At 65.1% G+C, this 230,686-nt stretch carries 193 protein-coding genes and 1 riboswitch (2 of these 194 only partly in view); of the genes, 75 read left to right on the top strand and 118 right to left on the bottom strand.

Annotation, left to right across the window (positions count from 1 at the left end; all coding sequences use genetic code 11):
* The 12 genes from PVE73_RS06160 to PVE73_RS06105 form a co-directional block, all read right to left on the bottom strand.
* A protein-coding gene (locus PVE73_RS06160) for a 4-oxalomesaconate tautomerase (protein WP_277366106.1) crosses the window boundary here: on the bottom strand, positions 1-891 show its 5' portion. Its footprint begins 165 nt before the window's first position; the window shows 891 of its 1,056 coding nt (coding positions 1-891); its start codon is at positions 889-891; the stop codon falls past the left edge of the window.
* Positions 884-1,555 (bottom strand): 4-carboxy-4-hydroxy-2-oxoadipate aldolase/oxaloacetate decarboxylase, encoded by a 672-nt coding sequence (locus PVE73_RS06155; RefSeq protein ID WP_277366105.1) that lies wholly within the window; start codon positions 1,553-1,555, stop codon positions 884-886. The genes PVE73_RS06160 and PVE73_RS06155 overlap by 8 nt, the downstream gene beginning before the upstream one ends.
* The gene (locus tag PVE73_RS06150) at positions 1,555-2,286 is read right to left on the bottom strand and encodes a PIG-L deacetylase family protein (protein WP_277366104.1); all 732 of its coding nucleotides are present in this window, start codon (positions 2,284-2,286) and stop codon (positions 1,555-1,557) included. Before PVE73_RS06150 ends, PVE73_RS06155 begins: the two co-directional genes overlap by 1 nt.
* A gap of 10 nt (positions 2,287-2,296) precedes the next feature.
* The gene (locus PVE73_RS06145; RefSeq protein ID WP_277366103.1) at positions 2,297-3,262 is read right to left on the bottom strand and encodes a catechol 2,3-dioxygenase; all 966 of its coding nucleotides are present in this window, start codon (positions 3,260-3,262) and stop codon (positions 2,297-2,299) included.
* 10 nt (positions 3,263-3,272) lie between these two features.
* Positions 3,273-4,577, bottom strand: a complete 1,305-nt coding sequence (locus tag PVE73_RS06140; RefSeq protein ID WP_277366102.1) for a TRAP transporter large permease — start codon at positions 4,575-4,577, stop codon at positions 3,273-3,275.
* Positions 4,574-5,083: a TRAP transporter small permease gene (locus tag PVE73_RS06135; RefSeq protein WP_277366101.1), complete on the bottom strand. Its 510-nt coding sequence runs from the start codon at positions 5,081-5,083 to the stop codon at positions 4,574-4,576. The genes PVE73_RS06140 and PVE73_RS06135 overlap by 4 nt, the downstream gene beginning before the upstream one ends.
* A gap of 25 nt (positions 5,084-5,108) precedes the next feature.
* Positions 5,109-6,095: a TRAP transporter substrate-binding protein gene (locus PVE73_RS06130; RefSeq protein WP_277366100.1), complete on the bottom strand. Its 987-nt coding sequence runs from the start codon at positions 6,093-6,095 to the stop codon at positions 5,109-5,111.
* A 192-nt stretch (positions 6,096-6,287) separates the two neighbouring features.
* Positions 6,288-7,172, bottom strand: a complete 885-nt coding sequence (locus PVE73_RS06125; protein ID WP_277366099.1) for an NAD(P)-dependent oxidoreductase — start codon at positions 7,170-7,172, stop codon at positions 6,288-6,290.
* 54 nt (positions 7,173-7,226) lie between these two features.
* The gene (locus PVE73_RS06120) at positions 7,227-8,636 is read right to left on the bottom strand and encodes an aminomethyltransferase family protein (protein WP_277366098.1); all 1,410 of its coding nucleotides are present in this window, start codon (positions 8,634-8,636) and stop codon (positions 7,227-7,229) included.
* Between the two features lie 112 nt (positions 8,637-8,748).
* A complete protein-coding gene (locus PVE73_RS06115; protein WP_277366097.1) occupies positions 8,749-9,492 on the bottom strand; it encodes an IclR family transcriptional regulator in 744 nt (247 codons plus the stop codon).
* A gap of 184 nt (positions 9,493-9,676) precedes the next feature.
* Complete coding sequence (locus tag PVE73_RS06110) at positions 9,677-10,429, bottom strand: SDR family oxidoreductase (RefSeq protein ID WP_277366096.1); 753 nt, start codon at positions 10,427-10,429, stop codon at positions 9,677-9,679.
* On the bottom strand, positions 10,416-11,120 hold the full coding sequence (locus PVE73_RS06105; protein ID WP_277367597.1) for a hypothetical protein: 705 nt from the start codon (positions 11,118-11,120) through the stop codon (positions 10,416-10,418). Before PVE73_RS06105 ends, PVE73_RS06110 begins: the two co-directional genes overlap by 14 nt.
* Between PVE73_RS06105 and PVE73_RS06100 the strand changes: the two genes are divergently transcribed.
* Positions 11,005-11,670 carry a L,D-transpeptidase gene (locus tag PVE73_RS06100; RefSeq protein ID WP_277367361.1) on the top strand — a complete coding sequence of 222 codons (666 nt, stop codon included), beginning with the start codon at positions 11,005-11,007 and terminating at the stop codon, positions 11,668-11,670. The genes PVE73_RS06105 and PVE73_RS06100 overlap by 116 nt on opposite strands.
* Positions 11,671-11,679: 9 nt before the next feature.
* Here PVE73_RS06100 and PVE73_RS06095 read toward each other — a convergent pair whose 3' ends face one another.
* The 13 genes from PVE73_RS06095 to doeA form a co-directional block, all read right to left on the bottom strand.
* Positions 11,680-13,263: an FGGY-family carbohydrate kinase gene (locus PVE73_RS06095; protein ID WP_277366095.1), complete on the bottom strand. Its 1,584-nt coding sequence runs from the start codon at positions 13,261-13,263 to the stop codon at positions 11,680-11,682.
* Positions 13,260-13,964, bottom strand: coding sequence for an HAD family hydrolase (locus PVE73_RS06090; RefSeq protein WP_277366094.1), 705 nt, complete (start codon positions 13,962-13,964; stop codon positions 13,260-13,262). Before PVE73_RS06090 ends, PVE73_RS06095 begins: the two co-directional genes overlap by 4 nt.
* 20 nt (positions 13,965-13,984) lie before the next feature.
* A complete protein-coding gene (locus tag PVE73_RS06085; RefSeq protein ID WP_277366093.1) occupies positions 13,985-14,761 on the bottom strand; it encodes a glucose 1-dehydrogenase in 777 nt (258 codons plus the stop codon).
* Positions 14,762-14,775: 14 nt separating this feature from the next.
* Positions 14,776-15,549, bottom strand: coding sequence for an L-iditol 2-dehydrogenase (locus PVE73_RS06080; protein ID WP_277366092.1), 774 nt, complete (start codon positions 15,547-15,549; stop codon positions 14,776-14,778).
* On the bottom strand, positions 15,549-16,547 hold the full coding sequence (locus PVE73_RS06075) for an ABC transporter ATP-binding protein (protein WP_277366091.1): 999 nt from the start codon (positions 16,545-16,547) through the stop codon (positions 15,549-15,551). Before PVE73_RS06075 ends, PVE73_RS06080 begins: the two co-directional genes overlap by 1 nt.
* A 255-nt stretch (positions 16,548-16,802) precedes the next feature.
* Positions 16,803-17,627, bottom strand: coding sequence for a carbohydrate ABC transporter permease (locus tag PVE73_RS06070; RefSeq protein WP_277366090.1), 825 nt, complete (start codon positions 17,625-17,627; stop codon positions 16,803-16,805).
* 10 nt (positions 17,628-17,637) lie between these two features.
* Positions 17,638-18,510: a sugar ABC transporter permease gene (locus PVE73_RS06065; RefSeq protein WP_277366089.1), complete on the bottom strand. Its 873-nt coding sequence runs from the start codon at positions 18,508-18,510 to the stop codon at positions 17,638-17,640.
* A 101-nt stretch (positions 18,511-18,611) separates the two neighbouring features.
* Positions 18,612-19,922 carry a sugar ABC transporter substrate-binding protein gene (locus PVE73_RS06060; RefSeq protein WP_277366088.1) on the bottom strand — a complete coding sequence of 437 codons (1,311 nt, stop codon included), beginning with the start codon at positions 19,920-19,922 and terminating at the stop codon, positions 18,612-18,614.
* Positions 19,923-20,065: 143 nt separating this feature from the next.
* Complete coding sequence (locus PVE73_RS06055) at positions 20,066-21,016, bottom strand: sugar-binding transcriptional regulator (protein ID WP_277366087.1); 951 nt, start codon at positions 21,014-21,016, stop codon at positions 20,066-20,068.
* A gap of 114 nt (positions 21,017-21,130) precedes the next feature.
* Positions 21,131-21,781, bottom strand: a complete 651-nt coding sequence (locus PVE73_RS06050; protein ID WP_277366086.1) for a hypothetical protein — start codon at positions 21,779-21,781, stop codon at positions 21,131-21,133.
* 190 nt (positions 21,782-21,971) lie between these two features.
* Complete coding sequence (locus PVE73_RS06045; RefSeq protein WP_277366085.1) at positions 21,972-22,694, bottom strand: GntR family transcriptional regulator; 723 nt, start codon at positions 22,692-22,694, stop codon at positions 21,972-21,974.
* On the bottom strand, positions 22,691-23,848 hold the full coding sequence (gene argE / locus PVE73_RS06040) for an acetylornithine deacetylase (protein WP_277366084.1): 1,158 nt from the start codon (positions 23,846-23,848) through the stop codon (positions 22,691-22,693). Before argE ends, PVE73_RS06045 begins: the two co-directional genes overlap by 4 nt.
* The gene (doeA, locus tag PVE73_RS06035) at positions 23,841-25,037 is read right to left on the bottom strand and encodes an ectoine hydrolase DoeA (RefSeq protein ID WP_277366083.1); all 1,197 of its coding nucleotides are present in this window, start codon (positions 25,035-25,037) and stop codon (positions 23,841-23,843) included. Before doeA ends, argE begins: the two co-directional genes overlap by 8 nt.
* A gap of 517 nt (positions 25,038-25,554) precedes the next feature.
* On the opposite strand from doeA, the gene ehuB reads away from it, so the two are divergent.
* From ehuB to PVE73_RS05985, 10 genes are all read left to right on the top strand, one after another.
* Entirely contained in the window at positions 25,555-26,427 is an 873-nt protein-coding gene (ehuB, locus tag PVE73_RS06030; RefSeq protein WP_277366082.1) for an ectoine/hydroxyectoine ABC transporter substrate-binding protein EhuB, read from the top strand.
* A 96-nt stretch (positions 26,428-26,523) separates the two neighbouring features.
* On the top strand, positions 26,524-27,195 hold the full coding sequence (gene ehuC / locus PVE73_RS06025; RefSeq protein WP_277366081.1) for an ectoine/hydroxyectoine ABC transporter permease subunit EhuC: 672 nt from the start codon (positions 26,524-26,526) through the stop codon (positions 27,193-27,195).
* Between the two features lie 4 nt (positions 27,196-27,199).
* The gene (gene ehuD, locus PVE73_RS06020) at positions 27,200-27,895 is read left to right on the top strand and encodes an ectoine/hydroxyectoine ABC transporter permease subunit EhuD (RefSeq protein WP_277366080.1); all 696 of its coding nucleotides are present in this window, start codon (positions 27,200-27,202) and stop codon (positions 27,893-27,895) included.
* Complete coding sequence (gene ehuA, locus PVE73_RS06015) at positions 27,892-28,668, top strand: ectoine/hydroxyectoine ABC transporter ATP-binding protein EhuA (RefSeq protein ID WP_277366079.1); 777 nt, start codon at positions 27,892-27,894, stop codon at positions 28,666-28,668. Before ehuD ends, ehuA begins: the two co-directional genes overlap by 4 nt.
* Positions 28,668-29,681: a hydroxyectoine utilization dehydratase EutB gene (eutB, locus tag PVE73_RS06010; protein WP_277366078.1), complete on the top strand. Its 1,014-nt coding sequence runs from the start codon at positions 28,668-28,670 to the stop codon at positions 29,679-29,681. Before ehuA ends, eutB begins: the two co-directional genes overlap by 1 nt.
* The gene (locus PVE73_RS06005) at positions 29,671-30,660 is read left to right on the top strand and encodes a cyclodeaminase (protein ID WP_277366077.1); all 990 of its coding nucleotides are present in this window, start codon (positions 29,671-29,673) and stop codon (positions 30,658-30,660) included. Before eutB ends, PVE73_RS06005 begins: the two co-directional genes overlap by 11 nt.
* Before the next feature lie 49 nt (positions 30,661-30,709).
* On the top strand, positions 30,710-31,210 hold the full coding sequence (locus tag PVE73_RS06000) for an Lrp/AsnC family transcriptional regulator (protein ID WP_277367360.1): 501 nt from the start codon (positions 30,710-30,712) through the stop codon (positions 31,208-31,210).
* A 125-nt stretch (positions 31,211-31,335) separates the two neighbouring features.
* Entirely contained in the window at positions 31,336-32,820 is a 1,485-nt protein-coding gene (locus PVE73_RS05995; RefSeq protein ID WP_277366076.1) for an NAD-dependent succinate-semialdehyde dehydrogenase, read from the top strand.
* An 11-nt stretch (positions 32,821-32,831) separates the two neighbouring features.
* The gene (locus PVE73_RS05990) at positions 32,832-34,046 is read left to right on the top strand and encodes a Xaa-Pro peptidase family protein (RefSeq protein WP_277366075.1); all 1,215 of its coding nucleotides are present in this window, start codon (positions 32,832-32,834) and stop codon (positions 34,044-34,046) included.
* Positions 34,047-34,056: 10 nt separating this feature from the next.
* Positions 34,057-35,427, top strand: coding sequence for an aspartate aminotransferase family protein (locus tag PVE73_RS05985; RefSeq protein ID WP_277366074.1), 1,371 nt, complete (start codon positions 34,057-34,059; stop codon positions 35,425-35,427).
* 55 nt (positions 35,428-35,482) lie between these two features.
* Here the strand turns inward: PVE73_RS05985 and maiA are convergent, their stop codons facing one another.
* From maiA to hmgA, 3 genes are read right to left on the bottom strand one after another with little or no spacing between them, the layout of a single operon-like run.
* Complete coding sequence (gene maiA / locus PVE73_RS05980) at positions 35,483-36,124, bottom strand: maleylacetoacetate isomerase (protein ID WP_277366073.1); 642 nt, start codon at positions 36,122-36,124, stop codon at positions 35,483-35,485.
* Positions 36,124-37,428, bottom strand: a complete 1,305-nt coding sequence (fahA, locus tag PVE73_RS05975; protein WP_277366072.1) for a fumarylacetoacetase — start codon at positions 37,426-37,428, stop codon at positions 36,124-36,126. The genes maiA and fahA overlap by 1 nt, the downstream gene beginning before the upstream one ends.
* 3 nt (positions 37,429-37,431) lie before the next feature.
* The gene (gene hmgA, locus PVE73_RS05970; protein WP_277366071.1) at positions 37,432-38,796 is read right to left on the bottom strand and encodes a homogentisate 1,2-dioxygenase; all 1,365 of its coding nucleotides are present in this window, start codon (positions 38,794-38,796) and stop codon (positions 37,432-37,434) included.
* Between the two features lie 82 nt (positions 38,797-38,878).
* Here hmgA and PVE73_RS05965 point away from each other — a divergent pair, with 82 nt between their 5' ends.
* Together PVE73_RS05965 and PVE73_RS05960 are read left to right on the top strand one after the other, a co-directional pair.
* Positions 38,879-39,364 (top strand): MarR family winged helix-turn-helix transcriptional regulator, encoded by a 486-nt coding sequence (locus PVE73_RS05965; RefSeq protein ID WP_277366070.1) that lies wholly within the window; start codon positions 38,879-38,881, stop codon positions 39,362-39,364.
* 129 nt (positions 39,365-39,493) lie between these two features.
* The gene (locus PVE73_RS05960) at positions 39,494-40,270 is read left to right on the top strand and encodes an MBL fold metallo-hydrolase (RefSeq protein ID WP_277366069.1); all 777 of its coding nucleotides are present in this window, start codon (positions 39,494-39,496) and stop codon (positions 40,268-40,270) included.
* 27 nt (positions 40,271-40,297) lie between these two features.
* Here the strand turns inward: PVE73_RS05960 and PVE73_RS05955 are convergent, their stop codons facing one another.
* From PVE73_RS05955 to PVE73_RS05930, 6 genes are all read right to left on the bottom strand, one after another.
* On the bottom strand, positions 40,298-40,798 hold the full coding sequence (locus PVE73_RS05955; protein WP_277366068.1) for a cupin domain-containing protein: 501 nt from the start codon (positions 40,796-40,798) through the stop codon (positions 40,298-40,300).
* A gap of 48 nt (positions 40,799-40,846) precedes the next feature.
* Positions 40,847-42,049, bottom strand: a complete 1,203-nt coding sequence (locus PVE73_RS05950) for an aminotransferase class V-fold PLP-dependent enzyme (protein WP_277366067.1) — start codon at positions 42,047-42,049, stop codon at positions 40,847-40,849.
* A 183-nt stretch (positions 42,050-42,232) separates the two neighbouring features.
* Positions 42,233-43,678 carry an NAD-dependent succinate-semialdehyde dehydrogenase gene (locus tag PVE73_RS05945; protein WP_277366066.1) on the bottom strand — a complete coding sequence of 482 codons (1,446 nt, stop codon included), beginning with the start codon at positions 43,676-43,678 and terminating at the stop codon, positions 42,233-42,235.
* A gap of 41 nt (positions 43,679-43,719) precedes the next feature.
* Complete coding sequence (locus tag PVE73_RS05940; RefSeq protein WP_277366065.1) at positions 43,720-44,916, bottom strand: acyl-CoA dehydrogenase; 1,197 nt, start codon at positions 44,914-44,916, stop codon at positions 43,720-43,722.
* A gap of 2 nt (positions 44,917-44,918) precedes the next feature.
* Positions 44,919-45,059 (bottom strand): hypothetical protein, encoded by a 141-nt coding sequence (locus PVE73_RS05935; RefSeq protein WP_277366064.1) that lies wholly within the window; start codon positions 45,057-45,059, stop codon positions 44,919-44,921.
* A gap of 148 nt (positions 45,060-45,207) precedes the next feature.
* On the bottom strand, positions 45,208-46,080 hold the full coding sequence (locus tag PVE73_RS05930; RefSeq protein WP_277366063.1) for a helix-turn-helix domain-containing protein: 873 nt from the start codon (positions 46,078-46,080) through the stop codon (positions 45,208-45,210).
* Between the two features lie 92 nt (positions 46,081-46,172).
* Between PVE73_RS05930 and pobA the strand changes: the two genes are divergently transcribed.
* Positions 46,173-47,345 carry a 4-hydroxybenzoate 3-monooxygenase gene (gene pobA / locus PVE73_RS05925; RefSeq protein ID WP_277366062.1) on the top strand — a complete coding sequence of 391 codons (1,173 nt, stop codon included), beginning with the start codon at positions 46,173-46,175 and terminating at the stop codon, positions 47,343-47,345.
* A 211-nt stretch (positions 47,346-47,556) separates the two neighbouring features.
* Here pobA and PVE73_RS05920 read toward each other — a convergent pair whose 3' ends face one another.
* From PVE73_RS05920 to PVE73_RS05905, 4 genes are all read right to left on the bottom strand, one after another.
* Positions 47,557-48,312, bottom strand: coding sequence for a response regulator transcription factor (locus tag PVE73_RS05920; RefSeq protein WP_277366061.1), 756 nt, complete (start codon positions 48,310-48,312; stop codon positions 47,557-47,559).
* Between the two features lie 257 nt (positions 48,313-48,569).
* Positions 48,570-49,244 (bottom strand): Crp/Fnr family transcriptional regulator, encoded by a 675-nt coding sequence (locus PVE73_RS05915; protein WP_277366060.1) that lies wholly within the window; start codon positions 49,242-49,244, stop codon positions 48,570-48,572.
* A gap of 265 nt (positions 49,245-49,509) precedes the next feature.
* On the bottom strand, positions 49,510-50,730 hold the full coding sequence (locus tag PVE73_RS05910) for a polysaccharide pyruvyl transferase family protein (protein ID WP_277366059.1): 1,221 nt from the start codon (positions 50,728-50,730) through the stop codon (positions 49,510-49,512).
* Entirely contained in the window at positions 50,727-52,178 is a 1,452-nt protein-coding gene (locus PVE73_RS05905) for a hypothetical protein (RefSeq protein ID WP_277366058.1), read from the bottom strand. The genes PVE73_RS05910 and PVE73_RS05905 overlap by 4 nt, the downstream gene beginning before the upstream one ends.
* Before the next feature lie 174 nt (positions 52,179-52,352).
* Between PVE73_RS05905 and PVE73_RS05900 the strand changes: the two genes are divergently transcribed.
* From PVE73_RS05900 to PVE73_RS05880, 5 genes are all read left to right on the top strand, one after another.
* Positions 52,353-53,162, top strand: coding sequence for a glycoside hydrolase family 16 protein (locus tag PVE73_RS05900; RefSeq protein WP_277366057.1), 810 nt, complete (start codon positions 52,353-52,355; stop codon positions 53,160-53,162).
* Positions 53,163-53,470: 308 nt separating this feature from the next.
* Entirely contained in the window at positions 53,471-55,402 is a 1,932-nt protein-coding gene (locus tag PVE73_RS05895) for a non-ribosomal peptide synthetase (protein WP_277366056.1), read from the top strand.
* On the top strand, positions 55,399-63,393 hold the full coding sequence (locus PVE73_RS05890; protein WP_277366055.1) for a non-ribosomal peptide synthetase/type I polyketide synthase: 7,995 nt from the start codon (positions 55,399-55,401) through the stop codon (positions 63,391-63,393). The genes PVE73_RS05895 and PVE73_RS05890 overlap by 4 nt, the downstream gene beginning before the upstream one ends.
* Positions 63,390-66,200 carry a condensation domain-containing protein gene (locus PVE73_RS05885; protein ID WP_277366054.1) on the top strand — a complete coding sequence of 937 codons (2,811 nt, stop codon included), beginning with the start codon at positions 63,390-63,392 and terminating at the stop codon, positions 66,198-66,200. The genes PVE73_RS05890 and PVE73_RS05885 overlap by 4 nt, the downstream gene beginning before the upstream one ends.
* 1 nt (position 66,201) lies before the next feature.
* On the top strand, positions 66,202-67,845 hold the full coding sequence (locus tag PVE73_RS05880; protein ID WP_277366053.1) for a hypothetical protein: 1,644 nt from the start codon (positions 66,202-66,204) through the stop codon (positions 67,843-67,845).
* Here the strand turns inward: PVE73_RS05880 and PVE73_RS05875 are convergent.
* The gene (locus tag PVE73_RS05875; protein WP_277366052.1) at positions 67,815-68,624 is read right to left on the bottom strand and encodes a 4'-phosphopantetheinyl transferase superfamily protein; all 810 of its coding nucleotides are present in this window, start codon (positions 68,622-68,624) and stop codon (positions 67,815-67,817) included. The two genes, PVE73_RS05880 and PVE73_RS05875, sit on opposite strands and share 31 nt — an antisense overlap.
* Positions 68,614-69,792 carry a DegT/DnrJ/EryC1/StrS family aminotransferase gene (locus tag PVE73_RS05870; protein ID WP_277366051.1) on the bottom strand — a complete coding sequence of 393 codons (1,179 nt, stop codon included), beginning with the start codon at positions 69,790-69,792 and terminating at the stop codon, positions 68,614-68,616. Before PVE73_RS05870 ends, PVE73_RS05875 begins: the two co-directional genes overlap by 11 nt.
* A 291-nt stretch (positions 69,793-70,083) precedes the next feature.
* Here PVE73_RS05870 and PVE73_RS05865 point away from each other — a divergent pair, with 291 nt between their 5' ends.
* Positions 70,084-71,736, top strand: coding sequence for a GMC family oxidoreductase (locus tag PVE73_RS05865; protein ID WP_277366050.1), 1,653 nt, complete (start codon positions 70,084-70,086; stop codon positions 71,734-71,736).
* 721 nt (positions 71,737-72,457) lie between these two features.
* On the opposite strand, the gene PVE73_RS05860 is transcribed toward PVE73_RS05865, so the two are convergent.
* Both PVE73_RS05860 and PVE73_RS05855 read right to left on the bottom strand, forming a co-directional pair.
* Positions 72,458-73,285, bottom strand: a complete 828-nt coding sequence (locus tag PVE73_RS05860; protein ID WP_277366049.1) for a methyltransferase, TIGR04325 family — start codon at positions 73,283-73,285, stop codon at positions 72,458-72,460.
* Positions 73,272-74,798 carry an oligosaccharide flippase family protein gene (locus PVE73_RS05855; RefSeq protein WP_277366048.1) on the bottom strand — a complete coding sequence of 509 codons (1,527 nt, stop codon included), beginning with the start codon at positions 74,796-74,798 and terminating at the stop codon, positions 73,272-73,274. Before PVE73_RS05855 ends, PVE73_RS05860 begins: the two co-directional genes overlap by 14 nt.
* A gap of 250 nt (positions 74,799-75,048) precedes the next feature.
* On the opposite strand from PVE73_RS05855, the gene PVE73_RS05850 reads away from it, so the two are divergent.
* Positions 75,049-75,201: a hypothetical protein gene (locus PVE73_RS05850; protein WP_277366047.1), complete on the top strand. Its 153-nt coding sequence runs from the start codon at positions 75,049-75,051 to the stop codon at positions 75,199-75,201.
* Between the two features lie 6 nt (positions 75,202-75,207).
* Here PVE73_RS05850 and PVE73_RS05845 read toward each other — a convergent pair whose 3' ends face one another.
* The 5 genes from PVE73_RS05845 to PVE73_RS05825 form a co-directional block, all read right to left on the bottom strand.
* A complete protein-coding gene (locus PVE73_RS05845; RefSeq protein WP_277366046.1) occupies positions 75,208-75,885 on the bottom strand; it encodes a sugar transferase in 678 nt (225 codons plus the stop codon).
* 235 nt (positions 75,886-76,120) lie between these two features.
* On the bottom strand, positions 76,121-77,362 hold the full coding sequence (locus PVE73_RS05840; RefSeq protein WP_277366045.1) for a glycosyltransferase family 4 protein: 1,242 nt from the start codon (positions 77,360-77,362) through the stop codon (positions 76,121-76,123).
* Between the two features lie 2 nt (positions 77,363-77,364).
* Complete coding sequence (locus tag PVE73_RS05835; RefSeq protein ID WP_277366044.1) at positions 77,365-78,294, bottom strand: glycosyltransferase family 2 protein; 930 nt, start codon at positions 78,292-78,294, stop codon at positions 77,365-77,367.
* Complete coding sequence (locus PVE73_RS05830; protein ID WP_277366043.1) at positions 78,260-80,623, bottom strand: exopolysaccharide transport family protein; 2,364 nt, start codon at positions 80,621-80,623, stop codon at positions 78,260-78,262. The genes PVE73_RS05835 and PVE73_RS05830 overlap by 35 nt, the downstream gene beginning before the upstream one ends.
* Positions 80,624-80,663: 40 nt before the next feature.
* Complete coding sequence (locus PVE73_RS05825) at positions 80,664-82,010, bottom strand: polysaccharide biosynthesis/export family protein (RefSeq protein ID WP_277366042.1); 1,347 nt, start codon at positions 82,008-82,010, stop codon at positions 80,664-80,666.
* 317 nt (positions 82,011-82,327) lie between these two features.
* On the opposite strand from PVE73_RS05825, the gene PVE73_RS05820 reads away from it, so the two are divergent.
* From PVE73_RS05820 to PVE73_RS05810, 3 genes are all read left to right on the top strand, one after another.
* Positions 82,328-83,458 carry a glycosyltransferase gene (locus PVE73_RS05820; RefSeq protein ID WP_277366041.1) on the top strand — a complete coding sequence of 377 codons (1,131 nt, stop codon included), beginning with the start codon at positions 82,328-82,330 and terminating at the stop codon, positions 83,456-83,458.
* A gap of 16 nt (positions 83,459-83,474) precedes the next feature.
* Complete coding sequence (locus PVE73_RS05815) at positions 83,475-83,774, top strand: hypothetical protein (protein ID WP_277366040.1); 300 nt, start codon at positions 83,475-83,477, stop codon at positions 83,772-83,774.
* A gap of 387 nt (positions 83,775-84,161) precedes the next feature.
* On the top strand, positions 84,162-85,160 hold the full coding sequence (locus tag PVE73_RS05810) for a hypothetical protein (RefSeq protein WP_277366039.1): 999 nt from the start codon (positions 84,162-84,164) through the stop codon (positions 85,158-85,160).
* A gap of 28 nt (positions 85,161-85,188) precedes the next feature.
* On the opposite strand, the gene PVE73_RS05805 is transcribed toward PVE73_RS05810, so the two are convergent.
* Positions 85,189-85,674, bottom strand: a complete 486-nt coding sequence (locus PVE73_RS05805; protein ID WP_277366038.1) for a hypothetical protein — start codon at positions 85,672-85,674, stop codon at positions 85,189-85,191.
* Positions 85,675-86,186: 512 nt separating this feature from the next.
* Between PVE73_RS05805 and PVE73_RS05800 the strand changes: the two genes are divergently transcribed.
* The 4 genes from PVE73_RS05800 to PVE73_RS05785 all read left to right on the top strand — a co-directional run bounded on the left by PVE73_RS05800 (position 86,187) and on the right by PVE73_RS05785 (position 93,728).
* Positions 86,187-87,959, top strand: coding sequence for a hypothetical protein (locus PVE73_RS05800; protein ID WP_277366037.1), 1,773 nt, complete (start codon positions 86,187-86,189; stop codon positions 87,957-87,959).
* Between the two features lie 143 nt (positions 87,960-88,102).
* Entirely contained in the window at positions 88,103-90,076 is a 1,974-nt protein-coding gene (locus PVE73_RS05795; protein WP_277366036.1) for a hypothetical protein, read from the top strand.
* A 14-nt stretch (positions 90,077-90,090) separates the two neighbouring features.
* Positions 90,091-92,385 (top strand): type I secretion system permease/ATPase, encoded by a 2,295-nt coding sequence (locus PVE73_RS05790; RefSeq protein ID WP_277366035.1) that lies wholly within the window; start codon positions 90,091-90,093, stop codon positions 92,383-92,385.
* 8 nt (positions 92,386-92,393) lie between these two features.
* Complete coding sequence (locus PVE73_RS05785) at positions 92,394-93,728, top strand: HlyD family type I secretion periplasmic adaptor subunit (RefSeq protein ID WP_277366034.1); 1,335 nt, start codon at positions 92,394-92,396, stop codon at positions 93,726-93,728.
* Positions 93,729-93,786: 58 nt separating this feature from the next.
* Here the strand turns inward: PVE73_RS05785 and PVE73_RS05780 are convergent, their stop codons facing one another.
* Both PVE73_RS05780 and PVE73_RS05775 read right to left on the bottom strand, forming a co-directional pair.
* On the bottom strand, positions 93,787-96,861 hold the full coding sequence (locus tag PVE73_RS05780) for an efflux RND transporter permease subunit (protein ID WP_277366033.1): 3,075 nt from the start codon (positions 96,859-96,861) through the stop codon (positions 93,787-93,789).
* Positions 96,858-98,063 (bottom strand): efflux RND transporter periplasmic adaptor subunit, encoded by a 1,206-nt coding sequence (locus PVE73_RS05775; RefSeq protein WP_277366032.1) that lies wholly within the window; start codon positions 98,061-98,063, stop codon positions 96,858-96,860. Before PVE73_RS05775 ends, PVE73_RS05780 begins: the two co-directional genes overlap by 4 nt.
* 134 nt (positions 98,064-98,197) lie before the next feature.
* On the opposite strand from PVE73_RS05775, the gene PVE73_RS05770 reads away from it, so the two are divergent.
* A complete protein-coding gene (locus PVE73_RS05770) occupies positions 98,198-98,737 on the top strand; it encodes a TetR/AcrR family transcriptional regulator (RefSeq protein ID WP_277366031.1) in 540 nt (179 codons plus the stop codon).
* A gap of 30 nt (positions 98,738-98,767) precedes the next feature.
* Here the strand turns inward: PVE73_RS05770 and PVE73_RS05765 are convergent, their stop codons facing one another.
* From PVE73_RS05765 to PVE73_RS05740, 6 genes are all read right to left on the bottom strand, one after another.
* On the bottom strand, positions 98,768-99,886 hold the full coding sequence (locus PVE73_RS05765) for a glycoside hydrolase family 88 protein (RefSeq protein ID WP_277367359.1): 1,119 nt from the start codon (positions 99,884-99,886) through the stop codon (positions 98,768-98,770).
* 108 nt (positions 99,887-99,994) lie between these two features.
* Complete coding sequence (locus tag PVE73_RS05760) at positions 99,995-101,254, bottom strand: ABC transporter substrate-binding protein (RefSeq protein ID WP_277367358.1); 1,260 nt, start codon at positions 101,252-101,254, stop codon at positions 99,995-99,997.
* 37 nt (positions 101,255-101,291) lie between these two features.
* Positions 101,292-102,419: a sn-glycerol-3-phosphate ABC transporter ATP-binding protein UgpC gene (gene ugpC / locus PVE73_RS05755; protein ID WP_277366030.1), complete on the bottom strand. Its 1,128-nt coding sequence runs from the start codon at positions 102,417-102,419 to the stop codon at positions 101,292-101,294.
* Between the two features lie 4 nt (positions 102,420-102,423).
* Positions 102,424-103,293: a carbohydrate ABC transporter permease gene (locus PVE73_RS05750; protein WP_277367357.1), complete on the bottom strand. Its 870-nt coding sequence runs from the start codon at positions 103,291-103,293 to the stop codon at positions 102,424-102,426.
* A 25-nt stretch (positions 103,294-103,318) separates the two neighbouring features.
* The gene (locus PVE73_RS05745; protein ID WP_277366029.1) at positions 103,319-103,561 is read right to left on the bottom strand and encodes a hypothetical protein; all 243 of its coding nucleotides are present in this window, start codon (positions 103,559-103,561) and stop codon (positions 103,319-103,321) included.
* Positions 103,561-104,445, bottom strand: coding sequence for a sugar ABC transporter permease (locus PVE73_RS05740; protein ID WP_277366028.1), 885 nt, complete (start codon positions 104,443-104,445; stop codon positions 103,561-103,563). The genes PVE73_RS05745 and PVE73_RS05740 overlap by 1 nt, the downstream gene beginning before the upstream one ends.
* A 240-nt stretch (positions 104,446-104,685) precedes the next feature.
* Between PVE73_RS05740 and PVE73_RS05735 the strand changes: the two genes are divergently transcribed.
* The 4 genes from PVE73_RS05735 (at position 104,686) to PVE73_RS05720 (ending at position 107,822) form a co-directional block, all read left to right on the top strand.
* The gene (locus tag PVE73_RS05735) at positions 104,686-105,603 is read left to right on the top strand and encodes an AraC family transcriptional regulator (protein WP_277366027.1); all 918 of its coding nucleotides are present in this window, start codon (positions 104,686-104,688) and stop codon (positions 105,601-105,603) included.
* A 93-nt stretch (positions 105,604-105,696) separates the two neighbouring features.
* Positions 105,697-106,464: a GntR family transcriptional regulator gene (locus tag PVE73_RS05730; protein WP_277366026.1), complete on the top strand. Its 768-nt coding sequence runs from the start codon at positions 105,697-105,699 to the stop codon at positions 106,462-106,464.
* A gap of 294 nt (positions 106,465-106,758) precedes the next feature.
* Positions 106,759-107,268: a hypothetical protein gene (locus tag PVE73_RS05725; RefSeq protein WP_277366025.1), complete on the top strand. Its 510-nt coding sequence runs from the start codon at positions 106,759-106,761 to the stop codon at positions 107,266-107,268.
* Between the two features lie 86 nt (positions 107,269-107,354).
* Positions 107,355-107,822 (top strand): YidB family protein, encoded by a 468-nt coding sequence (locus PVE73_RS05720; protein WP_277366024.1) that lies wholly within the window; start codon positions 107,355-107,357, stop codon positions 107,820-107,822.
* An 83-nt stretch (positions 107,823-107,905) separates the two neighbouring features.
* Here the strand turns inward: PVE73_RS05720 and PVE73_RS05715 are convergent, their stop codons facing one another.
* From PVE73_RS05715 to hydA, 7 genes are all read right to left on the bottom strand, one after another.
* Positions 107,906-109,027, bottom strand: coding sequence for an aminotransferase class V-fold PLP-dependent enzyme (locus PVE73_RS05715; RefSeq protein ID WP_277366023.1), 1,122 nt, complete (start codon positions 109,025-109,027; stop codon positions 107,906-107,908).
* Entirely contained in the window at positions 109,014-109,805 is a 792-nt protein-coding gene (locus PVE73_RS05710) for an ATP-binding cassette domain-containing protein (protein WP_277366022.1), read from the bottom strand. The genes PVE73_RS05715 and PVE73_RS05710 overlap by 14 nt, the downstream gene beginning before the upstream one ends.
* Entirely contained in the window at positions 109,802-110,587 is a 786-nt protein-coding gene (locus PVE73_RS05705) for an ABC transporter ATP-binding protein (RefSeq protein ID WP_277366021.1), read from the bottom strand. Before PVE73_RS05705 ends, PVE73_RS05710 begins: the two co-directional genes overlap by 4 nt.
* Complete coding sequence (locus tag PVE73_RS05700; protein WP_277366020.1) at positions 110,584-111,414, bottom strand: ABC transporter permease; 831 nt, start codon at positions 111,412-111,414, stop codon at positions 110,584-110,586. Before PVE73_RS05700 ends, PVE73_RS05705 begins: the two co-directional genes overlap by 4 nt.
* Positions 111,411-112,400: an ABC transporter permease gene (locus PVE73_RS05695; protein WP_277366019.1), complete on the bottom strand. Its 990-nt coding sequence runs from the start codon at positions 112,398-112,400 to the stop codon at positions 111,411-111,413. The genes PVE73_RS05700 and PVE73_RS05695 overlap by 4 nt, the downstream gene beginning before the upstream one ends.
* A 215-nt stretch (positions 112,401-112,615) precedes the next feature.
* The gene (locus tag PVE73_RS05690) at positions 112,616-114,223 is read right to left on the bottom strand and encodes an ABC transporter substrate-binding protein (RefSeq protein ID WP_277366018.1); all 1,608 of its coding nucleotides are present in this window, start codon (positions 114,221-114,223) and stop codon (positions 112,616-112,618) included.
* 198 nt (positions 114,224-114,421) lie between these two features.
* Positions 114,422-115,879 carry a dihydropyrimidinase gene (gene hydA, locus PVE73_RS05685; RefSeq protein ID WP_277366017.1) on the bottom strand — a complete coding sequence of 486 codons (1,458 nt, stop codon included), beginning with the start codon at positions 115,877-115,879 and terminating at the stop codon, positions 114,422-114,424.
* 280 nt (positions 115,880-116,159) lie between these two features.
* Here hydA and PVE73_RS05680 point away from each other — a divergent pair, with 280 nt between their 5' ends.
* Positions 116,160-116,348 carry a hypothetical protein gene (locus PVE73_RS05680; protein WP_277366016.1) on the top strand — a complete coding sequence of 63 codons (189 nt, stop codon included), beginning with the start codon at positions 116,160-116,162 and terminating at the stop codon, positions 116,346-116,348.
* Between the two features lie 40 nt (positions 116,349-116,388).
* Here the strand turns inward: PVE73_RS05680 and PVE73_RS05675 are convergent, their stop codons facing one another.
* Complete coding sequence (locus PVE73_RS05675; RefSeq protein ID WP_277366015.1) at positions 116,389-117,633, bottom strand: Gfo/Idh/MocA family oxidoreductase; 1,245 nt, start codon at positions 117,631-117,633, stop codon at positions 116,389-116,391.
* A gap of 285 nt (positions 117,634-117,918) precedes the next feature.
* On the opposite strand from PVE73_RS05675, the gene PVE73_RS05670 reads away from it, so the two are divergent.
* Positions 117,919-118,935, top strand: coding sequence for a beta-propeller fold lactonase family protein (locus PVE73_RS05670; protein ID WP_277366014.1), 1,017 nt, complete (start codon positions 117,919-117,921; stop codon positions 118,933-118,935).
* A 6-nt stretch (positions 118,936-118,941) separates the two neighbouring features.
* Here the strand turns inward: PVE73_RS05670 and PVE73_RS05665 are convergent, their stop codons facing one another.
* The 4 genes from PVE73_RS05665 to PVE73_RS05650 all read right to left on the bottom strand — a co-directional run bounded on the left by PVE73_RS05665 (position 118,942) and on the right by PVE73_RS05650 (position 125,703).
* Positions 118,942-120,024: an ABC transporter ATP-binding protein gene (locus PVE73_RS05665; RefSeq protein WP_277366013.1), complete on the bottom strand. Its 1,083-nt coding sequence runs from the start codon at positions 120,022-120,024 to the stop codon at positions 118,942-118,944.
* Between the two features lie 207 nt (positions 120,025-120,231).
* Complete coding sequence (locus tag PVE73_RS05660; protein ID WP_277366012.1) at positions 120,232-121,038, bottom strand: NAD(P)-dependent oxidoreductase; 807 nt, start codon at positions 121,036-121,038, stop codon at positions 120,232-120,234.
* Between the two features lie 74 nt (positions 121,039-121,112).
* A complete protein-coding gene (gene ilvD, locus PVE73_RS05655) occupies positions 121,113-122,948 on the bottom strand; it encodes a dihydroxy-acid dehydratase (RefSeq protein WP_277366011.1) in 1,836 nt (611 codons plus the stop codon).
* 247 nt (positions 122,949-123,195) lie between these two features.
* Positions 123,196-125,703: a heavy metal translocating P-type ATPase gene (locus PVE73_RS05650; protein ID WP_277366010.1), complete on the bottom strand. Its 2,508-nt coding sequence runs from the start codon at positions 125,701-125,703 to the stop codon at positions 123,196-123,198.
* 233 nt (positions 125,704-125,936) lie between these two features.
* On the opposite strand from PVE73_RS05650, the gene PVE73_RS05645 reads away from it, so the two are divergent.
* Complete coding sequence (locus PVE73_RS05645; RefSeq protein WP_277366009.1) at positions 125,937-127,562, top strand: MFS transporter; 1,626 nt, start codon at positions 125,937-125,939, stop codon at positions 127,560-127,562.
* Between the two features lie 63 nt (positions 127,563-127,625).
* Here PVE73_RS05645 and PVE73_RS05640 read toward each other — a convergent pair whose 3' ends face one another.
* From PVE73_RS05640 to PVE73_RS05630, 3 genes are all read right to left on the bottom strand, one after another.
* The gene (locus PVE73_RS05640; RefSeq protein WP_277366008.1) at positions 127,626-129,539 is read right to left on the bottom strand and encodes an ABC transporter ATP-binding protein; all 1,914 of its coding nucleotides are present in this window, start codon (positions 129,537-129,539) and stop codon (positions 127,626-127,628) included.
* Positions 129,539-131,407, bottom strand: coding sequence for an ABC transporter ATP-binding protein (locus tag PVE73_RS05635; protein ID WP_277366007.1), 1,869 nt, complete (start codon positions 131,405-131,407; stop codon positions 129,539-129,541). The genes PVE73_RS05640 and PVE73_RS05635 overlap by 1 nt, the downstream gene beginning before the upstream one ends.
* A 71-nt stretch (positions 131,408-131,478) precedes the next feature.
* Positions 131,479-131,703 carry a hypothetical protein gene (locus tag PVE73_RS05630; protein WP_277366006.1) on the bottom strand — a complete coding sequence of 75 codons (225 nt, stop codon included), beginning with the start codon at positions 131,701-131,703 and terminating at the stop codon, positions 131,479-131,481.
* A gap of 217 nt (positions 131,704-131,920) precedes the next feature.
* Between PVE73_RS05630 and PVE73_RS05625 the strand changes: the two genes are divergently transcribed.
* The 3 genes from PVE73_RS05625 (at position 131,921) to PVE73_RS05615 (ending at position 135,419) form a co-directional block, all read left to right on the top strand.
* Positions 131,921-133,723, top strand: a complete 1,803-nt coding sequence (locus tag PVE73_RS05625; protein ID WP_277366005.1) for an ABC transporter ATP-binding protein — start codon at positions 131,921-131,923, stop codon at positions 133,721-133,723.
* Between the two features lie 124 nt (positions 133,724-133,847).
* Positions 133,848-134,975: an S-(hydroxymethyl)glutathione dehydrogenase/class III alcohol dehydrogenase gene (locus tag PVE73_RS05620; RefSeq protein ID WP_277366004.1), complete on the top strand. Its 1,128-nt coding sequence runs from the start codon at positions 133,848-133,850 to the stop codon at positions 134,973-134,975.
* Positions 134,976-135,089: 114 nt separating this feature from the next.
* Positions 135,090-135,419, top strand: a complete 330-nt coding sequence (locus PVE73_RS05615) for a DUF2934 domain-containing protein (protein WP_277366003.1) — start codon at positions 135,090-135,092, stop codon at positions 135,417-135,419.
* A gap of 27 nt (positions 135,420-135,446) precedes the next feature.
* Here the strand turns inward: PVE73_RS05615 and treY are convergent, their stop codons facing one another.
* The 7 genes from treY to PVE73_RS05580 form a co-directional block, all read right to left on the bottom strand.
* Positions 135,447-138,008 carry a malto-oligosyltrehalose synthase gene (gene treY, locus PVE73_RS05610; RefSeq protein ID WP_277366002.1) on the bottom strand — a complete coding sequence of 854 codons (2,562 nt, stop codon included), beginning with the start codon at positions 138,006-138,008 and terminating at the stop codon, positions 135,447-135,449.
* A 195-nt stretch (positions 138,009-138,203) separates the two neighbouring features.
* The gene (gene malQ / locus PVE73_RS05605) at positions 138,204-140,042 is read right to left on the bottom strand and encodes a 4-alpha-glucanotransferase (RefSeq protein ID WP_277366001.1); all 1,839 of its coding nucleotides are present in this window, start codon (positions 140,040-140,042) and stop codon (positions 138,204-138,206) included.
* A complete protein-coding gene (treZ, locus tag PVE73_RS05600) occupies positions 140,039-141,853 on the bottom strand; it encodes a malto-oligosyltrehalose trehalohydrolase (protein WP_277366000.1) in 1,815 nt (604 codons plus the stop codon). Before treZ ends, malQ begins: the two co-directional genes overlap by 4 nt.
* 8 nt (positions 141,854-141,861) lie before the next feature.
* Complete coding sequence (gene glgX / locus PVE73_RS05595; RefSeq protein WP_277365999.1) at positions 141,862-143,937, bottom strand: glycogen debranching protein GlgX; 2,076 nt, start codon at positions 143,935-143,937, stop codon at positions 141,862-141,864.
* A 12-nt stretch (positions 143,938-143,949) separates the two neighbouring features.
* The gene (gene glgB / locus PVE73_RS05590) at positions 143,950-146,163 is read right to left on the bottom strand and encodes a 1,4-alpha-glucan branching protein GlgB (RefSeq protein ID WP_277365998.1); all 2,214 of its coding nucleotides are present in this window, start codon (positions 146,161-146,163) and stop codon (positions 143,950-143,952) included.
* Positions 146,160-149,504: a maltose alpha-D-glucosyltransferase gene (gene treS / locus PVE73_RS05585; RefSeq protein WP_277365997.1), complete on the bottom strand. Its 3,345-nt coding sequence runs from the start codon at positions 149,502-149,504 to the stop codon at positions 146,160-146,162. The genes glgB and treS overlap by 4 nt, the downstream gene beginning before the upstream one ends.
* Positions 149,501-151,498: an alpha-1,4-glucan--maltose-1-phosphate maltosyltransferase gene (locus PVE73_RS05580; RefSeq protein WP_277365996.1), complete on the bottom strand. Its 1,998-nt coding sequence runs from the start codon at positions 151,496-151,498 to the stop codon at positions 149,501-149,503. The genes treS and PVE73_RS05580 overlap by 4 nt, the downstream gene beginning before the upstream one ends.
* A 197-nt stretch (positions 151,499-151,695) precedes the next feature.
* Here PVE73_RS05580 and PVE73_RS05575 point away from each other — a divergent pair, with 197 nt between their 5' ends.
* From PVE73_RS05575 to ureG, 10 genes are all read left to right on the top strand, one after another.
* Positions 151,696-152,490, top strand: a complete 795-nt coding sequence (locus PVE73_RS05575) for an urease accessory protein UreD (protein WP_346772400.1) — start codon at positions 151,696-151,698, stop codon at positions 152,488-152,490.
* A 16-nt stretch (positions 152,491-152,506) separates the two neighbouring features.
* Positions 152,507-152,809, top strand: a complete 303-nt coding sequence (locus PVE73_RS05570; protein ID WP_277365994.1) for an urease subunit gamma — start codon at positions 152,507-152,509, stop codon at positions 152,807-152,809.
* Positions 152,810-152,830: 21 nt separating this feature from the next.
* Complete coding sequence (locus PVE73_RS05565; protein ID WP_277365993.1) at positions 152,831-153,415, top strand: HupE/UreJ family protein; 585 nt, start codon at positions 152,831-152,833, stop codon at positions 153,413-153,415.
* 13 nt (positions 153,416-153,428) lie between these two features.
* Positions 153,429-153,734 (top strand): urease subunit beta, encoded by a 306-nt coding sequence (locus PVE73_RS05560; RefSeq protein ID WP_277365992.1) that lies wholly within the window; start codon positions 153,429-153,431, stop codon positions 153,732-153,734.
* On the top strand, positions 153,734-155,446 hold the full coding sequence (gene ureC, locus PVE73_RS05555; RefSeq protein ID WP_277365991.1) for an urease subunit alpha: 1,713 nt from the start codon (positions 153,734-153,736) through the stop codon (positions 155,444-155,446). Before PVE73_RS05560 ends, ureC begins: the two co-directional genes overlap by 1 nt.
* A gap of 280 nt (positions 155,447-155,726) precedes the next feature.
* A complete protein-coding gene (locus PVE73_RS05550; protein WP_277365990.1) occupies positions 155,727-156,335 on the top strand; it encodes a LysE family translocator in 609 nt (202 codons plus the stop codon).
* Positions 156,336-156,409: 74 nt separating this feature from the next.
* Positions 156,410-156,949 (top strand): hypothetical protein, encoded by a 540-nt coding sequence (locus PVE73_RS05545; protein ID WP_277365989.1) that lies wholly within the window; start codon positions 156,410-156,412, stop codon positions 156,947-156,949.
* A 23-nt stretch (positions 156,950-156,972) separates the two neighbouring features.
* Entirely contained in the window at positions 156,973-157,455 is a 483-nt protein-coding gene (locus tag PVE73_RS05540; protein WP_277365988.1) for an urease accessory protein UreE, read from the top strand.
* Positions 157,448-158,110, top strand: coding sequence for an urease accessory UreF family protein (locus PVE73_RS05535; protein ID WP_346772418.1), 663 nt, complete (start codon positions 157,448-157,450; stop codon positions 158,108-158,110). The genes PVE73_RS05540 and PVE73_RS05535 overlap by 8 nt, the downstream gene beginning before the upstream one ends.
* 34 nt (positions 158,111-158,144) lie before the next feature.
* Positions 158,145-158,768 (top strand): urease accessory protein UreG, encoded by a 624-nt coding sequence (gene ureG, locus PVE73_RS05530; protein WP_277365986.1) that lies wholly within the window; start codon positions 158,145-158,147, stop codon positions 158,766-158,768.
* On the opposite strand, the gene PVE73_RS05525 is transcribed toward ureG, so the two are convergent.
* The 13 genes from PVE73_RS05525 to PVE73_RS05465 all read right to left on the bottom strand — a co-directional run bounded on the left by PVE73_RS05525 (position 158,765) and on the right by PVE73_RS05465 (position 170,900).
* Positions 158,765-159,811 carry a glycosyltransferase gene (locus PVE73_RS05525; RefSeq protein WP_277365985.1) on the bottom strand — a complete coding sequence of 349 codons (1,047 nt, stop codon included), beginning with the start codon at positions 159,809-159,811 and terminating at the stop codon, positions 158,765-158,767. The genes ureG and PVE73_RS05525 overlap by 4 nt on opposite strands.
* A complete protein-coding gene (locus PVE73_RS05520) occupies positions 159,802-160,668 on the bottom strand; it encodes a PIG-L family deacetylase (RefSeq protein ID WP_277365984.1) in 867 nt (288 codons plus the stop codon). The genes PVE73_RS05525 and PVE73_RS05520 overlap by 10 nt, the downstream gene beginning before the upstream one ends.
* Entirely contained in the window at positions 160,665-161,582 is a 918-nt protein-coding gene (locus PVE73_RS05515) for a beta-xylosidase (protein ID WP_277365983.1), read from the bottom strand. The genes PVE73_RS05520 and PVE73_RS05515 overlap by 4 nt, the downstream gene beginning before the upstream one ends.
* Positions 161,583-161,585: 3 nt before the next feature.
* The gene (locus tag PVE73_RS05510) at positions 161,586-162,431 is read right to left on the bottom strand and encodes a nucleotidyltransferase family protein (protein WP_277365982.1); all 846 of its coding nucleotides are present in this window, start codon (positions 162,429-162,431) and stop codon (positions 161,586-161,588) included.
* A gap of 11 nt (positions 162,432-162,442) precedes the next feature.
* The gene (locus tag PVE73_RS05505) at positions 162,443-163,540 is read right to left on the bottom strand and encodes a glycosyltransferase (protein WP_277365981.1); all 1,098 of its coding nucleotides are present in this window, start codon (positions 163,538-163,540) and stop codon (positions 162,443-162,445) included.
* Positions 163,537-164,148 carry a histidine phosphatase family protein gene (locus PVE73_RS05500; protein WP_277365980.1) on the bottom strand — a complete coding sequence of 204 codons (612 nt, stop codon included), beginning with the start codon at positions 164,146-164,148 and terminating at the stop codon, positions 163,537-163,539. The genes PVE73_RS05505 and PVE73_RS05500 overlap by 4 nt, the downstream gene beginning before the upstream one ends.
* A 5-nt stretch (positions 164,149-164,153) precedes the next feature.
* Positions 164,154-165,257, bottom strand: a complete 1,104-nt coding sequence (locus tag PVE73_RS05495) for an inositol-3-phosphate synthase (protein ID WP_277365979.1) — start codon at positions 165,255-165,257, stop codon at positions 164,154-164,156.
* Between the two features lie 165 nt (positions 165,258-165,422).
* Complete coding sequence (locus PVE73_RS05490) at positions 165,423-165,881, bottom strand: GNAT family N-acetyltransferase (protein WP_277365978.1); 459 nt, start codon at positions 165,879-165,881, stop codon at positions 165,423-165,425.
* Complete coding sequence (locus PVE73_RS05485; RefSeq protein ID WP_277365977.1) at positions 165,881-166,693, bottom strand: hypothetical protein; 813 nt, start codon at positions 166,691-166,693, stop codon at positions 165,881-165,883. The genes PVE73_RS05490 and PVE73_RS05485 overlap by 1 nt, the downstream gene beginning before the upstream one ends.
* Positions 166,690-167,625 carry a GNAT family N-acetyltransferase gene (locus PVE73_RS05480; protein WP_277365976.1) on the bottom strand — a complete coding sequence of 312 codons (936 nt, stop codon included), beginning with the start codon at positions 167,623-167,625 and terminating at the stop codon, positions 166,690-166,692. The genes PVE73_RS05485 and PVE73_RS05480 overlap by 4 nt, the downstream gene beginning before the upstream one ends.
* Before the next feature lie 85 nt (positions 167,626-167,710).
* Positions 167,711-168,457: a TIGR04290 family methyltransferase gene (locus PVE73_RS05475; RefSeq protein ID WP_277365975.1), complete on the bottom strand. Its 747-nt coding sequence runs from the start codon at positions 168,455-168,457 to the stop codon at positions 167,711-167,713.
* Between the two features lie 272 nt (positions 168,458-168,729).
* Positions 168,730-169,671: an OmpA family protein gene (locus PVE73_RS05470; protein WP_277365974.1), complete on the bottom strand. Its 942-nt coding sequence runs from the start codon at positions 169,669-169,671 to the stop codon at positions 168,730-168,732.
* Positions 169,672-169,751: 80 nt separating this feature from the next.
* Positions 169,752-170,900, bottom strand: a complete 1,149-nt coding sequence (locus PVE73_RS05465) for a fumarylacetoacetate hydrolase family protein (protein WP_277367356.1) — start codon at positions 170,898-170,900, stop codon at positions 169,752-169,754.
* 216 nt (positions 170,901-171,116) lie between these two features.
* On the opposite strand from PVE73_RS05465, the gene PVE73_RS05460 reads away from it, so the two are divergent.
* Positions 171,117-172,238: a 5-methyltetrahydropteroyltriglutamate--homocysteine S-methyltransferase gene (locus PVE73_RS05460; RefSeq protein WP_277365973.1), complete on the top strand. Its 1,122-nt coding sequence runs from the start codon at positions 171,117-171,119 to the stop codon at positions 172,236-172,238.
* Positions 172,239-172,408: 170 nt separating this feature from the next.
* On the opposite strand, the gene PVE73_RS05455 is transcribed toward PVE73_RS05460, so the two are convergent.
* The 8 genes from PVE73_RS05455 to PVE73_RS05420 form a co-directional block, all read right to left on the bottom strand.
* Positions 172,409-173,134 carry an ABC transporter ATP-binding protein gene (locus tag PVE73_RS05455; protein WP_277365972.1) on the bottom strand — a complete coding sequence of 242 codons (726 nt, stop codon included), beginning with the start codon at positions 173,132-173,134 and terminating at the stop codon, positions 172,409-172,411.
* Positions 173,134-173,880 carry an ABC transporter ATP-binding protein gene (locus PVE73_RS05450; RefSeq protein ID WP_277365971.1) on the bottom strand — a complete coding sequence of 249 codons (747 nt, stop codon included), beginning with the start codon at positions 173,878-173,880 and terminating at the stop codon, positions 173,134-173,136. Before PVE73_RS05450 ends, PVE73_RS05455 begins: the two co-directional genes overlap by 1 nt.
* Positions 173,877-174,947 carry a branched-chain amino acid ABC transporter permease gene (locus PVE73_RS05445; RefSeq protein ID WP_277365970.1) on the bottom strand — a complete coding sequence of 357 codons (1,071 nt, stop codon included), beginning with the start codon at positions 174,945-174,947 and terminating at the stop codon, positions 173,877-173,879. Before PVE73_RS05445 ends, PVE73_RS05450 begins: the two co-directional genes overlap by 4 nt.
* Entirely contained in the window at positions 174,944-175,804 is an 861-nt protein-coding gene (locus PVE73_RS05440) for a branched-chain amino acid ABC transporter permease (protein ID WP_277365969.1), read from the bottom strand. The genes PVE73_RS05445 and PVE73_RS05440 overlap by 4 nt, the downstream gene beginning before the upstream one ends.
* Positions 175,805-175,874: 70 nt before the next feature.
* Entirely contained in the window at positions 175,875-177,059 is a 1,185-nt protein-coding gene (locus PVE73_RS05435; protein ID WP_277365968.1) for an ABC transporter substrate-binding protein, read from the bottom strand.
* An 88-nt stretch (positions 177,060-177,147) separates the two neighbouring features.
* A complete protein-coding gene (locus PVE73_RS05430; protein WP_277365967.1) occupies positions 177,148-177,891 on the bottom strand; it encodes a GntR family transcriptional regulator in 744 nt (247 codons plus the stop codon).
* 245 nt (positions 177,892-178,136) lie between these two features.
* Positions 178,137-179,540: an aminomethyltransferase family protein gene (locus tag PVE73_RS05425; protein ID WP_277365966.1), complete on the bottom strand. Its 1,404-nt coding sequence runs from the start codon at positions 179,538-179,540 to the stop codon at positions 178,137-178,139.
* A 66-nt stretch (positions 179,541-179,606) separates the two neighbouring features.
* Positions 179,607-180,488 (bottom strand): methylenetetrahydrofolate reductase, encoded by an 882-nt coding sequence (locus tag PVE73_RS05420; protein WP_277365965.1) that lies wholly within the window; start codon positions 180,486-180,488, stop codon positions 179,607-179,609.
* A 439-nt stretch (positions 180,489-180,927) separates the two neighbouring features.
* Here PVE73_RS05420 and PVE73_RS05415 point away from each other — a divergent pair, with 439 nt between their 5' ends.
* On the top strand, positions 180,928-181,677 hold the full coding sequence (locus PVE73_RS05415; RefSeq protein WP_277365964.1) for a sulfite exporter TauE/SafE family protein: 750 nt from the start codon (positions 180,928-180,930) through the stop codon (positions 181,675-181,677).
* Between the two features lie 15 nt (positions 181,678-181,692).
* Here PVE73_RS05415 and PVE73_RS05410 read toward each other — a convergent pair whose 3' ends face one another.
* From PVE73_RS05410 to PVE73_RS05395, 4 genes are all read right to left on the bottom strand, one after another.
* Positions 181,693-182,766, bottom strand: a complete 1,074-nt coding sequence (locus tag PVE73_RS05410; protein ID WP_277365963.1) for an ATP-dependent DNA ligase — start codon at positions 182,764-182,766, stop codon at positions 181,693-181,695.
* 103 nt (positions 182,767-182,869) lie between these two features.
* A complete protein-coding gene (locus PVE73_RS05405) occupies positions 182,870-183,979 on the bottom strand; it encodes a ribonucleotide-diphosphate reductase subunit beta (RefSeq protein ID WP_277365962.1) in 1,110 nt (369 codons plus the stop codon).
* 236 nt (positions 183,980-184,215) lie between these two features.
* Positions 184,216-187,032, bottom strand: a complete 2,817-nt coding sequence (locus PVE73_RS05400; RefSeq protein WP_277365961.1) for a ribonucleoside-diphosphate reductase subunit alpha — start codon at positions 187,030-187,032, stop codon at positions 184,216-184,218.
* A gap of 153 nt (positions 187,033-187,185) precedes the next feature.
* Positions 187,186-187,388: riboswitch (cobalamin riboswitch) on the bottom strand.
* A 100-nt stretch (positions 187,389-187,488) separates the two neighbouring features.
* The gene (locus PVE73_RS05395) at positions 187,489-188,349 is read right to left on the bottom strand and encodes a BadF/BadG/BcrA/BcrD ATPase family protein (protein ID WP_277365960.1); all 861 of its coding nucleotides are present in this window, start codon (positions 188,347-188,349) and stop codon (positions 187,489-187,491) included.
* 312 nt (positions 188,350-188,661) lie between these two features.
* Between PVE73_RS05395 and PVE73_RS05390 the strand changes: the two genes are divergently transcribed.
* From PVE73_RS05390 to PVE73_RS05365, 6 genes are all read left to right on the top strand, one after another.
* Positions 188,662-189,927: an ABC transporter substrate-binding protein gene (locus PVE73_RS05390; protein ID WP_277365959.1), complete on the top strand. Its 1,266-nt coding sequence runs from the start codon at positions 188,662-188,664 to the stop codon at positions 189,925-189,927.
* Positions 189,928-189,986: 59 nt separating this feature from the next.
* The gene (locus PVE73_RS05385) at positions 189,987-190,907 is read left to right on the top strand and encodes a sugar ABC transporter permease (RefSeq protein WP_277365958.1); all 921 of its coding nucleotides are present in this window, start codon (positions 189,987-189,989) and stop codon (positions 190,905-190,907) included.
* A gap of 245 nt (positions 190,908-191,152) precedes the next feature.
* Positions 191,153-191,992, top strand: a complete 840-nt coding sequence (locus PVE73_RS05380) for a carbohydrate ABC transporter permease (RefSeq protein ID WP_277365957.1) — start codon at positions 191,153-191,155, stop codon at positions 191,990-191,992.
* On the top strand, positions 191,989-193,047 hold the full coding sequence (locus tag PVE73_RS05375; protein WP_277365956.1) for a Gfo/Idh/MocA family oxidoreductase: 1,059 nt from the start codon (positions 191,989-191,991) through the stop codon (positions 193,045-193,047). Before PVE73_RS05380 ends, PVE73_RS05375 begins: the two co-directional genes overlap by 4 nt.
* A 7-nt stretch (positions 193,048-193,054) precedes the next feature.
* On the top strand, positions 193,055-194,056 hold the full coding sequence (locus PVE73_RS05370) for an ABC transporter ATP-binding protein (RefSeq protein ID WP_277365955.1): 1,002 nt from the start codon (positions 193,055-193,057) through the stop codon (positions 194,054-194,056).
* Positions 194,057-194,235: 179 nt separating this feature from the next.
* The gene (locus PVE73_RS05365; protein ID WP_277365954.1) at positions 194,236-194,517 is read left to right on the top strand and encodes an SCP2 sterol-binding domain-containing protein; all 282 of its coding nucleotides are present in this window, start codon (positions 194,236-194,238) and stop codon (positions 194,515-194,517) included.
* Positions 194,518-194,521: 4 nt separating this feature from the next.
* Here the strand turns inward: PVE73_RS05365 and PVE73_RS05360 are convergent, their stop codons facing one another.
* The 4 genes from PVE73_RS05360 to PVE73_RS05345 are packed head-to-tail and all read right to left on the bottom strand — an operon-like array spanning position 194,522 to position 198,436.
* Positions 194,522-195,589: a nickel/cobalt transporter gene (locus tag PVE73_RS05360; protein WP_277365953.1), complete on the bottom strand. Its 1,068-nt coding sequence runs from the start codon at positions 195,587-195,589 to the stop codon at positions 194,522-194,524.
* Positions 195,590-195,593: 4 nt separating this feature from the next.
* Complete coding sequence (locus PVE73_RS05355) at positions 195,594-196,325, bottom strand: DUF1007 family protein (RefSeq protein ID WP_277365952.1); 732 nt, start codon at positions 196,323-196,325, stop codon at positions 195,594-195,596.
* Positions 196,322-197,230, bottom strand: coding sequence for a LysR family transcriptional regulator (locus tag PVE73_RS05350; RefSeq protein WP_277365951.1), 909 nt, complete (start codon positions 197,228-197,230; stop codon positions 196,322-196,324). The genes PVE73_RS05355 and PVE73_RS05350 overlap by 4 nt, the downstream gene beginning before the upstream one ends.
* An 18-nt stretch (positions 197,231-197,248) precedes the next feature.
* Positions 197,249-198,436 (bottom strand): amidase, encoded by a 1,188-nt coding sequence (locus PVE73_RS05345; RefSeq protein ID WP_277365950.1) that lies wholly within the window; start codon positions 198,434-198,436, stop codon positions 197,249-197,251.
* A 586-nt stretch (positions 198,437-199,022) separates the two neighbouring features.
* On the opposite strand from PVE73_RS05345, the gene odc2 reads away from it, so the two are divergent.
* Positions 199,023-200,156: an ornithine/lysine decarboxylase gene (gene odc2, locus PVE73_RS05340; protein ID WP_277365949.1), complete on the top strand. Its 1,134-nt coding sequence runs from the start codon at positions 199,023-199,025 to the stop codon at positions 200,154-200,156.
* A gap of 145 nt (positions 200,157-200,301) precedes the next feature.
* Positions 200,302-200,919: an N-acetyltransferase gene (locus PVE73_RS05335; RefSeq protein ID WP_277365948.1), complete on the top strand. Its 618-nt coding sequence runs from the start codon at positions 200,302-200,304 to the stop codon at positions 200,917-200,919.
* Here PVE73_RS05335 and PVE73_RS05330 read toward each other — a convergent pair.
* Positions 200,885-201,085 carry a hypothetical protein gene (locus PVE73_RS05330; RefSeq protein ID WP_346772399.1) on the bottom strand — a complete coding sequence of 67 codons (201 nt, stop codon included), beginning with the start codon at positions 201,083-201,085 and terminating at the stop codon, positions 200,885-200,887. The genes PVE73_RS05335 and PVE73_RS05330 overlap by 35 nt on opposite strands.
* A 57-nt stretch (positions 201,086-201,142) precedes the next feature.
* Positions 201,143-201,835 carry a GNAT family protein gene (locus PVE73_RS05325; RefSeq protein ID WP_277365946.1) on the bottom strand — a complete coding sequence of 231 codons (693 nt, stop codon included), beginning with the start codon at positions 201,833-201,835 and terminating at the stop codon, positions 201,143-201,145.
* Positions 201,836-201,916: 81 nt separating this feature from the next.
* Here PVE73_RS05325 and PVE73_RS05320 point away from each other — a divergent pair, with 81 nt between their 5' ends.
* Positions 201,917-203,095, top strand: coding sequence for a pyridoxal phosphate-dependent aminotransferase (locus tag PVE73_RS05320; protein WP_277365945.1), 1,179 nt, complete (start codon positions 201,917-201,919; stop codon positions 203,093-203,095).
* Positions 203,096-203,199: 104 nt separating this feature from the next.
* Complete coding sequence (locus PVE73_RS05315; protein WP_277365944.1) at positions 203,200-203,535, top strand: antibiotic biosynthesis monooxygenase; 336 nt, start codon at positions 203,200-203,202, stop codon at positions 203,533-203,535.
* A 165-nt stretch (positions 203,536-203,700) separates the two neighbouring features.
* On the opposite strand, the gene modC is transcribed toward PVE73_RS05315, so the two are convergent.
* From modC to PVE73_RS05295, 4 genes are all read right to left on the bottom strand, one after another.
* Positions 203,701-204,783 (bottom strand): molybdenum ABC transporter ATP-binding protein, encoded by a 1,083-nt coding sequence (modC, locus tag PVE73_RS05310; protein ID WP_277365943.1) that lies wholly within the window; start codon positions 204,781-204,783, stop codon positions 203,701-203,703.
* Positions 204,770-205,462: a molybdate ABC transporter permease subunit gene (gene modB / locus PVE73_RS05305; RefSeq protein ID WP_277365942.1), complete on the bottom strand. Its 693-nt coding sequence runs from the start codon at positions 205,460-205,462 to the stop codon at positions 204,770-204,772. Before modB ends, modC begins: the two co-directional genes overlap by 14 nt.
* Before the next feature lie 128 nt (positions 205,463-205,590).
* On the bottom strand, positions 205,591-206,292 hold the full coding sequence (gene modA / locus PVE73_RS05300) for a molybdate ABC transporter substrate-binding protein (RefSeq protein WP_277367355.1): 702 nt from the start codon (positions 206,290-206,292) through the stop codon (positions 205,591-205,593).
* Between the two features lie 243 nt (positions 206,293-206,535).
* Positions 206,536-207,243 carry a tellurite resistance TerB family protein gene (locus PVE73_RS05295; RefSeq protein ID WP_277365941.1) on the bottom strand — a complete coding sequence of 236 codons (708 nt, stop codon included), beginning with the start codon at positions 207,241-207,243 and terminating at the stop codon, positions 206,536-206,538.
* A 292-nt stretch (positions 207,244-207,535) separates the two neighbouring features.
* Here PVE73_RS05295 and PVE73_RS05290 point away from each other — a divergent pair, with 292 nt between their 5' ends.
* A complete protein-coding gene (locus PVE73_RS05290) occupies positions 207,536-208,435 on the top strand; it encodes an N-acetylmuramidase domain-containing protein (protein WP_277365940.1) in 900 nt (299 codons plus the stop codon).
* Positions 208,436-208,445: 10 nt separating this feature from the next.
* On the opposite strand, the gene PVE73_RS05285 is transcribed toward PVE73_RS05290, so the two are convergent.
* Positions 208,446-209,336: a DMT family transporter gene (locus PVE73_RS05285; protein ID WP_277365939.1), complete on the bottom strand. Its 891-nt coding sequence runs from the start codon at positions 209,334-209,336 to the stop codon at positions 208,446-208,448.
* A gap of 160 nt (positions 209,337-209,496) precedes the next feature.
* Here PVE73_RS05285 and PVE73_RS05280 point away from each other — a divergent pair, with 160 nt between their 5' ends.
* The gene (locus tag PVE73_RS05280) at positions 209,497-210,135 is read left to right on the top strand and encodes a 2-dehydro-3-deoxy-phosphogluconate aldolase (RefSeq protein ID WP_277365938.1); all 639 of its coding nucleotides are present in this window, start codon (positions 209,497-209,499) and stop codon (positions 210,133-210,135) included.
* A gap of 53 nt (positions 210,136-210,188) precedes the next feature.
* Here the strand turns inward: PVE73_RS05280 and PVE73_RS05275 are convergent, their stop codons facing one another.
* Together PVE73_RS05275 and PVE73_RS05270 are read right to left on the bottom strand one after the other, a co-directional pair.
* Entirely contained in the window at positions 210,189-212,030 is a 1,842-nt protein-coding gene (locus PVE73_RS05275) for a DUF882 domain-containing protein (protein ID WP_277365937.1), read from the bottom strand.
* A gap of 249 nt (positions 212,031-212,279) precedes the next feature.
* The gene (locus PVE73_RS05270) at positions 212,280-213,782 is read right to left on the bottom strand and encodes a sigma-54 dependent transcriptional regulator (RefSeq protein WP_277365936.1); all 1,503 of its coding nucleotides are present in this window, start codon (positions 213,780-213,782) and stop codon (positions 212,280-212,282) included.
* Between the two features lie 196 nt (positions 213,783-213,978).
* Between PVE73_RS05270 and PVE73_RS05265 the strand changes: the two genes are divergently transcribed.
* The 9 genes from PVE73_RS05265 to PVE73_RS05225 all read left to right on the top strand — a co-directional run bounded on the left by PVE73_RS05265 (position 213,979) and on the right by PVE73_RS05225 (position 224,775).
* Positions 213,979-215,787: a M3 family oligoendopeptidase gene (locus PVE73_RS05265; RefSeq protein WP_277367354.1), complete on the top strand. Its 1,809-nt coding sequence runs from the start codon at positions 213,979-213,981 to the stop codon at positions 215,785-215,787.
* Positions 215,788-215,805: 18 nt separating this feature from the next.
* Positions 215,806-216,936 (top strand): aminodeoxychorismate synthase component I, encoded by a 1,131-nt coding sequence (locus PVE73_RS05260; protein WP_277365935.1) that lies wholly within the window; start codon positions 215,806-215,808, stop codon positions 216,934-216,936.
* A gap of 102 nt (positions 216,937-217,038) precedes the next feature.
* On the top strand, positions 217,039-218,484 hold the full coding sequence (locus PVE73_RS05255; protein ID WP_277365934.1) for a homospermidine synthase: 1,446 nt from the start codon (positions 217,039-217,041) through the stop codon (positions 218,482-218,484).
* 81 nt (positions 218,485-218,565) lie between these two features.
* Entirely contained in the window at positions 218,566-218,925 is a 360-nt protein-coding gene (locus tag PVE73_RS05250; RefSeq protein WP_277365933.1) for a hypothetical protein, read from the top strand.
* A gap of 27 nt (positions 218,926-218,952) precedes the next feature.
* On the top strand, positions 218,953-219,633 hold the full coding sequence (locus tag PVE73_RS05245) for a zinc metallopeptidase (protein ID WP_277365932.1): 681 nt from the start codon (positions 218,953-218,955) through the stop codon (positions 219,631-219,633).
* A 149-nt stretch (positions 219,634-219,782) separates the two neighbouring features.
* Positions 219,783-221,837 (top strand): 5'-nucleotidase C-terminal domain-containing protein, encoded by a 2,055-nt coding sequence (locus tag PVE73_RS05240; protein WP_277365931.1) that lies wholly within the window; start codon positions 219,783-219,785, stop codon positions 221,835-221,837.
* A 341-nt stretch (positions 221,838-222,178) separates the two neighbouring features.
* Complete coding sequence (gene hemH / locus PVE73_RS05235; protein ID WP_277365930.1) at positions 222,179-223,213, top strand: ferrochelatase; 1,035 nt, start codon at positions 222,179-222,181, stop codon at positions 223,211-223,213.
* Positions 223,214-223,330: 117 nt separating this feature from the next.
* Entirely contained in the window at positions 223,331-224,296 is a 966-nt protein-coding gene (locus PVE73_RS05230; RefSeq protein ID WP_277365929.1) for an SPFH domain-containing protein, read from the top strand.
* An 11-nt stretch (positions 224,297-224,307) separates the two neighbouring features.
* Entirely contained in the window at positions 224,308-224,775 is a 468-nt protein-coding gene (locus PVE73_RS05225; RefSeq protein ID WP_277367353.1) for an NfeD family protein, read from the top strand.
* Here PVE73_RS05225 and PVE73_RS05220 read toward each other — a convergent pair.
* Positions 224,772-225,767: a KpsF/GutQ family sugar-phosphate isomerase gene (locus PVE73_RS05220; protein ID WP_277365928.1), complete on the bottom strand. Its 996-nt coding sequence runs from the start codon at positions 225,765-225,767 to the stop codon at positions 224,772-224,774. The genes PVE73_RS05225 and PVE73_RS05220 overlap by 4 nt on opposite strands.
* Positions 225,768-225,917: 150 nt before the next feature.
* Between PVE73_RS05220 and PVE73_RS05215 the strand changes: the two genes are divergently transcribed.
* Positions 225,918-227,498 (top strand): outer membrane beta-barrel protein, encoded by a 1,581-nt coding sequence (locus PVE73_RS05215; protein WP_277365927.1) that lies wholly within the window; start codon positions 225,918-225,920, stop codon positions 227,496-227,498.
* A gap of 6 nt (positions 227,499-227,504) precedes the next feature.
* Here PVE73_RS05215 and galU read toward each other — a convergent pair whose 3' ends face one another.
* Complete coding sequence (galU, locus tag PVE73_RS05210) at positions 227,505-228,389, bottom strand: UTP--glucose-1-phosphate uridylyltransferase GalU (RefSeq protein ID WP_277365926.1); 885 nt, start codon at positions 228,387-228,389, stop codon at positions 227,505-227,507.
* Positions 228,390-228,648: 259 nt separating this feature from the next.
* Between galU and PVE73_RS05205 the strand changes: the two genes are divergently transcribed.
* Positions 228,649-229,809, top strand: a complete 1,161-nt coding sequence (locus tag PVE73_RS05205; RefSeq protein ID WP_277367352.1) for a lytic murein transglycosylase — start codon at positions 228,649-228,651, stop codon at positions 229,807-229,809.
* A gap of 10 nt (positions 229,810-229,819) precedes the next feature.
* Positions 229,820-230,686, top strand: the 5' portion of a protein-coding gene (locus PVE73_RS05200; protein WP_277365925.1) for a DUF459 domain-containing protein. The gene runs 390 nt beyond the window's last position; the window shows 867 of its 1,257 coding nt (coding positions 1-867); the start codon lies at positions 229,820-229,822; the stop codon falls past the right edge of the window.

Genomic DNA, 230,686 nt, shown 5'->3' with positions numbered 1-230,686 from the left:
CGCCGGCCCCTCGGGAAGCAGGCAGGCAGTGGCGACGCTGACCGCGCCGAAAACACCGATTGCGTCATGGCAGCGATGCGGAATGAAGCTGCGGGTCGAGATGACGCCGCCATGCCGCGCGGGGCTCACGAGCGTCATCTTGGGCACGGATTTCTCCGCAACACCCCCAAGATTCATCATCGGGCCCGCCTTGAGCCGGATGGTTTCGAGGTGCGCCTTGAGCTCGGCATTGGCTTCCAGCTCCTTCGGCGTCTCCTGCCCGGAGATGCCGAAATCGGCCGCGTCGAGGATCACGCAGGGCATGCCGTTGTCGATGAGCGTCGCCCGCACGCCCCCGATCACATCCACCGGTTTGCCGGAGGGCAGCAGCGCCCCGCAGGTTGAGCCGGCCGTATCCTGAAAGACGATGGGGATGGGCGCGGCCGTGCCCGGAACACCGTCGATACGCGCGTCACCTGCATAATTGACCTGGCCATCGGGCGTCTCGACCGTGGCAACGGCGATCTGGTTGGTGTTCTCCATGAAGATGCGGACGTCCGTCTCGTCCGGTTTCGCCGGCACCAGCCCGCGCTCGATGGCGAAGGGGCCGACGCCTGCGAGGATGTTGCCGCAATTCTGGGAGTCGGAGACGATCGCCTGGTCGACGAAGACCTGCAGGAAGAGGTAGTCCACATCGACGCCCCGGCGCTCGGAAGGCTTCACCACGGCCACCTTGGAGGTGAGCGGGTTGGCGCCGCCCATCCCGTCAATCTGGCGCGGGTCGGGCGAGCCCATGAGGCTGAGCAGCAGCGCATCGCGTTCCCGCGGGTCCTGCGGCAGGTCGGAGGCGAGGAAGTAGCCCCCCTTGGAAGTCCCTCCCCGCATCCACATGGCGCGGATGCCGTCAGACATATTTCAGGCCCTTCTCCTTCAGCCTCTCGCGCATGCCGTAGATGTCGAGGCCGAGCTCGCCGGCGGCAAGCCGCTTGCGTTTCGCCTCCTCGTTGGCAATACGCGCCTGCGCTTTCTCCAGCACCTCGTCGGCCTTCTCGCGCGGCACGACGCAGACGCCGTCGTCATCGGCCACGATCACGTCGCCCGGATTGACGAGCGCGCCCGCGCAGACGATCGGTACGTTCACCGAGCCCAGCGTCTCCTTCACCGTGCCCTGCGCGCAGACATGGTGCGACCAGACGGGGAAGCCCATTTTCGTAAGATCGGCCACGTCGCGCACGCCTGCATCGATGATGAGACCCTTGCAGCCGCGCGCCATGGCCGAGGTGGCGAGCAGATCGCCGAAATAGCCGGCGTCCGACGGCGAGGTAGGCGCGAGCACAAGGATGTCCCCTGCGCGCAACTGCTCGATCGCCACATGCACCATCCAGTTGTCGCCCGGCGGCGCGGAGATGGTGACCGCGGAGCCCGCGATGCGCGCGCCGGAATAGATCGGCCGCATGTAGGAGGCCAGAAGCCCGGTGCGCCCCTGTGCCTCATGGACGGTCGCCACGCCGCATTCGGCGAGGCCGGCGATCACCTCCGGCTCGGCGCGTGCGATATCCTGGACCACGACACCCATCAGAGTTCATCCACGGTGCGCGGGAAGATCGACTGGAAGGCTTCCGCGTATTTCGCCTCGCGGCCGCCGGCCTGCCCGCCCGAATTGCGGCGGAACTGGTTGGCCCGGTTCTCGGCGGCATTGGTGTAGTAATTCCAGAGGTGCTGCTGGCCTTCCATGCATTCGATGGCCGCGCGCTTCTGGTCCCATACATCGGTGATGTCGAGGATCGTGTCGGGCTTCCAGTTGCACTGCTCGGTCTGGTGCGGCTCGAAGAGATAGAGCTGCGGCGCGCCGAGCACCTTCTCACCGGGATTGTGGCCCCAAGCCTGCGCGATCATGCGGCATTCCAGCGCCATCCTGGTCGCATAAGGATGGTCGGTGTTGTAGGGGTCCTCCAGCGAGTGCGAGAGCATGAAGGCGGGCTGCACCCTGCGGATCACCTCGACCAGCCGGTACTTGGCTTCCCGGTCCATCTCCAGCGGATAGTCGCCCAGGTCGAAGAACTGGATGTCATGGACGCCGAGCGCCCTGGCCGCGCCTTCCGCCTCCTTTCGGCGGGCGACCTTCACCCCTTCGAGCGTGGCGTCCGGGCTCTTCCACAGCTTCGCGCTCTCGCCGCGTTCGCCATAGGAAAGGCAGACGACGGTCACGTCCACGCCCTTTTTCTGATGAAGGGCGATGGCGCCGCCGCAGCGCCACACGAAGTCCGCCGAATGGGCGCTGATCACCAGCGCTGTTCTGTTGCTCATCTCTTGCCTCTCAAGCTTTCTTCGCCGGATCGACCGGCGGCGTTCCATGGGTGTGGAAGGTTTCGATCGTCTTCATGCCCCAGGCCTGTCCCTTCTTCCGCTCGGCCTCGGTCCAGGTGATGGGCTGCCAGTCGGGCCTCAGGATCAGCCGCGCGCCGGCATTGGCGACCTCGACGCGGTTGCCCGCGGGCTCGTAGACGTAAAGGAAGAAGGTGCCCTGGATCGCATGCTTGTGCGGGCCGGATTCGATGAAGACGCCGTTTTCCAGGAAGATGTCGGCCGCGCGCAGCACGTCCTCGCGGCTGTCCACCGCATAGGTGACATGGTGGAACCGGCCGGACACGCCGTAATGGTCCTCCGTATAGGCGATGTCGTAGCTCTTGTTGTTGACGGTGAACCAGCAGCCGGCGAGCCGGCCGCTGTCGAGCACGATCTGCTCGGTCACACGGCTGCCCAGCGCCGCGGTCATGAAGTCCCGGATCGCCGCCACGTCGCGGGCGAGCAGGTTGAGGTGATCGATCCGGCGCACGCAGACGCCGCGCCCATGGTAGCGCTGCGCTATATTCTTGAGCGCGGGCCGCTCTTCCGGTGGAGCCTCGTAGAGCTTGGTGTCGTAGTAGAGCTCGAAGATGTGCCCGTCCGGATCGGTGAAGCGGTAGGCGCGGCCATGGCCAAGGTCGCCCTCCACCCAGCCGATGCCGCAGCCCATCTTCTCGATGACCGCGACGCGCCGCTCCAGCGCTTCCGGCGAGGACGCGCGGTAAGCGACATGGCCGACGCCCGTGGTCTCCGACCGCGTGAGCTTCAGCGTGTGGAACTCGTAATCGTCCCAGCCGCGCAGGTAGACGGACGTCTCGTCGCGGCCGCTCTCCGTCAAGCCATAGACGTTCACGAAGAAATCGAGGCTCTCCTCGAATTTGTTGGTCAGCACCTCCACATGGCCCAGATGGGCGACATCGAAGCATGGCTCGGCCATATCTTTCCTCCTATCCGATCATCCTATTGGGCAGATAGAGCACGATCTGCGGGAACATGACGAGGATGATCACCGCCACCAGCATCACGAACCAGAACGGCGCCACGCCAACGAAGATGTCGCGCAGCGGCACGCCGGGCGCGACCGATTTGACAATGAAGACATTGACGCCCACCGGCGGGCTGATCAGCCCCATCTCGAGCGTGATCACCACGAGCACGCCGAACCAGATGGGGTCGAAGCCAAGCGCGATCACGGCCGGGAAGAAGATCGGCATCGTCAGCACCAGCATGGCGAAGCCTTCCAGGAACAGCCCCAGCACCATGTAGCAGGCGAGGATCAGCGCCAGCACGGCCGTCGGCGCGATGTCGAGCCCGCTCAAGAAGCCGGCGACCTCGCGCGGAATGCGGCTCAGCGCCAGGAACGGGTTGAGCAGATGCGCCGAGATCAGGATCAGCATCACAGTGGCGGTGGTGACGATGGAGTCGCGGAGGGCACGATAGAGGCCGGCGAGCTTGAGCTGTCCGGCGGCCGCACCGAAAAGGATCACCAGCCCCGCGCCCACGGCAGCCGCCTCGACTGGGGAGAAGAAGCCAAGATAGATGCCGCCGATCGTGAGGAGCACGATGGCGAGGATCGGGACCGCGCGGGCGAAAGCGACGGACTTTTCCCTCCAGCCCCTGTGCGGCCCCGGCGGTCCATAGTCCGGCCTCATATAGGAGAGCGCCGTGATGAGAAGGATGAACATCAGGAGCAGCATGATGCCCGGCAGCACGCCGGCGAGGAAAAGCCGGCCGATCGATTGCTGCGTGAGGATGGCGTAGACCACGAAGCCGGTGGACGGCGGAATGAGGATGCCGAGCGTGCCGCCCGCCGCCACCGCGCCGGTGGAAAGCTTCGGGCTGTAGTTGAAGCGGTCCATCTCCGCGAGCGACACGCGCCCCATCGTCAGGGCCGAGGCGACGGAGGAGCCGCAGAGCGCGGCAAACCCGCCGCAGCCGACGATGGTGGCCGAGGCGAGCCCGCCCCTGATGGAGCCGATCAGCGCATAGGCCGCGTCATAGAGCCTGCGGCTCATGCCGCTCTCGGTCGCCACATTGCCCATCAGGATGAAGAGCGGAATGACGATGAGCTCCGCGCTGGAGGCCAGCGTGAAAGTCTCGCTCGCCAGGAGATTGAAGGCGTTGGAAGGACTCGAAAGGATGGAGACTCCCACAAGCCCGACCGTGAACATGGCAAAGGCCACGGGCACGCGCAGTGCGAAGAGTGCAAAGAGAGCCGCGAGCCCGAGGAGACCGATCAGGGTCGCACTCAAAGCATCGCCTCCTTGCGCTCGGCCCGGCCGCTGCCGCCCAGGATCAGCTCGATGCCGCGCAGGAGCATGGTAAGCGCTGTGAGGATGGAGAAGCCCGCCAGCGCCCACTGGAACCACGCCTTGGGCAACTGGATGATGTTGGTGGCCAAGTTGAGCATCAGCGAGAGCTGGGCGGACTGGATGACCTTCCAGGCGATCGCCGCAAAGAGGAAGGCCCCCAGAAAGGCCACGCCGATGTCGATCGCGTGGTTCACGCGCTCAGGAAAGGCATTCTCGAAGATGTCGATGGCGATGTGCCCGCCCTGACGGCCGCACCAGGCCATGCCGCCGAAGACGATCAGCACCATGCCCATCTGGCCGATGTCTTGGGCACCGCGAAGCGGCGCGCCGAAATAGCGCCCGATCACGTCGATCAGGATGACAATGGTGACGAGCGCGAGCGCTGCGCTTCCCAGGAGGTTGGACAGGCCGATCAGTCTGTCCACCATAATGCGCAACCGGATCATGGCACCGCCCGCCCCGAAACCATGGTCAGTTCTTTGCGACCATGGCGTCGAGCACGTCCTGCGCCCCCATATCGGCGATCAGCTTCTCGCGCACGCGATCCGCGACCTCCTTGAAGGGCACGATCTCCTCCTCGGTCAGATCGATGACCGTATTGCCGGAATCCGCGCGTACCGATTCCATCGTGCGCTCGGCGGCGGCGTTCCAGCCCTCCTCGCCCTTCTGGGACAGGGTGCGGCCGGTGTGCTTGTCGAGGATGGCCTTGTGCTCGGCGGAAAGCCCGTCATACCGCCCCTGGTTCATGACCAGGTAGAACATGATGTGCCCGAGCGGCGCGCCCACCGTGTAGGAATTCGCCACCTCGTCGAGCTTGAAGTCGTTGATGGCGCTGGAACCGGTGACGATACCGTCGATCAGGCCGGTCTGCAGCGCATTGTACATCTCGCCCGCAGGCATCTGCACCGGTGTCGCGCCGAGCGCTTCCACGAGCGCACCGGAGACGGAGCCGGACACCCGGATGCGCAGGCCCTTCAGATCGTCGGGTGAACGCACATCATGGTCTTTCATGATGAACACGTTCGGCTCCGAGATCCAGAGCGCGAGCGGATGGGTGCCGGGGAACTCGCTCTTCAGATGTATATCGAACGCGTTCCAGAGCATGTCGTAGCCGGTCACGCCCTCCGGCACGGCGCCGGGCATCTCCACGATCATCGATTTCGGGAACTGGGACGAGGTATAGCCGGCCAGGCCCCAGGTGATGTCGGCGACACCCTGGACGGCGCGCACATACTGCTCCATAGGCCCTGCGCCAAGCTCCCCGCCGGGATAGACCTGGATCGTCAGATCGCCATTGCTGTCGGCCTTCACGCCTTCGGCGAGCGGCTCCACCACCGAAGCAGTCACCACATGGCTCGGCGCCACGAAATGGGCAAGCGACAGTTCCTCGGCCGCCGCGAGCACCGTGCTCGACGCCAGCATCGTCAAGCCGATGGAACCCTTCAACAAGGCATTCATGACTTCCTCCCTGTGCAAAGCGCTGCCCGGAAAGAATCCGGCCAGCTCCCAAGGTTCGATAGCCGGATGCGCTTCCGCAGACCAATTCAAAGTCGGATTTCGCCATAAGTTTTTGCTACAGGCGCCTGCAATGCAAATGTCCAAGGAACTGAAATGACTTGCAAATCCCCTTCGGCTTCCAACAGGATCCGATCACTCCCGCTGGGAGAGCGCATCCGAGACCTGCTTGGCCGCCTGAGCCGGGTCCGTGACCTTTCCGAGCTTCAGTCCCAGGCCGCCGACCGCTTCCTGCAGCGCGGCGATCGCGGCTGCCAACGCGCGGCCTTCCGGAAAGCCCAGTTCCTCCATCGCCACCGCCGACTCGCGCATCTCCGCCGCGCGCCTGACACCGTGGGTCGCCACGCGCTCGAACTCGTAGGAAAGGAAGCGGTCCCATTCGAACTGGGGAAAGCTTTCGGCGAGCGAACCCTTGACCCGCTCCAGGCAGCCGGCGCGCTCAGCCGCCATCAGCATCTGCACGCTGATCGCCTCCAGCCCCTTCACGAACAGGCTGCGCACCATCTTGATCGTCGCCGCCATGCCCGGCTCGCGGCCAACCAGTTCGAAGTCGAACTTGAGTTCCTCGAGCCGGCCGATCAGAGCCGCGTCGAGATTCCCCGCGATCAGAACCGGCGAGCGGTGCCCGCGCGGATGGACAGGCGACATGACCGCCATGTCCACATAGACGCAGCCGCTTTCCCCGATCAGCGCCGCCGTCCGCTGCTTCACGCCCGCCGACACCGAATTGATGTCGAGATAGACCCGGCTCCCGCGGAGTGCCGCGGCCACGGAGCGGGCAGCATCGAAGCTGGAGGCCGCCGTGACGGCGGAAACCACCCAGTCGGCTTCTTCGACGGCGTCCTCTGGCGTGTTAGCCAGTTCGACATTCTCAGCTTCGGCGGCCGCCCGCATGGAGGCGTCGTCCGCCGAGCCGAGAAGAACGTCGTAGGCGGAGAAGCGGAGGCCGGGTTCGGCCTCTCGAAGCGTCCGCACGAAGGCGCGCGCGGCCTCGCCGAACCCTATGAAAGCAATATGCATCGACGGTGCTCCATGTTGCGGCGGCAACCCCGCCGGGCAGGCAAGCGCCCGCGCTCAGGCCGCCGCACCGCCCTTGGCGCGCCAGCCGCCGTCGGCGTAGGACTTGCGCACCACCTCGACATAGGGAACCGGGCTTACGATGGCGCGGATCTCGGTCTGCGAGTGGGGCTCGACGGTCGGCTTCCTCGTGCCGCCCCCTTCCTCGCCCCACACGAAGGTCACCTCGGTACCCGGCTGGGCATGTTCCTCGTCCAGGATCGCCAGCGTGAGCATCTTGCGCTCGTTGGAACTGTAGCCGATCCAGGTGGAGATGCCGACCGTTTTCCCGTCCGACGTCACCTTGTCATAGGGATGCATGGAATAGACGGCCGAAGGGAATTCGATGAACTTCGCCCGCCCGCTGCCCTTTTCGAGCTGGGAAGCGACGGCGCGCATCACGTCCTCGTCCTCCAGAGCAAGCGTGACCTTCTTGCGGTGCGTCTCCTTCGCCTTGCGCTCCAGGGCCTCGCGACCGATGAAATCGTGGTCGAACCTGACGAACGGACCGTAACCCAGGTCCCACGGCGTCAAGTAGTAGTCCTCGATATTATCGGAGACGAAGCTGCCGCCGATCGAGGCCGTGGCCTCGTAGCTGTCTTCGGTGAGCCATTCGCGATAGGGCTTCATCTTCTCCCCGGTATAGACGGCTGGCAGCGGTGAGGGAATCCAGCCTGATTCCAGCGTGTTGGACGAATAGGCGCGACCGCCGACCTGCAGGAGCCCGAACGTTTCGCCGGCTTTCACCAGCGCCTCGCGCACCTGCTCGCCGTCGGCCCACGGACCGAAGAGTTCGTAGCCCGGCTGCCCCGCCATACCGTGGCGTAGCGCTCGCACCTTCTTCCCGGCAATGTCCATCCACGTCATGTTGAAGAATTTGAGCTCCGGCGCCGGCTTGCCGGTGACCTCTTCGATCACCTTCGTGGCGTTCGGCCCCTGGATCTGGAAGCGATAGGTCTTACGGTTGAACGGATCGGGCCGCGCGGCGGAGCGTTCGTCGAGTTCCACCTTCACGTCGTATCCGCCGGTCTCCGCGTGATAGCGCACCCAGTTCAGAACGGGGATACGCCCCACCATGTTGAAGGTGTTCTCGGCCAGATAGAAGAGGATCACATCGCCGATGACATAGCCGTCATGGCTGCACGGAACGAATTGCTTGGCCTTGTCTATGGTGAAGTTGGCGAAGCTGTTGACGCCCAGACGCGAAAGCAGCTTCAGCGCATCCGGTCCCTCGATCGCCAGATCCGCCATATGGTAGGATTGGTTGAAGAGCACGCAGGTTTTCTGCCACGCCGCCTGTTCGTCCCGCCAGTTGGTGAACTCGGGCGGAACGCCGGGATAGACGTTCGGCCCCGTCTGCTGGTTGCGGAGAAGCTCTACCGTATTGCCGCTCTCCTGAAGCAGGTCTTCGAGGCTGCGTTTCGACATCTTGTTTTCCTCCCGTGAGTTTCAACAATATGAAACTACACATTCATGAAAACACCGCATGGCGGAGGCTGTCAAGCCATGCGGGACCCGCTTCGGCCCGGCGGCGAAGGCGTCAGCCCCGCGCGCTGTCCATTTCGCGGACGACCCGGATGACCTCGTCGGAGACTTTCCTTTCCGTCAGGTGGTCGAAACGGGGAGAGGGAATGGCGACGCTGAGGCTGTGCTGGCCGTCGAGGGCCACGCCGATCCCCATCACGCCGATCGTGTGTTCTTCGCGGGAGAGTGCGTAGCCGCGATCCCGCGTGCGCTTCAGGTCTTCCCGCAGGCTCTGTTCGTCCACGAGCGTGTAGGGCGTGAAACGCGCCCGCGGCACGGTCGCGAGATATTCATCCAGCAGATCCTGCGGAAGCGTGGACAACAATGCCTTCCCGGATGCGAAACTGTGCAGGGGCACGCGCATCCCCTTTTGCGGCGTGAAGCGCAGTGCATGGCTGGAAAGCGCCACGTCCACCACTTCCACGTCGCTGTCGCGCCGAATGAAGAGAGAGGCCGTCTCGCCGGTGGCGCCTGCGATAGCACGCATCATCGCAGCCCTCCGCTCCGCAAGGCTCGGCGGGTTGCCAACCGCAAGCCGCGAGAGAGCCGGTCCGATCGTATAGCTCCGGTCTGCCGAGGGTGACAGCCAGTCGCGGCTCACCAGCGTGGTGAGCAGATAGGAAAGGCTGCTTTCGGGAATTCCGGTGGCGCGGCTGATCTCGCGCGCGGTCGCCGCCCCCCGGCGCGAAACCTGCTCGACGATATCCATGGCTCGGGCCGCGGACTTGACGGATGCCGGAGTCTTTTCTTTCACCATCATGTAGTTTCATGTACGTGAAACGCCACTCTCCGTCAATCGTGGGAGAAGCCGCCGCAGGATCGGATCGATGCGGGAGCAGCCTTGTCACGGCCGGCGCGGCCGCGCGCCCTGCTCCTATCCACCGTGGCGCGCGAGTCCCGTCGAAGCCGCGTGTTCCACGCGAGGTCCCTCCACGCCTGAAGGCTTACGAGTAGAGCATCCCGCCATTGATGTCGACGCAGGCGCCGGTGATGTAAGCCCCATCGGAAGAGGCCAGGAAAGCGACGGTCGCCGCCACGTCTTCCGACGTTCCCTCGCGCTTCAGCGGCGCGGCGGCAGCGACGCGCTCGCGCACGTCCGGCGTGGTGAAGGTATCGTGGAACGTGGTGGCGATCATGCCCGGGCACACCGCGTTGACGCGGATGCGCGGCCCGACTTCCTTGGCGAGGCCGCGTGTGAAGGTCATGACGCCGCCCTTGGACGTGGCATAGGCGACGGCGCCCGGCCCTCCGCCGTCGCGCCCCGCCTGCGAGGAAAGCGTTACGATCGCCCCGCCGTCGGCCATCTGCGGCAGCGCCGCCTTCGTCGTCAGGAAGAGCGAGGTCAGGTTCACGTCGAGCACCGCATGCCAGAAAGCCTCGTCCATCTCGGCGATGGTCTTGCGCGCCACGAGCCCGCCGGTAACATGCACGAGCGCATCGAGCTTGCCGCCGAAGGCCTCTACCGTTTCCGAAACCGCATTCTCCGCCTCGGGGAGTTTCGTCAGGTCTGCCTGGATGATGATCGCGCTGCCGCCCGCCTTTTCGATCTCGGCCAATGCCTCTTCCGCGCCGCTCCTGGTGGCGTTGTAGGTGATGGCGACACGCGCCCCCTCCTGGGCGAGGCGGAGGGCGCAGGCGCGCCCGATATCCCGGCCGCCGCCGGTGATGAGCGCGATCTTGTTCTCAAAACGACGCATGATTCTTCCTCTCGACTGGTGGAGATTTGCAAGCGGGCGCCTTGGAGCCCTTCGGCAGGACGATCCTGAAGCAGCGATCGTCCACATCATTGAAGTAGACGTCAATGATGAAGACCTGATCGGCTTTGAACCAAGCCTGCGCGCCAGCCTCTTCATCTTCGACACCGCCCGGTGTAGGGAACGAGCGGGCGGTGTCGGGAATCAGCAAGGAGAGAGGAACTCGATGCGCAGGACGCTGAGTGTGATTTGCTTGATTGGAGCCGTGGCGCTTGCCGCGGGCTGCACCACCCGGGAAAAGACCATAGGCGGTGCCGTCGCCGGTGGTGTCGGCGGCGCAGTGCTGGGCGATGCCATTGCAGGCACCGGCGGCGCGATCGTCGGCGGCGTCGGCGGTGCCGTGGCGGGGGGAGCGATCGCGCGACGGCTCTGATCCGAACCCCAAAAAAGCGTGGCGGACCTGCAACACAAGGCCCGCCATCGCACATGGGTGACCAGCCGGCTCCAATCTTGCCACATCGTTCACCGAGATCGGGCGATCTTCACGTTGCGAGAAGGAGAGTTGGAAATTGCCCGATCTGTCCCGTCGAGTCTTCGTCTTGTCCGCGGCCTCCGCGCTTGCGGGCTGCGCTTCCACCGGGCAGAGGCCGCAGCCGGCACCGAAACCGGAGATCCCGCCGCAATATCTGAGCATGTACGCTCCGATCAGGGACGAACCGTTTCCGATCGATGCCGTCGACCTCACCAAAGTCGATCCCGCTTTTCTGCGTCAGGAAGTGGCCTATGCCACGACTGAGCCGCCCGGCACGATCGTCGTCGATACGCGTGCGCGTTTTCTCTATCTCGTGCGGGAGAACGGCCGCGCGTTGCGCTACGGCATCGGCGTCGGCAAGGCGGGGCTCGAATTCGAGGGAGAAGCGGTCGTCCAGTACAAGCGCAAGTGGCCGCGCTGGACACCCACGCAATCGATGATCGAGCGGGAGCCCGAGCGCTATGGACCGCTCGCAGGCGGAATGGAGCCGGGCGTGCGCAATCCCCTGGGGCCGCGGGCTCTCTATCTGTTCAAGGACGGAGTCGACACGCTCTACCGTATCCACGGCACCACGGAGGACTGGTCCATCGGGCGCGCGGTCTCGAGCGGCTGCATCCGCCTGCTCAATCAGGACATCATTGATCTCTACGACCGTGTTCCGGCCGGCGCCCGCGTCGTCGTGCTGCAGCACAATCCGGAGCTTGCGGTGTAGGGCTTCGCCCTACTCGATCCGGTCGAGCGCCTGCCGCTGCCGGTGCATCTCCAGGAACACGCGGTAGTCGCGGTCGAAGCGGCTCCGCGCCCGCGCATCCGGGCGCCGCTCCACGCCGCCCTGCTGCATCCCCGTGCAGGCCGAGACGAGATCGGGAAAATGGCCGGCGGCCGTGGCGGCCACCATTGCGGTTCCGAGCAGCACGGCATCGTCCGTCTTCGGCTCGATCACCGTGCAGCCGGTCGCATCCGCATAAAGCTCCATGAGGAGCGGGTTCCTGGTATGGCCGCCGGTGATGTGCAACGTGTCGATCACATAGCCCTTCTCGTTCAGCGCATCGAGGATGTGGCGAACGCCGAGCGCGATGCCGACCGCCGTCCGCCAATAGAGCCGACACAGGCTGTCGAAGGAGGAATCGAGCGTGAGCCCGCTGATCACCCCCACCGCATGCGGATCCGCCAGCGGCGAGCGGTTGCCGTGGAAATCCGGCAGCACGTGGAGGCGCGGCGCGATCTCCGGTCCCTCCTTCTCGCGCAGCGCCATCACGCGGCTGCAGATGCGGGCATGCATCTCCCGGTCCGGTTTGCCGCCCGCGCCGTGCCAGCGGATGATGTGGTCGAGCAGCGCACCGGTGGCCGACTGCCCGCCCTCGTTGAGCCAGCAGTCGGGAAGCGCCGCGCCGAGATAGGGCCCCCAGAGCCCGCGAACGGGCTTGGGCTCCCGCGACAGCGCCATGACGCAGCTGGACGTGCCCGCGATGAGCGCCAGGTGGCGCTCGATCTCCGTCGAATCGCCGGCAAAGCCGCCGAGCACGCCGAGTGCCCCCGCATGCGCGTCTATGAGCCCGACGCCGACGCGACAGCGCGTGGTCAGTCCCAATTCCTCCGCCGCCTGCGGCAGGAGCGGGCCGAGATCGCTGCCGATGGCCGAGACCCGCTCGGGCAGACGGCCGCGAGAGCGCATGTCGGCGATCCCGACCTTTGCCAGGAAGTCCTCTTTCCAGCCGGGCTCCTCATGGGCGAGGAATGTCCATTTGCAGGTGAGCGTGCACTGCGAGCGGTCGAGCCGGCCCGTGGACTTCCAGGTGAGGAAATCGGCAAGATCGAAGAAGTAGCCGGCCCTTTCCCAGCTCTCCGGCAGGTGGCGCTTCAGCCACATGAGCTTCGGCGTCTCCATCTCCGGCGACATGACGCCGCCGATGAAATCGAGCACCTTGTGCCCGGTTTCCGTGCATTCGTCCGCATCCGCCAGCGCCCGGTGATCGAGCCAGACGATCGTGTCCCAGCGCTTCTCGCCCGTCGTGGAGACGGAGAGCTGGCCGCCCTCATGATCGCGCACCACCAGAGAGCAGGTGGCGTCGAAGCTGATGCCGGAGATGTCGCCCGGGGCCGCACCGGCCGCCCTCAACGCCTCCTGCACGGCGATGCAGACCGCCGCCCATATGTCCTCCGAGTCGTGCTCGGCATGGTTGGGAAGCGGCTTCTGCATGGCGATGTCGTGCTGGGCGCGGCCGAGCAGTTCGCCTCCAGCCGCGAAGATGCCGGCGCGCGCGCTGCCGGTGCCGACGTCGACCGCCGCGACCAGATCGCTCATGGAACAGCCTTCCGCGCAGCAAGTCCGCGCTCTACGAGCTCCGGCAGGAGCGTCATGTCGTCGAAGACGAGGTCGGGCCCGGCGCGCGTGATGGCGTCGCGATGGCTTTCCCGGCGCGCATGCGAGCCCCCGGCGAAAGCAAAGACCCGCATGCCGGCGCGCCTGGCGGCCTCGATGCCGGCGGGACTGTCCTCCACGACCACACAGCGGGCGGGCTCAGCGCCCATCGCCTCGGCTGCATGAAGGAAGAGATCGGGAGCTGGCTTTCCGTTCTTGACCATGGTCGCACTGAAGATATGCGGCTCGAATTTCTCAAGCAGTCCAGTCAATCCCAGCGAAAGCCTTATCCGCTCCGGCTGCCCCGAGGAGGCCACGCAAAAGGGCTGGTGAAGCCGGTCGAGAGCATCGGCGATGCCGGTGATTGCCGTAAGATCCGCGCGGAAGCGACTGTAGAGGCGCCCGCGGAGCGAGTCCAGCGCCGCCGCGGTCATCACGAGATCGTACTCTTCTTGCAGGATGCTGCAGGTGCTGGCCAGGCTCACGCCGAGGAAGCGTTCATAGGCAAGCTCCTCGCTCAGCGTCAGCCCCGCCTCCCGGATCACTTCGAGCAGCACCGACACCGAGATAGGCTCGCTATCGACGAGCACGCCGTCACAGTCGAAGATCACCAGCGCCGTGCCGGCTTGCCCTCCGGTCGTCATCGCCTTCCACCCAGGATCCCTCACCAGCAGGTATAGCCGCCGTCGGCAAGCACGATCGAGCCGGTCATCAGGCTGGAGGCGTCGGAGGCCAGGAAATGCACGACGGAGGCGATCTCGTCCGGCTGGCCGACGCGCCCCATGGGCGTCATCTCGAGCCATACCTTGTACATCTCCGGGTTCTCCTTCATGCCGAAGGCCGTCAGCGGCGTCTCGATATAGGTCGGCGCCACGGCATTGACGCGCACGCCGCGCCGGCCCCATTCGGCGGCGAGCGACTTGGTGAGGTGGTGCACGGCGGCCTTCGACGCGTTGTAGAAGCTCTGCGGCTGCGGCTTGTTGACGATAAAGCCGGACATGGAGCCGATGTTCACGATCGCGCCGCTTCCCTTCTCGAGCATGTGCCGGCCGAAGGCGCGGCAGCACCAGAACACGCCGTCGACATTGACGTCCATGTGGAAGCGCCAGTGCTCGTCGCTGGTGTCCTCCGCGCGCACGTCGCTCTTGGCCACGCCTGCATTGTTGACGAGGACATCGATCCGGCCGTGTTCGCGCGCGATCTCGTCGGCCGCGGCATCCACATCGGCGGATTTCGTGACGTCGAGCGCGATGCCCTGCGCATTCATGCCGGCGGCGGAGAGCTCCTGCGCGGTGGCCTCGGCCCGCTCGGCCAGGAGATCCGCCACGACCACCATGGCGCCGGCCTCGCCGAGCGCCCGCGCGCAGGCGGCACCGATGCCCTGCCCGCCGCCGGTGACCACGGCGACCCGCCCGTCAAGCCTCAGTTTTTCCAGATACATCAGGTCTGTCCTTCTCAGCTCATCCAGTTACCGCCGTCGACATTATAGGTCTGCGCGACGACGTAATCGCTCTCGCTGCTCGCGAGGAAGATCGCCATGCCGGTCAAATCCTCCGCGCGGCCCATGCGCCCATAGGGCACCGCCTCGCCCACCAGCCGCTTCTTCTCGCCGAGCGGGCGGTTCTCGTATTGGGCGAAAAGGGAATCGACATGGTCCCAGTGTTCGCCGTCGACCACGCCCGGCGCGATCGCGTTGACATTAATGCGGTGCCTGATGAGGTCCAGCCCCGCCGACTGGGTGATGGAGATCACCGCCGCCTTGGTCGCGCAGTAGACGGCCACCAGCGCCTCGCCCCGACGGCCCGCCTGGCTCGCCATATTGATGATCTTGCCGCCCTTGCCGCGAGCGATCATCGAGCGCGCCACGGCCTGCAAAGTGAACAGCGTTCCAGAAACGTTGACGGCGAACAGCCGCTCGTAGCTCTCGCGCGAAATGTCGACGATCGGCGCCAGATCGAACAGGGCAGCATTGTTGACGAGGATGTCGATCCCGCCGGTCTCGGCCTCAATCGCCTTGACCGCCGCATCGATGGAGGCCTGGTCGGTGACGTCGAGCTCGACGGCATAGGCGTGCGCGCCGATCTCCCGCGCGGTCCGGTGTGCGGCCTCCACATTGATGTCGCCGATCGCCACCCGCGCCCCCTCGCGGATATAGGCCTCGGCGAAGGCGCGGCCGATGCCCCTCGCCGCCCCGGTGATCAGCGCCGACTTGCCTTTCAGTCTCTGCATCAGATCGCCAGTCCCTTCTCGTCGAAACGGTGGATCTTATCCGGTTCGGGCGTGAGCCACACCGTGTCGCCATGCCTGAGAGAGATCTCGCCATCCGTCCGCGCCGTCACCTGGCCGATGCCGTCGGCCTGGACGTGCAGGAATGTGTCGGAGCCCAGATGCTCGGCGACCCCCACCGTGCCCTTCCAGGCGCCCTCGGAGGTGGAGAGCTTCAGATGCTCCGGCCTTACCCCGATGGTATTCGCGCCATGGCGGGAAGCCTCGGCGCCATTCACGAGGTTCATGCGCGGCGAACCGATGAAGCCAGCCACGAAGAGGTTGCGCGGGCTGCGGTAGAGCTCCAGCGGCGAGCCCACCTGTTCCACATTGCCGGCATTGAGGACGACGATCTTGTCGGCCATGGTCATGGCTTCCACCTGATCGTGCGTCACATAGACCATGGTCGTGCCGAGCTTTTGGTGCAGCTCGCTGATCTCCAGCCGCATGGTGCCGCGCAGCGCCGCATCGAGATTGGACAGCGGCTCGTCGAAGAGGAAGGCCTTGGGCTGGCGCACGATGGCCCGGCCGATGGCCACGCGCTGGCGCTGCCCGCCCGACAGCTGCCCCGGCCGCCGGTCGAGATAGGCGGTGAGGTTGAGCGTTTCCGCCGCCGCGCGGACCTTCTTGTCGATCGTATCCCTGTCGGTGCCGGCCATTTTCAGCGGAAAGGCGATGTTGCTGTAGACACTCATATGCGGATAGAGCGCATAGGATTGGAACACCATGGCAAGGCCGCGCCGGGCCGGCGCGGCCCGCGTTACGTCGTTCCCGTCGATCAGGATCGTGCCGGAGGTGGTGTCCTCCAGCCCCGCGATGAGTCGCAACAGTGTGGACTTGCCGCAGCCGGAAGGACCGACGAACACGACGAACTCCCCGTCCGCGATGTCGAGATCGATATCGGGGATAACCGTCGTGGACCCGAACGCCTTGTGCACATTCTTGAGCGTGATGTTGCCCATGGTCTCCTCCCGCTCTTATTGAGTGTCGTTCCGCCACGCGGCAACGAAGCCGCTCGTCACACCCCCCTCTGGCCTGCCGGCCATCTCCCCCTCAGAGGGGGAAGATTGCTCCGGCCGCTTGTCCCGACTCTTTTTCTGGCACGCCAAGGACTGGCGAAACCCTTCGGGGCGGCTGATCTCCCCCCATGAGGGGGAGATGGCCGGCAGGCCAGAGGGGGGTGCGCAAGAGCAGAAATCCATCCATCCGAACGCCCCTCATTTCACCGCCCCGAAGGTGAGGCCGCGCACGAGCTGCCGTTGCGAGAACCAGCCCATGATGAGGATGGGCGCGATGGCGAGCGTCGAGGCGGCGGAAAGCTTGGCCCAGAACAGCCCCTGCGGGCTCGAGAAAGAGGCGATGAAGGCTGTAAGGGGCGCGGCGTTCGCGGCGGACAGGCGGATCGACCAGAAGGATTCGTTCCAGGCCAGAATGATGTTCAGAAGCAGGGTAGACGCGATGCCCGGCACGGCCATCGGCGTCAGCACGTAGACGATCTCGCCCACAAGGCTCGCCCCGTCCATCCGCGCAGCTTCCAGGATCTCACCCGGAATCTCGCGGAAATAGGTATAGAGCATCCACACCACGATGGGCAGGTTGACGAGCGTGAAGACCGCCGTCAGTCCGATGCGCGTGTCGAGCAGGCCGAAATCGCGGAACATGAGGTAGAGCGGCACGAGCACGCCGACAGCCGGCATCATCTTCGTGGAGAGCATCCACATGAGCACGTCCTTGGTGCGCTTGGTCGGCGAGAAGGCCATCGACCAGGCGGCAGGAATGCCGATCAGGAGCGCGATCACCGTCGAGCCGACGGAGATCACCACCGAGTTCATGAACGGCTTGAAATAATCCCGCTGCGTCTGCACCTCGACATAGTTCTCGAACGTGCCGGACGGGATGAGGCTGATGCCGGAGATGGCCTCGGCTTCCGTCTTGAAGCTGGTGATCACCGTGTAGAGAATCGGGAAGAAGATCACGACGGCGACCAGCCAGGCCGCGATCGTGGCGATGGTCTTCCGGCGGGTGGAAACGGCGCGCGCCATTTTCGGTCTCCTATCGGTCCAGGTTGCGGCCCACGGCGCGCATGAGGAACAGCGCCACGATGTTGGCCAGGACCACCGCGATGACGCCACCAGCCGACGCGCCGCCGATATCGTAGGAAAGAAGCGCCGTGCGGTAGATCAGGAAGGCCAGATTGGTGGTCGCGTAGCCCGGCCCGCCATTGGTGGTGACGAGGATTTCCGCATAGACGCCGAGCAGGAAGATCGTCTGGATGAGGATGACGACCGTGATCGCTCGGGCCAGATGCGGCAGCGTCAGATACCAGAAACGGTTCAGGAAATTGGCGCCGTCCATCTCCGCCGCCTCCTTCTGCTCCTCGTCCAGCGACTGCAACGCGGTGAGCAGGATCAGCGTGGCGAAGGGCAGCCACTGCCAGGCGACGATGATGACGATCGAGAAAAGCGGATACTGCGCGAACCAGTCGACAGGCTGTACCCCGAGGAACCGCGCGAAATCGGCAAGAACGCCGTAGCCCGGATGCATGATCATGTTCTTCCACACCAGCGCGGCGACCGGCGGCATGACGAAGAAGGGCGAGATCACCAGGATGCGGACGATGCCCTGGCCGAAGATCGGCTGGTCGAGGAGAAGCGCAAGCAGGATGCCGCCGACCACCGTGATGGCGAGCACGCCGCCGACGATGATCAGCGTGTTGGCGATCGACTGGAAGAAGGCCGGATCGGTGTAGAAGAACTCGTAGTTGAGGAAACCGGCGAAGCCGCGGGTGATCGGGTTGAGCAGATTGTAGTTCTGGAACGAGAACCACAGCGTCATCGACAGCGGCACGACCATCCAGACGAGAAGCAGGACGACCGCAGGCGCCATCATGGCGCGGGCGAGCGTGCGTGTCTGTCGGGTAGCCATGCTGGACCTCCCTGCCTGCCGCGCGGCAATGGTTGCTCGATGGGTTTGGAGCCGTTGGGGAGCCGCCGGAACATCCTTGCTCCGGCGGCTTCCGATACCGCCTACTTGATGTAGCCGGCGCGCTTCATCTCACGTTCGGACACGTTCTGCGCCTGGGCAAGCGCGTCGTCGACCGACATCTGGCCGGCAAGCGCTGCGGAGAAGAGCTGGCCCACCGTGGTGCCGAGCCCCTGGAACTCCGGGATCGCAACGAACTGAACACCCACATAGGGCACCGGCTCCACCGTCGGATTGGTGGGATCGGCCGCGTTGATGGACTTGAGCGTCAGGTCCGCAAAGGGCGCGGCCTCCTGATATTCCGGGTTCCCGTAGAGCGAAGTGCGCGTGCCGGGAGGCACGTTCGCCCAACCCTCCTCGGAGGCCACGAGCTCGATATAATCCTTGCTCGTCGCCCAGGAGATGAACTTCTGCGCAGCCTCGGCCTTCTGCGTACCGGCCGGTACGGCGAGCGACCACGCCCACAGCCAGTTCGCGCGCTTGCCGAGCCCCTTGTCCGGCGCAAGCGCATAGCCCACCTGGTCGGCCACGGTGCTGTCCTCGGGATCCGAGACGAAGGAAGCGGCCACGGTGGCGTCGATCCACATGCCGCACTTGCCCTGCTGGAACAGCGCCAGGTTCTCGTTGAAGCCGTTGGAGGAGGCGCCGGACGGCCCGGCGTCCTTCATCAGGTCCACGTAGAATTGCAGCGTTTCCTTCCATTCCGGCTGGTCGAACTGCGGCTGCCAGTTCTCGTCGAACCAGCGCGCGCCGAAGCTGTTGGACATGGCGGTGAGAAAGGCCATGTTCTCGCCCCAGCCCGCCTTGCCGCGCAGGCAGATGCCGTTGATCTCGGCATCCCGGTCCGTCATCTTGCGCGCGGCGTCGGCCACGAAGTCCCAGGTCGGCGCCTCAGGCATGGTCAGGCCCGCCTCCTCCATCAGGTCCTTCCGGTACATGATGAAGGAGCTCTCGCCGTAGAACGGGGCGGCGTAGAGCGTTTCGTCAACCGAAAGGCCGCTACGGATGGCCGGCAGCAGGTCGTCCACGTCGTAATCGTCACCGAGATTGTCGAGCGGCAGCAGCCAGTCCTGCTTCGCCCAGATCGGCACCTCGTAGGTGCCGATGGTCATCACGTCGTATTGCCCGCCCTTGGTGGCGATGTCGGTCGTGACGCGCTCGCGCAGCACGTTCTCCTCCAGCGTCACCCACTGGAGTTCGATATCGGGGTTCTTGGACGTGAAATCGTCCGCGAGCCTCTGCATGCGGATCATGTCGCCATTGTTGACGGTAGCGATCGTCAGCGTTTCGGCATTGGCGGCGAAGGCCAGAAGACTGGCTGAACCCAGCCCGAGCACGAAGGCTTTCATTTTCATCGAAGCTCCTCCCTGAAATGAGCAATTGCTTCATCGATGGGCAATTATTCGATCATATACCCTACTATGTCAATGCGCATTCGATGCTGCAGCGCAGCGAACGCTCGGGAATGCCGCCGAGATGAAAGAGGAGAGCCTGGATTTCAGGCGTCGAGAAGGGCCGCGGCCGTGCGCTCGTCGGTGATCAGGCCGTTGACGAGGCGGCGCACGAGCGCAGCGCGGATGCTGCCCAGCTTGCGCTCCCCCATGGCGCTGGCGATCACGAGGTTCCGTTCGCGCGAGGGAATGGGCGCGCTGGCGACACGGTCGTTGGTGATGCCCTCGACGAGCCTGCCTTCCCGGTCATAGGCCCAGCCGACGATCTCGCCGACCGCGCCGGCCTTCTGCAGGGCCTTCAGCTCCGCTCCGGAAATGAAGCCGTCGACATAGAGCGGCGCCTCCGGCCCCAGATCGCCGATGCCGACGAAGGTGACGTGGGCCTGGGCGGCAAGCTCGAGCGTGGAGCGGATCATCGGCTGCCGGTGCAGCATCTGGCGCTCATCCGGAGAGGATGCGATCACCGGCAGGGGCATGGGAAAGCTGCGTGCCTTCACCCGGTCCGAGAGGGTGAAGATCACGTTATAGAAGGCGGCGGACCCATCCGGCCCGATCGTGCCCGTGAGCGAGACCACCTTGTGGTGGGGGCAGTCCATCGACGGCAACTGCTCTATGGCTGCCTTGAGCGTGCGGCCCGTGCCGATCGCCATCACGATCGGCTCGGCCGAGCGCAGCCTTTTCTCGATTTCCGCCGCCGTCGCATCGGCCACGCCGAGCGTCGTGGAAGAGGACTCGGGATCGCTCGGCACCACCTCGGCAAGGTCGAGCGCGTAGCGCGACCGCAGGCTGGCCGCAAGGTCGAGGCAGCTTGCGATCGGATGATCGAGTCGCACCCGCACCAGCCCTTCCGACACGGCGAGGGAAACGAGACGCTGGGCGGTCTGGCGGGAAACGCCCAGCTTGGCCGCGATCTGGTCCTGCGTGTTGCCGGCGACATAGTAGAGCCATCCGGCCCGCGCTGCATCATCCAGTCTCGTCGTGTCTGCCTGGCGGCTCATAGGCATCTTCCCGCTCGGCCCGTCGTCATGGCCGCGGGCGGCTTTGCTTCGATTTGCACATTTTGCAGTCACCCGCCCCGAGGTCAAGACAGATGCTCACGCGATGAGCAATTGCTATCCCGGACATTTGCCGCCCACTCGGGCCTCAGCCATGCCGGCATCGCGCAGTCCGAGGAGGGATTCAGCACGCGCCAGCGCCTCATCGAAGGTGACGTCCTCGACAGTTACATGTCGGCGCAGCCGCGCACAGGCCGCTTCGATACGCTCGTACTCGGTGACCACGGCCCTCTCGATGGTAGAAACGGCGGACATTCCCGCGCGGCGGCGAGACGCGAGATTGCGGGCGCATTGCCACACGGGCGTCCTGAGGCGGAGGATGCGCATGTGCTGCGCCTGCGACATGGGCAGCGAATGCTCGACATCCGAGCTCAGCCGCAGGCCTTCGATCACCACATCATGGCCCGAAGACGCGAACGCGCACGCCGAGCGCGCCACCTCGGCCAAACCGCCATCGTTCACGCGAATCGTGTCGCAGCCGCCGCTTGTCACCTCATAGTGGCCGATGACGACGAGCGGGTCCCCGCCGTAGGGATGCTGCAACCGGTAAGCGAAGGGGAAGCGGCGTCCGGGCCTGTACAATGGCTCGATCCTGCCGCCATCGGACGAATAGGCGCCCCGCCGCCAGCCGTAGCCGCGCAGAATCCTGCGGACGAGTTCCGTCTTCCCCGACCCGCCGGCGCCCCTGGGATTGAGAATAATGCCCATATTGCCTCCTTTTGTCCCCTCAGATGACCCAAATCCTGCTCTGATTCAACGCTGCGCCTCCCCGTATTTCCGGCGACGGGCGGCCGCGCCGCGGCAATTGCGGAAGCGGGACTCTCCAAGAAGATCGATCACTACAGGCGCACCGGGCAGCCCGTCGCCGCGGGCGAGGCGATGCCGGCGTGAGGACAGACTAACCGTCCGCCGCCTGCCCCGGATGGGCGGCGGCATGGAGCCGGGCGAAGCTCATGGCGACGTGTGCGCGGCGGATATGGCCGACCACATGCAGATCTCCGCACTCGATCGCGGCCACGATGTCGGCCATCTCGCGCTGGAAAACGCGGATCTCGTTCACCAGCATATCCTCGTAGGCTTGGAGCTTCGAGGCCGTCTGCAGCCAGATGCGTGTTGTCTGGTAGTAGAGCCGCTCGGAAATCGCGCGCAGCGGCTCGTTGGCCGTAAGGCGCATCAGGAGATGGAAGAACTCCATATTGAGCCGGGCGAACTCCCGCGCGTCGGGTTTCTCGATCAGCACCGCGCAGCGTGCGAGTTGACGATGATACTCCTCCATTTCCGCCCGGTCGGGCCGCACGGGCGAAATTCTGCCGATGAGCTCGGCGAGTTCCACGCGCAATTGGTATACCTGCTGCAGGTCGTCGATATGGATGTCGGTAACGATGGTGCCCACGCCGTGGACGGAGCGCAGCAGCCCCTCGTCCTCGAGCCGCGCCAGCACGCGGCGGACGGGCGTGCGGCTGGTGTTGAACTCCTCCGCGATGTCCTCCTCGCGCAGGCGCTCTCCGGGCGCATGGTCGAGCAGGCAGATGCGGGTGCGCAGCGTGTGGTAGATGCGCTCGAAGCGGGCCCGCACTTCGCTGCCCGCCGGCTCGCCCGTTCCCGCTCCCGCTGCCCTCACGCCAGTTTCTCCCCCAGTCGCGCAAGGATGCCGAGGCAGGCGGCAAGCTGCTCGGTCGCCACGAATTCGTCAGGCTTGTGCGCCTGCTCGATGGAGCCCGGACCGCAGATGACGGCGGAAATGCCCGCCTGCTGGAAAAGCCCCGCTTCCGTGCCGAACGAAACCACTTCCGCCTCCGACAGCCCGGTCAACTCGCTGACGATACGCCGCGCTTCCGATTCCGCAACCGGCTCGAGACCTTCCACCTCGCCCACCACATGGGTGACGATCTCGGCCTCCGCCGCGACCTCTTTCATCGCGGGTTTCAGCACTTCGTCGATATAGGCCTGCATGTTTCCTTTCACGAAATCAGCGTCGCCCGCCTGCACCGGCCGCATCTCCCATTCGACCACGCAATGGCCGGCGATGACGTTCCGCGCCGCGCCGCCTTCGATGCGTCCCGCCTGAAGCGTCGTCCAGGGCGGCTGGAAGCGGTTCGTCGCCGGCGCGCGGTCCTTCAGTTTCTCCGCAAGCTCCAGGAGACGCGCGATGTAGCGGACCGCGTAGTGCACAGCATTGACGCCACGGTCAGGATCGGAGCCGTGGCCCTCCAGGCCGCGGAACTCGGTCGTGTATTCGTAGCAGCCCTTGTGCCCTTCGATGATGCGCATCATCGTCGGCTCGCCGATGATCGCTGCCGCCGGCCGCACGCCCGCTTGCGCCAGCTCGTCCATGAGCGCGCGGGCGCCGAAGCAGCCCACCTCCTCGTCATAGGTGAAGGCGAAATGCAGCGGCCGCGCAAGCGGCCTGGCGGCAAAGACCGGCGCCATGGCGAGGCAGCAGGCGATGAACCCTTTCATATCGCACGTGCCGCGGCCATAGAGCCGCCCGTCCGCCTCGCGCAAGGTGAAGGGATCGCCCGTCCAGTCCTGGCCGTCGACCGGCACCACGTCCGTGTGGCCGGAAAGCACGACACCGCCGTCGCCCTCCGGTCCCAGTGTGGCGAAGAGGTTGGCCTTCGTCCCGCTCTCGTCGTGATGCAGCGAGAGCCGCGCACCCGCCTCGCTCAGGAGGTTGGCCGCATAGGCGATGAGCGCCAGGTTGCTGTCGGCCGAGACGGTGGGGAAGGCCACGAGATCGGCAAGGATCTGCCGCGTGCGGACGAGGTCAGCCATGGCGTCCGTTCTTCACGATCAGTTCGCGCGGGCGCTTGCAGAGCGCCTCGGCGGGCCCCTCCTCCTTGATGAGGATGCTCTCGGTGATCTCGAGCCCCCAGTCGGCCATCCACAGGCCAGGCATGAAGTGGAACGTCATACCCGCCTCCAGGATGGTGTCATCCTCGCGGCGGAAGGAGATGGTGCGCTCGCCCCAGTCCGGCGGATAGGAGATGCCGATCGGATAGCCGCAGCGCCCGTCGCGGGTGATGCCGGCCTTTTCCAAGGCGCCATAGAGGGCGTCGGCCACCAGCCCCGCGCGGTTGCCGGGCCGGGCGGCGTCCATGCCCGCTTCGAGCCCCTCGATCAGCGCCTTCTCGGCATCGAGCATGTATTGCGGCGGCGTGCCCAGGAAAACGGTACGGCAGAGCGGCACGTGGTAGCGGCGGTAGCAGCCGGCGATCTCGAAGAAGGTGGCCACGCCCTCCTCGAAGCGGCGTCCGTCCCAGGTGAGATGCGGCGCGGCGGCATCGGAGCCCGAGGGCAGCAGCGGCACGATGGCCGGATACTCGCCCCAGTCGTCATCGACGCCGCGGATGGCGTCGGCATAGATCTCGGCGACGAGGTCGTTCTTCTTCACGCCGGGCTCGATGCGCTCGACGATGCCGTCGATGATCTTCTCGCTGATGCGCGCGGCGCGGCGCATGAACGCGATCTCCTCTGCAGACTTCACGGCGCGCTGCCAGTTCACCAGGCCCGTGGCGTCCACGAAGGCGGCCTTCGGCAGCGCCTCCTTGAGGACGAGATAGGCCTTTGCCGAGAAATAATAATTCTCGAGTTCCACGCCGATGCGCTTGTCGCCGTAGCCGAAGGCGCGGATGACCTCGGCCAGGTTCTCCATGGGATGGTGGTGATTGGACTGGATGTAATGGTCGGAATAGCGCAGCACCCGCTCGTCATTCATGTAGCAGGTGCGGATGGCGCCGTTGCCATCCTGCGCGCGGCCCCACCAGACCGGCTCCTCGTCCATGAAAACGAGCACGCCCTGATGGACATAGAAGGACCAGCCGTCATAGCCGGTAAGCCAGGCCATATTGGACGGGTCTTCCACGAAGAGGATATCGATTCCCCTCTCTTCCATGGCGCGGCGGGTCTTCTCCAACCGCGCGGCATATTCCTGTTCGCTGAAGGGCAAATGTGAGCCCGGCATAGGTTTCTCCAGAAAAAAAGGCACCGTCGCGGCGCCATGCGGCCGAGGTTGCTCTCTCGGCTTGTACACATCTATTTCAATTCGCTTGTGGCTGGAATGGGGCACGTCGCTGGCGCAACGGAAAAACCCGTTGACATATTCTTGGCCCCCATGATGTTGTGTACAACAGTCTCGCCAACTTGATAAATTGCCAACAAAGAGGGGAAGTTAAGAGACGGGTATCCCATCAGGGCTTGATTGCGGCCAGTGCATGGCCCGATTGACCAGAAGCATCGCGGCCGTCGGCGGGACCCGGCTGAACGACGATGCAAGAGCGGTAGTTCTGCCGACGCCGCATTTGTCGGGGAAGCGTCGCGGGTCCACTTCACGGGATGCATCAATCGACTGGGATTTTTCTTTGCCGAGCATCGTGCCGCGCCAGTCGAGACGCCGGACTGCGAAATATCACCTGTAGAACATGGAACAGGTGCGCAGCCGCTCTAAAAAGAAGGAGAGTAATGTGACCAGGGAGATTAACATGACCAGCAAGCTTAAGATGACCATCAAAGCCGCCGTTGCGGCTACGGCCCTGGCCGCGGTGGCCACGACGAGCGCCGGAGCGGTCACGCTGCAGGAGATCCAGGATCGCGGTTACATCCGCATCGCCGTCGCCAACGAAATCCCCTATGGCTATGTCGACCCGAGCGGCGTGGCAAAAGGCGCCGGCCCCGACGTCGCCAAAGCCGTGGTCGAAAGGCTCGGCATCAACCCGGATGACATCCAGTGGGTCGTCACCAATTTCTCCTCGCTCATTCCCGGTCTACAGGCAAACCGTTTCGACATGACGGCGGCGGAGATGGCGATCCGCCCCGAGCGCTGCCAGAACGTCATCTATTCGGAGCCTAATTCGTCCTACGGCGAGGGGCTTCTCGTGCCTGAGGGCAATCCGAAGGACGTCACCGCCTATTCCGACTTCACCAACCCCGATCTGAAGGTTGCCGTCATGGCGGGCGCCGACCAGCTTCAGATGCTGCAGGCGCTCGAGGTGCCCGAGGACAACATCGTCACGATCGCCTCCAATTCCGACGCCATTTCGACGGTTTCGACCGGCCGGGCGGATGCCTATGCAGCGACGGGGCTCACCGTCAGCGAGCTCGCCGATAAGAACAACCAGGTCCAGATCGTCTCCGAGTTCGAGGATCCGGTCATCGACGGCAAGGAAGTCAGGAGCTGGGGCGGCTTCAACTTCAATTCCGAATCGACCGATCTGCGCGACGCCTTCAACGAGGAGCTCCTCGCCTTCAAGAAGACCGAGGAGTGGAAGAGCATCCTGGAGGGCTACGGCTTCACGCCGGCCGACATTTCCCACTCGTCCGACAGGACGACCGAGGAACTCTGCTCGGCGGAGTAGCCGCGCACCGCTAGATGCACTGGCCGGGCGGGCACCCCGTCCGGCCTTCGCAAACCCGCAGGAAATATTTCAGCGCCATCCAGGGAAACATCGTCGATGCAATGGTTGGACTATCTCCAGCCGCTACTACAGGGTGCCTGGGTCACGGTCCAGCTCACCGTCTATTCCACGATATTGGGCGGCGTTTTCTCGTTTCTGTTCGGAATCGGCAAGCTCTCCCACAATTGGCTCATCAAGGGCTTTTCGATCGTCTATATCGAGGTCTTCCGCGGCACCTCGCTTCTGGTGCAGCTCTTCTGGCTCTATTTCGCCCTGCCGATCGCCGGTGACATGATCGGCATCAACCTGCGCCTGCCGCCGGTGCAGGCCGGTGTCCTGGCGCTCAGCCTCAACATCGGCGCCTACGGCGCTGAGGTCGTGCGCGGCGCCATCCAGGCCGTCAGCCACAATCAGTACGAGGCGGCCAGGGCCTTGAACTTCACACCGCGCCAGGCACTGTGGCGCGTCGCCCTGCCCCAGGCGATCCCCGAAATGATGCCGAGCTTCTCCAACCTGGCGGTACAGAATTTGAAGGATACCGCGCTCGTCTCGCTCATCAGCCTGAGCGATCTGGCGCTCAGGGCCGAGCAACTGCGCAACTTTTACCAGGACAGCACGACCATCTACACGATGATCCTCTTCATGTATTTCGGCATGGCGCTCGTCCTTTCCGTCCTCATGCGCCTTCTGGAAGTTTCGGTCGGCCGCTGGCGGAACGTGCGGAGGTAAGGCGATGCTGTTCGGCTACGAATGGAACACCGGAGACGGCCAACTCGCCTTCGCCATCTCGATTCTGCCCATACTGCTGATCGGCCTCGTCGTGACGATCCAGGCCTCGGTCGTCGGCTTCTTCGTCGCCATGGTGCTCGGCCTGGTGCTTGCCGTATTGAAGGGCGCACCCGCACGCATCATCTCCTGGCCGGCGACCTTCATCACGGAATTCATCCGCGACACGCCGCTGCTCGTGCAGCTCTTCTTCCTTTATTACGTGCTGCCCGACTACGGAATCGTCCTGCCGGCCTTCATGACCGGCGCGCTGGCGCTCGGCATCCAGTACAGCGCCTATACGTCGGAGGTCTACCGGGCGGGCCTGGAGGCGGTCGACCGCGGCCAGCACGAAGCGGCCAAGGCCCTCGACCTTCCGCCGCGGCGAACCTTCACGCATATCGTCCTGCCGCAGGCCGTGCCGCGCATCATCCCCGCCCTCGGCAACTATCTCGTCTCGATCATGAAGGACGTTCCGGTCCTTTCGGTCGTCACCGTGCTGGAGATGCTGAACGTGGCGAAGATCATCGGCGACCAGACCTTCAACTATCTCGTGCCGCTGTCCATGGTGGGCGGGCTCTATCTGGTCCTGACCATCATCGCTTCGACCCTCGTGCGCTACCTCGACGTCAATCTCCCGAAAAGAGGACTCCCCTTAAGATGAGCGAGCCAGTCATCGTCTTCGACAAGGTCGTCAAGAAATTCGGGAGCCTGGTCGTCCTTGACGAACTCGATTTCCAGGTCGCGCCGGGCGAGAAGGTCACGATCATCGGGCCGTCGGGCTCCGGCAAGTCGACGGTTCTGCGCATCCTCATGACGCTCGAATCGATCAGCGGCGGCGTTGTCTATGTCGAAGGCGAGCCGCTCTGGCACGAGCGCCGGAACGGCGATCTCGTGCCCGCCAGCGAGGCGCATCTGCGCAAGATGCGCACCAAGCTCGGCATGGTCTTCCAGCAGTTCAACCTGTTCCCGCACATGACGGTGCTGCGCAACCTGACGGAAGCGCCGCGGGTCGTGCTCGGTCTTTCCAAGCAGGAAGCGCGGGAGAGAGCGGAAGAACTGCTCGAACTGGTCGGTCTTACCGACCAGGCCGGGAAGTTTCCGGCCCAGCTTTCGGGCGGCCAGCAGCAGCGCGTGGGCATCGCGCGCGCATTGGCCATGCGCCCCAGGATCATGCTCTTCGACGAGCCGACCTCCGCGCTCGACCCCGAACTCGTCGGCGAGGTGCTCAATGTCATCCGCCGCCTGGCCGAAGAGCATGACCTCACCATGCTGCTGGTGACCCACGAAATGCGCTTTGCCCGCGAGATCTCGGACCGGGTCTGCTTTTTCGATCAGGGCAAGATCCGCGAACAGGGGCCGCCCGACGAGATCTTCAACGAGCCCAAGGAAGAGCGCACGCGCCAGTTCCTGAGCGCGGTGCTGGAGGGAACCTAGTGGAACCGCTCACGCTGGCAGACATCCTGGCCGCGCGCCGCAGGATGGCCGGCGTGGCGACCCTCGATACCCCGCTCGTCCCCTCGCCCTTCCTCTCCCGCATCGCCGGCTGCGACGTGCATCTGAAGCTGGAGCTTGCGCAGGCGACCGGCGCCTTCAAGCTGCGCGGAGCCGCGAACGCCGTCGGGCTTCTTCCTGACGATACGGCGGGAGTTATCTGCTGCTCCACCGGCAATCACGGACGCGGCGTCGCCTATGCGGCGGCGAGGCGGGGCTTGCGCGCCGTCATCTGCATGTCGAGCCTGGTGCCGCAGGCCAAGGTCGACGGCATCAAGGCGCTGGGCGCCGAGGTGCGTATCACGGGCAAGAGCCAGGACGATGCGCAGGTGGAAGCCGACCGTCTGGTACGCGAAGAAGGGCTGACGGAGGTCGCGCCCTTCGACGCGCTCCCCGTCATCGCCGGCCAGGGCACGATCGGGCTGGAACTGATGGAGCAGTTGCCGGAACTTGAAACGGTGCTCATTCCCCTTTCCGGCGGCGGGCTTGCCGGCGGCATCGCGTTTGCGCTGAAACGCATGAAGCCGTCGATCCGCATCGTCGGCATCACCATGGAGCGTGGCGCGGCCATGCATGCGGCCCTTCAGGCGGGCCGGCCGGTGGAGATCACGGAGGTGCCGAGTCTCGCCGATTCGCTCGGCGGCGGCATCGGGCTTGGCAACCGCCACACCCTCGCGCTCTGCCGCGACTGCCTCGATGAAGTCGTGCTCGTCACCGAAGAGGAGATATACCGCGCCATGCAGGCCCACTATTACGAGGACCGCATCGTGTGCGAAGGCGCGAGCGCGGTGGGGGCGGCGGCACTGATGGCGGGCAAACTTGGTACGGTGAAAGGGCCGGTGGCCAGCATCGTCACCGGCCGCAATGTCGATATGGCGGTCTTCACCGACATCATGAAAGGCCGCGACGTCAAGCTTGGCGATTATCTTGTCAAAGGCACCTTCTATGCCGCGTGATATCTTCATCCTCACCGAAAACGAGCTGCGCAGGGCCGTGCATCTGGACCTCAAGGCCATCGGCGTGGTGGAACAGGCCTTCGCCGCGCTCGGCACGGGCAAGGTGATCATGCCGCCGATCCTCTCCATGGCCGTTCCGGAAGCCAATGGCGAGGTGGACGTGAAGACGGCCTATATCCCCGGTTTCGAGGGCTTCGCGATCAAGGTAAGCCCCGGTTTCTTCGACAATCCGGGGCTCGGCCTGCCGAGCCTCAACGGGCTGATGATCCTGTTTTCGGCCAGGACCGGGCTCGTGGAAGCGCTGCTTCTCGACAACGGCTATCTCACGGACGTGCGCACGGCAGCGGCGGGCGCCGTGGCGGCGAAGCACCTGGCCCCGCAGAATGTGGACACCGCCGGCGTGATGGGCGCGGGCGTGCAGGCGCGGCTGCAGATGGAGGCGGCGCATCTCGTCCGCCCCTTCCGGCGCGTGCTCGTCTGGGGACGCGATGCGGCGAAGGCCGAGGCGGGCGCGGCGAACATTGCAGAGAAGCTCGGGATAGAGGCGCGCGCCGAGCCCGATCCTGCCCGGCTGGTCGCCGAAAGCCAGCTCGTGGTGACCACCACGCCCGCCGAGGAGCCCATCCTTGAAGCCGAATGGCTGCATCCCGGCCTGCATATCACCGCCATGGGTTCGGACCAGGCGGGCAAGAACGAGATCGACCCGAGGGCGCTCGTCGCCGCCGATCTTTATGTAGCCGACCGCGTGAGCCAGTGCGAGAAGCTGGGCGAATTGCGCGCGGCAATAGCCGCGGGCCTGTGGAAGGGCGGCACACCGCCAGAGTTGGGCGAGATCGTGAACGGCAAGGCCGGGCGCACGAGCGAGGACCAGGTGACGATCTGCGACCTGACCGGCACCGGCGCGCAGGACACGGCGATCGCGACCTTTGCGCTGACCGAAGCGAAGACGTCGGGCGCGGGGAGCGTGATCAAGAGCTAAACACGCTTGTCGGCCTCACATTGCCCTCCCACAGAATCTGGCCTGCATGATGCTCAAGCTCGACGACCGCGACCTGAAAATCCTCTCCATCCTGCAGAAAGAGGGCCGCATCTCGAAGACAGCGCTTGCCGAGCGCGTGAACCTCACGCCCGCCCCTTGCTGGGAGCGGCTGAAGCGGCTGGAAAAGGCCGGCATCATCACCGGCTACCACGCCGAGGTGGCGCTTGCCCGCATTGCCCCGCACATCATCGTCTTCATGGCGGTGGAACTCGAAGGCCACAAGGCGGAGAACTTCCAGCTCTTCGAGCGCGCGGTGCAGAAGATCGACGAGATCACCGGCTGCTGGGCCGTGGGTGGCGGGTTCGATTATATCCTGCAGGTGGTCGCGCGTGATATCGACGCCTACCAGCGTCTGGTCGACAGGCTTCTGGAGGCGCATCTCGGGCTCAAGCGCTATTTCACCTATATCGTGACCAAGCCTGTGAAGCAGCCGAAGGGCGCCCCGCTCGACATGCTTGTCCGGGGCGCGGCGGAAGGGCAGAAGAATTAGCCGGTAAGCCTTCGCAAATTCAGAAAGTCTTTTGGCGAAGGACCGCATTTCCTGCGGAAATTTTGGCGGGCCGGGCCCCATCTAGGGATCAGTTCCATGCGGAACCCGATCCAGGGAGTGAGCCGATGTCCGCCCTTGCAGCGCTTGAAAAGACTGCCCTTTCCGATCTCCGCGACCCGCGCCTTTTCCGCGAATACGCCTATGCGGACGGCCGTTGGATCGCCGGCGCCGGCGACGCGGTGATAGACGTGGCCAATCCCGCCGACGGCGCCCGCCTCGGCTGCGTGCCGGCGCTTTCCACGGCACAAGCGGAGGAGGCGGTCGCCGCCGCCCATCAGGCCTTCGCCGGCTGGGCCGCCCTGCTGCCGCAGGAGCGCGCCGCGATCCTTAAGCGCTGGCATGGCCTCATCCTGGAAGCGCGCGAGGACCTCGCGCACCTCATGGTGCTCGAGCAGGGCAAGCCGCTGTCGGAAGCACGCGGCGAAATCGACTACGCCGCCTCTTTCGTGGAGTTCTATGCGGAGGAGGCGAAGCGGCTGAATGTGGAGGGCATCACCTCCCACCTACCGGACGCGCAGATGCGGGTCAGCCGTGAGCCGGCAGGCGTGGCGGGGCTCGTCACCCCCTGGAACTTCCCTTCCGCTATGCTGACGCGCAAGGCCGCGGCCGCCCTTGCCGCAGGCTGCACGGTGGTGGCACACCCCTCCTCCGAAACGCCGTTCTCGGCCCTTGCGCTCGCCGAGCTTGCCGAGCGTGCGGGCTTTCCTGCAGGTGTCTTCAACATGCTCACCGGCAAGGCGGCGGAGATGGTCGGTGCCATGACGGCGTCGCGCCACGTGCGCGTCCTCTCCTTCACCGGCTCGACCGAAATCGGCCGGCTGCTCTACGGACAATCGGCGGCTACGGTGAAGAGGCTGGTAATGGAACTCGGCGGCCACGCGCCCTTCATGGCTTTTGCCGACTGCGATCTTGACCGCGCGGTGGAAAGCGCGGTTTCCGCGAAGTTCGCCACTTCCGGCCAGGATTGCCTCGCCGCAAACCGGTTCTATATCGAACGTCCGATCTACGAGGCCTTTGTGTCGGCCTTTGCCGAAAAGGTGCGCGCCCTCTCGGTCGGACCGGGGCTCCAGGACCCGGACATCGGCCCGCTGATCAATGCCCGCGCGGTCGCCAAGCAGGAAGAACACGTGGCCGATGCCCTGGCGCGGGGAGCGAGGCTTCTTGTCGGCGGCAGGAGGTCCGAGCTTGGCGAGAACTTCTTCCTGCCTACGGTCCTGGCCGACGTGCCCGAAAGCGCCCTTGTCTTCCGCGAGGAGACCTTCGGCCCCGTCGCTGCCTTCACGCCTTTCGATGCGGAGGAGGACGTGCTTGCCCGCGCCAATGAAACGGAGACGGGACTGGTCGCCTATCTGCACACGCAAAACCCGGCGCGCGTCGCCCGCCTCAGCCGCGCTCTGCAGTTCGGCATGGTGGCGGTGAACCGCACCAGGATCACAGGCGCGCCCATCCCGTTCGGCGGCGTTAAGCAGGCGGGCCTGGGGCGCGAGGGCTCGCGCATGGGCATGGAAGAATTCACCAACGTGAAATATGCCTGCATCGACACACGCTGAGGGATAAGAGCATGTTCGCAAACCCCTTCACCGACGAGGAACTGGGCCAGCGTCTCCAGACCTTGCGCGCGGCCATGCTCTCGCGCGGGCTCGACATGGCGCTTCTCTCCACGCCCGAGAACATCTTTTATCTCACCGGCCTCGACCACTGGGGCTATTTCGCCCCGCACCTGCTGATCGTGCCGGCTGAGGGCGACATGGTGCTCGTCACACGGCAGATGGAGCGGGTCTCGATCCAGAAACAGGTGCGAAACGCACTTTTCCAGGGCCACGAGGACAGCGAAACCGCCGCGGACCTGGCGGTGCGCGTCCTCAAGGACTCCTTCGCGGCCAAGGAGCGCTCGCGCGCCGTACTGAAAGCGGTGGTGGAAGAGATCGAAGACCAGTCGGACGGCGTCATGCGCATCGGCGTGGAGACCTGGTCTTCCGGGCACTCCTACGGCTTCGGCCACGCGCTGCGCGAGAGCGTGTCCGATGTGCACTGGGTCGACATCACCGGCCTCGTCGACGATCTCAGGCTCGTGAAATCCGCGGCAGAGCAGGCGCTGATGCGTAAGGCGGCCGCCGTCTCCGACGCGGCGGCGGAAGCCGCCATCGCCGCGATCTGCGACGGCGCGGGGGAGCGCGACGTGGTGGCGGAGTGCCACGCCGCCATGATCCGCGCCGGAGGCGAAGTGCCGGGCTTCGGCCCCTTTATCCGCCCGGGGCCGAGACTGGGCGAGGAACATGCCACCTGGGGTGATGGGGTCTATCAGGCCGGCGAGCCGGTTTTCATGGAGCTTTCAGGCTGCGTCAGCCGCTATCACGCGCCGCTCGGCCGTCTGGTCCATGTCGGCACCATCCGCGACGAGGACGCACGCATGGCGGATGTCGCGGGCGATGCATTCAATGCAGTGTTGGACACATTGAAGCCCGGCGTCCGCGCGGCGGAGGTCTATTCGGCCTGGCAGGCGGTTGCGGACGACGCGGGTCTCTCCCATTACCGCCGGCACCACTGCGGCTATTGCGTCGGCATCGGCTTCCCGCCTTCCTGGACCGGCGGCAACCGCGTCACCGGCCTGAGGCACGATTCCGAAATGGAAATCCGCGAAGGTATGAGCTTCCACATTCTTTCCTGGCTCATGGGAACGGGCAAGGGCGACTATTTCGTCTCCAACACCGTGCTCCTGGGGCCCAACGGCGCCGAAGTACTGACCGGTACACCAACCGGACCCACCATCAGATAGGAGAAAAGACTTGCTCAAGAACGACCAGCTCGACCAGTGGGACCGGGACTATTTCTTCCATCCCTCCACCCATCTCGCCCAGCATGCGCGCGGCGAGAGCCCCAACCGCATCGTGACCGGCGGCAGCGGCGTCTATATCGAGGATCGCGACGGGCGCCGCCTGCTCGACGCCTTTGCCGGGCTCTACTGCGTCAATGTCGGCTACGGCCGCACGGAGATCGCGGAGGCGATCGCTGAGCAGGCGAAGGAGCTCGCCTATTACCACGCCTATGTGGGGCACGGCACCGAAGCCTCCATAACGCTCGCCAGGATGATCCTGGAACGGGCGCCGAAGACTATGTCCAAGGTCTATTTCGGTCTCGGCGGCTCGGACGCCAACGAGACGAACATCAAGCTCGTCTGGTACTACAACAACATCCTCGGCCGGCCGGAGAAGAAGAAGATCATCTCGCGCTGGCGCGGGTATCATGGGTCGGGCCTGATGACGGGCTCGCTGACGGGTCTCGAACTCTTCCACAGGAAGTTCGACCTGCCGCTGCCGCGCGTGCTCCACACGGAAGCGCCCTACTACTACCGCCGGCCCGACCCGGCCATGAGCGAGGAAGCCTTCACGGCCCATCTGGCGGGCGAACTGGAGGCCCTGATCGAGCGCGAAGGGGCGGACACGATTGCCGCCTTCATCGGCGAGCCGGTGCTCGGCACCGGCGGGATCGTGCCGCCGCCGGCCGGCTACTGGGAGGAGATCCAGAAGGTGCTGAAAAAGCACGACATCCTTCTGATCGCCGACGAGGTGGTGACCGGCTTCGGCCGTCTCGGCTCCATGTTCGGCTCCGAGCACTATGGCCTGGAACCGGACCTCATCACCATCGCCAAGGGGCTGACCTCCGCCTATGCGCCGCTGTCGGGCTCCATCGTCGGCAGGAAGATGTGGGAGGTGCTGGAGCGCGGCACGGACGAAAACGGCCCCATCGGCCATGGCTGGACCTATTCGGCGCACCCGATCGGGGCTGCCGCCGGCATCGCCAACCTCAAGCTGGTGGATAGCCTCGGCCTCGTCGAGAATGCCGGCGAGACGGGCGCCTATCTCGTCAAGACCATGCAGGAGGCGATCGGCGGTCACGCCCATGTGGGCGAGGTGCGCGGCAAAGGCATGCTCTGCGCGGTCGAGTTCGTCGAGGACAAGGAGGCCCGCCGCCCCTTTGACCCCGCGCGCAAGATCGGCCCGCAGATGGCGGCGGCACTGCTGGAGGAAAACGTCATCGGCCGCGCGATGCCGCAGGGCGACATCCTCGGCTTCGCGCCTCCCCTGTGCCTGACCCGCGAGGAAGCCAACAAGGTGGTGGACGCCACGGCGAAGGCGGTGAAGAAGGTGTTCGGGTAAGCCGCTTCCCGGCTGCGGCGCCCCTCCCGCTTAGCGCGCGCGGGCGCCGCGCAGTCTATTTCTCGGGAGGCCTGACCCGGTCCGGATGCGCCTCGGCGAAACCCTCGAGTTTCGTGCAATTGGCCTCGATCGCAAGAATGCGTTCGAGCCCCGTGATCTCCACGTCCCAGCGGCGCGCATTGTAGAGCTGCGGGACGAGGCAGAAATCCGCCATTCCCGGCGCATCGCCGTGGCAGAAGATGCCACTGCCGCCATCGCCGAGCATGGATTCGAAGGCATGCAGCCCCTCGCCGATGAACTTCCGCATCCAAGCCCTCTTAACTGCGTCGCCGCCATCCGCGACTGCCTCCAGTTGGTCCGTGACGCGGAGATTGCAGATCGGGTGGATTTCCATGGCGATCGCATAGGACAGGGCCCGCACGCGTGCTCTGCCCGCCGCGTCGCCCGGCAGGAAGCCGGCCGAGCGGGTCTCGTCGAGATATTCGATGATGGCAAGCGATTGGGTGAGCAGACGCCCTTCGATCGAAAGCGCCGGAACGAGCCCTTGCGGATTGCGTGCGAGGTGCTCCGGGCTCTCGTGTGCCCTGGAGAGCAGGTCGAGCGGCACGGTCTCATAAGGCTCGCCCAGCATGTTGAGCGCAATGCGCACCCTGTAGCTGGCGGACGATCGCCAGTAATCGTAGAGGATTGCAGACATCAGCTTCCCCAGTCCGGTTCCGGCGGGGCGGGAAGGATCCGCCCCGTGCAGGCGCCGAATCCGATCCTGTAGCCCTCCCCTTGCGCCCCGCCTGTAAGTGCCACCACATCGCCGTCCTCAAGGAAACTGCGTGTTTCTCCGGTATCCAGCGTGATGGGCTCCTTGCCGCCCCAGGCGAGTTCCAGGAGGGATCCGTATTCGCCTTTGCCGGGCCCGGAGATGGTGCCCGAGCCGAGCAGGTCGCCGCAATCCATCCGGCAGCCGGAGACCGCATGATGGGCAAGCTGCTGGGCGGCGGAATAATACATGTGGCGGTAATTGGTGCGCGAGACGATCGTCGCCTGGGCTGCGCCGGCTGGCCGCAGCGACACCTCCAGATCGATGTCGTAGAGCAGCGGCCCGGTCTCCCGCAGATAGGGAAGCAGCGGCTTCTCGCGCTGCGGCGTAGACACCCTAAACGGCTCCAGCGCCGCCTTCGTGACCACCCACGGGCTGATGGAGGTTGCGAAGGCCTTGGCCTGGAAGGGCCCGAGCGGCTGATATTCCCAGGCCTGGATGTCGCGCGCGGACCAGTCGTTCAGAAGCACATAGCCGAAGATCATCTCGTCCGCCTGCCCGACCGTCACTGGCTCGCCCATGCGGCCGCCTGTGCCGATCACGGAGCCCAATTCCAGCTCGAAATCCAGGCGCCGGGACGGACCGAACACAGGCATATCGCTGTCGGGGGGCTTCCTCTGGCCGAGCGGTCGATGGATATCCGTGCCCGAGACGACCACGGTCGACGCGCGCCCGTTGTAGCCGATCGGGATGTGCAGCCAGTTGGGCGGAAGCGCGTTCTCCGCCCCGCGGAACATGCTGCCGACATTGAAGGCGTGCTGCCGCCCCGCATAGAAGTCCGTATAGCCGGCGACCTCGATCGGCAGCATCAGCTCTGCTTCAGCGAGAGGAAACAGCACCCCGCCGCAGAGCACCACATCCTCGCGCAATCGTCCATCACCCCCCTCGGCGAGGAGCGACATCAACTGCGCACGCACCACCGCCCAAGCTTTGGGCCCCAGCGCCATGAAGGCATTGATGCTGCGCTCGCGGAACACCGGGCCATGCGCTCCGGCGTTGATCAGCCCCGCATCTTCCAGGGCGGCCAGGTCGAGGACGAAGTCCCCGATCGCCACGCCGCAGCGCAGGGCCTCGCCCGCGCGGCGGAACACGCCATAGGGCAGGTTACGGATCGGGAAATCGCATCCGGCCGCATTGGCGCTCTCGACCCAGCTCCGGCTGGGCCCCTCCGATGATCTGACGGCCATGGGCTACCACCGCCCCTCTGGCGTGCCGTCGAAGCGCCGCTCGATGTCCTCCCAGCATTCGACATAGTCGTGCTGGAGGGTTTCGAGCTCGGCCGCGAACTTCGTCACCTGCTGAGGAAAGCGTGTCTCGAACATGAAGGCCATCGTGTTGTCGAGCTTCTGCGGCGCGAGCTCGGCGGTGGATGCCTTGAGAAAGGCTGAAGCGTCCGGTCCGTGCGGCAGCATCATGTTGTGCAGGCTCATGCCGCCGGGAATGAAGCCTTCCTCCTTTGCGTCGTAGCGGCCATAGATCAGCCCCATGAACTCACTCATGATGTTGCGGTGGTACCATGGCGGGCGGAAGGTGTTCTCGGCTACCTGCCAGCGCGGCGGAAAGATGACGAAATCCACATTCGCCGTGCCTTCCTCGCCCGACGGCGCCGTCATCACGGTGAAGATCGACGGGTCGGGATGGTCGAACAGGATCGCGCCGACGGGCGAGAAGGTCCTCAGATCGTATTTGTAAGGGGCATAGTTCCCGTGCCAGGCCACCACGTCGAGCGGGGAATGGCTGATTTCGGTGAGGTGGAACTTGCCGCACCATTTCACATGCAGTCGGCAGGGTGCCTCCTTGTCCTCATATGCAGCCACAGGCGTCTTGAAGTCGCGCGGATTGGCCAGGCAGTTCGCGCCGATGGGGCCGCGGTCGGGCAGCGTGAACTTGGCGCCATAATTCTCGCAGATATAGCCGCGCGCCGTCTCGACTCCCGGCAGGAGCGACACCTTGAAGATCATGCCGCGCGGGATGAGGGCGATCTCCGACGGTCCGATCTCGATCACGCCCATCTCGGTGAAGATGCGGATACCCCCGGTCTCGGGCACGAAGAGCAGTTCGCCGTCCGCATCGAAGAAATAGTCGTCCTCCATGTCGGCGTTGAACGCATAGACATGCGCCGCCATGCCGACCTGGGACAACGCATCGCCTGCCGTCGTCATAGTGCGGATGCCGGCGAGGAACGCCGTCCCCTCCTCGGGCAGCGGAATCGGATTCCAGCGAAGCTGACCAAGCGGCAGGGAATGGTCGTCGAGGCAAGGGGCAGTCTTCCAATAGGGGAAGCTCCCGGCCGAGAAACGCCCCGTGTGCTTCACACTCGGGCGGATGCGATAGAGCCACGAACGCTCATTGGTCCCGCGCGGCGCGGTGAAGGGAGAGCCCGAAAGCTGCTCGGCATAAAGCCCGTAAGCGCATCTCTGCGGCGAGTTCCTCCCCTGCGGCAGCGCGCCCGGCAGGCTCTCGGTCTCGAAATCGTTGCCGAATCCCGGCATGTATTTCGCAACACGGCTTGCCTCCGCGGTGCCCGCTGTTGCCGTATCAGGCTTGCCCAACATGGCTTGCTCCTCTTCTGAAACCATGTAAGTTCACGATAGTTGCATTCGTAACGATCCGTTTTGTAACTATCAAGGCAAGGCGATGGACCAGGCTGCGGACTTGGATTTCGATCTCGGGGCCTTTCTTCCCTACCGGCTCAACCGCGCGGCGGAGCTGGTGAGCCGCCGGTTTGCGGCGCAGTACAAGGCGCGCTATCAGATGACGCGGCCGGAGTGGCGAACGCTCGCAGCCCTCGGGGCATGCGGGCGCATGACGGCGACGGAGATCGCCGCGCATTCCTCCATGCACAAGACCAAGGTCAGCCGGGCCGTCCGGGCGCTGGAAGAACGGCGCTGGCTGAAGCGGACGGAGGATGCAAACGACCGCCGCACCGAGCATCTGGAACTGACGGCGCTCGGGCTGCGGAAGTACCGGGAGATGGCCCGGCTGGCCAAAGCCTACGCGCAGGAACTGGCAGCTCTTCTAGGGGAAAAGGCTGTTCGGCATCTCCATCTCGGCCTCGGCGCCGTCGAGAAGGCGATGATCAAGCCCGGTGGAGCACGAGATGACCATCGACGGCAAGCCTGATGCCGGCGGGCGGGAAACCGGCCCGTTCACTCATCCTTTACTTTGATCCCGCGGTGTACTGACCTAACTTCGCATTGTGCGCACCGGCGTGGCCAGTGCCGGGCAATGAATCCGCAAATGGAGGAGACCATGATCTTTACGCGACGGCAGACCTTGCAGCTCGGCCTCACCGGTTTGGCCGCATTTGGAGTGACAACCATCATGCCCTTCTCCGCCCGCGCCCAGGACGCCGCCGGCGACAGCTACGAAACCGAGAATGGCGAGATCACCATATTTCCGATCGAGCATGCATCCTTCGTGATGACCGTGCCGGACATCGTGATCTATGTCGATCCCGTGGGCGGGGCCGGCGCCTATGAGGGCCATCCGCCGGCCGACCTGATCCTGGTCACGCACGAGCACGGCGACCACTTCGACGCGGAGACGCTGAGCGCACTGGCGGGAGACCAGACCCGGCTCCTCACCAATCCTTCCGTGTTCGAGAAGCTGCCCGACGACCTGAAGGCGAAGGCCGCCGCGCTCGCCAACGGCGAGGAGACGACGGTGGGCGATCTCGGCATCGAGGCGATCCCGGCCTACAACACCACGCCGGAACGCCAGCAGTACCACCCCGAGGGCCGCGACAATGGCTATATCCTCACCGTAGACGGCCGCCGGGTCTATATCGCCGGCGATACGGAGGACACGCCGGAAATGCGCGCGCTCAGCGACATCTACATTGCCTTCGTGCCCATGAACCTGCCCTATACGATGAGCGTCGACCAGGCCGCTTCGGCGGTGGTCGAGTTCGCGCCGCAATATGTCTATCCCTATCACTACCAGGGCAGCGACATTCAGGCTTTCGCGCAGAAGGTGGCGGAGGCGGAAGAAGATATCGAGGTCGTCCAGGGGCCCTGGTACGGCTGAGGCCGCGGGAAGAAGCGCCCGCAGCAGTCACCAGATGCGCGTGAGCGGACCTTCCTTGCCATAGAAGGGATCGCTCTCGGGGAGCGGGACGTCCGGCATGGACGTCACCTCCGCCTTGCTGCGGCAGATCGTGTAGTCCTCCTGGCCGCGCGGATAGGCGCCGACCACGAGGAGGTCGTCGCTGGCCGAAAGGTTTTTGTGGCCGATGCCGGCCGGCAGGACGACGAGATCGCCGGCTTGCAGCCTGAAGCGCTTGCCGGCCTCCCCGCCCAGTTGCACCTCCACGAAGCCGCGCGCGATGCCCAGCGCCTCGTGGGCGTCCGGATGGAAGTGGTGATGGCCCATGATGCCGTTGCGCCAGGTGCCGCCCCAGCCATTCTCGCGGAACCTCTGCTCGAAGGCGCCGGCCTTGTCAGTCACCTCGTCTCCCAGAGCCTGCGGATAGAGGAGGACCGGCAGGCCGGGATTGTTGGGCATGTCCGGCCCTTCTTCGAGAAGGAAGCTCTGTGGATCGACGACTGCTTTCATGCCCACCCGAACCAGCACCGGCGCAAAAAGTTCTCGCTCGCCGGCAATTCAGGCCTCCGCAACCAGCGCCGCGGCGGCAGCATCGAGAGCGCCCGATCCATGCGGGATGGCCAGCGCCCGCATCCCGGCTTCCATCGCGGCGAGCGCGCCGAGCGTCATATGAGCGTTCACATGCCCCATATGGGCGACACGCAGGAAATCGTCATAGGTGGGTTCGCCGGGCTGCGCCATCCCGAGGCCGATCCCCAGCGTCACGCCGGCCGTGGACTCCAGCCACTGCCGCAGCCGCGCGGCCCCGCCAGCGCCGATCCGCGCACCCGTGACCGAATGCGCGCGCGAGGCCCGGTCGGCGACGCTCAGGGCGATATCGCCGCCCCTTCCCCATGTCTCGAATGCAGCCCAGATGGCACCGGCGAGCACCCGGTGCCGCCGCCAGACACTTGCGAGCCCCTCCTCGTCGAGGATCATGGTCAGGGCCTCCCTGAGGCCGAAGAGATGATGCGTCGGCGCCGTGCCTGCGAAATAGCGGTAGAACTGATCGTCCAGGACACGCGGCTTCCAGTCCCAATAGGGCGTGCAGAGCCCCGCATTGCGCGAGGTTTCCAGCGCCTTGTCGGAAACCCAGACGAATCCGAGGCCCGGCGGCAACATGAGCCCTTTCTGGCTGGCCGCGATCAGGACATCGATGCCCCACTCGTCGAACAGGATCTCCTCGCAGCCGAGCGAGGCGATGGCGTCCACAGCAAGGAGCGCGGGATGGCGCGCCGCATCGATCGCCGCGCGCACGGCCTTGATGTCGTTGCGGACGGTTGAAGCGGTATCCACATGCGTCATCATGACAGCACGGATCCGATGGGAGCGGTCGGCGGCCAGAACCTCTTCGATGCGGGTCGCATCGATGGCCGCGCCGCCGCCGAACTCGACCGTCTCGACATCCACGCCCATCCGGCGCGCCCATTCCGCCCAGCCGCGGCCGAAATGGCCGGTGACCGCAAGCAGGGCCTTGTCGCCGCGCGAGAACAGATTCGCGATCGCCGCCTCCCAGGTTCCGTGCCCGTTGGTGACGTAGATGGCGACATGGGCCGTGGACCCGGCAATCCGCAGCAGGTCCTTGAAGATCGACCGCGCCATATCGTGGATATCGTCGCCATAGATGTTGGGCGACGGACGATGCATCGCCGCAAGCACCCGGTCGGGAACAACCGACGGACCGGGAATGGCGAGATAAGGGCGGCCATTGGCAAGACTCATGAGGCGGTTTCCTCTCGCCAGCTCGGGCGCGGCATCAACACCGGATATCTAGAACACGACCGTGTCCTATACCTCAATCAGATTGAAATCCACGCACAGAGCGTCGTGCCGTCCACTGCGGAGCAGCACGTCGCACAGGCGGTCCGCTGAATCTGCCCCTCGCTTGACGGTTCCCGCCTCAGCTCACGCGCCCGCCTGGGAGACGAACTTGGTGACCAGATAGGCCTCGATCGCCTCCGACCCGCCTTCCGTACCGTAGCCCGAATCCTTGATCCCGCCGAAAGGCACTTCCGGAAGGGCAAGGCCGTTGTGGTTGATCGTCGTCATGCCCGCTTCAATCCTGAGGCCGAGGGCCTGGGCCGTCTCCGCCGAGCCGGTGAAAGCGTAGGATGCGAGGCCGAAGGGAAGCCGGTTCGCTTCCTCCACCACCTCGTCGAGCGTCGAAAAGGGATTGAAGACCGCCACCGGGCCGAACGGTTCCTCATTCATGATGCGCGCTTCCCTGGGCACGTTGGAAAGCACCGTGGGCTCGAAGAAATTGCCCTTGTTGCCGATGCGGCGGCCGCCGGTCTTGAGCTCCGCGCCGTGATCGAGCGCATCCTGGATCAACGATTCCAGCGCCGGGATGCGCCGCTCATTGGCGAGCGGCCCCATCTGCGTGCCTTCTTCAACTCCGTTTCCAACCTTGATCGCTTTGGCGGCGGCGGTGAAGGCGTCGAGCACGTCACCATAGACGCGCTCCTGCACGAGGAAGCGCGTGGGCGAGACGCAGACCTGGCCCGCATTGCGGAACTTGGACCCGGCGAGCACCTTCACGGCTTTCTCGAGATTGGCGTCCTCGAAGATGATCGCCGGCGCATGGCCACCAAGCTCCATCGTCGCCCGCTTCATATGCGCGCCCGCGAGGGCCGCCAGATGCTTGCCGACCGGCGTGGAGCCGGTGAAGGAGATCTTGCGGATCACCGGATGCGGAATGAGGTATTCCGAGATTTCGGCCGGAACGCCATAGACGAGGTTGACGACACCGGCCGGCACGCCGGCATCGGCAAAGGCGCGGATGAGTTCAGCCGGCGAGGCTGGCGTCTCCTCGGGCGCCTTTACGATGATGGAGCAGCCGGCGGCGAGCGCGGCAGAGAGTTTGCGCACGATCTGGTTGATCGGGAAATTCCAGGGCGTGAAAGCCGCGACGGGGCCGACCGGCAGCTTCACCGTCATCTGCATGACGCCGGGCACGCGGCCCGGAATGATCTGGCCATAGGTGCGGCGGGCCTCCTCCGCGAACCAGTCGATCACGTCGGCGGCGGCCATCACCTCGCCCTTGGATTCGGCGAGCGGCTTTCCCTGCTCGCGCGTCATGATCCCGGCAATCCCGTCGGCGCGCTCGCGCAGGAGCTGCGCCGCCTTCCGCATCAGCTTACCGCGTTCGAAGGCCGAGATCTCGTTCCAGGCCTTGAAGCCACGGTCTACGGCGGCAAGCGCGGCGTCGAGGTCCGGATTCGTGGCATGCGCCACCTGCCCGATGACCTCGCCCGTGGCCGGATCGGACACCGGAATGGCCTTCCCTTCCGCGCCGCTGCGCCATTCGCCGTCGATGAAAAGCTGCGTGTCGGGATAGCTGTTCTGTACCATGATGGTCCTTCTTGTTGTGCGGATGCCGCAGGCAGAGGCGTTCAGAAAAATGCCTGCAGGCCCGTCTGTGCGCGGCCGAGGATGAGGGCGTGCACGTCATGCGTGCCCTCATAGGTGTTGACGGTCTCGAGGTTCTGGGCGTGGCGCATGACGTGGTACTCGATCTGGATGCCGTTGCCGCCATGCATATCGCGTGCAACCCGCGCGATGTCCAGTGCCTTGCCGCAATTGTTGCGCTTGACGAGCGAGATCATCTCCGGCGCGAACCGGCCTTCATCCATGAGCCGGCCGACGCGCAGACTCGCCTGCAGCCCCAGCGCGATCTCCGTCTGCATGTCGGCGAGCTTCTTCTGGAAGAGCTGGGTGGCCGCGAGCGGCCGGCCGAACTGCTGGCGCTCCAGCCCGTACTGCCGCGCTCGGTGCCAGCAATCCTCCGCAGCCCCCATGGCGCCCCAGGAAATGCCGTAGCGGGCGCGGTTCAGGCAGCCGAACGGCCCCTTGAGGCCCGAAACATTGGGCAGCAGCGCCTCCTCGCCGACCTCCACCCCGTCCATGACGATCTCGCCGGTGATCGAGGCGCGCAAGCTGAGCTTGCCGCCGATCTTCGGCGCCGAAAGACCCTTCATGCCTTTGTCGAGGACGAAGCCACGGATCTGATTGTCATGCGCGGACGATTTCGCCCAGACGACGAAAACGTCCGCGATCGGCGCGTTGGAGATCCACATCTTGGAGCCGCTGAGCCGGTAACCGCCGCCGGTCTTCTCGGCCCTCGTCTTCATGCCGCCGGGATCGGAGCCGGCGTCCGGCTCGGTGAGCCCGAAACAGCCGATGAACTCGCCGGAGGCGAGCTTCGGCAGGTATTTCTTCCGCTGCTCCTCCGAGCCATAGGCGTGGATCGGATACATCACCAGCGAGGACTGCACGCTCATCATCGAGCGGTACCCGGAATCGATACGCTCCACCTCGCGGGCGACGAGGCCGTAGGACACATAATTGGCGCCCACACCCCCATATTCCTCCGGGATTGTGACGCCGAGAAGCCCCGCCTCGCCCATCTCGCGGAAGATGGCGGGGTCCGTCTCCTCATTCATATAGGCGTGCTCGATGCGTGGGCCGAGCTTGTCGGCGGCAAAGCTCGCAGCCGCATCGCGGATCATGCGTTCCTCTTCGGAGAGTTGATCCTCCAGCAGGAAGGGATCGTCCCAGACGAACGCGCTGCGGCGGTTCACATCTGCCATTGTCAGACCTCCACGGCGGAAAACGCAGCCTCCATCGAGGCCTCCAGCATATCGAGCGCCTCCCTCAACCTCTCCTCTTCGATGGTGAGCGGTGGCAAGAGCCGTACTACATTCGCGCGCGTGCCGTATGCAAGCAAGATCACCGCCGGAGCCGTCCTCGTCGTCACCGATAAACTCAACTCCGAAGATTCTCCCATGTCTTGAAAGGCGATGCCCGTCAGCGGCGGATGTCATCAGCCGCTTCGGCAGAGGCAGACGCATCGGCCTCGCGGCGGTGCCGACCGGCACCGGCTATTTTGCGGTCACGGCGGCGCGAAGGCGGCTTGGCGGATAGCCGGCGGCCCGTCGGAAGAACCGGGAGAAATAGGCGGGATCGGGATAGCCGAGCAGGATGCCGATCTCCTTGACGCTCAATGTCGAGAACTGGAGATAGCGCTTGGCCTCAAGGACGATCCGCCGCTCGATGACCGAAAGGGCCGACTGCCCCAGCACCTGCCGGCAGACACGGTTGAGATGGGTCGGCGTGATGCCCAGTTCGCCGGCATAGCAAGGGACTGACCGCGTCTCCCGGTATCTTCGCTCCACAAGGGCGTGAAACGCACGCGCAAGCTGCGCGGAACGTCCCGCCCGTCCTTCGTCATGCGACGCTGTCGTCATTCCCAGGCGCAGGATCGTCAAGAGAAGGAGGGTGATCCTTGCGCGGATCGCGGCCGACCGCCCCGGCACCCGGCTGCCACATTCCAGAACAAGGCCATGGATTGCATTGTGCAACTCCCTGGCCTCGTCTTCGCCAGCGCTTATGACCGAGGCGCGGAGGAATAGGTATCCCATTTCCGGGATTTCGGTGAGCAGGTTCCTGATGTCACGCTCGAAGAAGGTCAACACGACCCCGTCGACATCTTCGCTGAAATCATAGCCGTGCACACACAGCGAGGGGACGGTGACCAGCGAAACGGGCCCGAGATCGAACGTCTCCCCGTCGATCGCGGCCCGGGCATTCCCGCTTCTCAGGAACAGAATTTGGAAGAACTGTTCGTGCCGGTGCGGCGCGATGCGGAATCCGTAGAGCCGGCTGCGCGAGGTGATCGTCTCCCAATGGAGCCAGTCCGCCTCATCGGGATAACGATCCTCGCCGTAAAGCGCGTAGATCGGAATTGGTTTCATGTCTGGATCATCCAAGTCTTTGGCTCTTCTGTCCATTGGCTTTTAAGGGGCAGCGCGTCACCGTTGACCCGGAGGAAATCGGAAGACGGATCATGCGAACACAGGTTGCCATCATCGGTGCCGGGCCGGCGGGTCTCACGCTCGGCCGGCTGCTTGAGTGCGCCGGGATCGACGCCGTCATTCTCGAGCGGCGCAGTGCCGGTCATGTTCTGAGCCGCATCCGCGCAGGCGTGCTCGAACAGGGTTCGGCGGATCTCCTGGAGAGGATCGGTGTCGGCGGACGGATGCGAAGGGAGGGGATTCCGCACGATGGAGTGGAACTGTCCTTCGACGGCGACATGCTGCGCATCGATTTTCACGGTCTGATCGGTCGTAAGGTGATGATCTACGGGCAAACGGAGGTGACGCGGGATCTCATGGATGCGCGGAACGCCTCCGGCGCGAGGACGATCTACGAGGCCGAGGACGTAAGCCTGCATGACGTCCGGGGAGGGGCCCCGAGGGTTCGCTTCGTCAAGGACGGGGGATTGCACGAGATCACCTGCGATTTCATTGCCGGCTGCGACGGCTTCCATGGGATCACGCGCGCCAGCGTGCCGGACAAAGCGATACGGACCTTCGAGCGGGTCTATCCCTTTGGATGGCTTGGCGTGCTGGTGGACAAGCCGCCTGTCGCGGACGAACTGATCTACGCCCATCACGAGCGTGGCTTCGCGCTCTGCTCGATGCGCTCGCATACCCGCAGCCGCTACTATGTGCAGGTGGATGCCGGCGAAACGGTGGACGCCTGGCCGGACGAACGCTTCTGGGACGAACTGCGCAGGCGGCTCAACCCGGAAATTGCCGAGCGGCTGCAGACCGGGCCGAGCATCGAGAAATCCATTGCGCCGCTGCGCAGCTTCGTCGCCGAACCGCTTCGTTTCGGCCGGCTGTTCCTGGCCGGCGATGCTGCCCACATCGTGCCCCCCACCGGGGCCAAGGGCCTCAACATGGCTCTGCGCGATGTAGGCATCCTGGCGGAGGCGCTTGTCGAGCATTACGAGGCGAAATCGGACGCCGGGATCGACGCATATTCGCAGCGCGTGCTTGCCCATACCTGGAAGACAGAGCGGTTCTCCTGGTGGATGACCTCCCTGCTTCACACCTTCCCCGAAACCGGCCGCTTCGGCCGTCGCATCCAGCGCGCGGAGTTCGACTATCTCGCGTCATCGCGATCCGCGCAGGAAAGCCTGGCGGAAAACTACACCGGTCTGCCGGATGCTTAGATTGCACGGGCCCACAGCAAAAAGGGCTCCGCGGTCTGTCGGCCCCGGAGCCCGAAGACGGTCTGCCGCGCGCGACGGCAGATATATATAGCGGCCATCAGGAACCAGTGTTTGGGAACAGGCCGACCCCATACGAATGACAGGGATGAGGTTCGTCCCGCGAGATCTTCTGGTCCTGGTCAGGCTTTTGGGCTCTCCGCCGCGCGAGCGATCAGGACATCATTTCCCTGATCTTGTAGGCCACCTCCGTGCGGTTGGTCGCGTTGAGCTTCTTCATGATGTTGCGGATGTGCACCTTGACCGTGCTCTCGCACAACTGCAGCTCGTAAGCGATGATCTTGTTGGCTTTTCCCCGCCGCAGCGCCTCGGCCACTTCCGCCTCGCGCGAGGTGAAAAGGCTGCCCAGGCCGGCGGCTCGGTTGGTGGTGGAATTGATCACGTCCCGCATGGCCAGCACGCCGCTTGCCGGCACGAAGACACCGCCCACCTGTGCGAGGTGGATCGCCTCCGCCGCGACGCTTACGCCCACATTGCTGGGAATGTAGCCGCGCGCCCCGGAATCGAGCGCCGTCAGAATCTGTCCGAGGTCATCGGAATCTGCGACCACGATGACAGGGCTGTCGTCGAACTCCTCGGCGAGGCTCTGAATCTCCGCCCGCACCGCAGCATCGGCAATTTTCCTGCTTCCCACGATGAACAGAACGGCGGACGGCTCTCTCGGGTTACCGGACTTGCGCCATTCGTCGGCGGAACCGACCGCGACGATATCCGTGTCGGGACCGCGCAAGCTCTGCGCAAGGCATTCCCTCCCCAGCGCCCGCGGATCGATCAGGAGGACAAGGTTCTCCTTCGGCTCCCTTCCGATATCCATATCTGCATTGAAATCGCTGCTCGTCTGTAGATCGAGCGGCAATGCCGGTGTCGGTTTTCCGACCGGCCCTGGTGAAAATCCATTTTCGAATTCCACGACACAACTCCCCTGTTGACGTTGTACAAGATACCGCCGGCAGAAGATCGTGGTCAGCCTTTTCCCGTCCCCAGCTGCCATCCCCCTGACGGTTCACGGTGATCGAGCAACAGGCACCCCCGCGCTGATCATCCGAGGGAAAGTATCTGCATAATTGGGGATAACATGCACTAACCTAGATTAAGCCCTTGTAAGAATATTCACCATTTGATAATAAATTTAATACAACTTGTAGTTGATAGACGAATCAGGAACCGTTACTCGCCGCGCAGCGTCAAATAGGACGTGTCGAAACCCACGAAATCTGCCAAACGGCCGATATTGTGGATCTCCACTGTACCATTACGGAATGAGACGAAGCCACTCTCCCGTAGATCTTTCAACACACGATTCACGTGAACGGCCGTAAGACCCAGGGCATCCGCCAGATCGGACTGCGTCAGAGGGCAGGAGAAGCGTACCCTTCCCCGGTCGGGCTTCGCACCGAGGCGATGGGCAAGTTCCAGGAGGAGATGCGCGGTGCGCTCGACCGCACCCCGCCGGCCGATGCTGGCCATATGCTCGGCGATCCGGGCGTTGCGCCGCGCTATGCCCTTCAAAATCGGGGCCGACAGCTCCCTTGGCGCAGTCAGCAGACGCTCCAGCGGAGCACCGGGAAATTCGAAAACCGTAGCGGGAGAAAGCGCTGTTACAACCTCGCGCGCCCATTCGGTTGTGCCGATTCCCACCACGTCGCCCGGAAGGAGGAAATCCAGCACGATGCGGGCGCCGCTGGTCAACATCTTTCCCGAAGCGACCCACCCCGAGGAGACAAGAAAGAAGGCCTCCTTGTTCCCGTCGCCATTGGAAATCGTGTCCCCGGCCTCGTAGACGCGCCGCCAAACATCGGGGCCCTTCCCCCCTGTCCGGCGATTGCCCGCGGACGCTGCCATGTCCGCTTCGAGAGCCTTCAAAAAATCCCCGAAATCTCCCGCCATAGAACAAGTATACCTCTCATCCGCAGGGAAGCATATGCCTGTCCTAATAAAACCCTAAATACCAAATCCGTTCGATATTTGTGCCAATTTTATACTAATGTGGTAGTGAATATTAACGAAATGAGATAATGGGCGGTTTCCCTCAATCACGAGTTCGTGAAGAAGATGCGGCCCGCAGAAATGCAGGCGAATTCTCCACAATTAATGTTTTGTTGTGTTCTTATATTCTTGCCCTGCCAGGGAGATACTGCCCGGTTGCGCTGCGCAGACGTTCAGTCAGCCGAACCAGGCCCGTCTCGGCTCTCTTGAGCTGCCGGGCATGGTCGCCCGAAGCGATTCCCGCCTCCAATGCCCGAAGGGCATGCGCGCCGACATCGGCCGGCTTCACGTCCTTTCCCCGGAGAAAGAAGTCCGCACGGCCTGTCTCTTCATAGAAGCTTTTGACCTTTTGGTCCCAGCCGAGCCCCACGCAGGGGATTCCGAGCGAATAGGCCACGATGCTCGCATGCAACCTGTGCGCGATGACGACGGCTGAGCGGCCGATCGTGGCGACGAGGTCGTCCGGTGTGGAAGGCCGCTCCGCCAGCACCACAGACCCGGCTTGGACGCAGTCCTCGCAAACCGAGCCGGCGACGACCTGCCGCATGAAACGCTCATCCTCGTCCGCACCATTGGTGAAGAGCATCACGCGGCACCCGGCATCGACCAGCCATCGCACGAGCAGGCGGTGTTCGGCCGCCGAAGACAAGGGTATCTGCGCGTCGGGAATGCCCGCATGCCGCCGCAGCACCAGCGGGTGCGTCACGCCCAACCCGACCACTGGAGGGCCGACATAGGGGAGTGCCGGGCCTGACGGGAGGTTCCGGGCAAGGAGACCCGGATCGGGAGTCACCTCCACTTCGAAACGGTTGCCGAAGTGGGCGATCCAGTTCTCGCGGGCATGACCGTCACGAACGGAGACATGGACGACCGGGCAGTCGAGCAGCCGCGCGAAAAGTCGTCTCGCCCGCGCGGACCAGTGAGCGGTGACGCCGACGGCGAACACGGCGAGCGGCTTGCCCGCCAGATCGACCCCCTCCAGAACCGCATTGAGCTTGAGCGGAAAGTTCAGGTCATCGTCTTGAAACAGGTTACCGCCGCCGACCACGACCGCATCGGCCTCCTCGATACGCTTAAGCCAGTGCGCTTTCATATCGCGCAGGCGGCTCCGAAGGACGAAAGTCACTGCGGCGGCACGCAGCGGTGCCGGCAGAAGGCGGAGCAGGGAAAGCGCGCGCATTCGGCCCGGACCCTGAAAGCGGTACTCTTCACGCCCGGCGATATCGATCGTCTCGACCGTGACGTCCCGGCCTTCCCGCATCAAGCCGTGCTCCAGGCATGCGGCGAGGACTCCGTCCCCCAGATTGGGACTGTATTTGACGTTGAAGATCAGGATTTTCACGGCCCGGCTCCCCTGAAAGGCGCTAGCGATTTTCCCTGCCCGCGTACGGCTTCAGGCGCCTTGCTTTCCTCGCGCACGGGCACGCGGAGAGCCACGACGGCAGCCGCCAGCACATAGAAGAGAAGCCCCAGGTCATAAACCGTGCCCGAGGCCAGTGCTTCGGCAAGACCGGCGACGAGCCCCGCCCGGCAGGCCCTGCCGGCCTTCTCGTCCAGCCCGAGTTCCGCACCATTCGCGCCGAGGCGCGGGAGGAGCAGGGAGGAGACGAAGACCACGAACAGGAAGGTGCCCGGCAGGCCCACATTGGAAAGGAGCACGAGAAGATAGCTCGAGGCGCGCGCGCTCCCGAGACCCGCGCCCCATCCCCAGGTGTCCAGAAACACCTGATAGGCGACGGCGTTCCACATGAACCTCTCGCGTCCGGACTGGCTGTCCAGCTTCGAAAAGAGGATCTCGTTCAGATAGCCCATCATGCCCTCCACCGCATCGGGCATCGCGATCACGGCAAACAGGGCGGCCAGCGGCAGAACAAGGACGACGGAGGCCAGGAAAGCCGGCCTTCCGGCCGGGTTCCGCCCCAATGACCACCGGGCGGACCGCATTCCCAGGAACAACGCGACGACGGCCAGCGAAACCATCCCGGTCGCCGAAGTGGACAGGACCAGGAGGACGAGGAGGAGCCCCGCGACCACTCCGGTGAGCGGTGAGCGTACCCGGTCCAGCCAGAGGCTGGCGACGAAGGCGAAGAGCACGGAAGTATAGCCTGCAAACGCGGACGCCTCCGCAAACGTGCCTGAGATGCGCTTGAACCCCGCCTTCTCGAAATCCGTCAGCAGGGCGTAGTTGGCTGTCCGCACGAAATCGAACAGATGGGCGCCACCCCCGTAATAGGTGACCACGTCCAGGACGGCGAACGCGATATTCGCGCCGGCCAGCGCGAGCATGGCGTTTACCAGACGCTCCGATGAGCCCGCCGAGCGCAGATAGGAGAAGGTGATGCCGAAGCAGGCGAGCCCCCCGAGCGCATAGAAGGCCTGCGTGATGTTGTTCGTGGAAGGCCCCAGCGGGATGAGCGAGATGGAGCTGCGCCCGCCCACGAGCCGCTGGACGGTCATGGTTTCCGTCGCGTCCTCCAGAAGGCGGGGCAGGAAGAACGCGCTCGCCACCGCGTAAAGTGTCAGGACGAGCAGCCAGAAACCGGCACGAGGCGGGGCGAAGGCGGCAAGCAGTGGTCCCTCGCCGAAAGCCATGTAGATGCGCAGGCAGTAAAAGACGAGGAAGAGGCTGGACACCAGCACCGACGCCCCGCCGAGGCTGGGCAGGCTGAATGCGGCTCCCGCTCCGAAAAGCGTGGAGACGACCATGATGAAGAAGGCCCTGTGGACGGGCGCGAAAAACACCATCATGCCCAAGACGATGGTCAGCAATCCGATCAGTTCGATTGACACGCCGGCGCCCCCGCGACCACTTACGGCTGAAGGTCACGCTAGCACAGAGCCGCTCCCCAGTCCTTCCACCTCGCCCTACCCCTTATGAAGGATGGCGGGCGGCTTTCGCCCGACTATTTGCGGCTCCTGCTTCGGCTATAGTGAATGGGGAAGTGTCCGATGAGACGGTCTTCGATGAAACATTCCAAACGGGTTTTCGAGACGCTTATCGGCGCCGCGGCCTTCGCGGCCTTTCTTGCCGCATCATCGGCCGCAGGCGACGCCGCGGAGGACGAGCTCGATCTCGGCCAGATGAGCCTTTCCTTTACCGAGGATTTCGACACGCTCAGCGTCTCTCCGTGGGGGCCGGGCACCCGATGGATCGCACACACGCCATGGTCGGGCGATTTCGGCGGCGCACGTTTCGCGAACCCTGCGGACGACTTTCCCTTCACCGTCAAGGACGGGATCCTGCGCATCGAAGCGCGCAAGGGAGAGGATGGCAAGTGGCGGTCCGGCCTGCTCGCTTCCGTCGACCCGAAGGGCGAAGGCTTCGCGCAGCAATATGGCTATTTCGAAATGCGCGCGCGCCTGCCGGAGGGTCCCGGTCTCTGGCCGGCCTTCTGGCTGATCGGCAAGGATCGCTCGAGCTACACCGCGGAAATCGACGTGATGGAGTTCTACGGCGACAAGCCCGACGGCTACTCGTCCGTCGTTCACGTCTGGTACCGCGACGGCCGGCACTACTCGCGCTACACGCGCAACGAAGTCTTCGGCGACGCCGATCCGGCGGATTTCCACACTTACGGCGTCCAGGTCGACCAGGACTGGATCCGCTTCTATTTCGACCGCAAGTTCATGTGGAAGACCGAGACGCAGGAAGAACATCGGCAGCCGCTCTATATCCTGCTCAACCTGGCGATGGTGGACGGCCTTTCGAAAGAGGACGCGCCCGATCCCTCCTATATGTATGTGGACTATGTCCGCGCCTATCGAGCGGATTGAGCCCTTTCCCGGATTCCAGGCGGCTTGCAGGTGGTGACGCTACTGCTTTGAGGCAGGCCCCTGCCCCGCAGGAAAGCCTCCTTCACCGAACGGCCTATCTCGCGCAGGGAATACAGCTTCCGGTCAGGCCGCGCTCATCCGGATGACTATCTGTTTCTTTTGCGCTGCGCGTGAAATCCTTCGCACAAGCAGCATGGAATGATCACGTAAATCTTTGATTTCACTAACTTCCATGCTGAACGAACGGGGGCTCTCTGGCATCATTGACAGCCGGCGCAGGCCACTTCGACGCGGGTGCTGGAATGAATATGAACGAAGGTCGGGCTGACTTCTCCGGACAGGTGGGGACCGCGGCGGTTTTCCCGGCCGTCGGCTACGACCGCGAGCGCAGCGTTCATGACCAGGTGAGCGAGCAGGCGGCGGCAAGGCCGAACGCCGTCGCGGTCGGATTCGGGCAGGAGCGGCTGACCTATGCTGAGCTCGACCGCCTTTCCTCGGCGCTGGCCTCTGAGCTCGCCGCGTTCGGCGTGGCGAAGGGCGATATCGTCGGTCTTTTCCTGCCGCGTTCTCTGAAGACGGTGGTCGCGATGCTTGCCACGCTGAAGGCCGGCGCAGCCTATGCACCGTTCGACCCCGCCTATCCCGAAGAGCTGCTGGGTTACATGATCGGGGAAAGCGCGCCGAAGGTCATGTTCGTGGACGGCACGAGCCGCGCGAAGATCGCGGCTCTACGGGGAACAGGTGACGGGATCGTCGACCTCGATGCGGCTCTTGCCGGCTTGAGGGGCCTCTCACGCCCTGCACCACGCGTTTCGGTCTCGGGCGACGACGCGGCCTATGTCATGTACACCTCCGGCTCCACCGGTCGACCCAAGGGCGTGGTCATCCCGCATCGCGGCATTGCACGGCTGGTGCGCGGCCAGAACTATGTCGAGCTTCGGCCCGAGGACGTGGTGCTGCATACCGCCACGATCGCATTCGACGCCGCCACGTTCGAAATCTGGAGCGCGCTGCTCAACGGCTGCAGGCTGGTGGGGATCGGCGACCGCACGCTTTCGCTGCAACGCATCGCGGATGTCATCGACGGCGAGGGCGTCACCGTCATGCTTCTGACGACGGGGCTCTTCCACCTGCTGGTCGAGCACCGGCGCGGCGGCTTTCCCTCGCTGCGGCACGTGCTCTTCGGCGGCGAAGTGGCCTCCGCCGCTCATGCCAGGCGCTTCCTGCGCGCCAATCCCCGCTGCGCCCTGACGAACGCCTATGGCCCGACCGAGGTGACCGTGATGGCTTCCGCCTACACGATCCCGCCGGATTTCGAAGGTCACGAGATCCCGATCGGTCGCACCATCGCCCACGGCCGCGTCCACATCCTCGATGACGATCTCAATGAGGTTCCGGCGGGCGCGGAAGGTCAGCTCGCGGTTTCCGGCGACGGGCTGGCGATCGGGTATCTGAACCGGCCGGACCTGACGCGGGAGCGTTTCGTCACGGTCAGGACGGCGGAGGGCGATGCGACGCGCTGTTATCTGACGGGCGACCTCGCCGTCGTGGACGGCGACGGCATCCTGCATTTCCGCGGCCGCCGCGACCGGCAGATCAAGATCGACGGGAAACGCATCGAGCTCGACGAGATCGAGGCCGCGTTGCGGCGCGATGCGCGGCTTGCCGATGCGATCGTCACCTGCCAAGAGGGTGCGGCGGGCAGGCGGATTGTCGCCTATCTGAAGCCGCGCCTGCCCCTAGCGACGGCCGGGGAAGAGTTTGCGAACGCGATCCTTTCGACGCTCAGAACGATCCTGCCGCAGCACATGATCCCGAGCCTGGGGATCGTGTTGGAGCAGTTCCCGATGAACCAGGCCGGCAAGATCGATCGCGCCAAGCTGCCGCTGCCGCCCGCATCGGAGGCGGCACCGGGCACGGCGGACGCCTCCATCGCCGGCACAGAAGCGGTGGTGCGGGAGATCTGGGAGCGGGTGCTCGGCCGAACCGGGGTCGGCCTCGACCAGAACTTCTTCGATCTCGGCGGCACCTCGCTCCAGCTCATGCGGGTCCACGCGACCATCGCGGAGGCCATCGGCAGGGAAGTGGATGTCGTCAGCGTGTTTCAGCATCCGACGATCCGTGCGCTCGCGGCGCATCTGGACAGCGGCCGTTCCGGTCCCGAGTCGGGCCCCACGGCCCGGTCGCGCGCGGACCTGCAGAGGAGAAGCCTGACGCATTTCCGCCGGAGGCTCCCATGACGCACGACCTGCAGGATCAATCCATGGAGGAAGAAGCTTTCGGCCGCATCGCCATTGTCGGCATGTCCGGCCGGTTCCCGCGCGCCCGCTCGGTCGACGCGCTCTGGCAAATGGTGAGCGAAGGCAGAAACGCCTTTGCCCATTTCCGCCCCGAGGAGCTGGAAGACGCTTTCCCGGACGATATCCGCGCATCCGGGACCTATGTGCCGGCCCGCCCGCATCTGGAGGACGTCGACCTGTTCGACGCCGAGTTCTTCGGCATGTATCCGCGCGAGGCGGCCCTTCTCGATCCGCAGTTCCGCACGTTCCTGGAAATCTGCTGGGAGGCGATCGAGGGAGCCGGGTACGATCCTTATTCCTGCCCCGGCCAGGTGGGCGTCTTCGCCGGATCCGCGCTCAGCACCTATCTCATCAACAACGTGCTCTCGGATCGGCAGAAAGTCGAGGCGTTCGCCTCGAATTACCAGGTCGGCATGTTCTCCGAGCTGATCGGGGCGATCAATGACACGCTCGCGACCCGCGTGGCCTACAAGCTCAATCTGCGCGGTCCGGCCTTCACCATCCAGTCCGCCTGCTCGACATCGCTTCTGGCGGTGGCCCAGGCCTGCCAGAACCTGCTCACCTATGCCTGCGACATGGCGCTCGCGGGCGGCGTGTCGATCACCTTTCCGCAGAAGCGCGGCTATATCCACCAGGAAGGCGGCATGGTTTCGCCGGACGGCTTCTGCCGCCCGTTCGACGCCGAAGCGGGAGGGACCGTCTTCGGCAGCGGCGCGGGCGTCGTGCTCCTCAAGCGCCTGGAGGATGCCCTTCGCGACGGCGATCACGTCCACGCGATGATCCTCGGCTACGGCGTCAACAATGACGGCTCAGGCAAGGTGGGTTACACCGCGCCGAGCGTGACCGGCCAGGCCGAGGCCATCTCCGCCGCCATTGCCAGCGCGGGGATCGATCCGTCGACCATCGGCTATATCGAATGCCATGGCACGGCGACCCCGCTCGGCGATCCCATCGAGTTCGCCGGCCTCAGGCAGGCCTTCGGCAAGGCCGACGGCCCGGCGAATTGCGCGCTCGGTTCCGTGAAGGGCAATCTCGGCCATCTGGATGCCGCCGCCGGCGTGACGGGGCTCATCAAGGCGGTGCTGGCGCTGCGGCATGCCAAGATCCCTCCCCTGGCAAATTTTTCGAAGCCCAATCCGCGCATCGATCTCGACGATAGCCCATTCTACATCCCCCGGGAGTTGCACGACTGGCCAGCCGGGGCCTCCCCACGCCGGGCGGGTGTCAGTTCCTTCGGTGTAGGCGGCACCAATGTCCATCTGGTGCTCGAGGAAGCGCCGGCTCTTCCCACCCTCGCGCAGGTTGACCAAAGGTCGAGCTACATCCTTCCCTTGTCGGCGCGAAACGATCGGTCGCTGGGCGAGATGCGCCGCAACCTAGCACAGGCGCTGAAGCGTGACTCGCATTTGCCGCTTCCTGCCCTCGCCTACACGCTGCAAAGCGGCAGGCACCATTTCGCCCATCGTTCGGCGGTGATCGCAAACAGCATCGAGGACGCCATCGCCGGATTTGAGGCAGAGCGGCCGGTCGCCGGCAAGGCGGCCGAGGCGCCGCCGGTCGTCTTCATGTTCCCCGGCCAGGGCGCTCAGTATGTGGGCATGGGCTTCGGCCTCTACGAGAGCGAGCCGGAATTCGCCCGCTGGATCGACCATGGCGCGCACCTCCTGGAACAGCGAGCCGGGATCGACATCCGTCGGTTCCTGTGCCGTGCGGGCGACGCTTCGGACAAGGATCTGGCCGCCGCGCTGAAGGACACGCGGATCACCCAGCCCGCCCTCTATCTCGTCGAATACGCGGCGGCCCGGCTCTGGATGGACCGGGGGGTGAAGCCCGACGCCATGATCGGCCACAGCGTCGGCGAGTTCGTCGCCGCCACGCTGGCCAATGTGATGTCCTTCGACGACGCGCTGCTTCTCGTCGCGGCCCGCGGGCGCCTCATGCAGGATCAGCCGAAGGGCGCGATGATCTCCGTGCGCGCCGACGTGGAAACGGTGCAGCCCCATCTCGGCGAAGGCATCGAGATCGCCGCGGTGAATGCGCCGAAGCTGTGCGTCATCTCCGGCACGTTCGAGGCGGCGGACGCCGCCTGCGCAAGGCTGGAGGCGGCAGGCATCGCCTTCAGCCGCCTCCACACCTCGCATGCCTTCCACTCCGCCATGATGGATGAAGCGGCCGCGGCTCTGCGGGAGGAGACGGAGAAGCTCGCCTACGGCAAGGCGACCATCCCCTATGTCTCCTGCGTCACCGGCGGCTGGCAGACGGACGCTGTGGGGACCTCGCCGGACTATTGGGCGCGGCACTGCCGCGACACTGTCCACTTCTCGGACGGCCTTGCAACGGTCTGCCGCGACAGAAAGCCCGTCCTGCTGGAAGTGGGGCCCGGCCGCACGCTCTCGACCTTCGCCGCCCAAACCGTCGACCGCGCCGGGCTGGCGGGCATCGTCCAGTCGCTGCCCGACCACGACAAGGCGTCGGCCGCGGTTCCCGCCTTCGCCGAAGCCCACGCCCGGCTCTGGATCGCCGGCTGCGACCTCGAGTGGCCGTCGCTGCCGGACGACGCGCGGCGGCGTCTCCCCCTGCCGACTTACGCCTTCGAGCGCCAGCGGCACTGGATCGAGGCGCCGCCGCCGACCCGCCAGGCGGCGAACCCGCAAACCACATCCGCCGGCGAGGCCGCATCCCAAGGCGGCCTGCCGCAACCCGCACCCTCATTTGGAAACGAAGCCATGAATGCTGTTACACCCGCTCCTTCCCCGGGCAGGACCGAAAAGCTGGAAGCCGCGCTGCTCGCGCTCCTGGCCGAGATGTCGGGCGAGGAGATCGCCGCCGACTCCGCCGAGGCGACGTTTCTGGAACTCGGCTTCGATTCCCTGTTCATCGGGCAGTTCGCGCAGAAGGTAGAGAAGCAATACAAGGTGAAGCTCTCCTTCCGCGAGCTTCTGGGCAGCATTCCGACCGTCGCCGCGCTTGCCCGGCACCTGGATGCCGAAATGCCGGCCGAAGCCACGCTGACCGCCGCTCCCGTTCAACCAATCCAGGCGCCGGCACAGGCGACCGCCGCACCGGTGATGTCGCCGCTTGCGGCAGGCGCGACGGCGGGCGGCGGGCTCGATGCGATCTTCCAGTCGCAGATGCAGATGATGCAGCAGCTCTTCGCGCAACAGCTGCAGGCGATGCAGGCCATGAACGCCGCCCAGCCTGCACAGCCTCTCCCCGCGATCCAGGCCCCTGTGCAGCCGCCCGTGCCAAAGCCGGAGGAAACGGCAAAGATCGCCGATGGCGAGATCGGCGGCGGGCGCGTCCGCATCTACAAGCCCGGCGCACGCGCCGGCGACGGCGAGCTCTCGCCGGAAAAGCGCAGGTTCATTGCCGATCTCGCCGAGCGCTATTCCGCGAAGAATGCCGGCTCGAAGGCCTTTGCGGCGGCCCATCGCGGCCACCTCGCCGATCCGCGCACGGCAGCGGGTTTCCGCCCGGAGTGGAAGGAACTGGTGTTCCCCCTCGTCTCCGATCGCTCCAAGGGCTCGCGCATCTGGGACATCGACGGCAACGAATATATCGACCTCGTCAACGGCATGGGCCAGACCGCCTTCGGCCACGCCCCCGACTTCGTGGTCGATGCGATCCGCGCCCAGGCTGACCAGGGTTTTGCGATCGGCCCGCAGACACCACTGGCCGGCGAGGTGGCCGATCTCATCGGTGAGATGACCGGGCACGAGCGCGTGACCTTCTGCAACACCGGCTCGGAAGCGGTCATGGCAGCCATGCGCGTGGCCAGGGCCGTGACGGGCCGCGAGAAGATCGTCGTCTTCGGCAACGACTATCACGGCCAGTTCGACGAGGTGCTGGTGAAGGGCCGCAACCGCAACGGCGCGCCGGTGGCGCTGCCGATCGCACCCGGCATTCCGGCAGGTTCCCTCTCGAACATGACGGTGCTCTCCTATGGCGCGCCGGAAAGCCTCGACTGGATCCGCGCCAATGCGGAGGATATCGCGGCGGTCATCATCGAACCGGTCCAGAGCCGGCATCCGGAACTGCGCCCTGTCGACTTCGTGCGCGAACTGCGCGGCATCGCGACGGAGCGTGAGTTCGCGCTGGTCTTCGACGAGGTCGTGACCGGCTTCCGCGTGCATCCCGGCGGAATGCAGGCCGTCTGGGGCATCCGGGGCGACATGGCGACCTACGGCAAGGTGCTGGGCGGCGGCATGCCCATCGGCGTGCTGGCCGGCGACAGCCGCTTCATGGACGCGCTCGACGGCGGCACCTGGACCTATGGCGACGATTCCGTGCCGATGGTCGCACCCACCTTCTTCGCCGGCACCTTCGTGCGACACCCCTTGGTACTGGCTGCGGCAAAGGCCGTGCTGAAGCACATAAAGGGCGAGGGCCAGGCCCTCTACGGCAGGGTTGCCGACCGCACCGGCAAACTCGTCGAGGAACTGAACGTCGACATGGCGGCGCGTGGCATCGGGAGCGGGATCAACGCCTATTCGAGTTGGTTCGTGACCGACTTCGGCAGCCTCGATCCGCTGGGCACGCTCTTCTATCCTCAGGCCCGGACGCTCGGCCTTCATATCCAGGACGGCTATCCCTGCTTCCTGACCACCACGCATTCCGAGGAGGACTTCCGGCGCATCGCCGAGATCTTCCGTGAGAGCCTCGATACGCTCCAGTCCGTGGGGATCCTGGCGCCGTCAGCGGAACCGAAGCACGCTCCCAAACCCCGCCCGCCCGAACGGGAGATCATCTCGGGCGAGCTGACGGAATCGCAGAAGGAGATCTGGCTTGCCGCCCAGGCCGGCGACGAAGCTTCCTGCTCGTTCAACGAGTCCTTCAGCCTCTCCCTGGAAGGACCGCTCGACGAGGATCTCTTCGCCCGCGCGCTCGATGTGGTGATCGCGCGGCACGATGCGCTCCACATCCGCTTCGCACGGGCGGGAGACCGTTTCGAGATGATCCCGGATTTCCAGATCGCGCTCCAGAAGGCCGATTTCAGGCAGAAGGATCAGCCCGAAGCGACGCTCGACGACATCCTCGCCGAGGAAGCCACGACACCCTTCGATCTCGCGAAGGGGCCGCTCGCCCGCGCCCGTCTCGTCCGGCTTTCGGATGACCGCCATGTCTTCGTCTTCACCGCGCACCATATCGTCTGCGACGGCTGGTCCGCGAATGTGATCCTCGAAGAAATGGCCGAAACCTATTCGGCCCTCCTCAAGGGATCGGCGCCAGACCTCCCGCCGGCACTTTCCTTCGCTGCCTATGCGAGCGACTTCGCCAGGAAGGAAGCACGACCCGAGACCGAAACCTACTGGCTCAAGCAGTTCGAGACGGTTCCCGACCTGCCGGAAATGCCTACGGACCGGCCGCGGCCGGAGCATCGCAGCTTTGCCGGCGGCACCTGCACCGCCTTCATCGAGAAGGATGCCTATAAACGCCTGAAGAAGGCCGGGGCGAAGAGCGGCGCCACACTGTTCTCGACGCTGCTTGCCGCGCTCCAGGTGATGATCTCACGCCTCTCCGGCAGCACGGATATCGTGGTCGCCGTGCCATCGGCAGGCCAGAGCCTCGTTCCCGACCAGACGCTCGTCGGCCATTGCGTCAACCTCCTGCCCGTACGCCAGCAGGTGGAAGCCAGGACGAGCTTCGAACAGCATCTGCGCCAGACCCAGCAGCTCGTGCTGAATGCTTTCGAGCATCAGGACTACACCTACGGCACGCTGGTGCGCAAACTCGGCCTCAAGCGGGATCCCAGCCGGCTGCCGTTGACGGAAATCCAATTCAACCTGGAGCGGGTGGCGAAAAACGCAGGCTTCGAGGGCTTGGCCGCGACCGTCACGCCCAATCCGAAGGCTTTCTCCAACTTCGACATGTTCCTGAACATGATCGAGGGCGACGACGGCATCCGCATCGATGTCGACTACAATGGAGACGTCTACGACCGCTCGACGATCGAACGCTGGCTCGGCCATTTCAACACCCTCGTGGCTGGCCTGGCCGAGGGCATAGACAAGAACATCGCCGACCTCCCCCTCCTGTCCGAGGCGGAGACGCGGTGGCTGGTCAAGGATCTCAACGAGACGGCCTCGGACTATGACCACGACCGCTTCACGTTCGAGCTCTTCGCGGCAAGGGCCGCCGAGCAGCCCAAGGCCATCGCCGCGGTGCATGAGGGCAAATCGATCACCTACGGTGCCCTTGAGGCGAGAAGCAATCAGCTCGCGCGCCATATCCAGTCGAAGCTCTTCATTCCCGGCATGCGCATCGCGCTGGCGCTCGACCGCTCGATCGACATGCTCGTATCGCTGCTCGCGATCATGAAGGCCGGGCACGCCTATGTGCCGCTCGATCCGGGCCATCCGCAGGCGCGTTTGGGCCAGACGATGGAAACCGCCCGCGTCTCCGCGCTCATCTGCGCGAATGACGGGATCGCCAGGCTTGCCGACAAGGGCACTTGCGTCATCCGCATGGACCTGGAACGGGACGAGATCGCGCGGCAGGACACGCGTCCGCTCGAACCGAACGCCTTCGACACCGAGGCGCCCGCCTATGTGATCTTCACGTCGGGCTCGACGGGCACGCCGAAGGGCGTGGAGGTCTCGCACCGCGCGCTGGTGAATTTCCTCACCTCCATGGCGAAGGAACCCGGCTTCTCCTCGCAGGACACGCTGCTGGCGGTGACGACGATCTCTTTCGACATCGCCGGGCTGGAGCTCTACCTGCCCCTGATCATGGGCGGGCGCGTGGTCATCGCCAACCGGACCGAGGTGCAGGACGGCTTCGCGCTGGTGAAGCTCCTCAAGGCAAGCGGCGCCAACGTGCTTCAGGCGACCCCCACGCTGTGGCAGATGCTTGTGGAAGCGGGACTCGCCAACCAGCCGAAGCTCAGGATGCTCTGTGGTGGCGAGCCGCTGCCGCGCGACCTCGCCCGCAAGCTGCTCAGGATCGGCGGCGAGTTGTGGAACATGTACGGGCCGACGGAAACGACGATCTGGTCCTCGGTAGCGAGGATCACGAGCGGCGAAGCGCCCATCCATATCGGCCACCCGATCGCCAACACGCAGCTCTACATCCTGGACGCCCACGACCGCATCGCGCCGGTGGGCGTGACCGGCGAGCTCTATATCGGCGGAGACGGGCTGGCGAACGGCTATTTCGACCGCCTCGACCTCACGGAGGCGGCCTTCCGTCCGATCCGGATCGATGGCGGCCTGCCGCGGCGGCTCTACAACACGGGCGATGTCGGCAGGCGTCTGCCCGACGGCACATTGCAGCTGCTTGGCCGGCGCGATAACCAGATCAAGCTGCGCGGTTTCCGCATCGAGCTCGGCGAGATCGAGGCGGTGATGGCCAGGAAGGGCGGCATCCGCCAATGTGCCGTCGTTGCGGCCCCGAACCGGAACGGCGACCGCCAGCTTGTCTGCCACTTCGTGGCGGACGGGCCCGAGCCCTCCGCGGACGAGCTGACCACCCACGCCAAGGCGCATCTGCCGGCGCATATGGTTCCGAGCTTCTGGGTCGCGGCAAGCCAGCTTCCGCAGACGGCCAATGGCAAGCTCGACCGCAAGGCGCTGGAGAAGCGCGGCGTTCCGCAACGCCAGGCAGCCCCGGTCCGAACGGGACCGCGCACCCCGATGGAGGAGAAACTGTCGGGCATCTGGAAAGAGGTGCTGCAGGTGGGCGAGATCGGCGTCGACGACAATCTCTATGCACTCGGCGCGGATTCGCTCAGCATCTTCCGCATCGCCGCACGCATGATGGATGCCGGTTTGCCGCTGGAAGCCAAGCACCTGATGCGCCATCCGACCATTTCCGATCTGGCGGGGTTCGCCGAGGAACACGCCCAGGCCCCGGTCAACGGCTCCGTGGCGCCGATCCCCTCGCTCCGTGATTTCCGCAATGGCGCACGCCGCCGCGTCGAGAGGCTCACATGAACATGATGGATCTGGCCGGCGCGCCGGCGGAAAACCCGCGCCGGGTCATCGCCGAATTCCCGTGCACCCAGACACAGCTCCGCTGCTGGTTCCTGGATCAGCTCAAGCCGGGCAACCCCGCGCTCAACGTGGCCGTGCGCTGGGAAATCCGCGGCGCCTTCAAGATCGCGAGCATCGAGGAGGCGTTCCGCAAGGTCATCGAACGTCACGAGATCCTGAGGACCCGGTTTGCCGACGTTGACGGCCAGCCGGTGCAGCAGGTGGTGGACAGCGTCGATTTCCGCATGTCCGTCATCGACCTGCGCAACGTACCCGCCTCCCAGCGTGACGAGCGCATCCAGTCCATCAGCCGCGAGACGGCTGGGGTGCCGTTCGACCTGCGCGAGCCCGGCCTCTTCCGCGTCACCTTCCTGATGGTGGAGAACAATCGCGGCCTGATCCTCATCACCGCGCACCAGTCCTGCTTCGACGGCTGGTCGATCCGCATCCTCGGGCGCGAGGTTGGCGAGATGGCCTCGGCGATCGACTCCGGCAGAACGCCGACACTGCCCGAGCTTCCGCTGCAATATGGCGATTTCGCGCTCTGGCAGGCCGAATACCGGCAGAGCTACGGCTTCGAGGCCGAAAAAGCATACTGGCGCAGGCAACTGGCGGACGCGCCCTATTTCGAGATCCGGCCGGACCGCCCCCGCGGTGGGGTCAAGACCAATCGCGGCGACATCGTCTCGGTGGCGATGCCGCTCGAATTCGGCGAGCGGATCAACCTGGCTGCGCGCGGGCTGCAGGTGTCGCTCTTCAGCCATGGCGCAGCGGTGATCAGCGCTGCCCTGCACCGCTTCTCCGGCGAACGGCAGATCCTCTTCGGAACGCAGATCGCGGGACGCGAGGATGTCGATCTGGAGAACCTCATCGGTGTCTTCATCAACAATCTGGTCCTGCGCTTCGACGCGTCGGACGAGCTGAGTTTTGCCGAGCACGTCCGGCGGGCCGGCGAAACGGTGGAATCCGCGCTCAACCATCAGAGGATGCCGTTCAACAACCTCGTCGAGCTGATCAACCCCGCGCGCGACCCCGCGCGCAACCCGCTGGTCTCGATCAATTTCAACCAGCAGAAAGCCTTCCTCGAGGATGCGCGCTATGGCGGGTTCGAGCTCATCAGCTCGCCTTCCCAGTCGCCCGGCGTGATCTACGATCTGAACTTCATCATGATCGGCAGGCCGAACGGCTGGCGCATGTCCGTGGAATACAACATGGACCTTTTCGACGCCGCCACGGCAAAGGAACTCCTGCGCGTCTGGCAGGAGACCTACGAGATGGCGCTGGAGCGGCCCGAGGCCACGCTGGGCTCCTTCGGCACGCCGCCCAGCGCGCGCCTCCAAAAGACCGCGCCCTCGGGTGAACTCGGCGGTATCGAGGCGCTTCTCGGTAAGCATCCCGACATCCAGGAAGCGGCGGCGATCCGCACCGACGACGGAGGCATCTACGCCTTCGTGGCGCCCTCGCCTTCACTTTCACGGCCTCTTGAAACGCTTCCCGCATTTCTGATGGACCATCTCGCCAATCGGCTGCCCGCGAAGGACATGCCGGCCGGTGTCAGCGTACTGCTCATGTTCCCACGCACCCCCGCAGGGGACATTGACCGACAGGCGCTGAAGGCTCCCTCGCCGGGTCCGCTCCCGGCGAGGGAGCGCCCAATCTCCAAGCCCGCTCCGGACGCACGAAGCCTCGCGCCGGCGAAGGAGCACGAGCTTGCGAGGATCTGGGCGAATGTCCTCGGGGTGGACGAGGTCAAAGGCTCGGACGACTTCTTCGCGCTCGGCGGCCATTCGCTTCTGGCCCTGCGGATGTTCTCCGCGATGAGGGAGGCCTTCGGCGTCAAGCCGGAACTCTCGCTCCTCTTCAAGGCGCCCACGCTCGCCGCCTTCTGCCGCGAAGTCTTCGGCGAAGAGGCTGCCACGGCCGAGATGCCGACCGCGACGGCAGAAGCGGAGGAGAAGCCCCGTTCCGTCTATTGGGAAACGTCCGTCTATCGCAAGGGGAACGGCGCCTGCACGGTTTACACGCTGAACCACCCGCTGCTCTATTACCACATGGCCAATGCGCTGGCCGATGGCCCGTCTGTGGTGAACCTCCACATGTTCGGCGCCGAACTTGACGACGAGCTCCGCCGGATGAGCATCGAGGAGATCGTCGCCGACGCAATCCGCGCCATGGACCTTCGCCCCGGTTCAGGCCCCTTGGTGCTGGTCGGCCTTTGCATCAACGGTCTTCTCGCGATCGAGATGGCGAGGCAGCTTCGCGGCATGGGTCACGACGTCGACTGCGTCGCCATGATCGACACCTGGGCGCCCGGCTATTTCCGCGCGCTGCCGCGCCTGCGGCAGTCCCGCTGGAAGCTGGAAAGGCGGGTGAAGCGGCTCGCCTATTTCACCGGCAGGCTTCTGCGCGGGCGCATCCGGCTCATGGACTATCTCAAGGAGTTCAATCTCTCCCAGAAACTCCTTGGGCGCCTCAGCAGTGCGGCCGCCTTGACGAAGGAGGAAGTGGCGACCGAAGCGGTAACCGAGCTTCTGGTGAATGCCTCGCGCAGCTATCGGCTGCAGCCGGTCATGGACGAGGAGGTCCTGCTGTTCCGCAGCCAGGCCCATCACAAGCGCGCACGGAAGCTCCTGTTCGGCTGGCGCGGTTTCATTCGTGAGGATAGCGCCGTCCACGATGTCGAGGGATGGCATGAGGATTCGCTGACGAGCGCGGGCATAGAAAGTCTGGCGGGAACGCTGTCGAGGCGCCTGGCGGCGGGAGGTTGAGATGGGCCTCTCCGGCCAGCTCTTTGTCCAGCCCGTGGTGGACTGGCAGAGCAAGAGTGAAAGGTCCCCTCTGCGTGTTGCGGTGCTCGTCGGCAGGAAGAGCGGCTTCGCTCCTTGGGAACTGCAGCTCTTCGATCGCCTCCTGGCCGATCCGCGTTTCGAGCTGTCGGCCCTGCTGGTTCATCCACGCGGCTATGGCGACGCGCCCCCGCTCTTCGAGCTGGTCGCCGGCGTCGACCGCCGCCTGTTCGCACGCCTGCCCGCCTACCAGCCGACCTATTTCACCGACATATGCGAAAAGACGGAATGCATCCGCCTTGCCGAGCGTCCATCGGATGGAAAGGCCGATCTTCCCCTGGGCGCAATGGAGAGGCTGCGGCTCGATCTCGTTCTTCGCCTGGTTCCGAACGGACTGGCCGAGGAAACTGTCGCGCAGCTTCCTTTCGGGGAGTGGTCGGCGAACGTCGCCGATGCCCAGTCCGGCCGAGCGGAATGGTGCAGCTTCACCGAGACTGCGGCCCACGCGGCCACCATTGACGCGTCCGTCTATGTCAGGCGCGGCGATGGCCGCCCGGCCGAGCAGATCGCCACAGCGGCGTTCAACCCCAAATTCAGCGCCGCGCGGAACGCCGCGTTCCTGAAGGAAAAGACGGTCCTCATCATCACAAGGGAACTGCGCCGCCTGGCCGACACGCGGCAGATTGCGGCCTCGCCGATGAAGTCCGTTCCCGCCCCGCCGCCGGAAAACGCCGCGGTCGCCCGCTACCTCGCGGGGCTCGTGCGCGCGGCGGCCGCCCGCACCAGGAAGGAGCTTGCGAAAAGGGCCGGGCTCGAGACAGCGGTCTGGACGCTCTATTCCGGCGCGGGCACGATCGAGGATTTCGAGCCGGGCTCGACGACCGAACTGCCGCCGGCCAGGAACTCCATCAAGGCGGATCCCTTTCTCTTTCAGCACAATGGCCGGTGTTACGTCTTCTACGAGAACTACGCCGTAGGGGATGCCAAGGCGCACATCGCCGTGGGTCTGCTGAAGCCGGGCGGGATCGAGCCGCTGGGCGTGGCCATCGAGAGCGAAGGGCACCTTTCCTTCCCCTTCGTCTTCCGCAGCGCCGGCGAGATCTACCTCATGCCGGAGACCCATCAGCAGAAGCGCATTGAGATCTGGCGGTGCGTGAAGTTCCCCCTGGAATGGGAGTTGCACGCGACGGCACTGGAAGGCTGCTCGGCGGCCGACAGCACGCTCTTCCGGCATCGCGGAAAGTGGTGGCTCCTCTCGAACCTCTCGGACCACCATGCCTTCGAGGATCATTGCAGCGAGCTCTACGCCTTCGAGGTGGACGGCCCCGCGTTCTCGCGCATCGAACCCCACAGGCGCAACCCGGTCGTCATGGGCAGCAATGTGGCGCGCAATGCGGGTCGGGTCTTCGCCCGCAACGGGCGGCTGCTCAGGCCCTCGCAGAACAATGCCTACGGCATCTACGGGTACGGCCTGAACATCATGGAGATCGAGGAGCTCACCAGCGAGACCTATCGCGAAAGATGCATCCGGACGATCCGCCCGGATTTCAAGCCGGGCCTCGTCGGCTGCCATCACTTCGACGCGAGCGGCGGTCGCTACATCCTGGATGCGCGGTTGAACAGCTGATCGCCGGGAAAGGGGGCATGCGGCCGCAACGGTCGCGGGGACGCAGTCCATTCCTCCTCGCGCTCGTCCTCCAAGGCCGACCGGTAACGCAGGGAGATGCCGTTCCCGCCCGTGGGGGCCGCCACCGCACCGATGAATCCGCGCGGCAACGCGATCTCGGCAAGCTGCCACTGCAAAGGTGCGGCGGGATCCCCGTCCAGCCGCAGGAGCGTCGGCTCACGCTCGTCGATCGAGACATCGAACGCATCGAGCGGCAGCGAGAGGCCGGCGCCGTGCGCTTTCACGAATGCCTCCTTACGCGTCCAGCACCTGTAGAACGCCTCCAGATAGTCACCCGGCGGCATGGCACTCAGCGCACGCTGCTCGGCAGGGGAGAAAAAATGCCCGGCCACGTCCTCCTTCAGCGGCAGGACCTGCTCCACGTCGACGCCGACATGATACCTGTCGGAGACCGCCAGCACGGCCATTCCGCCGGAATGGCTGAGATTGAAGTGGAGCGGCGGCTCGGACATCGCCAGGTGTGGCTTGCCGAAAGCGTTGTAGACGAAGACGAGACGCTTGGCGGAGACGCCGAGATAATGCGCCACGATTTCCCGCAGCCGCCCCCGCCCCACAAGGAAGCGCAGGCGGTCCCGCTCATGCACGAAGCGCGCCGCGCGCGCGAACTCCCCATCGCTCACCATCGCGACGTAGCGGGGCAGATCGCCGGCGACGACGTCGAGCGGCCAGCGCCACAGGTCGATGACGTTCGGGCCGATGCAAACGGGTCTATACCGCATAGGAGACCTGCCGCGCGGGGCCGTTTCCGCTTGCCATCCGCCGTGCCAGGAAGGCCATCAGCGGCAGGGGATAGTTCTCGCCGAGGCTGATGCGGCAGGTGCGCTGCAGGATGTCGAGCGTGCGCGCGCACATGTCCGGCGTGTACTCGACCCTGGTGGAGGTCCATGCGAACGGGTTCATCCGCGGATGCGGGGCCCGTTGCTCGAGCACCGGCAGCCAGTTGGTGTAGACGTGGCGACTGGAATCGTAGAGCCGGTAGACGCCGCGTTTGTGACCGGCAGCGAATCCTGCCGCCTCCTGCGCCGTGTCGAAGATCACGTGCAGCCCGACGGCGTTCCCGGCATCGTTGTGCGGGCCGATCCTGAACGTCTGGGAGCCTTCGAGGATCCGCGTCATCACGCGGTAGCGCGCCCGCATGCGGGCGAGCATCGGATCCAGCTTGGCGAGTTGCACGTTGAGCATCGCCCCCTGGATCTGGCTCGCCTTGTAGTTCACCCCGAAGAAATGCGGCTCGTTCTCGTTGTCGAGATGGCCGCGGAAGATGGCGCCCACGTCGTGATACATCCGGGCGCGCGCATAATAGCGGTCGTCATTGGTGACGACCGCCCCACCCTCCCCCACATTGATGTTCTTGAACTGGTTGAAGCTGTAGGCGCCCACATCGCCGATCGTGCCGACGCGCCGGCCCTTGTAGCTGACGCCCACGGCCTGGCAGGCATCCTCGATCACGAGGAGCCCGTGCTCGCGCGCGATCTCCATGATCCTGTCCATGTCGCAGACCATGTTGGCCATGTGCACGGGCAGGATGGCACGCGTGCGGGGCGTGATCTTGCGCAGGATATCGGCGGGATCCATGGTCAGCGTCTCGTCGATGTCGACCAGGACAGGCACTGCACCGACGGCAAGCGGTGCAGCGGCGGTGGCGATCCACGTGTAGGCCGGCACCAATACCTCGTCGCCCGGCCCGATGCCGGCGGCGGCCAAAGCCGAGATGAGCGCCCCGGTGCCGCTGCTCGTGGCCAGCGTGTGCTTGACACCGAACTTCTGCGAATAGGCAGCCTCGAACCGCGTCAACGGCCCGTCGCCCACGCCGCCATAGCGGGCCAGATGTCCCGTCGCGATCACACGCCCGACCGCCAGCCATTCCCGCAAACCAACTCTCGCCATCCCCGGACTTCCCGATCTGCGCGGGAAATGAATACCGGCCGGCGAGCCGGCGAGAACATCCCCGCATTCGAAACCCAAGCTTTGTTCATTGAGCCTATTGCGGCAGGAGCAGTTATACAAATAAGCCAATGATCTAATCCACTTTCCACCTGATCTAACCCGCATGGCCGAAAATACTAGCCGACCGCTCTCTCTAGGGAATTCGGCTGAGTTCGGAAGGAAACTGTTCTTTGTTACTATCGCCGAAAAGGAACGGCGGGGCGGGAAGTGAAAATCCACGATTTGCGGTCCATGCCTGCGGGTACTGCATTGCAGGCGGATCTGGCCATCATCGGCGCCGGTCCTGCAGGCCTGGCGATCGCGCGCGAATTCGCCGGCACCAGGATCCACGTGCTGGTGCTGGAAAGCGGCGGGTATGACCTCGAGCCGCAGGCGCAGGCGCTGAACGCGGTGGAACGGATCGGCGAGCCGCTGGACCGTGGCGCGGCTCCTGGCCGCGGCTATTCCGACGAGCTTTCCTGGCTGAACGACGTGCCCGCCTTCGAGCTGCGCAACCGGGCAATCGGCGGGAGCACACACACCTGGGTCGGCAAATGCGCGGCCTTCGACGAGATCGACTTCGCCGAACGCCCGTGGGTTCCGGGTTCCGGCTGGCCCTTTACACGCGAAACCCTCTCGGACGCGCTCGACCGCGCGGGGACCCTGCTCAATCTCGGTCCGAACCTCTACGACGACCGGCTGCACACCCTGCTCCGCTCCCGGCCGGCGGATCTGAAGCTCGACCGTGACCGGCTGCGCCCCTTCTTCTGGCAATTCAGCCATTCCCGCGAGCGCCCCGGGGCTCCGCTCCGCTTCGCCGACGAGATCAGGAAGATCGACGCCGCCAATATCGAAGTCGTGACGCATGCGACCGTGACTCGCATCAACACCGACCGGGCGCGGCGACGGGTCACATCCCTGAACATCCGCGCGCTCGACGGCAGCCATGCGCGCGTGCGGGCGGCGAGAGTGGTCCTGTGCGCCGGCGGTATCGAAAATGCGCGCCTGCTCCTCGCCTCGGGCGGCATCGGGAACGACCGGGACCTCGTCGGGCGCTATCTGGCAGACCATCCCCGCGCCGTCATCGCCCGTTTCGGGCCCGGCGAGGCCGCGGCCGTGGCCCGGCATTTCGGCTTCTTCGGCCTCGCAGAGGGGCGGCCGACCCGCTTCTATCTGCGCGGCATGGCGCTGAGCCCGCAGTTGCAGGAACGGGAAAGCCTGCTCAACTGCGCGGCTTACCCCGTCCAGGAACTGGCCGCGTCGGACCCGTGGCTGGCGCTCAAGCGGCTGCGGCGCAGCCGCGGCGGCAAGCGCCTGCGGCACGCCTTCGAGGCCCTGTCGTCGCCGGGCCTGCTTGCGGCCGGGCTTCACCGCCGGCTGGTGCTGAAACGCGGCCTGCCGCGCAAGCTGGAAGCGCTGCGGTTCGACACCATGGTCGAACAGCGGCCGGACCGCGAAAGCCGTGTGACGCTGTCCTCCCGCCGCGATGTGCTGGACATGCCGCTGGCGCGGGTGGACTGGCGGATCTCGGCGCAGGAAATCAGGAGCGTGATGCGGCTCGGCCAATCGATGTCGGGCGAGTTCCAGCGCCTCGGGCTGCCCGAGCCTCGTCTGGCCGGCTGGATACTCCGCGACGATCCGGCGGGCGCCGCTTTCAGCGACATGGCGCATCCCGCCGGGACGACCCGCATGGGGCGCGATCCCACGACGGGCGTGGTCGACGGGAACGCCGCGGTCTTCGGGATCGAGGGGCTCTATGTGGCCGGAAGCTCCGTGTTCCCCACACCGGGCCACGCCAACCCGACCTTGATGATCGTGGCGCTCGCCATCCGCCTGGCCGATCACCTGAAGGCGCGGTTCATGGACGCGCCGCGACCGCCGGCAAGGGCGGAGGCTGTTTCGTAGGCGCATCCGGCGCATCGTTCGCGCATGCCATCGCGTCTTTCGGAAAGCTTGCAGGCGAGGCGCGCGGCGCTGACTTCGATCTTCATGCATCGCGCCCCTTCCGTGATCCGGGTTTCAAGCCGTGCCTCACCATTGCCACGCCCGCTTTCGCGTCTGGCCATTGCAGAGAATTTGGGAAGCGGGGCGCACTGTTCACGCCACAAAATTAAAAAGGCGCTCCCAATGCGCCCCGCCGGAGTCTGTCCCGACCTCGGCCGATCACTCGGACCCTTCTCCTTCCCGGCTGCACCCAATGAAGGGGGTGGTCTCTGCCGGGCCGAAGGAGAGCCCTAGCGGCTTCTCCGCGGTTTCCGCGATGCCGTCTCTCACCAGCATCCGTTTTTCCGGAAACGGCGTCTGTCACCCACCGCCCCGGCACCGCCGGCCTGTCGCGGGCCCTCGGATCCCCGGGTTCCGATCCTGGGGAGGGAGGTTTCCGCCGCCCTCCCGAACACCCGGTGCGCATCCGGTTCCCGCGAGAGCGATGGGGAAAGAATAAACCGGGCGGAGGCGGTGGGGAGAAAAACAGTGCGACGAGCGAGTGGCGAAACAGAGAATAGCGAGTGGGAACAGAGGGTTGGCGTCGCAAAAAGATTCTGGAGGGGCGAATTCCATTCCCGTTTGAAGCGGTTTCCGTGCTCGTGGGATGGCGCTGAATGCGACGGCGGGTGCCGGTGCGTCATCAGCGCAGCCGGAAATAGAAGCCCTCGCTCCTGCTCGCACCGAGTTCCGGATGCGTTTCGATCACATGCGAAAGCGACGGGATATGCCAGCGGTCGACGAGGACATAGCCGAGCGTCTCCACCTCGCGCAGGAAATCCGCCTCGTTCCTGATCTGGTAGGGAACCAGCGCCGTGCCGATCCGCTCGAGCGTGACCACGCCCGGCCCCGCGCGCAGCGCCACCTTGTTGAGAAGGAGATGGCGCGGCAGCCGGCGCATGCGGCGGAGGAGATCGGGAAGGGGAACGTCCAGATATTGCAGGAGCCCCGACCCGAGAAAGAGATCGGCGGCATCCGCATCCTCCAGGCGCTCGACAAATTCGAGCCCCTGGAGGCCGTCCGCCTCCGCACGGCGACGGCCGGCGCGCACGACCGCCGGCACGTCATAGACGGTCCAGCGCAGATCGGGCGAAACCGGCAGGAGGTCGAAGAAAGCCCGGTACTTGGTGCCCATATGGCCACCCGCATCCACGAGCGAGACGACCTCGCCCGAAAGGCGGCGCAGCCAGAAGAGAACGGGATAGTCCCATGGCGCGACCTGGCACATCTTCTCGAAAGCCACGTCGGCGACCTCGTCGTGATCATACCCCGCCACGCCCCGGCGCGAGGCGGCCCGCAACGCCTCGGCGTGGGAGGGATAGGCTCCGGAGAACCGGCGCGGGAAAGGCGAGAGATAACGCAGCCTCCCCCGGATCACCCGAAGCGGAACCAGCGACATCCGCATGCCGGCCTTGGCAAGCTTCGGCAGCGGACGCGGGCGGGGCCGCGCGAGCATGTCAGGCAGGGTCATCGATGTGCCTCCGGGGCCAGCTCAGCCAGGCCAGGCCGGCGAACTTCCAAAGCATCAGGACGGCCGCCAGATAGACGATCGCGCCGGCGGCCACCTGAATCGCGAATGCAAAGATCGGGCGCAACTCCAGGGAGCCGGCGACCCGGCCCAGATAGAAGACGGCCGCCATCATCGCCGCGATCGCCACCAGGAGAAGGGCGCTGCTCCGCGCGATCCGCAGCCAGTCCACCCCGCCATGGCGCTGCTGCAGCCAGATGGAGGTGGCAAGGGCGATGGCGGCGGCAAGGCATTGCCCGAGCGCCACGGCGACGACGCCGAAGGAGGAGAGCAGGAGGATCAGCCCCACTGAAACCATCGCATTGAGAAGCGACACCGGCGCAAGGGCGCGCAGCTTGCCGCGGATGGACAGCAGCGGCTCGGACATATAGCTCGGCGCCAGCAGGAACTGCTTCGCCGCAAGGATGCCGACCAGGAGCGCCGCCGGCTTCCAGGCTTCGCCCAATGCGATCTCGACAAAGGTGTCGGAGACGATCGCCAGCCCCAGATAGGCCGGCGCGGCGACGGCGATGAGCGCCGGGAAGAGCGTGCCGCCGGCCCGCGCGATCGGGTCTCCCCCTTCCGGCGCCTGTTCCTGCTCCTCCCGGGCGCGGCGGAAGACGATCCAGCCGAGCATGCGGGCCGGCTCGCCGATGAGTTCGGAGAAGGCCGCCACGATGCGCTCGGCCGCCCGGTAATACCCGGCCTCGGCGAGGCCGAGAAAGCCGCCGACGGCAAGCGTTCCCGAATAGGAGCGGAGAAAGACGATGAGGCGGTTGAAGATGATCTGCCGCGAAAACTTCAGCACATCCCGCAAAACCGGCCCGGAAGGCCTGGCAAGCCCGAGGAAGCCGATCGCGGCCACGGAGCCCGACAGGATGACGAGTTGCATCACGAGGCGGCCCGCCACGAGGGCGAAGACATTCCAGCCCGCGCGCAGCCCGAAGACCGCGACGACAAGGCCGACCGCCTCGGCGGCGATGCGGATCATCGCCTGCTGGCGCAGTCGTCCGCGGTGGACCAGCACGCCGTCATAGACCGTTGTGAGCGCGGAGGGCAGAATCCAGCAGGAGAAGAGCGCAAGGAGCGAGGCTTCCCATCTCATGGCGAAGACCTCGTAAAGCACGTCGGCAGCGGCAAGCCCCACGGTCATGAACAAAAGCCCGCTGACGAGCGACATGCTGGCGATCTGATCCAGCCGGGCTTCCCCTTCCGCCGATTTCATCACGAATTCGGCCCACCCCCCTTCGGACAGCATGACGAGGAAGACGGCGATGGCCGAGCTGAAGGCGAAGAAGCCGAACTGCGCCGGCGTGAGCACATGCGCTGCGATGATGAAGGTGGCAAGCTGCGCCACCTGGGAGACGAGCTTTGCAGAAAGCGCCCAGAGGCCGCTCCCGATGATGGAAGGAATGCGCAGGGAGAACCCGCGCCTCGGCGCCCGCTCCCCCGCCAGCCGGTCCGTATCAGCCACCATTCCCGCTCCTTGTCCGGGTGTCCACAGGCTTCCCCGGCCCCCCTGTATTCACGGTTGCCTGTTCATCGGCTAGATTCTGCCGCAGGTTGACGGTGATTCGTGCCCCGTCGACGCGAGGAAAGCTTCGAAAGCCGCCGTATGAGACGCCGCACCCCGAGACGTGAAGCATGGTGGTCAACCGCCTCGGCAAGAGGCATGCGCCCGGGCCACGCGGCCCGCAGGCACAGCCCCCAGCTCGGATCCTGAGAGAATGGCGCGGGAACTGGGCAAGGAAAGACTGCTGGGGCGCATCTTCCCCACATGGTCGGTTAAATCCCTGAGCCCCAGGATCGTCGCGCGCTGGCTCGTTATCCTGTTTTGCTTTCTGTTCTGGATCGCCATCCTGATCGCCTTCATCCGCTGAGCCCTTTCAGCGGCCGTTGCGCTGGAGGAGAAGCACGCCGACCGTACGCCACATGATCCAGACGTCGAGCGAGAACGAACGGGTGGCGTGGTAGCGCGCATCGAGCTCCACACGATCGTCATAGGAGGTATCGTTGCGCCCGGAGACCTGCCAGAGGCCCGTGATGCCGGGCGTGAGCGACAGGTAGCAGTGGGCGCGGTCGCCGTAGAGCGCAAGTTCCTCCTCCACCACGGGCCGCGGACCGACAATGCTCATCTCCCCCCGCAGGACATTGAGGAATTGCGGGATCTCGTCCAGGCTGGTGACCCTCAGGAACTGCCCGAGGGGATGGATGCGCGGATCGCGGCGCAGCTTGCGATAGGCCTTCCATTCGCGGTTCGCCGCTTCGTCGGCCTGCAGGAGCTCCTGCAGGACCTTGTCGGCGTCACGCCGCATCGTGCGGAACTTGAAACAGTCGAACACCCGTCCGTCCCGGCCGATCCGCTTGTGGCGATAGATCAGAGGCCGGCCGTCCTGGAGCAATAGAAGAACACATATGACGCCGATCGCGGGAGCAAGGAAAACAAGAGCAAAAAAAGAAGCAATAAAGTCGATCAAGACCTTCGCGACATCGCCGATACTTCTTCTATTCCGGATACGTGAACGAACCGAATCACGAACCGCGCCGTCTAGCGCAGAAAGCATAGGCGATCCCCAATGATTATCCCCGCCGACCGCGTCGTCAGCTACGGATGAAATATTATCGCGGGCCCGGGTGTGCGCCTATAATTCTATTGGGTTATCAGCACAGATATTTCGATGCGCCGCGCTAACTCCATTACTCCTCCGACGGCGTGCCCACGCCACGCTGCCGACCCCCGGCCGCATCTTTCCCGCTTCGTATCCGAAAGTGTTAGGCATCGAGGACAAGCCCGGCGGCTCAGGCTGCGGCGAGCCGCGCCTGTTCGAGCACGCCGGCATAGAGGCTCATCAAGGCGTCCGCCCAGCTCTCGGGCGTGTTGCCCATATGACGGGCTTCGCGGAAGCCGTTCCGCCCCATGCGGCAGGCCGCTTCCTCGTCATCTGCGAGCGCCCGCATGGCGGCCGAGAGCCCCTCGACATCCCCCGATTTGAAGCTCAGGCCGCAATCCGCCTCGACGATCTCGCGGCTGAGCAGCGCTTCGGACGGGAGGATCACCGGGATACCGCTGCCGAGCGCTTCAAGCGCGGCCAGGCCGAAGGGCTCCGGCACGCGCGAGGAGACGACCACGGCGCGCGCATGCCGCACGAGCTCCGCAATCTCCTCCCGCTTCCGCCAGCCATGCAGGACGGTTTCGGGATAGTACCTCTCCAGGAGACCGCGCCCGGCGCCGTCGCCGATGACATGCAGGGTGACATTCGCCATGCGCGCGGCGCGGGCGGCGTCCTCGAAGCCTTTTTCGGGCTCCAGCCGGCCGATGAAGAAGAAATCGCGGGACCGGCCCGGATCGGCCGGCTCCCTCAGGAAGGGCTCGACGGGATTCCGCACGGTGACGATATGTTCGCCCGCCACCCCGGCCCGGTCGAAATAGCTCCGCATGGCATCATGCACGAGGACGATATGCGCCGGCCGGCGGCGGATGTCGAACAGCGTCTGGCGCAGCGCGTGGCGCGTGGAGCGCCATAATTTCTGGTGAAAGCCGTGCTTGTCGCATTGGGTGGCGAGGCAGGCGACGGACATCGGCGCGAGCTTGCAGACCGAGAGCCCGGGATAGTTCACGAACCCGCCATTGGGGCAGACGAGAAAATAATCGTGCGCATGCAGGACCGTGCGCGCGCGAACGCTGCCCAGCGCCCGGAAAACGGCGGGGGAGAGGATCTTCGACCACCCGTGCAGGTGGTAGATGGTGGACGGTGTGTCGGAAGCCCGGATGAAGCGGCTCAGGGCCTCGTAGGCCGGCGCGTTGTAGAGGCCGCCGGCGAAGGCGGAGAGCCGGCCCCGCTCCAGCAGCGGCCGTGCTCCGAGATTGATGCTGTCTTCTTCGGCATCCGCCGGATCGGCCCTGTCGCCCGCGAAGAAGGTGACCGACACACCCCTTTCGCGCAAGGATTCGCGCAGCAGGATCGACAGGTTCGACGCGCCGCCGATCGCGGCAGACCGGTCATTGATGATGACGACGCGATCCGGCTTGGGGTCGGCCATGGCTAATCGAACGCGAGGATGTTCTGGGGGGCGAGCCGCCCGCGCAGGAGATCGGCAAGCGCCCGCAGATTGCCACGGAAGCGCCCGCGCCGATCGACCCAGGGCTCCGGCGCGAAGAGCTTCACCGTGTTGGCGACGAGGTTGCGCGCGATCTGCACGGAGGCGTGGCGCACGCTCATCGTCCTTTTGCGGACGAGATAGACCGGGTTGGCGATCTGCGAATAGCCGAAGCGCAGGCCCGAGGTGCGACCGGACTTGGTGCCGAGATGCACGCCGATCAACCTGCCGGAACGCACGATCTTCCCATGGCGGGCCATCTGCCGGCTGAAATCGACATCCTCAAGCCAGCCATAGAGCGGCAGGTTCTCGTCGAATGCGAGGCCATGCGCGCGAACCGTCTCCATGCGCAGGGCCATGTTGCAGCCATAGCCGTTATAGGTCGATCGCGCGTCCGGTCCCGACCTTTCCAAGGGCTCCTCCCCTCCGTCCAGCACCGCCAGCGCATCCGTGATCGTGAGGCCCGGGCCGGTGATGCCGTCGGCCTTCACGGTGCCCGTGCACATGACGACCCGCGGATCGGAGGCGAAGAGCCGCTCCATCTCCTGCAGATAGGACGGCGCCATCAGGAAATCGTCGTCCATGAACAGAAGGATGTCCGCACTGGGCGCGCCGCGCAGGATCCGGTTCCGCTGCCGGCACAGCCCGCGTTCGGAAAACAGGACGCGTATCACAAGCCCGCTTTCCTCCAGCGCGGCCATGTCGACATCGTTTTCGTCCGCCGCGCAGATGATGATCTCGTCGGGCAGGCGCCGTTGCCGCGAGAGATACGGCAGCAGGGCGCTCAGCATGTCGCGCCTGCCGCTGGTCGCGATCCCGATCGCGATGCGGCTCCGGCGCTCAGCGCTGCCAGATTTTTTCACTGACCTTCGCATCGAGTTGCCTCCAGGACGACGCAAGGCCGGCATATGAGGACCTGGCCTGCCCGAACGCCGACGCGAGCTGCTCGCGTCTGTTCATGTTCCGGTTGAAGATGACGCCCAGGATGCCCACGCGCGACTTGCCGAAGGTTGAGAGCGCGTCGGCCAGGCGCTCGACCGTCATCTTCTGGTGGTTGCCGAGGACGAGCAGCAGACCGTCGACATATGTGCTGGCCACCCGCGCATCGACCGACTTCTCGAAGGCGGAAAGGTCGAGGATGATGACGCTGTAACGGCGCCGCAAAAGCTCGAGCTGCGTCTTCAGGGCGGGCATATAGGCGAACCGCTGGGCGGGATTGGCCGAGCGCCTGACCTGTTCCGCCGTGAGCACGGGGACCAGGGGCGCGAGATCGGTCTTTTCCGCCACCACGCGCGTGCGCGCTTCCTTGAGCTCGCCCGAACGCTGCGCCGCCGCCTTGGCCGCGGAAGACCGGGCACGCTCGGGCTTGGCGATCGGCGCCTCGATGACACTGAGCCCCAACTCGTCGCCATAGGCTTCGGCCAGGCGGCTCAAATGCGGATCCGAGAAGCACGCGTCCACCAGGACCGCCGGGATGCCCTCGTTGAGGTAGAGCTGGGCGAGATTGGCCGCGATCGTGCTCTTCCCCTCGCCCTCATTGACCGAGGTGACGCCGATCACCATGGCGCTGTTCGGCGGGAACATCGCGTCGATGGAGTTCTTGACGCTGCGCAGCGTCTCGGAAAAGCCCGAATAGGGAGCTTCCAGCACGTAGCGCATCGACGCCTCCGCCGGGGTAAGCCCCTCTCCCGCCACCGAAAAATCGGTCGTGGGTACGCGGCCGAGGACGGGCAGGCCGAGTTCCGTGCCGAGCCGCTGCCCGGATCCCACGCGGCGGTCCATCGCCTCGCGCAGCCCCGCCAGGCTGATGCCGGCTGCAAAGCCGAGCAGCATGGAAAAGGGCATGACGAGCGTCGTCTTGGGCCAGGTCTTGGACAGCGGCGGCGTGGCCGCCGTGACCATGCGCACATCGCCCACGGGGAAGGACTGCTTCTGCAAAGCGCCGATGAGCTGCTGCAGCAGGCTCTCATACATGCGCCGATAGGTCGTGGCCCGGCTTTCCAGCTCCGCGAGTTCCACGCGGGCGAGGTTCGTTCCCGCGGCCGTCTTCTTCAGCGCGTCGAGCTGGTCGCGCAGCAGCTTCTCGCGAGTCTCCGCCGTCTCCAGGTTGGATTTGTAAACGCCCTGGATGCGCACGAGCTCGTGGCGGATCTCCCCCTCGAGCCGCGCAATTTCCTCCTTGGCGGTCAGCACCGCCGCCCCTTCCGGGCCGTAGCGACTCTGCAGGGTCTCGATCTTCACGGTCGCGGCCCGCAGATCCTCCCTCAGCCTGACGATCTCGGTATTGTTCAAGGCCTCGCCGACATAGCCCTCGCTCATATTGCCGGCGAGAAGCCGGTTGATGGTCGCGAGCTTCGCGGCTTCCGTCGCCGTGTTGCCCTGCGCCACGAGGAGCTGCGAGCTGATCTCCGCCACCTGCTGATGATCGAGCGAGGTGGTTTCGCCGATCTGCGTGATGTCGTTCCTGTTCCGGTACTCCTCGACACTGAGGGCGGCGGCATGCGCCTGCTGGCCGAGATCCACCAGCCTGCTTTCGAGCCAGGTCGCGCCACGGGTGAGCGCCTCGGACCGCGATTCGAGACTCGCCCGCATATAGGCCTGGGCGATCGCGTTCGCGACGCGCGCCGCCTTCACCGGGTCGGTGGACGTGTAGCCGATCTCGATGACGTAGGACTGTCCGACGCGCCGAACAGACATGCGGGCGAGGAAGCCCGCCATGGTGCGGCGCATCTGCGCTTCTTCATCCAGAAGCGCGTCCGCATCCTCGGCATCCTCGGCACCCCAGGAAAAGGCCGAGGTGACCGCGGAGCGGAGCGCCGAGCGCCACGAACGAGCCTCCAGGATCTCCGGGTCGTCGATCATGTCGAGTTCCCTGATCACCGAACGGGCGATCGCCTCCGACTTCACGATCTCCACCTCGCTGGCGATCTCCGCCGCCTCGATGATGATCGTGCCGGTAGAGGCATCCTGGGAGGCGATCCGCGCCTGCTCGCGATCGATGACCAGACGGGCGACGGCCGAGTAGATCGGCACCGTCTTGACCATGTAAAGCGCGCCGAGCGCGATCCCCGCGAGCGTCGCCAGGATCAGTATCAGCATGTGCCGGCGCAGAAACAGCCACAGGTCGCGGAAGGAGATATGGTCCTTGCCCGCCCCGGCGCCGCCCCGGTCGCCGCCGAATTTACGGATCTCCTGGATCACCATGTCCGTCCGCTCCCTTCAGCCCTGTCGGGCATGTTCTCTTCTATCGCGCAAGCAACTCGCCCAGCGCAGAAGCACTCGCCGCGGCGGACGGACCCCCGCTCGCCATTTCCGTCAAATCCAGGCGGACATCCAGGACATCGCCCGGCTCGAGCGGCGTGCCGGGCGATGCCTGGATCGTCTCTCCGCCCTCGCCGCCGCGGATGATCGTGAAGCTGAGCGGCTGCTCCTCCAGCATCGCCTGCATGCCGCGCCGGGAGATGGAGGCGCCGGTGGCCTCGAGAAGCTGTCGCGTGATCTCGCGCCGAAGCTGAAGCGCCTCGAGCTCCGCATTCACGATCTGCAGGTCGCGCACGATTTCGGTCTTGCGCTGGCTCTTCAGGTTCACCACGTCGCGCTCGGTCTCGCTCTGCCGCTGCTTGGCGCGCATGGAAGCCACGGCGAGATCCAGCCTGTCGCTCTGCAGATCGGCCAGGATACGCTCGAGGCCCGTTTCCCGCGACCGCGTGACCGTGCCGCTGTCGACGAGCTTGGCGACGTCCTTCAGCTCCGCCTCGGCGATCTGCACCTGCCGGTCCTGTGCGACCATCTTCTCGTCGAGCACCTTGATCTCTTCGGCAAAGAGGGAGGCCAGTTCCTCGAGCGAGCGAAGCTGCCGCGCGAAGGCCTCGTTCCGCGCGCCGAACATCGCCTTTTCCTCTTCCAGGACAGCCGCGACGGCGCCGCTCGGACTGGCGCTCCCGATCTCGGGCGGAAGCTCGATGGACGTCTTTCCGTTGAGTTCGGCCCGCAGGCGCGCCTGCTTGACGGCGTTGCGCTTCATGTCCAGCTCGATGCGCCCGAGCTCGCCGATATAGCGGATCTGCTCCAGTTCGGAATAGCCGCCGAGGGTATCCGTCCTGCGCACCCGCCCGCCGGCCATCGCAAGCGCCTGGAGCACGGTGAGGCCCGGCCGGTACTCGAACTCGCCGGGCCGATCGACACTGCCATTCACATAAATGGACGGAAAGCGCACGACCTCCACCGTCGTCGCCGGCGGATCGACGAGACCGGTCTGGCGCTTCAGTGCCTGCGCGATCTCGTCGGCCACGTCCCGCGCCGTCCGCCCGCTCGCATGAACCTCTCCCACGAGGGGCACGGAGATCGAGCCGGCCTGTGAAATCACATACTCGCCGTTGAGCGGGGTCCACTCACGATACTCGCCGAGCGTCGACACCCATTCGAGGACGGTGACCTTCACACGCGTCTGCGGCCGCAGCTCGAAAGTTTCTTCCGCGAGAGCGTAGGCGGGCCACAGGAGAAGGAGCAGTGCCAGGAATGCGGGGAAGACGCCGACCGCCCGCCGCAAGACGACGGACGACTCATACCAGCCTGCGCCGATCATCAACATGAAAGTTCCCCCTATGCCACACCCGGGCACCGCAAGGACGCGGGAGCCCCGGCCTCCCGGTGATCATCGTTCGAATCCCGACGGGGTAAATACCGAGACGCCTACTCACTTTCGGGGAGAATCGGCGGGTCACCTGCGTCTTTGGCGTAGGAAGAGGGAGGCAGAAGAGGGATCGGGGACCGATCGGAGGAGGGGGTCGCCCGTTTGCGCCGACCGGCTGAACTTTCGGTTGAGCGGACAGTCGGGATGGATAGCGTGTCTCTTTCCGCCCTTTCTGCCCATCATTGCCAATTGGGGCGATATTGGGGGAGATGATCTTGCGGGTCGCGATTGTCCATTACTGGCTGGTATCGATGCGTGGCGGGGAAAAGGTCGTGGAGGCGTTCTGCGACATGTATCCCGACGCCGACATCTTCACCCTGATCTATGACGAGAAGAAGGTCTCGGAGAAGATCCGGCGCCACAAGGTGACCACCTCGTTCCTGCAGAAGATCCCCGGCGCGGTGAAGCACTACCAGTCGCTGCTGCCGCTGATGCCCTTCGCGCTCGAAAGCTTCGACCTCTCGGGATACGATCTCGTCCTTTCCAGCGAATCGGGACCCGCCAAGGGCGTCATTCCCGGCCCGCAGGCGGTGCATATCTGCTACTGCCATTCACCCATGCGCTATCTATGGGACCATTATCATTTCTACCGCGCGGGCTCGGGCGCACTGAAGCGCTCGCTGCTCAGCGTGCTCGCCCCTCCCCTTCGGGCGTGGGACGTGACGACCAGCGCGCGGGTGGACCAGTTCGTCGCCAACTCGCGGCATGTCGCAGACCGCATCGAGAAATACTACCGGCGCGACGCCGCCATCGTCAGCCCGCCGGTCTCCGTGCACGAATTTGCGCCGGCCGCCGCCACGAAGGACTATTTCCTCCTGGCCGGCCAGCTGGTCGGCTACAAGCGCGCGGATCTGGCCGTCGAGGCCTTCACGAGGATGGGAGAGAACCTCGTGGTGATCGGCGAAGGCCCGGAACTGGCGAAGCTGAAGCGCATCGCCGGTCCGACCATCACCTTTCTCGGGCACGCGCCTTTCCCGTTGCTGAAGGAGATGATGTCGCGCTGCCGCGCGCTGGTCTTCCCCGGCGAGGAGGATTTCGGGATCGTGCCGGTCGAGACCATGGCGAGCGGGCGCCCCGTCATCGCCTACGGCCGGGGCGGCGCCCTGGACAGCATCGTTCCGGGACGGACGGGCGTTCTCTTCCACGAGCAGACCGTGCAGGGCCTGGTGGAAGGAGTGCGTCGCTTCCAGTCGATGGAACGGACCTTCCGGCCCGACCTCATCCGCGACCACGCGCTCCAGTTCAGCGAAGCCAACTTCAAGGCCCGGATGCACCAGATCATCGGCGCGCGGCTGCAGCACCCGGTGCCGGACGAGCCCGCGTTCCGCAACCAGGCGGCAGCATAGAGACCCTTGAGAACCCATGGCGACCGATTTCCGCACGCGCAATCCGAACTACGACCGCCATGCCGATTGGCAACGCATGACGCGGCTGATGCGCATCCTGGACGAGGTCGAAACGGGGCTCGTCGCCGAAAGGAGAGGGCTCGAGGGGCGCCGCCTCCGGGCGATGGAAATCGCCTCCTCTTCGCCTTCCGGCGAGCCCCGCGACGGGGAAGACCCGCGGAGCGCCTGCAACGGTCGCCTGGAGGATCTGCAGCGGCAGATCCTGCTCGTGGCGCGCCTGCGCGAGATGATTCGCTCCCTCGCCGACCACACGTAACCCGCTGATTGCAGCCGGTCGGGAAGCGGCCGGCTGCGCCCGGCTGCCTTTCTAAATGATTAGATCGGGACGGCGATTACTCTGACAAGATGAGATCGCTAACACCTATGCGTTGGTAATTTTGCCCAAATATCCGGTCTACATCGCTATGAGGCGGCTCTATGATCTGCCTGCTGATGCGCAGAGGGGCGCGTGGGCGGCATGAGCGACACAGCCTTCAAGGGCATGGGTTTTCCCCCGTCCGCCGGTGAACCGCTTCACCGAGGAAGGCCGCATGCGACCACGAAGAGCAGAGCAGGAGCGAACGGATATGAGTGTCGGCAAACCGGGCGCGAGTGGGTGATGTGGCACGCAAGCAGCTCGCAGCGAGCGATTTCGCAGACGGACATGCCCCTGATGCTGTCGCTCATCCATCGAATGACCGAGAGCTTCGGCCTCAATCTTGCGGGTCTCAATGTGGTCGTGCCGGCGGCCAGCGGCTATATGGCCGCCGCCGCGACCATCGCGCTGCTGGGCGGAGCGTCAAGCGTGACGGCCGTCACGCGCCCGTCCAACCGCTACTATTCCGCCCAGGAGGCGGCTGACGTCACCCATTCGCTGGCCGCGCTCGCCCGGGTCGACCAGGGCCTCGCCATGCGCGACCGCATCGACCACCAGACCTGCAGCAGCACCAACATCCTTCTCAACAGCGAGCCGATCCGCCCCATCACGCGCTCCATTGTCGAGCGGCTGCCGCCCCATTCCGCCATCGCGACCCTGCGCGAGGCGTGGATGGTGCTCGACGACGATCTCGACATGGATGCGTGCCGGGAGCACGAGATCCCGGTTGCGGCCGTCAACCAGTCCCATCCGCTGATCGGCGGGGCCGAGTTCCAGCCCGCCCTGTGCCTGAAGATGTTCGAGACGGCGGGCATGGCGGTCGACCGGGCGGTCATCGCGCTCATCTGCGACAACCCGCTGGCCTACAATCTCCAGCGCGGCCTCAGGGAGGCGGGGGCGCAGGTGGTGGTGTTCCAGAGCCCCGACGTGGTCTTCTCCCATCCCTGGGACGCGGTGGTGCTGGCCCAGCGCCCGGAAAGGAAGCCGCGGCTCGACATCGGCGATCTCGGCAAGCTCGCGAAGGTGGCGGTCGACACGGTCGTCGTCCAGTACTGGGGCGACATCGACCGCAAGGCGGCGCGCTATTTCGGGCTCAAGGTGTGGCCGCCGCGCAGCCCCGGCAAGGGGCAGATGGGCATGCCGATCGAGATGCTCGGGCCCGAACCGATGCTGCGCCTGATCGCCGGCGCGCTCAAGTCGGCCGAGCTCGTCCTTGCCGGCGAACCGCTCGATCCCGAGGGCGTGGCCCAGCGCGTCGACGACGACGGGCCGCCATCCGAAGGCTGACAGGGGCCTCCCGGCCGATACGGCGCGATCAGGAGACCGGAAAATCGTGTTTCCGGGCGATCGCCCAGATGGTCTTGTTGATCTCTATGAGCGAGGAGATGCTTCTCCTGATCCGCTCGACCTCCATATCGTCGAGGCTCTCCACCTTCCCGTATTTGATCTCGTCCCGGCTTTCGAAAATGCGCATGAGCTGGGTGATGCCCCGCCCGCTTTCCGGGTCGAACGAATAGATGCAGTGGTTGAACTTGTTGCGCAGCCCCGCCTGCTTCGAAAGTTGCTGCGTGACCGCGAGGATCTCCGACCGGCAGGCGGGCGGGGTCTTCTGCATCTTGGCCAGGCGTTCGACGAGATCGATTCGCGCGCGCGTGGTGTTCAACGTCAGGAAGATCACGATCGCGGTCTCCTTGTCCACCCGCGCGAGGCCCGCGATCAGATAGATGAGCAGGCTCTCGGTGTTGGTCCAGGTGTAGTTGAGCTGCCCCACGAGGAGAAGAATGTCCTGGAGCTTGGGCATCGGCGCCTGCTTTCTTTCCCCGCACAAACCGTTTTGATCGGATCGAGCCGAGTGTAGCCGATCGAAACCGGTGTGAAATCCATCGAACGGAGTAGGAGACGAGCCTTTCGGGCAGGCACAATGGCTGTATTGCAGTTGCGGAAGCGTCCGATCTTGGTGAGGCGATCTGCCTCGATGGCGCGAAATTAAGCCATCCAGCCTCCTTTTTGGGCATCGCTAGGCCGAACTGCCGTCTTCTTTCCATGCGCGGGCAGCGAGACACTTCCGCCGTCAGATGGGGAAAGCGAATCGCGCCGCCGGCCCTCCACGCAATCGAGGCGTCGACGGCGCGCCCGCCCCCGGATGAAGCTGGAGGATCACCAGAGAGAAAACCACAAGGAAACGGCGTTCCGCCGCGTCGATGCGCGCCCGGCCGCCTCGAGTGATCACAATCAACAGCCCGCACGGCGAAGACCGCTAAGGAGATGAATGGTGGTCAAGCTGTCGCGGCCTTGGATCGAGGACACGACACGATGAGTAACCCCAACAACCACCTGTTCGGTTTGTTCGACCCCTCGCAGGAGCAGCAACAGCAGCAGCAGCAACGCGAGCAGCAGCAACAGCAGCAATCGCAGTCGAACACCAACGAAAATACCAATACCAGCAACACCGGAAGCAATGCCGGTAGCAACGCTGGCAGCAATGCCGGAAGCAATTCCGGCAGCAATGCTGGAAGCAATGCCGGCAGCAACTCAGGAAGCAATGCGGGCAGCAACGCCAGCAGCGTCGGTGAGAACACGAACCTGAACGGGAACGGCAATCTCAACGGCAACTTCAACGGCAACCTGAGCGCCACGACCAACGACAACACGGTCACCAGCAACACCAACAGCAACACGACCGTAGCCGTCAATGTCGGGCTCGACCTGACCGGCTATGAGCCTTCGGATGACGATTTCGCCGACATCGACATGAACGGCAACGACAACAACATCGAGGGCATGTTCAACATCAATTTCGAGGACATCCTCAATGACGCGCTGACAGGCGCGGGCAACGACGTCGGCAATGTGATCAACCAGGTCAACAACATCTCCGACGACGACAAGCTCTACGAAGCCGAGGTCAAGAACGACGGTACCTTCGAGCAGCTCATCGAGTCCGATGGCGGTTTCGCCAAGGCCGATGACGGCATTGCGGCCGGCGGCGGCGGCGGTGACGGCGGCTCGGATGCCGATGCCGACGGCGGCAATGGCGGCCATGGCGGCGTAGCGCTCAGCGCCGGCGGCACGGGCGGCAACGGCAGCGGCGCGGCAAGCAGCGGCGCGACCGGCGGCGCGGCCGCGGGCGGTGTAGCGGTTGGCGGCAACGGCGATGGCGGCACCGCTGACAGCGGCCGAGCCGACGGCGGCCGGGGCGACGGCGCCCGCGGCGGCGACGGCGGCGTGGGCCTTGGCGCGGGCTTCGGGCTCGGTCTTGGCCTGGGTGTCGGCGCGGCATTCGCCGGTGACGGCGATGACGGCGGCGACAGCGACGGCGGCAACGGCGGCAGCGGCGGATCGAGCGGCGACGCCAATGGCGGCGACACCGGCAATGCGAACGGCGGGGACGCCACGGGCAGTGACGGCATAAGCGCCAACGACCCGTCGCTCTCGCTCTTCAACGTCGGCGACGCAACGGATACGGCCGGCAATGGCGGGATCAACACCGGCGGCGCCGGTGGCGGAACGTCGGGCGGCGGCGGTGGTGCCGGCGGCGGCTCCGGCCCTGGCGGTGCCGGTGGAGCCGGCGGCGCGGCCACCGGATCGGGCGCCGGTGATGGTGCCGGCACCGGAAGCGGCACCGGGACCGGCGGCGCGGGCGGCGTGGGCGGCAGCGGCGTTGGCGGTGCGGCCACCAGCGGTGACGCCACGGTCGGCGACGCGATCGGCGGCGCGGCCACGGCCGGCGGCGGCACCGGCGGCGACGCGCTGAGCGGCGCCTGGGTTTCCGGCGACGGCGGTGACGGCCTCGGCGGCTGGGCATCGGCCGGCGGGGGCGGCGCAGGCGGCATGGGCGGCACGGCCTACACGGGCGCCGGCGGCGCTGGCGGTGCCGGCGGAAGCTGGGGCACCGGCAATGGCGACGACGGCTATGTCTACGGCCACAGCACCGCGACCGCCGACTCGGCCGTCAGCACAAGTGCCTTCAACCAGGAAATCGTCATGGGTGCGAACCTGCAGCAGAACGCGGTCGACATGACCGTCGTCGGCGGAAATCTCACGAGCTCCGTCGCCGGCGAGGACTTCGACGACGCGACCACCTGACAGGTCACCCATGGGGTGGGGGCGTTTCATCGGCTTTGCCGCGGCAAAGCCGATGAAACTGGGACTGCGCGGGACGCCCGCGCAGTCTTAGCAGCCTCTAACGACCTGAAGGAGGTCGGCCGATATAGCGAGGAGGTTCACCGATGCAGATGGATCGGATCACGGAAGCCATTGCCCACTTCATCGGCCTTTTCGATCTCACCGTCGAGGAAGCACGCCTGAGGGACGGTTACGAGAACTTCCACGCCAAGAAGGCGGCAGCACCCGATCTCTCCGACCTGCCCGCAGCCGACGTGCCCTTCGAGGCTCCCTATCAGCTCCTCGGCTACGATCCGAAGCTTGCTTATCAGGCATTGCCCCAGACGATCATCGCCATCTATCCCTGGCTCAATCTCGAATTCGCCCGCCCCGAAATTCCGGTGAACGGGTTTTATGAGACCGCCTCTCCGGTCAGTTTCTCCTTCGTGAACACTGCTCACGCGACATCCTACCGGATCGAGATGCCGGAGGTGGAGCCGGTCGGGTCAGTCGCGAACTACGTTCATCAGGGCATCAAGCTCTCCGACAACGACTATTTCAGCGTTGGCGGCCACGGCCTGATCTTCGCGCCCGATCCCGTGGACGACACACAGCTTCTCGATCTCGCCGCCAAGGCGGCCCAGTTCATGCCGCTCGAAGGGCTGGAGATGCCCGGATCTGCCGAAGAGGTGGTCGCCTTCGTGAAGGACGCCGCCAAGCTCCTGGATGCCGTTCCCGCAGGCGAGCAGGACCATGCCAATGTGGTGAAATCGGATGTGATCGTAGGCAAGTTCGTCAATGGCGAGAAGGTGGACGGCGATCTCCCCAAATTCGAAGACCACCACAGCTTCGACGAGGAGACTGGCGACAGCCAGGGTAACGCGAAGCTGACGGAGAACGGCGTCGAGATCGACGTCTCGGTATCCATCGAGACCGGCGGCAACACGCTGGTCAACAATGCGATCCTGAAGAGCTACTGGGCGGCAGCACCCGTGACGGCCGTCATGGGCGAGCATATGGAGATCAATGCGATCATCCAGATCAACGCCTGGTGCGACAGCGACTACGTCACCTCCGCCGTGGGCGACTGGATCAGGCAGTCCGACCCGACGCAGGCTTTCAACATCGCCTCCTTCGAGCGGTTCGACGACTTCGGAGAGGAAGCGGCCGCGCCGGATGAGGAACCCTTCTTCCCGCGGCACTGGAGCGTGACCGAGATAGACGGCGATCTCATGATCATGAGCTGGCTCCAGCAGCTCGCATTCATCACCGACAACGATATCGGGATCATCTCCTCGTCGGGCGTCTCAAGCCGCGTCTATTCCGGCGACAATCAAGCCTACAACGACATCTCCCTCGAGCAGATCGGCTTCGGCTACGACCTCATCATCATCGGCGGCAATGTCTATGATGCGAGCATCATCCAGCAGCTCAACCTTCTTTGCGACAGCGATCTCGTCGGCGCCGCCGCGGGTTTCGAGACCACCGGCGAAGGCGCGGTTTCCACCTCCGGAAACCTGCTGTGGAACCAGGCCCATATCTACAATGTCGGCGGATCCGACCGTTTCGAGACCGTGCCGGATGCCTATCGGGAAACGGCCGAGAAGCTCGCCGCAGGCGAGGACTATCTGAGCGACGGCGTCCTTTCCGACAGCGCGTTTGGCGGATATGGCGGGCTGCGAGTGCTCTATATCAAGGGCGACCTGCTGAACCTCCAATATGTCAAGCAGACGAACATACTGGGCGACAGCGACCAGCTCGCCCTCGCGATGAACGCCGAGGACGCCTATCCGGGTGCGTCCTGGTCCGTCACCACGGGGGGCAATACGCTCGCCAACAACGCGGCGATCATGGATCTCGATTCCGTCGGCAAGACCTATGTCGGCGGAGGACAGTATTCGACCGACCTGCTGATCCAGGCGGAGTTCATCTCCACCGACCCCGATCTCGGCGCCCAGGATCCCGACGTCCTCGTCAACGAGGCCATCGCCTTCCTCGATGACGAGATGGCGGGGGCCGGCGAGGCGCAGCACGCCCCCAACCACCAGGGCGAAACCGACTACCTGCACTCGGATGGCGTGCAGACGATGCTCGGATGACCGTCGAGAGCAACATGTCCGAAAGCAGCCTTTCACCCAATCCGACCCGGAAATGGCAGGAGCACGGGGGGTTCTCGCGCCCGCCGACGGCAGGCGATGGATTTTCCGCGGGACATGACCGGCTTTCCCACCCCTTGTCCCCCGAAAGGGAGCGCCTCGAGCGGACGAACGCCTTGATCGACCGGATGGTGCGCGAGGTCTTCAGCACCGTCGAGAAGGAACGGGCGGCGGCACAGGCCGGCACGGCTCCACGGGTTTCCCGCACAAGGGAGAGGGGGAACGCGCAGGAACAGGCCGTGCGACGGGATCCGGACGCGCCTCGGCGCGAGGAGCCTGCTCCGCAGAACCGGCGGCAGGAAACCGCCGAAAGCAGCGCCTCCCGGCAGCAGGACGTCCTCGTGGAGGAGAAACCAAAGGCGGAATTCAGGGGAGCGGGCCGGCCGGAGGGCATGGTTTCCATCGATGGGGACAGGCGTCCGATAGAGGCCAGGAAACAGGCTCCCGACAGTCCGGCGGCTCGGGACGGTGGAGGACCGGGGACCGCCACGCCGGCGGGCGGTGGTGACGGCGTCTTTCACAAGCGGCTCGGTCCGATCGACTTCGCCGCATGCCTGAAGGCAGGCCTCACCGCCGTCCGCAGGAACCTCGCCATCGTGATGGTCTTCACCGTCGCGAGCAACGTCCTGGTGCTGGCGATCCCGGTCTATCTCTTTCAGATCTCGGACCGCATCCTGACCAGCCGTTCGCTGGACACGCTGGTGATGCTGACGGTGGTGATCGTCGGCGCCGTCATCATGCAGGCCGCGTTCGATGCCATCAGGCGCTTCATCCTGATGCGCACCGCCGTCGAATTCGCCGCCCAGCTCGGCTCGCCCATCCTGAGCGCCGCCGCGCGCGCCTCGCTTTACAGCAACGGGCGCGAATACCAGACGCTGGGCGACCTGCAGCAGGTGCGCACCTTCCTCGTCTCGCGCACCCTGCTCGCCTTCCTCGATGCACCCATCGCGCCGCTCTTCGTGCTCGCGGTGTTCCTGATCCATCCGCATCTGGGCTTCATCGTCGTGCTCACGGGCCTGCTTCTCCTGGCCTTCACGCTGCTCAACCAGCGCGCCACGGCCAAGCCCTTCAGCGAGGCGAACACCGCGCAGGTGAAGGCAAACCTGCATCTGGAATCCATGTCGCGCAACTCGCAGATCATCAACGCGCTGGCCATGATCCCCGAGGCGGTGCAGATCTGGGGCAAGGACACGGCCGGTTCGCTCAAGGCGCAGGTGATCGCGCAGGACCGCAACATCGTCTTCGCGGCACTCTCCAAGGGCTCGCGGCTCCTCACCCAGGTGGGGATGCTCGGCTGGGGCGCCTATCTGGCGATCGAGGGTGAGATCACCGGCGGCATGGTGATTGCCGCCTCCATCATCGCCGGCCGCGCGCTGGCGCCGATCGAAGGCGCCATCGAGGGGTGGAACCAGTACAGCCAGTCCCGGTCTTCCTATGAGCGCATCGCGGCACTGCTGAAATCCTCGCCGCTCAACCTGGAGCGCCTCAACCTGCCGCGTCCGGAAGGCCGGCTCGACGTGGAGCGGCTGCTCTACGTTCCCCAGGGAACCAAGCGCGTGGTGCTCAACGGCATCTCCTTCGCGCTCGCGCCGGGCGACTCGCTCGCCGTGATCGGCAATTCGGGGGCGGGGAAGACCACTCTCGGCAAGATGCTGGTGGGCTCGATCCTGCCCACTTCGGGCAGCGTGCGCCTCGACCTGATGGACCTGCGCAACTGGGACCAGCGGCAGTTCGGCGAGAATATCGGCTACCTGCCGCAGGACGTGCAGCTCTTCCCCGGCACGATCAAGGCCAACATCGCCCGCATGCGGGAGGACGCGACCGACGCGCAGATCTACGAGGCGGCAAAGCTCGCCGACGTGCATGAGATGATCGCCAACCTGCCGCATGGGTATGAAACGGTGGTGGCGGCGGACGGCTCGCCGCTTTCGGGCGGGCAGAAGCAGCGCATCGCGCTTGCCCGCGCCTTCTTCGGCGGCCCGCGCCTGGTGGTGCTGGACGAGCCGAACTCGAATCTCGACAGCGCCGGGGATGCGGCCCTCCTGAAGGCGCTCCAGCACGCCAGGGAGAACCGGATCACGGTGATCACGATCACGCAGCGCCCGGCGCTGCTCGACAGCGTGGACAAGATCCTTCTGCTCGTGAACGGGACCGTGGCCCTCTTCGGCAAGCGCCAGGATGTACTCCAGGCGCTCGCCCAGCGCGGCGTCACCATCGAGAGCGGGGCCTTCGGCCACCAGCAGATCCAGTAGGAACGCCCATGTCCGACATCGCCAAGGTCCACGACATCGACTGGTACGCCGAAGTGCCCCGGTCGATCACCAGGCAGACGACGATCGGCCTCGTCCTGCTCGGCCTCACCTTCGGCGGCTTCGGCGGCTGGGCGCTCACTGCGCCGCTCGCGGCCGCCGTGATCGCGCAGGGCAGCTTCGTGGCCACGGGACAGAACAAGATCATCCAGCATCTGGAAGGCGGAATCATCAAGGAGATCCTGGTGAACGAGGGCGACCATGTCGAACTCGACCAGCCGCTGATCCGGCTCGACGAGACTGCGGCGCTGGCGAAGGAGCGGGAGCTTTTCCTGCGCCAGGTGCGGCTGGAAGCGGTGGCGGCCCGCCTGCACACCCAATTGCGCGGGGACGAGGAGATAAGCCTGCCGCCCATCCTCAGGGACAACCGGGCGGACGTGGATGTCGCGCCGATCCTGAACGGCCAGCAGCTCAATTTCGAGGCGTGGAAGACGAAGCTGCAGAGCGAGGTCGCGTTGCTGGAGCAGAACATCGAGGCGCTGGGCCACCGCGCGGAGGGCTATGAGAAGCAGCGCGAGGCGACCGTCATCCAGCTGCAGCTGCTGCGTGAAGAGGCGGAGGGCAAGGAGACCCTGCTTGCGAAGGGGCTGATGCGCAAGACGGAGATCAAGGCCATCCAGCGCGCGATCGCCGACGCGACGGGAGAGATCGCCCGCCTTGCCGCGGAAGTGGCCGAAACCCGCTCCCAGATCAACAAGGAGCGGCAGCAGATCATCCAGACCGAGATGGCCTACCGTGAAGCCGTTCTGGATGAGCTGCAGGGCATCCAGGCGGAACTCGATTCGGTGCGCGAGCAGTCGCGCGCGGCCGAGAACGTGCTGCAGCGTGCGACGATCAACGCGCCGGTGACGGGCACCGTCGTGCGTTTGAACTATCACACGGCTGGCGGCGTGATCGAAAGCGGCAAGGGGATCATGGAGATTCTGCCGGTGGACGCGCCACTCATCATCGAGGCCCAGGTGCCCAGGAACGAGATCGACGACGTGCGGATTGGGCAACAGGCGACCGTGCGTCTCGTCTCGCTCAACCAGCGGACCACCCCGGTGCTGCAGGGCGACGTGTTCTACGTGTCGGCCGATGCGCTGAAGGGAGACCAGGCGGCATCGCAGGAGTTTTATCTTGCGCGTATCCGCCTTCCGGCCAGCGAGCTCGCACGCGTGCGGGGCTTCACGCCCACGCCGGGAATGCCGGCCGAGATCCTGATCCAGACCGCGGAGCGGACCTTCTTCGATTACCTTGCGAAGCCGATCGCCGACAGCATGTCCCGCGCCTTCACGGAGCATTGATCCTTGCCGAGGCCATAGAAACCGGGGGCGAAAGCAAGAGCCCGCCGACGCCTGCCCCTCAGCCGTGGGCAGGCGCCGGCTCGTCCTCCACCTCGCCGCGGACATGGATGTCCTTGGCCGAAATGTAGGTGTAGAACATCGGCACCACGAAGAGCGTGAACATCGTGCCGATCAGGATGCCGGAGAAGATGACCAGGCCCATCGAGTAGCGCGCCGCAGCACCTGCGCCGTCGGCAAGGATGAGCGGCACGACACCGAGCGCCATGGCGGCCGTCGTCATGAGGATCGGACGCAGGCGCACCTTGGCGGAGGCGACGATCGCTTCCCGGCGGGAAAGGCCATGGGCCTCGCGCTGCTGGTTGGCGAACTCCACGAGCAGGATGCCGTGCTTGGTGATCAGGCCGATAAGGGTGATCAGGCCCACCTGCGTGTAGATGTTGAGCGTGCCGAGACCGAGATTGAGCGGCACGATCGCGCCGAAGATCGATAGCGGCACCGACATCATGATGATCAGCGGATCGCGGAAACTCTCGAACTGGGCGGCGAGCACGAGATAGATGACGATCACGGCCAGGATGAAGGCGATGAGGATCGTGTTGCCCTGCTCCTTCTCGAGCCGTGACTGCCCGGAATAGTCGATGAAGAAACCTTCCGGCAGGGTCTCGCGTGCGACATCCTCGATGGTCTGCAGGCCCGTGCCGGTGGTCACTCCCGGCAGCGGCAGCGCCGAGATCGTGGCCGAGTTGAGCTGGTTGAACTGCTCGATCGAAGCCGGCGACGCATTGGTGGTGATGGTGACGACGGCCGAAAGCGGCACCATTTCCCCCGTCGCGCTGCGCACGAAATAACCGCCCAGGTCCTCCGGGTTCGCGCGGAAGCGCTCCGGCACCTGGGTGATGATATCGTAGCTGTTCGAATCCCGGTCGAACTGGGCGATCTTGCCGCCGCCGACGAGGGCGCCGAGCGTGGTGCCGATCTCGCTCGCCGGGATGTTCAGCGCGGCCGCGCGCTCGCGGTCCACCGCGACGGTGACCTCGGGTGTGTCGAAGGCCATCGAGTTCTGCACGACGATGAAGCGGCCGCTCGCCTGCGCCTTGTTCTTGATCTCCTCGGCGATCTCGTAGACCTGGCTCGGATCGCCGGTCGACTGGATCACCACGGAGATCGGCAGGCCGCCGCCCGTGCCGGGCAGTGTGGGCGGCGCGAAGACGAGCGCCTCCACGCCCGCCACCTTGGAGATGCGCTGCTGGATGTCCTGCTGGATCTCCTGCTGCGAGCGTTCCCGGTCGGCCCAGTCCTTGAAGGCCCAGAGCGCGATCGCGCTGTTGGTCGCGCCCTCCATGCCGACGATCGAGAAATCCGCCCGAAGCTCGGGCAGGTCATCGGTCAGATCCCGCATCTGGGTGGTGTAGAGGTCCATGTACTCCGACGTCGCGTAGCGCGGCCCGGTAACCAGCGAGAAGAGCGCGCCGATATCCTCCTCCGGAGCAAGCTCGCTGTTCGTCTTGAAGAAGAGGAAGCCGGTAAGGCTCACCAGCGCGATGACGATCATCAGCGTCACCGGCCGGTATTTGAGCGAGCCGGCGACCAGCCGTTCATAGCGGTTCTCGAGCCGCGTGAAGGTGCGGTCGACGAAGCCCTGGAACCGGCTGTGCGTGCCCGCCCTGAGGATGCGCGCGCTCATCATCGGCGTGATGGTGAGCGCCACGATGCCCGAGATGATGACGGCCCCGGCCAGCGTGAAGGCGAACTCGCGGAAGAGCGAGCCCGTGAGCCCGCCGGTGAAGCCGAGCGGCGCAAAGACGGCCGCAAGTGTGATCGTCATCGCGACGACCGCGCCGGAAATCTCCTTCATGCCGGTGAAGGCGGCCTCGAAGGGCGTCATCCCCTCTTCCATGTGCCGGTGGATGTTCTCCACCACCACGATCGCGTCGTCCACCACGAGGCCGATGGCGAGCACCATGGCCAGCAGCGAGAGCAGGTTGATGGAGAAGCCCACCAGGAAAAGCATGAAGCAGACGCCGATCAGCGACAGCGGGATGGTGACGATCGGCATGAGAACCGAGCGGAAGGAGCCGAGGAACAGGAGGATCACGACCACCACGATGGCGACCGCTTCGCCGATGGTCTTGAACACCTCTTCGATCGAGGCGCTGATGGACTCCGTGGCGTCATAGACCACTTCCATCGCCATGCCGTCGGGCAGCGTCTGCTGGATGGCCGGCATCTCCGCGATCACGGCATCCGCCGTGTCGAGCGGGTTGGCCGCAGGCGTCGGGAAGATGCCGATGAAGGTGCCCGGCTGACCGTTGAACGTCACGATCGTATCGTTGCTTTCGGCGGCAAGCTCCACATCGGCCACGTCGCGCAGCCGCACCACCTCGTCCCCCTCGGACTTGAGCGGCAGTTGGGCGAACGCATCGGCCGTCTGGAGGGTCGTTTCCGTCGTGATCGGATAGGCGACATACTCGTTCTTCGTCTTGCCCGGCGCGGAGAGGAAGTTCGCCGCGTTGACGGCGGTCACCACCTCGCCCGCGGTGACCCCGCGCGCTGCCAGGCGGACGGGATCGATCCAGATCCGCATCGCATAGTTCTGGGCACCGATGATCTGGACCTCGGCGACGCCTTCGATGGTCGACACGCGCGGCCGGATGACGCGCTCGATATATTCGGTGAGCTGCTCGGGCGTCATGTTCGGGTTCTGCAGCGCGATATACATGATCGCGAACTGCTGGCCCGTTCCCTTGACGATGGTCGGGTCCTCCGCCTCGGGAGGAAGCTGCCCGCGCACCTGCTGAACCTTGGACATCACCTCGGTCAAGGCCGCGTCGGAGTCGGAGCCGAGCTTCATCTGCACGGTCACGACGCTCGCCGACGGCCGGCTCTGCGAGGAGACATAGTCGATGTTCTCGGTGGTCGAGACCGCGGCCGCGATGGGTGACGTGATGAAGCCCTGGATGAGTTCGGGGCTGGCGCCGGGATAGGTCGTGGTCACGGTGACGACCGTCTCCTCCACCTCCGGATACTCACGCACCGAAAGGTTGAACAGCCCCTGCACGCCCAGAAGCAGGATCAGGAGGCCGAGGACCGTCGAGAGGACGGGCCGCCGGATGAAGAGCGCCGAAATGTTCATCGGTTGCTGCTCCCGATCTGTGTCGGCTGCACGCTGTTGTCGATCCTCACACGGGCGCCGTTGGAGAGACGGTTTTGCCCGGCATTGACCACGACGTCGCCGGCCTCGATACCCTTTTCGATCTCAACGGACCTGTTGGAGCGGCGTCCCGGCGTCACGAACACCTGGTCGATGACGAAGACCTGGTCGCTCCCGGCCTGGCCTTCCGACGTCTCGGACGCGGCGCCGCTTTCTTGTGCCGCCTCGCCTCCCTCGCCCTGATTCGCTGCGGCCGGCGCGCCAGCTTCCTCCTCGGCGGGGCGGAGCCGGTAGACATAATCGCCGTAAAGACTCGTCACGAGCGCGGTCTGGGGGATGGCGATCACATTCTCTTCCGCCGGAAGCTCGACCTTTACCCGGACGAACTGGCCCGGATTGAGCCGGCCTTCGGGCCTGCTGACTTCCGCGCGCACCGAGACGAGCCGGGTGGCGGGGTCGATCTTGGGATCGATGCCTATGATTTCACCGGTGAACGGCATGTCGTCCTCGGTGAGCCCGAGCCGTATCGGCTGGCCGATCTTGAGTTCCTCGAACCGCTGCTCGGGCACGGTGAAATCCACCCGCATCGTGTCGAGGTCCTGCAGCGTCGCCACTCTCGTTCCCGGCGTGAGATACTGCCCGAGATCGATGCGCGGGATGCCGATGGTGCCGCTGAACGGCGCCCTCAGCACCTTCTGGTTCAAGGCCGCCTGCAGGCTCTGCACCCGCGCGGCCGAGGCCGCGGCGGCCGCTTCGGCCTCGTCGAGGCTCGATTGCGAACCCACGCCGCGCTGCTGCAGGGCGCGGGCGCGCTCCAGCGACTGCTGGTCCAGTGCCGCCTGGGTCTGCGCGGCCGCAAGATCTGCCTTTTGCGCCTCGTCGTCCAGCCGCAGGAGAACGTCGCCCGCCTGGACGCGGCTGTTCGCCTGGAACAGGATCTCCTCGACGATGCCATTGGTCTCGACGGTGAGATCCACCCCGTTCGCCGCACCCATCGTGCCGATCGCATCGATGCTGGGCGTCCAGGTGGAAGGCTCCACCGTGGTGGTGGACACCGTCAGCGTGGGCACCGGCATGGTCGCGAAATACTGTTCGATCATGCGGTCGCGGAACAGATTGTAACCGACGAGCCCTCCGGCGATGACGGCGACGAGGATAAAGGCAATAATGAAGCGCTTGATCATGGGGGCGGTTTCCGTTGCGGAAATCTGCAGGGTGAACACCATTGGCCGCCTATATTCAAGCGGCACGTTGTGCAAGTCGCGGGTTTACTGTACCGTCTGGACGGTAATGTCAACAGCTCCTCGGGATTTTGATGATGGCGAGCGGCAGAAACACCAGACAAAAAATTTTGAAGGCCGCGACCGAGCTCGCCAAGATGGAGGGTTCGGCGCATCTTTCGCTGGACGCGGTGGCCGCCCGCGCCGGCATCTCGAAGGGTGGGCTGCTCTACAACTTTCCGACCAAATCCGCCCTGCTCAAGGCACTGGTGCAGCAATATATCGACGATTTTCAGGCCGCGCTCGACGAAAGGACGAAGACGGGCGGACGAACGCTGGTGGCGGAATATTTCGCCGTGGCGGTGGAGGAACTGCACAAGAAAACGCCGCCGCCTTCCGGCATTCTCGCCGCCATGGCGGAGGATCCGGACCTTTTGGCGCCCATCCGCACGTTCAGCCGTGACATCCTCGATCGGATGAAATCGGAAACGGACGAGGCTTCGGTGCTCCTCACATTCCTGGTCCTGGAAGGACTGCGCTGCGAACGGATGTTCGGGACGGATGTCCTGCACAAGGCCGAATGCGAGATCGTGCTGGAGCGCCTTCGCGCCATGCTGGAGCAAACTGGCGGGCGATAGAATCGCGTCGCTTCGGCGAGGCCGGCCGCGTCAGCGGAGGGCGTCGAGCAGAGGAGCCTCGGCCCTTGCGGACGCGGCACTGAACGCCTCCGCCTTGGCCATCATCAGCGGCCCGACCCCCTTGGCGTCGTCCTCGACCACCGGCTCGCTGAGATAATAGGCTGCCGTGCCGTCGCGGTAGACGCCTGAAAGCCCGCCGAGCCCCGCAACCTGGCAGATGCCCGCCAGCCGGAGCCTGCCGTCGTCTTCCTCTTGCAGAGATGACGCGGCCAGGGCCCGCAGGCCTTCCTCGCCGGCGCGCTCGAAGGCCCCGAGGCCGAGACGGCCCGCTTTCAGCAGGGCATAGGCGAACATGGCCGTCGCCGAGGTCTCGGGATAGTTGCCCGCAAGGCCCGGCCGGTCGATCACCTGAAACCACAGGCCCTCGCCCGTGCGGAGTTGGAGCAGCCGTTTCAGGAGCGAGGCGGTTGCGTCGCCGATTCCCGTCTCCGCCGCGCGTTTTCGGCCGGCGAGTTCCATGATATCGACCAGCGCCATGGAAAGCCAGCCGAGCGCCCGCGCCCAATGGGCGGGAGAACGCCCGGTCTGCGGGTCGGCCCATGTCTGGGTACGGCTTTCGTCATAGCCGTGGGAATAGAGCCCGGTCTCCGGCACCTGCGTCAGATCGAGCGCGGTGAGAAGCTGGGAGAGCGCATCCTCGACGAGCGCGTCGTCCTGCGCAAGCTGCCCGAACTCGATCTGGAAGGGCAGCCCCATATAGAGCCCGTCGAGCCAGATCTGCCACGGATAGATCTTCTTGTGCCAGTACACTCCGGATTTCGTGCGCGGATGCGCGCGGAGCTGGCGCACGAGCAGCTCCGCCGCCGCGAAATACCGTTCTTCCGCGGTGAGCCGGTAAAGATGGATCAGCGCCCGGCCCGACAGGATGTTGTCAATGTTGAAGTCTTCGGTCGAGTAGCCCGCAAGGTCGCCGCCCGCGGAAACCTGCGCATCGACGAGCCGCTTCAGATGCCGCAGCCAGCGCTCCTCGCCCGTCGCTCCATGAAGAAGGGAGAGCCCGCGATAGACGCAGCCGTCCTCGTAGCACCACGCGCCGCCTTTGTAGGGCTCATAGGTGGTGGCATAGGCATCGAAATAGTCCATCAGCATGGCGCGCAATCTACTTCTCCGTAGGCAAGGCTCTTCCAGAGAAGCTCTTACCAGCGCGAACAAAGATGTTTGAAGGCGGCGGCGGAGGTCCCGCCGCCGCAGGTGATGTCAGAGGCCCGCCAGCACGTCATTGATGCCGTCGATGATCTCGTGAGCGGCGTCCTCCGAGGAGATCTGGCCGTAGGCATGAGCCTCCAGGGCATCCCTGAAGATCTCGCGCACTTCCGGATGCTCGTTGAAGGGCGAGACGGTCGGCCCCTCGCCTTCCATCACGATCTTGTGCGCCTCCAGGAGCTGCGGATTGATCACGCCGCTTTCGGCAAGGGTCTCCGCCGCGATGCGGCTCGACGGTATGCCGCGGGAGTCGCCGAGCGCCTGGATGCCTTCCGGTTCGTTGAGCAGGCAGTTGACCATCTGCGCCGCGGCCTGCGGGTCCTTGCTGTTCCTGGAAATGGAGAAGACCATGGAAGGCTTGCGGTAGACGCCTTCGGTGACCGCACCCTCGACCTTCAGGAGCTTCACCGGAACCAGCTCACCGTCCTTGATGGGATCGTTGAATTTCGAATAGGTCGAATCCCATTCATAGGAACCGGCGATCTTGCCCTCCGACCAGGCCGGCAGCTCGAACAGGTCCACATTGCCGCCGCCTGCGACCGTCTTCCAGTCGCGGATCACGCCCTTGTCGGCCAGGCTCTTGTTGAACTCGATCCCCTTCTGCAGCTCCTCCGGCGTCCACGCGACGGTATTGGTGGCGGGATCGATCAGGTCCTTGCCGGTCATCTGGGTCGTCACCAGCGAGACGTTCAGGATGGCGCTCAGCCCATCGGATCCTCCGGCCGCGTCGAAGGGATAGTAATCCTGCCCGAGCTTCTCCTTGATGACCGCAGCGCCCTCGATCAGCTCGTTCCAGCTCGTGGGCAGCGGCAGGCCCGCCTTGTCGAATGTGGCCTTGTTGAAGAAGAAGACGCGGCCGGTGGTGGAAACCGGCAGGCCGTTCAGCTTGCCGTTCATCGTGCCGCTCGCAAGCTGGTCTTCCGACCACTGGCCGAGGTCGATGACGTCCTTGTACCCGTTCAAATCGGCGAAGCCCGAGCCGTCGAGCGAGAAGAGCGGCAGCCACGGCCAGTTGATCTGCATGATGTCGGCCTCGGTGCCGCCGGCAAGCTGCGTGGCCACCTTCTCCTGGTGCCCCGACCAGCCGGTGAATTCCGCTTGGATCGTGTGGCCGTGCTTTTCGCCACAGGCCTTGAGTGCCTCCTGGGTGGCCACATGGCGGCTGTCGCCGCCCCACCAGGACATACGCAGATCTGCCGCCTGCGCGGTGCCGGCCCCGGCGCCGAGCGCCAGGATCACGGCCAGTGCAGTCATTGCTTTCGACATCTTATCCTCCCGATTGGTCGAAGTTTCATGCATCCGCCGGAAGACTGACATTGCGCCCCGTCTCCCGGTCGAAGACGTGCACCGCCGCCTCGCGCGGCACGAGCCTGATGCGGTCGTCGCGGATATCGGCGGGGTTGTAACGGTCGGAGGGCACGACGGCGACGATGCGCGCGTCGCCCAGATCCACGTGGAGATAGACCTCGTGCCCCATGAACTCGATATGCGCCACGCGGCCTTCGAGCGCATTGTCCTCGTCCCGTCCCGCGATCGCGAAATGCTGCGGCCGGATGCCTACCGTCACCGCGTCGCCGTCGCCGGCGGCAAGCCGATCCGCGAGATCCGGCCCGAAGGCGAGCGTCTGGCCCGCAAGCTGGATGCGCAGCGATCCGTCGAGCGCCGCGATGCCGTCGATGAGGTTCATCTCCGGGCTGCCGATGAAGCCCGCCACGAAAGTGTTTTCCGGCCTGTTGTAGAGCGTAACCGGGTCGGCCACCTGCATGATGCGCCCGTCCTTCATGACGCAGATGCGGTCGCCCATCGTCATGGCCTCCGTCTGGTCGTGGGTGACATAGACCACCGTGGAGGAGAGGCCGTCCTGCTTCAGCCGCTTGTGCAGGTCCGTGATGCGCACGCGCATGGAGGCGCGTAGCTTGGCATCGAGATTGGAGAGCGGCTCGTCGAACAGGAAGACGTCCGGCTTCTTGATGAGCGCACGGCCGACCGCCACGCGCTGCGCCTGGCCGCCGGAGAGCTGCTTCGGCAGCCGCTCGAGCAGTTCGCCGATTTCCAGGATGCCGGAGACGGCGCGCGTCGCCTCCTCGATCTCGGGCTTCGGCCGCCGCTTGAGCTTCAGGCTGAAAGCGAGGTTGTTGCGCACCTTCATGTGCGGGTAGAGCGCATAGTTCTGGAACACCATGGAGACGCCGCGCTGGCCGGGCGCGAGATTGTTGACCACGCGCTCGCCGATACGGATTTCCCCGCCGGTGATGGTCTCGAGCCCCGCGATCATGCGCAGAGTCGTGGACTTGGCGCAGCCTGAAGGCCCAACCAGCACCATGAACTCGCCGTCGGCCACGTCGAGGCTGATGCCGTGCACGGCCTTGAAGGCGTTTCCGTAAACCTTTTCGAGGCTTCTGATCTGCAGGCGTGCCATATACCTATCCTTTCACTCCGCCGGCGGAGATGCCCTCGATGAAGTATTTCTGGGCCAGGAAGAACACGGCGAGCGAGGGAACGAGCGCGAGCACCGACATGGCCAGGATGCGGTTCCACTGGAATGCTTCCGTGGTATCGATCGACAGCTTCAGCGCCAGCGAAACGGGATATTTGTCGACCGAGGAGAGGTAGATCAGCGGCCCGAGGAAATCGTTCATCGTCCACATGAACTGGAACAGGCAGACCGAGATCAGCGCCGGGGCAAGCATGGGCACGACGATGAAGACCAAGGTCTGCAGCGTGGTGGCGCCGTCGACGCGCGCGGCCTCCTCCATGTCGCGCGGGATGGCGCGCAGGAACTGCACCAACATGAAGACGAAGAAGGCGTCTCCGGCGAAGGCCGAGGGCACCCAGAGCGGCAGGAACGTATCGAGCCAGCCGAGGTCCCGGAAGAGCAGGTATTGCGGGATGCGCGTGACCACGTTCGGGAGCAGCAGCGTGGCGATGAGGCTGGCAAATAGGATGCGCTTGCCCGGGAACTCGAACCGCGCGAAGCCGTAGGCCACCGCCGTGCAGGAGATGGCCGTGCCGATCACCTTCGGCAGGATGATGAGGAACGTGTTCCAGAAGAAGGTGCCGAAGGTATAGGGCGTGGAGGTCTTCCAGCCCTGGATATAGCCGTCGAGCGTCGGCGAATGCGGGATGAAGCCCGGATTGGCGAAGATCTCGGCATTGTTCTTGAAGGAGGCGCCGATCAGCCAGATCAGCGGATAGAGCATCAGGAACCCCACCCCCGCCAGGATCGCATAGCGCACCATGGAGGAGACCGCGTGTATGCGCCGGCCTTCCGCCAGCGTGCGGTCGGTCTCCATGTCTTCTTGGGTGCGGATGACGGCCTCAGCCATGGGTGGGCGCCTGATCGTTGAAGTTGCCGCGCTTCACACCCCCCTCTGGCCTGCCGGCCATCTCCCCCTCAAGGGGGGAGATTACGCCGGCCGCTTGCTCCACCGTCTCTTCTGCAACGGCGGCGATTGGCGAAAGCCATTGCAACAGCCGATCTCCCCCTTGAGGGGAGATGGCCGACAGGCCAGAGGGGGTGAGTGGCAGGAGTCCCGGGTTCGACATTTGAACAACCATCATCAGCTCCGCTTGTCGCCGGCGTAGTAGACCCAGTGCCGCGACGACCAGAAGGCGATCAGCGTCAGCACCATGATGATGGCGAAGAGCACCCAGGCGAGTGCGGAGGCGTAGCCCATGTCGAACTTCTTGAAGGCTTCCTCATAGATGTAGAGGGGAAGCAGATAAGTCGACTTCAATGGCCCGCCCTCCGTGATCACATAGGGTCCGTTGAACTCCTGGAAGGCCTGGACCATCTGCATGACCAGATTGAAGAAGATCACCGGCGTGATCAGCGGCAGGGTGATATAGAAGAAGGTGTGCCACTTGCCGGCGCCGTCGATGGAGGCCGCCTCATAGAGCGACTTGTCGATGCTCTGCAGCGCGGCGAGGAAGATCACCATCGCCGAGCCGAACTGCCACAACCTGAGCAGCGTGATGGTGAAAAGCGCGTTGCCCGGCTCGCCGAACCAGTTCACCGCCTCGAAGCCCAGCGCCGTGATCACCATGTTGACCAGGCCGGAATCGGCGAAGATGTAGCGCCACAGCACCGCGACCGCGATCGACCCGCCCAGGATGGAGGGCACGTAATAGGCGGTGCGGAAGAAATTGATGAATTTCAGGCGGTAATTCAGGATGTAGGCGATGAAGAGCGCGAAGGCGAGCTTCAGGGGCACCGTCAGCAAGACGTAGAGGAGCGTCACCGACAGCGACTTGTTGAAGGTCCGGTCGCGCGTGAAGAGCTGCACGTAATTGTCGATGCCGGCCCAGCGCGGCGGACGCATCAGATTGTAATCGGTGAAGCTGAGATAGAAGGACGCGACGAAAGGGATCGCCGTGAAGACGAGCAGCCCCGCCAGATAGGGCGCGATATAGGCGAGCCCCAGATATCTGCTGTCGCCGCCCATCAGTTTCCCGCCCCAGAGGAAGCCGAAGCGGGGATGACCGTCAGCCCGTCCGAAGCATATGCGAAATCATGCATGCCAACACGATTGATGGAGCCTCCCGTCACCGGACAGGCGCGCCGAATAGACCGGCGGCTCCATCACTCCTCCCAGAACGGCGCGAATTTCGCGCTTTGCCGCGATAACTGATGCGACTATCCTGCGCGAATGACCCATTTTGAATTCACGAATTCGGAAAAAAGGATGGATAAAATCGAAGGCGGCGTCCTGGCGGGGATTCCGGAGAATGCACTGAAGCTCACGCTCACCCGCTCGACCATCAAGATGCAGCATTCGCAGACCTGGCGGGTGGACAAGTCGAACACGGTTCACGACCTTGTCGTATGCCTGACCGGCGGGGGCAGCTATGTCGTCGACAACGCCTCCTACACGCTCACGCCGGGGGACGCGATGCTGATCCCGGCGGGCAGCCGCTTCGTGGGCTGGCATGCGTCCGGCGAGGCTTATACGGGCATCGCGCAGCACTTCACGCTCGACCTTTTCGGCAAGCACGACCTGCTCTCGCAGATGCACTACGACCGGGTGATACGCTTCTCGCGCTGGGAACTACTCGAGCCGGTGGTGCGCTATTACCACGCCATCGCGCCCGCCTCCTCGACCACCCTCCTCCAGCACCACCTCTTCATGTTCATCCTGATCGAGTTCCTGGAGGGTGCCTTCATCGCCTGGAACACGCAGCCGGTCGGCGCCATGGGGCACGCGGAGGGCATATCGCTCTCGATCATGCTGGCCGCCACGCAGATCACCGCCGATCCACTGGACGAGAACGTGGCCGGACGCGTCGTCGTCCAGGCGCCCTACAATCCCGACTATTTCAAGCGCGAGTTCCGCCGCCAGATCGGCTGGACGCCAAGGAAGTTCCAGGAGTTCAAGCGCATGGAGCGGGCGATGAACCTGCTTGCGAGCGGCAAGACGGTGATCGAGGCGGCCGCCCTCGTGGGCTATTCCGACGTCTATTACTTCTCCCGCATGTTCAAGCGCTACATCGGCACGAGCCCGTCCGGATACAAACTCGCCGTCAAGGAGAGCCAGGAGGGGAAATTCCCGCGCGGCGAGGAGGACGGCCAGGTGATCTACCCGCTCCTGGACAAGGCCGGCTGAACGGGGGAACGGGGCCGCGCTCCCAGGAGGCCGGGCGGCGGGAGAAGCGCCTCCGTTTGCCATCGGTCCTAAATTGGCATTACATCATCGCCCATGCAGAAAGACAGTTTCGAGGCCGCCATGGAGCTTGTGATCGAGGACGGACCAGGACCCGCCTATCGCCGGCTGGCGGAGGCGCTGGCGCGCCGCGTCAGCGAGGGCGTGATCGCCGTCGGCAGCGCGCTTCCCACCGAGCGCAGCCTCGCCGAGAAGCTTGGCGTGGCGCGCGTGACGGTAAGGGCGGCCTATCGCAGCCTCTGCGAGACCGGCATTCTCGAGACGCGGCAGGGCAGCGGCACCTTCGTGCGCGCCATGCCCACCCGCATCGAACAGCCGCTATGGCAGCTCTCCTCCTTTTCCGAGGAGATGATGAAGCGCGGCTACCGCCCCACCACACGGGTGCTGCATATGATGGTCGTTGAGGCTGCCACCGGCGAGAGGGCGGCGCTCGCATTGGCGGACAAAGAGGAGGTCGTACGGCTGAAGCGCCTCCGCCTTGCGGACGGAATGCCGCTTGCGATCGAGACCGCGGCCGTGCCCGCTTATATCCTGGCCGACGCCAAGCCGGGTTCGGGCTCGCTCTACCGGCTTCTTGCCGAACGTGGCCACCGGCCCGTGCGCGCGACGCAGCGCCTGAGCGCCATCTCGCTCGATGCCGCCTCGGCGAAACTGCTGGAGACCGCGCGCGGCGCCGCAGCGCTCCTCATGGAGCGGACATCCTACGGGAGGAGCGGCCGCGCCGTTGAATACACGCATTCGATCTATCGCGGGGATGCATACAATTTCGTGGCGGAACTGAAGGACGGAAGCCTGGACTCCTGAGCCGCCTTCTTCGGCTGGCGCGGCAACCCGCCAACGGCGGGCCCAACCCTGCGGCCTCCGCCCATCGAACCGCGCCGGCCTGGCGCGCAGCGCTCAATACAAGCACAACCGCAACGTGTTTAACTAAAGTGTATTCCGCGCGCTTTGAGTACGTAAACTGTATATCATAAACAAGGTTGAATACAACCTGCGCTTACGTTCTGGTACGCCTCTGTCAGAGGGGACTGCAGGTTTCGCGCAGTCGTCCGGCACATTCTGAAACGCTGTAACGCTCAGCATTTTACAGAGGGCATCATGTCAGTTCGTACTTTGAGTATTTCCCTTGCCGCAGCTTCGCTGGTCCTCATCGCCGGAGCCGCACCCACTCAGGCTTTGACGATGCATGAATGCAGCGCAAAGTATCAGGCGGCCAAGAAGGCCGACGCCCTGAACGGGATGAAGTGGAACGACTTCCGCAAAGCCGAGTGCGGCCCGAACGCCTCTGCCACCCTCGGCAGCGGCACCGCCACCGTCAGCGGCAGCACCGCCGCAGCACCGGGCGCGGCGACCGGGGAGACCACGTCGAGCATAAACAGCATCCTCGGCAATCTCGGCCTTTCCGGCACACAGTCCTCGGGCAGCACGGTCTTCCCGTCCTCCGTTTCCCAGCAATATTCGAACCAGTCGCCGGGCAAGGCCCGCATGCTCACCTGCCTCGACCAGTACCGCACCAACAAGGCCAATGGCGGCAATGGCGGCCTGAACTGGATCGAGAAGGGCGGCGGCTACTACAGCGAGTGCAACAAGCGGCTGAAAGGCAGCTGAACCCGCATCCCCGTCAAATACCGCTTTGAGCCGCCACCTGCGGGCGGGCGACTCTTTCCAATCTGCCACAACTATGGAGACAAACAATGGGACTTCTTGGTGACCTCCTGAATCCGGGACCGGCGAGTTCGGGCGTCGGCAAGCCGCTGATGCTCGCACTCGGCGCGCTTGCCGTGGGCAAGATGGTGAGCGCCCACCATGCAAACGCCGCAGCGGCCCAGCCCGCGACAGGCGCGGCGAACGGCACGCCTCTCGGCGGCGCGCTCGCCAGCGGCCTGGGCGGCCTGCTCAGCACATTGCAGGGTGCAGGCCATGGCGATGCCGTCAACTCGTGGCTCGGCAACGGCCCGAACAAGCCTATCCAGCCGACCCAGCTCGGCGCCGCCCTCGGCCCGAATACGGTCAAGCAGCTTGCCCAGCATTCCGGCTTGAACGAGCAGGAGCTTCTGACCCAGCTCTCCTCGGCCCTGCCCGGCATCGTCGACAAGCTGAGCCAGAACGGGACCATTCCGAACGTGCAGCAACTGGAATCCATGTTCCTGTCGAAGCACTGACCGAAACCGCTTCGGAGCGCTTCGCCGCCAACAAAAGCTTCCGGCGGGGCGCCCCGGCGTTTATCCTCTCCGGCTCGTCCGGTTTACACAAGGCGCATCCCGGCCGCTCGATCCCGGTAATGCACGTCCACGGCGGCGACTGCGGCCGCCACGTCGACGGATACGCCGCATTCACGAAGCGCCTGCCCGAGCGCGGACAGGTTGGCGCGAACCACCTCGTGTCTTGCTCGGGGCCCCGTGTGATTGAGGCGAACCGGATCACGCGGCAAGTCACCCACGCCCTTGTCCAGCCCCGCGGCGATCGCGGCAGGATGGCGGACCACTGCATCCGCGGAGAGACCGGCCGGAAGAAGAGCCGCCGTAACGAGGTTCGAAGCGTCGCGGTCTTCCACCCACGAGGGAAGTCCAAGCGCGGCAAGTCCGTCGCGCGTGGCCTGCGCCGCGAGCGTGTGGCGGGCGATGAGCGCATCGAGCCCTTCCGCTTCCACCCTGTCGAGTGCAACCTCCAGCGCGTGGAATTCGAGTGGAGAAGGCATGCCGGGCAGTTCACCACGCCCGGAATCCAGCCAATTGAGCCTCAAATCGGCCAGGGAAAGAATGGAAGCCACCGGCGCATCCGGCCGCATGATCGCCTCCCAGGCCCGGCTGCTGACCGAAAGCGCCGAAAGGCCGGACGGGCCACCGAGCGACTTCTGAGGGCCGATCACGGCAATGTCGATCCCAAGCTCATCGACATCGAGTGCATGACCGCCCACGGACGCAACGGCATCGACCACCAGCAAGGCACCCTGCCGCCGCGCCAGCCGCGCGATCTCCGGGAGGGGATTGAGGATCCCCGTCGCGGATTCCGCATGGGCCAGCGCGACGAGATTGGTCTCCGGCCGCGCTTGCAGTGCGCCGGTAAGGGCCTCCACCGTGACCGGCAAGCCTGGCTGCGCGACGAGATGCGCCACCTCCGCCCCACTGCGCTCGAGCCATAGCCCGAAAAGCCGGCCATAGGGGCTGGTCACCACGTTGAGCGCGCGCATCTTCGGCCTGGCGATGCTCGTGGCGGCCGCTTCCAGCGCTATGATCGCCTCGCCCTGGACGAGGAGGACGTCGTTGCGCGTGCGCAAGATGGCGGCGAGACGGTCCGCAAGCGTGGCGTAGCCTTCGCGCGGGTATGGCGGCACGTCGAGCAGGAAGGACGGGTCAAAATCGGACATCGCCGGCTCCTTGAAATTTGATGCGCGGGACCGCCGCCACCAGGGCACGGCCGGTCTGCGAGCTCGGGTTGGCGGTTACTTCCGTCGCAACACCGCTTTCCACGATACGCCCGCCGTCCATGATCGCGATCTCGTGGGAGATCGCCCGCACGACAGCAAGGTCGTGGGAAACGAAGATGTAGGCAAGGCCATTGTCGCGCTGGAGCGAAACCAACAGTTCCAGGATCTGCCCGCGCACGGTTACGTCGAGCGCGGATACAGCCTCGTCGAGGACGATGAGGTCCGGGCTGGTGGCCACGGCCCGCGCGATCGCCACACGCTGTCGCTGCCCGCCGGAGACCTCGTGGATCGAGCGTGGGGCGAGTGCGGGCGAAAGCCCCACGCGCTCCAGCAGGGCGGCAACCCTGGCGGGCCGTTCACGCCGACCGGCAAGCCGATGGATGCGCAGGGGATCGCCGATTGCGTCCGCCACCGTGGCACGGGGATTGAAGGCCGCGAGCGGTTCCTGGAACACCATCTGGAGCCGCCTGCGCATGGTCCGGAGCGGCGCGCTCTTCAGCGCCAGCAGATCGACCCCCGCGAAATGGATCTGCCCGGAATCGGGCTCGAGAAGCCGCAGGAGCACACGCGCAAGCGTGGACTTTCCGCTTCCCGAGGGTCCGACAAGCCCAAGCGTCCTGCCCGTTTCGAGGCTCAGCGAGATATCCTGAAGCGCCGCCACGCGGCGCCCTCCGTCCGCATAGGTCTTCGACACACCTTGAATCGAAAGCAGCGTCATGGCGAAACCAGCGGCGGCGTTGCAAGATCGATGCTGCTTTCGAGCAGCCGCCTGGTATAGGGCTCGCGCGGCCCGGCGAGCAGGCTTCGGGTGGGACCTGCCTCGACCAACCGCGCCTCGTGGAATACCGCGATGCGGTCGGCAAAGCCGGAAGCGAGCGCGATGTCATGCGTGATGAAGACGAGCGTCATATCCGCCTCCCGCACGAGACCGTCGAGCAGCCCGACGATCTCGGCCTGCACGATGGTGTCGAGCGCGCTCGTCGGCTCGTCGGCGACGAGCAGCCTCGGCCGGGCGGCAATGGCAGCGGCGATGGCGATGCGCTGACGCTGCCCGCCGGAAAACTGGTGCGGATAGGATCTCACCGCCTTCTCGGGTTGCGGGATGCGCACGCGCGCAAGCAGCCGTTCCGCTTCCTTCAAGGCTTCCGGCCAACCGGCCCCGGTGTGCCGCCGCACGACCTCTGCGACCTGCTCGCCCACGGTCAGAACCGGGTTGAGGCTCGCACTCGCATCCTGGAAGACGAAGCCGATGTCACGGCCGGGAACCGGCTCTCGGCCGAGGCCCGGCCAGTCGACCACGCCCGTCCGCACCGCGTTTTCCGGCAGCAGACCGGCAAGCGCAAGCGCAAGCGTGCTCTTCCCCGACCCGCTTTCCCCGATAATCGCAAGCCGCTCGCCCTGGAAGAGGTCGAGATCCACCGAGGAGAGCGCGGCATGCGCCGCGCCGCCAGCGCGGTAGCTCACCGACAGCTTGCGGAGTGTGGCAAGCGGCGCAGTCACGGGCTGATCCTGCGCACGGCCAGGGCGTTGCTCAGCCCCTCGGAAAGGAGGTAGACGCCGAGCACCGTCACCACCAGCCCGATCCCCGGCACGATCGACAGGAAGGGTGCGGAGCGCAGCACGTTGCGCCCCTCCGCAATCATCGATCCCCAGGTGACGATGTTGGGGTCCCCGAGCCCCAGGAAGGAGAGCGCGGCCTCTATGAGCACCGCACCCGCGACGATCACGGAACTGAGCGCCAGCACCGGCGGCAACGCGTTGGGCAGCACCTCGCGGAAGGCGATCTCCGCCGGATGCATGCCGATCACGCGGGCGGAGGCGACGTAATCCCGCTCGCGGATCGAGAGCACCTCGGCACGCGCCAGGCGCGCCGGCCCGGTCCATGCACTGAGCGCGATGGCGAAGATGACGACCGGAAGAGAGGCGCCCGCAACGCTGACGAAGGCGAGCGCGAGCAGCAGGCCGGGCACGATCTGGAAGGCCTCGACCAACCGCATCAGCGCCTCGTCGACCAGCCCCCCGGCAAAACCGGCGACGGTGCCCACCAGCGCGCCTATAAAGAGCGCGACGATCGCCGCCGCAAGGCCCACGGCCAGCGAAGCGCGCGCGCCATGGACGAGGCCGGCAAGCACGTCGCGGCCCAGCCGATCGGTCCCGAGCGGAAAGGCCGTATCGCTGAAGGGCGGCACCAGGGCCGGGCCCGCGATGGAAAGCGGATCGCCGGGGAAGAAGACATCCGCCAGAAGGGCGGCGGCAACAGGCAACGCCAGCAGCAGAAGCCCGGCCAGGCCCTCGGGCGAACGGACGAGGCGGGCGAGCACCGTCATGCCGCCGCCTCCGAGGCGCCGACGCGTGGGTCGAGCAAGGCATAGGCGATGTCGACGACGAGATTGATGAGGATCACCAGCACCGCGCTGACGATGATGATGCCGATCAGGAGCGGCGCATCGCGCCCGGCGACGGCCTCCTGCGCCAGCCGGCCGAAACCGGGAATGGCGAAGACGCTCTCTATGACCACGCTGCCGCCGAGCATGGCAGCCGCCTGGAGCCCGAGCATGGTGACGAGCGGCAGGAGCGCGTTGCGCGCCACGTGCCTGAGCACGATGCGCCCGCGTGCAAGCCCCTTTGCGCGGGCGGCAAGCACGAAATCCTGCCGCCAGATCTCGGCCATGCCGGCGCGCATCATGCGAAGGAACAGCGCGAGATAGATGAAGCCGAGCGCGCTCACCGGCAGGATCAGATGCCGCGCGATGTCGAGCGCGCGGGCAAGCCCCTCCTTGCCCGAGGCGATCGTCTCGATGCCCGAGGTGGGCAGCCAGCGCAACTGCACGGCGAAGACGATGCTCAAGACGAGCCCGAGCCAGAAGCTCGGCACCGCGTAAAGGGCGAGCGAGCCGACGGAGAGGACGCGGTCGCGCGCGCTGCCCGGCCGCGCGCCGGCGACGACCCCGAGCGCCGTGCCCAGGCCGAAGGAGAGAGCGAGCGCGCTTCCCATCAGCCAGAGCGTGTTGGGCAGCCGCTCCAGGATGATGTCGAGCACGGGCCGGGCGAACTGCACGGACCAGCCGAGATCGAGGCGCGCGAGCGAGACGAGGTAGATCCAGAGGCGCGCAAGCGGCGACTGGTCCAGTCCGTAGCTTTCCCTGAGCGCCTGGACGAGCGCCGGATCGCCCCCGCCGATGGTGACGAGATAGGCATCCACCGCGTCACCCGGCGCGAGCTCCAGGAGGAAGAAGGTGCCCACGACGACGATCAGCAGCACCGGAATACTGCTCACCAGCCTGCGTCTCAGGAGCCGTAATGCCCGGTTCATCGAGGACCCGAACGGGTCGAGTTCGACCGGGCAGCGTATCGCCCCTGAGCACCCCCCTCCGGCCTGCCGGCCATCTCCCCCTCAAGGGGGAAGATCGGCTGTCGTCCAAGCTTTTGCCAACCATCTGCGTTGCACGAAGAATGTCGGCGAAAATGGCAGGCAGGCCGGAGGGGGGCGTGAAGGAGCGCCGATCCTGTCATGAATCCGCCTTCCGCCTACGCCTCCACTGCCGTGTCCGCCCAGTTGGAGACCGCCCAGCGGGGATTGTTGGAGACGTTCTTCACGCTGGTGCGCGCCACGGTCACGAATCCCCACTCGGCAACGTTGATGAGCGGCAGGGTCTCCGCCACCCGTTTCTGGAACTCTTTGAACAGCTCGGTGCGTTCGGCCGTGTCGACCGTCGTGTTGGCCTTCTCGATCAGCGCGTCGAGCTCCTGGTTCTCGAAACCGCCCTGGTTCGAGAACGGCACACCTGCGGGAATGCCGCTCTTCACGAGGATGGTGGTCGAGATCGCCGGATCGCCGCGGAAGACGGTCGGGGCCACCGCCAGATCGAATTCATGGTCGGTGTAGACGGCCTTCTGGTGAGCGGCGGCGTCGTTGTTCACGATCCGCGCGTCGATCCCGACTTTGGCCAGCGCCTGGCGCAGATAGTCGCCGAACTGGCGCGTCTCGCTGAAATAGGGTGCCGGCAGAAGCCTGAGCGAGAAGCGCTGGCCGTTCGCATCCTTCGGATAACCGGCCTCGTCGAGCAGGGCGTTCGCCTTGTCGACGTCGAACGCGTAGGTGGGGACGGAGGGATCGTAGAACTCGGGCGCGTTCTTCGGCACGATGCCGGTGGAGGCGGTCGCATAGCCGAGGAAGATCGTCCTCACGACGAAATCCTTGTCGATCGCATGCGCGATGGCCTGGCGCACCTTGAGATCGGCCAACTCCTTGCGGCGGTGGTTGATCTCCACCGTGAGCTGGTAGGTCAGAGCCTCGTAGCCCTTGGTGTAGACGGCGATGCCGTCCACCTTGGAGATGCGCTCGAGGTCCGAAAGCGGCACCTGGCTGAAGGCGGCAAGCTGGATCTCGTCCGCCTCGAGCGCGCCGGCGGCCGCCGCCCGGTCTGGCAGCACGCGATAGATGATCTCGTCGAGCCTGGGCAGGCCTTCGTCCCAATAGTTCTCGTTCTTCGTCAGCCGGTAATATTCGCCCGGCCTGTATTCGGCGAACTTGAACGGTCCCGTTCCGATGAGTTCGTTGTTTTTGGGGCTCGCGGCGATGTCCGCCTCCCCCTCGTAGACATGTTTCGCCACCACAGCCGTCACCACAGGCAACGCGTTGCGGATGAGCTGGAAAGGCGTCGGCTTAGAGAAGCGGAAGATCGCCGTGTGCTCGTCGGGCGTGTCCACCGCCTCCAGATTGGCGAAGACCAGCCGGCCGAGATTCTGCAGCGGCTTCCAGACCTGCAGCGCCGAGAAGGCGACATCGGCGGAGGTGAAGGGCTGCCCGTCATGCCAGGTCACGCCCTGCCTGAGCTTGAAGGTGGCCGACAGCCCGTCCTCCGATCCTTCCCATGAGGTGGCCAGCCGCGGCGCAAGCCCGTCCTCTCCCTCGAAGGATGCTTCGGCCAGGGGCTCCACGATCTTGCTCGAGATGAAGAACACGCCGTTGGAGGCGACGATCGCGGGATTGAGGTTCTTCGGCTCCGAATCCGCGGCGACCACCAGCCGCCCACCCGAAGCCTGCGCGAAAGCAGCGGAGGGCATGGCGGCCAGAGCGATAAGGGAGGCGCTACCCTGCAGCAGCGAACGTCGGGAGAAATGGATCGCGGTCATCGGCTTGCTCCGGATGTAGCGTAGCGGCCCCAAGGCCACCCAGTGAGGAATAAGTCTATTTCACGGCAAGGGCCACCGGAATCGAGAAATGGAGTTGCGCTGGAGACGGGAGCCGGAGAAAATTCTCGCCCGAGAGGGGCTGACCGCCCCGCGGCTGGAGCAGGCCGGCAGGACGGCCGGCCTGCTTTTCAGCGCGGATCACACGCCGATCGGCATATGTTTCGCGGAGCGCTCCACCGCGCGCGGGGCGACGATCTCCTTCCAGGTGGACAGCGCCTTGTTGACGGCGGGAAACGCCGGGCGGGGCACGAAGCGTCCGCGTCCCGGACGCGGCTCGTTGCTGCCCTCCTCGCCATAGACCACTTCGCCGCGCGACAGCGTGTAGCGCGGCAGCCCGTTCACCTCGAAGCCTTCGAACACGTTGTAGTCGATGATCGACCGCTGCGCGGACGCGCTGATCGTCTTCGACTTCGACGGGTCCCACACCACGAGGTCGGCATCGGAGCCCGGCAGGATCGCCCCCTTCTGCGGGTAGATGTTGAGGATCTGGGCGATATTAGTGGAGGTGACCGCCACGAACTCGTTGGGCGTGAGCCGGCCGGTCTTCACCCCATACGTCCACAGGAGCGGCATGCGATCCTCCAGCCCGCCGGTGCCGTTGGGAATTTTGGTGAAGTCGGTGAGACCGAGGCGCTTCTGCTCCGTGGTGAAAGCCGCATGATCGGTCGCCACGACCTGGAGCGAGCCTGCCGCGAGCCCCGCCCAAAGGCTGTCCTGATGCCGCTTGTCGCGGAAAGGCGGCGACATCACCCGCCGCGCCGCCTCTTCCCAGTCAGGATTGCGGTATTCGGATTCGTCGAGCAGGAGATGCTGGATCAAGGGCTCGCCGTAAACGCGCATGCCCTTCTGCCGGGCGCGACGGATCGCCTCGTGCGACTGCTCGCAGGAGGTGTGCACGATATAGACGGGGACTCCCGCCGCGTCCGCGATCATGATGGCGCGATTGGTGGCCTCGCCCTCCACCTCCGGCGGGCGCGAATAGGCGTGCGCCTCGGGCCCTGAAATGCCCTCCTGCAGGTATTTCTGCTGCAGGGCCGCGACGATGTCGCCGTTCTCCGCATGCACCAGCGGCAGCGCGCCGAGAGCGGCGCAGCGCTGGAAGGAGGCGAACATCTCGTCGTCGTTCACCATCAGCGCGCCCTTGTAGGCCATGAAATGCTTGAAGGTGTTGATGCCACGCTCGACGACGAGTGCCATATCGTCGAAGTTCTGCTTCGACCAGCCGGTCACGCACATATGCAGCGAATAGTCCGACGATGCCTGGCGGGCAGCCCGCTCCTGCCACTCGTCGAGGGCGGCCAGCATCCCTGCCGGCCCGGGGATCACAAAGTCGACCACCATGGTCGTCCCGCCGGAGATCGCGGCATAGGTGCCCGATTCCCAGGTTTCGGCGGCGGTGGTGCCCATAAAGGGCATTTCCAGATGCGTGTGCGGGTCGATACCGCCAGGCATGACATAGGCGCCTTCGGCGTCGACCACCTTGTCGCCTTTCAGGTCCCTGCCGATCGCGGCGATCGTCTCCCCCTCGATCAGGATGTCGGCCTCGTAGCTGCGGTCCGCGGCCACGATGGTTCCACCTTTGATGACTGTCGACATGGGCTGTTCCTTTCTTCTTGTGATCCCGACGACCGCCGGCGGCGGGACGAAACCCTCTGGTGTTCCAAGGCGATCATAAGGCCGGCGCAACGGTGCACTCAATGACCAACCGATGGGCCAGGCCGTAATCGCGCGATCCGGCAGGCGCCGACCCGATCCTCCATGAACGAGAAAACCGGCGCATGAAGGGATTGCAACGCCGCGGAAACGCATTACTTCTCGCCGTTGAGGCGAAGCAACGAACAGGCTGGACGACGGAATGAGACGGGCCGGAACGTCGATGCGAACAGAGCGGGGCCTGAAAATCGTGCCGGTGATCCTGTTGGCGCTATCGGCCTCCGGCTGCGGCATGGGGGGAATGGCGAGTGCGGTGCGGACGACCGGCGAGAGCTTCGACCGGGCCGAATGCATGGCGCGTGATGCCAAAGGCGAAAGCCTCTGCGAAACGCCCGCCCCCGATCAGCGGTAGAAACCGCAGGCGCCCGGCTGAGGCGGCAGCCACCGCCCCTTCAATCGAGTTCCGGCATCAATTCGTCGATGCGGACCATGCGGCCCGTCCGGACGCTCTCCATGGCAGCCACGCCGCAAAGGACGGACATGGCCCCTGCCCGCGAATTGGCACGCTGCCTCAGCCCATCCACCATGCCGGGCTTGAAGATCATGTTCCGCATCCGGTCGTCGCCGCCATAGTGGCCACCGGGTTGATGCGGGACGGTGATGCGCTCGACCTCGCCGCCGAAATTACGCACGAGCAGTATCTCGTCGCTTCGCGGTGTCTCCCAGGGCTGTGCCTCGTACTGGCGCAGTTCGATGCGCCCCATGGTGCCGTTGAAGGCGATGTGGTGGCCTTCGATCGGCATGAAGGTATTGACGGAGTATGATGCCGTCACCGCGTTACGGTAGCGGATCGTTGCCACCATCGTATCGGGAATGTCGATATCCTCGCGATAGACGCAGGCATCGCGGAAATAGCCGTCATATTCCGACGGCTCTTCATAAAGCGCGTCCAGGAACGGATCCGAGCCGAGATCGAAATAGTAGTTGCATTCGGCCTTGTAAGGACACGTCTTGCAGCGGGACCAGCGGAATGGCCCGGCCTTGCCGTAGTTGCGAAGCTCGCCGAAGGCGCTCACCGTCTCCGGCTCTGTGTCGAGATACCAGTTGAGCAGGTCGAAATGATGGCTCGACTTGTGCACGAACAGGCTGCCGGAATATTGCCGGTACGCATGCCAGCGGCGGAAATAATCCGCACCGTGCCGCGTATCGAGATACCAGTGGAAGTCGACGGACGTGACGGTGCCGATCGCACCTTCGATCAGGAGTTCCTTGATCCTGGCCGATGTCGGCGCGAAGCGGTAATTGAAGGAGACGTCGACCTTTTTGCCGGACCGGCTTTCCGCCTCCAGGATGCGGCGAATCTTTTCCGGCGTGGTTGTCATCGGCTTTTCCGCGATGACGTCGCAGCCGAAATCGAGTGCTTTGACGATGATGTCGTCATGCGTGTGGTCCGGCGTGCAGACGATGACGAGATCCGGCCGCTTATCGGCAAGCAACTGGTCGAAATCGGCATAGATGGGCGCATCGACGCCGATCATCGCCCGCGCGCGCTCGCCGCGCAGCGGATTGGTCTCGCAGATCGCCACGAGGTCCACATAGTCGGACCACTTTTCGAGCAGGCTGCTCCCCCACATATTCGTGCCGCGGTTTCCCGTCCCGACCAGCGCATAACGGCGCCTGCGAATTCTCTCCCCCATCGTCTTCCTCCCTGTGCCCGGCCGCGAAGTCTCCTCCCGCGGCATCAAGCATTGGTACCTGAACAAAACCTCGTCCGAATCGCGGAGGTCCGGCGTCCTCGCGGCTCCCCCAACCATAGACGCTTCAACCACAAGGTCACTGATTGAGCAACACGATTGGCAAGTCGATTGACAATTTCCGCACCCGTGGAGAAAACCGTTGAGCGAAGGCGGTGCGGCAATCAGCAATGCCGACGGAGTTGACATATGCGTGTGCCGCGATCCGTATCGATCAGAGGGGGAACGATGGCCGGCCGTTTCGTGATTGTCTGCAATTCGGGCGACAACAGCCTTGCTCTTTACGAGTTGGAGGAATCCGGCGGGCTCGCCCATCTCGAGGACATGCCGCTGGCGGAGACGGGCGCCCCCGACAACGCCTATCCCATGACGCTCAGCCCCGATCGGAGCAGGCTCTACGTCGCCTGCCGCGGCACGCCCCGCGCGGTGCTCACCTATGCGGTCGATGCCGCCGTGAGGTCGTTGACCTTCCTCGGCAAGAGCGCGCTGACCGACAGCATGGCCTATGTCGCGACCGATAGCAGCGGCCGGTTCCTGCTTTCCGCATCCTATTCGGGCGGCAGGATCAGCATCAATCCGATCGGGCCTGACGGTGTGGCGAAGGACCCGAGCGACACGCTCGACGCCGAGCCCAACATGCATTGCTGCGTGCCGATCCCCGGCACCGACACCTTTCTTGCCGCCAGCCTCGGCAGCGACGTCGTCCTGAAATATCGCCTCGATCCGGCGGGAAAGCTGACGCTTCTTCCCGAACGCGCAAGATCGGCCACGGGAAGCGGCCCGAGGCACTTCGTCTTCCATCCATCGATGCGCTTCGGTTATCTCCTGACGGAGAAGATCTCGGCGGTCGAGGTCTTCGGCTTCGACGGCGATGCGCTTACGCCCGAGCCGCTCCAGAGGCTCCCGATCCTGCCGCCCCATTGGCGCGGAAAGCATTGGGGAGCGGACATCCGCATCACGCCTGACGGACGTTTCCTCTACGCCACGGACCGCAGCGCGAACGCCATAGCGGGTTTCGCCGTCGATGCCGAAACCGGGCGCCTGGAGCCGACGGGGATCACCTTTGCGGCTCCCTGGCCGCGCTCGGTCAATATTGATCCCGATGGCAGGTTCCTGCTCGCGCTTGGCGAAAAAAGCGCCTTCATCGACGTGTTCGCGATCGATCCGGCGACCGGCACACTCGACAAGAGGCTGACACTGCCCACGGGACGCATTCCGAGCTGGGTGGAGATCGTGAAGGGCTAGGCGCCTTCACAGTGCCCGCTCTTCCCCGTTGAAGACATGCGCACGCGCCGGGTCGAACCAGGCCGCATGCTTCGTGCCGGGAAAGAGCTCACGCTGGCCGTCGAGCGCCAGCGTGATCGGCTGCTTGTCGGCCGTCGTGGCATAGACCATGGTCTGGTTTCCCAGGCTTTCGATGAGATCGACGGTCACCTCGCCGATGCTCACATGGCCCGGGCTCTCGTTCAGCGCGAGGTGCTCCGGCCGGATGCCGAAGGAGACGTGGTCGCCTTCGTGCCCGGCGTTCAGGTCCCGCCCAAGCCCGATGCGGGCGCCGCCGATCTCGATGCCGGCCTCGCCCGCGTTCCGCAGCAGCTTCGCCTCGAGCATGTTCATCTTGGGTGAACCGATGAAGCCCGCGACGAACTTGTTGCGCGGCCGATTGTAGAGTTCGAGCGGCGCACCCACCTGCTCCACCACGCCCGCGCGCAGCACCACGATCTTGTCGGCCATGGTCATGGCCTCCACCTGGTCGTGGGTGACATAGATCATGGTGTTGCCGAGATCGTTGTGGAGCCGGGAGATCTCCACCCGCATCTGCACGCGCAGTTCGGCATCGAGATTGGAGAGCGGCTCGTCGAAGAGGAAGATCTTAGGTTCGCGCGTGATGGCGCGCCCGATCGCCACGCGCTGCCGCTGGCCGCCCGAGAGCTGCTTGGGCTTGCGCTGCAGCAGCGGACCGATCTGCAGGATTTCCGCCGCACGGCGCACGCGCACGTCGATCTCCGCCTTCTTCATGCCGATCGTTTCGAGCCCGAAGGCGAGATTCTTGTACACGGTCATGTGCGGATAGAGCGCGTAGGACTGGAAAACCATCGCGATGCCGCGCCTGGCGGGAGGCACGTCGTTCATGCGCTCCGAATCGATGACGAGATCGCCGCCCGTGATCGGCTCAAGCCCGGCGATCATGCGCAGAAGGGTGGACTTTCCGCAGCCGGACGGGCCGACGAAGACGACGAACTCACCCGGTTCGATATTGATATCGACCCCGTGGATCACCGCCACGTCGCCGTAGCGCTTGAAGACCTTCTGCAGAACGACATTGGTGGCCATTTTTCCTCCCGACCAAATTCGACCCGGCTTCCCGCTGGTCACCGTCACGCCGCGCCGAGCATAGGCTCGGCTCCACCCAGCGGATGAAGCTATCGTCTCGCAAATAGAGCTGTCAATTTGAGAGAGGGCGCGATGCGCTCGCATTCGCTCCATCTCTCCGTGCCGTATCTGTGTCACACTGGGTGATTCCGCCGGCTGCAGAATGCTTCAGCGCCGGAGCCATTCTTCCCGGCCGGAAAAATCGTCGGAGACGCGGTCGGCGCCCTGAAAATTCCGCTCCAGCTCATTGTCCGGCGCGATGTGCTCGACCTGAAAGGCGTAGTCCTCCGCATCGTCCAGCGGCTGGTAACCCAGGCGTTCGGCGGCGGAATTGTCCCACCAGGAACGGGTGTTCTTGGAAACCCCGTAGACGATTTCGTGGACATAGTCCGCCGAAAGCCCCACCTCGACGAGGCGAACGAGATCGGCCGGCGAGCACCAGGTGGAAAGCGCGCGACGGTGCGCGGGCCGCTCGGCAAAAGTGCCGATCCGCATGCAGAAGCCGCGCACCCCGTATTTGAAGGCGTAGAATGCCGTGGCGTCCTCGCCGAAGGCCTTTGTCAGCCCGTAGATGGAATCGGGCCGCACAGGGTCCCGGCCGGCTATCCTGCGGTCGATGGGATACATGCCGGTGACATGGTTGCTGCTTGCGAATAGGACCCGATCTGCCCCATTGATGCGTGCGGCCTCGAGCAGGTTCATCGTGCAGACGATGTTCTCCTGCAGGAGCTGAGGCCAGGGTCCGTCCGAGGCGCGGCCGCCCATATGGATGACGGCATCCATCCCCTCGCAGAGCCGGCGCACCCCGTCGGCGTCGTTCAGGTCGCACTGCACCGCCTCTTCCGACGGATGCTCCGCCGAGAGCGGGCGGAGATCGGATATCCGCAGGTGGTCGCATTTGGGCGCCAGAGCCTTGCGCAATGCACTGCCGATCTTACCGGCAGCGCCCGTCAGCAGCACGTTCGAATACCGCATCCAAACTCCATCGAGAGGAAGCCGGCGGAGCGTCCGCCGGCTGGACCTGCTGAACCCGCTTGGAAGCCTGCGGTTCAGTCCGGCAGCTTGCGCACCGCGCCCTTGTCCGCGCTGGTGGCGAAGGCGGCATAGGCCTTGAGCGCGGTGCTGACCTGACGCTTGCGATTTTCCGCAGGCTTCCAGCCTTTGGCATCCTGCTCGGCGCGACGGCGCGCGATCTCCGCATCGTCGACGGCAAGATGGATCTTCCGGTTGGGGATGTCGATGTCGATCAGGTCGCCCTCCCGCACGAGCCCGATCAGCCCGCCATTGGCGGCTTCCGGCGAGACATGGCCGATGGAGAGGCCGGACGAGCCGCCCGAGAAGCGCCCGTCGGTGATAAGCGCGCAGGCCTTTCCCAGCCCCTTCGCCTTCAGATAACTCGTGGGATAGAGCATCTCCTGCATGCCCGGCCCGCCACGCGGGCCTTCATAGCGGATCACCACCACGTCGCCGGCATCGACCTTGCCCGACAGGATCGCCTGCACGGAAGAATCCTGGCTTTCGAACACGCGCGCGGGGCCGGAGAACTTCAGGATCGACTCGTCCACGCCGGCGGTCTTCACGATGCAGCCGTCCTCGGCGAGATTGCCCTTCAGCACCGCAAGCCCGCCGTCCTTGGAGAAGGGGCGCTCGGCGCTGCGGATGACGCCGTTCTCGCGGTCGAGGTCGAGGTCCCCCCAGCGCCGGTCCTGGCTGAATGCTTGCTGCGTGGGCACCCCGCCGGGCGCCGCCAGGAAGAAGTCGCGCACCTTCTGGCTCTTGGTCTGTGCGATGTCCCAATGCTCGATCGCCTGCCCGAGCGTCGTCGTATGCACCGTAGGCACGTCGCGGTTGACGAGGCCCGCGCGGTCGAGCTCGCCAAGGATCGCCATGATACCGCCGGCCCGGTGCACGTCCTCCATATGCACGTCCGACTTCGCGGGCGCCACCTTGCAGAGCACGGGCACGTGCCGCGACAACCGATCGATCTCCTCCATGGTGAAGTCCACCTCCGCCTCGTGTGCGGCGGCAAGCAGGTGCAGCACTGTGTTCGTGGAGCCGCCCATGGCGATATCGAGCGTCATGGCGTTCTGGAAGGCGGCGAAGCTCGCAATGCTGCGCGGCAGCACGCTGTCGTCGTCCTGCTCGTAATAGCGGCGGGCGAGGTCGACGATCAAATGCCCCGCCTCCACGAAGAGACGCCGGCGATCGGCATGAGTGGCAAGCGTCGAGCCGTTGCCCGGCAGCGAAAGACCCAACGCCTCGGTGAGGCAGTTCATGGAATTGGCTGTGAACATGCCCGAGCAGGAACCGCAGGTGGGACACGCCGAACGCTCGATCACCTGCACGTCCTCGTCGCTCACACGCTCGTCCGCCGCAGCGACCATCGCGTCCACGAGATCGAGCGCCCTCTCCTGTCCCGAGAGCACGACCTTGCCCGCCTCCATCGGCCCGCCGGAGACGAAGACGACGGGGATGTTGAGCCGGAGGGCCGCCATCAGCATGCCCGGCGTGATCTTGTCGCAGTTGGAGATGCAGACCATGGCGTCCGCGCAGTGGGCATTCGCCATGTACTCGACCGAGTCCGCGATGAGCTCGCGCGACGGCAGCGAATAGAGCATGCCGTCATGGCCCATCGCGATGCCGTCGTCCACGGCGATCGTGTTGAATTCCTTGGCGACACCGCCCGCCGCCTCGATCTCGCGCGCCACGAGTTGGCCGAGATCCTTCAGGTGCACATGCCCCGGCACGAATTGGGTGAAGGAATTGACGACGGCGATGATCGGCTTGCCGAAGTCCGAATCCTTCATGCCGGTGGCGCGCCAGAGGCCGCGTGCACCGGCCATGTTGCGGCCATGGGTCGTCGTGCGAGAGCGATAAGCGGGCATTGTTCTTCCAGAGCTGAGATCGGAACAGGCTCGAGCGGCAAGATCAATGCCGCGTGGAAAGCCGTGATACAACCTCAAGCACGGAAAGCGCAAGGCACGCTTGGCGGGCAAAGCGCCGGCCAAGCGAAGCAGCTTGCTTTGACTTTTGTGCCGTTCGGGAGCGCTCAGGCATGGATCCTCGGGTCAAGCCCGAGGATCCATGCCTGAGCATCGCCGCCTCGTCAGCGGTCAAATATTGTGGTCGCCGTTATTTCAGCGCAAGCGCCCTCAGCCGCAGCGCGTTGGCGATGACAGAGACCGAGGAGAGGCTCATCGCCGCCGCGGCGATCATGGGCGAAAGCAGCATCCCGAAAACAGGGTAGAGCACGCCCGCGGCAATCGGCACGCCCACCGCGTTGTAGACGAAGGCGAAGAACAGGTTCTGCCTGATGTTGCGGATCGTGGCCTGTGCCAGCGTCCGCGCCCGTACGATGCCGTTGAGATCGCCCTTCACGAGCGTGATGCCGGCGCTTTCCACCGCCACGTCTGCGCCCGTGCCCATGGCGATGCCGACATCCGCCGCCGCAAGCGCGGGCGCGTCGTTCACGCCGTCGCCGGCCATGGCGACTTTCGCGCCGCCGGCACGAAGCTCATCGACCAGTTTGTTCTTGCTCTCGGGCAGCATGTCGGCACGCACCTCGTCGATGCCCAGCCTCGAAGCCACCGCTTTCGCGGTGCGCTCGTTGTCTCCTGTAGCCATGATGATCCGAAGCCCGCTCTCGTGCAGCGCGCGGATCGCACTGGCGGTCGATTCCTTGATGGGATCGGCCACCGCGACAATGCCGGCAAGCTTGCCGTCGGCCGCCACGAACATGACCGTCTTGCCCTCGCCGCGCAGCGCATCGGCGCGGGCGAGGAGCGGCGCCACATCCACCGAGATGTCTTCCATCATCGAGAGATTGCCAAGTGCTACGGAGCGGCCGGAGACCATGCCGGAGACGCCCTTGCCGGTCGTCGCCTGGAAGTCCGAGGCGTTGGGCAAGGCCGCGCCCTTCTCGCGCGCGCCTTCCACGATCGCCTCGGCCAGCGGGTGCTCGGAGCCCTTTTCCAGGCCGCCGGCGAGCGAGAGAAGCTCGGCGGAATCCACACCCTCGGCGGACACCACATCCGTCAGCCGAGGCTTGCCCTCGGTCAGCGTGCCCGTCTTGTCGATGATCAGCGTATCGACCTTGGAGAAGCGCTCCAGCGCCTCCGCATCCTTGATGAGCACGCCCGCCTGCGCGCCGCGCCCCGTCGCCGTCATGATGGACATGGGCGTGGCGAGCCCCAGCGCACAGGGGCAGGCGATGATTAGCACGGAGACGGCCGAGACGATGGCGAAGACCATGCTGGGGGCCGGACCAAAGATCGCCCAGACGATGAAGGCGAAGATGGCGACGAGCACCACGGTGGGCACGAAGTAATAGGACACACGGTCCGCGAGCCCCTGGATGGGCGCGCGCGACCGCTGTGCCTTCGCGACCATCTCCACGATCTGCGAGAGCATCGTGTCCTTGCCGACCTTCTCGGCACGCATGATCAGCGAGCCGTTCTTGTTGAGCGTGCCGCCGGTGAGCACGTCGCCTTCCACCTTCTCCACCGGCACCGGTTCGCCCGTGATCATGGATTCGTCCACCGAAGATCGGCCCTCGAGAACGGTGCCGTCCACCGGCACGCTGTCACCGGGGCGGACGCGCAGGCGGTCGCCGGTTTGCACTTCCTCCAGGGGAACATCCGTTTCCGACCCGTCGTCGCCGAGCCGCCGCGCCGTCTTGGGCGCGAGGTCGAGCAGCGCGCGGATCGCCGAGCCTGTGCGCTCGCGCGCCCGAAGCTCCAGCACCTGACCGAGGAAGACGAGCGCCACGATCACCGAAGCCGCCTCGAAATAGACCGGCACCGTGCCGCCGTGGCCGCGGAACCGATGCGGGAAGATGCCCGGGAAAAGCGTGGCGACCAAGCTGTAGAGATAGGCGGTGCCGACGCCGATCGAGATCAGCGTCCACATATTCGGGCTGCGGTTGACGATGGACTGGTAGCCGCGCTCGAAGAAGGGAATGGCGGCCCACAACACCACCGGCGTGGCGAGGGCGAGTTCCAGCCAGACGGCTGTCCGCTCCCCGATCCAATCCCGGAAGGGAAGCCCGATCATCGGCCCCATGGCGACGAGCAGCAGCGGGATGGAGAGCACCGCGCTCACCCAGAGCCGCCGGGTGAAGTCGACCAGCTCCGGGTTGGGTCCCTCCTCGCCGGTGGGAACCCCCATCGGCTCGAGAGCCATGCCGCAGATCGGGCAGGAGCCCGGCTTGTCCCGGATGATTTCCGGGTGCATGGGGCAGGTGTAGAGCGTGCCTTCCGGCGCGGGCTCCGGCACTGGCCGCTCGCCCAGATACTGCTCCGGGTTCGCCTCGAATTTCGCCTTGCATCCGGCCGAGCAGAAATAATGGCCGCGCCCTTCGTGCCGCGCGAAGTGTTTCGCGGTCGCACGGTCCACCTTCATCCCGCAAACCGGGTCCGTCGCCTGCAGATAATCCTCCGGCTGCCTGACGAACTTGTCGTGGCAGGACTGGCTGCAGAAGTGATAGGTGCGGCCTTCATGGCCGGCCGTGGGCTTGCCGGCATTCGGGTCGACCGTCATGCCGCAGACCGGATCGCGGATCACTTCCGCCGCTCCATGCGAATCATCTGCGCCGCAGCAATGATCGTGATGACCGTGATCGTGATGATGGTCGTGCTTCATCGGTGATGCTCCTTTGAAACAAGACCTAGTCCTTCCAGTTACTGGAAGGTCAAGGGGAGGTTCCACCAGATCGCCTGTCCATTCGACGGACGCCGCCGGCTAACGGTTCGAAAACCGCGAGCGCGCTATATCCGGTTGGGGATTGCGCTTCGTCCACGAGTCGTGAATCGTCACGTTCCGTTGCTGCAAGCCAGAACTCGATAGCAAGGCAACACGTTCCAAGGTCGAAATCGGTGCCCGGATCGCCTCTAGCAAAACCCTTTGAAAGCATCGATTTCCGGCTTCTCTGGAGCGCGAGCCTGGTCTCCAACCTCGGAGGCCTGGTCCAGGCGGTGGGCGCGGGATGGATGATGGCGACGATCGCCGAGTCCGCCGACATGGTGGCGCTCGTGCAATCGGCCACCACGCTGCCCGTGATGATCTTTTCCCTTGCCGCGGGCGCGCTCGCCGACAATATCGACCGCCGCCGCATCATGCTGGCGGCGCAATCGCTCATGATGTTCGTCTCGGTGGTCCTCGCGCTCTTTGCCTTGGCGGGCATGATGACGCCGTGGCTGCTTCTGGCCTTCACCTTCCTGATCGGCTGCGGCACGGCGCTGCACAACCCTTCCTGGCAGGCCTCGATGGGCGATATCGTGCCCCGCGAGGACATCCCCGCCGCGGTGACGCTGAACAGCATGGCCTTCAACCTGATGCGCAGCGTGGGACCGGCCATCGGCGGCTTGATCGTCGCGGTCGCAGGCGCGGCGATGGCCTTCGCATTCAACGCAGTGAGCTATATCCCGCTCATCATCGCGCTCATGCGCTGGAAACACCGCCGGCTGCCCGCGAGCCTGCCGCGCGAGGCCTTCGCGCATGCGATTTCCGCCGGGCTGCGCTATGTCGCCATGTCGCCGAACCTTACCAGGGTCATCTTCCGGGGCTTCGTCTTCGGCCTGGGGGCCGTCGCCATCCTGGCGCTTCTGCCGCTGGTCGCGCGCGACCTGGTGGGCGGCAGCGCCATCAGCTACGGCCTGCTGCTCGGCAGTTTCGGCATCGGAGCCATCGGCGGCGCCCTCTCGAACACGAAAATACGTGAAACCTTCAACAACGAGACCATCGCGCGCGGTGCGTTCGTCGTCTTCGGCCTGAGCGCGCTCGGACTGGCCTTGAGCAGACAGATCTGGTTGAGCTGCCTCTGTCTTCTCCCCGCCGGCGCCTGCTGGGTGCTGGCGCTGTCGCTCCTCAACGTCTCGGTCCAGCTTTCCACGCCGCGCTGGGTGGTGGGGCGAGCCCTTTCCATCTACCAGACGGCGACCTTCGGCGGCATGGCGGCGGGAAGCTGGCTCTGGGGGCTTGCGGCCGAGACCTACGGGCCGACCGCCGCACTGGCGGCGTCGAGCGCCGCGCTCGTGTTTGGCGCTCTGATCGGGCTGCGCTTCGCCCTGCCCGAGTTCGCGAAGCTCAATCTAGACCCCCTCAACCAGTTCAAAGAGCCCCAGCTTCGTCTCGATTTGAGGGCGCGCAGCGGCCCGATCATGATCATGGTCGACTACGAGATCGCGCAGGAGGACGTGCCGGCCTTCCTCGCCGCGATGGCGGAGCGGCGGCGCATCCGAATCCGCGACGGCGCCCGTCAATGGGCCCTCCTGCGCGATCTGGAAAACCCGAATATCTGGACCGAGACCTACCACGTGCCGACCTGGGTGGAATATGTCCGCCACAATATGCGGCGCACCAAGGCGGATGCCGAGATCAACGAGAGGCTTCTGGCCCTGCACCGTGGCGAAGGCCGCCCCCGCGTGCACCGCATGATCGAGCGGCAGACCGTGCCCATGCACGACGACATGCCGATCAAGCAGTATCCGGAAGTGCCGTGAAGGCGCTAGCTTCAGCCCCGGCCTAAGCCGAATGAGCGCGATTCATTCAAGCCGTGCGGAACGTCATGTCCTCGACCCATTCTGCGCCGACACCTGCAGTTCCTCCTCCGGAATATCGTCGAAGGAGGCGTAGTTGAGGTTGTAGAGCTTGGAGTAGAGGCCGCCCTTGGCCATGAGCTGGTCGTGGTTGCCGGTCTCCATCACCTGCCCGTTCTGCAGCACGATGATGCGGTCCGCACCCCGGATGGTCGCGAGCCTATGGGCGATGACGAGGCCCGTGCGCCCTTCGAGCAGCTTCACCAGCGCCTTCTGGATCAGCATCTCGGTATAGCTGTCGATATTGGCGGTCGCCTCGTCCAGCACGAGGATCTTCGCGTCCGCAACAAGCGCGCGGGCGAAGCTGATCAATTGCCGCTGGCCGAGCGAAAGATTGCCGCCGCGCTCGCCCAGCATCGCGTCATAGCCGTCGGCGAGGCTCATGATGAAGTCGTGCGCGCCGACCGCCTTCGCGGCCTCCACCACCTGCTCGCGCGTCGCCTCGGTCTTGTGGTAGCGGATATTCTCGAACACGGTGCCGGTGAAGAGGAAAGGTTCCTGTAGCACCATGGCGATCTGTCGCCCGAGCGATTCCTGCGTGAGATCGCGCACGTCGTGCCCGCCCACCAGAACCTGCCCTTGCTGCACGTCGTAGAAGCGGTGGATGAGCGCCATCGAGCTGGATTTTCCGGAGCCAGTCGGCCCCACGAGCGCCACCGTCTCGCCCGGGTTCACACGGAAGGAGACCTCCTTCAGCACCGGGTGCTTCGGATTGTAGCCGAAGGTCACGTTCTTGAACTCGACCGAGCCGTCCATGTCGGGCGAGAGCACCTTCGCGTCCGGCTTGTCCTGGACGTCGATCTTCACGTCGAGCACGTCCGTCAGCCGCTTGCCCGAGGCCATGGCGCGCTGCATGACCGAATATTGCAGCGTCAGCGAGCGGATCGGGTCGAAGAAGCGCTGGATGTAGAACAGGAAGGCGACCATCACGCCGATATCCAGGCTCGCATTCACCACCATCGAACCGCCGACGACGATCACCACCGCCATGGCGATGCCCGTGAGGCTGTCGACGATCGGCACCATCACCTGCGCATATCTGGCCGCCGTCAAGTGCGTCCTGAGATTCGCGTGGGCCTTGTCGTCATAGAGCGTGAAATTGACCTGCTGCCGGTCCATGGACTGCACCGCGCGCACGCCGTGGATCGCCTCTGCGAGCGCGCCGTTGGCGACCGAATTGGTCTCGTGCGCGGCCATGAAGGCGTTGCGGGCGCGCGGCAGCCAGAAAAGGCGGACGATGAAGAGGACGGGCAGCACGGCAAGGGTGAGAAGGCCGAGGCGGAAGTCGAGCCACAGCATCACGAAGACGATGCCGAAGAGGAGCGCGATATCGCCTACCGAGAGCACGCAGGTCTCCAGGAACTCCTGCATGGAGTTGACGTCGCCCTGGAGCCGCGACATCAGCCGCCCCACCTCCGTCTTGTCCATGAAGGAGAGAGACACCTTCTGCAGGTGCCCGAACATGGCGCGGCGGATATCGAAGAGCACGTTTTCCGCCATCTTGCCGACGACCGTTTCCTGCGTGTAGCTCGCGCCGTAATTGATCAGTATGGCGAGCAGGAACGCGCCGAAGGCCAGAAGCAGCGGCATGCGGTCGACGCTGCCCGGCACCACGCCGTGATCGATCGCATAGCGGATGATGAGGGGAATGACGAGTTGCGTGGCCGTGAAGACGAGCACCGCCGCCACGGAGATGTACACCCTCGTGCGGTAAGGTCTTACGAAGGCCCAGATGCGCTTGACGATGTTCTTGTCGAACGCCTTGCCGAACATCTCCTCTTCGATCCGGTGCGAGCCCACCACCGCCCGCGGCGGGCGTCGACCGTCCTCGCGCACGTCGTTCCGTTCGGCTTCGAGCTCTCCCGCATGCCCTTGGGCCATCAGCCCGCCTCCCCGTATTCGCTCAGCACCTCGTCCCCCGGCCGCATCTGGAGGTCGTAGAGCGCCCTGTAGCGCCCGCCCATCGCGAGAAGCTCCTCATGCGTGCCGCGTTCGACGATCTCGCCGTTCTCCACGAACAGGATCTGGTCGGCATGCATGAGGGAACTCAGCCGGTGCGCGATCACGATCGTCACCCGGTCCTTGGCGAAGCGCCGCATGGCGGAGCGGATGCGCTGCTCCGTGGCCGCGTCGATCGCCGCGGTCGAATCGTCGAAGACGATGACGGAGGGCCTGAGCATCATGGTACGGGCGATGGTGAGGCGCTGGCGCTGCCCGCCGGAGAGCGAAACGCCGCGCTCGCCTACCACGGTCTTGTAGCCTGCCGGCAGGCCGAGAACGTAATTGTGCAGTTGCGCGGACTCGCTCGCCCGCTCGATGCGCGGCTCCTTCGCCCACGGGTCGCCATAGGCGATGTTGTTCTCGATGGTCGTCGTGAACAGGAACGCGTCCTGCTGCACCACCGCCACCGCCTGGCGCAGCGAGCCGAGCGTGACCGTGCGGATATCCTGCCCGTCGAGAGTGACGCGGCCGCCGGTCACATCGTAGAAGCGCGGGATCAGATGCGCGATGGTCGATTTGCCCGATCCCGGCGGGCCGACAAAGCCGATGGTCTGACCCTTCCGCGCCTCGAAGCTCACATTCTTCAGAATCGGCCGGCCCTCCGCATTGGGATAGGCGAAGGAAACGTTCTCGAAGCGCAGCGTGCCCTCGGCGATTTCGAGCGGTTTCGCGTCCGGTGCGTCCTTTATGGCGACGTCCATGTCGAGCAGGCCGAAGAGCCGCGAGCCGCAGGTGGAGGCCCGCGCGAAGGAGTTCACCATCAGGCCGATCTGGCGCACCGGCATCTGCAGGATGGTCATGAATGTGAGGAAGGTCGCAAGCGTGCCGACGCTGATCTCGCCCGCCATCACCTTGTTGCCGCCGAAAAGCAGCACCAGCCCCATGGCCAGGAAAAAGGAGAAGGTCATTGCCGAGGTGTTGCGCACGCGGATGTTCACCCGCTCGTGCGCCAGGCTCAGCGCATCTTTCGAGGCTCGGTCGAATTTCAGCATCTCGTAAGCCTGGCTGGCAAAGGCGCGCACGACGCGGATGCCGCCGAGATTCTCTTCCATGACCCGGCTCAGCACCGAGAGCCGCTCCTGCAGCTCGAGCCAGGTGGCGCGCAACGTGAGTTGCGTCACCGAGGACCGCCAGGCCACGAAGGGGACGAAGCTCAGCGCCAGGAGCCCGAGCACGAGGTCGATGGAAAGCAGCAGATAGGCCCCGATGCCGATCAGCATGGCGAGCAGCACCATGCGGACCAGGCCCGTCGAGAAATACATCCGCACGCCCTCCAGATCGAGCATGCCGATGGTGATCAGGTCGCCCGAATGCACCTCGTCGTGGAAAGAGAAGGAGAGGCGCTGGATTTTCTCGTAGCAGGCGAGCCGGAGCTCATAGCCGATATTGTGGCCGACGGCTTCGGAGAAATAGTTCTGCGACATGGTGAAGAGGCCGCGCAACGTGCTGACGGCGAAGAGCAACAGCGCGGAGGTGAGCAGCGCCAGCTCGGCCACCGTTCCCGCCTCCCCGCCGGAAAAAGCGGCCTGCGCCTGGTCGACCGCCCGGCCAAGAAGCTGCGGAATGAGCAGTTGCAGCGTGGCAGCGATGATGGTCGAGCCGATCGCAAAGGTGACCTGCCACGGGTGCCGCAGGTTCATGCGGGTGATGCGGGCGAGCGTGTTGAGGCCCCTGCCCCAGCTTGCCGCCTTCACGTGTGCGAGCGCGTCCCGAGGCTTCGTCGCGCTGCCGATGGCTTCGCTGCTCACGGTGATGTTCCAGACTGATGGTGCCTATCGAGGCGGCGGCGTGCCGGGCGACTCGCCTTCAGGAATGATTTTCACGGAATAAGGCAATAGCGGGACCTTTCAAGTGCTTTTCGGCGAAAGATGTCAGATTTTTTCCAACTGTGTCGGCTTTGCTGGAAATCAAGGCCGACCGCCACCCTGTTGCAGGGCGGGCACAGTGCCGGCGGAAAGAGGCCGGAGGGGTTGGCCGGATCGCCTTCCTTGTATAAGAAGCCGCTTCCGTTCAGCCTTTCAAGTGAGGTCACGAATGCCAGCATTCGGTTCTTCCCATGAAGGCAGCGGCTTGATCTCCCGGCACCGTTAGGTCGCAGACCGCCGACCGCGCCGGACCGTCAAGGCCACTGCCGCTCGAGCGCCTCCGCCGAGGAGCGCGCTTCGCATTAACCGGCAGCGTTTCCGGACGGTTTTTCGTCCGGCGCCATTCTTCCAGATATCGAATCTCGGGACCGGATGTCCTCGCATCCGGCGAACGCCATGACTTCCTTCCGCAATGCCCTGCGGGGCAATGCCTTTCGCGACGTCTTCCGTTTCTGCGGCACGCACTGGCGGCGCCAGCCGAAAAGGCTCGCCTTCATCGTCGGCGCCTTCATGCTGTCCACCACGGCGGATGTGCTGACGCCGCTCTATTCCGGCCGGCTGGTGGATGCGGTGGCACGGGGTGCCGCCACCGACGAGGTTGCCTGGAACGCGGCGATCGCCGCCTTCCTGATGCTGCTCGCCCTGTCGGCCGGCGCGATCCTGCTTCGCCACATCGGTTTCATGGGGATCATCGACCTCACGCTGAAGATGATGTCCGAGGTCGCCTCGGACGCGTTTCACCGCGTCCAGCGCTTCTCGACGGACTGGCACGCCAACAGCTTCGCCGGCTCGACCGTGCGCAAGGTCACGCGCGGCATCTGGGCGCTCGATCTCCTGAACGACACGCTGCTCATGGCCCTACTCCCCTCGGCCGTCATGCTGGTCGGCTCGACCATCCTGCTCGGCTGGTATTGGCCGATGATGGGCCTCATCGTCGCAACGGGTTCGATCGTCTATGTCGCGCTCACGATCACGCTGTCGCTGGGCTATGTCGCGCCGGCGGCGAGCCTTGCGAACATGTGGGACACGCGGCTCGGCGGCGCGCTCGCCGATGCCGTGTCCTGCAACGCAGTGGTGAAGGCCTTCGGCGCGGAGAAGCGCGAGGACTCCCGCCTTTCGCGCGTGATCGGCAAGTGGCGCGGCCGCACGCGGCGCACCTGGGCGCGCGGCACGATCAACGGCACGACGCAAGGTCTGACCATGCTGGTGCTGCGCGCGGCCGTAATCGGCTTCGCCATCCTGCTCTGGGCCGGCGGGGAGGCCACGGCGGGCGACATCGCCTTCGTGCTCACGGCCTTTTTCGTGCTGCAGGGCTATCTGCGCGACGTGGGCATGCATGTGCGCAACGTGCAGCGCTCGGTGAACGATCTGGAGGAGCTGGTCGCCATCCATGGCGAGCGGCTCGGCATCGAGGACCGGCCGGGTGCGATGCCGATCGTCATCCGGGACGGCCGCATCGACTTCCAGAAGGTCACCTTCCACTATCGCGGCCATGCCACACCGCTCTACCGGGACTTCTCGCTCACGATCCGTCCCGGCGAGCGCGTCGGCCTCGTGGGCCATTCCGGCTCCGGCAAGACGACCTTCGTGAAGCTGATCCAGCGGCTTTACGACGTGACCGGCGGACGGATCCTGATCGACGGGCAGGACATCTCGGAGGTGGAGCAGTCCTCCTTGAGGTCGCAGATCGCCATCGTGCAGCAGGAGCCGATCCTGTTCCACAGGTCGCTGGCGGAGAACATTGCCTATGGGAGGCCGGGCGCCTCGATGACGGAGGTCGAGCACGCGGCGAAGCTCGCCAGCGCGCATGACTTCATCGCGAGCCTGCCCAAGGGCTACGCGACGCTGGTCGGCGAGCGCGGCATCAAGCTCTCGGGCGGCGAGCGCCAGCGCGTGGCGATCGCGCGTGCCTTCCTGGCCGACGCGCCGATCCTGATCTTCGACGAGGCCACGTCCAGCCTCGATTCGGAATCGGAGGTGCTGATCCAGAACGCGATGGAGCGGCTGATGGTCGGGCGCACGACGCTGGTGATCGCGCACCGGCTCTCGACCGTGCGCTCGCTCGACCGGCTGCTCGTCTTCGACAAGGGCCGCATCATCGAGGAGGGCGACCATGGCCAGCTTATCCGGCTGGAAGGCGGCATCTACCGCCGCCTGTTCGAGCGGCAGGCCCTGGAACTGACGAAGGGCTTCGCATGAGACGAATCACCCTCCCCAACTGGGGAGGGGTGGTGCTGGCACAGCCGCGCAAAGCATGTAAAAGACTCTCATGCATTCGCTGCCTGGCCCCGGCCAGACCGCCAGACAAGAGAGGGAGAAAACCATGAAGACCCGCGCCGCCATAGCCGTTGCCGCCGGAAAGCCGCTTGAAATCATGGAGGTCGATCTCGACGGCCCGCGCGAGGGCGAGGTCATGGTGGAGGTGAAGGCGACGGGCATCTGCCACACCGACGATTTCACCCTCTCCGGCGCCGATCCCGAGGGCCTCTTCCCCGCCATTCTCGGCCACGAGGGCGCGGGCGTCGTGGTGGATGTCGGTCCAGGCGTCACGAGCGTGAAGAAGGGCGACCACGTCATCCCGCTCTACACGCCCGAGTGCCGCCAGTGCCCCTCCTGTCTGTCGCGCAAGACCAATCTCTGCACGGCGATCCGCTCCACCCAGGGCGCCGGCGTCATGCCGGACGGCACCTCGCGCTTCTCGCTGAACGGCGAGAAGCTGCATCACTATATGGGCTGCTCGACATTCTCCAATTTCACGGTGCTTCCCGAGATCGCGGTGGCGAAGGTCAACCCGGACGCCCCTTTCGACAAGATCTGCTATATCGGTTGCGGAGTGACCACCGGGATCGGCGCCGTCATCAACACGGCCCAGGTGGAGATCGGCTCGACCGCGATCGTCTTCGGCCTGGGCGGCATTGGCCTCAACGTCATCCAGGGGCTTAGGCTCGCCGGCGCCGACATGATCATCGGCGTCGACTTGAACAATGACAAGAAGGAATGGGGCGAGCGCTTCGGCATGACGCATTTCGTCAATCCGAAGGAGGTCGAGGGCGACCTCGTGCCCTACCTCGTCAACCTGACGAAGCGCGGCGCCGACCAGATCGGCGGAGCCGACTACACGTTCGACTGCACGGGAAATGTGACGGTCATGCGCCAGGCACTGGAATCGGCCCATCGCGGCTGGGGTCAGTCGATCATCATCGGCGTGGCGGGCGCCGGCCAGGAGATCTCGACGCGGCCCTTCCAGCTCGTCACCGGCCGCGTATGGAAAGGCACCGCCTTCGGTGGGGCGCGCGGCCGCACCGACGTGCCGAGGATCGTCGACTGGTACATGGACGGCAAGATCGAGATCGATCCCATGATCACGCACGTCCTGAAGCTCGAGGAGATCAACAAAGGCTTCGAGCTGATGCATTCCGGCGAGAGCATCAGGAGCGTGGTCGTCTACTAGTCTAGACAAATCGACATCTTCCACGTGGCCTTTTTCGGGCGCGGACACAAGAAGGCGTGATCATCGGAACCATGTGCCGGCCATTTGGGTTTTGCCGCAGATGGAGGGACGATCATGACTACGGAACGGGAAGATAGAATCCGGCGCCGGGCCTACGAGCTTTGGGAGCAGGAAGGCCGCCCCGAAGGGCGCGAGTGGGACCACTGGGTACAGGCCGCGCGCGAAGTGGAGGCCGAAGAGGGCGGGCACGCCGGACCGGGCGGCGCGGAGATCCCGCCCATGCCCGAGGACTTCCCGCAGGCCGAGGAGACTTCCGCCAAGCGGACGCGGCGAAGCAGCGGCGGCACGAAATCGCGCGCGAAGCCCGCCGCCGGCGAAAGCACCAAAGCCACGCCGAAAAGGCGCGCCGCCAGTACCGCAGGACGCACAAAGAAACCGGGCTGAGCCGTGGCCCTCCATGCAGGGGCGCGGCTACTCGGTCTTGAGCACGGCCACCGGCAGGTCTTGCCAAAGATCGGAGAGGGCAACCTCTCCGCCATCGACGGTTTTGCCCATCAGGCAGCGGTAGCGGCCCGCCGGGAGCAGGAGCCGGGTATGCGCGAAGGCGCTGCTGATCCAGGATCGCCTGCCGGGCTCGCAGTGCCGGAGCACGAGCCGGGGAACCGCGATCACCACCCGCCTTCCCTCGAGCACGCGTGAGAAGGCGATGGCGTGCATGTTCTCGTCGCCGACGATCTCCATCGCCTCGTAGCCACCGCGATCGAACAGCTCCGCATCCGTTCGCCTGAGTTCCAACAGCCGGGTCAGAAGCCAAAGCTTCGGCACGCCCTCCCGCCAACGCTCCATGGTCTCGGCGGCGGGCATCTCCCGCACCTCCCGGAGCAGCCGCTGGCGCAATTCGAAATCCGCAGGCCGGCGGTTGTCGGGATCGACCATGCTGGAGTCGAAGAGTTCGCATCCCTGGTATATGTCCGGAACGCCCGGCAGCATGAGCTTGAGGACGAGCTGGGCAAGGCTGTTGACGATGCCGGCCGGCTCGATGATGGCGATCAGGGCCCGGATCTCGCGCAGGAAGCTCCGCCGCCGGGGCGCGAAGATTCCGCGCACGTAGTTTTCCACCGCCGTCTCATAGGGTTCGTTCTGGTCTGTCCAGCTGGTGTGGCGCTTGGCCTCGCGCAGCGCCTTCGTCATGAAGGCGACGAGGCGCTCGGCGAGGTCCTGCAGCCCTTCTTCGTCCTGGAGCGAAAGGTCCGCCGGCCACGCGCCGGCGAGCGCCTGGTAGAACAGCCATTCCGCGCCGGGAGTGGGCGCCGGGCCTCGCGGCAGGGTCTCGCGCAGATCCTCGGCCGCCTCGTGCCAACGGGAAACGGCGGCCGCCCATTCCTGCGGCATCTCGCTGATGACCGCGAGCCGCGCGCGGGCGTCTTCCCCGCGCTTGGTGTCGTGCGTGGCGGTGGCCGAAAGCGCGTGCGGCCATCGCTCCGCCCGTTTCATCATGGCCGCGTGGAAGGCGTCCGCATCCAGGCCGAATTCGTCGGGCTCGGCGCCCACTTCATTCAGTGCGATCAGCCGGTTGAAGCGGTAGAAGACCGTGTCCTCGACCGCTTTCGCCATCAGCGGGCCGGTCGTCTGCTGGAAGCGGGTGATGAATTGCACCCGCGCGTCCGATCCCCCCGTGGGATCGAGCAGCAAGGCGGCGATGAAGGCGATCACGCGGTCGTCCTCCACCTCGCGGCCGCGCTCGACCCGGCCGACCGCCCTTTCGATGATGGCGCGGTCCTCGTCCAACGCGCCGTCTCCGTCGATATAGGTGCGGTAGACGGGCATGGCCGCCGCGAGCTCCACGATGGCAAGCCGCAGCGCGTCGCAGCCGAAGTCCCGCGTCGCGATGTCCCGCGACGCGATCGCCGCAGCGAGCCGGACCAGGGCGTCCAACTCGCCGGCGAGATTGACCGTCAGGATGCGCCGCTTGGCGGCAAGCACCTGCCCCGCGAAGTTCGCGTCCTCGCCCGTAAAGCGAGTCCAGCCGCGGTTCATCGCCTCGCGGTGCTGAGGCTCCACCTGGAGCGCGGTGATGAGCCGCGCCACCTCATATCCCGTCGTCCCGGCGCAGCGCCATTCCGGGCGCAGGTCTTCGTCGGCCCCGAGAATCTTCTCGACCAGCACATAGTCGAGCCCCGAGTTTTGCCGCAGCTCCGCCAGATAGGCCTTCGGGTCGGCAAGGCCGTCGATATGGTCAATGCGCAGGCCGTCGACGACGCCCGCCTCGACGAGTTGCAGCGGCAATTTGTGGACGTCGGCGAAGACCGCCGGATCTTCCACCCGGACCCCGATCAGGTCGGAGATCTCGAAGAAACGGCGATAGGTGAGCGCCTCGCGGGCAAGCCGCCAATAGGCGAGGCGCCAGCTCTGCGCTTCGTGGATGCGATGCAGAATATCCTTGTTTCCATTCGCCTGGGCGACAGCCTCTTCCAAAACCGCCGGATCGCTCAGATCCGCCTCCCCTGCGAACAGGGAGAGCGAGGCTGGTGACAGCGGCAGCGACAGATCGTAGTAACCGAACACCGGCTCGCCCGTCGCCTCGTCCATCCGAAGCTCGAACCGGCCTTCCGCCAGCGCCTGGCCGTAAGGCTCGCCCAGGACCGGCAGCAGCAGCTTCGGCGCGTTCCAGTCGATGTCGAAGTGGTCGGCGAAGGGGCTTTCCTGCCCGTGTTTCAAAACGTCCCGCCACCAGGGATTGGCCGTCGAGACCGCCATGTGGTTCGGCACGATGTCGAGAAGGAGGCCGATCCCGTTCGCCTTCAGCGCTTCGGCCAGCACGGCGAATCCCTCTTCGCCGCCGAGCACGGGATCGAGCTCCTGATGGTCGGCCACGTCATAGCCGTGGGTGGAGCCGGGAGCGGCGGTGAAGATGGGGGAAGCATAGAGATGGCTGACGCCGAGTTCGGCTAGATAGGGTACGATGCCGGCTGCCCGCTCGAAGGTCATCCCTTCGCGGAACTGCAGCCGGTAGGTGGCGCAGGGGATCGTCATTGCCGGGGCTCGTGCGCCATCGCACCCCCTCTGGCCTGCTGGCCATCTCCCCCTCAAGGGGAGAGATTACGCCTGCCGCTTGCTGCGGCTCTTCTTCTGTAACCTCAACGATTGGCGAAAGCCATAATGACAGCCAATCTTCCCCCTTGAGGGGGAGATGGCCGGCAGGCCAGAGGGGGGTGAAAAAGGGCATCATCATCTCACTTCGGGCTTGTCCCAACGCGGCCTTTCCTCGCGGATCGCGCCGACGACGGCGCGCAGCATGGAGGAGTTCTCCAGCTCCTCGATCGGCACCGGCAGTCTTCGGCGCCAGTTGGGATGCTCGTCTATGGTGCCGGGGATGTTCGGCTGTTCGGGAAGGCCGAGCAGGTCCTCCATCTGGGCGGCAAGCAGGCGACAGGGCGTGCTGGCCACGAGCCGATGAATCCCGGCGGCGACGATCTCATTGAAATCCTCGCCGATCTCGTGATCGCCGCGGGCTCGCAGCATCTCCACCGCCTGGCCCTTTTCCCGGCGGCGGCGTTCCCGCTCCTTGCGAGCGCCGTCTTCATCGTAGAGACCGATCTGCTGGCGGACATCGATGTCGCTGCCCGTCCACCAGCCGGCGAGCGTGTTGGTGTCGTGGCTTCCCACACAGGCGAGCGCGGAGGGCGGCCAGTGCTCGGGCGGAACGAAGCCGTGGTCGTTCCGCTCGAAATAGAAGATGCGGTAGCCGAGCAGGTTTGCGCGATCCATCTGCTCGCGAAATCCCTCGGGCACCACGCCGAGATCCTCACCGATGATCAGGGCCCGGGACGCCTGGGACACCTCGGCCAGCACGCTGACCACTTCCGGCATGGGATAGAGGACATAGGCCCCCTGACCTGCCGGAAAGCCCGAAGGAATCCAGAAGAGGCGGTAAAGGCCCATGGCATGATCGATGCGCAGCGCGCCGGCATATCTGAGGATCGCCTCGTAGGAACGCCGCACGGGCCGGAAATCCCGCGCGGCTATCTCCGAAGGCGACCATGGCGCCAATCCCCAGCACTGGCCATCCGGATTGAACATGTCGGGCGGCGCGCCGATCTCCGCGCCCACCACCGTCAGCGTCCGGTCGCTCCATGTGGCGGCGCCATCGGGTGCGGTGCCCACGGCGAGGTCGAGATAAAGCCCAATGCGCATGCCCGCGGCGTGCAGTCTTTTCGACGCCTCGCCCAACTGCCGGTCGGCGAGCCACTGCAGCCAGACCTGGAACTCGATCTCCTCCCCGTGCTCCCGCGCGAACGCCGCCACAGCGCCGCTTGCCGGGTCCTGAAACTCCTCGGGCCAGGCGTGCCAGCCCGTGCCGATGCCCCGCCGCACCATCTCCAGGCTGATGGCCTCGAAGAGCGCGTAATGCCGCAGCGGCGCGCCGCCCTTTTCCTGGAAAGCTCTCACGGCTTCCCGGTTCGCATCGCGCATCCGTTCATGGATGCGCCGCAAGACGCGAAGCTTGTGCCCCGTTACGGCCTCGTAGTCGACGAGATCGCCTTCCCTCAACCGGGAAAGGGCGCTGTCGTCGAGGTCCAGCGTCGCATCGAATCCTTCCAGCTGATCGACGGCGATATAGAGCGGGTTCAGGAAGTTGCGATCGCTCGGTGAAAAGGGGCTCGCCTTCTGCGGCTCGGCCAGGAACAGCGCATGCAGCGGATTGACCCCGAGAAAATCCGCCCCCAGCCGCGCCGCCGTCTCCCCGATCCGCGCCAGATCCTCGAAATCTCCGATGCCCCAATTGCGGTGGGAGCGAAGACCGTAAAGCTGGCAGGTGACGCCCCAGGCCCGGCCATGCTGCAGGAACTCCGGAAGGAAGCAGGCCGCCCCTTCCGGCACGAGCGGAGGCGGAGGGAATGGGCCGGGCGGAGCGGCGGCCGGCTGGTCTGCTCCCTCCTCCACGCCGAGGGTCATGAGGATCGCTGTCACCGCATCGTCCGAAGCCTGGGAGATCGTGCCGTCGAGTGCGCGATAGGAGCGGACGATGCCATGCGCGGCGGCCAGCCGGTCGAGTTCCTCCGTCATGCGCCAGCCCCCTTGCTCTCCCCGATGAGCAAAGCCATGCTTTTTGCCGGGAGCCTACCCTGCCGGAGCGCGTCAATGCCGCCGCGGCTTTCATGGATGAGGCCAAAGGCTGAGAGGTCCTCGTCGAGCTCCACGTCCACAGTCCCGAAATTGGCCGCCATGAGGAGCAGACGCGCGCCCATATCCCAGCGTACGGTGAACGCCTCCTCTCCGAGACGGGCCGCCCTGCCCTGCATCGACCGCATCGCAGGGAGGTGCGGTACGAGATGGTCCTTTCGGATCCGCAGCAAGCTTCTGAAGAGATCGAGCCGCTTCCGGCCGGCTTCCGACTCTATACGGCTCCAGTCGAGCATCGAGGCTTCGAAGGTGGAACGCGCATTGGGATCGGGGATGCGCGCGGCCTCCTCGCCGCTGAAATGGCCAAAATCCTTGAATTCGCTCCTGCGCCCTTCCCGCACCGCCTCGGCCAGCTCGCCGTGAAAATCCGTGAAGAACAGGAACGGATTCGTCTCCCCGAACTCCTCTCCCATGAAGACCAGCGGCACCTGCGGATTGAGCAGCAGCACCGCCGTCAGCAGTTCCACGGTCTTCGCATCGGCCAGCGCCGCCAGGCGCTCGCCGAACGCGCGGTTGCCGATCTGGTCGTGGTTCTGCAGGAAGTCGACGAAGGCGAGCGGCGGCTGGCCCGCGCTCGGCACGCCCCGTGGCTTGCCTTCACGCGGCGCATAGGGCTCGCCCTGATAGCAGAAGCCCTCCGCCAGCGCGCGTGCGAGATGCCCCACGGGATCATCCGCGAAGCCCCCATAATAGCCGGCATCCTCGCCCGTCGCGATGCAATGCGCGGCGTGATGGAAGTCGTCATTCCACTCGGCGGTGAACAGGGTTGGCCGGTTCTTGCCGTCGCGCGGATGCAACGCCACGATGTTGCGCTCGTCCTCGGTCGCGAGATGGATGTGCCGGTCCGGAAAATGCGTGCGGATATTGCGCGCCATCTCCTCCAGGATCGGCGTCTCGCTCCGGTCCTTGATCTGGTCGATGGCGTCGAAGCGCAGCCCGTCGAAGCGGAATTCCTCCAGCCAGTAGATCGGGTTGTCGAGGAAGAAGGCGCGCACCGCCGGCTCCTCGAAGCGGATGGCAGGGCCCCATGGCGTGTGACGTGCCGGATCGAAGAAGTCCGGGGCGTAAAGGCCGAGATAGTTTCCGTCCGGGCCGAAGTGATTGTAGACGACGTCCAGCATCATCATCAGGCCGCGTTGGTGCGCCGCATCGATGAGCCGCTTCAATCCCGCGGCACCGCCATAGGCCGAATGCGGACAATAGGGCAGCACGCCGTCATAGCCCCAGCCGCGGTTGCCGGAGAACTGCGCCACCGGCATGAGCTCGATCGCGGTGAAGCCGATATCAGCCAGATGGTCGAGCTTCCGTCTGATGCCGTCGAACCCGCCGTCCTGCGAGAAGGTGCCGGGGTGGAGTTCGTAGACGACCGCCTCCTCCCACGGCCGCCCTTTCCAGTCCGTCGCCTGCCAGTCGAAGCGGGGGGCGATGAGCACACTGGGGCCATGGACATCCTCGACTTGCGCGCGGGAAGCCGGATCGGGAACGGCCATGCCGTCGGGCAGCACGAACTGGTAGGGTGTTCCGTCCGCAGGCCCACTTACCTCCAGCTCGAACCAGCCGCCTGCGAGCTTTTCCATCTCGTGCTCGTGCTGCCCGTCCAGCCGGAGCCGCAGGCTCTCGAGCGCGGGCGCCCAGAGACGGAAACGAACGGTGCCGTCATCCTCGAGATGGGCGCCCCAGCGGGTTTGAAGCATCGATCGGATCACCTTACTCGGCCTTCCAGCACAACCATCGAGCGGTCGGCGAGTTCCAGCGTGTGCGGCGTGCGCATCGCCTCCCAGACCGGCCATTGCCCCGTGTCGGTCCGCATGACCATCTTCCAGCCGGCAGCTCCCAGCTCCCGGGGGAGGCTGAATTCCAGCGGCTCGTGAAAGCCGTTGATGAGGATGAGGATGCACGTGCCGCGCTCGTCACAGAGCATCAGGCCGAAGCTCTTGAGACCTGGATCGCCCCAGTCCTCGTCGGTCATCGGCTCGCCCGAGGGCCGCAGCCAAGAGACGTCGCGGTATTTCTCCGCGACGATCTGGCCGTGCAGGAAATTCTTCAGCCTCAGGCGCGGATGGTTGCGTCGATAGGCGGCGAGGCGCCGTACGAACTGGAGGAAGGCTTCGTCCTCCTCGCTTCGGCCATCCCAGGAAAGCCAGTTCATCTCATTGTCCTGGCAATAGGCGTTGTTATTGCCGTGCTGCGTGCGGCCCACCTCGTCGCCCATCAGGATCATGGGCGTCCCCTGCGACAGAAGCAGCGTGGCGATGGCGTTGCGCCGCATCTTGGCCCGGAGCGCCTTGATGTCCTCGTCGTCGGTGGGACCCTCCACGCCGCAGTTCCAGCTCCGGTTGTCGCTGTGGCCGTCGCGGTTGTCCTCCTTATTCGCCTCGTTGTGGCGCTCGTTGTAGGCGTAGAGGTCGGCCAGCGTGAAACCGTCATGCGCCGTGATGAGGTTGATGCTGGCCCACGGCCGCCGTCCACGGCGGTCGAACATGCCGGCCGACCCCAGAAGAGCGCTTGCCAAGTCGGGGGTCGCCCGCTCGTCGCCGCGCCAGAAGCTGCGCACCCAGTCGCGATAAGCCCCGTTCCATTCCGCCCAGCCGGGTGGGAAATTGCCGAGCTGATAACCGTCGGGTCCGAGATCCCACGGTTCGGCGATCAGCTTCACGCGCGACAGCACCGGATCCTGACGGACCGTGTCGAAGAAGACGGAAGAGGGCTCGAAACTGTCCCGCTCGCGGCCGAGCGCCGTCGCGAGGTCGAAGCGGAAGCCGTCCACATGGCATTCTTCGACCCAGTAGCGCAGCGAGTCCATCACCATCTGCAGGACGCGCGGATGCTTCAGGTTGACCGTGTTCCCGCAGCCTGTCGTGTCGTAATAATAGCGAGGGTCGTCGCCCAGGATGTAGTAATTGGCGTTGTCGAGCCCCCGAAAGGAGAGCGTGGGCCCGAGTTCGTTGCCTTCGGCGGTGTGGTTGTAGACCACGTCGAGGATCACCTCGATGCCGGCCTCGTGCAGCTTGCGCACCATGCGCTTGAATTCGTGCAGGCCGCCCCCCGGCGAGATGTAGCGCGGCGCCGGCGCGAAGAAGCCGACCGTGTTGTAGCCCCAATAATTGACGAGGCGCTTCTCCACGAGATACCGGTCGTCGAAGAAGGCCTGCACCGGCAGGAATTCGATGGCAGTGATGCCGAGCTTGACGAGATAGTCGATGACGCGGGAATCGGCGAGGCCGCCGAAGGTGCCGCGCAGTTGCTCCGGCATGTCGGGATGCAGCACCGTCATGCCCTTCACATGGGCCTCGTAGATGATCGTCTCCTCCCAGGGCCGGTGCGGGCGCACATCGTTGCCCCAGGTGGCGGCGGTATCGGTCACCACGCATTTGGGCATGACGAAGGCCGAATCGCGCCGGTCCATGACGAGATCCTGACGCGCAGAGCCAACCCGGTAGCCGAAACAGGCATCGTGCCAGCGGATATCGCCCAGAAGCTGTTTCGCATAGGGGTCGATCAGGAGCTTGTTGGGATTGAAGCGGTGGCCGTTCGCCGGATCATAGGGCCCATGGGCGCGCAGGCCGTAGACCTGTCCCGGCCTTAGGTCCGGGAAGTAACCGTGCCATACCTCGTGGGTGTATTCGGGCAGCGGGATGCGGCTCATTTCCCGCCGCCCCTTCGCATCGAAAAGGCAAAGCTCGATCTTTTCGGCATGTGCCGAAAAGACGGCGACATTGACGCCTGACCCGTCCCAGGTGGCGCCAAGCGGGTATGGAAGGCCGATATCCACGCGCACGGCTTGTCCTTGTTATGGTTCGCAGGCGAGGATGAGCGTGCCCAGGGGAGGCAGCTTCACGCTCGCAGAGGCTGGGCGGCCGTGCCACGCTTCCTCCGTGGCCGCCACCGTGCCGTTCGTCGCGCCGGAACCGCCATAGCGGCTGTCGTCGCTGTTGAGGATTTCCCGCCACTCCCCGGCGCGCGGGAGGCCGATGCGGAAATCCTCGCGCACGACGGGCGTGAAATTGCAGGCCACGACGATGGGCCGTGCTCCCTCCCTACCCTTTCGCATATAGACATAGGTGCTGATGCCCGGGTCCGAGGCGTCGATCCACTCGAAGCCTTCCGGTTCGCAATCGAGCTCGTGCAGCGCCTTTTCGTTCCGGTAAATCCGGTTCAAATCGCGCACGAGGTCGCGCACGCCCCGGTGCATCGGATCGTCGAGGTGGTGCCACTCGAGCTGCCAGTCGTGGTTCCACTCCCGCTCCTGCGCGAACTCGCCGCCCATGAAGAGGAGCTTCTTGCCGGGATGGGTCCACATGAAGGCGAAATAGGCGCGCAGATTGGCGAATTTCTGCCATTGGTCGCCCGGCATGCGGCCGATCAGCGAGCCCTTGCCGTGGACGACCTCGTCATGGCTGAGCGGCAGGATGAAATTCTCGGAGAACGCATAGATCAGGCCGAAGGTCATCCGGTCGTGATGGTACCTGCGATGAATTGGATCCTGGCTCATATAGTCCAGCGTGTCATGCATCCAACCCATGTTCCACTTGAAGCCGAAGCCCAGGCCACCCGCATAGGCGGGGCGTGACACGCCTGGAAAAGCGGTCGATTCCTCGGCGATCGAGGTGGCGCCGGGATGCGAGCCGAAGAGCGCGATGTTCGTGTCGCGCAGGAACGCGATCGCCTCCAGGTTTTCGTTCCCGCCATGCACGTTGGGGACCCACTCGCCCGGCTGGCGGCTGTAGTCGAGATAGAGCATGGAGGCCACGGCATCCACGCGCAGCGCATCCACGTGGTACTGGTCGAGCCAGAACAGCGCGTTGGCACCCAGGAAATTCGCCACCTCGCGGCGGCCGAAATTATAGATGAGCGTGTTCCAGTCGCGATGGAAGCCAAGCCGCGGATCGGCGTGTTCGTAAAGCGCGGTGCCGTCGAAGCGGGCGAGCCCGTGCGCATCGGACGGGAAATGCGCCGGCACCCAGTCGATGATGACGCCGAGCCCTTCCCGATGACAGCGACCGACGAAACGGGCGAAGTCTTCAGGAGTGCCAAAGCGGCTCGTTGGCGCGTAGAGTCCGACAGGCTGGTATCCCCAGGAACCGGAGAAGGGATGCTCGCTCACCGGCATGCACTCGATATGCGTGAAGCCCATATCCTTCACGTAGGGAATGAGCTGGTCGGCGAGCTCGTCATAGGTAAAATAGCCGCCATCCTCGCGCCTGCGCCATGAACCCAGATGCACCTCGTAAATCGAGATCGGCGCGCTGCGGTCATTGCGCTCCGCGCGGCTTTCCATCCAATCCTTGTCGTCCCAATCCACCTGCGGCAGGCCGTTGACGACGGAGGCCGTGGCAGGCGGCACCTCGGCCCGAAAGCCCACCGGATCGGCCTTGGTGGGCAGAACCTCGCCCTGGCTGCCGATGATCTCGTATTTGTAAAGTTCGCCGAGCTGTACGCCGGGAACGAACATCTCCCACACGCCGAGGCCCGGGTGCACCCGCATCTGGTGGCGCCGTCCGTCCCAGCCGTTGAAATTGCCGACGATGCTGACGCGGCTCGCATTGGGCGCCCAGACGGCGAAGCGCGTGCCGGCGATGCCCTCCAGGGTCATGGGATGAGCGCCCAGCTTTTCATAGAGGCGCTGGTGTCGCCCCTCCCCCATGAGATAGAGGTCGAGCTCTCCGAACGTGCTGGGGAAGCGGTAGGGGTCCTCCTCCTCCCAGGTATCGCTCTCCCGGGTGAAGCGGATCCGGTATCCTGGTACGGTATTCTTTTTCGAGATCAGCCCCTCGAAGAAGCCGCGCGCATGGCGCCGCAGGAGCTTTCCCAGGCTCTTGCCGGTTTCGGGGTCGATCGCCTCCGCCGTCTCCGCTTCGGGCCGCAGCACGCGCAGCACGATGCCAGCAGAACTCCGATGCGGTCCGAGGACCGAAAACGGGTCGCCATGCCTGCCCGCCACGAGCGCGCCGATGGCGTGCGGATCGTCCAGTCTCCAGGGCGCAGTATCCGCCATGAGGTTCATGTGCTCCTCCTTTCGATCAGGTCGAGCACACCCTGCACCGGTATGCCCACCCAATCCGGGCGGTTGGAGAGTTCGTAATTGATCTCGTAGAAACCCTTCTGAAGCAGAAAAAGTTCGAGCAGGGCCTGCCGTGTCCCCGCATTTTCCGGCTGGTTCTGCGCGCCCTCGCACGCCGCGAAATAACCATCGAGGAACTCCGCGCTCATGCGTTCGCGCCACTGGCGCGCGAGCGAACCGCTGTCACGCGCCTGGTCGGGCAGCCGCGCCGCCACCTGGCGCACGGCGGCCCAGGCCGCGTAATCGAAGGAGCGCAGCATGCCGGCAACGTCCCTGAGCGGCGAGCTCTTGCCCCGCCGTTCCTCGAGGCTCCGCCGCGGCTCACCCTCGAAATCGATGATATAGAGGTCCTGTTGCGAGACCAGCACCTGACCCAGATGGTAGTCGCCGTGGATGCGCGACTTCTTGCCGGAAGGCGCGAGCTTCGCGAGCGCACCGAGCCGCCGGTCCACCTCCTGCCTGAGCGACAGAAGCCGCTCGACGCTTTCCTTCACGCCGGCTGGCAGGCGGTCCTTGTTGCGATCGAGCGCCGCGCGGGCGGCCGCAACCTGAGACCGCACATCCTTGACCCAGCCCGAAATGTCTGCACGGCGCACCCGCTCGCAGCGGAAGGCTTCGATGTCGGTTTCGACGGCGAGCGCCGCATGCATTTCGCCGGTCCGCTCGCCAAGCCTCCTCAGAAGGTCCAGAGGATAGAGGAATTGCGAGGTCGCCTCCTCCGCCGGAACCGCCGAAACGACCGGCGGTGCCAGGATCTCGTCCTCGATCTGCCGCTCCAGCGCATGCACGAACACGCTCCAGGCATCACCCTGGTTCTCGACGAAGCCGGACACGCTGGCGAGCACCGTCTTCTCTCCGCCATCCTCCAGTTCCACCGTCCCCAGGAAGGCCGGCGTGTTCTTGAAACCCGCCACTTCGGTCAGGAACCGCGCCACCTCGACTTCCGGCTGGTCGCCGGGCCTCAGGCGGCGGAAGATCTTGAGCAGCGCCTGACGCTCGAAGGCGACCGAAACATTGCTCTGCTCGCCCATCAGCGGCGACGGCGGCTCGGCGAAGCTCATGCCGGCAAGCTGCTTGTTGCCGTAGAAGCGCAGCACGCCGCCCGGCACCTCGATCTCCTGCCGCTCTTGCATCCGCCGCATCAGGTCGGAGGCGAAGCGGTCGTCATAGGAGCCGTCGATGAGCGCACCGAGCTGCGGGCCCTTGCGCACCCGCGCCAGGGTCACGGAGAGCTTCGGAGCACCGAATTGCACGTTCTCCTCGCCCCACAACACCGTAAGCGGCAGCAGATATTGCTGGCTGCCCGACGGGGAGAGCCTGACATCCACGATGGTGAGGAACCCCGCCTCGTCGCCAAGCTTGGCCACCTCGCGGATCGCGGCCGAACGTATCGCCTCGCCCTTGGCGCCGTACCAGCGCTGGCGCTGCATGAACTGCGGCAGCACATCCTGTTCGAGCTGCCGCCGCTCGCGCCCCTCGAGCGCCCGTTCGATGCGTCCTCCCACCACGGGGAGCGTGATGAATTCCGGCAGCGGCTCGGGAACATTGCTGTGCCAGTCCGGCCCCTGCGCCTCGGCGGCGAGCTGAAACCAGAAGGTGCCGTAGCCGGAAAGGGTCAGCATGTAGGGAAGATCGCCGATCGGCGGGAAGGGGGACTGGCTGATCAGTTCCACGGGAACACAGCCGCGGTGCTTCGAAAGATCGAGTTCCACGGCCTGGGGCGAGCGCGAGAGGTTGGCCACGCACAGGATCGTCTCGTTTCCGTCGCTCCGTGTATAGGCAAGGATGCGACGGTTTCTCGGATAGAGCATCGTGAAGTCGCCGCGCCCGAAGGCCGGGTGCTGCTTGCGTACGCCGATCATACGGCGCACCCAGTTGAGCAGCGACGAGGGGTCAGCCTCCTGTGCCTCGGCATTGATGGTCTGGAAGCCGTAGACCGGGTCCATGATCGGCGGCAGGTAGAGCATCTGCGGATTGGCACGCGAGAAGCCGCCATTGCGGTCGGGCGACCACTGCATGGGCGTGCGAACGCCGTCCCGGTCGCCGAGATAGATGTTGTCGCCCATGCCGAGCTCGTCGCCGTAATAGACGACCGGCGTGCCCGGCATGGAGAAGAGAAGAGCGTTCATCAGCTCCATCTTGCGCCGGTCGTTCTGCATCAATGGCGCCAGCCTGCGCCGGATGCCGAGATTGATGCGCGCCCGCACATCCTCGGCATAGGTGTGCCACAGATAGTCGCGCTCTCGGTCGGTCACCATTTCCAGCGTCAGCTCGTCATGGTTTCTGAGGAAGATGGCCCACTGGCAGGATTCGGGGATTTCCGGCGTCTGCCGCATGATGTCCGAGATCGGATGCCGGTCTTCCTGGGCCAGCGCCATGAAGATGCGCGGCATCAGCGGGAAGTGGAACGCCATATGGCACTCGTCGCCCTCGCCGAAATAGGGCCGCGTGTCTTCCGGCCACTGGTTGGCTTCGGCAAGCAGCATCCGGTCGGGATACTTCTCGTCCAGCGCCCGCCGGATCCTCCTCAGGATCTCGTGCGTCTCGGGCAGGTTCTCGTTGTTCGTGCCGTCACGCTCGACGAGATAGGGGATGGCATCGAGGCGGAGCCCGTCCACGCCCATGTCGAGCCAATAATGCATGGTCTTGACGACCTCTTCGAGGACGCGGGGATTGTCGAAATTGAGGTCGGGCTGGTGGGAGTAGAAGCGGTGCCAGAAGAACTGGCCGGCCACCGGGTCCCAGGTCCAGTTGGACTTCTCGGTATCGAGGAAAATGATGCGCGTCTCAGGGTAGCGCTCGTCGTCGTCGTTCCAGACATAGAACTTCCGCGCCGCCGAACCCTTCTTCGCATGGCGCGCCCGCTGGAACCAGGGATGCTGGTCGGAGGTGTGGTTGATGACGAGTTCCGTGATCACCCGGATCCCGCGCCGGTGCGCCTCCGCCACGAAGCGGCGGAAATCGCGCATCGTGCCGTAGGAAGGATTGATCGAGCGGTAGTCGGCAATGTCGTAGCCGTCGTCCCTGAGCGGCGATGGATAGAAGGGAAGCAGCCAGATCGTGTTCACGCCCAGGCGTTCCACATAGTCAAGCCGCTGCATCAGGCCATTGAAATCGCCGATGCCGTCGCCGTTCGAATCCTGGAAGGCCTTGATGTGGAGCTGGTAGATGACGGCGTCCTTGTACCAGTCGGTCGCCCGGATGTCGCTTGCAGGCGTGGCCTGCAGCGCCTCGTCCTCGCGTGGGGTCGCGACGTCCGAAGCAAGCTTTTCCATCGTGTTCATCGGCGCCCCCCCGGAGGTGTGAGCCGCCAGGCCATGTATGGGCGCTGGTGCGGATCGAGAAACATGTGCTGGACCTTGCCGGTCCAGGTGAAGGGCTGACCGGTGACGAGGTCTTCCGCCTCGATCATGGCATCGTCCGGTAGCCCGAACTCCCACAGCGGCACCTCGAAATGGGCGCCTTGGGCGTTGTGCGGATCGAGATTGACGGCGAGGAGCAGGAAGTTGGACAGGTCGTCCGTGTGCTTGCCGTAATAGAGGATGTTGTCGTTCCAGGCGTTGTAGAAATTCAGGTTCGTAAATTGCTGCAGCGCCGGGTTTTCCCGCCGCAGCCGGTTCACGAACATGATGTCGGCCTTGATGTTCCCGGGCCGGTCCCAGTCCCAGGCGCGGATTTCGTATTTCTCGGAATTGAGATACTCCTCCTTGCCCGGCATGGCAGCGGCCTCGCACAGCTCGAAGCCGCTATAGACGCCGTAATTCGTGCCGAGCGTGGCGGCGAGGACCAGCCGCACCTGGAAACCCGGCCGCCCGCTCGTCTGCAGGTAGTGGGGATTGATGTCCGGCGTGTTTGCGAAGAAGTTCGGCCGCATGTAGTGCCGGCACTCCTCCTGCGTGAGCTCGGTCAGATATTCCGCGAGCTCCCATTTGGCGTTGCGCCAGGTGAAATAGGAATAGGACTGGTTGAAGCCCACCTTGCCGAGCCGCTTCATCATCTTCGGCCGCGTGAAGGCTTCCGCCAGGAAGATCACGCCGGGGTCGACCTGCCGCACCTCCTCGATCAGCCATTCCCAGAAGGGCAGCGGCTTGGTGTGCGGATTGTCCACGCGGAAGATGCGCACGCCCTTTTCCAGCCAGAAGAGCACGATGTCGCGCAGCGCGTACCAGAGGCCGGGGATCGCATCGCGGTAGAAATGGACGTTGACGATGTCCTCGTATTTCTTGGGCGGGTTCTCCGCGAATTTGATGGTGCCGTCCGGCCGCCAGTCGAACCATTCGGGATGCTCCCTGATCCAGGGATGGTCCGGCGAGCACTGGATGGCGAAGTCCAGCGCGATCTCCAGCCCGTGCTCGCGCGCGGCCTCCACCAGCCGGGCGAAGTCCTCGAAATCGCCGAGTTCGGGATGGATCGCATCGTGCCCGCCCTCTTCCGAGCCGATCGCATAGGGGCTGCCGGGATCCTCCGGGCCCGCCGTCAGGCTGTTGTTGCGGCCCTTCCGGTTGGTGCGGCCGATCGGGTGGATCGGCGGGAAATAAAGCACGTCGAAGCCGAGATCGCGCACATAGGAAAGCCGCGCGATCACATCGTCGAACGTACCGTGCCTCTCCGTGCTGCCGGACTGCGACCGCGGCATCAGCTCATACCAGGCGGAAAACCCCGCCTTCTCACGATCCACGAAGACGGGAAAGGCGATGTCCGTTTCGGTGAGGTTCACACGAAGGCCGAGCCGTCGCATGAGCACCGCCATGTCGTCGCTCATCAGCACGGCGAGCGCGTCGCCTTCGGAGGAAGAGGACGTCACCTCCGCGAGCAGCGCCCTGAGCGCCGAGCGGTCGTCCGGCTCTCCACCGCCATTGTGTGCGGCAAGCACCTGTTCGACGAGAAGCCGGCCCTCCTGGAGCTCGAGGGAGATCTCCTGCCCCGCTTCGTGCTTCTTTGTCGTGTCCATCCGCCATGTGGCGAAGAGATCGCGCCAGGACGCGATCCTGAACTCGTGATGGCCGACCTCCTCGAAGACGATCGTGGCGCGCCAGCGGTCGTTCAGGACGTGCCGTAAGGGGGTCTCTTTCCACGCCTTCTCCCCACGTCTGCGATGCAGGACGGCGGCCGCTATCACTTCATGGCCGTCGCAGAAGACATCGGCCTCGATCCTGAAATGCTCGCCGACAATCGTTTTTGCGGCAAACCGGCCCCCGTCGATTGCGGGTTCGACGGCCTCGATGGCGATGCGGCTTGCGGCAAGCTTCTGAAGGAGCGTCTGGCCGGGACGGTCCATGTTCCTAGAAATCTCTCATCCGAATTCCCCTCCGAAAGCCAACGCCGGGCTTGCGCTCTGGTTCCGTTGCGGAAAAGGAGGGAAGGGGAATATTTTGCCTCCGGCCGGTGCCTGGGGTATGGGGCCGGCATCACGGGAACATCACCGGCATGGCCTTTGCGACACCACACTCACCGGCAGGCGCGTCTTCCGCACCGATGCAGCGTTCACGCGGTGCCGGCAAGGTGGCGACGCAATCGCGCAACGGCCGGACCCGCCTCGTGACCCTCTATCAGGAAGGCTGCTGCAAGATCCGCCTGCCGCGCACCCACGGCGCAGCTCTTGAAGCGGTGCTGATCAACACATCAGGCGGGCTCACCGGCGGCGACCGGATCGAATGGCAAGCCGCGGCCTCGCCCGGCTCGAAGCTGGTGCTGACGACGCAGGCGTGCGAGCGCATCTACCGCTCGACCGGAGAGGACGCCCTAATCGCCACCTCCCTCGAAGTGGGCAGCGGAGCGCATCTCGACTGGCTGCCGCAGGAGACCATCCTGTTCGAGGAAAGCAGGCTTCACCGCACGCTGCGGGTCGACCTCGATGGAGACGCGACCTTCACCGCCGTCGAAGCCGTGCTCCTCGGCCGCGAGGCCATGGGCGAGACCGCCCGTAGCGCCCGCTTGAGGGACAGCTGGCGCATCTACCGCGACGGCAAACTGGTCCATGCGGAGGAAACACGCCTCACGGGCTGGGATTTCGAGCGCGAGGGCCTTTCCCTGCTTTCCGGCCACAACGCCTTCGCGACGGTGCTCGCCATAACACCGGATGCTGCGGAAAAGCTGGAGGCACTGCGGGGGATCCTCGACCCCTCCGTGCAGGCCGCCGCGAGCGCAATTGGCGAGCGTCTGGTCTTGCGCATTCTCGCGCCTTCGGGTCTTATGTTGCGGCGCACCATAATGCCAGCCATAGCGCTTCTGTCCGGCGCGGGGTCGTTGCCCCGGCTCTGGACGACCTGAAGGGGACACGACACGCATGAATCTCACGCCTCGCGAAAAGGACAAGCTGCTGATCGCCATGGCCGCGATGGTCGCCCGCAGGAGGCTCGAACGCGGTGTCAAGCTCAACCATCCCGAGGCGATCGCCCTGATCACCGATTTCGTGGTGGAGGGCGCGCGTGATGGCCGGCCGGTCGCCGACCTGATGGAGGCGGGCGCCCATGTGATCTCCCGCGACCAGGTGATGGAAGGCGTGGCCGAGATGATCCACGACATCCAGGTGGAAGCGACCTTCCCCGACGGCACCAAGCTCGTCACCGTTCACGAACCGATCCGATAACAAGAAATCCGAGGGGCCTACATGCTCAACCGTCTCGCCTTCGCCGCCGCCGCGTTCTTCGCCGCCACGGCGCCCGCCTTCGCGCATCTCGATCCCGCCGCGCATGGCTCCTTCATGGCCGGCTTCTCGCATCCGCTCTTCGGCCTCGACCATATCCTGGTGATGGTGGCGGTAGGCTTGTGGGCGGCGACGCTGGGCGGACGCGCGATGGGGCTGGTCCCGGCGGCCTTCGTCGGCACGATGATCCTGGGCTTTGCCGCAGCCCTTTTCGGCGCGCCGCTGCCCTTCGTGGAGCCGGTGATCCTGGCCTCGATCGTCTTCATCGGCATCATGATGGCGCTGGCGCTCCCGCTGCCCGCGGCGGGCATGATGGGCATCGTCGCCTTCTTTGCCTTCTTCCACGGCCACGCCCATGGCGGCGAGCTCGGTGCTGCCGGGGCTGCCCGATTCGCTGTCGGATTCGCCGTCACCACCGCGCTCCTGCACGCCGCGGGCATCGCGCTCGGCCTCGCCTTCGGCCGGTGGCAGAAGGAGAATGAAGCCTTCACCCGCACCGCCGGGGCAGCCACGGCGCTCGCCGGCCTCTGGCTCGCCTTCGCCGGCTGATGGAGCGGAAATCATGATTCCCGGCGAAGTCATCACGCAGCCCGGCGAGATCGAGATCAATGCCGGCGCACCCCAGGTGGTGCTCGAGGTCAGCAACACCGGCGACCGGCCGATCCAGGTCGGCTCGCACTACCATTTCTACGAGACGAACGGCGCGCTTTCCTTCGACCGCGAGAAGGCGCGCGGCATGCGGCTCGATATCGCCGCGGGCACGGCCGTCCGCTTCGAGCCCGGCCAGACGCGCGAGGTGCGGCTGGTGCCGCTCTCCGGCGCGCGGAAGGTCTACGGCTTCCAGCAGAAAATCATGGGGGCGCTCTGATGCCGGCAAAAATCTCCCGCGCCGCCTATGCGGACATGTACGGCCCCACCACCGGCGACAGGGTGCGGCTTGCCGACACGGAGCTCTTCATCGAGGTCGAGAAGGACCTCACCGCCTATGGCGAGGAGGTGAAGTTCGGCGGCGGCAAGGTGATCCGCGACGGCATGGGCCAGAGCCAGGCTTCGCGCGCCGACGGCGCCGTGGATACCGTCATCACCAATGCCCTGATTGTCGACGTCACCGGCATCTACAAGGCCGATGTCGGCTTGCGCGACGGCCGCATCGCGACGATCGGCAAGGCGGGCAATCCGGACACGCAGCCCGGCGTCAACATCGTCATCGGTCCGGGCACCGAGGTGATCGCCGGCGAGGGCAAGATCCTGACCGCCGGCGGCTTCGACGCGCATATCCACTTCATCTGCCCGCAGCAGATCGAGGAAGCGCTGATGTCGGGCCTCACCACCATGCTGGGCGGCGGCACCGGCCCGGCGCATGGCACGCTCGCCACCACCTGCACGCCCGGCAGCTTCCATATCGGCCGTATGATCCAGTCCTTCGATGCCTTTCCGATGAATATCGGCCTCGCCGGCAAGGGCAACGCCTCGCTGCCGGCCCCGCTGGTCGAAATGATCAAGGCCGGCGCCTGCGCGCTGAAGCTGCACGAGGACTGGGGCACCACGCCGGCCACCATTGACAACTGCCTTTCCATAGCCGACGACTACGACGTGCAGGTGATGATTCACACCGACACGCTTAACGAGAGCGGCTTCGTGGAGGACACAATCGACGCCTTCAAGGGCGGCACCATCCATGCGTTCCACACGGAAGGTGCGGGCGGCGGGCATGCGCCGGATATCATCAAGGTCGCGGGGTTGCCGAACGTCATCCCCTCCTCCACGAATCCCACGCGCCCCTACACGGTGAACACCATCGCCGAGCATCTCGACATGCTCATGGTCTGCCACCATCTGGACGCCTCGATCCCCGAGGACGTGGCTTTTGCCGAAAGCCGCATCCGCAAAGAGACGATCGCCGCGGAAGACATCCTTCACGACCTCGGCGCCTTCTCCATCATCGCATCCGACAGCCAGGCCATGGGCAGGGTGGGCGAGGTGATCATCCGCACCTGGCAGACGGCCGACAAGATGAAGCGGCAGCGCGGACGCCTGCCCGAGGAGATCGGCGACAACGACAATTTCCGCGTGCGCCGCTATATCGCCAAATACACGATCAACCCGGCGATCGCGCAGGGCGTGTCGAAGCACATCGGGTCGGTCGAAGTGGGAAAACGCGCCGACCTCGTGCTCTGGAACCCCGCCTTCTTCGGCGTGAAGCCAGAGATGGTGCTCTTGGGCGGCACCATCGCGGCGGCCCCGATGGGGGATCCCAACGCCTCCATCCCAACGCCGCAGCCCATGCATTACCGGCCGATGTTCGGCGCCTACGGAAAGGCGATCGCAGCGTCCTCGGTGACATTCGTCTCCGAGGCGGCATTGGCCGACGGCCTGCAGGAGAAGCTGGGCGTGGAAAAAGGCATGTTGGCAGTCGAGAACACGCGCGGGCGCATCGGCAAGAAGGCGATGCTGCTCAACGATGCCACGCCGCATATCGAGGTGGATCCCGAGACCTACGAGGTGCGCGCCGACGGCGAGTTGCTCACCTGCGAGCCGGCCACAGTGCTGCCCATGGCACAACGCTATTTCCTGTTCTGAACGGACTTCCCCGGAGAGCGCTTGATCGTCGCGCCCGTGAATTCATCCCGGACCTGCGCGAGAAGTGCTTCGACCTGAGCGGACGCCGGAAAGGTTCGCGCTTCTTGACGGCTTCGAAGAGGCCGACGTGAGGCGGCATGTCTGCGGGAATGACTTGATCCTTTACCGCGTGAAAGAATCGGCGTGGAAATCCTTCGCATCTTCCACGGTGCCATGGACTGTGAAAGAGTGCTCGGCGAGGATGTCCATCTGAGCGACAATCCGCATTAGGGGCTTATCCATGATCGCCTGGTCCATTTTCCTCCCCGCCTGTTTCGCGCTCAATTGCGCGCCGGGGCCGAACAACCTGCTCGCGTTCTCGAACGGCGCGCGGCTCGGCTTCTTGCCTGCAATGGTCGGCGGGCTCGGCCGGATGCCCGCCTTCGCTCTGCTCATCCTCATCACCGTGGTGGGACTTGGCGCAGTGCTTGCCACCTCGGCAATCGCCTTTACGATCATCAAGATCGTAGGCGCCATCTACCTCGTCTATGTCGGCATCCAGTTCTGGCGCAAGGCCAGGGCGCTGGCCGAAGCGCAATCGCAGGATTTGGCACTCAAGACGCTGATGCGCCGCGATTTTCTGATAGCGATCAGCAATCCCAAGGCGATCGCCGTCTTCACGGCGTTCTTCCCGCAGTTCATCGACGCGTCGGCTCCCGCCTGGCGTCAGCTTGCGGCCATGGGCGGTGTGTTCCTCCTGCTCGAGATCGCAGCCGTGCTGCTCTACGTGCTTGCGGGCACGCTGCTGGGCAAGGCGCTCACATCCGGCCGCGTCTTTGTGAATCTCAACCGGCTGGTGGGCGGCGTGCTCGTCGCCTCGGGCGTCTCCATGGCGCTTTCCCGGCACTGATCGGCGGTCTCCGGGCGGGCGGCGATGGAACACCATCTCACGAACGCGGAGATCTTCCCGCATATCCGCATCTCATGGCGCTGATCATCGGCATGGGCATCACGCGTCTGCTGGCCGGCGTGGCCCGTTTCGTGCAGCACCCCTCGCGAAGCAGCCTTTCTATCATCCACCTCGCCTGGGTCGGTACCACGCTTTTGATGCTGGTGCATTTCTGGTGGTGGGAAGTAGCGCTCTACGATATCGGCCGCTGGTCCTTCGGGGTTTTCTTCTTCCTCATCGTCTACACGATCGTTCTCTTCCTGATGAGCGCCCTTCTGTTCCCCGACGACATCAAGGAGTACAAGAACTACGAGGACTTCTTCCTCGACCGCCGCAAGTGGTTCTTCGGCCTGCTCGCCTCCACGCTCGTGCTCGATGTTATTGACACCTACGTCAAGGGCGAACAGCATTTCGATGAATACCGGATCGAACTTCTCGTCAGCACGCCGATCTTCTTCACACTCTGCGTTCTGGCGATGTGGACCGCCAGCCGCGCGTTTCATCTGGCCGTCGTGGGGCTTAACATGATCTATGAGGCTGTCTGGATCGCAACGCTCTTCAACATCCCCGACTGACCGAACGGAGACTTCTGTAACCCATGCCCCGTGCCATCTCGCACCTTCACGCCGAACAGTTCGACGGACAGTCGTCGGACACGATCGTTCTTGCCCACGACGAACGGCATCTGCGCCGGAAACTTCTGAAATCGGCGAACGGCATGGAACTGCTCGTGGATTTTCCGCAGGCAGTGGCGCTCGGCCACGGCGACGCGCTCGTACTGGAAGACGGCAGCCTCGTACGGATCGCCGCCGCCGACGAGCCGCTCTACGAGGTGACCGCACGCGACCGCACGCATCTGGCGAAGCTCTGCTGGCACCTGGGCAACCGGCATCTGCCGGCACAGATCGAAGAAGAGCGGATCCTGATCGGGCGCGACCACGTCATCCGCGACATGCTCCTGAGCCTCGGCGCCACGATACGGGAGATCTCGGCGCCCTTCTCGCCCGAACGCGGAGCCTATCACAGCCACGGCGGACACGGCCATCACCACGACCATGGCCGCCACCATCACCATGACTGAGGCGCAGGCGCTGCAGCGCCTGCTTGCCTGGGCGTCGCCGGCCTTCCCCATCGGCGCCTTCGCCTATTCGGCTGGGCAGGAAACGGCCATCGCGCAGCATCGCGTCAGGGATTCGCAGACCGCGGAGAACTGGATCAAGGGAAATCTCCAGAGCGGTGCGGCTCGCAACGATGCCATTCTGGCCGTCGCGGCATCGCGGGAGCAGGGGAATGCCGATGCGCTCGGCAAGCTTGCCGATCTCTGCCTCGCGCTGACGCCGGCGCGCGAGCGTCACGACGAAATGCTGGTCACGGGGGATGCTTTTGTTGCCGCCGCCCGCGCCTGGCCGGACCCGGTGCATCGGCGCCTCCCCTCTCCCTGCCCCTATCCGGTGGCATTCGGTGCGATAGCCGGCGCGGCGGGCATTGCGGCGGAGGCGATGCTCGTCGCCTTCCTCACTGCCTATGTGCAGGCGCAGATTTCGGTCGCCATCCGGTTGATCCCGATCGGCCAGACGGAAGGCCTGGCGATCCTTGCAGCCCTTGAGCCCCTGATCGCCGAGACGGCTTCCTCGCTCGCCCGTGCCACGCTCGACGAACTCGGCTCCATCGCCTACGCTGCGGATATCGCGGCCATCGCGCACGAGATGCTCCCCACGAGGATTTTCCGCTCATGAGATCTGAACCGCTTCACATCGACCGGAGGCATGCATGAAATCGTCGAACGGCCCGTTGAGGATCGGCATCGGCGGCCCAGTGGGCTCAGGCAAGACCACGCTTTGCGAGGTCCTGCTCAAATCCATGCGCGACCGCTATTCCATGGCCGTCGTCACCAACGACATCTACACCAAGGAGGACGCGCTCATCCTCGCGCGGCTGCAGGCGATCTCGGAGGACCGCATCGTGGGCGTCGAGACCGGCGGCTGCCCGCACACGGCGATCCGCGAGGATGCCTCGCTCAATCTTGCGGCCATTGCCGACCTGAACCGCCGCTTCCCCGATCTGGACGTGGTCCTCATCGAGAGCGGCGGCGACAATCTGGCCGCCACCTTCTCGCCGGATCTCGCCGATCTTACGCTTTATGTGATTTCCGTGGCTCAGGGCGAGAAGGTCCCGCGCAAGGGCGGTCCCGCCATCACCCGTTCCGACCTTCTCATCATCAACAAGACGGACCTTGCGCCCCATGTCGGCGCCGATCTCGACGTGATGCGGGCAGACACCGAAAAGGTGCGCGAAGGCCGGCCCTATGTGATGACCGACCTTTCGCGCCGGACGGGTCTGGACGAGATCGTCGCTTTCATCGAGAAGGTGGGTGGACTGGCCGTTCCGGCCTAGCATTCGGCTCGCCGGCCCGTGTCTGTGAGCTGCCGATAAAGATCGAGATAGCGCCGTTCCATGGTCTCCGGGGAAAAGCGCTCCCGAGCCGCCGCCCGGCAGGCAGCCGGATCCAGCGATGGTGCAGCCGAAACAGCCTGCGCCATCTCCAGCACGTCATCGACGATGAAGCCCGTCCGGCCGTCCTCGATCACTTCCGGCAGCGCTCCCTTGGCAAAGGCGATCACCGGCGTGCCACAGGCAAGCGCCTCGATGGCCGTGAGCGAGCTCGTCTCGGCCACCAGGCTCGGCACGATCACGCATCGTGCGGAAGCGAGCAGCCGCCGTTTCCGATCGAAGTCCAGCGGGCCGAGGAACTTCCTGCGGGAGTCCAGTAGCTGCGCCACCTCCTCCCTGAAATAGCGCTGATGCGCTTCATAGGGAAAAATCTGCCCGCCGATCAAAAGCGGCACGTCGACGAGCCGGCAGGCCTGGAGCGCAAGATGAATCCCCTTTTCCGGGCAGATGCGGCTGAGCAGCAGCGCATGGTCGCGCTTGCGCTGCCGCGTCTCGAACAACGCCTGCGGAGCTCCATTCGGAACCGGTGGAAGCAGGGATGCGCCGTCCGGTGCCGTGCGGTGCTGCGCCTCGGAGACGCAGTGCAGCCAGAGATTCGGGCGGCGCTGAAAGATCCAACCGGGATACCAGTCGAGAGGCAGATGCAAGGTCGCAAGGGTGGGGATACCCTCCGGCAGGTATTCATGGAAATCGATGCCGTGCAGATGCACCAGGTCCACACGCTCCTGCGTCAGAACCCAGGCGATCAGCCGGCGCATCTGCGCCCATCTCTCCTGCCGGACGACATCATCGATCGGACCTCGTCCCGACGGCAGCGTTATCAGCCGACCGGCCGTCTCCGATCCCTTGCAGGCGATGATAATCGAGTGATGGCCGTTGCGCACCAGCGCCCGGTCGAGCGCCGAAAGCACCTGCTCTGCACCGCCCACCACATCGGGCCCGACCGGCGCGAAGGGATACGCGACGCTGAGGACCGTCAGAGCCATTTGGGGAGGTCGAGCTCCCGGCTTGCCTTCTCGACCAGATCCGCCCAGTCCGAAGGGCGAAGCCCCCAGTTGAACTGGGCGTAGAATACGTTGCCGTTGTTGGGCAGTTCCCGGAAATCGCAAGGCGCCGCCAACCGGAAGCGCTCCGTCTTCGTGATGAAGGGAGCCAGAACGAATTGCTGGGTCGCATGGGCGGCGAGCATCCGCCGTTTCAATTCCACCGTCTCGTTGTCGAGTGCGATCGCGTATTCGACCTGATCACCCGGAATGAATTCCTGGAACGCCCTTTGGTCCTGCTTCATCCGATAGAGCGGGAACTCATAGACCACCGGCAGCGGAAGTCCGCGCCGGCCCGCCAGATGGATGGCGGCCCGCACCGCGAAGGCCGTCGAGTCATGGTCGGGGTGCCCGCCTTCGAAGGCATGCGTGAGAACGGTGGCGATCCGGAATTCGGAGAAGAGTTCGGCGAGCCGCGAAGCGATCTCGGCGAGCCGGTATGCCGCCGACTGGTCGGGAACGCCGATCAGGTGGCACGCCTCGGGTTTCACCCCCGCCATGGCGACCGCGGTTTCCAGCTCCCGGCGCCGGGCCGCCGCATAATCCTCCCGCCGGGAAAAGCCGTTGACTTGCGCGTCTTTCATGTTGGCGGGCGCACCGTCCGTCACATGCACGATGCGCACACCCTCCATCCGGGCGAGTTGCCCGCCGATGGCGATCGTCTCGTCGTCAGGATGCGCAACCACCACCACGGTGTCGTGGCAATCGAAGGAGCCCGCCTCGGGCGAGCAGACCGCCTCCAGCAAGGATCCGGCGGGCAGGTAAAGCTCCTCCTCGCCCAGGCATGTCATGCCGGTCATGCCGCGCCCCTGATCTGGTTCCGGTTCCGCCCCGCATAACGCTCGATCATGGAGCCGCAGAAATCGGCAAACTCCTGCGGCACCTGTGGAGCGCTGGTGTGGTGGGGCGCGATGCCGCGATGCTCCGGCGTGAAGCAGAAAGTGACCGTCACGTCGAAATCGGCGAGCGCCTCCATCTGCCGGTCGAACCAGTCGAGCGCGCCGGGGCGGAAGCTGTCGGCCCAGGAAAGGCCCGTGCGCAGATATTTGACACCGAGCCGCTTCATCCAGGTGACCGCCTCGTCGAGCCGCGGATCCTCGAAATGGAACCACTGGCAAAGGCCGAGCTCCGGCGTGTGTTCGGCGAATTTTTCCAGTGCCGGCTTCGGCGTCCCGTCTTCTCGTATGAGCCCCATATAGAAGTGGCGGTAGTAGGAAGACCCCTCCGCCTCCCTATGCCTCGTGGTGGCGCCCCAGGCCTGCGGCAAGTCGAAGAGGCTGTACCACTGGATGCGCGGCGAGCGGCCCTTGAGCAGCTCCGCGGTGCGATCAAGACCCCAGAGCTGCACCTCCTCCGCACCGAAAGTGGAGACCCCCACCTCGCTCACCCAGACGGGCAGATGCGTGAGTGCCTGGATTTCGGCCAGCTTCTGCGGCCATTCATGGATCTGCCACAGGTTCCAGTCGAGCGGGAAGCCATGCACGGCGATTGCATCGAGGTGATCGAGCACGCCCTTGCCCTGCAGGTTCTGGATGAACAGAGGGTCGATCGGCGAAATGCCGCCGAGCACGCGGACGACATCGGGATTGACGCTGCCGATCGCGTCGGCCGCGCCGATGGCCATCTCGGCGAACAGCGCCCATTCGGGATCGATTTCCGGATCCCAGTGGGATTTGTTGTTCGGCTCGTTCCAGATCATCGCGGCTTCGATCATCAGTCAGACCCCTCGTTCGACTTGCTTGAAGGACATTACGAGTTCGCGCCGGTGGGCGAGAAGCTGGCGCCCCGCGGGAGCGCCTGCCGTGACATGGATGCCGGGAGCCGGCGCATCCCGCTCGGCATTGGCGTGCCTCAGAAGATCGTTGGCGGCGCGGTAGCCTTCGAGCGTGCCCACGTCCACATAGGCGTGACCGGCTTTGACGCCTTGCGCGCTGCCGCCTTTCGCCAGATAGGCGTTGACCAGCGTGCCCATATATTCGTCCGCACACTCCCGTTCGAGCCAGAGCGCCCGGAGTTCATGGAGGATGCGGCCCGACATCTTGAAGCCGCCCCAGACCCATTTGGTCGAGGGGTGCGCCTGCTTCACCTGGATTTCGCGGACATTGCCCGCGTCATCCGTCTCCACGGCGTCGAACGCCGACGGGTTCTCCACCGGAAACAGCAGGAACGACAGCGCTCCATCCGGCAAGGCCTGATAGCCGTCGGCGGGCATCCAGATCGTGTCCGGCAGGCCCACCAGCAGGTGCTCGTCCGGCGCGACCAGCGGCGCCACCCGGAAAATGGCGTCGCACAGACCGCTCGCCTCCGGCTGCACCACATAGGCGATGGAGGCGTCGCCGTAGTTCCCGCCGTAATATTCGAGGATATCGGATTTTCCGGGCGCGATGACGAAGCAGAGCTTGTCCGCACCGCCCGCGATCATGCGCTCACACAAATATTCACTGACGGCGCAGGGACGTTCGGCGCCGTCGGTAAGGCAGCTGCCGACGGGCAGAAGCTCCTTCGAGAAGGCGAGAGGCTGGATACGGCTTCCGCAACCTGCTGCCGGAATGATTCCCCACATGGACGGCTCCTTCACGCCTGCAGCGCCGGCTCGCCGGCGGCGGCAGATTTCAAATCCTCGAGGATGGCTTCGAGTTCGATGGCGCGGTGCTCCGAGGTATGGCACGAAAGCACCCGGTCCCGGGCAGCTTCCGCAATCCGGCGGAGCTCCGCGTCGCCAAGATCGAGGGCGGCGATGACGTCGTCAGACTCGACCGCGACCAGGATCTCATGCCCGGGCTCGAAGAACGTATCGAGACCTTGCCACCGGTCGGAGACGATGGGCACGCAGCAAGCGGCGGCCTCGAACAGGCGCCCCGGAGGGCACCAGCCCATCCTGGCCATCGCCCGCCGCGTGACGTTCAGCGTCAGCCGCGAGGAGGAGTAGAAGGCAGGATGCTCCTCCGGGGGCAGATGCCGGACGAAGAAAACGTTTTCGCCCCACGGGAAATCCTGCGGATACTGCGCCCCCGCGATGACGAAGCGCAGGGCGGGACGCTGGCGCGCCGGCTCGAGCAGAAAGGCGGAAACGCCCGCTTGCCGGTCCTCCGCATAGGTACCGATATAGGAAAGGTCGGCTCCGTAGTGCGCCGCCGGGGCGGTGGGCCGATGCACGCAAGGGTCCACATGGCCGTAGAGTGGCGCCACGATGCGCGCACCGAGCCTCGATTTCAAGGCATCCAGCGCTTCGCCGCCGGTATAGCTCAGCACCAGGTCGAAATCGGCGAGACCTCGGGGACCGATATAGGTGGTTGCCTCTCCGCGATCGAGCGCGGAGAGCGTCACCGGCGTGTCGAGATCGTAGAACACGCGGATCGGGCGATGCGCGGACAACACCAGGTCGGAGGCGGCAATTCCGTCCGGGCAGTAGGACGAGACGAGCGCCACATCCGCGTCGGCGAGATGCCGGCGCGCAGCCGGCAGTGCCTCCTCCCAATCGCCGTAGAGGATCAACTCGCCATTTTCGATCTCGTAGAGATCGCGCGCACCCGCATAATAGGGAAGGTCGCGTTCGAAGAACACCACCGTCCAGCCGCGCCGCCCGAGCGCCCGGACGAGCCCGCGCCAGAGCGTCGCGTGGCCGTTTCCCCAGGACGAGCTGATGCTGAGCCCGAAGACGACAAGCTTCATGCAAAGGCCCCCACGTTGAGACGCGCGGGCTGGAGATTGCGCGTCACCAGCCTTGCGCCGTCACTGTCGAAGGAAAGCGTTGTGACCGAGGCCGGCGCGATCTCGAACTCGTGCACGCTCCGGAAGGGTGTGCCCAGTGTGCGGCAGAGCGCGGCCTTTATGACGTCGCTGTGGCTGACGAGCGCGAATCCCTGGCCCGGAAAGTCGGCATGCAGCCGATGCATGAAGCCGGTCATCCTGGCGCTGGCCCTTTCCATCGTGTCTCCCGCCGGGGTTGCCGCAGTGTCGCGCTCCTCGTTCCAGCGCCGCCAGGCACGGTCCTCGCCGAGTTCCTCGAAGCCCTTTCCCGACCAGTCGCCGAAATCGATCTCGTCGAGTTCCGGCGCCACCTCGTAGGGAGTATTCGTCTCCCGTCCGACGATCTCGGCCGTCTGCTGCGCGCGCAGCCGCGGGCTGGTGTAGATCGCATCGGGCTTCCGGCCGGCCAGGTATCGCCCGAGAGCGAGCGCCTCTTCCCGCCCCGCGGGCGTGAGCGGCGCGCCCGAAAGCCTGCCCGTGAGAACCGTGCCGACATGGCCATGCGAAGCGTGGCGCAAGAGATGGAACAAGGTGTTCACTGCTTGAGACCGGTCGCTATCTCTTCATCCCCGGAGATGAACTGCAACGTCCGGAGCCGCGCCTCGGCGTCCGTGAACTGCTGCGGAGGGGACTTCATGAAATAGCTTGAAGGCCCGATGAGGGCCCCCGATTCTCCCCGGTCCATCGCGAGCTTGGCGCAACGCACCGCATCGATCACGACACCCGCGCTGTTGGGAGAATCCCAAACTTCGAGCTTCAGCTCGCAATTGATGGGAACACCCCCGAATGTGGTGCCCTCCATGCGGATATAGGCCCATTTGCGGTCGGAGAGCCAGGGGACGTGATCGCTCGGCCCCACATGGATGTTCTCCTTCTCCATGGGTACGCCGAGCTGGCTCGTGACGGCCTGCGTCTTGGAGATCTTCTTGGATTCCAGCCGCTCGCGTTCCAGCATGTTCTGGAAATCCGTATTGCCTCCGAAATTGAGCTGGTAGGTGCGGTCGAGCCGCACGCCGCGGTCGCGAAAGAGGTTCGTCAGCACCCGATGCACAATCGTCGCCCCGAACTGGCTCTTGATGTCGTCGCCGATGATCGGAAGCCCGCGCTCCTCGAACTTCTTGCGCCATTCCGGCCGTGAAGCGATGAAGACCGGCATGCAGTTCACGAAGGCACAGCCCGCTTTGAGCGCCTCCTCGGCATAGAACAGCGCCGCCTGCTCCGAGCCGACCGGAAGGTAGGAGACGAGCACGTCCGTCCTGCTTTCGCTGAGGACGGCCGCGACATCGGCGTCCGGCTCGTCGGATTCCTCGATCTCTTCGGCGAGATATTTACCGATACCGTCGAGCGTCCTGCCGCGCGAGACGGTCACGCCCGTCGGCTCCACATCGGCGAAGCGGATGGTGTTGTTCGGTTGGGCGAAGATCGCCTCGGCGACGTCGCGCCCCACCTTGGATGCATTCACGTCGAATGCGGAGCTGATGACGATGTCGTCTATCAGATAGCCGCCGACATCGGGATTCATGATCCCGGGAATGGGATTGTTGGATCGCACGCCACGGTAATGCGCGAGCCCCTGCACGAAGGAGGATGCGCAGTTGCCAACGCCGACAATACCCACGCGCACTTGAGCACCATGCATAGTCTCGTCTCCGTTTTCTCGGGAAGGAAGCGGTCGATGAGGCGACGCGGGCAGTGTCGCAATCCTGCTCCCTCCGGCTAGATTGAAACAGGCGCGACGCGATTTTGTTCCAGAGTAGGATTGCTTGCCCGGCTAACGGCATCGCCCGCGCGAGGCCGGACACCGTCACAATTCCTTGAGATCCTTGGCCATCAGACAGCGCCCTTCGCCGCGTTCCCCCGCCCTCCGCCAGCCCAGGCGCTCATAGAAGGTGGTGAGGTCGTCTTCCGTTTCAAGCTCGGCGCGCCTGCAGCCGCGGCGACGGGCCGCCCGCTCGGCGGCGCGGATCATGCGCGACCCGATCCCGGCGCCCTGCAGGGGGAAAAAGGTGCGTACAGCCCAGAAATAGGCGACATTGTCCTTACGGGTGAAATCCACCCATACCTGCGCGATCGGAAAGCCGCTGGAGACGGCAAGCAGCATGAGCGCCTCTCCGCGCTCCTGCGCCTCGAAAGCCCGCCTGATGATCGCACGATGCGGCGTGTAGAGTCCCATCCATTCCAGTGCCTGCAGGTCGGAGGACCTGCAGGGGCGGACAGTGGCCCTGATGGTTGCCTCTATGGTATCCGTCTCAACCTGCAACATTACGCATCTTCCGGCACTTTCAATCCGACGCGGCGATAGAGCTCGGGCCGATGCCTTTCCCAGTTCTCCGCCACGCATTCGCTCGCCGGCCGGCGATAATAAGTCCACGGCAGCCGGCGCGCATTGAGGCCCACGAAATGCGCGCCATGCCGGCCGAGATCCGGTTGATGCGGCCAGAAGGGCGAGCAGATGGAGACGTCGTCTGTGGAGACGATATGCGCCGGCCGGTCGAGGTCGAATGCCGCCGCCTGCAGGCCCTGCTCGTCGAGTTCCGAGCGCAATTTCACCGGATGCTCCCGCAGAACGCGCTCCAGGGCAGCCGGAAGATCATGATGCGGCGGCAGGCCCCGGATTCCGGTGTTGCGCGGCTCCGGCCGCGTGAACTCGGTGAACGCCCCCAGGGCAAGCGTCACGTCCGCCGCGATCAGGCAGCGCGGTGCTTCCTCCTCCATCCATGCGAAGATCGCGGGCGGCACGCTCCACAGGATGCAGTCATTGTCGAGCGAAAGCTCATGGATATCCGGAAACACCCTGGGCGGGGCGAGCTTCCACGCGACGCCCTCGGCCATCTCCTCGTCCAGGAAGTCGGCAAGCACCCCCGGCGGCTCTCCGGCGGCCAGCCACACGACCCCGCGCGGCACGTCGCCCGTTCTCCTCTTGGCCTCCTCCGGCGGAAGGGAATTTACGACCACCGCCATGCGGATCTCGTCGCCGAAGGCGAGATGCGCACCCCATAGGGAAAGGCGGAGCGCTTCGAACCCGCGCTGTGAGACGTCGCCGACCGTCCAGCGGATGCCGAGCTTCTCCGTCACGCAGCCCTCCTCACGGCCGGAACGAGATATCGGGCATAGGTGGGCCGGTCCTGAGCGCCCCACCGGTATTTGTAGTCCTCCTGCCCGCGCAGGAAGTCGAACTGCGCGAGCCCCTCGCGCTCGGCCTCGGCGATCGCGTGGCCGACGAGCACCGTTCCGAGCCCGAGCTTCGCATGCTCCGGATCGAACCCGCCGATATAATAGAATGCCCTGCCCTTCGCATGGAGCACGCAGAGTGCCGCGATGACGCGGCCTTCCCTCCGCATCGCGTAGAGCCGCAGCAGCCCCGCTTGGTCGAGAAGCGCCGCCGCCTCCTCCAGCCACGAAATCATGCGCGGATCGGCGAATACGCCGGGCTCCTCCCGGCTCTCCCAGCGACGCGTATGCAACTCGGCGAGGCTTCTCACCTGGCCCGCCCCCACCCGTTCGGGCGCCCTCACGCCGCCACGGGCTGCCCGCCGCGCATAATATCGTAAGTTCTGGCGCATATGCGTGCCGGGCCGGGCCGGCAGGGAAAGCACTGCGCAGCTTTCGGAAGGGCCCTGCCTATCCTCCCATCCCTCCGGCGCAGGGAAACGCAGCAGCGGCGCCCTCTCGGCAAGCTGGAAGAGGTCGAGCGGCTTGTCGAGAAGGGCAAGTGCGTCCGCAGCCGCCTCCGGCTCAAGCTCAGGATCGAACAACCCGCCCAGCCAGTCGGAGGTTCCCGCGCCCCAGAGGATGAGCCTCCCGTCGAGCTGCACGAGGGGAACAAGCCCCACCAGACGGCCGTGCCGACGCAACGTCACGACCACGTTCTCGCCATCCCGGAAATGCCGGCGCCATGGCAACAGCCAAGCCGGACTCTGGAACGGAGTGGCGTCCGGGTCGCAGCGCCACAAGTTCCACCACTCGTCGGCCAGCGGCCGAGCTTCGGTCAGGATCTCTGTCTGCATCGCAAAAAATACCCACCGTCGCCGCAACATCCGTCCTGCCCGCCCAACGGACGCGGCGGAAAATTGTTCGGGTGAATTCGTGGAATCAGCCGATCGGCGGCGGATCGACTGCGAAGCCCCGCTCGCCCCTGCGGCAGAGATAGACCTCGGCCTCAGGGCGCTCCTCGATCACGAAACCGCTGTTGCGCAGCATCGCCTCCACCGCCGCGCGGTTCGGGAAGAACCAGTTGGTCGGGTCGCCGGTATAGCGATGCTCGATGAAGTGGAGCTTGGGAAAATCCGGCCGATAGAACAGGTTCCATTCGGAGAAGGGGTAGTCCTCCTCCAGGTCCGCCACCTCCTCCGAGCCCCTTTGCAGGCACTGGAAGAGCATCTGATCCCCTGCCACATGCTCGTATATGAGATCGAGCGCGAGCAGCGGATGGCGCAGGTGGTAGAGCACGCCCATGAAGAGGACGAGATCGAACTTTTCCTTGAGCCGGCCCACCTCGTAGACCGACATCTGCCGGAACTCGATATCGGTCTCCATCTCCTTCGCCGCGAAGTCGGCCTGGCGCAGATAATGAGGGTCGCTGTCGATGCCGACCACGCGGCCGGCATTCCGACGCTTCATCTCGATCGCGTAGAATCCGGCATTGCAGCCGATATCGAGCACTGTCCGCCCTTCGAGGTCATCCGGGATGATATGCGAGAAATTCCGCCACTTGCAGTTGGGGTAGTCGCCAAGGAAGTGATCGGGCGCAGTCTGGATTCCGCCGATCATCATGTTCTGGAACCAGGGGCCAAGCTCCGCGATGCGCCTCGCAAGATCGTCTTGAAATACCGTGTTCATCGTGTTCCGCTTTCCTCATCCTTGGACATCTCGGCTCTCCCTGATCCGCCGTAGCGAGGGTGGCCCGTCTTGCGAACCGGCGTGCATTGCACACGCCGGCTTCTCTCGGCTTTGCAAGAAGTGACGAAGTTCCTGCTGCTCGCGCAGAAAACTTCCAAGGGGAAAGAATGTTCCCCCACAATCACCTGGCCGGATATCCGGCAAAGGATTTACGCGGCGGTGGCGGACGGGATGGAAGGGCCGGGGCAATCCCGGTTCGCAATCGGCGGATGCTATTGCTTCACGATTTCGACGCGGCGATTGAGCGCCCGGCCCTCTTCACCGTCATTGCTGGCGAGCGGCGCCGCCGGACCGACGCCCAGCGCGTTCAGACGCTCCCCGGCGACACCGAACTCGCCGACGAGCGCCTCCACCACGCGGGCAGCACGGCGGCGGGACAGATCCATATTGTAGTCGAGCGCACCTTGCATGTCGGTATGCCCCACCACGAGCACGGAGAATGAGGGATTCTCCTTCAGCAGCTTCGCGATCTCCGCGATCTGCGGAGCGGAGTCGGGACGCAGCGTATCCTTGTCGAAGTCGAACTGGATTCCATGGAGCGCAACCCGGCCCTCCCGGGCAAGATCGTCATGCATGGCACTTGCTTCGACGACCACCATCTTCTGTTCCATGGCTTCGAGCTCGACCACGTCGAGCTGCACCATGGCGCGGCCTTTGGCCGGTCCGCCACTGCCGTTCTTCGTCACGTACAGTGCGGCATAGACATCGCCGTCCGCGCGGGTCAGCTTGGCGGCGAGATAGCGGTGGTCGCCCTCGCCCCAAAGGAGCATGTAGCGCGGGCCGCTCTCGAGAGCGCGCGGGATGTCGCCGCATTCCAGCCTGGCGCAGGAAAACAGCGTCTCGAATCCGGCCTCGCCGAGTGCGTTCTCGTAGTTGCGGAACACCTCGAGCACCGAGCGCTCCGCCGGCCCCTGATAGGTGATGCGTGCAAGCTTGCCTTCGAGGGATGTCGTTCCGGTCTTCGCCTCCTTGCCGGTGCGCAGATCGTAATCGGTGAAGGCCTCGTTTTCGTAGCGCACGATCTCCGCACCTTCATAGCGCGGGATCAGGGGATGGTCGGCGCTGTCCGCCACGTCCTCCGCCGCGGCCGTAAGGCACGAGACCGCAATCAGACCCGCCGCCAGAAACGGCACGATGGATTTCCGCCGAGCCATATCGCCCCTCCCGACTCGCATTCCGCGCAAGAATGCAGCATCGCTACGGGGTTGCCAAGCTCCACGATCGGTGCGCAGCCTCAGAGGAGCCCGCGCGCCGCGAGATTCCGCATCAGCGCCGCGGCGCCGAACGTCCATTCCGGGCATTCGGTGGAGAGCCGGACCCGGTTTTCGAGCACCCCGAGCCTCTCGTTGGCGATGCGCACCACGTCGCCGGTCTTGTGGGTGAAGCCCTCGCCCGGCGCGTCACGGTCCTCGATGGGTGCGAAGAGCGTGCCGAGAAACAGCATGAACCCGTCCGGATACTGGTGATGCCGGCCGATAGTCTGGGACACGAGGTCGAGCGGATCGCGGCTGATCTCCTTCATCGAACTCCGGCCGTTGAGCACGAACCCATCCTCTCCCTCGACCAGGAGCTGGAGTTCGGCATCGCGGACATCCTCGATCCCGTAGCTATCGTCGAACAGGCGGATGAAGGGGCCGATGGAGCAGGATGCGTTGTTGTCCTTCGCCTTGCCCAGAAGGAGCGCGGAGCGCCCCTCCACGTCGCGCAGGTTGACGTCGTTGCCGAGGGTTGCGCCCCTCACATTGCCGCGGCTGTCGACCGCCAGCACAACCTCCGGCTCCGGGTTGTTCCACCGCGAGACCGGATGGAGCCCGACCGCAGCACCCCAGCCAACGGAGGAGAGGGGCTGCCCCTTGGTGAAGACTTCCGCATCCGGCCCGATGCCCACTTCGAGATATTGCGACCAGAGATCTTCCTCGATGAGCGCCTGTTTGACGGCCGCCGCCTCCGGTGAACCGGGGACGAGATTTCGCAGGCTGTCACCGATGATGACACCCACGCGCTCACGAATGGCCGCAGCCCTGGCCGCGTCGCCGGCGGCCCTTTCCTCGATGACGCGCTCGATCATGGAACGCGCAAAGGTGACGCCGCAGGCCTTCACCGCCTGCAGGTCGCAGGGGGCAAGAAGGCGAAGCCTGTCCACGGCACCGTCAGCGGAATTCGCAGCGATTTCCTCGAGCGAGCCCAGATCGGTCCCTTCGGCCGCATCGACGAAGGAAACCGGATCGTCCAGCTCGAGGAGGTCGCGCATTGTGGGGGCGTCACGCGAGGTGATGTCGAGGAGCCGCCCATTCCTGACCACCACCACGGCGGGGCCCTTCAGATCAGGTAGCCATACGCGGCCTACGAAATGACCCCGGTTCAGTTCCTCGTCCTGCAGCATCATCGAGCATTGCCTCCCTGGAATCGCAGCGAGCGGACCCTATCGCCTCATCTTTTCGACCGAAAGCCTGCGGGCCGTTCCGGCGGCCGGATTTCCCGGACGAATTGCGGCCCTAAATGACAGGGGAATCTTTGCAGCGCCAGCCCAAAGGGTTTAAACAGGAGAGGATTCTTCGCGGACCCCTGTCCGCCCCAATCAGCCGAAACCGAGGACGCCATGACGACCCACACTCCGCCCTATCGCGCCGATCACGTCGGTTCCCTCCTTCGCCCGGTCTCCGTCAAGGAAGCGCGCAAGAAGTTCTACGAAGACAAATCCATTTCTGCCGAGGAGCTGAAGGACGTCGAGGATGCCGCCGTCACCGACATCGTGAAGATGCAGCAGAATATCGGCTTCCAGGTGGCGACCGACGGCGAGTTGCGCCGCTCCTTCTGGCATTTCGATTTCATGGGGAAGCTCGACGGCTTCGAACTGGTGGAGCGCGAGGGCGAACAGGGCCTGCAGTTCCACGGGGCGAGTGTGCGCCCGGTCTTCCCGACCATCACCGGCCGGCTCGACTTCCCGGACGACCATCCCATGCTCGACCATTTCAAATATCTGGCGAAGGTGGCGAAGGTCACGCCGAAGATCTCCATCCCCGGCCCGAGCTGCTGCCATTTCCGCGTTGCGAAGTCGGACATCAAGCCGAAGGAATATGACGATCTGGAAGTGCTCTTCGCCGATCTCGCCCGCACCTATGCCAAGGCGGTGCAGAAGTTCTATGAGGCCGGCTGCCGCTACCTGCAGATGGACGACATCTTCTTCGCCTATCTCTGCGACCCGAAGATCCGTGCGGAGAAGAAGGCTGAAGGGCTCGATCCCGACTGGCTGATCGACCAGTACGCAAAGATGATGCACGACGCCATCAAGGACCGCCCGGAGGACATGCTGATCGGCATGCATATGTGCCGTGGCAACTTCCAGTCCACCTGGGTGGCCGAGGGCGCCTACGACCCGGCTGCCGACGCCGTGTTCAACAAGACGGGCGTCGACATCTACTTCATGGAATACGACACGGAACGCGCCGGCGGGCTTGAGCCGCTGCGCCTACTACCCAAGGGCAGGAAGCGCGTGCTTCCGGGCTTCATCAGCACCAAGGTGCCGGACCTGGAGCCGCTCGAAGACCTCAAGCGCAAGTTCGACGCCGCCAGCAAACATGCCGATCTCGACCAACTCGGAATCGCCCCGCAATGCGGCTTCGCCTCGACCGAGGAAGGCAACAAGATCACCGAGGACGACCAGAAGCGGAAACTGGAGCTGGTGATCAAGACCGCCGAGGCGATCTGGGGCGAAGTGTGACGGACCTCCTGATCAAGAAATGCATGTCGGCGGCCGAACGGCCACCGACATTTTCTTTTCGCGCGGCGCAGATGCCGTGCAACCAATTGAATTGAACCGGAAGATCGGACCGGCCGATCCGGAGAACAACGGCTCCCGCGAACCGCTTTCACCCGTCGCGGAGAATCGCGCTACCCTGCGCGTTGCACCTTCCCACCCGCGACGCCCAGATGGCGGTCCATCGCATCGGTGTCGGCCAGGAGGGCGGCGCTCTCGCCCTCCCAGACGATCGCTCCGCGATCGAGTATGATGGAGCGGTCGGTCAGCGGCAGCACTTTTCGCGCCTTTTGCTCGATGATAATGGCCGACATGCCCTCGTCGGTGACGATTTTGCGCAGGACGGCCAGCAACTCGTCGACGATGACGGGCGCGAGACCTTCCAAAGGCTCGTCGAGGAGGAGCAGTTTGGGGTTCAGCATCAGCGCGCGGGCGATGGCCAGCATCTGCTGCTCACCGCCGGAGAGATGGCTGCCGAGATTGCCGCGCCGCTCCTTCAGGCGCGGGAACATGGTATAGGCCCGGTTCGGATTCCAGGCGCCGGGCCGGGCGATGGCGGTCAGGTTTTCCTCGACGGTGAGCGACCGGAATATGTTGCGCTCCTGCGGCACCCAGCCGATGCCGGCGGCTGCACGCCGCTCCGGCCTCATCCGCGTGATGTCGCTACCCGCGAAACGGATGCTGCCCGAGTGATGGGTCGTCACGCCGGCGATGGTGTCGACCAGGGTGGTCTTGCCGGTCCCGTTACGGCCCAGCAGAGCCAGCGACTGCCCTTCCCCCAGCACGAGGTCGATGTCGGAGAGGACACGCGCCTCGCCATAGCCGGCGACAAGCTTTTCAAGGCGCAGAAGCTCCGCCATCACGCATCCTCGCCGAGATAGATGGCCTTCACGCGGGGATCGGCGGCGATCTCGGCCACCGCGCCTTCCGTGAAGAGCGCGCCGGAGACCAGCACCGAAATGCGTTCCGCGAAGGAAAAGACCAGGTCCATGTCGTGCTCGATGAGAACGACGGTCACGTCGGACGGAAGCGCCCGCACGGTGGCGAGCACCTCATGCCGCTCCTCCTCCGGAACGCCGGCAGCCGGCTCGTCGAGCAGCAGCACGCGCGGATTGGCGGCAAAGGCGAGCGCGATCTCAAGCAGCCGCTGCTTGCCGTAAGGCAGGCGCCTGGTGGGCTCCCCCATCACGTCGGCGAGGCCGAACGTCTCCAGGAGCCCGGCGGCTTCCCCGGCCACGTGCGCGTGAGCGGCGATCGGCTTCCAGGCGGAGCCGCCCAGTTGCTCGCGTTCATTGATGACCAGGACCACCGATTCCAGCGGCGTGAACTCCGGAAAGAGCTGGTTGACCTGGAAGGTGCGCGTAAGGCCACGGCGGACGCGCTGGTGGGCCGGAAGGGCGGTGATGTCCTCGCCGTCCAGGATCACGCGGCCGGATGACGGCGTCAAAACTCCCGTCAGGAGATTGATGAGCGTCGTCTTCCCCGCGCCGTTGGGGCCGATCAGGGCATGCCGGGCACCGCGCTCCACCGACAGGGAGACGTCGTTGGTGGCGACGAAGCCGCCGAAGCGTTTCACCAGGTTGCGTGTCTCAAGCACCGGGCTCATCGACCGTCTCCGCGCTTCGCGCCGGCGCGAAGACCGGCCACGCGCTTCAGCGTCTCCTGTGTCGGGAGCGGCAGGAAGGTCTGCCAGCGTGCGAGGTTTTCACGGCCGACCATGACGATGACGACGAGCACGAGGCCGATCCAGAACATCCAGTATTGCGGCGTGATGACGGAGAGCCAATCGCGCAGGAGCGTAAAGACGATGGCACCGATGATGCCGCCATAGAGATAGCCCACCCCGCCGAGCACCAGCACCAGGAGCACATCCGCCGAGCGGTGGAAGGCGAGCACGTCCGGCGACACGAAGCTGGTGGTCTGCGTGAGCAGCGCGCCGGCGAAGCCCGCATAGACGGCGGCGATGGTATAGACAGCGACGATGCGGCTCCTGGCCGGCACGCCCACCATGGCGGCGCGCACGCGATTGGCCTTGATGGCCTGCAGCGACAGGCCGAAGGGCGCGTTTGCGAGCCGCCGCGCCGCCCAGGTGGCAAGGAAGAGCACGGCCAGCGAATAGATGTAGCCGGTCCTGCCCCAGAGGTCGAACGGGAAGAGACCGAGGATAGGCCCGACCGTGAAGCCGGTGAGGCCGTCCGCCCCTCCGGTGAGCCAGGCCATCTGGTTGGCCAGCTCCGCCAGCATCAATGCGATTCCGAGCGTCGTCATCAGCCGCGTGAGATCGGAGCCGCGCAGCACGAGGAAGCTCGTCACGAAGCCGAGGAGACCGCTCGCGACGCCGGCGACAAGCAGCCCCGTGACGGGCTCGGCGAAATAGTGCCGGGCGAAAAGCCCCGCCACATAGGCACCGAGGCCGAAGAAGGCGCCGTGCCCCAGTGAGACGATGCCGGCATACCCGAGGATAAGGTCCAGCGAGACGGCGAAGAGCGCCAGGATGGCGACCTCCGTCAAGAGCAGCGCCTTGGACGGCAGAACGAAGATCAGCGCGACTGCGGTGAGCCACAGCGCAATCTCGTAAGCGCGCCAGGCACCGCGTCGGCGCAATTGAGCCTGCGCCAGATGTTCGGGCGCATCCGGAGAAAGAACCGCCGAGGTTTCGTCCGCCGCCGTCATCGGCTGCCCTCACGCGCAAAGAGGCCGTGCGGCCGCAATACCAGCATGATCACCATGACCGCGTAGATGACAAACGCACCGATCTCCGGCACGTAATATTTTCCGGCCACGTCGGCGATGCCGAGCAGAAGGGCGGCGGCGAAAGGCCCGGTGATCGAGGAGGTGCCCCCGACGGTCACGACGATGAGGAAGTAGACCATGAATTTGAGCGGAAAGTTCGGATCGAGACCCAGCACCTCCGCCCCCATGGCCCCGCCGAGCCCGGCGAGGCCGGAGCCCACGGCGAAGGTAAGCGCGAATACGGCCGAGACATTGATGCCGAGACCGCGCGCGACGCGTCCGTCATCCACGGCGGCGCGGAGCTGGCTGCCGAAACGCGTCTTCGAGAGCGCAAGCTGCAGGGCAATAACGAGAATGGCGCAGACGGCCGTGATGAACAGCCGATACCGGCCGACACCGACGCCGAAGATCTCCGTTCTACCGCTCAGCTCCGGCGGAAGATGGATGAGCTGCTGCTGGCCGCCCATGAAATACTGCACCGCCGCCACGGACATGAAGACGAGGCCGATGGAGAACAGCACCTGGTCGAGATGCGGCGCGGCATAAAGCCGGCGATAGAGCGTGCGCTCCAGCACCCCCCCCGCGGCCGCGACCACCAGGAAGGCGATCGGCAGGCAGAGATAGAAGGAGACGCCGTAACGGTTCATCAGCACGACGGTGATGTAGCCGCCCGCCATGGCGAAGGCGCCATGGGCGAGATTGATGAAGTTCATCAACCCCAGGGTGATCGAGAGGCCGACGGCGATGATGAAGAGCAGCATCCCGTAGGCAATGCCGTCAAAGAGAATGGTCAGCATGACACCGCCCGGCCCTTATAAGAATACGGCGGGGAAGCTGCTCCCCCGCCGCCATGAATGGCATGTTTTCTTACTCGCCGGAAGCTTTGGCCGGATCCTTCACCGCCTCGTAGGTCGCGAACTCGACATTGTAGAGCTCGCCATCCACTTCCTTCACTTCGCGCATATAGATGTTCTGGATGATATCGCGCGTCTCCGGATCGATGGAGACAGGCCCGCGCGGGCTTGTCCAGGATAGCCCCTTGATGGCTTCCATCAGCGCGTCTCCGCTGGTGTCGCCGCTGGTCTTCTCCAGCGCGGCGTAGATCAGGTGCATGCCGTCATAACCGCCGACCGACATGAAGTTCGGGCGCATGTCGGGATAGGCCGCCTTGTAGGCGTCGACATAGGCGTTGTTTTCCGGGCTGTCATGAGCGGCCGAGTAATGCTGGCCGGTGATGGTGCCGAGCGCCGGCTTGCCCATCTCGTTCAGGATGTCGTCATCCGTCACGTCGCCCGTGGCGATCAGCTTGATGCCCGCATCGGCCAGGCCGCGATCGGCGAACTGCTTCATGAAGAGCGAGCCGACGCCCGAAGGCAGGAAGACGAAGATGGCATCGGGGTCCGCGTCGCGCACGCGCTGCAGGTAGGGCGCGAAGTCCGGGTTCTGCAGCGGCACGCGCACCGCTTCCACGATCTCCCCGCCCTTTTCCGTGAACTCTTTAGTGAACCAGGTTTCCGCGTCGATCCCCGGCCCATAGTCGGTCACGAGGGTGACAACGCGCTTGATGTCGTTCTCGGTCGCCCAGGTGGCCACCGGCACGGCTGCCTGCGGCAGCGTGAAGCTGGTTCGTGTATAGTAATCCGACTGCTCGGTGATCGAGGCCGTGGCGGCCGCCATGATGACGGCCGGCACCTTGGCCTGGGTGATCACGGGCGCCACCGAAAGGGCAAGCGGCGTAAGCCCGAACCCGCCCAGGACGCTCACGCCGTCATTGACGATGAGTTCCTGCGCGATGCGGCGCGTTTGGTCAGCCGTGCCCGCATCATCGCGCACGACAAGCTCGATCTTCTTGCCCGCGACGGTATCGCCATGCATCGCCATATAGGTTCGCGCTCCGGCTTCCACCTGCCGGCCCGTCGAGGCGAACGGCCCGGTCATGGGCAGGATGAGTCCCACCTTGACCGTCTCCTGCGCATAGGACGGCGCAGCCGCCAGCACCGAAGCGGCAATCCCGGCTGCCGATGCGGCAATCAGCAATCTTCTCGTGATCATGGTTTCCTCCACTCCTGTATGGGCGGTCTGTCTCGAGCCGCCTTTTGATCTGATTCCGGCCCGCACCGGAAGCAAAACCGAACAAGCGTCACGCCGAGACGAGCGCCAGGCCCGGCACGCGGGACATCAGGCTGCGGTCCTCGTCCAGCACGAATTCCATGTTCTGCCGCGCAAGCCGCGCATGCTCGCGCGCCAGCGCTTCGGCGCGGCTTCCTTCGCGCATCTCGATGGCGGAAACGATCTCCTTGTGTTGCCATTGCGCCCTGACGAGCGAGAGCCGGAACGCCAGCACGTCTTCCTGCTTCTCCAGGAAGGCGCTCGGTGAGGCGAAGGGCAGCCTGGTCGCCCGCTCCACCTCGCGGCGCATCATCTCGCTGCCGGAGAGCACGGCAAGAGAGACGTGAAACTCGCCGTTAAGCTCGACATACTGGTCGAAGAGCATGTCCTCGAGCCGGTCGCGGAAACACTTGTCGAGTTCGGTCACGAGCTGCTTGATCGCTTTCAGCTTGGCCGGCGCCACGCCGCGCTCGGCGGCCAGACGCGCAGCGGTTCCCTCCATCACGCCGCGCAGTTCGATGGCGTCGAACACATCGGCCATGGAGAAGCTGCGAACCGCGTAGCCGCCCGAAGGGATCTGCTCGAGCAGCCCCTCCTGCTCGAGCCGCGCAAGGGCTGCCCTGAGCGGAGTACGGGAGATGCCGAGCCTGTCGGCAAGACTTGCCTCCGAAAGCCGCTCGCCGGGGGCCACATCCCCGCCCAGCACGAGATCGCGCACACCCAGAAGCGCCTTGAAGGTCTGGCTGTCCCGCTTCCTGTCCGTCGCCCGCTTCATCGGTTCAAAGCCTCAATCCCGGCCCCCATGTCCGTTTTCCGGATCGCCCCACGGGTGAAGAATACCTTCCGTATACAATTGTTTGTCAAGCACTATCGCGAACATCGATCCCTGCGAGTCGGCAGGGTGCCACGTATGAAATACCCCTTTGCCGCCTCTCCGAGGAAGGCGGCAAAGGGGATTGGCGCCACTCCCATAACCGCCTCCCCCCTGCGCAGGCGGACGGGAAAGAAGTGCCGGCAGGCTCAGACAGCCTGCTTGGTGCGCCAGCTCTCGGCATAGGCCTCGCGCGCATCCCGCGAATAAGGCACGGGCGAGACCTTGACGCGGATCTCGGTCTGCTTGTGCGGCTCCACGGTGGTTTTCCTGGTTCCACCATTCTCCTCGCCCCAGACCAGGGTGAGCACGTCGCCCACCTGGGTGTCCGGATCGACGGTGCCAAGCGAAAGCATCGAGCGCTCGTTGAAGCTGTAGCCTGCAAACATGGAGAAGCCGACGGTTTTCCCGTTCTTCGTCACCTTGTCGTAATTGGCCGAGGCATAGTTCGAGAGCGGCAGGTCGATATATTTGTAGTTCTCGATGCCCGGCTCCACCATGGAGCGGAACACCCTGGCGACATCGTCCGCATTCCAGGCGAAGGTCACTTTCCTGCGGTGCGGCCTGTCGGCGATCTTCTCCAGCGCCTCGCGCCCGATGAAGTCGTGGTCGAACTTCACGAAGGGCCCGTAGCCGATCTCATAGGGGGTCACATAGTAGTCTTCGATGTTGTCGGAGACGAAGCTGCCGCCGATCGATCCCGTGGCCTCATAGCTGTCGGCCGGCAGCCATTCGCGATAGGCCTTCATCTTCTCGCCCGTGTAGACGGCGGGCAGCGGCGAGGGAATCCAGCCGGACTCCAGCGTGTTGGTGGCATAGGCGCGCGAGCCCACCGGTACGATGCCGAACTCCGCCCCCTGCTCCAGGATGATGGAGCGGATCTCCTCGCCCTCCTCATAGGGCCCCCAGATCTCCAGCCCCGGCTCGCCGGACATGCCGTGACGCAGGCAGCGCACCGTGCGTCCGCCGATCTGAATCGTGCCCATGGTGAAGAACTTCACTTCCGGCAGCGGCCCGCCATTGAGCTTTTCCAGGATTTTCCAGGCATTGGGGCCCTGGATCTGGTAGCGGTAGCGCCGGCGCACCACCGGCTTGCCCAAGGGCCGCGAAGGCGAGCGGTCGTCGCGGTCGAGCTTCACGTCGTAGCCGCCCGTCTCGCCGTGGAACTGCACCCAGTTGATGGTCGGCGCGCGGCCGACGATCAGATACTGGTTCTCATCGAGGTGGAACAGGATCACGTCGCCGATCACATGCCCGTCATGGCTCACGGGGACGAACTGCTTGGCCTTGTTGACGGGGAAATTGGCGAAGCTGTTGATGCCGAGATAGGACAGGAGCTTCAGCGCGTCCGGCCCTTCGATCATCAGTTCCGCCATGTGGTGCGACTGGTCGAAGAGCACAGCGGTCTTGCGCCACGCTGCCTGCTCGTCGCGCCAGTTGGTGAACTCCGCCGGCACGACCGGATAGACATAAGCGCCGATCTGCGAGTTGCGCAGCATCTCTACGATGTTGCCCGCGCCCTGCAGTTTCTCTTCCAGGTTCTTCGCTGTCACTGTTTTCCTCCCGTCAGGGTGTTGCTCTTGGATCCGAGAATTTGCTTCGGCGCTGGCGTGCGGGGCTCATTCCGCCCCGCGCCGCTGCTCTTCCGCCCAGCGCGCCGAGCGCGCGGGATCGCCGAATGTGAAGAAATGCGCACCGGAAATGCCGAGGGCCGGATCGTCCATCTGGGCGAGCGCTACCGCACCGAGCAATTCGTCCGGCGTCTCGCCCGAGAGCACGTTGCGCGCCAGTTCGCCCCGTTCGCGCAGCACGCGCAAAGAGGCGCCCACGCCGCAGCGCAGCGCATATTTGATGAGCTTGGTGCGGTCGGCCGGGCCGGCGACGCCCACGCGCAGCGGGGCTTCGATGCCGGCCTTCCGCAACGCCGAAGCGAAGTCGACGATCGGTTGCGGATCGAACAGGAACTGGCTCACGAGCAGCGTATCGAGCCCCGCCTTTCGCGCCGCATCGAGCTTGGCCTTCAGCGCGGATTTGAGCACCGCGTCGGAAATCCGCGGATGGCCTTCCGGATAGCAGGCCATCGCGATGCGGCGGATGCCGTTCTTCTCGAGAAGCCCGCTTTCGATGATCTGGAGCGCGGCGTCGAATTCGCCCGCCGGCCGGTCACGATCGCCGCCCAGCACCAGCGCCCGATCCACGCCCGCTTCGGCCGAAAGGCCCGCCAGCATGTGCTCAAGGTCGCCCCGGCCCGCAATATTGCGGGCCACGATATGGGGAACGGGCGTGAGCCCCGCCCCCTGCAGGCGTGCCGCCGCCTTGACGAGCACCTCGGCGCTTTCGTTCGGCAGGTTAGCGACGAACACCTCCGTGCCGGACGGCAGGATGTGCATCACCTCCTCGAGCGATCTCGTGTCGCGCGCGGTGACCTCCACGGAATAGGTTCCGAGCAGCCTCGCAAGGGCCGCCTTCCGGTCGGCCCTTCTTTCCTGGGTCATCAGCATTGGTCGCTCCTCAACTGCATCAGGCATGCTCCTCCACGATGCATTCCATTGGTATACAATCTGGCACCTCGGTCGGCCGGTGTCAATCACCATACAATATAGGAGGGCATCCGGCCGGCGCCATGCGGAATGCGCCAGAATCCGGCCTTTTCGCGCCAGATGTCGATGAGAAATGCCGGATTTCCAACATGTACGGCCTGCAACGTACAGCGTTTGCACCCTCTGTCCTCCGGCGCCGCCGCATCCGCCTGACCAGGCAAACGGCTCTCGGGCTTCCACGCCATTCTGTATACTGAAAAATGCGAGGCAATACCGCTGCGGAGGGCATAGGCGTTGCCGTCAACGGCCTAGCGGTATAGAGCCAACTGCGACTGCCATTTTTCCGGCGACGAACCGGTTTTTCCGCTTCGGGCCTTTTCCATTCAGGACGGAAACCGCGGTGACATTGGAGCCGACACAGCTTGCCATCATCTTCGCCTGCCTGGCGGCCGGCGGCATCCTGAAGGGGGCGACGGGAGCCGGCGCGCCGGTGCTTGCCGTACCCGCGCTCGCCATGATCTTCGATGTCAGGTTCGCGGTCGTGGTGATGTTGATGCCGAACCTGCTCACAAATCTCTGGCAGGCATGGCATTTCCGGCGCCACCTGCTGCCGGCCTCTTTCGTGTTCGGCTTTGCGGGTGCGGGAGCGCTGGGTGTGCTCCTCGGCACGCTCATGCTCGCCTTCCTGTCGCACGACGTGCTTTCGCTTTTCGTGGCCGGCGCCGTCTTCGCCTATATCGCGCTCCGCCTCGCACGGCCGGACTGGAAGATCGCCTATCCTCTTGCGAGCAGGCTCAGCATTCCCGCCGGGCTCGCGGCGGGGCTTCTGCAAGGTGCGGCAGGCCTCTCCGCGCCGGCATCCATCACGTTCCTCAGCGCCATGCGCCTGGAGCGGCCCATCTTCATCGCCACCATCTCCTTTCTCTTCGTCTCCATGACGGTGCTGCAGATCGCCTCCCTCGGCTATCTCGGCATCTTCTCGGCCCATGGGGCGCTGATCAGCCTGTCGGCGCTGCTGCCGATCCTGGCCTTCATGCCGGTGGGCGCCGCACTGGCGAAACGGCTGTCGAAGGAGAGCTTCGACCGGGCGATCCTGATCCTGCTCGGCTTTCTGGCCGCAAAACTGGTCTATGATACTCTCGTGGGGTAGTCTCCCGCCTCCGCCTCAGTCGATCACGTCCTTTATGAGCCTGCCCGGATGCGCCTCCCGTTCGATCTGCTCGAAGGTGCATTGATGCGGGGCCTTGTCCGGCCGCCAGCGCAGAAACCGCGTGCCGTGGCGGAAGCGGTCTCCGGTCACCTGATCATAGGCGACCTCCACGACTAGGTCGTGCCTGAGCGGCTCCCATTCACTGCTGCGCGCGTTGGACCAGCGGCTGGGCCCGCCCGGCGCGCGACCGGTGAAACCCGGCGGGCCCTTGAGCCTTTCCAGCCTCCGCGTGAGCGACGGCCGCTCCTCATTGCTGATCATGGAGGTGAAGCCCACATGATTGAGTCTCCCCTCTTCGTCGAAGAGCCCAAGCAGGAGAGAGCCGACGAGTTCGCTGTCCTTGCCGTAGCGGAAGCCACCCACCACGCAGTCGGCGGAGCGGATGCGCTTGACCTTGAGCATGGCGCGCTCACCGCTCTCATAGGGGCCATCGAGCCGCTTGGCGATGACACCGTCGAGCGCGCCACCGGCGCGCGCAAGCCACGCCTCTGCCTCCGCCCGGTCGCGGGTATAGGGCGAGAGCCGTATGCCGGGGGTGGGGACTTCGGCAACGAAGCGCTCCAACGCAGCCCGCCGCACGGTCAGCGGCGCATCCGTCAGGCTTTCGCCGCCGGGCTTCATCGGCATGTCGAAGAGGATGAGGATCGCGGGCGTCTCGCGCGCGAGCCTGCGGATGCGGCTTTCAGCCGGATGCAGCCTCAGTTGCAGCGCATCGAAGGACAACGTCCCGCCCGTGGGAATGACGAGCTCGCCGTCCAAAACGAAATGATCGCCAGGCAGCGACCGAATGATTTCGACCACCTCCGGAAAGTAGCGCCCGAGCGGCTTGCCGGACTTGGCGTAAAGCTCGATCTCCTCGCCCGAGCGGTGGGCGAGGCAGCGGAAACCGTCCCATTTCGGCTCGAATTCCCAGCCCGATTCCTCCGGCAGCACCGCCACCGATTTCGCTTCCATGGGCGGAAGAGGCGCCGCAAGGCCGCTCGATGATCCTGTTTTCTCGGGTGGTTGTCCTGTGCGCCGTCCGGCCATGGCTGCGACCTGCTTTCAGGCAGAACGCAGCCATTGCAGGAGACGTTCCCGCAGCAACCGAGATCGGAACGTCAGTCCTGAAGGACCGGCGCACCACCGGTCGTCAGTCCCAGCTCAGCGCACCGCCGTTCTGGTACTCGATCACCCGCGTCTCGAAGAAGTTCTTCTCCTTCTTCAGATCCATCGCCTCCGACATCCAGGGGAACGGGTTCTCCGTCTCCGCGAAGACCGGTGAGAGCCCGAGCTGGGCGCAGCGGCGGTTGGCGATGAAATGCATGTACTGCTCGCACAGCGCCGCATTGAGGCCCAGGAAGCCGCGCGGCATCGTATCCCGGCCGTAGCTCGCCTCAAGCTCCGCAGCCTCCTTCAGCATGCTGCGCACCTCATCCTGGAACGCGGCCGTCCACAGATGCGGGTTCTCGTGCTTGATCTGGTTGATGACGTCGATGCCGAAATTCAAGTGGATGGACTCGTCACGCAGGATGTACTGGTACTGCTCGGCGATGCCCACCATCTTGTTGCGCCGGCCGAGCGAGAGGATCTGCGCAAAACCGGTGTAGAACCACATGCCCTCGAACACGACGTAGAAGGCCACGAGATCGCGCAGGAAGGACTGGTCGGCTTCCGGCGTGCCAGTGTGGAAATTCGGATCGTCGAGATGGCGCGTGTATTCCAGCGCCCAGGCGGCTTTGTCGGTGATGGACGGCACCTCGCGATACATGTTGAAGAGCTCGCCCTCCTCGAGGCCGAGGCTTTCCACGATGTATTGGAAGGTGTGCGTGTGCACCGCCTCCTCGAATGCCTGGCGCAGCAGATACTGCCGGCATTCGGGATTCGTCAGGTGACGGTAGATGGCGAGCACGATGTTGTTGGCCACCAGCGATTCGGAAGCCGCGAAGAAGCCGAGATTGCGCTTCACCATGCGCCGCTCGTCCTCCGTCAGCCCGTCGGTGGACTTCCATAGCGCGATGTCGGCTTGCATGGAGACTTCCGTCGGCATCCAGTGATTGTTGCAGCCCGACAGGTATTTCTCCCACGCCCAGCGATATTTGAGCGGCAGGAGCTGGTTCACGTCCGCCCGCGCATTGATCATGCGCTTGTCGTCCACTGACACGCGCCCGGCCCCCCGGTCGATGGTGCCAAGGCCCGTGGCGTCGGCTTCGCTGGGGTTTGGTTGAGAAGGCATGGTGTTCGGTTCGTTCCAGGTCAGCATTTCATTCTCCAGAATCTTAAAATCGAACGACGTCACTCGAAAAAGCAGGGCCCCGCGCCGGACACCCCCTCTGCCCTGCCGGCATCTCCCCCTCAAGGGGGAGATCAGCCGTCGCGACCGCTTTCGCCCATTATTCACGTCGCAGAACACGCGGTGGAGCAGGCGGCCGGCCTAATCTCCCCCTCGAGGGGGAGATGGCCGGCAGGCCAGAGGGGGTGTGACGGGCGCAACCTAGCCTACTGGCACGCCTCGCATTCGGGATCGTCGATAGCGCAGGCCTTCACCCCGTCCAGATCGAAGGCCGGCTGCGGCGTGACCGCTACAGCATTGAGCTTGCCGTCCGAACGCTTGAGTGTCGATTTCTCCACATGGGTCGCCGAGCGCGAGCGCAGGTAGTAGGTGGTCTTCAGCCCCTTCCGCCATGCCAGCCGATAGAGCTCGTCAAGCTTCTTGCCCGACGGATTGGCGATGTAGAGGTTAAGCGATTGGGCTTGGTCGATCCACTTCTGCCGGCGCGAGGCGGCCTCGATCAGCCAGGCCGTATCGATCTCGAAGGCCGTGGCGTAGAGCGCCTTCAGGTCGTCCGGCACACGGTCGATCTGGCCTAGCGAGCCATCGTAGTATTTCAGGTCCGAGACCATCACCTCGTCCCACAGCCCGCGCGCCTTGAGGTCGCGCACGAGCGTGGCGTTCACCACGGTGAAATCACCGGACATGTTCGATTTCACGAACAGGTTCTGGTAGGCGGGCTCGATCGACTGGCTTACCCCGCAGATATTCGAGATGGTCGCCGTCGGCGCGATCGCCATCGTGTTGGAGTTGCGCATGCCGTGCTCCACCACCCTGGCACGCAGGCCGTCCCAATCGAGCGTCGTCGTCCGGTCCATCCCGTCGAAGCCGCGGGATTCGGCCACATAGCCGACAGAATCGATGGGCAGCACGCCCTTCGACCAGAGCGAGCCCTGGAAGCTCGCATAGGCCCCGCGCTCCTCCGCCAGATCGACCGAGGCGGAGATGGCATGGTAGGCGATCGCCTCCATCGAGCGGTCGGCGAACTCCACCGCCGCCTCTGACGCATAAGGCAATCTCAGCGTCTGCAGTGCGTCCTGGAAGCCCATGAGGCCGAGCCCCACCGGCCGATGGCGCAGGTTCGAGCGCCGCGCCTCGGGGATCGTATAGAAGTTGATGTCGACAACATTGTCGAGCATGCGCATCGCGGTCGAGACCGTTCGCGCGAGCTTCTCCATGTCGAGCCCCTTCTCGCCCACATGCGCGGCGAGATTGACGGAGCCGAGATTGCACACCGCCACCTCGTCCTTCGACGTGTTGAGCGTGATCTCCGTGCAGAGATTGGAGGAATGCACCACGCCTGCATGCCGTTGCGGCGAGCGGAGGTTGCACGGGTCCTTGAAAGTAATCCAGGGATGCCCCGTCTCGAAGAGCATGGTGAGCATGCGCCGCCACAGTTCCACCGCGCGCACCTTCTTGTACACGCGGATCTCGCCGCGCGCCCCCTTCGCCTCGTATTCTTCATAAGCCGCCTTGAAGGCTGGCCCGTAGAGGTCGTGCAGGTCCGGCGTCTCGTTGGGCGAGAACAGCGTCCACTCCCCGTCTGCTTCCACGCGCTCCATGAAGAGGTCCGGCACCCAGTTGGCCGTGTTCATGTCATGCGTGCGGCGGCGGTCGTCGCCCGTGTTCTTGCGGAGGTCGAGGAACTCCTCGATGTCCACGTGCCAGGTTTCGAGATAAGCGCACACCGCGCCCTTTCGCTTGCCGCCCTGGTTGACGGCAATCGCCGTGTCGTTCGCCACCTTCAGGAAGGGGACGATGCCCTGGCTCTTGCCATTGGTACCCTTGATGCGGGCTCCCAGCCCGCGCACCGGCGTCCAGTCGTTGCCGAGCCCGCCGGAGTATTTTGCCAGGAGCGCATTGTCCTTGACGGCTTTGAAAATGCCATCGAGATCGTCGGAAACGGTGGTCAGGAAACAGGAGGAAAGCTGCGGGCGCAGCGTGCCGGCGTTGAAGAGCGTCGGCGTCGAGCACATGAAATCGAAGGAGGAGATGAGGTCGTAAAACTCGATCGCCCTCGCCTCGCGGTCGATCTCGCGCACGGCCAATCCCATGGCCACGCGCATGAAGAAGGCCTGCGGCAGCTCGAAGCGGACCTCGTCCTTGTGCAGGAAGTAGCGGTCATAGAGCGTCTGGAGCCCTAGATATTGGAACTGCAGGTCGCGTTCCGGCTTGAGCGCGGCACTGATCTTCTTCAGGTCGAAGCGGCCGAGCTCGGGGTCGATCATCTCCGCCTCGATACCGGCCGTGATGAAGCCCTCGAAATAGTCGGGATAACGCTTCGCCATCTCGGCTTGGGTCGCCAGGGCGGGCCGGCCTTCCACGAAGGTCAGCGCCTCGCGGCGCAGCTTGTCGAGAAGCAGCCGCGCGCTCACCTGGCTGTAGTTCGGCTCCGTCTCCACCAGCGTGCGCGCCGCGAGGATCGGCGCCAGCGAAAGCTCGTCCAGCGTGATGCCGTCATAGAGATTGCGCCGCGCCTCGGACAGGATCGCCTCGGCTGAGACCGCCTCCAGTCCCTCGCAGGCTTCCGCGACGATTGCAGCGAGCCGCGCCTCGTCGAGCGGCGCCTTGGCACCGTCTTCCAGCGTGACATTCAGGGTGGGCTGCGCGGTTTCAACCGCGCGACTCGCCTGCCGCTCGCGCGCCCGCGCCTCACGATAGAGCACATAGGCGCGGGCGATCTTGTGGTGGCCGCTGCGCATCAGCGCAAGCTCCACCTGATCCTGGATCTCCTCGATATGGAAGGTGCGGCCCGCCTCTCCGCGGCGGGTGAGCGCCGCGACCACCTGATCGGCGAGTTCCTCCACCACCTCGTGCACCCGGCGCGAGCCCGCCGCCGTGGAGCCTTCCACGGCGAGGAAGGCCCTGGTCAGCGCCAGGCTGATCTTGCCCGGATCGAACGGCGTGACCGAACCGTTGCGGCGGATGACGCGATAGGAATGCCTTGAGCCGGGCTCGGCCCTTTCGGACATCTGGAGCGGCATCTCGGCCGTTCCGTTCGAATGGTGAGTGGCAGTCGCCGACATCGAAAAAAACCCCCGTGGAATAGGAAGACGGGATTTTTCGGGATGCAGGCCGGACGGCGGCAGTATGGACTGCCGCAACCAAGCGCACCGCCGGGACACCCCGCCCGTGGACGTTCAAAAGCTCATCACGGCAGGTCTCCTGGCTTGCAGGTCATCGCCGCTGTCAGGCCTTCCCGGAGCCCTCATGGCCCCAGTGGCATTACGCGACAGCAACTCGCTGCTTACAGTTGCGGGGGCAGCGCCGGTCTCGCACCGGCTTCCCTCTTAGCTCTCGACCCGAACGACTCGACAGCACCGTGATGGCAAGATTTAGTAGCTGAGGCGAAGCCGATGTCAACAGGTGGTGTGCCTCAATATTTTTGACGCAGTGTTGTGTTGACCGAAGAAGATAGGAAATCGCGCCTCTCGAGCATTTCACCCCCGCCCGAATTTTTCCACCGCCATCGCTATCGCACCATCGAGGGCGTTCCCCTGCGGCGGGTGGAGCAAGGCCCGGAGTCCCTCACCCAGATAGGGCGCGTAAGGCTGGCCCAGCCCGCCGATCAGGCAGAGCCGGTCGCATCCCTCGGGCATCACGGCCGCAAGCGAGGCTTCTATCCAGCCCACGGCATTGGCGATGATTCGCCCGGCGACCGCATCGCCTTCGGCGGCATGGGCGAAGATATCCGGTGCGAAGGCGCCGATATCTCCCGGGCGGGCGCGTTGGCCAAAAACGACGATCTCGCCTGGATCGCCGCCGAAACGGGCAAGCACCGCCTCCGTCAGGGGCGAGCCGGGAATGATTCGGTCATGCGCAAGCAAGGTGTCTTCCAGAAGCGCCCGGCCCAGCCTCGCGCCGCTCGCCTGGTCACCGAGCAGGAATCCCCAACCACCGACGATGCTGATGGCGCTGCCGGTCTTCGCGCCGAAGATCGATCCGGTGCCGATGATGGCGACCGCCCCGTCATGCCCGCCGAGGGCGCCCCGCACGGCCGCCGTCGCATCCCACTCGACGATGCTTTCTTCAAACGGCAATTGCTGCCGAAGCGCCTCGCCGGCCGTGCCGACATTGACCCCCGCGAGCGCAAGCACGGCCTTGCAGGCCGAAAGCGCCGGCTCCAGCCCGGCCTGATCGAACGCCCGCTCCACCGCCTCCAGGATATGGAGGCGCGTGCCCTCGAGATCGGTCAACACATTGGCGGGGCCGCTTTCTCCGCGGCCGAGCACGCTGCCCGCCAGATCGGCCACCGCCGCCCGGCACCCTGTTCCACCGCCATCGACAGCCACGAGGTTCATCAAGATTCGCCTGTTCCACAAAAGCCCGCGCTGTGCCTGCCCGGCACCGCCCGGAAATCTCCCCCACGGCCGCGTATCGTTCAATCGTTTAATTTTGGTGCTGGAAAAGCGCGACGGAATGTTCTTACATGGCCGCAACCGGAAGATGGAAGAGCGAGGGTGGCGGACTGAACGGCAGCCAGTTTCCGAGCAGATACAGGCCCTTAGCCCTCGCTGCGCGGCAGTGGATGGCCGTCGCCCGACCTCCAGCCTCACGATCGACGCCGGGATAACAATGAGGGAAGTTGGCGCTCAGCCATGAGGGAGAATGTCATGAAGAACAGGCAATTGATAACGATCCTGGCCGCATCCAGCGTGCTCGCCGGCACGGCGGGCACGGCATCGGCCCAGGACGTGACGCTGACCATCGAAAGCTGGCGCAACGACGATCTCGCCATCTGGCAGGAGCAACTCATCCCCGCCTTCGAGGAGGCCAATCCCGGCATCAAGGTCGTGTTCTCGCCCTCCGCGCCGACGGAATACAACGCCGCGCTGAACGCCAAGCTGGATGCCGGCTCGGCCGGCGACCTCATCACCTGCCGCCCCTTCGACGCCTCCCTGGAACTCTACAACAAGGGCCAGCTTGCCGATCTCACCGACCTGCCGGGCATGGAAAACTTCTCCGACGTCGCCAAATCGGCGTGGCAGACGGATGACGGCTCGGCCACGTTCTGCGTGCCCATGGCATCGGTAATCCACGGCTTCATCTACAACAAGGAAGCCTTCGAGGAACTGGGTCTCGAAGTGGCTGAGACCGAGGACGAGTTCTTCGCCCTCCTCGACAAGATCAAGGAGGACGGCACCTATATTCCCATGGCCATGGGCACGAAGGACCTGTGGGAGGCCGCCACCATGGGCTACCAGAATATCGGCCCGAATTACTGGAAGGGCGAGAAAGGCCGGCTGGCGCTCATCAAGGGCGAGCAGAAGCTGACCGATCCGCAGTGGGTCGAGCCCTTCGAGACGCTGGCGCGCTGGAAGGACTATCTGGGCGACGGCTTCGAGGCGCAGTCCTATCCCGACAGCCAGAACCTTTTCACCCTCGGCCGCGCGGCCATCTATCCTGCCGGTTCCTGGGAAATCTCGGTCTTCAACGAGCAGGCCGATTTCGAGATGGGCGCCTTCCCGCCGCCGGTGAAGAACGCGGGCGACACCTGCTACATCTCCGACCACACGGACATCGCGATCGGCCTCAATGCCGCGAGCCCCAATGCCGAAGCGGCAAAGACCTTCCTCTCCTGGGTCGCCTCGGACGAGTTCGCGACGATCTACGCCAACGCCCTGCCGGGCTTCTTCTCGCTGTCTGAAACGCCGGTCGAGATGGAGGACCCGCTGGCGCAGGAATTCGTCTCCTGGCGCGAGAAGTGCGAGCCGACCATCCGCTCGACCTACCAGATCCTGTCGCGCGGCACGCCCAATCTGGAGAACGAGACCTGGACTGCTTCCGCCAACGTGATCAACGGCACCGAGACGCCGGAGGAGGCAGCGCAGCGCCTGCAGGAGGGCCTCGCGAGCTGGTACGAGCCGCAGCAGCAATAGGCCGGGCCTAGGGGCCGCCTCACGGCGGTCCCGCCATCCCAGAACAGCGAGGGGGACGAATGGCGGCAGCCAAAAAGCCGGTACGCTGGCACATCGCCGTTTTCCTGGCGCCGGCCGTGCTTGTCTACACGGTCGTGATGATCCTGCCGCTCTTTGGCACGCTGCAATTCTCGCTCTTCCGCGCCGCGCAGGAAGGCCAGGTCTTCGTGGGGCTCGAAAACTTCCGCACGCTGCTCGGCGATCCGCGCTGGTCGGCGAGCTTCTGGAACGCCCTGTGGAACAATGTCTGGTTCTTCATCATCCACATGGCCGTGCAGAACCCGATCGGCATCCTGCTCGCCGCCCTTCTGTCCAATCCGCGGCTCAGGCTGCGCGGCTTCTACCGCACGGCGATCTTCGTGCCGACGATCCTCTCCTTTGTCATCGTCGGCTTCGTCTGGAAGCTCATCCTGAGCCCCATCTGGGGAGTCGCTCCAAGCCTCCTCGATTTCGTGGGGCTGAAAAGCCTGTTCGAACCGTGGCTCGGCAAGGAGGAATATGCGCTCACCACCCTCGGACTTATCTCCGTCTGGCAGTTCGTCGGCATCCCGATGATGCTCATCTATGCCGCGCTGCTCGCAATTCCCGACGAGATCCTGGAAGCGGCCGAATGCGACGGCATCACCGGCATGTCCCAGTTTTGGAAGATCAAGCTGCCGCTGATCCTGCCTTCGATCGGCATCATCTCGGTCTTGACCTTCGTCGGCAACTTCAACGCCTTCGACCTGATCTATGCGAGCCAGGGCGCCATGGCCGGCCCGAACTTCTCGACCGATATCCTCGGCACCTTCCTCTATCGCACCTTCTTCGGCTTCCAGCTCCAGCTCGGCGATCCGAACATGGGCGCAACGATCGCCTCGATGATGTTCTTCATCATCCTGGCAGGCGTGTGCCTCTATCTGTTCGCCATCCAGACGCGCCTGCGTCGGCATCAGTTTTGAGGGGCGGAGAATGACGGCTTTTATGACGACATATCGGATAGGCAGGAGCCCCTCCGCACCCCCTCTGCCCTGCCGGGCATCTCCCCCTCAAGGGGGGAAATTGGCTTCCTTCAAGGCTTTCGCCAATCTTTGATGTCGTCGGTTAGGTGCCATGTTCACGGCCGGCTGATCTCCCCCCTTGAAGGGGAGATGCCCGGCAGGACAGAGGGGGGTGAGGGGCACCGCGGTTCGCGAGGTCTCACACCATGAGCCGCGCACGCACCTCTCCCTGGCGCAGCGTTGCGGCCCATGCCGCTCTCATCGCCTACACGGCGATAGCGCTGTTCCCGGTCGTCATCATCATCATTAACTCGTTCAAGACGCGGCAGGGCATCTTCCGCTCTCCGCTTGCCCTTCCGGACGCTGAGACCTTCAGCCTGGTCGGCTACGAGACCGTGCTCGCGCAGGGCGATTTCTTCCTCTACTTCCAGAACAGCCTGATCGTGACGGTGGTCTCGCTTTTCTGCGTGCTCCTGTTCGGTGCCATGGCCGCCTTTGCGCTCGCCGAGTACCGTTTCCGCGGCAATTCGCTGATGGGCCTGTATCTTGCGCTCGGCATCATGATCCCGATCCGGCTGGGCACGGTGGCGATCCTGCAGCTCATGGTGGCGAGCGGGCTCGTCAACACGCTGACGGCGCTGATCCTCGTCTATACGGCGCAGGGCCTGCCGCTTGCCGTCTTCATCCTGTCGGAATTCGTACGCCAAGTCTCGGACGACCTGAAGAACGCCGGCCGCATCGACGGTCTTTCCGAATACACGATCTTCTTCCGCCTCGTCCTGCCGCTGGTGCGCCCGGCCATGGCGACCGTGGCCGTCTTCACCATGATCCCGATCTGGAACGACCTCTGGTTCCCGCTGATCCTTGCTCCCTCCGAAGCCACCAAGACGATCACGCTCGGCGCCCAGGTCTTCATCGGCCAGTTCGTCACCAACTGGAATGCGGTGCTCGCCGCCCTCTCGCTGGCGATCCTGCCAGTTCTCATCCTCTATCTGATCTTCTCCCGCCAGCTCATCCGCGGGATCACAGCAGGAGCCGTCAAATGAGCGAGAAACGGTTGAGCGTCGTCGTGGCCGGCCTCGGGAACATGGGCCGCAGCCACGCGCTCGCCTATCACCGCAATCCGGGCTTCGAGATCGCCGCCTTGGTCAACCGCTCGCCCGTTGATCTCGATGGCGAGCTTTCAGGCTATACGGTGGAGCGCTCCTTCGAGGAGGTGCTGAAGCGGGAGCGGCCGGACGTCGCCTCCATCAACACCTATTCCGACAGCCACGCCGATTATGCCGTGATGGCGCTGGAGGCCGGCGCGCATGTTTTCTTGGAAAAGCCGCTGGCGACCACGGTGAAGGATGCCGAGCGCGTCGTCGCCGCCGCGAAGGCGAACGGGCGCAAGCTCGTCATCGGCTACATCCTGCGCCACCATCCGTCCTGGCAGAAGCTCATTGCCGAGGCGCGCACGCTGGGCGGCCCCTACGTCTTCCGCATGAACCTGAACCAGCAGTCGAGCGGGCCCAGTTGGCAGACGCACCGCCGGCTGATGGAGACCACCTCGCCCATCGTCGATTGCGGGGTGCACTACGTGGACGTGATGTGCCAGATCACCGACGCCAAGCCCGTCGAGGTGCGCGGCATGGGCCTGCGCCTGTCGGACGAGATCAAGCCCGACATGTACAATTACGGTCACCTGCAGGTTCTGTTCGAGGACGGCTCAGTCGGCTGGTACGAGGCTGCCTGGGGGCCGATGATCTCCGAGACTGCCTTCTTCGTGAAGGATATCATGTCGCCCAAGGGCAGCGTCTCCATCGTGATGGACGAGGGCGCGAAATCCGACGACATCGACACTCACACGAAGACCGCCACGATCCGGGTTCACCGCGCCGCGCGCGGGGCGGACGGCCGCTTCGCGGCACCCGACGAGATTCTGCGCATGGAGGGCGAACCCGGCCACCAGGAGCTCTGCGAGCGCGAGCAGGATTTCCTCCTGAAGGCGATCCGCGAGGATATCGATCTCTCCCGCCACATGGAGGATGCGGTGCAGTCGCTGAAGGTCTGCCTCGCCGCCGACGAAAGCGTGCGCACCGGCCGCGCGATAAGATTGTGAGGCAGAATTGGGTTCGCTGACGCTTGAAAACATCCGCAAGTCCTTCGGCGCCACCGAGGTGCTGAAGGGCATCGACCTCGAAGTGAAGAACGGCGAGTTCGTCATCTTCGTCGGGCCTTCAGGCTGCGGCAAGTCCACGCTTCTCCGCGTCGTCGCCGGGTTGGAGGATGCCACGGACGGCCAAGTTCTGATCGACGGGCAGGTGGTGGACAACGTGCCGCCCGCCAAACGCGGCATCGCCATGGTGTTCCAGAGCTACGCGCTCTACCCGCACCTCACCGTGCGCGACAATATGGGGCTGGGCCTCAAGCAGGCCGGTCATCCGCGCGACGAAATCAGGGAGAGGGTCGCGACAGCCTCGGCCATGCTCGGCCTCGACGATTACCTGGAACGGCGTCCGGCGGAGCTTTCGGGCGGCCAGCGCCAGCGCGTGGCGATCGGCCGCGCCATCGTGCGCAACCCGAAGCTCTTCCTCTTCGACGAGCCGCTCTCCAATCTCGACGCCGCCTTGCGCGTCAACACGCGACTGGAGATCGCCAGGCTCCACCGCAAGCTGGACGCCACCATGGTCTATGTGACGCATGACCAAGTGGAAGCGATGACGCTGGCCGACCGCATCGTCATCCTGAACGGCGGCCGCATCGAGCAGGTCGGCACGCCGATGGAGCTTTACAACCGCCCGGCCAATCTCTTCGTGGCCGGCTTCATCGGCTCGCCCAGGATGAACTTCGTGGAAGCGGAGCGGCTCGGCCAGAACGGCGCGAAGACGCTGGGCGTGCGCCCCGAGCACATCACGGTCGATCCCGAGGCGGGCGACTGGAAGGGCAGCGTGCTCCATGTGGAGCATTTGGGCGCCGACACGGTCCTCTATCTCGATACCGAGCAGGCGGGCCTCGTCACCGCGCGTCTCTTCGGCGAGCACCGATTCGCGCCCGACGATGTGCTCTTTGCCACCCCGCAGGCCGAACGCATCTATCGCTTCGATGCGGATGGGAAGGCGGTTGGCTGAACGAGTCTTGGGCCACCTGTTTCGAGCTGTCCGCGCCCTCCAGAGAGAGTTCCGTACCGGCTTGCAAATTACATTGACGTATACGTAATTCAGCCCTAATCCTCGGCTCTCCCTGCCTGCGGCCGCGCCGAAGCGGTCGGCAGGCTTCCCGCCTTTGTCATTGCAGTGAGGAGCGCCCGATGAACATGGATGAGATCGCCATACAGATGCGCGAGAAGGTTTCCGCCTCGGATTTCGACCGGTCCGTGAAATTCGACTGCGGCGCGGACGGCACCGTCCTGATCGACGGCAACACCGTCTCCACGGATGACGGCCCGGCCGATTGCGTCATCCGCCTCGCCAAGGAGGACCTGGAGGCGATGGTCGCCGGCAAACTCGATCCCACCGCGGCCTTCATGCAGGGCAAGTTGAAGATCGACGGCGACATGTCCGTCGCCATGCAGTTGAGCCAGGTGATCTGACCTCTCAGGCCGACAAGCTCGCCGCCAGCAAAACGAGACCCAGCAGCAGCACCAGCAGCGCGCCCGCGATCTCGATCCCGTTGTGGATCCGGGCGCCCCAGGCGCCGCCGCCTGAAAGCGCCACGGCCCAGTTCTTCGCCGTCACGGCGAGGATCGCCAGAACGGAAACCGTGATCGCCGTGCCCAGCGCCATGGCGAAGACCGAGACAATGCCGCCGAGCCAAAGCGCGTTGAGGAAGGAGAAGGTGAGCACGATCAGCGCGCCGGAGCAGGGCCGCATACCCACGGCCGCCACCGCCGACCACGCGCTTTTCCAGTCGAGCCGATCGCCGGAAAGCTGCGCCGGATCCGGCGCATGGGAGTGGCCGCAGGTGGGGCAGACTTCGCCCGCCGCGTGATCGTGGTGGTGGTCATGCTGCGCATGATCATGATCGTGATGATCGTGCCCGTCATGCACATGATGATGATGGTGCTCACCGGCATGCGCCGCCGAAAGGCTGTGCATCGGCTGTCCCGCGTCCCGCTGCCGCACGAGCGGCCCGACCTTGCGCCACAGGAGCCAGGCACCGAACGCAGCGATCAGTCCATAGCTCAGGGTTTCCAGGAACCACGTGGCATCCGTCATGGAAACGGCCGTCCCGCGCAGGAGCAGGAACACGGCGCCCATGACCGTGATCGCGGTCAGCGCCTGCAGGATCGCCGAAGCGAAGGAAAGCACGATACCGCGCCTCAGCGCGACCTCGTTGGCGAGCATGTAGGAGGAGATCACCGCCTTGCCGTGCCCGGGTCCGGCGGCGTGGAAGATCCCGTAGGCGAAGGAAAGGCCGATGAGCATCCAGAGTTGCGAAACGTCCTCGCGCATGGCCTTCAGCGCGCCCGTGAGCGCACGGTAGAAGCTCTGCTGCTTGCTATTCACCCATTGCAGGATGCCGGCGAACGGCCCAACCGGCGCCACAGACGGCTCCGCCGTTCCGATGCCGAGCGAACTCTGGGCATGGGCCGGAAGGAGAAGAAGGGCGGTCGCGGCCGTGAGAAGGAGCAGCCTTGCCGGCAAGCTGGCACGCTTCGACATGGAGTTAACCCTTGGCGCTGCAGGTAAGCTCGAGTTTGGTTGCGAAGATCTTGCTGAGGTCGTTGCCGCCCGGGTCGCTGAAGAAGGCGTCCGTCAGCGTCTGCTGGTTCTGGGCGATCGCCTCGTCGGGATCGGGGCGGATCACCGTCCGCGTGCAGCCGGACGGCAGGTTCTCGACCTGAAGATATGCGTCCTCGGTGAAGTCGATCGCGGTGTAGAAGGTCGGGTCGTAGACGCCGAAATCCACCTTGCCCTTGAGCTCGAGCGGCTCCTTGGGCTTGGATTCGAAGAGGATGATGAGCTGGTTGTCGGTGAAATCGGCCATGAGCTCGGCAGGCGCTTCCATGGGCACGTCGCGCCCGTCGGCGGTGACGATCTGGAAATAATTGAATTCGGCCAGCGAGTCGTGGACGACCCCGGCCACGTCCTTCAGTTCCGCCTCATCGAGCTTCAGGTCCTGGTTCTTGTCGAACTCGACCAGGACCGTGCTGGAGAAAAGGTCGTCGAAGCGCCACACGTGACGCAGCGCCTCGACCTTGTGGTCCTGCACCGCGACATCGAGCCGCGCCTCGGCGAAGACGTGGGGGTGCGCCGAAGCAGCGACGCCAAGCGCCGTCCATGCGGCGGCTGCTCCGGCCAGTATCTTCGTTCCCGTCCCGCAGCGCATGCCGAGCAACCCTTCCTTCTCAAGAGTGGGCTTGTCTAACATGAACCCGGCGAAAATGGGACCGGTCAAGAATGTGTCTCGGACCCAGGATTGTCCTTCAGCCACTGTGCCAGAAAATCGACCAGCGCACGCACCTTTGCAGGCAGGTAGCGCCGATGCGGATAGACGACGAAAATGCCGGCCCCGTCAGTGATGAAGTCGTCGAGAACGGTGACCAGCCGCCCCGCCCTCACCTCCGGCAGGGCGATGAAATCCGGCACGAAGGCGAAGCCGATGCCGGCCACCGCCGCCGCGCGCACGGCAAGCGGGCTGTTTGCCTCGATGCGGCCGGAAACCGCCACGGTAAAGGGCGTACCGCCCTCCTGGAACGGCCAGTTGTGGCGAAAGCGACCGTTTGTGTCGACAATGCAGGGCAGGCCCTGCAACTCGCGCGGGTGCTTCGGACGACCGTACTTCTCGATCAGCCCCGGAGAGGCGAAAAGTGGCAGCCGGAAAGGCAGCAGCCGCCGTGCGATGAGCGAGGAATCGTCGAGCTTCGTGATTCGGATCGCAAGGTCGAACCCCTCCTCGACCAGGTCGACGAAGCGGTCGTCGAGATGGATGTCGAGCACGATATCAGGATGGGCGACGGCGAAATCGATGAACGACTGGCCGATCGGAGCATCCGCGAAGGTGCGCGACGCCGACAATTTGATTCGCCCGCGGATATCGCTTGCCGATTCACGCACCGACTCGGAAAGGGCGTCGATCTCGCGCACGAGCTCCACCGCCCTCTGATAATAGCTCTGGCCCGCCTCCGTGAGGGAGAATTTGCGCGTGGTGCGATTGAGCAGCAGCGCGCCCAGTTCGTCCTCCAGCTCGCGCACATATTTCGAAAGCAGCGCCTTCGACCGGCCGGCTTTTCGCGCCGCTGCGGAAAAACCCTCCGCATCCACCACCTGGATGAAAGCGCGCATGCGGGTGAGCGTGTCCATGCCGGGGTCCTGACGGGCTCAGGAACCGGAAAGGATGTCTGCGGCAAGCCGGATGAGCTGGCAGTCGCTGCCGGCCGGGCCGAGCAGCGAGATGCCGAAGGGAGCGCCATGCACCTCGCCCAGCGGAATGGTGATCTGCGGCCAGCCGAGCAGGCCGGCGATCGAGGTGAGCGCGAGCCCCTTCTGGCGATAGCTTTCCTGCTCCTCCTGGGTGGCGATCTTGAGCGGCGCGGCGGAAGGCTGGGTCGGCATGACGACGACCATGTCGGCGTTCATGAGGGCCGAGACGTCCGCGCGGAAGTCGCGCCGCCGTCGCCGCGCTTCCTCGACGGTCGTCTCGCTGATCGACCGGCCGTAGGCGAAACGCTCCTTGACCCCGGGGCCGAGCCCGCGGTCCTTTTGCGACAGGAAGGCGGCATGGGCCCGCCAGGCTTCGTGAGCCTGTATCTGCCGGAAGCGCTCGTAAAGCTCGTCCAGATCCCCAGGCAGGGCGAGAAAGCCCGCCGAACGCTCGAAATGATCGAGCACGCGCCCAAGCATGCCGGCATAGGCCTCGCGCTCCGAGTCGCCGAAAAACCGCGCCTCCAGTTCCGCGATCCGCACCGGGATGCGCAGGGTCTCGCGATGCGTATCCTCCCCCAGCAGCACCTCGCCCACCGCCTGGTAGGTGGCGATATCGCGTGCGAACCATCCGAACGTGTCGAAGGAGGGTGCAAGCGGCATAGTCCCCTCCATGCCGATTCGGCCGTGGGTGGTCCTGAGGCCGATGAGCCCGCAGAAGGATGCCGGAATGCGCACGGAACCGTTGGTGTCGGACCCGATCGCGAAATCGACGAGCCCACCGGCCACCGCCGCCGCCGAGCCGGACGAGGATCCGCCGGTCACCCTTTCGCGCGCCCGCGGGTTCACCGGCGGGGGAAAATGCGTGTTCATGCCCATCATGGAAAAGGCAAGCTCGTCCGTCTGCGTCTTGCCGGCGAACTGCGCTCCGGCGTCGAGCAGAACCTGCAGGGCAGGCGCGGTGCTTGCGGCAGGTGCGGCCTCCGCCTCCTTCTGCGGGTTTCCGCAACCCGTGGGATAGCCCGCCACATCGTAGATGTCCTTCACGCCGAAGGAGAGGCCCCTGAGCAGGCCTGTGACCGAAGAGGGCACCGGCACGTCGGGATAGTCCAGAAAGGCATTCAGCGTGTCCCGTGTCCCCATCATTTCAAAGCTCCTTTGCACCGGGGTCCGGCCCGTTTTGTTCAGTCGATCAAATCGACCTGACCCTACGTCCGGCCGACAATCGACGCATGCGATTTATTTTTCAAGCGCGGGCAACTTTTGCATTGATTGTGACAGTGGACTTTCTTATATCGCCGCTTGCCCAAAGTCGCACGTGCCTGTGGGTGTCCGCCGGGCCTCGGAATGGCGAGGAAACCGGTACGGTACCTGGACCTAACCGCTCCAGTCGATCTTACGGCCAACCGAAGATCGAGGACATCTTGAAGCAACGACGGTGCGGGCCTTTCTGGTGTCTGCCGGTTGTCCAAAGACCGGGGTTACTGAAGAGGCACACCTTCATTGCCGGCAGTGCGGAGGGATTTCCCATCCAAAGCTGAGGCAGACAAAGCGAGCATTCGCCTTGCGGGCGGAAGCTCATCGAAATGCGCCAGGCGCGTCGACGGTTTCCGGTGATTTCCACCCTCCGGCCGTGGATCGCGTTGGGGCGCATCCTTTGTCCACCGCGGGCAGGCATGCCCGCAGACCTTGAGCTTTTCTTTGGCGGCACCGGCCGCCGACGGAGGGAATGATGGCCACCCAGCGCATCCTCGATTTTCTCGCCACGCGACGACCCGACGGCCCCTGCCTTGTCGTGGACCTCGACGTCGTGCGCGAAAACTACACCGCTTTCGAGCGGGCTCTGCCCGATTCGCGGATTTTCTACGCCGTGAAGGCCAATCCCGCGCCGGAAATCCTGCGGCTTCTGAGCACGCTCGGCTCCTCCTTCGATACGGCCTCGGTCGCCGAGATCGAGATGGCGCTCGATGCCGGTGCAACGCCCGACCGCATCTCCTACGGCAACACGATCAAGAAGGAGCGCGACATCGCGCGCGCCTACGATCTCGGCATCCGCCTCTTCGCCGTGGACTGCATCGAGGAAGTGGAGAAGGTTTCGCGTGCCGCTCCCGGTTCGCGCGTTTTCTGCCGCGTGCTGACGGACGGTGCGGGTGCGGAATGGCCGCTCTCGCGCAAGTTCGGCTGCGTGCCGGCCATGGCCGTCGAGGTGCTGCGCCAAGCGAAGCGGCTCGGCCTCGATCCCTATGGCGTCTCCTTCCATGTCGGTTCCCAGCAGACGGACCTTTCCGCCTGGGATCGCGCGCTGAACGACGCGCGCACGGTGTTCCAGGCATTGGCCGAGGAAGGCATTACGCTCAAGATGGTCAATATGGGCGGCGGGTTCCCGACGCGTTACCTGCGCGATGTGCCGCGGGCGCAGGCCTATGGCCAGGCGATTTTCTCCGCGCTCAGGAAGCATTTCGGCAACCGCCTGCCGGAGACGATCATCGAGCCTGGCCGCGGCATGGTCGGCAATGCCGGCGTCATCAAGTCTGAGGTCGTGCTGATCTCCAAGAAGGCTGACAACGACGATGTGCGCTGGGTCTATCTCGACATCGGCAAGTTCGGCGGCCTGGCCGAGACGATGGACGAGGCGATCCGCTACCCGCTGGTCACCCGGCATGATGGCGGCGACACCACGCCCTGCGTGCTCGCCGGCCCCACCTGCGACTCGGCCGACGTGCTCTACGAGAAGACGCCCTATCCCCTCCCCATCTCGCTGACCATCGGTGACGAGGTGCTGATCGAGGGGACGGGCGCCTATACGACGACCTACGCCTCGGTTGCCTTCAACGGTTTCGAGCCGCTCCGATCCTATGTGATCTAGGGCATTTGCAGCCGGGCGGAAATCATCCCGGCATTGCCAGAAGCAGCCGAAGAGAGGACGGAAAACCTCTCGGATCGGCCGCCGTGGGCGGATCCCGCCCGCGGCGGCTCCCTTGTCGAAAAACCGCTTGTGAAGGATCGGGGCCATGTCCCAGCACGCCATCGAAACCGCCCGGATCGGTGATTTCGCTGCCCAGGGCGACGCGCTCGGCTACTCCATCGCGCCCGAGACGCCCGCCGATATCGCCGCGCGCGAGGCGCTGCTCGATCGCGCCATGGGCGCAAAGCGCCGGCGCAAGACTTCGGAAAAGCTGCGCCGCGGCCGGTTGCCGGCCGAAGGTCTTGCCTTCTCCGCCCGCGGGGCCGATGGCGCGCTCCTGGGCACGCTGCGCCTCTGGGATGTCCGGCTCGGTCACGCTGGAGCGCCTGCGCTGCTGCTCGGGCCGCTCGCAGTGGAGCCCACGCTGAAAGGCGCGGGGATTGGCAAAGCCCTCATGCGGCACGCCATAGCGGAAGCCACGCGCCTGGGCCACCGCGCCATCCTGCTCATGGGCGATGCGCCCTATTATGCGCGCTTCGGCTTCTCGGCGGAGAAGACCGACCGGCTCGCCATGCCCGGCCCCTACGAAAAGGAGCGCTTCCTGGCGCTTGAACTCGCCGGCGGCGCCCTCGAGGGCGCACACGGAGCGCTGGAGGCCACGGGAAGAAGAGTGTCCTCCTCCCCCGCGGCTACTTCTCCTTGCGCCGCTGGCTGCGCGCCCTGAACCAGAAGACCAGGAAGAATGCCGCCACGAAGGTCGCGGCCAGAAGTGCCGCGGCAAGGGTCGAGATATCGCCCACCCAAAGCATCAGCCGCGGCATCAGGAAGCCGACGACGCCGAAGCCGAGCAGGATGAGCGCGGCGGCGATGATGGGCCCGCGATTCTCCATCACGAGAACCTGCCCGCGTCGCGGATGTCTGCGCCGTTTGGTCCGGCCCCGTCCTGTCTAAAGCTGATCGCCACGCGCTTCTTCCCTGAAAATCTCGAGCCGTTTTATCTGCCGTCCGCTGCTATCGAAATTCTCCGGTTCGAGCCAGCGTTCCATGGCGCGGCGAATTGACGGCCATTCGTGATCGAGTATGGCATACCACGCCGTATCGCGGTTTTCGCCCTTTACCACCATGTGCTGGCGGAAAATCCCCTCGAAGCGGAAGCCAAAGCGAAGAGCTGCGCGCTTGGAAGGCTCGTTCCGGTCGTTGCACTTCCATTCGAACCGGCGATAGCCGAGATCGTCGAGGACATGCCGCGCGAAAAGGAAGAGCGCCTCGGTGGCAAGCCTCGTCCTCGCCACCCCCGGCCCCCAATAGATGTTGCCGATTTCGGCCACCCCGTTCGCCGCATCGATGCGCATCAGTGCCTGCCGCCCGCCGATTTCCCCCTTCGCTTTGTCGATGACCGCGAAGAAGAGCGGATCGTGGCTCGCCGAAACCTTGTCCAGCCACGGCTGGAACGCCGCCCTGTTTTCGGGCGGATAATCGCCCAGATAGCGGAAGCGCTCTCCCGCATCCGGCACGCTGGAGACTGCGAGAAGCCCGTCGCCATGGGCGGCGGGGTCGAGCGGCTCCAGCCGCACATAGCGTCCATTGAGCGGAGCACGCTCGGGCGCGGGGCGCGCAGTCCAGTTCGCAAGGTCTTTCACGGGCTTCCCTCAATTGACGTTTTCTCCGCGAAGCTTCACAAAAGCGCCCTTGACGCGACAGAACCAGATGGAACTCCCGACATGCTCCAAACCGTGGCCGCCTTCGACCGAATAGGCGAGGAGAACGCCTTCGCCGTGCTGGCGCGGGCGACGGAACTCGCGCATCAGGGGCGCGACATCATCAATCTCGGCATCGGCCAGCCCGACTTCCGCACGCCTGAGCACATCGTGGAAGCAGCCGTGAAGGCGCTGCGCGACGGCCAGCACGGCTACACGCCGGCAACGGGCATCCTGCCCGCCCGCGAGGCGGTGGCGCGCCGCACGCTCGCCATGACGGGCGTGGAGGTCTCGCCGGACAACATCATGATCCTGCCGGGCGGCAAGCCCACCATGTTCGCGGCCATAATGATGTTCGGCGAGCCGGGCGTGGAGATTCTCTATCCCGATCCGGGCTTTCCCATCTACCGCTCCATGATCGAGTTCACCGGAGCGACGCCCGTGCCGGTGCCGATCCGGGAGGAGAACGGCTTCGCCTTCTCGGCCGAGGAGACGCTGTCGCTCATCACGCCGAAGACGCGGCTCCTGATCCTCAACTCGCCGGCCAATCCCACCGGCGGCGTCACGCCGCGCGAGGAGATCGCCAGGCTGGTGAAGGGGCTTGAGGCGCATCCTCAGGTCGCGATCCTCTCCGACGAGATCTACGACGTCATGACCTATGACGGCGAAAGCGCCACCTCGCTGCTCATTTTCCCGGAGATCCGCGACCGCCTGATCGTGCTCAATGGCTGGTCAAAGACCTGGGCCATGACCGGCTGGCGCCTCGGCTGGTCCATATGGCCGGACAAGCTTTACGGTCTTGTGCGCAAGCTTGCGGTCAACTGCTGGTCCTGCGTCAACGCGCCGGCGCAATATGCCGGCATCGCCGCCATCGACGGCCCGCAGGACGACGTGGAGAAGATGATGCGCGCCTTCGACTCGCGCCGCCGGCTGGTGGTCGAGGGCCTGAACGGCCTGCCCGGCATCAGTTGCCGGACGCCCAAAGGCGCCTTCTACGCCTTCCCCAACATCGGCGGCACGGGCTGGAAAGCCAAGGAACTGGCCAGCGCCCTCCTGGAGGAAGCCGGCGTGGCGCTGATCGGCGGGCCGGATTTCGGCATCCTCGGCGAAGGCTATGTCCGCCTCTCCTACGCCAATTCGGAGGAGAACATCCTGCGTGCAATCGATCGCGTCGGCGATTTCCTGGCCGGGAACGAAGGGTAGCGGCGCCATCCGCTCGGAAAAATCGCTTGACCTCAACTTTGGTTGAGGCCGCACAACCCGTCCTGAAGAGAGGACGGCGGGCGTCCCCGGCAAAGGAGAGCGAAATGAGCGGCATCACGGAAAGCCAACCCTATTACCGCGTCGACAAGTTCGTCGTGCCCGGCCACGGGCGCGAAGAGTTCCTCGGACGGGTCGCACAGACCCATGCGCTCCTGCGCAAGCAGGAAGGGTTCGTGCAGGATTTCATCCTGGAGCAACAGTCGGGACCCGGCGAATACAATTTCGTGACCCTCGTCGAGTGGACGAGCCCCGAAGTGATGGAGAACGCCCGCGCAGCCGTCGCCCGGATGCACGCCGAAGCGGGGTTCGACCGGCGCGAGCTGATGTCGCGCCTCGGCATCAAGGCTGATATCGCGGACTACAAGAGACTGGAAATCTGAAGCGGAAAAGCAGTTGGGGCGGCACTGCGGCCGCCCCGATTCGAACCCGCTTGGGAGGAGGAAAGCCGATTCGACATGATCCATGATGCACCTGCTTTCCTAAGAGCCGGTTAATCGCCGCAATCCAGGCGGGAATTTCCGCAACGCCTTGCCCGCCATACGCATTCAGGGTTGTCGCGGCAGCAGCCGCGCCCTCTCCACGGATACCGCCTTGATCAGCGCCACGACCCGCATGCCCGGAGCAAGGCCCAGCGCATCGGCCGATTTGGCCGTAATGTGGGCGGTGATCCGCTCGCCCCCGAAGGCAAGCCTCACCTCCGCGGAATTCCCGCGCCGTTCCACCGCTTGGACCGTGCACCACAGCTGGTTCCGGATGGAAAGCCCCTCATGCGGCGTGGTCGCGATCGCCACGTCCGCCGCGCCAAGTCGAAGCCGGACGCGGCTCCCGGCCGGCAGGTCGCGTGCGGAGAGTTCGATCGTCCCGCCGCCTGTCTCCACCGTCACTGTCTCGTAGTTTAGATCGACATCTGTCACCTGCCCCTCCAAGATGGACAGGCCCCGATCTTCTTCGCCGGTGGAATGGCCGAGGATCTCCGCCGCGGTGCCCGCCGCCCGCACCCGTCCCTCATCGATCGCCACCACCTGATCGGCGAGCCGCGCAACCTCGCCGGTATCATGGCTGACATAGAGCACGGGGATACGCGCCTCGTTGGCGATCGCTTCCAGATAAGGGAGGATCTCCACCCTCCTCTCGCGGTCGAGCGAAGAAAGCGGCTCGTCCATCAGCAGTATCTGCGGATCGGCCAGCAGAGCGCGCCCGATCGCAACCCGCTGCCGCTCCCCGCCGGAGAGCGTGCCGGGATGGCGCTCCAGATGTTCCTCCAGCCCGAGAAGCGCCGCAACCTCCTCCAAGGCCCGCGGGCCCGCGCGCCCGCCGGCCCAGCGCGCGTAAGTGAGGTTCCGGCGCACCGAAAGATGTGGGAAAAGCCGCCCTTCCTGGAACACGAAACCGATCCCCCGGGCACGCGGCGGCAGGTTGATTCGCTTTTCGCTGTCGAAAAACACCCGCCCGCCCGCGGAGATTCGCCCTGTCTCGGGCCTGGCCGTACCGGCGATCATCTTCAGGATCGTGCTCTTGCCGGCGCCGGATCGGCCGAAGAGTGCCGTGACGCCGGGCGCCGCGCGGAATTGCGCGGAGATGGCGAAGCTGCCCGCCCGGCCGGTGACGTCCACCTCAAGCGCGGCCATCGCCGTTCCTCTTCTGCAGGCGCCTTGCGACCCATTCCGAAAGGAGCACGGCCCCGATGGCGAGCACGACGGAGATGCCGATGAGGCGCAGGGCCGCCAGGTCGCCCGCGGGGCTTTGCAGCAGCGCATAGATGGCGAGCGAAAGCGTCTGCGTCTCGCCCGGAATATTGGAGACGAAGGTGATGGTGGCGCCGAACTCGCCCAGCGCCTTGGCGAAACCGAGGACGAGGCCGGCGATCAGACCCGGCAGCGCAAGCGGCAGCGTGATGGTGGCGAAGACGACCGGCGCCCGCGCGCCGAGCGTGCCCGCCGCCTCCTCCAGTCCGCGGTCGATCGCCTCGAGCGAAAGCCGGATGGGGCGCACGAGCAGCGGAAACGCCATCACGGCGGCCGCGAGCGCCGCCCCCGTCCAGCGGAAGGCGAAGCTCATGCCGAACAGGTTCTCGAAAAGCCGTCCCAGCGGACCTTGGGAACCGAACAGGATAAGGAGCCCGTACCCGGTCACCACAGGCGGGAGAACCAGCGGCATGGTGATCAGCGCCTGCAGGACGGCCTTTCCCGCGAAACGCCCGCGTGCGAGCAGCCACGCCACCGCGAAGGCGGGCACGAGCGAGAAGCCCATCGCCGCCAGCGCGACCTTGGCCGAGAGCAGGAGGATGTCGAGTTCGGTGCCGGTCATGTGGCCGCCCCTTGCCCCTTCTTGCCCTGAGCTTGAGACAGGTGCGCGCCCATGGCGACACGTCGAGAGTGCTTGGCGTCTTGACCTCTTCGCATTTCAATAGAGCTGATCAACAAAAGACCGAATATCTAAACCGGCGGCTGCGCAAAGCCGAGCTCCCGGAAGATCCTCTGCCCCTCCTCCCCCGACAGGAAATCGAGAAAGGCATCCGCCTCCGGTCCGGCGTTCGCCATCGCCGCCGCCGGGTAGACGACGGGCGGATGGCGATCGGCGGGGAAGGTGTAGACGCGCGAGAGTCCATTGGATGCGCGCTCGTCGGATCCGTAGACGATCGCCGCGGCCACCTCGCCACGCTCTGCGAGTTCGAGCGCGACGCGCACATTCTCGCCGAACACCGCATGCTCCTTCACCTCCTCCCACAAACCGAGGCTCGTGAGCGCTGCCTGCGCGTAGCGCCCGGCGGGCACATGGGTGGGGTCGCCCATGGCGAAGCGGCCCTTGGAAAGGATATCGCCCGGCTCCGCTCCCTCGGGCACGGGCTTGGCCGCGACGATCACAAGGGCATTCGCCGCCACGGGCCTGCGGCTTTCCTCGCGGATAAGATTCCGCTCGGCAAGCCAGTCCATCCATTCGAGGTCGGCGGAGATGAACACGTCGGCCGGTGCGCCGGCTTCGATCTGCCGTGCGAGAGCCGAGCTCGCCGCGAAGGAGACCACCACCTCGGTGCCGGTCTCCTGCTCGAAGGCCACAGCGGCGCGATCCATCGCGTCCTTCATGCTGGCGGCGGCGAATATGGTGATTCTCTCCTGCGCCATGGCAGTTGCGGGCATGGCGCAGGCAAGGGCGAGAAAAAGGACGAGGAAAATTCGGGACAACACATCCTCCACGAGCCGCGCTCCGCGCGGATTCCAGAAGCAGGACGTGATGGTGGACTTCTGCCCGCATCCGCGCCCCGGATGCGGTAGAGGCCCTTGGCGCAGAGGCGGCCGATCACTGCCGCCCGCACAGTTCCCGCGAAGGAACGGTGCGGACGCACCTTATGCTGCCGGCAGCGGTGTTGGCAAGACGCGGGTTCAGACCGAAACGGTTTCGGCGATCGTCGCCTCGATATGGTCAACGAGCGCATCCGGCAGGTTGAGCCTGCCCGCGAGCATGTCGAGATAGCCGCGCTCGGCGCGCGTCTGCGGCTCGATGGCAAGCCGCGAGGCGGTGTAGAGTTCGACCTTCTGCTCGTCGGTGCTGGCGGCGGCCACCAGCGCGTCGACGTCCACGGGCCGCTCCAACTCCTCCATCAGGAAGCTTTCCACCTCGTGATCAATGCCGCTTTCCTTGAGACGCTCGGCGATTTTCCGGCGCTCGGTCTCGTCGATATGACCGTCGGCGCGCGCCGCCGCAATCATGGCGCGCACCAGCGTCAGCGCGAACGCATCTTCGCCCTGCGGCGCCCTGGCGGGGTTGAAGCCGGTCTCCTGGGGCGGCGGCAGCAGGTTGCCCTGTTTCACGTCCTCCACGCCTTCGCCCGGCTTCTTGCCGGCCTGGTAGTTCTGATAGGCCTTGTAGGCGAGGCCGGCGATGGCCGCCATGCCGCCCATCTTGAGCGCGCTCTTGGTAAGCTTTCGTCCGGCGCCCGTACCGAGCAGGGCCGCCACGATCGCACCGGTGGCGAGCGGATTGTCCTTGGCGAACTGGGTCAGCCGGTCGGCCTGGCCTCCCATGGACGATTGCGTTCCGGGCACGCGCGAGCCCAGGAACCCATCGAGCAGCTTTTTCGGATCGATCATGGCGTTCTCCTGCAAAAATCTCTCAACAGGTAGGCAGTGGATCGCCCGATGCAAAGATCATGCGCACCCGATTGCGAAAAATTCGCCGAAGGTCTCGGGAGCGGGCACGAAAACGGGGATGGAAATAGGGCGAAGAAGGGAGCAGCGAGGACACCGCGAAAAGGAATTCCCGAATTTGCACAAAGGTTTGCTCCCGGCGCAGCCATATCGCGAGGAGGAAATCACGCCGGCTTTTCTCCCCGCATGCTCCAACCGGGCGAAAATGGCGATCGAGAAACCGGAGGCCAGCCCCATGTTTACCGCCGAAACCATCGACCTGATCGCCAGGGCCGCGAGGGAAGCGCGCCTCGAACCCGCCACGCTGCTGGCGGTGATCGAGGTCGAGTCCGGCGGCCGGACCCATGCCGTCGTCCAGGGCCGGCCCGAACCGCTCATCCGCTTCGAAGGCCACTATTTCGACCGCCGTCTCTCGCCGGCGGATCAGGAGATGGCGCGCCGCGAGGGCCTCGCTTCACCCACCGCCGGCGCAGTGAAGAACCCCCCATCGCAGGCTGCGCGCTGGCGCATGCTGGGCCGGGCGGCGGAGATCGACCGCCGGGCGGCCTACGAATCCACCTCCTGGGGCGTGGGCCAGGTGATGGGCGCCCATTGGAAGCGGCTCGGCTATCCGAGCGTGGACGCGCTGGTGGAGGAAGCCCGCGGCGGCGTCGAGGGGCAGATCCGCCTCATGCTGCGCTATATCGACGAGGCCGGGCTGATGGAGGCGCTGCACCGGCGCGACTGGACCGCCTTCGCGCGCGGCTACAACGGGCCGGGCTTCGCCCGCAACAGCTACCATCTGAAGCTGGCGCTCGCCTATCGTCGTCACGCGCGGGCGATATCCAGGCCCGGCTCCGACGCTCCGGCTGAAACCCCGGCCCTTCTGCGCAGGGGCGACCGCGGCTCGGCAGTGCAGCATCTGCAAAGATTGCTCACGGCCGCAGGCCATCCCGTCACTGCCGACGGCGATTTCGGGCCGCGCACCCATGCCGCCGTGCTGGCCTTCCAGCGGTCGAGCGGCCTGACTGCGGACGGTATTGCCGGCCCCGCGACCATGGAGGCCCTGCAAGCAGCGCTGCCGTTCGGCAGTCCGGCCTCCGTCTGGCGCAGGCTTGTGAAGCTCTGGCAAAGACTCGGCCGGCTCATCGCATGACGATGACGGTTCAGCCCGCCTGATTCTGCGCCTTCGTGGTCATGAACACTCCGGCGGCGAGAATGGCGGCCCCGATCCAGGTGAGCGCCGAATAGCGCTCTCCCAGGAACAGGACGCCGATGGCAAGCCCCACGGCCGCCCCGACATAGCCGATCTGGCTGAGATAGACGGGGCCGCCGACCGCCTGCAGCCGGAAGAAGAAGGCGAACATGGAGGAGGCCGCGGCCACCTGCGCGAGCACCAGGAGCGGCATCCCGGGAAGAGTGGCAAAGGAACCCGCCTCGCCCGAGAGCAGGATGCCCGCAAGCAGCATCGCCGCGGCGGCAAGATGGCTGCCCGCCGCGAGTTCGATGGGTCCGGTATTCTCGGGCCAGTCCATGGTACGGTAGATGTTGCCCGCCGCCAGGCTCACCGGGATCAGCAGCCCGGCGGCCACCCACAGAAGATCGGCCGGTCGGCCCGCCTCGCCGCGAGTCGTGGCCACGATCACCGCTCCGACAAAGCCCACCGCGATCCCGATGATGCCGAGCCGGTTGGGCCGCCGGACCCCGAGCAGGATGGACAGGATCAGCGTGACCACCGGCGAGAGGGTGAACATGATGCCCGTATAACCGGCGCCGAGATGCGGCACGACCGAGAACATCAGGAGGTTCGGGACCGCGTAGGAGACGGCCGCCGTGATAACATAGTAGCGCAACCGATGCGCCGTCAGCGCCGTACGGTCGTCGCCCACTAACAGCGCGCACAGAAGCACCGCTCCGGCGCCGAAGGAGATCACGAACGCCCAGACGGCGGGCGAAACGCCGTTCTCGGTCGCCAGCTTGCCGAGCGGCGGCGTGAGCCCGAGCAGCGCCCCGGTCACGAGAAGAAGGGCGAAAGCCGACTGCCAGATCCGTGTCACGCGATATCCTGATTCTGCGCCGACCGAGGCCGGCAGGAACGATTTCGCGAACTCGCAGATTCGCGCGCTTAGCGCCAGTAGCCACATCGCCTCGCAGCGGGTTTAACTTCCCCGGCGAAATGGTCTAAGAGACACCGCATATGAGGCATAGGAGCCGGCGATGAAGAAGAAGACCGACAAGCTTTTGGCAATCCTCACGGCACAGCCGGTCATACCCGTCTTGAAGATCGATCGCCTGGCCACTGCCGTTCCCCTTGCCCGCGCCCTCGCCAAGGGCGGGCTGCCGGCGATCGAGATCACGCTGCGGACGCCGGACGCCATCGACGCCATCCGCCTCGTGGTCGACGAGGTCCCCGAGGCGATCGTCGGCGCAGGCACCATCCTGTCGCCGAAGGATTTTTCCAAGGCGGTCGAGGCGGGTGCGAAATTCATCGTCTCTCCTGGCACCACGCAGGGTCTTCTCGACGCTGCCCAGGATTCGGGCGTCCCGTTCCTGCCCGGCGCGGTGACGCCGAGCGAGATCATGGCGGTGCGCGACGAGGGCTATCGCGTGCTGAAGTTTTTCCCCGCCGAGCAGGCCGGCGGCGCGGCCTTCCTGAAGTCGCTCGCCTCCCCCTTGGCGGATGTGAGCTTCTGCCCCACCGGCGGCATCTCGCCGAAGAATGCGGCGGACTACCTCTCCCTGCCCAATGTCATCTGCGTGGGCGGCTCGTGGGTGGCGCCGGACGCGGAGCTTGCCGCCGGCAATTGGACCGCGGTCGAGGAACTCGCGCGTCAGGCGGCTGGCCTGCGCGGTTGATTGTTTCCCGAGACGGCAGGGAACCGGAGCCGTAACGGCGGCTCCGGAACTTCCTATTCGAATTTGGCGAGCGACAGGAAGGTCACGGCCTTTCCTGTGAAGCGGCGCGCATCCGGCGTGGAGTCGCCCTGCTTGAAGCCGTCCGTGTAGACGGCCGTCGGCGCCTCGGCCATCTCGCTGCTGAAGGCCGGCACCCTGGCGACCGCCGACTTGTTGAGCATCGATTCGCGGCTGAGGGCGATATCCGCCACCAGGGCCCTGACGGGCATCACATGCGGCGCCGGCGCCTTCGCGGCGTCGTCCGGGCTAGGCCGCGGGCCCTTGGGCGTCGTCTTCACGCCCGCGAAGGGATTGGCCCTGCCCTTGTTCTCCAGCATGGCCATGCGTGGCGAAGCACCGGGAGACCACGCCTCCTCCTTGGTACCTTCCTCCCGCAGGGCGGCCACGACGGCCGGTGTCGCCGCGGCGGATGCGGAGGTGGCGAGCGCATCGGCTTTCGAGATCACCTGACGTGCCATTTCGGCCGAGGACTGACCGTTCCCGGTCGCAGCTGCCATGCCCGCGCCGACCGTATGAGGCCGGCTATCGGGCACCGGCAGATAGGCTGCCACGGTGGGCTGCTCGTCCTCCTGCGGATTGGCCGGCAGATCCTTTTCCGCCGCCAGGAGCGCGGCGATGGCATCGGCTGAAGCCGGCGGCTCGGGGCGGCGCGTCGGCGTGACATAGGCCACCGTCGCCAGCGCGGTCTCACCCGGTTCCGCGGCCTCCGCGACCTGCATCGCGGCTTCCGGCGGCGTATAGTCCGGCCGGCGGGACGGCAAGGGCACGTTCAGCGCCGCCATCACATCCGCGGCCTGCGGCTCCTGCTCCGGCTGCTCGGGCGCGGCGGCGAGAGGCGCTTGGCCCTGGTCCGCAGGAGTCGCGCTGGCGACGAGCAGGCTGGTGCCCACATTGACATCCGGACGCGGCGCGGTGCGCGGCACAGGCACCTCACGCGCCGGCAGCGCGGCGATCAGGGTTCCGGGGGCCTCCGGCTGAGGTTCCGGCGCAGCCCGCGGCTGCTGTGCCTGCTGCTGACGGGCGGCCACCTGCACGGTCCGCTCCGGGCGGGGCGCGGCAGCCACCTGCATATCGGCATTGTCCTCCTCCTCGTCGGCGCCGCCGCCGAAAAGGGCGGCGAGAAGGCCGCGGCCGCGATTGCCCCTGGAGTCGTCTGCCACCTGGATGGAGCCGCCATTCTTCTTGCGCGCCTCGTAGGCGGCGACCGCCTGCTGGTATCCCGGCATCGGCTTGCCGTCGGAAGGCACGTGCAGCGTCTTGCCGTCGGGGAAGATCGCGGCGAGTTCCTTCCGGCTCATGCGCGGCCAGTGCCGCACGCCGCCCACGTCGAGATGGACGAAAGGCGAACCGGAGCGCGGATAATAGCCGACGCCGCCCACCTGCTTCTTGAGTGCGATGGCCCTGAGCGTGGAGAGCTTCACGCCGGGAATGTAGAAATCCATGGCCTTGCCCAGCATGTGCTGGCTCTTCTCGGCCACGCCGCTGGAGCGGCTGCGCAGCATCGCATTGGTCTTCGGCGAACGGTAGGCGGAGACCACATGGATATAGTCGCGCGCGCCTGCGGCCTGGTAGACCTCCCACACGAGATCGAGCAGCCGGGGATCCATCTTGGTGGGCTCGTTGCGCCGCCAGTCACGCAGGAACTGGTTGATCTCGTTCAACCCGCTCTGGAGGTAGCGTCCGTTGCGCTTGTAAGTGATCTCCGCGCGCTCCTTCGTATGGATGAAGTAGAGCTTCAGGGTGCGCGTCTCCGCGCTCGCCACCTGCGCTGAGATGAGGAAGAAACCCGCTACGAGCAGGAGCCCCGCAATGAACGTCTTGGGCCCGCGCTTCACATTGCGGCATTCAGGGTGTCGAACGTCGTGGTTTTTCAAAACTACGGCCTGTCGGCTGGAACTGTCCCCACACGGCTCCGGGCTTTCCGAAGCACCCGGAGTCTTCACGATAATGGTTAATCTCCTCTTATTAAAGCAGGAATGCGCGCAGAGCATGGCAGGAAAATGTCAGCCAGGCTTTCTAAAAATTACGGTTAACGTAAAAAGTGCGGGAAATCGATAGGGGAAAAGCAGCCCCGAACGGCCTCGTCAGTCGCTCTCGCGGCGCCCTTCGGGAAGGTCGATCCCCATCTCCTTGAGCTTTCGGTAGAGCGTGGAACGGCCGATTCCCAGCCGGCGGGCGACCTCGCTCATCCTTCCGCCATAGTGCTCGATGGCGAAGCGGATCACCTCGTGCTCGATCGCGTCCAGCGGGCGGACATGGCCGCTCTCGTCGAGAACGCGCAGAAGTCCCGAGCGCGGCTGCGGCGGGTCCTGCCGCGTTTCGCCGGCCTGTTCGGGCGGGTCCGCCGGTTCGTTCGGATCCGGCGCGGCCGCCTCCGCCAACAGCCTGTCGTCGATGCCCTCCACCTGCGCGCGGATTTGCGGGAACTCCTCCGCGGTCAGCACATCGCCCTCGCACAGCACGATCGCCCGGAAGACGGCATTCTCAAGCTGCCTGATATTGCCCGGCCAGTCATAGGCCGAAAGCAAGCGAAGCGCTTCGTCGGAAATCCCCGTGACGCTCCGGCCCGCTTCGGTGCTGCCGAAACGGCTGACGAAATGCCGGACGAGCAGCGGGATGTCGTCCTTGCGCTCGCGCAGCGGCGGGACGGTCATCGGAAAGACGCTCAGCCTGTAGTAGAGGTCCTCGCGAAACTGCCCGTCCTTCACCCGCTGCAGGAGATCGCGGTTGGTCGCGGAAATGAGCCTGATGTCCACCTTCACCGTGCCGCGCGCGCCGACCGGGTCCACCTCGCCTTCCTGCACGGCACGCAGGAGCTTCACCTGCACGTCGAGCGGCAGCTCGCCAATCTCGTCCAGGAAAAGCGTGCCCGTATTCGCCTCGACGAACTTGCCGGCGTGCTTTTCCGTGGCGCCCGTGAAGGCGCCCTTCTCATGTCCGAACAGGATGCTTTCGACGAGATTGTCCGGGATGGCGCCGCAATTGACCGTGACGAAGGGCTTTCCGCGTCGGGCGCTCTCGCCGCGGATGGCGCGGGCGATCAGTTCCTTGCCGACGCCCGATTCCCCTTCGATCAGGATCGGAATGTCGGATGTCGCGGCCTTGCGCGCCAGGCGGATCACCTTCTCCATCGCCGCGCTGCGGGTGATGATATCGCGGAAGGAGAACTTGTCCGGCACCCTGCCCTGCTTGCGGCGCTGCTGGCCTTCGAGTGCTTCCACCTTGAGCGCGTTGGCCAGTGCCGTGCCGAGCCGTTCAGGGGAGACGGGTTTCACCACGAAGTCGAACGCGCCCGCGCGCATCGCCGCCACCGCGGTCTCGACCCCGCCTTTCGCGGTCTGCACGATCACCGGCACGCTGATTCCGCGACGGCGCATCGTCTCCATCACCTCGATGCCGCCCATGCCGGGCATCATCAGGTCGAGGATGACCGCGCGCACTTCCTCCGGCCGCACGTCCGCCACGGCCTGCAGCGCCATCTCGCCCCCTTCGGCCAGAAGCGGCGCATAGCCGAGCTTGCGCACCGCCGCGTCGAGGAGGCGGCGCTGCACCGGGTCGTCGTCGACTATCAGGACGGTATCGGGCATGGATGCAACAGCTTGACCAGATTCTCTTCCACGTGATTGCGGGCACACTGGAACTATATGTCATGGGCTTCTAAACAGGCGTTCAAGAAACCCGGTGAATGAATCCTTGATCCCGGCCGGTCCGGGATCCAGAATGAGGAGTGTTTCCATGGCTCGACATCCAAGAAGGCTTGCCGATCTTCCCGGCCAGGCGGCGATGGGGGCCGGAGCCGCCGCCACGACCCTCGGCGACCTGCCCGAGTGGAACCTGACCGACCTCTACCCGGCCATGGACAGCCCGGAGCTTGCCGGCGACCTTGCGCGCGCCGCCCGCGATGCGGTCGCCTTCGAGGAGGCGTGGAAGGGCAGGCTCGCCGACGAGGCCGGCAAGGGAGCGGCCGGCGGTCTCGGTGAGGCCGTCCGCGCCTACGAGCAGCTCGACGAGCTTTTCGGCCGCATCGGCTCCTATGCCGGACTTGTCTATGCCGGAGACACGTCCGATCCGAAACGGGCGAAGTTCTACGGCGACGTGCAGGAGAAGTTGACGGACGCCAGCACGCATCTGCTCTTCTTCACACTCGAGCTCAACAAGATCGATGATGCGCTGATCGACGCCGCGCTGAAGGATGATCCGCTCTTCGGCCACTATCGTCCCTGGGTGCTCGATATGCGCAAGTATCGACCGCACCAGCTCGAGGACCGCGTCGAGCAACTTTTTCACGAAAGTGACTCGACAGGACGCGGCGCCTGGAACCGCCTCTTCGACGAGACCATGACCAGCTTGCGCTTCAATGTCGACGGCGAGGAGCTGACGCTGGAGCCGACACTGAACCTGATGCAGGATGCGAACGGCGACAAGCGCCGCAAGGCGGCGGAAGCGCTGGCAGTCACACTCAACGCCAATATGCGCCTTTTCGCTCTCATCACCAATACCATTGCCAAGGACGTGGAGATTTCCAACCGTTGGCGCAATTTCAATGACGTGGCGGATTCTCGCCACTTGTCGAACCGCGTCGAACGCGAGGTCGTCGAGGCACTGGCAACCTCCGTGCGCGAGGCCTTCCCTCGCATCTCCCATCGCTACTATGCGATGAAGGCGAAGTGGCTGGGAATGGAGAAACTTAACCATTGGGATCGCAACGCGCCGCTTCCCGAAACGCCGCAATCCGTCATCGAATGGGAGGCGGCTAAGGAGACCGTGCTTTCGGCTTATGGCAATTTTGCGCCCGAGATGGCGGAGATCGCCAGCCGCTTCTTCGACCGCAACTGGATAGATGCGCCGGTCCGTCCCGGCAAATCGCCCGGCGCCTTCGCCCATCCGACAGTGCCTTCCGTGCACCCCTACGTGCTGCTGAATTATATGGGCAAGCCGCGCGACGTGATGACGCTTGCCCATGAACTGGGCCACGGCGTGCACCAGGTGCTGGCGGCGGATCAGGGCTCGCTGATGGCCGCCACCCCGCTCACGCTCGCCGAAACGGCCTCCGTCTTCGGCGAGATGCTCACCTTTCGCTCGCTGCTCGCCCGAACGACGGACAAGCGCGAACGCAAGGCGATGCTCGCCCAGAAGGCGGAGGACATGATCAACACCGTCGTGCGCCAGATCGCCTTCTACGAGTTCGAGCGCAAGGTGCACACTGAGCGCCGCAACGGCGAGCTCACTTCGGAACGCCTGGGCGAGATCTGGCTGGAGGTGCAGTCGGAGAGCCTGGGCCCGGCAATCGCCCTGCGTGAAGGGTATGAAACCTTCTGGGCCTACATCCCGCACTTCATCCACTCGCCCTTCTATGTCTATGCTTACGCCTTCGGCGACTGCCTGGTGAACTCGCTCTTCGCCGTCTATCAGCAGGCCGAGAAGGGTTTTCAGGAGAAATATTTCGAGATGCTGAAGGCGGGCGGCACCAAACACCACTCGGAACTCCTCGCCCCCTTCGGCCTCGATGCCTCCGACCCGGCCTTCTGGTCCAAGGGGCTGTCGGTGATCGAAGGGCTGATCGATGAACTGGAAGCGCTGGAGGAGGGGTAGCCACCGCCTTTGGAGCAGATGCCCCGACGCCCCATCGCTCTCTTCCGCAATGACCTCACGAACGAGGCCATGTGCTTCTCTGCACCGGAGGAAATTCTTCGTGCAGATCGCCCGGAAGACCTCTCCCCCGCGCTCGACCGCGCGGAAGGCCTCCGCCGGGCGGGCAAGTGGCTGGCCGGCTATATCTCCTATGAAGCCGGCTATTTGCTGGACGAATCCCTTGTCCCGCATCTGCCGAAGAACCGCCGCGCGCCCTTGCTTTGCCTCGGCGTCTTCGACGCACCGTCGGGCAGGGCAACCGCACATGCCGGCGGCGATCCGCCACCACGCCTCTTCGACCCCAGACCCATATGGAGCTTTGCGGACTACGAACGTCGCTTCAACGAGCTTCACCGCCATCTGCGGCTCGGCGACTGCTACCAGGGCAACCTCACCTTTCCCGTTCAGGCCCGCTGGGAAGGCGACCCGCTTGCGCTTTTCGACGCCCTGACGGCGCGCCAGCCGGTCCGTTATGCCGCTTTTGTGGATCTCGGCGGCCCGGTGGTGCTGTCGCGCTCGCCGGAGCTCTTCTTCGAGGTTTTCGCCGACGGCTTTATCGAGACGCTGCCCATGAAGGGCACCATGCCGCGCGGGAAGACGCCCGCCGAAGACGAGGCCCTCAGGGAGGCACTGCGCAACGATCCCAAGAACCAGGCGGAGAACCGCATGATCGTCGACCTCCTGCGCAACGACATCTCGCGCATTTCGGAGGTGGGCACGCTTGACGTGCCCGAGCTCTTCCACGTCGAGAGCTACCCCACCGTCCACCAGATGGTGAGCCGCGTGCGCGCAAAGCTCCTCTCCGGCCTCACGCTCGCCGATATCCTGGCCGCTCTCTTTCCCTGCGGCTCGGTCACCGGCGCGCCGAAGATTTCTGCCATGAAGATCCTGCGCGCGCTGGAGATGGGGCCGCGGGAGGTCTATTGCGGCGCGGTCGGCTGGGCGGCGCCCGACGGGCGCATGCGCTTCAACGTGGCCATCCGCACCGTCTCGCTCTATTCCGGCGGCGAGGCCGTCTTCAACATTGGCGGAGGGGTCGTTTTCGATTCCACCGCGCGCGAGGAATATGACGAATGCCTGCTGAAGGCGCGGTTTGCCGGTGAATGGTGAATGGGCAGGAACCCGAAGAGGAAGCGCTATTCGCTCTTTATTGTCACGCCGATCTATGTTTTGACCGGGCCTCACCATCTCTGAAAAGGAGCACTCCCGAAAATGGCGAAGAATGAGTGGCCCGTCCACGGTGTGATCACCGGCCCAATCGTGATGATCGGCTTTGGCTCCATCGGCCGCGGCACCCTGCCTCTTATCGAGCGCCATTTCCGCTTCGACAGGTCCCGTATGGTGGTGATCGATCCGGCCGACACCGACCGGAATCTGCTCGACGAGCGCGGCATCCGCTTCGTCCAGACCCATGTGACGAAGGACAATTACAGGGACCTCCTCACACCTCTCCTCACCGAGGGGCAGGGCCAGGGCTTCTGCGTCAACCTCTCGGTCGACACGTCTTCGCTCGACCTCATGAAGCTCTGCCGCGAGCTGGGAGTGCTCTATATCGACACCGTCGTCGAGCCGTGGCTCGGCTTCTATTTCGATTCCAGCCTCGGCAACGAAGCGCGCACCAACTACGCGCTGCGCGAGACCGTCCGTGAGGAGAAGCGCAGGAACCCCGGCGGCACGACCGCCGTATCCACCTGCGGCGCCAACCCCGGCATGGTCTCCTGGTTCGTCAAGCAGGGGCTGGTCCATCTGGCGCAGGACCTGATGCTCGACTTCGACGAGCCCGGCCATGATGACCGCGAGGGCTGGGCGAAGCTCATGCGGAAGGCGGGCGTGAAAGGCATCCACATCGCAGAGCGCGACACCCAGCGCACCGGGAAGCCGAAGCCCATGAACGTCTTCTGGAACACCTGGTCGGTCGAAGGCTTCATCTCGGAGGGCCTGCAGCCGGCCGAACTCGGCTGGGGCACGCACGAGACCTGGATGCCGTCGAACGCCCGCGAGCACGACAAGGGCTGCAAGGCCGCGATCTATCTGGAGCAGCCCGGCGCCAACACGCGCGTGCGATCCTGGTGCCCCACCCCGGGCGCGCAATACGGCTTCCTCGTCACGCACAACGAGTCGATCTCGATTGCCGACTTCTTCACCGTTCGCGACGGGGACGGCGCGGTCGCCTACCGCCCCACCTGCCATTATGCCTATCATCCCTGCAACGACGCCGTGCTTTCCCTGCACGAGATGTTCGGCGCGGCAGGCAAGGCGCAGCCCGTGCAGCACGTGCTGGACGAGAAGGAGCTGGTGGACGGCGTCGACGAGCTCGGCGTGCTCCTCTACGGTCACGCGAAGAACGCCTACTGGTATGGCTCGCAGCTCTCGCTGGAGGAGGCGCGGGAGCTCGCGCCTTACCAGAACGCCACCGGCCTTCAGGTGAGCTCGGCCGTGCTCGCCGGCATGGTCTGGGCACTGGAGAACCCCGAGGCCGGCATCGTCGAAGCCGACGAGATGGATTATCGCCGCTGTCTCGAGATCCAGCTTCCCTATCTCGGCCCGGTCAAGGGCTACTACACGAAGTGGACGCCGCTGGAAGGCCGCCCCGGCCTGTTTCCCGAAGACATCGACGGGGACGACCCATGGCAATTCCGCAACATCCTCGTGCGGTAATGCTGTCGCGGACGTTCAACGGGTTGCATTCGCGGCAAAAATACGGCGAATGATATGCTTTCTCTACGAGGAGGCGGCTTAATGATGAACATTCGCACGGCAACAACCGCGGCAGGACTGGCATCCGCGCTGATGATCTCCGGCTGCGTCGGCGGCATGCCCCGCTCGGCCGAATCCGCGCTCGAGGGACAGTGGATGGACGCCCAGGGCGTCGGTGTCTCGACCTTCTCCAACGGCCAGTTCGCCACCATCGCCAGCGACACCGGCAACCGCCTGTCGCAGGGCACCTATCGGTTCCGGGACGGGCAGACCGTCGAGATCTCGATGACCTCCCTCATCCGGCAGACGCAGACCAACGTGACGTGCTCGCTCGCCGGGCCGAGCCAGCTCAACTGCACCAACGCGCAGGGCCAGAACTTCGTACTGACGCGGCGGTCCTAAGTCTTCCGGAGCGGCGGGAGATGCGGGATGCTTGTCATTTTCGCGATCCTCGCCCTCCTAGCCGTCACCGTGCTGCCCCAGGCGTGGGTTCGTTACACCTTTTCACGCCACGGTGCTGATCGTCCGGATCTGCCGGGCACTGGCGGCGAGCTTGCCCGCCACCTCCTCGACCGCTTTGGTCTGGGCCAGGTCTCCGTCGAGGCTACTGACCGCGGCGACCACTATGATCCGGCCGGCAAGGCGGTGCGTCTTCTGCCGCAGCATCTTACCGGCCGCTCTCTTGCGGCCGTCGCCATCGCCGCGCACGAGGTTTCCCACGCGATCCAGGACACTCGGGGCGAGAGGCTGCTGGCCGTCCGGCAAAGGCTGGCAACGCTTGCGCTGGCGACCGACCGCTTCGCAGGCATCTTTTTCATCGCCGCGCCGCTGCTCGCGATCCTCCTCCGCTCACCGCTTGCCCTGCTTGCCCTGCTAGGGTTGGGCGTGGCGCTCTTGTCGGTGCGCGTGGTCACCAGCCTCGTCACTCTTCCCGTGGAGATGGATGCGAGCTTCTCGAAGGCTCTCCCCATCCTGGAGGAGGGCCGCTACGTCGCCCCAGACGACCTGCCGGCAATCCGCTCGTTGCTCAGGGCTGCAGCCTTCACCTATGTCGCCGCGGCGCTCGTCTCGCTCGTCAACCTGGCTCGCTGGGTCCGGCTCCTGCGGTAACTTTTTGCGCCGGCTAACCACCGCCTGTCCCGCAACTTTCCCTTGCGTCTTCCCCCACCCCGGTGCCAACATGAGCGCCATCACGAAGAATGTTGCGAAACCGACATCATAGGGCGGTAGAGCGGGAAGACGGGAGCCTCGGGAGAACCATGATGAGAAAAGTTGCTGTCCTTGCCTTGGGCGCTTCGGCCTTGGCGCTGTCGGCCGCGCCCTCCTTCGCCGACTACACGCTGGACATCCTCCACATCAACGACTGGCACAGCCGCATCGAACCCATCAACGCCTTCGATTCCACCTGCTCGGCGGAGGACGAGGCGGCGGGCAAGTGCTTCGGCGGCGCCGCACGCCTGGTCACCGCCGTGCGCGAGGCGCGCGAGGCTCTCGAGGGGCAGAACGTCATTTTTCTCAATGCAGGCGACAATTTCCAGGGCTCCCTCTTCTACACCACCTACAAAGGCACGGTGGAAGCCGAGTTCCTGAACCTCATGGGGACCGACGCCATGGTCGTCGGCAACCACGAGTTCGACGACGGCGAGGACGGTCTTGCCGCCTTCCTGGAAGAGGTCGAGTTCCCCGTCCTGGGCTCCAACGTGAAGGCGACGGAAGCCTCCAAGCTGGGCGACCGGGTGAAGGAATATGTGATCCTCGACGTGGGCGGCGAAAAGATCGGCATCGTCGGCGCGGTGGCGAACGATACGGCGGAGCTTTCCTCGCCCGGCGAGAACGTCTCCATCATCGAGGATGTCGAAGGCATAACGGCGGCCGTCAAGGCCGTGCAGGACCAGGGCGTGAACAAGATCATCGCGCTCACCCATGTGGGCTATCCGCGTGACCTAGAGGCCATCGCCAAGATTCCCGGCGTGGACGTGGTGGTGGGCGGGCACACCAACACGCTGCTTTCCAACACGATCGAGGGCGCCGTCGGCCCCTATCCCACGATGGTGGACAATCCCGACGGCTACCGGGTGCCCGTCGTCCAGGCTGCGTCCTATTCGAAATATCTGGGCGACCTGAAGGTCGTCTTCGACGATTCCGGCGTCGTGAAGGAAGCGACCGGCGACGTGAAACTGATCGACGCGACCGTGCAGCCGGACGAGCAGGTCGTCGCCCGCGTGAAGGAGCTCGCCGGCCCGATCGAAGAGCTCAAGGGCAAGATGATTTCCGAGACTTCCGCGCCGATCGACGGCAGCCGCGAAAGCTGCCGTGCCCGCGAGTGCGAGATGGGCAATCTGGTGACGGACGCGATGCTTGCCCGCACCAAGGATCAGAGCGTGCAGTTCGCCATCACCAATGGTGGAGGCCTGCGCGCCTCGATCGACCAGGGCGAGGTGACCATGGGCGAGGTGCTGGAGGTTCTGCCGTTCCAGAACACGCTTGCCACCTTCCAACTCGGGGGATCCGACGTGGTCGCCTCCCTGGAAAGTGGCGTAAGCCAGATCGAGGAGGGCGCCGGGCGTTTCCCGCAGGTCTCCGGCCTGCGCTACAGCTTCGACGTCTCGAAGGAGGCCGGCAGCCGTATCAGCGATGTCGAGGTGCAGACGGCGGACGGCAACTGGGAGCCGGTCGACCCGAACGCCACCTACACCATCGCCACCAACAACTTCATGCGCAATGGCGGCGACGGCTACAGCCTCTTCGCCGAGAACGGACAGAACGCTTACGACTACGGCCCTGGCCTGGAGCAGGTCGTGGCCGACTATCTGGCTGCCAACAATCCGTACAAGCCCTACACCGACGGCCGCATCACCGAGGTTTCGACCGAAGCGCCGGCAGCCGATACCGCCGCAGCGGCCGAGCAGGCGCAGCCTTCGGCCGCGGCCCCGGCGGAACAGCCGGCCGCGCAGCCCGCATCAGGCGAGACGGCGGCGCAGACCGGGGCGGCCGCGCCCGAAATCGATGGCGGGACCGGCACGGAAGAAGCCGACGCGGAGGGCGCCACGGAGCAACGAGCCGGCGAAGCCCCGGCACAGCAGCCTTCCGGAACGGAAACGGCCGCGGCACCCGAAGCCGGAGCCGGCGAACCGGCCGGGACCGCCCAACCGGTGACCACCCATGTCATCGTGACGGGCGATACCTTTTGGGATCTCGCGGAAGAGTTCTACGGCGACCCGACCCAATGGCGGAAGCTCGCCGACGCCAACCCGCAGCTGCGCGCGAACCGTCTGGTGGTGGGCGCCACACTCAACGTCCCGCCGGGGGAGTAGCAGCAACGGAACCCGACCGGCTTGGGTTTGGACCCTTCAGTCATGGAGTCTTAGGGCTCAAGCCGAGATTGAGGAAGTGGAGGGGTTCCCGCCAGGTTTCCAACGCTGGCGATTGGCGGAAGCATCCCCGCAGTCGTCGCCCTCGGGCTCGACCCGAGGTTCCATGCCTGAACATCGGCGCGCCGCCAGCGGTCGAGAACAAGGGCCGCTGGCATAAACCGGCATCTTTGGCTCGGAAGCGCCCAGCTTCCATACGGGCATTCCGCTTCCTGCGGCCAGAAGTGGCATTGTTTTCGCGCGGAAATCATCTACCTCCCTGACAACCACAACGGGAGCGCGCGATGACCCTCGAGCAGACCAACCGGAAAGAAGGCAGTAACCTCGCCCCTGCGGGCAAGGTCGGCGTCCTGCTCGTCAATCTCGGCACGCCCGATGGTACGGACTACTGGCCGATGCGCCGCTATCTCGCCGAGTTCCTGTCCGATCGGCGGGTCATCGAATGGCCGCGCGCCATCTGGTATCCGGTGCTCTATGGCATCGTGCTCGCCCGCCGGCCGAAGAAGTCCGGGGCGCTCTATGCGAAGATATGGAACACCGAGCGCAACGAGTCTCCCCTGCGCACCTTCACCCGCGCGCAAGGGGAAAAGCTTGCAGCCGTTCTTGCCGACAACGCGAGCATCATCGTCGACTGGGCGATGCGCTACGGCAGTCCGTCTATCGAGACGGTGACGAAGAGCCTGATCGAGCGCGGCTGCGATCGCATCGTGATGTTCCCGCTCTATCCGCAGTATTCCGCCACGACGACGGCAACCGTGAACGATAAATTCTTCGAGGCGCTGTCGAAGCTGCGTTTCCAACCCGCGATCCGCACGGTGCCTGCCTATCCGGGCGAGCCGGTCTATATCGATGCGCTCGCCAGCTCCATCGAGCGGCATCTGGCGGGCCTCGCTTTCCAGCCCGAAGTGGTGATTGCCTCCTACCACGGCATCCCGCAGAGCTACTCGCAGCGCGGCGATCCCTATCACGAGCAGTGCCTCGAGACGACGCGGCTTCTGCGCAAGCGGCTTGGCTGGGACGAAAAGAAGCTCCTCACCTGCTTCCAGTCGCGCTTCGGTCCGGAGGAGTGGCTCCAGCCCTATACGGACAAGACGGTGGAGAAGCTGGCGCGGGAAGGCGTGAAGTCCGTCGCCGTCTTCAATCCCGGCTTTGTGTCCGATTGCCTGGAGACGCTGGAAGAGATCGCCGTCGAGGCCGCCGAGACCTTCCGCAAAGCGGGTGGGGAGAACTTCACGCACATCCCCTGCTTGAACGACAGCGACGAAGGCATGGCCGTGATCGAGGCACTGGTCCGCCGCGAGATTTCCGGTTGGGTGTAAGACTGTCTGGGCAGCGCATTTTTCATCTCGCTGCCGGCCTTCCACTCAGCTACATTCCCCGAACAGCTGCCCTGTATGTTGGACTGGGCCTGCGACTTTTGAGGTAGGAGCATATGCATGTCTTTTTCCGGTTTTGATATTCTTCTTCCTGTTCTCGTCATTCTTGTCCTTCTGCTGCTCTTCGCCGGCATCAAGACGGTGCCGCAGGGCCACAACTATACCGTCGAGCGTTTTGGCCGCTACACGCGCACCCTCACTCCGGGCCTCAACATGATCGTGCCTTTCGTCGATCGCATCGGCGCCAGGATGAACATGATGGAACAGGTGCTGGATGTGCCGACGCAGGAGATCATCACGCGCGACAACGCGATCGTCGCCGTCGACGGCGTCGCCTTCTACCAAGTGCTGAGCGCGCCGCAGGCGGCCTATCAGGTGGCGGGGCTCCAGAACGCGATCCTCAACCTCACCATGACCAACATCCGCTCCGTCATGGGATCCATGGACCTGGACGAGCTTCTCTCCAATCGCGACGCCATCAACGAGCGGCTGCTGCGCATCGTTGACGAGGCCGCAAGCCCCTGGGGCATCAAGATGACCCGCGTCGAGATCAAGGACATCAACCCGCCGGCGAACCTGGTCGAATCCATGGCCCGGCAGATGATGGCCGAGCGCAACAAGCGCGCCCAGATCCTCGAGGCCGAAGGCCTGAAACAGGCGCAGATTCTCGAAGCGGAAGGCCGCCGCGAAGCCGCCTTCCGCGATGCCGAAGCGCGCGAGCGCGGGGCAGAGGCGGAGGCCCGCGCCACCCAGGTCGTGTCGGAGGCCATTGCCCAGGGCGACGTGCAGGCGGTGAACTACTTCGTTGCCCAGAAATACACCGAGGCGCTGGCCAAGATCGGCTCGGCCGGCAACAGCAAGATCGTCCTAATGCCCTTCGAGGCCTCCTCCCTGATCGGCACACTGGGTGGCATCGGCTCCATGGTCCGCGATGTGTTCGGCGATGGCGACGGCAAGACCGCGTCGCGGCCGGCCGCCCGCTCCACCCCTGCCCGGCCGCCGGTCACCGGCCCCGAGCGCAGTTGATCGACGGCGCCATGCTGATGCGCATCTTCGCCGAGCTCGGTCCGTGGAACTGGATGCTCCTCGGGTTCATCCTCCTGGCGCTGGAGATCCTCGTTCCCGGCGTCTTCCTGCTGTGGATCGGCATTGCGGCGATCCTCACCGGGGCCCTGTCGCTCCAGCTTTGGGAGACGGCGTTCTGGGGCTGGCAGGTGCAGGTCCTGGTCTTCCTCGCTCTCTCCCTCGCCTCCGCCTATTTCGGCAAGCGCCTTATGGATGCGCGGCGGGACGAGGAGACGGATGAGCCGCTGCTGAACCGGCGGGCGGAGCAGCTCGTCGGCCGCACAGCACAACTCGAGGAGCCGATCCGCGAAGGCTATGGCCGTATTCGTCTTGGCGACACCACCTGGCGCGTCGCCGGACCGGACCTGCCGGCCGGCGCCCGCGTGCGGGTCGTGGCGGCAAAGGGCGGCACGTTGCAGGTGGATGACGCCCGGGGTTAAGCCGCTCCGACCCTGAGCAGGTCGTGCAGGTGGACGATGCCCACCGGCTTGCCGTTCTCCACCACCATCAGCGTGGTGATCGCCGAGGAATTGATCATCTGCAGCGCGGCCTCGGCCAGCATGTCGGGAACGATCGTCTTCGGCCGCGGCGTCATCACCTCGTCCACGCTCATGGCGAGAATGTCGCTGTCCATGTGGCGGCGCAGGTCACCGTCGGTGACGATGCCGACCAGGCCGCCATGGCCGTCCGTAATACCGACGCAGCCGAAGCCCTTGCGCGAAATTTCCAGGATCGCCTGACGCATTCCCGTGCCGGAGGGCACGAGCGGCATCCGCTCGCCCGTATGCATGATGTCGCCCACGCGGGTGAGCTTCGCGCCGAGCTGCCCGCCGGGATGGAAGGTGCGGAAATGGTCGGGCGTGAAGCCGCGCGCCTCCAGGAGCGCGATCGCCAGCGCATCGCCGATGGCAAGCTGCAGAAGCGTTGACGTGGTGGGCGCCAGCCCGTGCGGGCAGGCCTCCTGCACCTTCGGCAGGCGGAGCACCACGTTCGCCTCGCGCGCAAGCGCCGAGCGGTCGCCCGACGTCACCGCGATCAGCGGGATGGCGAAACGGCGCGCATAGGCGACGATGCCCTTGAGCTCCGCGCTCTCGCCGGACCAGGAGAGCGCGATGATCGCGTCATCCCGCGTGATCATGCCGAGATCGCCGTGATTGGCTTCGGCGGGATGCACGAAATAGGCGGGCGTTCCGGTGGAAGCCAGTGTCGCGGCGATCTTGCATCCGATATGGCCGCTCTTGCCTACGCCGGTGACGATGACGCGGCCAGAAATCCTCGCCATTGCCTCCACGGCCGAAGCGAAGGGCTCCGAGAGGCCGTCGTCGAGCGCCTCGGCGAGAATGGAGAGGCCTGCCTGCTCCGTGGCCAGCGTCCGGGCCGCCGACCTTATGGCACTCGCGCTGTCGAACTGCTTGATCGGTCTGTTCAGCATGAAATGCGCCTTACGCCTTTCGCAAGCCTCTGTCCAACAAAGTTTAGACGGGGTCTCCGACCATCATCCGATCTAACCTTGTGTTAACCGCGCCCCTTTACCCTTTGGTTACCTTGGCGCTGGAATGCGCCGCAACATGTCCTGGTGTCGATGGCGGGCGTTCACTTCAGCAAGAAAAGGGCGATACTGTGTCTGGCATGCGCGATCGGCGCGCTGCTGCCGGCGCTGCCTGCCGCCGGGCAGGACGGCGCCCTGCGCGGAACGCTGGATGCGTCCGAGGACCGCTTCCTCGCCCAGGCCGTCGGCGAGGATTCAGGCACGGGCATCCCTTCCCCCGGCTATACGCCCACCAGCCCCGGAGCCCTGCCGGAAGAGCCGGATGCGGGCCTTCCTCTCGCGGAGGACGACGCGCTGCCCGCCGACGCGGAAGCGGAGCCGGCCCTGCCGGAGGAGGCGGAACGGGCGGAACAGCTTGAAGGAGAACCGGAAGACATCGTGACGAGAGCCGTTCCGGCCGGTGCCGTCGGCCAGGAAGAGCTTTCGCGGCGACAGAATCTTCGTCAGCGGGCCATCACGGGCCGGGACTTCGACCGGGAAGAGAATCCCTATGCCCCTCTCGGCCTGCGGCTCGGCAATGTCGTGGTCCGGCCGAGCATTGAACAGGGGCTCACCTGGACGTCCAACGCCGACGACAGCCCGGATGGCGAGGAAGCAGTCCTTTCTGAGACCACGCTGCGCCTCAACGCGACCACCGACTGGTCTCGCCACCGCGCGGCGCTCGACGCCTCCACCACCTTCCGCAAATCGCTGTCCGGCGAGGAGGTCAGGGAGACAGAAGGCGACGCCCGGGCCACCCTGGAATTCGATATCGCCGCCGGGCTGACCGGCCGCGCTTCGCTCGGCTATTCGTTCGGGCGGGAACGCGCATCCTCGCCGGTGAGCATCGCCGGCGTCGAGGACCAGCCGCTCAGGCATACGATCGACGGTTCCGTGGGGATCGGGAAGGATGTCGGCCCGCTGCGCCTGCGCGCCACCGGCGAGGTCATCCGCAATCAGTATGGCGACGCGGAACTCGTCGGCGGCGGCACGCTCTCCCAGGCCGACCGGAACTCCACCCTGGCGCTCCTGCGGCTGCGCGGCGGCTATGAGGTCTCGCCCGCCCTCACGCCCTTCCTGGAAGTGGAAGCCGGCCGCCGCTTCTACGACCAGGAACGCGACAGCGCCGGCTATGCCCGCTCCGCCACCCGGCTCGGCGCGCGCGCCGGCGTGACGCTTGACCTCTCGGAAAAGCTGAGAGGCGAAGTCTCCGCCGGCTGGATCAGCGAGGATTTCGAGGACGATCGGCTGGAAGCCGTCTCCGGCCCGACCCTGGCGGCAAGCCTCGAATGGTCGCCCCTGCGCGGCACCATCGTCGGCTTGAACGCTTCGACATATGTGGAAGGCAGCACCACCGCCGGAGAGAGCGGCTCGCTGCTCCATTCGGCGACGTTGCGGCTGGAGCGGCAGATGCGCTCCAACCTCACCGGCAGTCTCGCCTTCGGGGTGAGCTACCGCGATTATTCCGGAGGCGGGCACGACCTCATTCTGAATGGCGAAGCCGCACTCACCTGGTGGGTCAACCGCTATGTGGGCCTGACCGGCCGCGCCCGCCACGAGCGGCAGACGAGCGACCTGCCGGGACGCGACTACGAGACGACAAGCGTCTTCATGGGCATGACGCTGCAGCGCTGACCCTCTTCAGGCGAGCCCCTCTTCGTCGAGGAAGTCTTTCAGGAAGCCCAATACCTGCGGCTTGAGGCTCTCCTGCTGCAGCGCAAGGGCGATATTGGCCTTGATGAAGCCTTCCGGCGAGCCGCAGTCGAAGGTGCGGCCGCGATAGATATGCGCGAAGAATGGCTGCTTGGCGTGCAGCCGCAGCATGGCGTCAGTGATCTGGATTTCGCCGCCGGCGCCGGTCTCCTGGTCCTCCAGCAACGAGAAGATTTCCGGCTGCAGGATGTAGCGGCCGTTGATGTAGAAGTTGGACGGGGCGTCCTCGGGCTTGGGCTTCTCCACCATCGCGGTGATCTCGAAGCCGGAATGGGCGTTCTTGCCGCGCCCGACGATGCCGTATTTGTGCGTCTGCGAGGGATCGCATTCCTCGACCGCCAGCACATTCCCGCCGGTTCTCTCGTAGAGCTCGACCATTTCCTTCATGCAGCCCGGCTCCGATTGCATGATCATGTCGGGCAGGAGCAGCGCGAAGGGCTCGTCGCCCACGAGCTCGCGCGCGCACCAGACGGCATGCCCCAGCCCCAGCGGCACCTGCTGGCGCGTATAGCTCGTCTGGCCGGGCTCCGGCTGCAGCGCCTGCAGGCGCTCGAGGATCTCCGTCTTTCCGCGCCGCGAAAGCGTGTCGTAAAGCTCCACCGCCACGTCGAAATGGTCTTCGATCGCCGTCTTATTGCGCCCCGTGACGAAGATGAAATGCTCGATTCCCGCCTCGCGCGCCTCGTCCACCACGTATTGGATGATGGGCTTGTCCACGACGGTAAGCATTTCCTTGGGCAAGGCCTTGGTGGCGGGGAGGAAACGGGTGCCCAGGCCAGCAACCGGTAAAACAGCTTTGCGGATCTTCTTCATCTGGAATTCCTTGAGATCGCTTGACGTTGAGGAAACCACGGACAATGCTGACGCTGCGTTAGCGGTTCCTGGTAACCAAGTTGTAGAAAAAAGATCGCGCACGCGCGGTCCGGCCTTAGTTCGGCTTATATGGTAAACTCTTTCCTTACCGCAACTGGCGATAATTGCGCTAAATTTGTCAGACGGAGGTTGGAAAATGTTTGGAAACCGGGCCTTCTATAGCCTTGCCGGCGCAAAGTTCCTGATCGCGGCCGCCTTCATGGCGGCAGGCGTTCAGGTATCGTCCGCCGATGCGGGCTTTCAGCGCTGGATTGCGGAATTCCGCTCGGTCGCCGCCCAGAACGGCGTTTCCCCTGCCACCTATGATCGCGCCTTCCGCGGTGTGACGGCACCCGATCCGGAAGTGCTGGAGAAAGCTCGTTACCAGCCCGAGTTCCGAAGCGAACCATGGGAATATTTCGACAACCGGATCAACGAGCACACCGTCACCGTGGGGCGCCGGATGGCGCGGCAGTGGAAAGCCTGGCTCGATCGCATTGAAAGCCATTTCGGCGTCAGCCGCTATGTGCTGCTCGCCATCTGGTCGATCGAATCGAACTACGGCGCTGCACTTACGAACGACCGTGTGATGCGCAGCCTGCCGCGATCTCTCGCCACGCTCGCCTATGCCGATTCACGGCGTGCAAAATTCGCGCGGACGCAGCTCATCTCCGCTCTCAAGATTCTCGAGAGGGGCGATGTCTCGGCCCAGCAGCTGACCAGTTCCTGGGCGGGCGCCATGGGCCACACCCAGTTCATTCCGACCAGCTATCAGGCCTACGCGGTGGATATGGATGGCGACGGGCGCCGCGACATCTGGAATTCCGTGCCCGACGCGCTTGCTTCCGCCGCAAATCTTCTGCGCAAGAATGGCTGGCGGCCGGACGAGACCTGGGGCTACGAAGTGGTGCTGCCCGAAGGGCGCAAATTCCCGGCCGGCTCCATGTCCCTCAGCCGATGGCAGTCGATCGGCGTCGTGCGGGCCAACGGCAAGGGCTTCCCCCGCCCGTCGCAGAATGCCGAGCTCAAAGTGCCCGACGGGCGCGCGGGCCCCGCTTTCCTGATGACCAAGAATTTCTTCGTCATCAAGCGCTACAACAACGCCGATACCTACGCTCTTGCCGTCGGCCTTCTCGCAGACCAGATAGCGGGCTATGGTGGCCTCGTCCGCGATTGGAACCGGCCGTTCCAGCGCCTCTCCTTCGAGGAGACGCAGGAACTGCAGAAGCGGCTGGGCACCCTCGGCTATTACAGCGGCGAGATCGACGGCAAGATCGGCAGTGGATCGCGTGAGGCGATCCGGACCTTCCAGTCGCGCATGGGTCTGGCGCAGGATGGGCACCCCAGCAAGGAAGTGCTGAACGTCCTGAGGGGTCGCTGAGGAGAAGGCAATGGCCGTGGGAAAGCATCGGACACATCGCTTCCTGCGGCCGCTCCTTGTCTTCGGCCTTGCCGTCGCGACATTTCTCCTGCCGGCCCTCCAGGCGCCTGCCCCGGCGCAGGAGTTGATTCGCCGCCAGGGTCTGCTGGATCGCCTCTTCGGAGGTCCTCCACCGCGCGAGGCGTTGCCACCCGCCCAAGGTGAGCGTCCGCGGCGCGGCATCCTCCAAAGGAGGGAGCGCGCCGCACCGCGGCAGGAGCGCGCGCCGGCTGCGCGCAGCACCCGCCGCGCCGCGCCCCGGTCCAGTCCCGCGCGCTCGGTTCCCGAGCCACCGCTCCCCGAGACGGTGAAGAAGGACGAGAACGCACGCGTGGTGCTGGTGGTGGGCGACTTCATGGCCGGCGGGCTGGCGGAGGGGCTCGAAACCGCCTATGCGGAGGCACCCGGCGTCCGCGTGGTCGACCGCACGAATGGCTCTTCCGGTTTTGTGCGTGACGACTTCTACGACTGGAACGCCGAGCTCGCACCCATCCTCGAAGAGGAGAAACCCGCGGCCCTCGTGGTCATGATCGGCTCCAACGATCGGCAGCAACTCGTCGTCGACGGCAGGCCGGAGCGGCCCCAGACGGAGGCTTGGCGGAAGGAATATATCAGCCGGGTCGAGACCTTTGTCGGGCAGATCAGCGACGCCGGCATCCCCTTGGTCTGGACCGGCGTGCCGCCCTTCAAGTCGCAGGCCATGTCATCGGACATGCTGGCCTTCAACGATATCTATAAGAACGCGGTCGAAGCGGCAGGCGGCAGCTTCGTCGACATCTGGGAGGGCTTCGTCGACGAGAACGGCACCTTCACCGCTGCCGGCCCGGACATGAACGGC

Source organism: Chelativorans sp. AA-79, assembly GCF_029457495.1.
Taxonomy (GTDB): Bacteria; Pseudomonadota; Alphaproteobacteria; order Rhizobiales; family Rhizobiaceae; genus Chelativorans.
This window is presented reverse-complemented; position numbering and strand designations above follow the sequence as displayed.

What these genes read in the sequence shown, in the direction of transcription:
- PVE73_RS05835 (WP_277366044.1), bottom strand. Translation starts at nt 78,294, where the DNA reads ATGCGAAGGTCAGTGAAAAAATCTGGCAGCGCTGAGCGCCGGAGCCGC.
- PVE73_RS06080 (WP_277366092.1), bottom strand. Translation starts at nt 15,549, where the DNA reads ATGCAGAGACTGAAAGGCAAGTCGGCGCTGATCACCGGGGCGGCGAGG.
- PVE73_RS05205 (WP_277367352.1), top strand. Translation starts at nt 228,649, where the DNA reads ATGGCGGCAGGCGTTCAGGTATCGTCCGCCGATGCGGGCTTTCAGCGC.
- ehuC (WP_277366081.1), top strand. Translation starts at nt 26,524, where the DNA reads ATGCAATGGTTGGACTATCTCCAGCCGCTACTACAGGGTGCCTGGGTC.
- PVE73_RS05740 (WP_277366028.1), bottom strand. Translation starts at nt 104,445, where the DNA reads ATGGGCGGCGACAGCAGATATCTGGGGCTCGCCTATATCGCGCCCTAT.
- PVE73_RS05780 (WP_277366033.1), bottom strand. Translation starts at nt 96,861, where the DNA reads ATGAACATTTCGGCGCTCTTCATCCGGCGGCCCGTCCTCTCGACGGTC.
- PVE73_RS05615 (WP_277366003.1), top strand. Translation starts at nt 135,090, where the DNA reads ATGACTACGGAACGGGAAGATAGAATCCGGCGCCGGGCCTACGAGCTT.
- PVE73_RS05900 (WP_277366057.1), top strand. Translation starts at nt 52,353, where the DNA reads ATGAAACATTCCAAACGGGTTTTCGAGACGCTTATCGGCGCCGCGGCC.
- PVE73_RS06050 (WP_277366086.1), bottom strand. Translation starts at nt 21,781, where the DNA reads ATGGGCATTATTCTCAATCCCAGGGGCGCCGGCGGGTCGGGGAAGACG.
- PVE73_RS05870 (WP_277366051.1), bottom strand. Translation starts at nt 69,792, where the DNA reads ATGGCGAGAGTTGGTTTGCGGGAATGGCTGGCGGTCGGGCGTGTGATC.
- PVE73_RS06055 (WP_277366087.1), bottom strand. Translation starts at nt 21,016, where the DNA reads ATGAGCCGCCAGGCAGACACGACGAGACTGGATGATGCAGCGCGGGCC.
- PVE73_RS05885 (WP_277366054.1), top strand. Translation starts at nt 63,390, where the DNA reads ATGAACATGATGGATCTGGCCGGCGCGCCGGCGGAAAACCCGCGCCGG.
- PVE73_RS05565 (WP_277365993.1), top strand. Translation starts at nt 152,831, where the DNA reads ATGCTCAACCGTCTCGCCTTCGCCGCCGCCGCGTTCTTCGCCGCCACG.
- PVE73_RS05795 (WP_277366036.1), top strand. Translation starts at nt 88,103, where the DNA reads ATGCAGATGGATCGGATCACGGAAGCCATTGCCCACTTCATCGGCCTT.
- PVE73_RS05550 (WP_277365990.1), top strand. Translation starts at nt 155,727, where the DNA reads ATGATCGCCTGGTCCATTTTCCTCCCCGCCTGTTTCGCGCTCAATTGC.
- PVE73_RS05245 (WP_277365932.1), top strand. Translation starts at nt 218,953, where the DNA reads ATGCTTGTCATTTTCGCGATCCTCGCCCTCCTAGCCGTCACCGTGCTG.
- modC (WP_277365943.1), bottom strand. Translation starts at nt 204,783, where the DNA reads ATGGCCGCGCTTGAGGTGGACGTCACCGGCCGGGCGGGCAGCTTCGCC.
- PVE73_RS05345 (WP_277365950.1), bottom strand. Translation starts at nt 198,436, where the DNA reads ATGATGGGGACACGGGACACGCTGAATGCCTTTCTGGACTATCCCGAC.
- PVE73_RS05860 (WP_277366049.1), bottom strand. Translation starts at nt 73,285, where the DNA reads ATGACCCTGCCTGACATGCTCGCGCGGCCCCGCCCGCGTCCGCTGCCG.
- PVE73_RS05495 (WP_277365979.1), bottom strand. Translation starts at nt 165,257, where the DNA reads ATGCATGGTGCTCAAGTGCGCGTGGGTATTGTCGGCGTTGGCAACTGC.
- ilvD (WP_277366011.1), bottom strand. Translation starts at nt 122,948, where the DNA reads ATGCCCGCTTATCGCTCTCGCACGACGACCCATGGCCGCAACATGGCC.
- PVE73_RS05865 (WP_277366050.1), top strand. Translation starts at nt 70,084, where the DNA reads ATGCCTGCGGGTACTGCATTGCAGGCGGATCTGGCCATCATCGGCGCC.
- PVE73_RS05455 (WP_277365972.1), bottom strand. Translation starts at nt 173,134, where the DNA reads ATGGCGGAGCTTCTGCGCCTTGAAAAGCTTGTCGCCGGCTATGGCGAG.
- PVE73_RS06110 (WP_277366096.1), bottom strand. Translation starts at nt 10,429, where the DNA reads ATGCGTCGTTTTGAGAACAAGATCGCGCTCATCACCGGCGGCGGCCGG.
- PVE73_RS05440 (WP_277365969.1), bottom strand. Translation starts at nt 175,804, where the DNA reads ATGCTGACCATTCTCTTTGACGGCATTGCCTACGGGATGCTGCTCTTC.
- PVE73_RS05490 (WP_277365978.1), bottom strand. Translation starts at nt 165,881, where the DNA reads ATGTTGCAGGTTGAGACGGATACCATAGAGGCAACCATCAGGGCCACT.
- PVE73_RS05675 (WP_277366015.1), bottom strand. Translation starts at nt 117,633, where the DNA reads ATGGGGGAGAGAATTCGCAGGCGCCGTTATGCGCTGGTCGGGACGGGA.
- PVE73_RS05215 (WP_277365927.1), top strand. Translation starts at nt 225,918, where the DNA reads ATGGCGGGCGTTCACTTCAGCAAGAAAAGGGCGATACTGTGTCTGGCA.
- PVE73_RS05760 (WP_277367358.1), bottom strand. Translation starts at nt 101,254, where the DNA reads ATGACTGCACTGGCCGTGATCCTGGCGCTCGGCGCCGGGGCCGGCACC.
- PVE73_RS05690 (WP_277366018.1), bottom strand. Translation starts at nt 114,223, where the DNA reads ATGACCGCGATCCATTTCTCCCGACGTTCGCTGCTGCAGGGTAGCGCC.
- PVE73_RS05995 (WP_277366076.1), top strand. Translation starts at nt 31,336, where the DNA reads ATGTCCGCCCTTGCAGCGCTTGAAAAGACTGCCCTTTCCGATCTCCGC.
- PVE73_RS06125 (WP_277366099.1), bottom strand. Translation starts at nt 7,172, where the DNA reads ATGCATATTGCTTTCATAGGGTTCGGCGAGGCCGCGCGCGCCTTCGTG.
- PVE73_RS05890 (WP_277366055.1), top strand. Translation starts at nt 55,399, where the DNA reads ATGACGCACGACCTGCAGGATCAATCCATGGAGGAAGAAGCTTTCGGC.
- ureC (WP_277365991.1), top strand. Translation starts at nt 153,734, where the DNA reads ATGCCGGCAAAAATCTCCCGCGCCGCCTATGCGGACATGTACGGCCCC.
- PVE73_RS06005 (WP_277366077.1), top strand. Translation starts at nt 29,671, where the DNA reads ATGCCGCGTGATATCTTCATCCTCACCGAAAACGAGCTGCGCAGGGCC.
- PVE73_RS05880 (WP_277366053.1), top strand. Translation starts at nt 66,202, where the DNA reads ATGGGCCTCTCCGGCCAGCTCTTTGTCCAGCCCGTGGTGGACTGGCAG.
- PVE73_RS05375 (WP_277365956.1), top strand. Translation starts at nt 191,989, where the DNA reads ATGAGCGAGAAACGGTTGAGCGTCGTCGTGGCCGGCCTCGGGAACATG.
- PVE73_RS06060 (WP_277366088.1), bottom strand. Translation starts at nt 19,922, where the DNA reads ATGAAAATGAAAGCCTTCGTGCTCGGGCTGGGTTCAGCCAGTCTTCTG.
- PVE73_RS05460 (WP_277365973.1), top strand. Translation starts at nt 171,117, where the DNA reads ATGACGACCCACACTCCGCCCTATCGCGCCGATCACGTCGGTTCCCTC.
- doeA (WP_277366083.1), bottom strand. Translation starts at nt 25,037, where the DNA reads ATGCCGGGCTCACATTTGCCCTTCAGCGAACAGGAATATGCCGCGCGG.
- treS (WP_277365997.1), bottom strand. Translation starts at nt 149,504, where the DNA reads ATGAACACGATGGAAAAGCTTGCTTCGGACGTCGCGACCCCACGCGAG.
- PVE73_RS05405 (WP_277365962.1), bottom strand. Translation starts at nt 183,979, where the DNA reads ATGCTGACCTGGAACGAACCGAACACCATGCCTTCTCAACCAAACCCC.
- PVE73_RS05735 (WP_277366027.1), top strand. Translation starts at nt 104,686, where the DNA reads ATGGATAAAATCGAAGGCGGCGTCCTGGCGGGGATTCCGGAGAATGCA.
- PVE73_RS05570 (WP_277365994.1), top strand. Translation starts at nt 152,507, where the DNA reads ATGAATCTCACGCCTCGCGAAAAGGACAAGCTGCTGATCGCCATGGCC.
- PVE73_RS05810 (WP_277366039.1), top strand. Translation starts at nt 84,162, where the DNA reads ATGCCCCTGATGCTGTCGCTCATCCATCGAATGACCGAGAGCTTCGGC.
- PVE73_RS06120 (WP_277366098.1), bottom strand. Translation starts at nt 8,636, where the DNA reads ATGTCGAAACGCAGCCTCGAAGACCTGCTTCAGGAGAGCGGCAATACG.
- PVE73_RS05840 (WP_277366045.1), bottom strand. Translation starts at nt 77,362, where the DNA reads ATGGCCGACCCCAAGCCGGATCGCGTCGTCATCATCAATGACCGGTCT.
- hydA (WP_277366017.1), bottom strand. Translation starts at nt 115,879, where the DNA reads ATGTCGACAGTCATCAAAGGTGGAACCATCGTGGCCGCGGACCGCAGC.
- PVE73_RS05260 (WP_277365935.1), top strand. Translation starts at nt 215,806, where the DNA reads ATGCCCCGACGCCCCATCGCTCTCTTCCGCAATGACCTCACGAACGAG.
- PVE73_RS05545 (WP_277365989.1), top strand. Translation starts at nt 156,410, where the DNA reads ATGGCGCTGATCATCGGCATGGGCATCACGCGTCTGCTGGCCGGCGTG.
- PVE73_RS05725 (WP_277366025.1), top strand. Translation starts at nt 106,759, where the DNA reads ATGTCAGTTCGTACTTTGAGTATTTCCCTTGCCGCAGCTTCGCTGGTC.
- ehuA (WP_277366079.1), top strand. Translation starts at nt 27,892, where the DNA reads ATGAGCGAGCCAGTCATCGTCTTCGACAAGGTCGTCAAGAAATTCGGG.
- PVE73_RS05385 (WP_277365958.1), top strand. Translation starts at nt 189,987, where the DNA reads ATGGCGGCAGCCAAAAAGCCGGTACGCTGGCACATCGCCGTTTTCCTG.
- PVE73_RS05435 (WP_277365968.1), bottom strand. Translation starts at nt 177,059, where the DNA reads ATGATCACGAGAAGATTGCTGATTGCCGCATCGGCAGCCGGGATTGCC.
- PVE73_RS06075 (WP_277366091.1), bottom strand. Translation starts at nt 16,547, where the DNA reads ATGGGCAACATCACGCTCAAGAATGTGCACAAGGCGTTCGGGTCCACG.
- PVE73_RS05430 (WP_277365967.1), bottom strand. Translation starts at nt 177,891, where the DNA reads ATGAAGCGGGCGACGGACAGGAAGCGGGACAGCCAGACCTTCAAGGCG.
- PVE73_RS05620 (WP_277366004.1), top strand. Translation starts at nt 133,848, where the DNA reads ATGAAGACCCGCGCCGCCATAGCCGTTGCCGCCGGAAAGCCGCTTGAA.
- hemH (WP_277365930.1), top strand. Translation starts at nt 222,179, where the DNA reads ATGACCCTCGAGCAGACCAACCGGAAAGAAGGCAGTAACCTCGCCCCT.
- PVE73_RS05950 (WP_277366067.1), bottom strand. Translation starts at nt 42,049, where the DNA reads ATGAGTCTTGCCAATGGCCGCCCTTATCTCGCCATTCCCGGTCCGTCG.
- PVE73_RS05940 (WP_277366065.1), bottom strand. Translation starts at nt 44,916, where the DNA reads ATGGCAGATGTGAACCGCCGCAGCGCGTTCGTCTGGGACGATCCCTTC.
- PVE73_RS05505 (WP_277365981.1), bottom strand. Translation starts at nt 163,540, where the DNA reads ATGAAGCTTGTCGTCTTCGGGCTCAGCATCAGCTCGTCCTGGGGAAAC.
- treY (WP_277366002.1), bottom strand. Translation starts at nt 138,008, where the DNA reads ATGACGATCCCCTGCGCCACCTACCGGCTGCAGTTCCGCGAAGGGATG.
- PVE73_RS05450 (WP_277365971.1), bottom strand. Translation starts at nt 173,880, where the DNA reads ATGAGCCCGGTGCTTGAGACACGCAACCTGGTGAAACGCTTCGGCGGC.
- PVE73_RS05380 (WP_277365957.1), top strand. Translation starts at nt 191,153, where the DNA reads ATGAGCCGCGCACGCACCTCTCCCTGGCGCAGCGTTGCGGCCCATGCC.
- PVE73_RS05770 (WP_277366031.1), top strand. Translation starts at nt 98,198, where the DNA reads ATGGCGAGCGGCAGAAACACCAGACAAAAAATTTTGAAGGCCGCGACC.
- PVE73_RS05875 (WP_277366052.1), bottom strand. Translation starts at nt 68,624, where the DNA reads ATGCGGTATAGACCCGTTTGCATCGGCCCGAACGTCATCGACCTGTGG.
- modA (WP_277367355.1), bottom strand. Translation starts at nt 206,292, where the DNA reads ATGCCCGCAACTGCCATGGCGCAGGAGAGAATCACCATATTCGCCGCC.
- ehuB (WP_277366082.1), top strand. Translation starts at nt 25,555, where the DNA reads ATGACCAGCAAGCTTAAGATGACCATCAAAGCCGCCGTTGCGGCTACG.
- PVE73_RS05730 (WP_277366026.1), top strand. Translation starts at nt 105,697, where the DNA reads ATGCAGAAAGACAGTTTCGAGGCCGCCATGGAGCTTGTGATCGAGGAC.
- PVE73_RS05710 (WP_277366022.1), bottom strand. Translation starts at nt 109,805, where the DNA reads ATGACGCTGCTTTCGATTCAAGGTGTGTCGAAGACCTATGCGGACGGA.
- PVE73_RS06085 (WP_277366093.1), bottom strand. Translation starts at nt 14,761, where the DNA reads ATGTATCTGGAAAAACTGAGGCTTGACGGGCGGGTCGCCGTGGTCACC.
- PVE73_RS05225 (WP_277367353.1), top strand. Translation starts at nt 224,308, where the DNA reads ATGCTGATGCGCATCTTCGCCGAGCTCGGTCCGTGGAACTGGATGCTC.
- argE (WP_277366084.1), bottom strand. Translation starts at nt 23,848, where the DNA reads ATGGCTGACCTCGTCCGCACGCGGCAGATCCTTGCCGATCTCGTGGCC.
- PVE73_RS05560 (WP_277365992.1), top strand. Translation starts at nt 153,429, where the DNA reads ATGATTCCCGGCGAAGTCATCACGCAGCCCGGCGAGATCGAGATCAAT.
- PVE73_RS05240 (WP_277365931.1), top strand. Translation starts at nt 219,783, where the DNA reads ATGATGAGAAAAGTTGCTGTCCTTGCCTTGGGCGCTTCGGCCTTGGCG.
- PVE73_RS06150 (WP_277366104.1), bottom strand. Translation starts at nt 2,286, where the DNA reads ATGAGCAACAGAACAGCGCTGGTGATCAGCGCCCATTCGGCGGACTTC.
- glgB (WP_277365998.1), bottom strand. Translation starts at nt 146,163, where the DNA reads ATGAACCTCATGGCGGATACTGCGCCCTGGAGACTGGACGATCCGCAC.
- PVE73_RS06130 (WP_277366100.1), bottom strand. Translation starts at nt 6,095, where the DNA reads ATGAATGCCTTGTTGAAGGGTTCCATCGGCTTGACGATGCTGGCGTCG.
- PVE73_RS05365 (WP_277365954.1), top strand. Translation starts at nt 194,236, where the DNA reads ATGAACATGGATGAGATCGCCATACAGATGCGCGAGAAGGTTTCCGCC.
- PVE73_RS05650 (WP_277366010.1), bottom strand. Translation starts at nt 125,703, where the DNA reads ATGAAGCACGACCATCATCACGATCACGGTCATCACGATCATTGCTGC.
- treZ (WP_277366000.1), bottom strand. Translation starts at nt 141,853, where the DNA reads ATGCTTCAAACCCGCTGGGGCGCCCATCTCGAGGATGACGGCACCGTT.
- PVE73_RS06090 (WP_277366094.1), bottom strand. Translation starts at nt 13,964, where the DNA reads ATGACGACCGGAGGGCAAGCCGGCACGGCGCTGGTGATCTTCGACTGT.
- PVE73_RS05400 (WP_277365961.1), bottom strand. Translation starts at nt 187,032, where the DNA reads ATGCCGCTCCAGATGTCCGAAAGGGCCGAGCCCGGCTCAAGGCATTCC.
- PVE73_RS05270 (WP_277365936.1), bottom strand. Translation starts at nt 213,782, where the DNA reads ATGCCCGATACCGTCCTGATAGTCGACGACGACCCGGTGCAGCGCCGC.
- ugpC (WP_277366030.1), bottom strand. Translation starts at nt 102,419, where the DNA reads ATGGCACGCCTGCAGATCAGAAGCCTCGAAAAGGTTTACGGAAACGCC.
- PVE73_RS05220 (WP_277365928.1), bottom strand. Translation starts at nt 225,767, where the DNA reads ATGCTGAACAGACCGATCAAGCAGTTCGACAGCGCGAGTGCCATAAGG.
- malQ (WP_277366001.1), bottom strand. Translation starts at nt 140,042, where the DNA reads ATGACGGAGGAACTCGACCGGCTGGCCGCCGCGCATGGCATCGTCCGC.
- PVE73_RS05850 (WP_277366047.1), top strand. Translation starts at nt 75,049, where the DNA reads ATGGCGCGGGAACTGGGCAAGGAAAGACTGCTGGGGCGCATCTTCCCC.
- PVE73_RS05295 (WP_277365941.1), bottom strand. Translation starts at nt 207,243, where the DNA reads ATGATCGATCCGAAAAAGCTGCTCGATGGGTTCCTGGGCTCGCGCGTG.
- PVE73_RS05825 (WP_277366042.1), bottom strand. Translation starts at nt 82,010, where the DNA reads ATGTTGATGATCGGCGCAGGCTGGTATGAGTCGTCCGTCGTCTTGCGG.
- PVE73_RS06135 (WP_277366101.1), bottom strand. Translation starts at nt 5,083, where the DNA reads ATGATCCGGTTGCGCATTATGGTGGACAGACTGATCGGCCTGTCCAAC.
- PVE73_RS05945 (WP_277366066.1), bottom strand. Translation starts at nt 43,678, where the DNA reads ATGGTACAGAACAGCTATCCCGACACGCAGCTTTTCATCGACGGCGAA.
- PVE73_RS05955 (WP_277366068.1), bottom strand. Translation starts at nt 40,798, where the DNA reads ATGAAAGCAGTCGTCGATCCACAGAGCTTCCTTCTCGAAGAAGGGCCG.
- PVE73_RS05745 (WP_277366029.1), bottom strand. Translation starts at nt 103,561, where the DNA reads ATGATGGTTGTTCAAATGTCGAACCCGGGACTCCTGCCACTCACCCCC.
- PVE73_RS06145 (WP_277366103.1), bottom strand. Translation starts at nt 3,262, where the DNA reads ATGGCCGAGCCATGCTTCGATGTCGCCCATCTGGGCCATGTGGAGGTG.
- PVE73_RS05830 (WP_277366043.1), bottom strand. Translation starts at nt 80,623, where the DNA reads ATGGTGATCCAGGAGATCCGTAAATTCGGCGGCGACCGGGGCGGCGCC.
- PVE73_RS05695 (WP_277366019.1), bottom strand. Translation starts at nt 112,400, where the DNA reads ATGAACCGGGCATTACGGCTCCTGAGACGCAGGCTGGTGAGCAGTATT.
- ureG (WP_277365986.1), top strand. Translation starts at nt 158,145, where the DNA reads ATGAAATCGTCGAACGGCCCGTTGAGGATCGGCATCGGCGGCCCAGTG.
- PVE73_RS06095 (WP_277366095.1), bottom strand. Translation starts at nt 13,263, where the DNA reads ATGAGCGATCTGGTCGCGGCGGTCGACGTCGGCACCGGCAGCGCGCGC.
- PVE73_RS05520 (WP_277365984.1), bottom strand. Translation starts at nt 160,668, where the DNA reads ATGACCGGCATGACATGCCTGGGCGAGGAGGAGCTTTACCTGCCCGCC.
- PVE73_RS05625 (WP_277366005.1), top strand. Translation starts at nt 131,921, where the DNA reads ATGACTTCCTTCCGCAATGCCCTGCGGGGCAATGCCTTTCGCGACGTC.
- PVE73_RS05315 (WP_277365944.1), top strand. Translation starts at nt 203,200, where the DNA reads ATGAGCGGCATCACGGAAAGCCAACCCTATTACCGCGTCGACAAGTTC.
- PVE73_RS05930 (WP_277366063.1), bottom strand. Translation starts at nt 46,080, where the DNA reads ATGAAACCAATTCCGATCTACGCGCTTTACGGCGAGGATCGTTATCCC.
- PVE73_RS06070 (WP_277366090.1), bottom strand. Translation starts at nt 17,627, where the DNA reads ATGGCGCGCGCCGTTTCCACCCGCCGGAAGACCATCGCCACGATCGCG.
- PVE73_RS05540 (WP_277365988.1), top strand. Translation starts at nt 156,973, where the DNA reads ATGCCCCGTGCCATCTCGCACCTTCACGCCGAACAGTTCGACGGACAG.
- hmgA (WP_277366071.1), bottom strand. Translation starts at nt 38,796, where the DNA reads ATGTTGGGCAAGCCTGATACGGCAACAGCGGGCACCGCGGAGGCAAGC.
- PVE73_RS05510 (WP_277365982.1), bottom strand. Translation starts at nt 162,431, where the DNA reads ATGTGGGGAATCATTCCGGCAGCAGGTTGCGGAAGCCGTATCCAGCCT.
- PVE73_RS05535 (WP_346772418.1), top strand. Translation starts at nt 157,448, where the DNA reads ATGACTGAGGCGCAGGCGCTGCAGCGCCTGCTTGCCTGGGCGTCGCCG.
- PVE73_RS06105 (WP_277367597.1), bottom strand. Translation starts at nt 11,120, where the DNA reads ATGCTCAGATATTGCGGCGGGATCTCCGGTTTCGGTGCCGGCTGCGGC.
- PVE73_RS05480 (WP_277365976.1), bottom strand. Translation starts at nt 167,625, where the DNA reads ATGCAGACAGAGATCCTGACCGAAGCTCGGCCGCTGGCCGACGAGTGG.
- PVE73_RS05580 (WP_277365996.1), bottom strand. Translation starts at nt 151,498, where the DNA reads ATGGACCGTCCCGGCCAGACGCTCCTTCAGAAGCTTGCCGCAAGCCGC.
- PVE73_RS05670 (WP_277366014.1), top strand. Translation starts at nt 117,919, where the DNA reads ATGGCCGGCCGTTTCGTGATTGTCTGCAATTCGGGCGACAACAGCCTT.
- PVE73_RS06065 (WP_277366089.1), bottom strand. Translation starts at nt 18,510, where the DNA reads ATGGCTACCCGACAGACACGCACGCTCGCCCGCGCCATGATGGCGCCT.
- PVE73_RS06155 (WP_277366105.1), bottom strand. Translation starts at nt 1,555, where the DNA reads ATGGGTGTCGTGGTCCAGGATATCGCACGCGCCGAGCCGGAGGTGATC.
- PVE73_RS05805 (WP_277366038.1), bottom strand. Translation starts at nt 85,674, where the DNA reads ATGCCCAAGCTCCAGGACATTCTTCTCCTCGTGGGGCAGCTCAACTAC.
- PVE73_RS05475 (WP_277365975.1), bottom strand. Translation starts at nt 168,457, where the DNA reads ATGAACACGGTATTTCAAGACGATCTTGCGAGGCGCATCGCGGAGCTT.
- PVE73_RS05965 (WP_277366070.1), top strand. Translation starts at nt 38,879, where the DNA reads ATGGACCAGGCTGCGGACTTGGATTTCGATCTCGGGGCCTTTCTTCCC.
- PVE73_RS05395 (WP_277365960.1), bottom strand. Translation starts at nt 188,349, where the DNA reads ATGAACCTCGTGGCTGTCGATGGCGGTGGAACAGGGTGCCGGGCGGCG.
- PVE73_RS05390 (WP_277365959.1), top strand. Translation starts at nt 188,662, where the DNA reads ATGAAGAACAGGCAATTGATAACGATCCTGGCCGCATCCAGCGTGCTC.
- PVE73_RS05515 (WP_277365983.1), bottom strand. Translation starts at nt 161,582, where the DNA reads ATGATCGAAGCCGCGATGATCTGGAACGAGCCGAACAACAAATCCCAC.
- PVE73_RS05800 (WP_277366037.1), top strand. Translation starts at nt 86,187, where the DNA reads ATGAGTAACCCCAACAACCACCTGTTCGGTTTGTTCGACCCCTCGCAG.
- PVE73_RS05790 (WP_277366035.1), top strand. Translation starts at nt 90,091, where the DNA reads ATGTCCGAAAGCAGCCTTTCACCCAATCCGACCCGGAAATGGCAGGAG.
- PVE73_RS05640 (WP_277366008.1), bottom strand. Translation starts at nt 129,539, where the DNA reads ATGGCCCAAGGGCATGCGGGAGAGCTCGAAGCCGAACGGAACGACGTG.
- PVE73_RS05785 (WP_277366034.1), top strand. Translation starts at nt 92,394, where the DNA reads ATGTCCGACATCGCCAAGGTCCACGACATCGACTGGTACGCCGAAGTG.
- maiA (WP_277366073.1), bottom strand. Translation starts at nt 36,124, where the DNA reads ATGTCTGCAATCCTCTACGATTACTGGCGATCGTCCGCCAGCTACAGG.
- PVE73_RS05250 (WP_277365933.1), top strand. Translation starts at nt 218,566, where the DNA reads ATGATGAACATTCGCACGGCAACAACCGCGGCAGGACTGGCATCCGCG.
- PVE73_RS05470 (WP_277365974.1), bottom strand. Translation starts at nt 169,671, where the DNA reads ATGGCTCGGCGGAAATCCATCGTGCCGTTTCTGGCGGCGGGTCTGATT.
- PVE73_RS05720 (WP_277366024.1), top strand. Translation starts at nt 107,355, where the DNA reads ATGGGACTTCTTGGTGACCTCCTGAATCCGGGACCGGCGAGTTCGGGC.
- PVE73_RS05525 (WP_277365985.1), bottom strand. Translation starts at nt 159,811, where the DNA reads ATGGCTCTGACGGTCCTCAGCGTCGCGTATCCCTTCGCGCCGGTCGGG.
- PVE73_RS06000 (WP_277367360.1), top strand. Translation starts at nt 30,710, where the DNA reads ATGCTCAAGCTCGACGACCGCGACCTGAAAATCCTCTCCATCCTGCAG.
- PVE73_RS05990 (WP_277366075.1), top strand. Translation starts at nt 32,832, where the DNA reads ATGTTCGCAAACCCCTTCACCGACGAGGAACTGGGCCAGCGTCTCCAG.
- PVE73_RS06115 (WP_277366097.1), bottom strand. Translation starts at nt 9,492, where the DNA reads ATGATGGTGAAAGAAAAGACTCCGGCATCCGTCAAGTCCGCGGCCCGA.
- odc2 (WP_277365949.1), top strand. Translation starts at nt 199,023, where the DNA reads ATGGCCACCCAGCGCATCCTCGATTTTCTCGCCACGCGACGACCCGAC.
- PVE73_RS05845 (WP_277366046.1), bottom strand. Translation starts at nt 75,885, where the DNA reads ATGCTTTCTGCGCTAGACGGCGCGGTTCGTGATTCGGTTCGTTCACGT.
- PVE73_RS05915 (WP_277366060.1), bottom strand. Translation starts at nt 49,244, where the DNA reads ATGGCAGCGTCCGCGGGCAATCGCCGGACAGGGGGGAAGGGCCCCGAT.
- PVE73_RS05335 (WP_277365948.1), top strand. Translation starts at nt 200,302, where the DNA reads ATGTCCCAGCACGCCATCGAAACCGCCCGGATCGGTGATTTCGCTGCC.
- PVE73_RS05330 (WP_346772399.1), bottom strand. Translation starts at nt 201,085, where the DNA reads ATGGAGAATCGCGGGCCCATCATCGCCGCCGCGCTCATCCTGCTCGGC.
- PVE73_RS05255 (WP_277365934.1), top strand. Translation starts at nt 217,039, where the DNA reads ATGGCGAAGAATGAGTGGCCCGTCCACGGTGTGATCACCGGCCCAATC.
- PVE73_RS05630 (WP_277366006.1), bottom strand. Translation starts at nt 131,703, where the DNA reads ATGCTGGCATTCGTGACCTCACTTGAAAGGCTGAACGGAAGCGGCTTC.
- modB (WP_277365942.1), bottom strand. Translation starts at nt 205,462, where the DNA reads ATGACCGGCACCGAACTCGACATCCTCCTGCTCTCGGCCAAGGTCGCG.
- PVE73_RS05715 (WP_277366023.1), bottom strand. Translation starts at nt 109,027, where the DNA reads ATGTCCGATTTTGACCCGTCCTTCCTGCTCGACGTGCCGCCATACCCG.
- ehuD (WP_277366080.1), top strand. Translation starts at nt 27,200, where the DNA reads ATGCTGTTCGGCTACGAATGGAACACCGGAGACGGCCAACTCGCCTTC.
- PVE73_RS05680 (WP_277366016.1), top strand. Translation starts at nt 116,160, where the DNA reads ATGCGAACAGAGCGGGGCCTGAAAATCGTGCCGGTGATCCTGTTGGCG.
- PVE73_RS05960 (WP_277366069.1), top strand. Translation starts at nt 39,494, where the DNA reads ATGATCTTTACGCGACGGCAGACCTTGCAGCTCGGCCTCACCGGTTTG.
- PVE73_RS05465 (WP_277367356.1), bottom strand. Translation starts at nt 170,900, where the DNA reads ATGCTGCAGGACGAGGAACTGAACCGGGGTCATTTCGTAGGCCGCGTA.
- PVE73_RS05660 (WP_277366012.1), bottom strand. Translation starts at nt 121,038, where the DNA reads ATGCGGTATTCGAACGTGCTGCTGACGGGCGCTGCCGGTAAGATCGGC.
- PVE73_RS05280 (WP_277365938.1), top strand. Translation starts at nt 209,497, where the DNA reads ATGAAGAAGAAGACCGACAAGCTTTTGGCAATCCTCACGGCACAGCCG.
- PVE73_RS05700 (WP_277366020.1), bottom strand. Translation starts at nt 111,414, where the DNA reads ATGACGGTGCTCGCCCGCCTCGTCCGTTCGCCCGAGGGCCTGGCCGGG.
- PVE73_RS05775 (WP_277366032.1), bottom strand. Translation starts at nt 98,063, where the DNA reads ATGATCAAGCGCTTCATTATTGCCTTTATCCTCGTCGCCGTCATCGCC.
- PVE73_RS05895 (WP_277366056.1), top strand. Translation starts at nt 53,471, where the DNA reads ATGAACGAAGGTCGGGCTGACTTCTCCGGACAGGTGGGGACCGCGGCG.
- PVE73_RS05420 (WP_277365965.1), bottom strand. Translation starts at nt 180,488, where the DNA reads ATGCTGATGACCCAGGAAAGAAGGGCCGACCGGAAGGCGGCCCTTGCG.
- PVE73_RS05290 (WP_277365940.1), top strand. Translation starts at nt 207,536, where the DNA reads ATGTTTACCGCCGAAACCATCGACCTGATCGCCAGGGCCGCGAGGGAA.
- PVE73_RS05750 (WP_277367357.1), bottom strand. Translation starts at nt 103,293, where the DNA reads ATGGAGACCGACCGCACGCTGGCGGAAGGCCGGCGCATACACGCGGTC.
- PVE73_RS05360 (WP_277365953.1), bottom strand. Translation starts at nt 195,589, where the DNA reads ATGTCGAAGCGTGCCAGCTTGCCGGCAAGGCTGCTCCTTCTCACGGCC.
- PVE73_RS05815 (WP_277366040.1), top strand. Translation starts at nt 83,475, where the DNA reads ATGGCGACCGATTTCCGCACGCGCAATCCGAACTACGACCGCCATGCC.
- PVE73_RS05765 (WP_277367359.1), bottom strand. Translation starts at nt 99,886, where the DNA reads ATGCTGATGGACTATTTCGATGCCTATGCCACCACCTATGAGCCCTAC.
- PVE73_RS05230 (WP_277365929.1), top strand. Translation starts at nt 223,331, where the DNA reads ATGTCTTTTTCCGGTTTTGATATTCTTCTTCCTGTTCTCGTCATTCTT.
- PVE73_RS05575 (WP_346772400.1), top strand. Translation starts at nt 151,696, where the DNA reads ATGCAGCGTTCACGCGGTGCCGGCAAGGTGGCGACGCAATCGCGCAAC.
- pobA (WP_277366062.1), top strand. Translation starts at nt 46,173, where the DNA reads ATGCGAACACAGGTTGCCATCATCGGTGCCGGGCCGGCGGGTCTCACG.
- PVE73_RS05410 (WP_277365963.1), bottom strand. Translation starts at nt 182,766, where the DNA reads ATGGCCGGACGGCGCACAGGACAACCACCCGAGAAAACAGGATCATCG.
- PVE73_RS05855 (WP_277366048.1), bottom strand. Translation starts at nt 74,798, where the DNA reads ATGGTGGCTGATACGGACCGGCTGGCGGGGGAGCGGGCGCCGAGGCGC.
- PVE73_RS05320 (WP_277365945.1), top strand. Translation starts at nt 201,917, where the DNA reads ATGCTCCAAACCGTGGCCGCCTTCGACCGAATAGGCGAGGAGAACGCC.
- PVE73_RS05350 (WP_277365951.1), bottom strand. Translation starts at nt 197,230, where the DNA reads ATGGACACGCTCACCCGCATGCGCGCTTTCATCCAGGTGGTGGATGCG.
- PVE73_RS05445 (WP_277365970.1), bottom strand. Translation starts at nt 174,947, where the DNA reads ATGACGGCGGCGGACGAAACCTCGGCGGTTCTTTCTCCGGATGCGCCC.
- PVE73_RS05265 (WP_277367354.1), top strand. Translation starts at nt 213,979, where the DNA reads ATGGGGGCCGGAGCCGCCGCCACGACCCTCGGCGACCTGCCCGAGTGG.
- PVE73_RS05665 (WP_277366013.1), bottom strand. Translation starts at nt 120,024, where the DNA reads ATGGCCACCAATGTCGTTCTGCAGAAGGTCTTCAAGCGCTACGGCGAC.
- fahA (WP_277366072.1), bottom strand. Translation starts at nt 37,428, where the DNA reads ATGGCCGTCAGATCATCGGAGGGGCCCAGCCGGAGCTGGGTCGAGAGC.
- galU (WP_277365926.1), bottom strand. Translation starts at nt 228,389, where the DNA reads ATGAAGAAGATCCGCAAAGCTGTTTTACCGGTTGCTGGCCTGGGCACC.